Here is a 230,686-nt window from a genome sequence, read left to right as displayed (position 1 = left end):
CAGGGAACACCGATTGTGCTACTAGACCGAGAGGTCAACCATATCGACGCTGAAGTTGTGGGCCTGGACAACCACTTAGCGATTGATATGGCGCTTGACCATCTCGTTGCTCAGGGATACGAAAGTGTTTTATACGCCAGTGAACCCCTTGAAGTATCCAGCACACGTCAACTACGTTTGACTCGTTTTAATCAAAGCGCCAAGCAACGGGGGTTAAACGACGCAACGTTACTGCTTAGCCAGCCAGGCGATGCCGCAACGCTCAAAGCACTTGGCAGCTTTATAGCGGCTCACAACCAGCAACCCAGCGCGGTACTTTGTGGCAATGGCACTGCCACCCTAGCGGTAACGCGCCTTTTTCAGCAACTTGGATTGCCGCTTGGTAAGGTAGGTCTGATGGGGATTGATGAGCTCGATTGGTGCGCCCTAGTGCCGCCTGGCATTACCACCCTTGCCCAACCCACCGATGAGATTGGCAAAACGGCCATTCAGTGTTTAATGCACCGGATCACACCAAACGCATTATCGATGCCAATAGCGTTAAGTTTTGCACCCACCCTGATTAAACGAGGCTCCACTCAGCGTTAATTTTTTAAGGCGACGGTAAACGTCGCCACAAAAATGGTATCGTTCCCATTGAATGGAAATAAACAACTCAAAGAGATTATTGACCATGCCCCACTCTTTCACTAACCCACCTGAAATCCTTACCTTTGGCGAAGCCATGACCATGTTTGTGGCAAACGCCCCTGGCAAGCTTAGCGACATTGAGCATTTTCAGCGCCGGATCGCCGGTGCCGATACCAACGTGGCGATTGGTTTGGCGCGCCTAGGCTTTCACGTCGGTTGGTTAAGCCGCGTCGGGAATGACAGCTTTGGCGACTTCATCCGCCAGACTTTAGAAAATGAAGGGCTCGACTGCCGTCACCTGCGCACCGATACCCAGCACCCCACAGGGCTGCTTTTCAAAGAGCGCGCGCTCAATGGTGCAGACCCTAAGGTGGAGTACTTTCGGCGCGGCAGTGCCGCCAGCCACTTAACCCCCACTGACACCCACGATATCGATTTCACAGCCCTGCGCCATGTTCATGCCACAGGCATACCGCCGGCACTTTCCACCAGTGCCCGTGAACTTGCTAACCATGCGCTTAAAAAGGCGCGCGCTAGCGGTGCCAGCATCTCTTTTGACCCTAATTTACGCCCCAGCCTGTGGGATAGCGAAGACGCTATGCGCAAGACGCTGAATGCTCTTGCCGCGTTGTCAGACTGGGTATTGCCGGGGCTTTCAGAAGGCCAGTTACTCACCGGGCAGAAGACGCCTTACGACATAGCAGGCTACTATCTAGATCAAGGGGCTTCTGCGGTGATTATCAAGCTAGGGCCAGAAGGCAGCTATTATCGCGGCCGCTTAGACGGGCAGGAGGAGAGTTTCGCAATGCCAGGTTGCCGCGTAGCAGAAGTAGTAGATACCGTTGGGGCAGGCGATGGCTTCGCTGTCGGCGTAATTAGTGCCCTGCTCGACGGCGGAACGGCACGCCAAGCGGCCCAGCGCGGCAACCTTATTGGCGCCCAAGCGATTCAGGTGATTGGTGATATGGAAGGTCTGCCAAATCGCAATCAACTAAAAACGCTTGAAGCTAGCCAGCCCGCTACTTAAAAATCGCTTACTAGATTTTTATAACAAGGAGATAACGATGAAAAAACGTCTAGTGATTCAAGGACGACTCAGCGATGCCCAGCTAGCCGAGCTGAATGATTTGTTTGAGGTGGACGTACTGCCGAAAACCACGGCGCTGAATGATCCAGCCAACCAAGCTCTGCTGGCCAAGGCCGATGGTATTATCGGGTCTGGTCTCGCGATTACGGCTGAGTTATTAGACGCGGCGCCAAACCTAACCGCCATTGCCACCATCTCTGTTGGCTATGACAACATCCCCGTCAATGAGCTGACCCAGCGCGGCATTATGCTGTGCAATACGCCTGACGTGCTCACTGAAACCACCGCCGATACCGGTTTCACCCTCATTATGGCCACAGCACGGCGCGCCGTTGAGTTAGCCGAATGGGTGAAAGCAGGTGAATGGCAGGGCAGTATTGGTCCGGCGCTGTTTGGCAGCGATGTGCATGGCAAAACCCTTGGCATGGTGGGTTTTGGACGCATCGGTCAGGCGGTGGCCAGGCGCGGCGCCCTGGGATTTGGCATGAAGGTGCTCTACTCGAAAGCCTCTCCGAAGCCTGAACTGGAACGCGAACTTGGTGCTGAGCGGCATGAACTTAACGAGCTATTGAACGAAGCCGACTTTGTTTGTGTGACGGTTCCGCTCACCGCTGAAACCGAGCACTTAATTGGCGCGCATCAGTTCGCGCTGATGAAGACCTCCGCCATTTTTATCAATATCGCCCGCGGCAAAGTGGTTGATGAAAGCGCCTTGATACACGCCCTGGAAAACGGCGTGATTAAAGCAGCAGGGCTGGATGTATTTGAGCAGGAGCCATTATCTGCCTCTTCCCCTCTACTTACTATGTCGAATGTCGTCGCCCTGCCCCATATCGGCTCCGCTACCCATGAAACCCGCGATGCCATGGCCCAGCGGGCAGTGGATAATATTCGCCTAGCACTGCAAGGTGAACGTCCAATTAGCCTGGTTAATGAGGAAGTTTGCAAATGAATTCAGCCATTCCCGCTAAGCCTAAATACTCCCCGCTCTGTTTGCTCTTCGACTGTGACGGCACGCTCGTCGATAGCGAAGTACTGCTTGCTGAAGTGATGGGCGATATTCTTCCTGAATTTAGTTTGCCCTTCTCGGCACAGCAATATATGGATGAATTTAGAGGCGTACGTTTCCAGACCATCGTGCAAACGCTTGAAAGCCGCTTTCAACCATTGGCAGAAGGCGCGTTTGCCAAGCTTGAGGCTTCCATGCGGGCCCGCATGGAAGCCCGTATGCGCTCAGAGCTTGTGGCCATTCCTGGTATACCTGCCGCACTCGATCAGCTAAGCGACCACCCTAAAGCCGTTGTGTCTAATGGCCCCGAACCTAAAATACGCTGTGCATTAGAGAGCACCGCGCTAGGGCACCATTTTGAAGACAGACTGTTTAGCGCCTATACCCTGAACGTTTGGAAGCCGGACCCAGCGCTTTATCGCAAGGCAGCCGTTGCTATGGGCTACGCGCCACAATCATGTGTGGTGATTGATGATGCGGCGGTAGGCGTGGAAGCAGGGCTGGCGGCGGGTATGCACGTGATTCACCTCAATCACTTTCCTGATGAAGAAGTAACGCCTGAAGGCGCGACTGGCATCCAGCACGCCAGTGAGCTACCCGCTGCTATCGCACGCTTAACGGCACAAGCAACGGCGTAATATGAGTGCCTCAGCGGCCAGCCATCTAAACATCTTTTAAAAATAGGTCGCCAAACGCTCTTTAACGTTTAAATCACTGTCGACAAGCAACAGCTGACGCCATTTATCAAAGGTCAAACACGGGTGAGAAGCGCCAAACGCGATGATATCGCCGACCTCGATATCCTGGGCCTCATTGGGAAGGCGCACAAAGGTGTGCTGATCCATTATTTTGGTTACCTCCCAGCCAGCCACCGACAAAGGCTGGGAGATCTCCCCCGCTTCCCGAAAACGACGCAGCGCCATAGGCAGTTGATCATGACCAATATCGCGCTTGCCTAGCGCTACAATGGCAAGGCCAGGCTCAGGCAGCGATTGCACCTGCGCAAAAACCTCCAGTGCCGGCTCAAGCCCCTGCTGCAAATCGGGCCGACGGTTAAGCACGGCGGATTGCGCCTCGCGATAAAGCCCATGATCGTGGACGACGTAGCAACCAGGGCGAAGCACAGGAGTAAATCGGCCCTGGAGCGGAGCTCCATCAAAAGCTTCTGCAATGACGTCATACCAAGCGGAACCCGACGCGGTCACGATAGGATTTGGCTGCGAAAAACGCCCAGCGGCCTCGAGCTCAACCGCCACCTCCACCAAGTACTTGGCATAGGCGCGAATACCGGCCTCAGGATCATCTCCGTGAACGACACCTTCGTAACCTTCTAACCCGGCAAGAGACAGCGCAGGCTCATTTGAAATAGCTTCAGCAAGCGACACAATCTGCTGCTGGGTGCGACAGCCACAACGCCCGCCTCCCACGCCTACTTCGATCAGCACAGATAGCCCCAACCCCCGCTCGGCAAAGAAACGGCCAAGCTGCCGCACGTTCTCCTGACTATCGACCATGCAGTAAAACGTCGCCCCTTGTTCGAGCAGGCTAGCGATGATGGCCATGTTGGCCTGCCCGACAAGCTGATTCGCCATTAACAGCCGCGTAACGCCATTGGCAAAAGCCGCACGACACTGAGGCGCGGTCGCCAAGGTAATCCCCCACGCACCCGCCTGGAGCTGACGATGAAAAAGCGCAGGGGTCATGGTGGTTTTACCATGAGGCGCCAAACGAGCACCGTGGGCTTCAGCGAATCGCTGCATCCACGCGAGATTATGCTCTAGCGCACCTTCATGGATAACAGCTGCAGGCAGACTGACACCCGACAACAAGTGGGAACTAAGCTCCACACTCCCTTTATCTACCGCTAACGCTGTTGTTTGCATGAATCTTTAGGCCTTCTGAAAAATGCAGTTTTTACTATAAAGCATATGCTATCAGCCAGTTAACTGCCTCACCGCTAACTCCACTCCGCGCAGTTCGGCCAGGCCGCGCAGGCGCCCGTAGAGGGGGTATCCCGGTGCCGTGTTGCGCTGTTGATCATCCAGCAGTTGATGACCGTGATCAGGACGTAGCGGCAAACGCGCCCCGCCCTCACGTTCCCGGCGACGCTCTTCATCTACTAGAGCATGTATCACTCCCACCATATCCACATCGCCAGCCAAATGAGGCGCCTCGTGGAATGAAAGTGTATCCTCTTCACGCTTCGTGGCGCGTAGGTGGATAAAGTGAATATGTGGAGCAAAATGGCGGGTCATGGCCACCAGATCATTGTCGTCACGAACGCCGTAAGAGCCCGTGCAAAGCGTCAAACCATTGGCCGGACTGGGCACGTGATCGATAATCCATTGAGCATCTTCGCGAGTTGAAACGACTCTGGGCAGGCCCAGCAGTGGACGTGGTGGGTCATCTGGGTGAATAGCCATACGAATGCCCACCTCTTCTGCTACCGGAATCACCGCCTGCAGAAAGTAGCCTAGGTTCTCCCGCAGCCGAGCTGCGTCAATATCGGCGTACCCTTCCAGTACAGCGCGAAACTGCTCCAGGGTGTAGTGCTCTTCGGCGCCCGGCAGCCCTGCGATCAGCGTATTGACTAATTTTTCGCGGCCGGCGCTATCTAACCCCTCCAGATAGCGGCTTGCTTGAGCCTTCTCCTCAGCGCTATACGCTTTCTCAGCCTCCGGTCGTTGAAGCAAATAAAGATCAAACGCAGCAAACGCCACTTGGTCAAAGCGCAGCGCCAAAGCGCCATCGGGTAATTGATAGGTCAGATCGGTACGCGTCCAGTCCAGCACCGGCATAAAGTTGTAGCAGACAGTGTCGATACCGCAGGCCGCTAGATTACGCAGCGTCTGGCAGTAAGTAGCGATCAGCGCGTCACGTTCGGGTAAGCCTTTCTTGATCGCCTCATGTACCGGTACGCTCTCCACCACTGACCATGTCAGGCCAGCCGCTTCGATCATCTTCTGACGTTCACGGATCGCCTCAACCGACCACACCTGATCATTGGGCACCTCATGCAGGGCCGAAACGATGCCAGTTGCGCCTGTCTGGCAAATTTCTTCTAAGCGAATCGCATCATTAGGGCCGAACCAGCGCCAAGTATGCTCCATGAGGATCTCCTTTTGTTAGTTGCGCTCAAGTTGTTAGTTGCGCTCAAGCGCCGCTAGCGCCCCATCCAGCCCATCATGGGTCAACGTCAGATACGCGGTCAGCACAGCCTGGGCAAACCTCTTATCCGCTGCCAATTGACTCGGCACCACGTCGTCCATAGCTAAATAGGCCGCCACCAGAGCGCTGGGATCGCCTCCATGCAATTGGTGTAGTTCTGCAAAGCGTTTGGCTAGCGGGTCATCGACAGCGTAGCGATTCCCAAGCAGATCTTCGCCTGCGGTGTAGCGAATCCAGGCTGCCATTCCCAGCGCCACACAGGATGACGTTTGGCCCGCGGAAGCACGTTCCAGCGTGCCCGTTAGCCAGCGCTGCGGTAGCTTTTGGCTGCCATCCATAGCGATTTGCTGCAGACGATGACGCAAACTGTCATTGGCAAAGCGCGCCAGCAGCGAGTCTGCGTAAGCATCTAAATCAATACCTTCGGGCATCTCTAGCGTAGGTGCCGCCTCTTCAAGCATATAGCGGCGCAGCAACGCCCGAAGCTCGCCATGATTGACGCCGTCATAGACCGTTTCGATACCTGCAAGTGCGCCAAGATAGGCCAACAAGGAGTGGCTGCCATTGAGCATACGCAGCTTCATGGTTTCAAACGGCGCCACGTCGGCAACCATCTCGACGCCCTCGGCTTCCCAGCTTGGCCGCCCCATGGGGAAGTTATCTTCCACTACCCACTGAGAGAAAGTTTCACATACCACCGCATTGGGATCAGTAACCCCCAGCGCCGCCAAGCGCTCGAAGTCTGCGTCGGTCATTGCGGGTACGATGCGATCCACCATACTGCATGGAAACGCGACTTCATCAGCGATCCATTTTGCCAACGTTGCGTCTCGCTGTTCGGCCAGTTGCACCACAGCTTGGCGTGTTCGCTTACCGTTATCCGGCATATTGTCGCAGGAGAGTACCGTAAAGGGGGCGATGCCTGCCTCATGCCGCCGGGCCAACGCTTCTACTAATAGCCCTGGCGCGGTACGCGGCTGCTGAGGCGAAGCGATATCGCCGGTGATCATCGGGTCGTCGACTCTTAATTCACCGCTGGCGGGGCTTAGAAAGTAGCCTTTTTCAGTCACTGTTAAGGAGACTACACGGGTGTCCGCAGACGTCATTCGTACCAGCAGCGCCTCACGGTCACGCCCCCAGCGACCAGCACTATCCTGGCCTGAAAACAGCGTCTCTTCGATCACGCCAATCTCACGTAGCGTGAGGGTTTCGGTGTCAGTGTATTCGGCCACCTGATAACGGTAGTTGGCATCGCGAAGACTGTCGACCAAGCCAACACTAGAGCGTAAATTCGCGCTACAAACGCCCCACTCTCCATCACCACTGCGCTGGCGATAGCGCTCTAAGTAAACCGCTTGGTGAGCGCGATGGAAGGCGCCTAAGCCCAGGTGGATAATTCCGATCTGACCACTTTTTTGTTTAGCTTCTATACGTTGCAGGTCCATAGTCGATTACTCTCCCATTAGTAAATTGGGTAGCCAGAGCGAAATGGCTGGTACGTAGGTCACCAGCAGCAACACGGCCAGATTGCAAAGCAGGAAAGGCACGATTGCGCGCGCGACCGTCAGCATAGGCAGCTTGCCAATTCCCGCCACAACGAATAGGCACACTCCCACCGGCGGCGTTGTCAGTCCAATCATCAGATTCAACACTGCTATCACTGCAAAATGCACCGGATCAACACCGACACCCGTGGCTACTCCCACCAAAGCAGGGAATAGAATAATCAAGGCGGCGATGGTCTCCATAAAAGCGCCGACGAATAACAGAATCAGGTTAAGGATGAGTAAAACAATCAGCGGATTATCACTAATGGAGAGAATAAGCGCAGCGATCATCTGGGGAATTTGTTCGCTGGTGAGAATCCAGCCAAACAGGTTTGCCAAGCCTACCATTAGCAATAGTGCCGAAGAGGTTAATACGGTGTCTGACAAAATCGCCGGGAGCTTTTTCCACGACAGGCCTTTATACACATACATGCCGACGACCAAGGCATAGAGGCAAGCCACAATAGACGCTTCGGTGGGGGTAAAGAAGCCGCCAATAATCCCGTAGAGAATAATCACGGTCATTAGCAGTGCCCAGAAAGCCGTTTTCGCCTCGCGCAATAGCTGCAGGAAAGGCACCCGCTGCTCTTTAGGGTAGCCACGGCGAACGGCCAAAATATACACAGTGACCATCATGGCGAGACCCATCAAAAGCCCCGGCACAGCACCCGCCAGGAACATCCGCCCGACCGAAATACCGCTCAGCGACCCTGCGATAATCATCGGTACGCTGGGCGGTATAATTGGCCCAACGGTCGACGAGGCGGCAGTGACCGCAGCAGCAAATGGTTTGTCATAGCCTGAGCGTGCCATACCGGGAATCATTACCGAACCGATGCTGGCTGAATCGGCTACAGCCGTGCCGGAGATACCGCCAAAAATCATCGATCCTGCTACGTTGGCTAAACCAAGACCGCCGCGAATATGGCCTAACAGAGCGTTGGAGAAGCGCACAATATGATCGGTAATATTGCCGACGTTCATTAAATTGCCAGCCAGCACAAAACCGGGAATACACAGCAGCACGAAGGTGTCGATACCCGCGTACATACGCTGCGGCACAATGGTTAATGAAATACCTTCAAGCAGCAGATAAGAGAGCGAGGCTAACCCCAAAGCAAACGCAATAGGCATGCCCACTAAAAGCAAAACCAAGAAAACGCTAAAGAGGATAATAACTTCCATGCTTACGACTCCTGAAGGGAGGCAGAGGAGCGACACATTGCGATAATTCCCTCAAGACACCCCAGTAAGCTGTAAGCCAGGAGTAGCGCAAAGGTGACCACCGTTGAGAAAAAGATATACAGCATGGGAACATGCAGCGTTGGCGAGGTCTGCCAAGCACCGTTTTGCGCATACTGCCAAGCGTAGGGCAGCACCAGAAAGGCAAAGAGGCCTATCAGCGCACAGATCAACACTTGAAAAGCCGCCTGCATACGTGGCCCTAGCAGGTGATGAAAAAGCTCGACGCTAATGTTGCGGTTCTGGCGCAGTACCACGCCAGCGGATAGCGCCACCATATAAATAAACAGATAGCGCGAAAGCTCTTCGGTCCAAGCTATCGAAAACGGCAAAAAAAGCCGCGAACAAATTTGCAGCAGTACCGTGGCGGCAATCGCTACAAGTGCCACAACAGCCAAGGTCAGAAAGCACCTATCCACCCAGCCAATCACGCGCCCGATGAAGCCCTGTAGCTTAGGCACCGCCGACATTGAATCCAGGCTATCCAACGCTTCTTGTTCAAGCGCTTTGTGATCCGAGTTCATAACCGATTCCTCATGGGCAAGCTGCTTGTGCCGTTAGAAAATGGACTGGCGAATGCCAGCCCATCTTCATTACCAAGTCTCTACCAACGCCTTACAAATCCTGAATAGCGTCGAAGAGTTCGCGCTGCTCTTCGGTTAAGGCCTCAAGCACGGCGGGGCGAGCTTTCTCTGCGAACGCATCGACGTCGACTTCTATTAATTCCATGCCACGCTCCTGAAGTGCTTGCTCAAGACGTGCCTGGTCATCAACGAAAAGCTCGGCCTCATAATCCTGCATGGTTTGTGCAGCATCACGAACCACCTGCTGAAGTTCGTCAGGCATACTTTCCAACTGGTTACGGCCAATCACCACATAGATCCAGCTGCGCACATGGCCGGTCATGTTGACGTAGTCCTGGACCTCATTGAAGCTGGCGCTTTCGATCAGGCTAAGCGGGTTTTCCTGACCTTCCAGGGTGTTTTGCTGCAGCGCGGTAAACACTTCGCTAAACGCCATTGGGGTTGGACGTGCCCCCATTGCCTGCCAGGTATCAACGAACAGCGGCACGTTCGGCACGCGCAGACGTAACCCATCCAGTTCATCAGGCGTGCGGATAGGACGATTGGAGGTCAGCTCACGGGGCCCACGCTCAAACCATGCCAGGGGTACCAGGTTAGTGCGCTCAGTAATTTGTGCTTCAATCTCAGCACCGATATCACCATTCACCGCCGCATGGAGATGTTCGGAATCTCGAAAGGCGTAAGGTACCGCCATCATCGCGGCTTTCGGCGCCCAGTTCTGTAAGCTTTCCCCCGTAATGGTCATATCCGCCGTACCTAGCTGGATACTGTTGATCACGTCCATCTCGTTACCCAGTTGCTCACTGGGGTAGAGACGCACCTCAATCTGCCCGTCGGAGTTCGCTTCGACCTCCTGCTTAAATTTCTCGGCGGCCTGGTGCCAAATGTTCTGCTCATTAGCTAAATGGCCAAAACGCAAGGTGTAATCTGCTGCCATTAAGGAGTGGCTGCCTAGCATGGCGGCGCCAAGAACAGCGCTGGTAATAAGTTGTTTGAACATTGTATTTCTCCTGCACACGGGTGTTATTGATTGTTGGTTGTTGATTGAACGTAATTAATTGCAGCTTTTAATTACTCGTGGGTCGGCGTGGGTTGGAGTAACACCCTCAAGCACTGATTTGAATCAGCACCTTACGGGCCTCTTCTGGACGGTGATCAAGCATATCGATGGCGCTGGGCATATCGCCTAATGGCAATCGGTGGCTGACTAACGCCAGCGGATCCAACTGCCCACTTGCCATCAGTTGAAGCACCTCCGGAAACTTACGGTTATTAAGCCGCGAGCCGACCAGGGTCAGCTCTTTCTTAATCACTTCTAACTGCACTAGTTCGCTGGGCTGAACGCTAAAGCCCAGCAGACCAATGCGCCCTGCTGGCGATGCCAAACGCAGCATTTGTGGCAACAGCGCAGGCACGCAGGCCGCATCGGCAATCAGCGGTACGCCTTCGCCTTGCGTCAAAGCAAGCACCTCTTTTTCTACATTCTGTTCGCGGCTATTAAATATCTGCGTTGCCCCAAGCTGTTTTGCCGCCGCTAATCGCTCATTAATCACATCTGTGACGATCACCTCTTCGATACCCTTGGCCAGGGCCATTTGCAGGATCGTCAGCCCAATAACCCCAGCGCCTAAAATCATTAGCTTGTCGCCAGGATGGGGCTGCATACGATCAAGCACGTTGGCAGCAATGGTGTAAGGCTCAACCAAGGCCGCAGCATCCAGCCCAATGTGATCAGGTAGCTGGTGCAGATTTTCAGCGGGCACGGCAACAAACTCTTCAAAGCCGCCGTTGCGATGCACGCCGATCACCTCGAGCGAACTGCACACGTTGGGGCGGCCAATACGGCAGGGATAGCACTCACCACAGCTGATAACGGGGTCGATGCAAACGCGGTCCCCAACGGCAACGTCGAGCACACCTTCCCCCACTGCTTCCACCACCCCGGCAAACTCATGGCCGGTGATACGCGGAAAGCGCACAAAGGCGTTGTCGCCATGGATAATATGCATATCCGAGCCACAGATACCGGCAAATGCCACACGCACCAGCGCTTCACCAGCGGCTGCCTTGGGCGGCTCAACTTCCGCCACCTGATAGTCATGGGGCGCCTTTACCTGGAATGCTTTCATTGACATCAACCTCCTTACCCGTGCTTTAAATTACCAATACCCGAATTCACCAGTGCCCTAGTTCACCAATGCCTCTAGTTCACCAGTGCCACAGGGTGCCATCTTCCAACCTATTCACCGGGAGGCTGGCGCGCTTATAGGGGTACTGCTTGGCTAGCTCTTCGTCGATATCAACGCCGTGCCCCGGCTTTTCGCCGACAATGAAATGCCCGTCTTCAAAGCGATAATCGTGGGGAAAGACCTCATCCGTGGCGCTGGTATGCGGCATATACTCCTGGATACCAAAGTTGGGTACCCAGGTATCAAAATGAATCGCCGCACCCAGGCACACCGGCGAAAGATCCGTCGGGCCGTGGAAGCCGGTGCGCACGTGGTAAAGACCCGCCAAATCGGCGATGCGACGCACATGGGTAATACCGCCAGCGTGCGTAAGGGTGGCGCGGATATAGTCAATCCACTGGTTTTCAATCAGCGCTTTGGCGTCATACAGGCTATTAAAGACCTCGCCCACGGCCAGCGGCGTGGTGGTGTGCTGGCGAATAAGCCCAAACGCCTCCTGGTTCTCAGCCGGCACGCAGTCTTCGAGCCAAAATAGATGATAGGGCTCAACCTCTTTGCCTAGGCGAGCGGCTTCAATGGGCGTCAGGCGGTGATGAACATCGTGTAGCACATGCAGTTCGTCCCCAAAGCGCTCCCGCACGGCGGCAAACAGCTTAGGTACATGACTCAAGTACTTGCTGGTACTCCAAACATGCTCGGCAGGCAAATCAGAATCGGCAGGCTCATAAGGTTCGCCATCTTTTTTGGCGACACCATAGATGCTGGCAATACCAGGTACGCCCGCTTGAACGCGCACGGCTTTGTAGCCTTCATCCACATGGCGGGCGACCTCTTCCAGGCAGGCTTCGATATCTCGCCCAGTTGCATGGCCATAGACCATGACGCGGTCACGGCTCTTGCCGCCGAGCAATTGATACAGCGGCATGCCTGCAAGCTTTGCTTTGATGTCCCAAAGCGCCATATCAACAGCGGCAATGGCACTCATAGTGACAGGCCCACGCCGCCAGTAAGCGCCGCGGTAAAGGTAGTGCCAGATATCTTCGATACGCTGAGGGTCGCGCCCGATTAACGTCGGGATCACGTGCTCTTCAAGGTAAGCCACCACGGCCATTTCGCGGCCGTTTAGCGTCGCATCGCCAATGCCGTATTCGCCCTGATCGGTCACAATCTTCAGCGTCACGAAATTGCGCCCCGGCGAGGTCACAATGGTATAAGCCTGCTCGATCTTCATTGGATCGTCTCCTGCTTAAGCGTTTGGTTTTCTTGTACATCGAACATGTTCGGGAAACGACGAATCAGATCAGGCATAGAGACCAGGATTTCACGTAAATGAAGCGACATGGCCTGCTCTGCTAAGGAGACATCTCGCGCCTCAATAGCAGCCACGATGCTGGCATGCTGCTCCACAAGCCGCTCCAACGGGGTGCTATGGGGCACACTGAGGTAGCGCACTCGATCAAGCTGAGCACGGACTTCTTCAATGACTTTCCAGGCTGCGTACTGCTTTACACCCAGAGAAAGTGTTCGATGGAAGGCCTCGTCAAGACGGTAAAAACGATCATTGTCATTCGGCTCAATACAGCGTTGCTGCCGCGCTAGCAAATCATGTAGGTCTGTTAGCACCTCTGGATCAACGCCTTTTTCAGCTGCTAATTTCACGACAGCGACTTCAACCGCTTCACGCACAAAGCGCGCTTCAAGCACCGCCCGCTGGGATATCTTAACGACGTAAGTGCCGCGCTGAGGCTTTACCTCCACCAGCCCTGCTTCAGAGAGGCGAATGAACGCTTCCCGCACCGGCTGCCGACTAACCGAAAAGGTGTCAGCAATCTCTTTTTCAGATAAGGCCTGACCTGGCGCTAGTGCCATCTGAATGATCGACTGTCTCAGCACGTGAAATAGCCGTTGGCGAACCGATTCTCCATCGTGGGTTTCCTGCCATAACGTTTGTAAGGTCGTGTTCATAGCACCTAAATCCGGATGTGGGAGTCTGTGACGGAGTAGCGGCCAAGGCTGATATGACTAGTATGGTAGTATGGAGGCAATAGAGAAACCCCTAGACGCTTATACTTTGGTCGCCCAGTGTCAGAGACAGTGGAGTTAGCTAAAGTGGGCTCAGTGAATAATTGAGTAACCCATGCTGAAACTTGATCAGATACACAAAACCTATATGACGCCCCAGGGCCCCTTGAGGGTGCTCGAGAATGTATCCTTAACACTGGCGCCGGGCCAAAGCTTGGCGCTAATGGGCGAGTCCGGCAGCGGCAAATCCACCCTACTCCACCTAGCTGCCGGGTTAGACCTGCCCGATCAAGGCCATATTGCTTTAGCAGGCCAAAATCTCGCGTCTTTAGCTGAGCCCGCCCGCGCTAAATTGCGTCGTGAACAATTAGGCTTGGTATTTCAGCAGTTTCATTTAGTACCCAGCCTATCTGTCATTGACAATCTACGCTTACAGGCACGCTTGGCTAAACGCGAAGATGCCGACTGGTCAGCCCACTTAATCGAGCGACTTGGGCTTGAGGGTCTTGAAAAGCGCTATCCTGAACAGCTCTCTGGTGGACAACAGCAGCGCCTAGCGATTGGACGAGCTCTGGCGCTACGCCCAGCACTACTGCTGGCAGATGAACCCACAGGCAATTTGGATGAAACCACGGCCGATGAGGTACTTGAACTGTTGTTAAGCCTTGTGCACGAAACCCAGTGCGCCCTGCTCATCGTCACACACAGCCTGCAAGTGGCGGCACCGCTAGATCGCTGTCTACGCCTGCGCCACGGTCGTCTACTAGACGCGGCGCTATGACCCAGATTCTATCCACGCTACTTAGCCACTACCGACGTCATCCTGGCCAATTAGCGATGCTACTTCTCGGCCTGTGGGTTGCTAGCGCTTTGTGGAGTGGCATCCAGGCGATCAATGCCACCGCTCGCGACAGCTACGCCCGCGCCGATGCGCTGTTTGACACCCAGTTGGATCAGCTTGAGCGTCGCGATGGCGCCCCGCTCACCCTCACCGACTATCACGCTCTACGCCAATCAGGTTTGCCAGTCTCGCCCATGCTCGAGGGTGAAGTTGTTACCCAAGATGGTACCCGGCTAACGCTGATCGGCATTGACCCGCTGACGCTCTCCAGCAATAACGCGCTGAGCCAAACGGACTCTTCAGCGTCGCTAACCGACTTTCTAGCCCCTCCGTGGCAAACACGCGCAGCGCCGGATACTCTGGCAGCCTTGGGGCTAGAACGAGCAGATGCACCGGGGGCCACACCGCTACTGGCAGATGGAAACCGCCTTCCTCCGTTGGTGTTGTCGCCTCCCTTACCGCCTAACACGCTGATCATGGATATTGCGGCGGCGGCCCGCATACTCTCAAGCGGTGATAAAGTAACGCGCATTGTCACAGCCCCTGACACGCTAACCGAAGCACCTGACGGCTTGATGTTGACCCGCGCCACCAGCTTAGCCACGCCGGGACAATTAACCGAAAGCTTTCACCTGAACCTCACTGCGTTAGGACTGCTAGCCTGGATAGTTGGGCTATTTATTGTTCAGGCCGCTCTTGGTCTAGCGCTGGAGCAGCGTTTAGGCATGCTGCGTACCCTGCGGGTACTCGGCGTGTCGGGGCGCGGATTGATCTTAGCGCTCAGTTTAGAGCTGATCCTATTGGGAATCATCGGCGCACTTGCCGGCATCGCTAGCGGCGTATGGCTAGCACGCGTATTACTCCCAGATGTCGCGGCCACCCTCGGCTCGCTGTATGGCGCAGGTGTTGGTCAAGAACTTAATCTGCCCTGGCACTACTGGACAGGAGGGTTAGCCGTCAGTCTGGGCGGTTTATTACTGGCAAGCAGCGGCGTGTTGTGGCGTGCGGCCCGCTTAAACATGCTGCAATTAGGCCAGATGCAGGCCTGGCGCAGCGGTTATCGGCGTCAATTAATGCTTATGGGCATCGCTGGCGCACTCGCCTTGATTACTGCGTTAACGCTATATGGATGGTTACGTTTTCACCCGCCTGGCGAAGGCTTAGTGGCGGGCTTTGGATTGATTGCCGCGCTGCTACTGGCCAGCGCCCTGTGGCTGCCGCTCTTGTTAGCACTGGTACTAAAAGGGCTCACCACCCTAACCCGCCGGCGTCCGCTTATTCACTGGGCATTTGCGGATATGCAGCTTCAGCTGCCTAAACTTTCGCTGGCCATGATGGCACTGCTGATAGCACTAGCAACCAATCTTGGCGTAGGTAGCATGGTCGGTGGCTTTCGCCTCACGTTTCTCGACTGGCTTGATCAGCGCTTAGTCGCCCCACTCTATTTAAATGCTCCCGCCGAGCAGTACGCTGATATTGACGCCTGGCTGGCTGAGCGCGACGACGTATCCGAGCGCCTGCTTACTCGACGCAGTAACGCGACGCTTCAGTCAGTCGACTCCGCAAAAGGCAGCCGCACTTTGGGCGGTCCAGTTGAGCTTTACGGCATCACTCCAGGTGAGTCACTGACACCGCATTGGCCGCTATTAGCAACACAGCAAGGTCGCTCATCCGCTTGGGCAGCATTTGACGAGGGCTCAGCGTTTGTTAATGAACAGCTTGCCACGGCGGAGAACCTTTCCACCGGTGATCGCCTCACTCTAAGCGCACCGGGTATCAACGAGACGTTGACCATCGCCGCTATTTATCCCGACTACGGCAATCCCAGTGGGCAGATATTGATGGCCTCGCCGCAGTTGGCTGCGCGTTTTGATGCACCGCCTAGCTCGATGGGGCTGGTACTGAGTGACAACGCCGACGTTGAAGCCTTGCGTACCGCGCTTAATGAACGCTTTGACCTGGGCCGCGATGCGCTGACCGATCAAGCAGAGATCAAACGCATCGCTACCGAAATTTTTGAGCGCACCTTTACCATTACGCGAGCACTTAACGTATTGACCTTAGCGGTCGCGGCCCTTGCGCTACTGGCCAGTCTATTGGCCCAAGCGCGCACCCGGCGCCAGCAGTTAGCCCCACTCTGGGCACTGGGTGTACCCCGATCACAACTAGCATGGTTAAACTTGGCGCAGCTAGGTGGTGCTGCATTAGTGACCGGCCTGCTAGCCATACCACTGGGTATCGCGATTACCTGGGGCTTAGTGGCGATCATCAATGTGGCCGCCTTTGGTTGGCGACTGCCGCTCTATCTGTTTCCTGGGGAAATCACCGTGACGCTCGCCATGGCCATGGCCGTCGCCGTGGCGCTGCTGGCCGCGGCCATTCCCGCGCTGCGATTTTGGCGCGCCTCACCGCGTGCGCTTCTAGCTGAAGAGACTCATCAATGAGCATACGGCCAATATTCATTATCTTTGTTGCACTGATGCTTCACGGCTGCGGCGAGGAAAATACAGCGCCAACCAATAGCGCAGGCTTTGCCGGGTTGGGCCAGGACGCGGACGGTTTCCAACACGCCGAGTCAAACTCATCACTTACCTTTCCAGCGGATCATTCAGCGCACCCGGATTACCGTATCGAATGGTGGTATTTAACCGCCAATTTAGAAGATGAGTCCGGCGAGCCTCTCGGCCTGCAGTGGACACTATTTCGTCAGGCGTTGATGGCGCCCAGCGGGCGCCCCGAACCAACGCCCTGGGCCGCTGATCAACTCTGGATGGCCCATATGGCACTCTCCCAGGACGAGCAGCACCACGTCGCTGAGCGCTTTGGCCGCAGCCACTCGCAAGCGCTGTTGACGACACCTAACGACAGCCAGGCAGGCGTAATCGCGAGCCCCTTTCACGCTTGGCTGGATGATTGGCAGCTTAAAGCAAACGATGAAGCCGATAACCGCAATTTCGATAACCTTACCCTCACCGCCTATAGCGGCGAAGACGCATCGCGGTTTGGTTATACGCTGGAACTTACCGCCGAAGGGCCGCTGGTATTGCACGGCGACGGTGGGTTCAGTCAAAAAGCCGCCAACGGTCAAGGCTCGATGTACTACAGCCAGCCGTTCTGGCATATAGAAGGCGATGTCACCCTCAACGGCGAGACTAAAACCGTCAGCGGTCGCGGCTGGCTGGATCGCGAATGGAGCAGCCAACTGCTGGATGCCCGCCAATCCGGCTGGGACTGGTTCTCGATTCACTTTGATGACGGCCACAAGCTAATGGCCTTTCAACTGCGTGGCGGTGGTGATGACAGCGATAATTCAGGCAGTGAACCCGGCGCCGACTACCGCTCCGGCACCTTGATAACGCCGGAAGGTAGAGCCACCCCCTTGGTTAACAACGACATCACACTCACACCGCTGGCAAGCTCGGCAGTCGCCGGGCGCGAGGTGCCCACCCAATGGCGGTTGGAAATACCGTCAGTGGAAATCGATATCAACATTGAAGCCCCTCACGCCAACCGCTGGATGACCACCAGCGTGCCCTATTGGGAAGGCGAAGTAGGGGTCAACGACCGCGCCAGCGGCGAACCGCTGGGCGAGGGGTATCTCGAAATGACCGGGTATTAAATTCAAATCGTTAATAAATAGAGCTAAAAAACAGGGCTCATACAAACGGCTATTCAGTCGTCGATATCCGCGATAAAAGCAGCAAGATTGGCGATATCATCATCAGATAAATCGGTAGCGTTGGGAATCATCAGGAAAGAGTTTGAGCCTACCTTCTCCCCAGCCCGGTAAGTCTCAAGACGCGAAGTAATATAATCCGCATCCCGTTCGGCTAACGAGGGGAAACTGGCCATGCCTTTCGCAGAGGGGCCGTGGCACTGAGCACATGCATCTGCGTACAGCGTTTCACCTGCGCCCTTGTCAGCTGCCTGTACAGTGGCCGCCCCCATCGTCAACGTAGTCGCAATAACTAATAATAGTGATATTTTCATTAGTGGCCTTTTTCTCAATAGATGAGGCTTGTTCCCAAAGTCGAAAAGAATTAAACGATTGCAGCCGCACTGCTAAGTGACAGCGCGGCTGCAGCAAGCTCACTCCGGCGAGATGCGGTAAATGCTGCCCTCATCGACTGCGGTATAAAGGTCACCGTCCGGGCCGAGTACAATCGACCGGAAGCGGGCCGACCCCATGGGCAGGGACATTTCAGAAACGTCATTGACCGAAAGGCCATCCTCAGCGATATCGATCAGATTAATACGCTGCCCTACCGGCGTACCGCCAAAACCGATCCCCATAAAGCCAACCAACAGGCGGCCATCCCAGTCCCCCCACTGTTCACCGGTTAAAAACTCGGTCGCCACCATACCCTGCGAAAGACCATCATTGCCCCAGGCAGGCTGCATGGCATCGGGGTAGGTTTCGAAGTCGGTCACCGGCATATAAGCTGCCCGCTCTTCTGGATCCATCCCTTCGGTTTGGTTGGGTTCATAACCACAGTAGTCGTCCGGGCAGTCTTCGCGACCGGCCATATTAGGGCGCGGATCCCAGCCGCTGTTGCCCCCATTCACCAGCGCGTTGATCTCATCCGAGTGCCAGGGACCATGCTCGGTCACGATTGGCTGACCGGTACTCGGGTGGAAGGTGATGCCCTGTACGTTGCGATGGCCGTAGGTATAGATGCGTGGATCGAAGCCCTCAGGCGGTTCGTTGCCTTCGGCAGCTTCGCCATCTCGGTCAATGCGCAGCACCTTACCACCGAGAAGCTCCGGTGACTGCGGGAGTTCACTGTTATGGTTATCGCCAGTGGTCACGTAGAGATAACCGTCATCCGGACTGAAGCGAATACGGCCGCCATTATGGGCGCCAGCGTCGCCAAACGGATGATCGGTGGCAGCGGGTTTATAGGGGATGTCATCGACAATGTCGGTGCGATCCGCCACCTCATTAAAATCACTGTTTACCGTCATGCGCAGCACGCGATTAGTGCGTGGCTCAGACATATTGGAAGCAGAGTAGACGTAGACCGTGCGGTTTTCGTCAAAATCAGGATCGACGGCAACGCCGTTCATACCCGCCTGCCCCTCGCAGACAAGATCATCTGCCGTGGTGGCATAGTCGTCAGTGCCTTCCATACCGAGCAGATGCTCAACCTCACCATCAGGGAGTCGCACCGACAGCCCACGGCACCGTTCTGTGAAAAACATCGTCCCATCAGGCAGAAAAGCCATATCCCATGGGTTTTCAAGGCCGCTTAGCACCTCGGTTTGGTTGAGTTCGGGCCCATTATTGGCAGTCGCGATGGCTGGGAAACCGATAATCGCCGCAGAAGCGATGAACGCAGCTAGCGGCCTCAGAGAGGTTTTCTGAGACCAGGTTTTTTGAGACCAGACTTGTTGAGACGAGGGTTGTTGAGACCAGGGTTTTTGAGACATTGAAGACTCTCCTTCTATTTGTTTTTGTAATTTTTTATCAGTTTTGTATCAATCTTGGTAAACGCTTATTTAGTTTAGATCGGCAAAGCTGGCGGTCAATATTTGCCTTTCAACCGTGCCTGATCGAAACATCATTCAAGGTGAGAAGTATGAAGAGGCCATGTCACTTGGGGCAGTTTATGTATAGTGAATGACGCTTTTTGACAACTCTTTGCTGTGTATCGCGACACACTAGTAAGCGAATAAACTGCTTACGAGAGAGCGCGCCATGAATCGCAATGTCATCCTCACCTGTGCCGTCACTGGCGCGGGTGATACCACCGCTAAAAACCCCAATGTGCCGGTCACCCCCAAAGCCATCGCGGCCTCCTGCATCGAAGCAGCCCGTGCCGGCGCCAGCATCGCGCATATCCACGTTCGCGACCCGCAAACCGGCGGCATCAGCCACTCAACCGAGCAGTTCCGTGAAGTGATGGAGCGCGTTCGCGAAGCGGATGTGGATATTGTTATGAACATTACCGCAGGCGGTGGTGGTGACTGGATACCGGATGCCACCGACCCCACCCGCGGCGGTCCAGGCACTGATATTCAAACACCTGCAGAGCGCCACGCACCGGTCGGTGAGCTGCTCCCCGAGCTGTGCACGCTGGACTGCGGCAGCCTCAATTTTGGCGACATGGTCTACGTAAACCCCGCCGACTGGCTGCGCGAACACGCCCGTTTGGTGCAAGCCGCAGGTGTCAAGCCAGAACTGGAATGCTTTGATTTAGGGCATGTCTGGTTTGCCCGCCAGCTTCAGCAAGAAGGCTTGATCGATGGCGACCCGCTCTACCAACTCTGCCTGGGTATCCCCTGGGGTGCCGAAGCGGACACCGAAACCATGCTCGCCATGCGCAACAAGTTGCCGGAAAATGCCAACTGGGCGGCGTTCGGCATTGGTCGCCACCAGATGCCCATGGTCGCCCAAGCGGTGCTGCTGGGTGGCCACGCCCGAGTGGGCTTGGAAGATAATCTGTTTTTAGAGAAAGGCGTATTGGCCAACAACGGCCAACTGGTGGAGAAAGCCGCGACGATTATTGACAACCTCGGCGCCCGCGTAATGACACCCGCGGAAACGCGCGTACATCTTCGATTGCGTGGCCCAGAACTGCGCGCCTCGACTGGAGGTGATGCATGAGCCGTTTAGCCGTAATTGGAACCGGCGTGATTGGCAACGGCTGGATTGCCCGCGCCCTCGCCCAAGGTTGGGACGTGGTTGCCTTCGACCCAGATCCACAAGCGCCTGAGCGCACCCGTGCGTTTATCGACAACGCCTGGCCCTCGTTAGTCCAACTGGGTCTGGCACCTAATGCCAACCCGGAGCGGCTAACGTTTGCGGCCACGGCCGAAGAGGCCGTGATTGGCGCAGAGCTAATCCAAGAAAACGTCCCCGAGCGCCTTGAACTCAAGCAAGCAATTTTGGCCACTATTGATGCCGCCGCGTCACCAGACGTTATCATTGGCTCGTCGACTTCTGGCTTTAAGCCCACTGATCTACAGCGAAACTGCCGCCAAGCCCCTGGCCGCGTGATCGTCGCTCACCCCTTCAATCCAGTGTATTTACTGCCATTGGTGGAGATTGTGGGCGGCGAAGCCACCCAGCCAGCGCAGATTGCCACCGCCCGGGGAATGTATCAGTCGCTCGCCATGCGCCCGCTGGTGGTTCGCCGTGAAATTGAGGGCCATATCGCCGACCGTTTGATGGAGGCGCTATGGCGGGAAGCCCTCCACTTAGTCAACGATGGCGTGGCCACCACCGAAGAAATCGACGCGGCGGTGGTTTACGGCTGCGGGCTGCGCTGGCCGTTAATGGGCACGTTTTTAACCTTCCACTTGGCGGGCGGCGAGCCAGGCATGCGCCATATGCTGGAGCAGTTCGGCCCAGCGTTAAAACTACCCTGGACCAAACTGGAAGCTCCAGAACTTACCGACGAACTGATTGATAAAGTGGTAGAAGGTTGTGAACATCAGGCTGCGGGACGCTCGGTGGCTACACTGGATAAGCGTCGCGATGACTTCCTGGTCGAGCTACTTGAAGTAGTGCAGAAGTACTGGCCCGAAGCCGAAGGCTTAAAAGGACGCATTTAATGATCATTTATGAAACCCAGGTTGCTCCCGAGTGGGTCGACTACAACGGTCACATGAACGACGCGGAGTACGCCCGCGTCTTCTCTCAGGCCTGTGAAGCGCTGATCGATCAGATCGGGCTGGATGAGGCGGGACGGGAGCACTACGGCTACACGATTTATACCCTGGAAACCCATCTCTGCTATCGCCGTGAAGCCCACCAGGGCCAGCCGCTCAATGTCGACCTGACGCTACTCGACAGCGATGCGAAACGGCTGCACGTGTTTTTCGCCATGTTCGATGACGAAGGCAACTTACTGGCGACCAGTGAACAGATGCTAATGGGCATGAAACAAGCGTCAGGTCGGCCAAGTCCATTTCCAGCGGAGATTGCAAACCGCATCGAAAAACTGCCCAAAGCAAATAGCGAAGCGTGGCCGGAACTTGCCGGCCGCACCATCGGTATTCGGCGCTAAGGGTTACTTCAACGATGATCGTAGACGCCTTTATACAGCGCTTTAGCGCAGGGCTGGCCGTTATGGAGGAACGGCCCTTACCTCAAGCAAGACGCGCCTACGAAAAGCTCTGCCGCTCGTTCTCCCCACCCGACCCGACCGGCATGCAGATCGAAAATGGCACGATTAACGACGTTAGCGTGCGCCTCTTTATCCCTCAGCAGCAGGCTACGGGATGCGTGCTGTTTATACATGGCGGCGGCTTCACCATCGGCTCAGCCGAGAGTCATCACGGCCCCGCCGCCAGCCTAGCCCACGCACTCGGTCATGAAGTGGTCAGCGTCAACTACCGGCTTGCGCCGGAGGTAGCTTACCCCGCCATGCTGGCGGACTGCCAAACGGTGCTAGATGCGCTACAGCCTGTTGCGCTTGTCGGTGACAGCGCGGGCGGACGATTAGCGATCGACCTTGCCCACCCATTGAGCGAAGCCCCGCCACTGGGGTTGATCTACCCAGCCGTTGGCGAGCTCTCACGTGAGTGTCTTGGGGAGGATGCACCGCTGCTCTCACGCAGCGACGTAATTAGTATTCGCCAACACTGCCCAGAGATCAGCGCAGCCGAGCGAGATCGCGCCCCACCCGCCACTCGCATCGAAGTACTGACGGTGGAGCACGACCCATTAACACGCCCTATTGAAGCGGCGGTAGCTAACTGGCGGGCGGAGGGCGCTTCGGTGGGCTATGGGTGTGCACCGCAGATGGTCCACGCCGCTCTGCACGCTCAATCGCAGCTACCCGATATGGGCAGCGCGTGGCAACACTTTTGCCACGCGCTCAAGCAAGGTCTCAATGGTTACAAAGTCTAAATGGTTAAGAGTCGAACTGGGCCCGCACCTGCTCAATAGCGGATTCACCTTCGCGGGTTTCAACGCCTTCTAGCCACTCAGCCACGGTATCTAAGTTGTTGCCCATCCACTCATGCGCCACTTCATCCGCCCGGCGCTCTTCATAGCTGTACTCGTGCACCCATTCGTTTTGATCTTCAATATCGATCAAGTATTGCGATAAAAAGCGGTGAACCTGGGGGGCCTCGTCAGCTAGGCTCGCTGGGGTAATGGTCCACACCGTGCTTTCTATAGTAGCCACGCCGGCATCATCGCTATCGGCTAAATAGGCCAAGTCAAAGCTCACGTTCATCCAGTGAGGTTCCCAGCCGACAAACGTTACCCACTCTTCATCGGCCATTTTCTGCTCGGCCTGGGCAAGCATGGCCGAGGTAGAACTTTCGCGCAGCTCCCAATCGCCTAGTCCCGCAAGATCGTTGTCAATGGCGTTGAGAATCGCATCGTTGATGCCGGTGCCCGCTTCGATGCCCTGGATTTCACCATCGAACTGATCGCGGTGCTCGGCAAGCTCAGCGACCGTCGTAACGCCCGCATCGTAAACGTACTGGGGAACCACCAGTCCGGAATTGGCACCACGGATATTTGATACCACTTTTTCCACTTTACCGTCGGCAACCAACGGCTCGACCATATCGGTCTGAACCGGATACCAGCCGCCTAAATAGATTTCCAGATCGTTACGCGATAAACCTTCCAGAATGACGCTCACGGCTAGATCCTGCTGGCGGGTGTCGTACCCCATCGTTTCGAGCAGTTGGGCAGCCACTTCGGATTTAACCGTTACGCCAGGCCACGGCGGCACTCCAAAACGCAGCTCATCAAGCTCCGCCATGGCGGGCGTGGCGGCAAGCGCAGAGAGTAAAAAACCGGCGTTTAGCGATAACGATTTGGTCGTAACAGACATTGATCTAAACCTCTTATTCGTTGGGTTTAGTCAGTATGCGCGGCTTCTTCTCTTCTACTAGGCATAAGGCGACGCTTACCAGGCATTACACGACACTTGCTGCTTGAATTCAGGCCTTAAACGCCTTTCTCCCGTACCTGCCGAGGAGAATAGCCATAATGCGTTCGAAACGAACGCGAAAAGCTAGATGATGAACTGAACCCGCAGGCTAATCCCACCGCCAGAACCGAGAGATCTGTTTCCACTAGCAGCCGCCGGGCGCGTTTGATGCGCAGTTGCAAATACCACTGCCGTGGGCTCACGCTTAGCTCCTGTTCAAACAGACGCTGCAGTTGGCGCACCGACACATCCACACGGCCTGCCACTCTTTCAAGGGTTAGCGGTTCTTCGAGGTTTTGCTCCATCAGCGCCACCGCTTCCACCACGCGCCGGTTATGAGTACCTAAGCGTTTCACTAGCGCCATACGCTGTTGATCGCTACGGGTGCGAATACGGTCATGAATCAATTGCTCGGAAACATCAATGGCTAACTTAGCGCCATGGCGCCGAGCGATCACTTCAAGCGCCATATCCATCGCTGCCGCCCCACCCGCGCAAGAGAAGCGTCGCTCGCCCAGCTCGTACAGCTCATCGGTGGTAGCAATGCCTGGAAAGCGTTCGCGAAAGGCAGGCAGGCTCTCCCAATGAAGTGCCACCCGCTCGTGTTTTAACAGCCCGGTGGCAGCCAACAAAAAAGCCCCGGTATCAATACCGCCTATACAACATCCCGCCTGATCCAACTGGTGCAGCCACGCCATTAACGGCCGGGTAAGATGCGCCTCAGGTGTAAAGCCACTGCAAACCGCCAGCGACGGAAGATGGTGGACATCCGCTGTTGGTTGATCCGCGATTAACGTCATACCGTTGGACGCCGTCACTGGGCCGCCGTCCGAACTGATCAAGGTCCAATCAAACAGCGGCCGGTTGGCAATGCGGTTAGCGATTCGCAGTGGCTCCACCGCCGCAAAAAAAGCCATCATCGAAAACTGCGGTAACAGTAAAAACCCCACCAATTCAGGCATCGGGCCTTGGTAACTAAGACGCATAGCGCTGCCCCAAGTAATACATTTAGGGTACCATCCGCCCCATAACGTAGCGTATTAGCGGGGCGCAAACATGAACATCACACATCTAGAGCACATCATTATAGCGCTGGTCATTCAGCTATTATTACTGCCTCTGACCTCTGCTCGAGTGGCTGGTACCGTCGCTGTTGCGCTATTACTCGGCCGCGAGATAGCACAGCACGAATATCGACTGGGCATCCAAAGAGGATGGGAGTGGGGTGAAACGCTACCAGTAGGGATGCTAGAAGGTGTTTGGCGCGGTTGGACGTTGGATTCTGCCCTTGACGTCTTGCTTCCAGCAATGGCATGCGGGACGGTAGCACTTATATCTTGCGCTAAACGGCTGAGAACCACCGAACACCGCTAGCCCCTCATGAACCCCCATCTAAAAGCGCTTACCGGTAACGATTAGTCATTGTCGAGATGCTCTTTGCGATAAAGCTGCCACTGATTTTCGACCCTGCCATCAGGCAAGCGGCAATACCTGCCGGTGCCTAAACTGGTTTCCTGCACTTCGGTCTGCCCACCAACGCTCTCGCAATATTCAGCAGCGTACTGCGTCATCTGGTTTGGAGAACTGGCATCTCCCCCGCCGCTAGCGCAACCAGCGAGCAGCACTACGGCAGCAATTATCGAACAGCGATAGCTGATATTTGAAAACTTAGTACTTAAAAACGTAGCACTTAAAAACATCTTGATTCCCTCCGTAGCCGTTTAATTAACCGGCCAGTTGTCATTCTACGTTTGCCGAGGCCGAAATCTGTAGCTAGGCTGTAACTAGCCACTTACAGTGTACAAGCATTGTCGATGGCTTTTAAGCACATCATTCATAAGGAGAGTGAAGCTATGTCCAGCCCTGAGCACAAGCAGAAAATCTGGAAGATGATTAAGGATATCAAAGTCGGCATGCTCGTTACCGAAGATCACGATATACCCAGAGCGCGTCCCATGCACTTGGTACAAGAAGAGTACGACGGCACCCTGTGGCTCTTCACCCGCCGCAGTGCCGAAAAAGTATTTGAAACCAAAAGCGATCACGATGTGTGCCTTAGCTTCTCCGACCAGGAAGATGGCGTCTACGTCTCGCTATCGGGTAAAGCCAACCTGACCGATAACCGCGAACTGATCGAGAAATACTGGAACCCCTTCATCGCCGCCTGGTTCCCGGAAGGTAAAGACGACCCAGACGTTGCCCTGCTGGAAATTAAAGTAGAGATGGGCGAACACTGGAAAGCCAAAGAGAGCAAGACGTTCCAGCTCTACGAAATCGCCAAAGCCAACCTCAAAAAGGACGCTACCCCGAACCTTGGTGAGAATGAAAAGTTCGGTGGGTAACTTCCTTCTCAAGCGCCCCGCTGCCGGGGCGCTTTCCAGTTTACTGGTCGTCAAAGGTCGCCGTATGAGACCGCCGTAATCGCATTCTCAGCAAGCCCCACCGGCACCCGAGATTCCGCCAATCTAAGAGTAGGAAAGGTAGCAAGAGATGCCCTGCACTTTCGGATCATCGAAGCGCTTCACTTCAAAAGATGGCTTAGCGTTTAGTATTGGTAATGATAGTTAACACCTACGCCAACCGCTGTAATATCGTAATCGCTTTCATCTAAATAGGACATATATTCCAAGTTGGCCGATACGGTAGGCGTGAATTGAGCCTGGATGCCTGCACCATAGGAAGCTCCCGACTCACGCTCAGTGGCGGAATAGCCTAATATTTCTACAGAGGCCTCAATATAAGTGTAACCCAGCACACCATATAACGAGACATTCGTCTCTCCTAGCGGTACGTGTCCGACGGCATAGAGCCCCGCTAAAGTATCTAAATCTGCATCCACTTCCAGATCCCCGGCCACGCTATTTTGTCCTTGTGAAATAGATCCTGAAATAGAGCCGGAATCACTTGTCAAACCTGCCCCCACCCGTCCTTCTATTGCAATAAAATCGATAACGTTATAGCCGAGTTTCGCGATCGCGGCAGTGGGTTTTAATGATGAGATAGAATCAATATTAACCAAGGTATTAGAGTCAACGTAAATAGGTGAACCGGGAGCATCAATATCGATATCAACTTGTGCTGCCTGAATACCCACATAGCCAGTTCCAGCACTTTGCGCTGTTTGGGCAGCCGCTGCGGAAGCAGCAAGCAGCGAAGAAATAGCGATGCCGGTCAGAAGTTGGAGTTTCATTTTTTGTCCCCTTGCACGTATGCATTTTATATTAATGGTAAGCCTTCTTTGGCTGGAAAATTATACCTTTGCTAAGAAAAATTCATAGCAAAAAAGCCTTACAAGCTTTGATAGCCCACTTTAGATTCAATGGAGTGCATACCACTTCTTTTTAGCATTTGCGCTTCGTACTTCTATAAATAGGTAATACCCCATTATTTAGCGCGTGGGCGGGGTGACAACGGCGCGGCGTGGGTCGCGGCTGGTGTGGGGGCGATTGGCTGGCAACATCACCGCATGAGGCCTCGCAGGCCTTGCTCAAGGCTCGACTCCCTAACGCACCAACGCCCCGCACAAAGGCGAGGCGTTGGCCATACGTTGGCAATTGAGCGGCGTCGGTGCTGCTAAAGCCGTCTATGCTGTGGGTACAAACGTTTATATGTATATTGGGCTGATACAAAAAACCCGCCTCATCAAGGGCGGGTTCGAAGATCGATAGCCGGATTATGCTTTGCTTTGCTCATACTTAGCGAGAACGCTGTTTTGGCGTTCAATCGCTTTTCCTAAAACTTGACCATAAACACGTTTCTTCTCTCTGGAAGACGCTCCGCGGATGAACGCTGAGAAGGATGACTCCCTAACCTCGACTTCCTTTTGGCCTTTCATGAATGCGAACATTTTAATCACCTGGTTTTTTGCAGCGCCCTTATCAGGGATTCGCGAGTGTATTTCTCGGGGATGTGCGTGTCAATCCTGTCGACATTGTCTTTGTAGTACTTCATAGAGCAGTCATTGTTTTTGACAAGTAAATCAATACTTACGCTCCTTTGAAATTCAGCTTTTATTCTATGCACAACATCTCTAGAGCTAAAATATTGTTCTACAAAGCTTTCTACGGGTATTCGCCGCCCTTCACTGGCCTCTCTCGCCTCAACAAACTTCCAAGCTTGTAACGGATCTTGATAAACGAAAAGGACTTGAACATACCGATTACGCCCGACAGATCTCCTTATATTCTTCTCTGCAGCATCGTACCTTGCAAAGGTTCCGTCAAGGAGAAAGCTTTGCCTGTTATCCAAGGCCATATCATGGATTTTATCGACAAGAATGGACACGGCATGCTGGAATAACCACGAGTTGCTACCTGTATAATCCTCAAATTCGCTGCGCAGTTCGTCGGGGTCGATACGTAAAATCGGAGAGCCTCCTTCCGACTCAACGAATTTGAGTAGTTCAAGAGATGATTCTGTTTTTCCGGCACCGGGTGATCCCGCCATAAAAACGGAAACAGGATCAGCTTCCTTTGGATAGATCGTCTTGTCAGTTAATCTTTTAGCTATTTTCTTTTTATTTTTTCTTGCAAATTCAACAGCTTTCTCTTTTATCGGGTCATCAGTCATATTTTTAACTCAATAACTACTCGCTTTTCCATGATGATAAGCCTGGGTCATAAAATGCTATCAACTACTCTTAAAATCTCATTAAATTTAGCACTAATTCACCCCATCATAGCAAGCTCTTGCTCTGATGCGACATAAATCAATGCGAAAAGCGAATACCAGGGCCAACGCCCCGCACAAAGGCGGGGCGTTGGCCATACGCTAGCTCATGGTTAGGTGATGCTTATGCGCTGCCGAGATCGTAATCTAGGCCGATCCCTCAGTTGGTTTAAAGCACCATGGCAGCAACCCAGCCGAACACAATCAGCGGAATGTTATAGTGCAGGAAGGTGGGCACCACGCTATCCCAGATATGGTCATGCTGCCCATCGGCATTGAGGCCTGCGGTGGGCCCCAGGGTGGAGTCTGACGCGGGTGAGCCAGCGTCGCCCAGGGCGGCGGCCGTGCCCACCAGTGCGACTGTCGCCATAGGGGAAAAACCAAAGCTCAATGCCAAAGGCACATAGAGCGAAGCAATAATGGGAATGGTCGAAAACGAAGAGCCAATGCCCATGGTGATAAACAGCCCTACCAGCAGCATAATCAACGCGGCCAGGCCTTTATTGTCACCGATAAGCTCGGCAGAACTCGCCACCAGCCCTTCCACCTCGCCACTGGCCTGCATCACACTGGCAAAACCTGCCGCTGAAATCATGATAAAGCCGACCAGGGCCATCATCCGCATCCCTTCGGTAAAGATACCGTCCTGCTCATGCCAGCGGAAAACGCCACTCATGGAGAGCAAGGCAAACCCGAAGATACCACCCAGCACCATAGAGCCCGTCATCAGTTGCACGGTGACCGTACCTATTAGGGAAATAACCAACATGGCCTTTTGCCACCCGGCAAGATAAAGCGCAGCTTCCTGGGGCGATTTATCCCCATGGGCCAACTCACGATCTTGGTAGTCACGCCCTTTGCGATAACTCCAGAACACGGCCACCGCTAACCCTAATGCCATGCCACCAATGGGAATCGCCATCGCCAGTGGCACCATTTGGCGGGTCACTTCTAATCCCAGCGCCGCCCCGCTTTCGTTAAGGTTAGCGAGCAGGATGTCATTCAGGAATATCGCCCCAAAACCCACGGGCAGTAGCATGTAAGGTGCCGTGATACCGAAGGTAATCACGCAAGCTACCAGTCGCCGGTCAAGCTTCAGATGATTCATCAGCTTTAGCAGCGGCGGTACCAGCACTGGAATAAAAGCAATATGGACAGGAATCAGGTTCTGTGAGCTGACCGCCGCGGCTAGCAGCGCCGCCAGCAGTGTATAGGTCACCGTGCGGCGGCCACCTCCGGACTCATCTAGCTGGAAGCGCCTTATGGCCCGGCTGGCCAGCAGCTCGGTGATACCAGAACGGGATAAAGCGACGGCAAAGGCGCCTAACACCGCGTAAGAGAGCGCGATGGTGGCGCCATTTCCCAGCCCCTCATTAAAGGCGTCAAGGATCTCGCCAATCGGCATACCCGCGTATAACCCACCGACCAGCGTGGCGACGATAAGCGCAAACACAACTGAAACGCGCGCAAGACTCAAGCCGACCATCACCAGGATAGCCAGAACGATAGCATTCATGAAAAGCCTACTTTGTTGTTAGATGGTAAATAGTGCGTTCCCTATGGCCTTGGAACGTCACAGCCTAGCGCCATAGGGAAGCATGAAACGCCTTAATGCTGGCTTGGTAGCGTGTGCGGATGAGCCAGTGGGGTTAACGTGCGCTCGCGTATCAGGTCGCTGGCAGCTTCGATATCCGGTGCGAAGAAGCGATCCTGTGTGTAGTGGGTGACGCGGGCACGCAGTAGTTGCCTGGCTTGCTCTAGCGGCTGGGTAGTGGTCAAGCCCTGGCGCATGTCCAACCCCTGGCACGCCCCTAACCATTCGATGGCTAAAATACCGCATACATTCTCGGCCATTTCCCACAGCCGTTTACCGGCGGCTGGTGCCATGGAGACATGGTCTTCCTGATTAGCCGAGGTAGGCAGGCTGTCGACACTGTGCGGGTGCGCCAAGGCTTTATTTTCACTTGCCAGAGCGGCGGCGGTGACCTGGGCGATCATAAACCCGGAATTGACCCCGCCGTTCTCGACCAGAAATGGCGGTAGCTGAGACATGTGTTTGTCCATCATCAACGAGACACGACGCTCGGCAAGAGAACCGATCTCAGCGATGGCTAACGCCAGGTTGTCAGCGGCCATGGCCACCGGTTCAGCATGAAAATTACCGCCGGAAATAATGTCATCCTGCTCGGCAAAGACCAGCGGGTTATCAGAGACCGCGTTGATTTCCACCGCCAGCACCTCGGCTGCCTGGCGGATCTGCGTTAGCACAGCGCCCATCACCTGTGGCTGGCAGCGCAGCGAGTAGGGATCCTGGACTTTATCGCAGTTGGCATGGGAGTCGCCGACGGCGCTCTGTTCACCGAGCAGATGGCGGTAAGCGGCAGCGGCGTCAATTTGGCCGCGCTGGCCACGCACCTCATGAATGCGGGCGTCGAAGGGTGAACGTGACCCCAGGGTGGCTTCTACGGTTAGCGAACCGCATACCGTCGCCGCCGCAAACAGATCTTCAGCATCGAAGAGCCCCCGCAAGGCATAGGCGGTGGATACCTGGGTGCCATTAAGCAGCGCCAGGCCCTCTTTGGGTGCCAGCGTGATGGGCGCCAGCCCAGCGATTTCCAACGCCTTTGTGGCGGAAATCCACTCGCCTTTGTAGCGGGCCTTGCCTTCGCCCAGCAGCACAACGCTCATATGCGCCAGGGGCGCCAAATCACCGGATGCCCCTACCGATCCTTTCAGAGGAATATGCGGATACACCTCGGCATTGATCAGTGCCACCAGGGCATCCAATACTTCACGGCGGATACCGGAGAAGCCTCTTGCCAAACTGTTGACCTTGAGCACCATAATCAAACGCACCAGCGCATCATCTATCGCCACTCCCACGCCAGTGGCATGAGAAAGCACCAGGGAGCTTTGTAACGCTTCAAGGTCTTCGTTCGCGATACGGGTCTGCGCCAATAAACCAAACCCTGTATTAATGCCATACACCGTGCGATTTTCGCTGACGACTCGGTTAACGCAATCGACGCTTCGCTGAATATCCGCATTGGCGCTTTCCGGTAACGTAACAGGCACATGCGCTTGATGGATCTGGCGGGCCTGGGCAAGGGTCATTTTGCCAGGCTGAATTTCTAGATGTTTCATTTGATCGCCTTTAGAAACAGGAAGGTGGTCACCCCACCTTCTTCGTTGCTGTCTATTTTATCTATGTCTATTTTAACTATGGCTATTTTAGCTACGACTGTTTTAGCTACTGTATTTGTGCGGGCTTTATTGATTGACCATCGGCAAATCAAGGCCGTTTTCCTGGGCACACTGCTTGGCGATGTCATAGCCTGCATCGGCATGGCGCATCACGCCGGTGCCCGGGTCGTTGCGCAGCACGCGGCCTAAGCGGGCGTGGGCATCATCGCTGCCGTCACACACAATCACTACGCCAGAGTGCTGGGAGTAACCCATGCCGACCCCGCCGCCATGGTGTAGCGACACCCAAGTGGCACCGCCTGCGGTGTTGAGCAGCGCGTTGAGCAGTGGCCAGTCGGAGACAGCGTCAGAACCATCCATCATCGCCTCGGTTTCGCGGTTGGGGCTGGCAACGGAACCCGAGTCGAGGTGATCGCGACCGATAACGATCGGTGCTTTTAGCTCGCCACTCTTGACCATTTCGTTGAAGGCCTGCCCCAGGCGGGCACGATCTTTAAGCCCCACCCAGCAGATGCGTGCTGGCAACCCCTGGAAGCTGATGCGCTCGCGCGCCATGTCGAGCCAGTTATGCAAGTGCGGGTCGTCGGGAATAAGCTCTTTGACCTTCTGGTCGGTCTTATAAATGTCCTCTGGATCCCCAGAGAGCGCCACCCAGCGGAAGGGGCCTATGCCCTGGCAAAAGAGCGGACGGATATAGGCGGGCACAAAGCCTGGAAAATCAAAGGCGTTGGCAACCCCCTCCTCCATTGCCATCTGGCGAATGTTATTACCGTAATCAAAGGTGGGGACGCCCATTTTCTGGAAGTCGAGCATCGCTTGCACATGCACCGCCATCGATTGCTTGGCCGCTTTCACGGTAGTTTCAGGCTCGGACTTGCCACGGGCCACGTACTCCTCCCATGTCCAGCCGGAAGGCAGGTAACCGTGTAGCGGGTCGTGAGCGCTGGTTTGATCCGTGACCATATCCGGCTTAATGCCGCGTTTGATCAGTTCCGGCAGCACATCGGCGGCGTTACCGCACAGGCCAATAGAGATAGCCTTGCCTTCGGCGGTATAGCGCTCAATACGCGCCAGGGCGTCATCCAGGTTGTCAGCCTGCTCATCCAGATAGCGGGTGCGCAGGCGGAAGTCGAGGCTCGCCTGCCGACACTCAATATTTAGCGAACAGGCACCGGCCAACGTCGCCGCCAACGGCTGAGCGCCGCCCATGCCACCCAGTCCAGCGGTCAGAATCCAGCGCCCCTTGAGTTCACCATCGTAGTGCTGGCGACCCGCCTCAACAAAGGTTTCATAGGTGCCTTGCACAATGCCCTGGGAGCCGATGTAGATCCAAGAACCCGCCGTCATCTGGCCGTACATCATTAGGCCTTTGCGATCTAGTTCGTTGAAGTGCTCCCAGTTAGCCCAGGCGGGTACCAGATTGGAGTTGGCGATCAATACCCGGGGCGCATCCTTATGGGTTTCGAAGACACCGACGGGTTTACCCGACTGCACTAGCAGCGTCTGGGTATCTTCCAAGCGCTGTAGCGTTTCGACGATTTTGTCGTAGCACGCCCAGTCACGGGCAGCGCGGCCGATGCCGCCATAAACCACTAAATCCTCTGGGCTTTCGGCCACATCCGGATGAAGGTTGTTCATCAGCATACGAAGCGGCGCTTCGGTCAGCCAGCTTTTACAGCTGAGTTCAGTACCGGTCGGCGCAATGATCTTACGTGAAGCATCGTGACGTTTATCGTTGGTTGGCATAGCGTCATTCCTTGTGTTTCTGTTCGTTATTCGTTGGTCTAGAGGTGTGCCCTGTCAGTCATCCGGGGCTCGCTTTCGAAATTCAGTTATCTAAGGTCAGCAAATGCACGAGCCGCGCCGCCGCTCTGGCGGTACGGCCGTCGATATCCAGGCTGGGGTTAAGCTCTGCCAAGTCCGCGAGGCGCAGCTTGCCGCTGTCACGCACCGCTTCTACAAGCGGCTCTATCAAGGCAAGCGAAACACCACGTGCGGCGGGTGCACTCACGCCGGGGGCTTCGGCAGCAGGCAGCACGTCCAAGTCGATGGTCAGGTAAAGGTGGTCGCATTTGGCGATGAAGCGCTGCACGTCTCTGACGATAGAATCCAGGCGTAGCGCATCGATCTCGCGATCTTCACGAATCAATGTTCCGAGCGCGTTGGCGCGCTTAAACAAGGCGCGCGTATTAGCAGCGCGGCTTACCCCCAGGCAGGCGTAGCGAAACGACCAGCCGTGCTTTTGGCACTGGTCGGCAATCTGCGCAAAGGGTGTGCCTGAGGAGCGGATATGCGCTGGATCGCGCAAATCGAAGTGTGCGTCCAAGTTGATGATGCCAATCCGCGGCGCGAGACCTTCTGGCCAAGTCTCTTTTGAAGCTGACACTTCTGGCATAAAAAACTGCGCCAGACCGAGCCAACTGGCGTAGGCCACTTCATGCCCACCGCCCAGCACAATAGGTAGATGCCCAGCGGTTAATAGTGACGTCAGGCGATCCGCCAGCGCTTGTTGCGCAGTCTCTAGTGCATCATCAGCACAACGTACATTGCCTGCATCGTAAGCGGGCGCTGTGCGATGCCAGGCCAACGGCGCCAACGCACGGCGTAACGCATTTGGGCCTTCAGCAGCACCGGTGCGGCCCTGGTTACGCGCAACACCTGCATCACTTTCGAAGCCCAGCAGTGCACACCCCGGCACGGCGTTGTTGGCTAGCGGCACAATACGCTGATGCCAACGATCACTATCGGGTTCAGGATCCATGCGCCCCTGCCAGAGCGACATATCCATGGGCGTATCAGCGGCCATGGGTTAACTCCCCCTGATAAACGCGCTGCCGTAGGCGGCCTGGCTGTACCGCGTAGGCCAGTTCAGCGGGTGTCTCAATATCCCAGATACACAGGTCAGCCACCGCGCCTTCGTGAAGCCGCCCCTCTCCTTTCAAGCCTAGCGCGGCAGCCCCATGGGCGGTCATGCCTGCCAACGCCTCCTGGGGCGTCATGCGGAACAGCGTGCAAGCCAGATTGAGCATTAACGTGGGCATAAAGATCGGCGAGCTGCCAGGGTTGGCGTCGGTCGCTACCGCCATGGGCACGCCCGCTTCGCGCAGCCCCGCAATAGGCGGCTGCTGGGTTTCACGCAGGGTGTGGAAAGCACCGGGGAGAATGACGGCCACGCTGCCTGCTTCGCGCATGGCAGCAATACCGGCGTCATCAAGATACTCAATATGGTCAGCAGACAATGCACCGTGGCGGGCAGCCATCGCAGCGCCCCCCAGGTTCGAGAGTTGCTCGGCATGCGCTTTGATGGGTAAGCCATGAGCCTGCGCTGCTTTAAAAACTCGCTCACATTGCGCTACTGAAAAGGCGATCTTTTCACAAAAGACATCGACGGCATCGGCCAACCCTTCCGCCGCTGCGGCAGGAATCATTTCATTGCAGACCAGATCGATATAGCCGTCGCTATCGTTCTCATACTCCGGCGGCAAGGCATGGGCGCCTAACAGTGTTGTAAATATGCGTACTGGCAACTCGTCACCTAAACGCCGAGCGACCCGCAGCATCTTCAGTTCATTAGCCACGTCCAAGCCATAGCCTGACTTGATCTCGACCGTGGTAACGCCATCCTTAATCAGCGCTTCAAGGCGTGGCAAGGCAGCATTGAAGAGCGCTTGTTCACTCGCTTCCCGGGTCGCAAAAACGGTACTCAGAATGCCTCCGCCACGGCGCGCAATCTCTTCATAACTGGCGCCTTCCAAACGCGCCTCGAACTCGTCAGCGCGTGCGCCGCCAAACACCAGATGCGTATGGCAATCCACCAGACCGGGCGTCATGACGCCGCCCCGCCCCATATCGTGGCAACCCTCAGCCTGTGACTCATCGAAGCCATCCATAGGCGTCATAGTGACAACACGCTCATCTTGAGTAATGACGGCCATGGGCTCCGGCAACGTTTTCAGCCCATCGAAGACACTGATATCGCGCCAGATATAGCGCCGTTTGTTATTAGCCATGGAGGTCTCCTTGGAGCAAACATAATGTATATACAATTAAGCCCATGCCGGTTTCCTTCGTCAAGCCGTGAACCAAGCAAACAAGCACTAAGAAATGTCTAAAAAATCACCGTTAAATGGTTAAAAACCATAAATAACAATTAATTATGTTAATAATTCATCAAACAAAAGATCATATAACACCCACCCTACTAGACTAATGTCTACTGCTAGGTGCTATACGCAAATGCCGTATGGGGTTAGCTTATTGTATATACATAAAACAAACCCAAGTCATCAGAACGATAACCACACAATTAGAGGCCTCGCCATGCACCCCATAGACCCGCCCACCAGGCAGCGAGCTAGCGCTGCCACTATCTTTAAACTATTTGTGCCTAGTGCTCTGGGCATCCTGATCTTTTTTGTTCCCATTGAGCTAGGGGGGCGAAGCACTATCCTGCTTGACCATATGGTTACAGGACTGCGCTCATTGATGGGCGAATACAGCGGCATCTATGCGTTAGTTATGATCGTGGCGGGCGCCGCCTACCCCCTGCTTAAAGGCTATTGGCGGCGAACAGTGACTGAAAGCATTTTCACGGTGCTGAAAATCATGGGGGTCGTTGTTGCCGTCATGGCGCTAACGGGTTGGGGCCCAGCGTTTCTGCACGAACCGGACATGCTGCCCTTCCTGTTCGAGAAACTGGTGATACCGGTAGGTTTAATCGTGCCGATTGGGGCTATTTTCCTGGCACTGCTGATCAGCTATGGGTTGCTGGAATTGATTGGCGTACTGGTTCAGCCGGTAATGCGGCCCATCTGGCGTACCCCTGGGCGCTCGGCAATCGATGCCGTTGCTTCTTTTGTGGGTAGTTACTCGATCGGGCTATTGATTACCAATCGGGTTTATCAAGCGGGACAGTATTCAGCGCGGGAAGCCGCCATCATTGCCACCGGTTTTTCCACGGTATCGGCAACGTTCATGATCATCGTGGCGCGTACGCTGGATCTGATGAGCATTTGGAATTGGTACTTCTGGCTCACACTGGTGATTACGTTCATCGTCACGGCGATCACGGTGCGGCTGCCACCTCTGGCAAGCATGGATGACCAGAAGCGTGACGGAGAACCGGAGGCAATCGCGGGGAAACGCTTGAGCACCGCCTGGCAAGCAGGCACGGAGGTTGCCGCCAACGCGCCCAGCCTTCACCGCAGCGTAGCGCTCAACTTTAAAGAAGGGTTGATAATGGCCATCAGCATCCTGCCGTCGATCATGTCGGTAGGCTTAATCGGGCTACTCATCGCCAAGTACACGCCGTTATTTGAGTGGTTGGGATGGCTGTTTTATCCCTTTGTCGCCATTTGGGGGCTAGACGACGCCGCAGCGCTGGCCCAAGCATCTGCTTCCGGGTTGGCAGAAATGTTCTTACCGGCACTGCTGATGGCCGAGGCCGAATTCGTCGCCCGTTTCGCTGCAGGCGTGGTGTCAGTCTCCGCCGTGCTGTTCTTCTCTGCGTCGATCCCCTGCATTCTCTCTACCAGTATTCCGCTTTCGGTAGGCCGCATGCTAATCGTGTGGTTTATTCGCGTTGCCTTGAGCTTGCTACTTGCGGTGCCCGCGGGCTACCTGGCTCAGTCACTGATCAGTTGAATACCCGCATTAACGATCAATCACGAGGTCGAAGGAACCGACCTCGCTGGTTTTTTTCGCTGGGCTCTTAACATCGATTTAAGCGGTTTTTCGTTGCAGGGAGGAGCGTAACTTATAGCGATCGCCAGGGTGGATCAGGCGCGCATAGCTAATCAAATGCTCATCAGACCAGGTGCGCCGCACCATGCTCAAGCAAGGAGTCTGGGTATCAATACTTAGCCATTTTGCCGTTTGCTCATCCACGAGCACCGCTTCAACAATGTGCTCCATATCCGTCATGGGGCAGGCGGCGACCAGCACCTCATTCGGCGTATGGCGTGAAAAATCGGTGTCCAGATAATCAGGCACCCAGCGTGGATTAACGTAGCGGTTCTCAAGCTGAATCGGAATGTCATTCTCATGATGCACCAAGAGGGTATGAAATACCCGGCTCCCAAGCCGCACGCCTAACCGCAGTGCCACTTCATCATCGGCCTCAATCGCCTCTTGGGTGATCACCTTATTGCTGTAACGATGCCCACGCGAAAGCACTTCTTCGGCAATGTTGTATACCTCCACCAGAGAGGACTCAACCTTACGATCGGTAACGAAGGTGCCGACGCCGGGTTGACGCACGAGGTACCCTTGCTGCACTAAATCTCTAATGGCTTTATTGGCCGTCATCCGGCTCACGCCAAAGTCTTTCGCCAGCCGCTCTTCCGTAGGTATCTGATGATTCAGTTGCCAATCACCACACTGAATCTTATCCAGCAGATGTTGACGGATCTGCTGATAGAGAGGAGGACGCGTCATGAAGCTCCTTTTCGATTAAGACCGTTTGTCTATACAGATATCTTACTAGCCTTGGTTAACAAAGCACACTACTGCCAAGTCAACGTTATGGTTCAGGAGCCGGTGTAGCGCAAATGTCTAGTTTCGCATAACTCGTTACCCCTACAGCCCAGCAATAGCAGGCTTCAATGCAATTTTGTAAAAGTCACTAAGCGAACACCGCAAGCGGCTAAGTGGGGACGCAACGAAAGAGGAAGTGACCAGACCTTCACCTTCAAGCCCCTGCATGTAAAGTCAGTGATCTCGGTCATTGGCTCATACCCTCGTGGTATCATTCCGCCCCTCCTATAGCCCCATCAAGCTTGAAGCCTAACCATCTCCTAATAAGCACCGCTCGGCGTCACATAAAATCATTGTCTTCTATTAATACAATAAATATCGCTTAAACACGGACTAGCTTCAGCAAAGGTTCAAAGGAATACATTGCTGGCCGCCGTCCTGATGCTTCTTCGACTGTACGTATAATATCGTTATCCAGCATAGTTCTAGTAAACCTTGCAGCAGTAGCAGCCGGAATACCACTCTGTGAAGTAAATTTATTATTACGAAAAACAGGATTCGTGAACACAAAATCTAGAGCAGTGACGCTCCATTTCGAAGATAATAACTCGGCAAATAAAACCTTCATTTCTTCATATAAACTCCTTATATTTTCAGCAATAGTTAAATTCCGGATTGCCTGTTGCTCTACCGCTTCTAGAAAAAAAGAACACCATTCATCCCAATCCCCTGTCTCTGATACTCGCCTCATCGTATCAATGTACTCATCCTTATTTTCTTCAAAATACCCACTGATATAAAAATGAGGTGCTGAAATAGTTCCGTATTTCCATAGCATCAATGTTATCAACATCCTCCCAATTCTTCCGTTACCATCCTTAAACGGATGTAAGGCCTCAAATTCTATGTGCGCCAATGCTGCTTTAACGAGAGTTGGGCTGGGGTCTTCATTGATATACTTGAACAAAACATCTAAACCATCCTGCAGCCGCTCTGGACTAACGGGAATAAAAAGTATTTTCTTTTTATTTCTATCTGCCAAATAATTTTGCTCAACTTTAAACTTTCCTGGTGACTTTGATGCTCCTCTACCAAATGATAAAAGGCGCTGATGTATGCCTTTAAGCAACGATTGAGAAACTGGATACCCATCATCAAGTGCTTTTTGAGCGGCTTTTAATGCCCTTTGATAAAGTATTGTTTCAATAACCTCAGATCTTACACTTGATGTATAAGCTGTCTCATTTTCATGATCAGCCTCATATTGCAAGACCTCATCCATTGTACTAACAGTACCCTCCATCCTAGAAGAAATAACTGCTTCTTGATTCCTTAAAGGGGCCAGTAGTATTTCGCTATTGTGCATATTTTTCAACATTTGATCATAGCGTGCAACTGCGTCAGTCGCTTTTATAAGCTTGTCCACAAACCTACTGTAATCTATTTTTTGAGGCGGAAATTTATCGTAGTGATAATTCACAGCTTCGTCTAAATTTAAATCCATACCATTTGCCTCTCAAATTCGCGTTTTTTTTAACGCCAAATATAGTACATCATATTTATCAATTTTTGAGAGTCAACATTTTTCAATAACTCTATGCATCACGGCTCATGAGGCACAGCTTAGGTTAGAATCTCACTTTTAGAATCTTATGAGATTGTAGCGATTTTGACGTGTATTTGTGCAAACCAACGACGCTAGCTTCTCACTTTTAGAAAGTTATGAGACTGTAGCTATCTTGACGTGCATCTGTTCAAGCCTACGATGCTAGCTTCTCACTTTTAGGAACTTATGAGACTGTAGCTAGCCTCAGGTGAAACTATGCAAACCTACGGAAATAGCTGAATTTTAAGATCCTAGAGACCGTAGACTTCTTATTTATCAAGTATTACGCCCGGCGAACCCCCTAAAAGCGCCAACAGAGCACTGCATTAAAGGTCACGGAATACTGCTGCATACGTTATCGTCCTACCTCTACTCGACAGGAACGATACCTCGTGATGCTATCTGCCCGCTTCTCTCGCGCTTCAGCAAGGCTCACATCAGGGTAAACGCCAAGGCTGGTCATGTTGCGCTTGCCGTTGGGCAATATCCTAAGTTCTAATCCCTGGCCATCGGAAAGGGTGACAATTTTCGTGTCGGGTTTGGTTGCGTTTATCTGTCGAACAGTTAGCACCATGGTGGTATACCGAGCATCTTCGAATGGGAGTATATACCATTCTGTATACCACTTAGCAGCTGGTTTTGGAAGGAATACCAAGGAACAGCGAGGGAGAAAAAATAAAGTCTTTCAGAGTGTTAGACATCATTTTTGGCTTTGTGAGGCCTTCTGAAAACAGCCCGTTGGCGTCCCTGGCAGGAGTCGAACCTGCGACCTGCCGCTTAGGAGGCGGCTGCTCTATCCTACTGAGCTACAGGGACTTAAGCGCTATCTAACTTGCAGGCGCATAGTCTTGCGGGCACGAAGTATAACGCGTCGGCTTAGGCAGGGCCAACCAGGTTGTTGTTTTTTAGAACGTAGCCTAAATCCAGCCGAGCAAACGCAGCGCAAACACGCCTAACGTCACGGTGATGCTGGCCATTAAGGTGGTGATGGCGATGATATTGGCGGATAGCGCGATATTGCCTCCAATCGCTTTTACCATCACAAAGCTGGCAGCGGCGGTGGGGCTAGCAAAGAAGAGGAATAATAAGCCTAGCTGTGCGCCTGAAAAGCCCATCAGCCAAGCCGCTACCGTGGAGATGATCGGTAGCGTCACCATCTTCATAAGGCTTGCGCCTAGTGCCACTTGGCGGCTGTCACGGATGCTCGACACAGAGAGCGTGGCACCAATACAAATCAGCGCCAGCGGCAGCGTCAAGGAGGCAAAATAGTCCCCCGAAGTAATCAGCCAACTGGGCAACGGAATCGAAAACGCAGTAAACGGTAACGCTGCAAACACGGAGATAATGAGCGGGTTAGTGGCCACGTGTTTAAGCAAGCTGCGCCAATCGGTTGACTGACCAGGTTGGTAAGTGGCCAACACCACTACCGAGAGCACGTTGTACAACACAATCACGACACCCAGCAGCAGGCTACCGGCTGAAAGACCATAGTTACCGTACATCCCCGCCGCTAGTGCTAAGCCCACTACGCCGCAGTTACCGCGAAAGGCACCCTGCACGTAAATACCGCGATTCTCACGTGCAACACGGTAGTGCGCCCATACCCAACTCAACAAAAACTGCCCCAGCGTCGCCACGGCAAAAAACACCATAAGCGAAACATCCAGCGCAACGCTCAAGTCGGCTTTCACTAAGCTAAGAAAAATAAGAGTGGGTAGAGTAGCTCTAAACACCAGCGCTGAAGCGGTCGAGACGAAGGCACTATCGATCCATTTCAACCGCTTAAGGCACAGGCCTATAAATACCATCGCAAAGACAGGCAGCGTGACATCAAGCGTGCGGGCAAACAGTTCAAGTAGGTTCACAACGGTGTCTCGGTCAGACTGGATTATCGTAACAAGTTAAGCGCCTGCTTATACTCTACTGCGGAAAAAGTTTTGTCGACCCAATTAGAGCAACTCAACCGGATAGACGTGGGACTAATCATCAATCTAATATGAATTATGGTTATTAACCGACGTATTCACGACGACCCCATCACGGCCCTGGTCTTTAGCTTTGTAGCTACCGGCATCGGCCCGAGCCAATATGTCTGCGACGTTAGTGTCACTTTCATTAAACGCCGTAACGCCAACGCTTAAGGTGACCGTGTATTGCTTGCCTTCATGGGTAACCGCGACTTTTCCAACCGCTTGACGCAGAGCTTCAGCAATTTTCTTCGCCTGAGAAAGAGTACAACTGGGTAGTAGCACCCCAAATTCATCCCCACCCTGACGAGCTATATAGTCGCTACGACGGACAATGGAAGTCACCTCTCGCGCAATCCGACGTAACATTTCATCGCCTAGTGCGTGACCGCCTTCGTCATTAATAGGCTTAAAGTGATCCAAATCGAAAAACATCAGCGCCGAAGGTGTACCGGTTTTTTGAAAATCGGCAAAGGACTCTTCGAGTCGACGTTCAAAGCCGCGGCGATTGAGCAGACCGGTTAACGGGTCGTGTTCAGCCTCCCAACGTTGAATAGCTTCCTGCTCGCGGCGCTCGGTAATGTCTTTTACAACGCCCACCAAGCCAAGGGTGTGACGATTTTGAGAAAGCATAACCACCCTTCCATGTATATCCAGCCACAGCAGCTCATCATCGCTGCGCAAGAAGCGCAATTGACGAATAAACTCATTCCCAGTGAGCAGGCTATGCCGCCACATATCCTGAGCTCCTTCAATATCATCAGGGTGGACCTGGGTCAGCCAAGCATCTATAGGCAAGTCAGCGGAGATCCCTAGCATTTCCAGCAGCGCGGGGTTCATGTAAGTAATGTCGCCGCTAATATTGGCGACAAACATGCCTTGAGGCGCTGCATTAAGCACTGAATCAAGAAATGCCTCGCGCTCATGAAGGTTACCAAGTAAGAACTGCCGCTCTTCTTCTACTCGATTAAACGTAGACGCTACCTGCTGTAGTTCTTGCATATTCGTCGCCAGGCTAACGTTCTCACGATGGCCTTCTCCTACTTCACCAATTTGTTTTTCTAAGTGTTTCAGAGGTAAAAGCTCCCTGCCTAACACCCACCACAGTAGGGGCAACATAGCGAGCGCAAACAAAACCCATAACCACCAAAGTTTCTGAATAAAACCAGCCAAAGGCATTTGCGCTTGCTCAATGGGCAGGTAAAGACCCACTATCCAACTAGCGGGCCATACTTGTGCATAGGACTGAAGAGCCGTTTGACCGTTTAGTGCCTTGCCTAAACCATCTCCCTCCCAGCCATCTAGCGCCAAATCCAGCCAGACGTTCAAACTTTTATCTAGCACGGAGTCGTTTACTAATGCCCTATCGGGGTGATAAAGAATTTTCCCAGATGCAGTCACCACTGCGGCATAACCGCTCTTCCCCAACCGCACTCTAGCTAAACGACTAAATAGCCCCCCAGAATCAAGGCTAACAATGCCACCCACATAGCCATTAAAGTCACCTTGCTGGGTAAAACGCGGAACACTCACTACCACCATGGACATGCGGCTGGCACGGCCTACAAGCGGCTGGCTAACATACGGCTGGCGGGTCCCACGCAGCATTCGGAAGTATTCAAGATCAGCGGTTTCGAGCCCCACCCGACCCACGACAGCGGGCCAATCAGCAACAATGCTCCCTTCGCGGTTGGCGACGACTACTCCCTCGAACAACGCGAGCAGGCTGTCACTCTGCCGCAGTTGGTAACTAAGCCAACCCGCATCATTAATGGTGCCCATAGTTTCACGCAAGCGCTCTAACGACTGGAAACGCACCTCAATCTGCTGGGACACTTCTCCAGCCAGCAGGGTGGCCTCATAACGCAGGTGTGAGATATTCATCTCGTGCACCATTGTTTTTCCCAGTTGCCAGGACATGCCTAATATCAGGGTTATCACCAAAAGCCATGTAAACGCGAGCCCCAGCAGTAGCCGGCCTCGTAACGAGCGGGAAATAAGCCTCGGGTCTAGCGGAAAAGCCAAACGCACGTAGCGTCCTTAATATGCATTAGTATCCATTTGCTGTTACTGGCTGGCCCGGTGTCGCCCTAGCCGTTTCAACAATCAACTTACCAAAATTGTTACCATTGCAAACGTTGACACGTATCAACTGTGCACAACGTTTATAACGAACCGAATAACGCAGCGCCGCTTTCATGAAAATCGGGAGTTTGGTTAAATCTAGGTCGTAGTTTTTTATACGCCTTGAAACCTGTGAAATAAATACTGCAAAAATAAACGACCGTGCCAGTGCTTACCCTGCCCCCCATGGGAAGATAAATTGATAAGCCTAGCTAATTCACGTATGTTCGCCCGCCTACTCACTCTCTTGTTACCTAACTGCGGCCTAATTTATGGCGAAACGAACGGCTGGTTACACATCCTCAGGTATTCGCAAGCTGGCAGCCCTTCCTGCTCTGCTGCCCGAATTTAATCGTTTTGCCCGCATCCGCCCATTCACACAGAAGCCCACCGCCGTCATTGGCTGGGGATTGAAGCCCACGAGCGTACGCGCTCGGCAGTATGCCCAACGTCACCAATTGCCCTACATTGCCCTTGAAGATGGTTTTATACGCTCACTTGGGTTAGGTGTAAACGGCTTTCAGCCTCATAGCATGGTGGTCGATCATACCGGCATTTATTACGATGCCTCGCGCCCTTCTGATTTAGAAAATTGGCTCAATACCGCCACCTTCGATGACGAAGAGCTATATCAAGCGCAGCGCTGCATGGGGCTGATCACCCGCTACCGCCTCTCCAAATATAACCACGCCCCCGACCAGCCCATTAACGATGCCAGCCGAGCACGCGTACTGGTCGTCGACCAAACGGTGGGAGATGCGTCGATTCATTTTGGCGGTGCCCAAGCGGAAAGCTTTCAGCAGATGTTGGAAGCCGCGTTAGAGGATCATCCTGAAAGTGATGTACTGGTCAAAATTCACCCCGACGTTATCGCAGGCAAAAAACACGGCCACCTGCTTAACGCCACAGACCACCCGCGCTGTAAAGTAATCGGTGAAGACCTCAACCCGTGGGCACTGTTTGACCAGGTCGATCACGTCTATGTGGTTACCAGCCAGCTCGGCTTTGAAGCATTGCTTGCCGGTAAGCAGGTGCACTGTTTTGGTCTGCCGTTTTATTCCGGCTGGGGCCTCACCCATGATCAACTGCCCTGCGCCCGCCGTCGCGTTTCTCGTACGCTAGAGGAGGTGTTTGCCGCGGCCTATTTACGCTATTGCCGCTACGCCAACCCTTATACTCAGCAATCAGCCACGCTGGAAGAGACTATCGCCTTGATTGCCGACCAAAGGCGCCAACAGGAGCGCTATCGGGGCGATTGGCTAGCGTGCGGATTTTCCTCGTGGAAGCGACGCTTTATTGGCAACTTTTTAGGCGCTTCCGCGCGAGTGACTTATCAGACCGAACTGCCCGCCAGCCAGCCGCCCACTAAACGGTTACTGGTCTGGTCGAGCCGCATTGATAAAGCGTTTAAACGCCAGCACGCTCAACACATGCCAGAACTCTGGCGCATGGAAGATGGCTTTATCCGCTCGGTAGGCCTCGGGGTGGACCTAACCCAGCCGCTCTCGCTGGTGATTGACTCCCAGGGCATCTATTACGACCCCAGCCAGCCCAGCGACTTAGAAGGGTTATTGAACTGCGCTTCGTTTAGCGACGACCTGCTGCTGCGGGCACAGCATTTACGTGAACGACTGGTGGCACTTAAGCTCTCCAAGTACAACGTGCGCGGCCAAGTGGAGGCCGACTTACCCAAGGGGCGCCACACAATTTTAGTGCCCGGCCAAGTGGAGACCGATGCCTCAATTGCCACCGGCTCCCCGCGTATTAATACCAATAGTGGGTTATTGAGCGCGGTGCGTCACGCCAACCCCGATGCTTTCATTGTCTACAAAGCCCACCCGGATGTATTAAGCGGTGCGCGTGTCGGTGCACTCGATACCGATGCCAAACGTCTGTATGATCTAGACGCCAGTGACATCGACATCGCCACGCTGCTAGAGCGAGTCGATGCGGTTCACACCATGAGCTCCTTGACCGGCTTTGAAGCACTTCTACGCAAGCGTCAAGTAAGCACCTACGGCCTGCCATTTTATGCTGGCTGGGGCTTAACCCAGGATGCGCTAAGCTGCTCACGGCGCACGCGAACCCTGTCGCTAGAAGCGCTAGTTGCCGGCACGCTTATTCTCTACCCCGGCTATGTGGATCCAACGACTCGCCAGCTATGCAACGCTGAGACCGTCGTCAGCCTGTTGGAACAGGCAAGAACACAAAAATCTACCCTTACATGGAAACAGCGACTCTACCGCTGTTATCGTAACTTGTTGATCGGAAGGCATTGAGTTGAAGCATCAGAAGCGTGCATTCTTATTCTTGCAGGGCGTTTGCTCACCGTTTTACCAGCGCTTAGCCAAGCGCCTGGTAAACGATGGGCATCATGTCGTTAAGGTCAACTTCAATGCGGGCGACATCGCCTATTGGCAACGTACTCATGGTGTAAGCCACCTGTTTCGCGGCCCTACCTCAGAGTTACCCGGTTATATCAAAGACCTGTGGCAGCAGTACGCCATTACCGACCAAGTGTTGTTCGGTGACCGCCGCCCTATTCATCGCCCCGCAGTCGATAATGCCGCCGCCGCTGGTGTGCGCACTCATGTGTTCGAGGAGGGCTACTTTCGCCCGTTCTGGATTACGCTGGAGCGCGAAGGCGTTAACGGTCACTCGCTGCTCCCCCGCGACCCCACTTGGTTTTATGAAACCGGCAAAGCGCTGCCTGAGCCACCCGCCCCCGTGCGTTTTCGTTCCTCCTTCAAAATTCGTGCAATGCACGATGTGGGCTATCATCTGGCCGGGTTGGCCAATCCAATCGTTGCGCCGCATTACCGCAATCACGCGCCGATTACCGCCCCCGTCGAGTACGCGGGCTACATCAAGCGCTTTACTCAATTAAAAGCGGTGTGGAAAAAGCGCGATGCCGAGCGCATCAAAACGCTGATTGAAAGCGGCCGCCGCTATTTTATGCTGCCCCTGCAGCTCAATAGTGACGCTCAGATACGCCATCACTCACCCTACGCCGATATGCAGGCCGTCATGGATGAGGTAATGGCGTCGTTTGCCGAACACGCGCCCAGCGATACGCTGCTGTGTATTAAGAATCACCCGCTGGATATGGGGTTAGTCAACTATCCTAAAGTGATCAAGCAGCTTGCCGAGCGTTATGGGCTGCAAGAGCGCATCGTGTATCTAGAGTCGGGGGATCTTAATGCGCTGCTCAAACACGCCAAGGGCAACGTGACCGTTAACAGCACCGTGGGAATCGTGTCGCTAGAGAAACAGTGCCCGACTTTCGCGCTCAGCGACCCAATCTACAACCTGGATGGGCTGACCTACCAGGGAGAGCTGGCGGACTTTTGGCAGCAACCGCAGCCGCCTAGCAGCGAACTGTTTGGCTATTTTCAAAAGACCGTGATGCACGCCGTTCAGGTCAATGGTGGCTATTACTGCCAGCCCAGTATCGATTTAGCGGTGGATAATGCCGCCCGCATCCTGGAAGCCTGCCCGTCGCCGCTGGAGGAGTTACTGTGAGCCAGTCGCAACATTCACGCTGTGTGCTGATCACTGGCGCCACGGGGGCCATTGGTGGCGCTTTAGCCCGCGCCTATGCGGCCCCTGGTACGCATCTAGTGTTACACGGTCGACAAATGGCGAAGCTAGAGGCGCTTGCGGAGATGTGTCGCCAGCAAGGTGCCCAGGTCACGCTCTCGTCAATCAGCCTTACTGACGACCACGCCCTACAACGCTGGTTAGCGGACGTTTGCGCGCAGCAAGTGCCGGATATCGTCATCGCCAACGCGGGAAAAAACACCCACCCCGAAGGTCAGGGCACGCTCGAGCCATGGGAAGATGTGCAAGCGCTGCTGGATCTCAACTTAAAAACCCCCATTGCCATGGTGCAGCACTTAGTGCCCGCCATGCAGGCCCGCGGCAGCGGTCAATTGGTGTTGATTAGCTCCCTCGCTGCCTGGCACGGTTTGCCGACGACGCCCAGCTACAGCGCCAGCAAAGCAGGCATTAAGGCCTACGGCGAAGGACTTCGCGGGCTGCTAGCCCCCCATGGCATTGGTGTCACGGTGGTCATGCCCGGCTACGTCACCTCGCCTATGTGCGAAGCCATGCCCGGGCCAAAACCTTTTGAGTGGCCGCCAGAACGCGCCGCCAACGTCATCAAGCGCGGCGTTAGCGCTAATCGTGCGCGCATCAGCTTTCCTTTTCCGCTCAATTTCGGCACCTGGTGGCTAGCGGTGCTGCCCGCCGGGGTTTCCCAGTGGCTGATCAAACGCCTGGGCTTTAATCACCCAGGCTTTAATCACCCAGGGGACTTGCCCCGTGATTGACACACTCGCTTGGCCCCTACTTGCAGGGCTGTTAATCAGCGGCGTGTTTGAAGCCCTGCTTAGCCCTCGGCCGCGCCCCTTCTGGCAGCGCGGTATAGCAGCGAGTGGTGTGCATATTGGCTCATGGCTACTGCTGTTTGGACTCTTGGTGTTGCTTCTCCAGCGGCCCTGGTTTGCGGTCATGGTATTTCTCTCGCTGCAGTTGGTGGTCGTGCAGTCGAGTAACACCAAATCGCATACGCTTTATGAACCGTTTATTTGTCACGATTTTGAATACTTTTGGGATGCGGTGCTGCATCCGCGTTTATACGTGCCCTTTTTCGGCATTGGCTTGGCCATTGCCGCCAGTAGCGCCGCTGCGGTCGCCATTGGTGCGTTTTTTTACTGGGAAAGCTCGCTGGTGACCAGCGCAGGCGCTAGCCACTTTCTCATCAATGCGTTTGGGCTGATCGCCGCCGGGACGATTCTGCTTGCCATTAGCGTCCCTCGACTACCTGCCATTACCTTGCAGCCCGTGGAAGACATGCATCGATTGGGGCTTTTCGCCAGCCTGTGGGCCTACGGTGTCGCGCTAATGCGCTCCCCCGTTCCCAGTCCCGAGCAATCACCTTTTCACGCTTTAACACCAGTCGCGAAAGCGCATCAAAGCGAACAACCACTGCCTAATATAGTGCTGGTACAGAGTGAAGCGTTTTTCGACCCGCGCCCGTGGTGTACGGACGTAAACGCACAAGTGCTCAAACATTTCGACGCCACCCGCGCAAACGCCACCCTGCACGGCGCATTAAACGTGCCCGCTTGGGGGGCTAATACCGTGCGTACTGAGTGTGCCGTATTAACCGGCATTACGCCTGACCAGTGGGGCGCGCGCCAGTTTAACCCATACCGCACGCTGTCACGCCACCCGCGGCCCAGTTTGGCGAGCGCGCTAAAAGCGGCAGGCTATCGCACCGTCTGCGTGCATCCGTACCTAGCGAGTTTCTATTTTCGCCACAAAGTAATCCCCCAATTAGGCTTTGACCACTTTATAGATATCAACGCCTTCAAGAGCAGCGACAAAAACGGTCAGTACATTGGTGACTTAGCCGTTGCACGAAAGATTGGACGCCTGCTTGAAGATGACGATAATAGGCCGCTATTTATTTTTGTTATCACCATGGAAAATCACGGCCCGCTACATTTAGAAGCACCGAACCAAGCGACGTTAGCGGCAACGCTGCCTAATGCGCCGTGGCCGCTACCCGGCCATCTGCGTGACCTCGCGGTCTATTTGCACCATTTAAGTGAATCCGACAAGATGCTGGAAAGCGTTAAAAATTCGCTGAATACAGCAAATCGACCAGGCCTGCTAGGCTGGTATGGGGACCATGTGCCGATTCTGTCGGAGGCGTATGCACACTTTACGCCCCCTGATAGCCGTACCCCCTACATGTTATGGTCAACGGAATATACGGCAACGGCGTATTTGGCAACGGCTGATGTTAATACGGCTAAAGTCAAGACAGGCAGTGAGCCACACGAACTGGCCGCAAACGAACTGGGTGTCCAACTATTCAAACAGGTGTTTGGACACGGTATAAGTAGCGATGTGATCAAGGCAGAACCAGAACCTCAGGAGCAAGAATGACTAAACGCGTTGCCATCATCGGCGCCGCCCATCGTTTCCCAGGCACCACCCCTGAAACGTTCTGGCAGGACCTGCAAGCCGAAAAAGATTTAGTAACCGAAGTGGCTGCTGACCGCTGGAGCCTTGACGCCTATCAGCACCCAGACAAGCGCCACCCCGGCACCAGCGTGACGTTTGCCGCTGGCAGCCTAGGCGACATCAGCGGGTTTGATGCCGAGTTTTTTGGTATTTCGCCCCGCGAAGCGGCCAATATGGATCCCCAACAACGCATGCTCCTAGAGCTCGCCTGGGAAGCTATGGAAGACGCCAGCATTGTGCCGAGCTCACTGCGCGGCAGTCAGTGCGGGGTGTTCTTAGGCGTGGCCAGTCTCGATTACTCTTATCGAATCGCCGACGATATGGGGGCTATTGACGCCTCCACCGCCACCGGCAACACCTCGAGCATCGCCTCGAATCGCTTGTCTTACGTATTTGATCTACACGGCCCCAGCATGTCGCTGGATACCGCCTGCTCATCCTCCATGGTGGCCTTTCACCAAGCCTGCCAAGCGATTCGCAGTGGTGAAACCAACATGGCGCTGGCGGGTGGCATAAGCCTGCACCTGCATCCCTACGGCTTTATCATCTTCTCCAAAGCCAGCATGCTCTCGCCCACTGGCCGCTGCCAAGTGTTTGACGAAGCAGGCAACGGCTATGTGCGCTCGGAAGGGGCCGGTATTTTCCTGCTCAAAGATTACGACCAGGCGGTAGCCGACGGCGACAATATTATTGCCGTCGTCGCAGGCTCTGCGGTCAACACTGATGGTTATAAATCCGGCCTGACGGTGCCCAACCCCAGCGCTCAGATTGACCTGATGAAGCGCGCCTACGAGCAGGCAGGCATTTCGCCGGACGAGATCGACTACCTGGAAGCCCACGGTACCGGCACCGCAGTGGGCGATCCGATTGAAACCCGTGCGATTGGTGAAGCGCTTGGCCAGCAGCGTAAAACGCCGCTACTGATTGGCTCGGTGAAAAGCAACCTGGGCCACCTGGAAACCGCTTCCGGCGCGGCGGGGCTTGCCAAAGCGCTCTACAGCATTCAACACCGAGAAGTGCCGGCGACCATTGGTATTCGCAAGCTTAATCCGCGCATCAAATTTGATGAGTGGAATTTGTCAGTCGTCACGAAAGGCCAGCCGCTAAAAAAACAGGGCCGCCTGGTGATTGGCGTGAACTCTTTCGGTTTTGGCGGGGCCAACGCCCACGTTATCTTGGAAAGCCCACCCGAGCGAGCCACGCCTGAGCCGCAGGTTATCAACGCGCCGCTGCCGATTCGCTTAAGCGCCCGCAGCGAAACCGCCTTAACAGAAAGTGCCGAATATCTCGCTGCCTATCTGCGCGAAAACGACGACAGCCGCTTTTATGACATCGCCTACACGCTGTTCAACCACCGTGAGCGGCATCGTCATGGGGCGCTGTTGTTTGCTCAAACCACTGAAGAAGCGGCCACCCAGCTCAGCGCATTTGCCGCCGGTGAAACGCACAGCCTGACCACGCTTGAGGGCTTACCCAATGCGGTAGGCCCAGTGTTCGTTTACGATGGCAACGGCTGCCAGTGGGAAACCATGGGTCGCGATCTGCTCAACGATTCGCCGGTTTTCGCTGCCGCTATCGACCGCGTTGACGCGCTCTTTCAGCAGCACGGTGACTTCTCGCTGCGCGCCGAATTAGAAGGCCGTAACGGGCAACGCGATGATAACCGCTTCGGGCTGACCGAGATCGCCCAGCCTGCCCTATTTGCGCTGCAAGTGGCGCTCACTGAATGGCTCTACGAGCAGGACATTACCCCTACTGCGGTATTCGGCCATAGCGTGGGTGAAGTCGCCGCTGCCTGGGCCAGCGGCGCGCTGAGCCTGGAAGACGCCGTCAAAGTCATTTACTTCCGCAGCCACTACCAGGGCAAAACCCGCAGTCAAGGCGAAATGACCGCCGTAGCCATGAGCGCCGATGCTATCGCCGAGTGGCTCGAAAAGCCCGAGTTCAAGCAAGTGTGCCTGGCCGGTATCAACAGCCCGAAAGGGATTACCCTGGCAGGCGATAGTCAACAGCTAGGCGCACTGGAAGCCGCCCTGAGCGAGCAGGATATATTTGCCAAACGCCTGCCGCTGGATTACGCCTTCCACAGCCCCGCGATGGACAGTATTAAAGCGGGCGTCATCGATGCCCTGGCAGATATCGCCCCGCGTGCGACGCAAATCCCCTACTACTCCACCGTGACCGGCGCCCTCAGCGACGGCCTCGAACTGGACGCCACCTACTGGTGGAAAAACATCCGTGAGCCGGTACTGTTTGACGCCGCCGCGAGCGCGCTGATTGAACAAGGCAATAACGTCTTTATCGAGATTGGCGCCCACCCCATCCTGCGCCGCTATCTCAATGAATCACTGCGCCAGTTGGAGCACCCAGGCTTGGTCTTTGGCACCATTGAGCGCCACAAGCCGGGCCTAGAGGGGCTTGAGCGCTGCTTGAGTCAACTGCTGCTGAGCGGTCTTGCTATCAATAGCCGCCAGCTACCGGTAGTAGGCCAGCGCGTGCCGTTACCGCGCTATGCCTGGCAGCGTAGCCACCACTGGGTTCATGGCACCAACGACGGCCAAGGCCTGCTTTCGCGCTACTACCAGCACCCGCTACTGGGTTACCCGCTGGCGCAGCACGGGCACACCTGGGAAAGCCAGCTCGACACCCAGCGTCAGCCCTGGCTTGCCGACCACGTTGTTGGCGAAGGTGCGGTATTCCCCGGCGCCGGTTTTGTCGAGCTCACCCTAGCCGCAGCGCTACAGCTAAAAGACAGCCCGCTGCTTGATATCGAAGAGCTGGAAATTCGTGCGCCGCTGCTGCTGGATGGGCTCCATGGACGTTCAATGCGCCTCACTTACCTGCCGGTAGATGGCCGCCTGGAGATCCACTCTCGCGAACCCGCCTCCGGGGTTGAGTGGCAGTTGAATGCCGTCGCCCGCACCATGCGCGAAAGCCGTGGCTTTTTGCTCAACCGCAAAGCGCCAGCGCTGCCCACCCGAGCACCGGACTACACGCTGGCAGACCACCTGGCAATGGCCGAGCGTATTGGCCTGCACTACGGCCCCGCTTTCCAGGCGATCTCCCACGGCTGGATTGACGGCGATACGGTGATTGGCGAAATCGCCTTGTCGGAGGACGTAGCAGCACAGTTAGCGTCCCTGCACGTACACCCTGGCATTCTGGATAGCGCCTTCCAGATGTTTATCCCGCTGCTCGCCCAGCACAGCGAGTTTGCCGCCCAGCTCGCCTTCGTACCGGTTCGCGTGGGGCGCATTCAAGTCAACACCCAGGCCGGTGCGCCGGTTCTCGCCCGCGCCGTGATGGGCAAGCGTGCACCGCACTCCTTTACCGCCGATTTTGAGCTCTATGACGCCGCGGGTAATGCCGTCGCCGTATTGAGCAAAACCCGCTTTAAGGCAATTCGTCTCAACCGCGCTCGTCATCAGCACTTCAGCTATTTGGATGTGCAACTGACGCCAGCGCCGCTGCAGGCGGAGCCGCTGGCACTGCCCGGTGATGCGCTCGCCCGGTTGGCCGATATCGCCAGCGTTTACGCCGAACGTACCGGCCAGCGCTACGGCAGCGAAGTCGCCCCACTGCTCGATAGCCTGAGCGAAGCGTTTGCCCAACAAGGTTCGCAAGAGGCGGAACAGCAAGCGCAGCACGCGCCGGACGATATCTGGCAACTGTTGGTGCAGGACTACCCCGACTACTTTGCGCCCATTCATCTAGTGGGGCGTTTAGGACTGCATCAGCAGGCGCTGCGCAGCAACACGAGTGACCTGGAAAGCCTGGGCATTAACCAGGACAATCTAGCGCGCTTAAACCGTGTGCTGGTAGGCGAAAGCGGCTGGCAGGCGTTGGCAGGCGAGTTAGGTGAGCTGATCGATGCATTGATCGCAGAGCTCCCCGCCGGACAGCGCTTGCAACTGCTAGAAGCGGGGCCCAGTGCACCGGCTTTAGGCGAGCGCCTGCTGGAACGCAGTGCCCAATCGCTTTACCACGACCTAACGCATTACAGGGTGATCACGACCCTCGATAGCGCGCGCCATCAGGCGGAGCAGATGCAAGAACGCTTCCCGCTTATCGATTTGCTGCACCTGGACCCAAACGAACCCACCCCATTAGCCGCGCCCGCTAGCGTTGAAAAATCGCAGCTGGCGTTTGTGAGTGTCGATATCACCCAGCCAACCGCCACGCGTCAGCTAATTGAGGCGCTGCCAGCACAGTTGGCCCCCGGCGCTCAGGTAATGCTGGTAGGCATAGCGCCCAGCCGCTGGTTGGATGACCTACTGGCCACGCCAGGCATCGATCAAACCCCGCTTGAACAAGACACGCTGGTCGGCTGGCTGAACGACCAGGGCTTTGTGGTTTCCTCGCCGATGAAGCTGGAAGAGAGCGACAGCGGCGCCTACTTACTTCACGCCCACTATCCTCTCGATACGCCATCCGTAGACGCCGTTGCCAGCTCAACACAGCGCAGGCATTTGGTCGTAGCGGATCAGCACAGCGAGGCACTCGCTGCCAAGTTGGTTGAGGCACTGCAACAGCTAGGCACTCCGGCGCTGCTCAGCGTGAGCCAAGGCGCGCCCGCTGAGCTGCTGACCCAGGCGTTGAGCCATTCCGCACTCGCCCAGCATAGTGAGCAAACGCTCAATGTGATTGACCTGCGTGGCCTCGGCGCCAACACCACCGATGCGCAAACTGCCCGTTGTGAGCACGCTCTGGAGTGGACGCTGGCGCTAGAGCAGCAATCACTCACCGCGTCCTTATGGTTAGTCACCAACGGCCTAAGCACGCTCTGGCACGAATCGGCTGCCAGCGAGGGTAATAGCGCAGCTGAAGTTCCCGGCGATGCCGCCTTATGGGGCTTTGGTCGCTCGCTGGCCAACGAAGCCGTAGGCCATAGCGTCTATCTGCTCGATGTCCCGGCGGCGATCAGCGAACCCGCGCTTAGCGCCTGGGCAATGTTCCTGGCCCAACCGGACAGCGAGAACGAAGCGCTTATTGATGACCAGGGCCACCGCTTTGCTACCCGGCTACGTACGCTGCCAGCACCTCGCCCCGATTCGATACAGCAAACCGCGCAGCCACGTCAGGCAATGAGTCTCGGTTTTGCCATGCCCGGCCAGTTGCGCCAGTTAAGCTGGCGGCCACGTTTACTGCCGGAAGCCAGCGCCGACGAGGTTGAAATCAGCGTTAAAGCCACCGGGCTTAATTTCCGCGATGTGATGTACACCCTGGGCCTGCTCTCTGATGAAGCCATAGAGAACGGCTTTGCCGGACCAACGCTGGGCCTCGAATTTGCGGGCGTGGTAGAAAGCGTGGGGAGTAATGTCACCCATGTGACGCCAGGCCAAGCCGTGGTCGGGTTCGGCCCCGCCAGCTTTAGCGATAAGCTTATCGCCAGCCAGCATGCGGTTGCACCGCTGCCGGAAGGCATTAGTTTTGCCGCTGCCGCTACTATCCCGACGACCTTCTTCACGGTCTATTACGCGCTCAAACAATTAGCGCGGGTAGAGCCCGGCGAGAAGGTACTGATCCACGGCGCTGCAGGCGGCGTGGGCATTGCCGCGCTGCAGATTGCCCAGTGGCTGGGGGCGGAAATTTACGCCACGGTAGGCTCCGAAGAGAAGCGCGACTTCCTGCGCCTGATGGGCATCGAGCGGCTCTACGATTCTCGCTCGCTCACCTTCGCCGAAGAGATCCTCGAAGACACCAATGGCGAGGGCGTCGATGTAGTGCTTAACTCGCTGGCCGGGGAAGCGATTAACCAGAACCTGCGCGCCCTGCGCCCGTTCGGCCGCTTCCTGGAACTGGGTAAACGCGACTTCTATGAAAACACCCATATCGGACTGCGCCCGTTCCGCAACAACTTAAGCTACTTCGGTATCGACTCCGATCAGCTAATGAAAGTGCAGCCCGCGCTTACCCAACGCCTGTTTGGCGAAATGATGGCGCTGTTTAACGACGGCACGCTAAGCCCACTGCCGTTTACCTCATTTAGCCATAGTCAGGTAATCGATGCCTTCCGCTATATGCAGCAGGCACGCCAGATTGGCAAAGTGGTCGTTACTTACGAACAGCCCATCGCGCCGCCGCAAAACGACGTACTGGGCACGGCCTCCATGCAGCTATCTGCCGAAGCGAGCTACCTGGTGACCGGTGGCCTGGGCGGTTTCGGCTTAAAAACGGCGCAATGGCTAGTCGGAAAAGGCGCGCGGCAGCTAATTCTGCTCAGCCGTAGCGGCCCCGCCAGCGAAGAGGCCCAAGCTGCAGTGGCTGCTTTTGAGCAGCAAGGCGTAAAAGTAATCGCTGCCGCCTGCGATATCACCGACCGCACTGCACTGGCCAAGGTACTTGAGCGTGTTGAGGGTGAGCTTGCGCCGCTACGCGGTATTGTGCACGCCGCCACGGTGATCGATGACGGCTTGATTCGCAATCTGGACGCTGAGCGCATTCAAAAAGTGCTTGCGCCTAAAATCGACGGTGCTCGCCATCTCGATGCGCTGACCCGCGAGGCCGAGCTGGATTTCTTTGTGCTCTACTCGTCGGCGACCACCCTGTTCGGCAACCCTGGCCAAGCCAACTACGTCGCCGCCAACCACTGGCTGGAAGCGTTTGCCGCCAACCGCCGCGCAGCGGGATTACCGGCGACCTGCGTGCGTTGGGGCGCGATTGAAGATGTCGGATTCCTGGCCCGCAACACACGCACCCGGGATGCCCTGCAAGAGCGTCTCGGCGGTTCCGCGCTAAGCTCGGATGACGCGCTGAACGTGCTCGAACAAATGTTGCTAACCCCTGGGCCAAGCCTGGGTGTGCTGGAACTGGAGTGGGGCGCGCTTGCCCGCTTCCTGCCCACGGCTGAAGCGCCGCGCTTTAATGAAATTGCCCGCGCCAGTGACGACGACGGCAGTGTCGATGCCGACGACAATATCAGCGCTCTACTGGCCGACCTCTCCCCCGAGGAGCTGCACAGCACGGTCACCGACCTGCTACGCGCCGAACTGGCCAGCATTCTGCTGATCGATGAAGAGAAGCTCGATATTCACCGTTCGGTCTACGACATGGGCTTTGATTCGCTGATGGGCGTAGAGCTAATGACCGCTATCGAGAACCGTTTGGGTGTACAGGTGTCAGTGATGGTGCTCAGCGAAGCATCGACGTTGGATAAACTGGCGGGCGTGCTGATTCAGAAAATGCAGCAGCACGATGATGATGTTGAAGACGCCCCGCAAGATGCGATAGCCTCGCTGGCCGCACAGCATGGCGCCGAAGGGTTAACCGCTGAGCCTACGTCCGCTTCCTCATCACCCGCGACCGAGACACCATGACAGTCAAGCGCTCTGAACTGAAACAGCAACTACTGCAACAAGCACGCAAGCGTACCGCGACGCGTGCGCCCGGCGCTGCCGCTCACTCCGCCAATGGCCAAGGGGCTGAGCAGCGCACGGTGCCCGAGCGCTTTACTCGTTTTGATGCCCAGCCCGGCTATCAGCAAATTGCCATGATGCGCCAGGCCGCCGAACAGTTAGGTTTGGTCGACCCGTTCTTCAAGGTGCACGAAGGCACCGCCGGGGCAACCAGCGTGATCAACGGCAAAAACTGTATCAACTTTGCCAGCTACAACTATCTCGGCTTCTCAGGCGACCCGCGCATCAATCAGGCCGCCTGCGATGCCGTGGCTCGATACGGCACGTCAGTCTCAGCCAGCCGCGTAGTCTCCGGCGAACGGCCGATTCATCAGGAACTGGAACAAGCCCTGGCCAAGGCTTATGACGTCGAAGACGCCGTGGCGTTTGTCAGTGGCCACGCCACCAATGTTTCGACGCTGGGTTACCTGCTCGGCCCCAAAGACTTAGTACTTCATGACGAGTATATTCACAACAGCTCGTTAGTCGGCGCGCAGCTCTCCGGCGCCAAACGCATGCCGTTTAGCCATAACGACCCTGACGCGCTGGAAACGTTATTGGCACGTCACAGGCATCAGTTTGAGCGTGTCCTGGTGGTAATCGAAGGGCTCTACAGCATGGATGGTGACATTCCTGAGCTACCGCGTTTTATCGAGCTCAAGCAGCGTTTTCAGTCATGGTTAATGGTCGATGAAGCCCACTCGTTCGGCGTAATCGGCGACACCGGCCTGGGGCTTCGCGAGCATTTCGATATCGACCCGCGCGACGTGGATATCTGGATGGGCACCATGAGCAAAGCCATGGCAGGCTGCGGTGGTTATATCGCCGGTAGCAAACCGCTGGTGGAGACCCTGCGCTATCTGGCGCCTGGCTTTCTCTACAGTGTCGGCATGCCCACCCAAGTCGCCGCGCCTTCACTGGCCGCGCTGCAATTGATGCAGCAAGAGCCAGAGCGGGTACAGCGCCTGCATGCCATTTCGCGCTACTTTCTAGAACAAGCCCGCGCGCGCGGCTTAGATACCGGCAAAAGCATCGGTGCGGCGGTGGTTCCGGTGATTATCGGTAGCTCAGCAGCAGCCGCCCGTCTCTCCAACGCTCTACTGGAGCAGCAGATCAACGTACAGCCGATTCTGTATCCTGCGGTACCCGAAAAAAGCGCACGGCTACGCTTCTTCCTTTCGTGTGACCACTCCCAGGCACACATCGACCAAACGCTAGATGCAGTCGCTGCGCTGCTGTCCTAATGTCGCAGCAGTGACAACGCTTAAGGCCCAAAGGATAAGCGCATGAACGCTCACAGCGACCAGATTGGCGCAACGCCCTCCTGGTACGTTATTCAATGCAAAGGGGGCGAATCTTTCCGCGCCGCCGAACACCTCACCAACCAAGGGTTTGAGGTGTTCCATCCCGTGCTGAATAGCCAACGCAAACGCCAGGGCAAGCTCACCACCGTGACCGAGCCGCTGTTTCCTTACTATCTTTTCATCCGCCTGGATCAGGTCGCCAGTGACTGGCGACCGATTCGCTCCACCCGTGGCGTTCTTCGCCTGCTCACATTCGGCAACAGACCGGTAGCCACCCCAGATGCGTTAATCGACGCCCTGCGTGCGCAGCCACACCGCCAGGAAGGCACTCACACCTACTTCTGCGCCGGCGAAAAAGTCACCATCACCGACGGCCCCTTCAAAGACCTCGAAGCCATCTTCACCCGCTGCAAAGGCGAAGAGCGCGCCATCGTGCTGCTTAATGTGCTTAATCGGCCACAGCACCTCGACCTCCCTATCGACACTTTAAGCAAGGTATAAACAGCAGGCTAAGGGCTCAATGCCCCCAAACGACAAAATGGGGATTGAGATGTTGCTGAGGATGAGAGTAGCTAAGCGAGGTACCCGTAAGCGTTACAACACGGCCACCTGCTTCCGCTACAACCGCATGCGCGGCGGCCGTGTCCCATAAACAGGTTGGCCCTAAACGTGGATAAACATCTGCAGCCCCTTCAGCGATTAAGCACAGCTTCAATGAACTCCCCATAGGGACTAACTGATAGTCACCTAGCCGCTTTAACCACGTTTGCATGGCGGCCTCTTCCCTTGAGCGGCTAGCCATCACTCGCCAGGATTGCCCGGCCGAAGGGTAACCAGCAACACGAATGGGCACTAAATCACCCTGCTGCTCAATCTTAAACGCTCCTTCGCCTTGCGCCGCGCAGTAACCTATCCCAAGCGCGGGAGCGAACACCACACCCAGCACCGGCTGGCCGTGATCAATCAAGGCAATATTGACGGTAAACTCATCGTTGCGTTTAATAAACTCCTTGGTGCCATCTAAGGGGTCCACCAACCAATAACGCTGCTCTGAGGCGGTGCCCGTAAACGCCGCGGTTGCTTCTTCCGACAATATTGGCAAATCACCTTCAAGCGCCGCCAGCCCGGCGATGATCACGTTATGTGCCGCTTGGTCTGCCTCAGTAACAGGGCTATGGTCAGCTTTCATCGTGACCTCAAACTCCCTGGCATAGATCACCATAATGGCATCGCCCGCTTGGTGAGCAAGCGCCAGCACTTTCATCATCAAATCACGCATTTTGAGCAGCCCCGTCACGTCAGTGAGAACAATCAAACCATTGTGGCAATGGCTGAGCTGGATTAGTTACTTGAATAGGTTTTAGCGAAGAATTGCTTAACTAACCTTCTATACCAATAAAGCCTAAATATATTACTCAAACCCAAAATAAAAGGCACTAAATAGACGGCAAGCTCCCCACCTACTAAATACGGCGTAAAGCTTGCAAGCATGAAGATGATGAGCACCATCAAAAACATAGCGGTATTAAATATCAAAGCCATACTTTCGTAGCCACACAAATTAATCAATACAGATTCAACTACTCCTAACTGAGCTGTTGCAACATAGAAACCGATAGCCATCACAAATATAAAAACCGAGCTAAAATTATTAACACTAGTAAAAAAATAGAAGTACACAAGTATGAAAAATGAAAGAAGAGGAAACAACAGCGCTATCACTCTCTTAATCTTATTTTTCAACCCAGACACCAATACATCATCAAACTTAACGTTAAGCACCATCCTAGAGAGCGATGCTGAGCCGTTATTGATAATACCTCTCGGAATAGCAGCGATTGAGCTAAAAACCAAGACAGCCAATGACGCCACAATCGCTATCTCCTCCCCTCCTAAAGCGATAAAAAAAGAGGGAAGAAGGAAGCTAACCCCCCCACTCGCGGCATTGGACACACCAACGACTAAACTTGAAATCGTATTTCCGCTTGAAACCAAGCGTATATTCTTAAAAAAAGAAGCCTCTGCCCTACTCTCTCTTACTTCTAACAGCAATACGACCAATAGAGATAGAAAATAGGATATAGATAGAAAAACAAAAACCTGATGGACTTTTAACTCATCAAACAAAAGAAAGTAACTAACTAGCAAGCATACATAGAAAAACCCGACTAGAACGTCATTCAATAAAAGAAGCCAAAACTTTTTATTAAAAATAAGATAGCTTCTGAACACCTGATACAGTGAAGTGGCTATTACCAACAAAAGCACTGAATAAAAGTCTGGAAGAGGCACCAAGTAGGCTGCAAGAAAGGAAATTAAAAATATTACACCACCGCCAATAACAGCCGATGACAATGAATAGCAGAAAAAAGCATTAATATTGGAATTTATTGCCATGCTTTTGACAAGAATTGTAGAAAAACCAATCCCGCTGATCATGACAAAAAAAGCAACCAACGTATATTCTGTTGAAAATATAGCGGTATCACCTGATGCAACAAATAAGCTTGAAAAAATAATAACAAATATTCTAAATGCACCAGGCGTGGCAGCTGTAAAAATAGGCATTTTTTTTTCAACCGCTGACAATAAAGTAGCCATATAACAATTCCTGATCTACATGAAGCCACTCGGGAGCCCTATCAAAGTCTCGTTAGCGGCTATACTTTAAATTAAAAAGATTAAGTGCGAACGGCTCTCCCATCAAGACCACTCGTAAACACAACATATAACAACAAATCTCAAAACCTTACTAACAATTAGTAAATCTTGAGCTAATGCTTGATCTATCTAATCTCTATTAAATTTATATCTAATTTCTATCTAACAAAAGGGCAGATAGCTGAAAGCCACCTGCCCTCTCGTTTAGCTTACGTATTATAGTCTTAACTACACATCATATCCTGCTTCACGTGCAAGGAGAGTGTTAGCCTTCAGCCAGCCTTCAATATGACCGCAATCAAAAGTGCGACCATTCATGCGAAAGGCCTGCACTGAGCTGCCCTCCTGCATTAAACGATCAATCGCATCGGTCAGCTGAATTTCGTTACCGGCTCCGGGAGGCTGGTTGCTAAGCAGCTCCATCACGCGGTAAGGCAACACATAGCGACCAATAACGGAGAGACGTGAAGGCGCGTCTTCAGGCTTGGGTTTCTCAACCACGCCTCGCATATCGGCGCTCTCACCGGCATTCGGCTCGCTACTCCCGCAATCCACAATACCGTAGCGATAGACTTCATCTTCCGGAACCGCTTCCACCATGATCTGGGCTGCGCTGTTCGCATCCCAGCGCGACACCATATCGCCAAGATCACAAACGTCACTGCCCGCCTGCGGTTTTACCAATACATCCGGCAGGATAACCGCAAAGGGTTCACCCTGGCCCAGCAAATGCGCTGCACAAAAAACCGCATGGCCTAAACCTTGTGCGTTCGGCTGACGGACGCTGGTGATTTTCAGTCTAGGCGGTGCAATAGCCGCCAAGGTTTCCAGCAAAGCATCTTTGCCTTTTTTGGCCAGAGAATCCTCGAGCTCTGCATGCGCATCAAAATGATCTTCAATGGAAGACTTACCTGTACGGGTCACTAAAATAATTTCATTGATACCGGCTGCCAGCGCCTCCTCCACCACATGCTGAATCAGCGGGCGATCAACTACCGGCACCATCTCTTTAGGGATCGACTTGCTAATCGGTAATAACCGCGTACCAAAACCCGCTACCGGAATTATCGCTTTACGCACCTGCGTCATTAGTGACTTCCTTAATTTTGTTTCCAATAGTGTGTTGAGAGGCTGCTATGGCTAGGCGACTGGCGCCATTCAGCTATTTTGAGTAGTAGTTGCTCGGTACTGGGATCTTGCACGACATCCTGCTCAGAATCATCCCCCGCAAGCGTATTATAAAGGCTGTTTGCCAACTTTTTTCCTAGTTCGACGCCTGGTTGATCGAATGGGTTAAGACTCCACAACACCGATTGTACAAACACCTTATGTTCATAGAGTGCTAATAGCGCGCCTATGCTCCAAGCATCAAGCTGCTTTAAAAGTAGCAGCGAATTAGGCTGATTGCCGCGATAACCCTGGGCCATATGCCCGCGTAACCCCTGAGGTATTGCATCATCGCCTAATGCAAAAAGCTGCGCCTGGGCCAAACAGTTGGCGAGAGTTAGCTGCTCCTGAGCCACCAAAGACGCCTGAACATTATCTGAAAATCCTCCCTCGCGCTCAGCGACAGCGACGAAATCTGCGCTAACGGTATGCCCACCTTGGTGCAGCAGTTGATAAAATGCATGTTGCGCATTCGGCCCGACATCGCCCCAGATAATTGGGCAGGTTGCATGAGTCACCGAGCAGCCATCCAGGCGAACACTTTTACCGTTTGACTCCATCTCTAACTGCTGCAAATAAGCCGGCAAACTTTTCAGCCGCCCATCGTAAGGCAGCACCGCATGAGTGGAGATATTGAGAAACTGGCAATTCCAAGCGCCGACTAACGCCATCAGGGTAGGCATATTCTCAGATAATGGTGCCTCCAAGAAGTGGCGATCCATGGCGTGCGCGCCCTCTAACAGCGCATTAAAACTCGCCATACCCAGCTGCATTGCCACGCTAACACCTATCGGCGACCACAGCGAAAAGCGCCCGCCAATCCAATCTTTAAAGACCAATTGATGCGCGTCAGGAATGCCAAGATCGGTCATCTTCTCAGGTTTAGAAGAAACCCCGACAAGCTGATGACGACATACCGTGGGCGTGTCAATTTCCAGCCCATCGCTTAACCACGCCAAGGCCGTGCGTACATTGAACTGAGTATCTGCGGTAGTAAACGATTTAGATGCCAATACCAACAACGTAGTGGCGGGGTTTAGCGACTCCATCAGCGGTAATAACTGAGCACCATCCATGCTCGACACATAATGGAGATTAATGCGCGTCTGACTGGGGCGGCTTGCTAGCGTCTCGCTAATCATTTTCGGCCCTAAATCCGAGCCGCCCACGCCAATATGCACCACATCGGTGATTGTCTCACCGGTCGCGCCAAACCACTCACCTTGGTGTAAACGCTCGACCATCTCCGCTAAGCGTAATCGCTGGTGCTGACAAAAAGCGGCAGCATCTTCCATACCTTTAGGTGGAACCGCAGATGCTGGCCAGCGCGCCGCCATGTGCAGTGCGGCTCGCTGTTCAGAGATGTTCACTTTAGCCCCAGCAAATAGCGCGTTACGCTGCTCTTCAACGCCACAGCTATGTGCCCAATCAGTCAATAATGAAAGGGTTTCCTGGGTAACCCGCTGCTTACTGAGATCCAAATGGAGTGTATTAAACGTAAATGCCAGCGCACGGGAACGCTCACGAGCAGGAGCAGAATCGCCACCAATCAAATCACTCAGCGTGTGTGCTTGAAGGTGTTCCGCGTGGGTTTGCAACGCATTAAGAGGGGTATAAAGGCGGCTATTAACCGCATTAAGATGAGCATTCATGATCTATCCTCCTTGATGATGGCTGGGTAATAACCGCTACTCTTTCCGAGCAAGCGCCAGGCCAGCCAACCTAGCTTTACATTTAACTGTATATTTTACAGCAAGATGAAGCCACAGAAGTACGTAAAATATTCCTGATGAGGTACGCACACCCATGCCACATTTTCACACACTGCACCCTTCTGGCACCGCTTTCGCGCTGCACCCGCGCCGGGCCGCCGCTGGGGTACGCCGTAGGCTTACCACTCGCTACGAAACCGTTTGACGTTTGACGTTTGACGTTTGACGATAAACGGTATACTTTGATAACCATGATCAAAAGCTTTCGATGCAAGGACACTCAGCGCTTATTTGAAACGGGTAAAACCAGACGTTTTTCCGCAATCAAAGCCGTAGCAGAGCGCAAGCTCATAATGCTTGAAGCAGCCGAGGCGCTGGAGGACTTGAAGTCTCCACCTGGTAACCGGCTAGAGCCTCTGACTGCAGATCGTGAAGGTCACCACAGCGTCCGCATTAACAAGCAATGGAGAGTGTGCTTCCGGTGGACGAATGATGGTCCGGAAGACGTTGAAATTGTTGATTATCATTAAGGAGAACGCGCTATGAATCGTAATGGTATGCGCCCCATCCATCCAGGAGAGATCCTTCGGGAAGAGTATCTGGAACCGCTTGAAATGAGCGTGAACGCGCTGTCTAAGGCACTGCATGTTCCTGCAACCCGGATGAATGAAATTGTCAGAGAAAACCGAGGCATTACGGCAGATACAGCGATGCGGCTTGCCCGATACTTTGGCACTAGTGAGCGTTTCTGGCTAAACCTGCAAACAGAGTATGCGCTTCGTCAGGCTCAGATCTCCAAGGCAGACCAGGTGGCCCGGGAGATTGAGCCCCACGCGGCGTGATGGAGCTGTTGTAGTATCATATCAACACCCCCGCTAACAGCGCCTTGGCGTTGTCTATCAGCTCATTTAGGTGCTGCTCGCCTTTGAAACTTTCGGCATAAACTTTATAAAGCGACTCGGTGCCGCTGGGGCGTGCAGCAAACCAACCATTTTCGGTGGTGACTTTGATCCCACCGATGGCGGCGTCATTTCCCGGGGCGTTAACCAGCACAGCGGTGATCGCGTCGCCTGCCAGGGTTTGCTCAGTGACGCTCTCGGCAGTTAGGCCCTTGAATGCCGCCTTCTCTTCCGGTGAACAGGCGGTATCCACGCGCTTATAGAAAGGTTCGCCAAAGCGCTCAGTGAGCGTGCGGTAATATTCGCTAGGCGTTTTACCGGTAACGGCCATGATTTCCGCTGCCAACAAACACAGCACGATGCCATCTTTATCGGTCGACCACGCCTTGCCGTCTCGGGTCAGCAAGCTAGCGCCAGCACTCTCTTCGCCGCCAAACGCCAGCCAGCCTTCATGTAGGCCATCCACAAACCACTTAAAGCCTACCGGCACCTCATAAAGCTCGCGCTGGTGTGAAGCCACTACCCGGTCGATCATCGAAGACGAGACCAGTGTTTTACCGACTTTCAGCGACGCAGCCCATTCGGGACGGTGCGTCATCAGGTAATCAATGCACACAGCCAGAAAGTGATTAGGGTTCATCAGGCCGTTGGCATCGACAATCCCATGGCGGTCAGCATCCGGATCGTTACCAAAGGCAATATCGAAACGGTCTTTAACATTGAGCAGATTGGCCATCGCCGCAGAGCTCGAGCAATCCATACGGATTTTGCCGTCATGATCAGGCGGCATAAACGCAAACTCTGCGTCCACCGTGGTGTTCACTACGTCAAGATTCAGCTGGTAGTGCGCCGCTATCGCCTGCCAAACCGGCAATGCCGTGCCACCCATAGGGTCGGCACCCAGAGTCAGGTTGGCCTCCTGAATCGCGGCGATATCCACCACGCTGCCTAGCTTAGCCACGTAATGCGCCGTGAAATCGTACTCCTGGGCGTGGGCAATTGCTTCGTCAACAGACACGGTGTGCACATCTTCTAGCTGACGCAGCAGGTAAGCATTGGCGCGTAGTTCTATCCAGCCGGTAGCATCAGTGTCTGCTGGGCCGCCGTGATGCGGGTTGTACTTAATGCCGCCATCTTCAGGTGGATTATGCGAAGGCGTGATAATCAAGCCATCCGCCAGTGCAACGTCAGGCACGGCCTGATCTTGAGGCTGGTTGTGGTGCAGAATCGCCTGGCTCACCAAAGGCGTGGCGGTATAACCATGATCTTTCTCAACAAACACCGGCACCCTGTTAGCAGCCAGCACCTGCAGCGCGCACTCCCAGGCGGGGCGCGAAAGCGCGTGGGTATCGAAGCCCAGAAACAGCGGTCCTTGGTAGCCCGCCTCAAGCCGATAATCGACCACCGCCTGAGTAATGGCGTAAATGTGCGCGGCATTAAAGGTGCTTTCGATGGCACGGCCACGGTGGCCAGAGGTGCCAAACGCCACGCGCTCCTTGGGAGCGTTGGCGCTCGGCTGCTGTTCATAAAACGCTTTTAAAATGGCTTCCATTGTCATAGCTACCTCTTTTCTAGTTTAAACATGTTCACCGCTGCGAGCCTGCCAAAACTGCACTGCGAAATTAGGATTGCCAATGCGTTGAGCATCTATCGCAGCCTGCCGGGCCATCCGCGCCGTTGCCACCGGGTCATCCAGCAACTGGCGTAAGCCATCCAACCAAGCTGCGGTAGAATCCTCCACCAACAGGCCGTTTTCGCCATGACGCACTACCTCAGTGTAGGGGTAGCGATTGGAGTAGATGCCAACCCCCCCCATCGCGGCAATATCCAGGAATTTAATAAACGACTTCCCATAGTTGAACGGTGTTGCCAATAGTGGCGCTAAACCAATATTTAGGCGGCACTGGCGCTGGTACCGCTGAAACGCCTGCCACGATAGCGGTGCCGGGGCTTTTACCCGTGGCAACGCTGCCAACTGTTTAGGACTATGCTGGCCCAGCATTACTTCAAGCTGGGTATCGTCGCGTTGCCGTTGCAATGCCTCTAAGGCAGGCGCGATATGCAGCAAATCGTGGAGATGCGCCCGCGTACCGTGAAAGCCTATTTGCCAAGGATTCTGTGCAGAAGGTGAAGAAATAAAGTGGTCATGGCTTGGTAACGGTGCCAATAAGGGTGGCGTTAATACCGAAACACTAGAATGGCGCGGGGTAAAGTAGCTTGCCAATTGATCGCTGCACGCCACCACCTCATCAGCCAATGCCAGCAAGCGCGGCTGCAAACTGACAATTCGTGCCATACGCTTGCGATACGCGCTGGGCAATGTGCTGTCACTGGCGGCAGCGGAAATATCATCATCAATTAAGTAAACAATATAGCCAAACGCATTGCGATGACGCTCTAACCAGCGCAGCCAGCTCAATGGCAGTGAACGGCATAACAGCAGGTTAACGCCCGCATAGCGGCGCTTAAAAGAGCGCCCCTTAAGCAAAGCAGCGCCAAAAGAGCGAGAGACAGGAAAGCGCTCAGTTATTACGCCCATTTTCTCAAGCTCAGGAGCGGCGGATTGATAAAAATAGATATCCTCAGTAGGCCGCGCGCCATCGCTAAGAACAACCCAGTCCAAGTGGCTATTCATTCACCATTCACCATTCACTCCTCACCATTCACCCCTCACCACTCACCACTCACCACTCACCACTCACCACTCACCACTCACCATTCACCATTCACCCTCTATCGCAACGAAAAATCTTCATGCACAAGTGTCAGGTTGGGGTTATAAGCCGGGTCGTGATCAAGCTGTTTGGCCCAGGTTCGCCGCATGTACTTCACTTCGCTTAACCAGCGCGCACGCTTGGAAGGTGTATCATCGGCCCCGCGCGAAATCGACTCATGGTGATAAAGCTCAGCAAACGGTGACCATAAATTGCGGTAACCGGCCTCTCTGACTTTCAGGCACAAATCGACGTCGTTATAGGCGATACGAAGATCCGCCTCATTCAGCCCGCCGACATTATCGAAAACACTTTTACGCAGCAGCAAACAAGCGGCGGTAACCGCAGATAAATTCTGAACCAGCTTTAATCGCCCGGTGTAGCCTTCGCTATGGCGAGGGAAAAAACGATGGGCATGACCTGCAACATCACCTAAACCCAGTATGACCCCCCCGTGCTGCAACATACCGTTTGGGTAATAGAGCTTCGCGCCGACGCAGCCGATTTCAGCCCGGCTGACCTGGCTAACCATCTCCGTTAACCAATGCTCATTAACGGGTTCAACATCATTATTGATCAAGCCAATAATGCTGCCACGGGACTCAGCCGCCCCAAAATTATTGATAGCTGAATAATTGAACGGATAATTCCAGCGCAGCACTCGCACACGGCTATCGCGCTTTTCCACCTCGGCCATATAGCTCAGCGTTTCAGGGCAGTCACTTTCATTATCCAGAATGAGCAGCTCAAAGTGCTGGTAAGACGTTCGCTCCAAAATCGCATCCACACACGGACGCAGAATATCGACACCGTTACGAGTAGGCACCAGTAAGCTGACTAATGGTTCTGGAGAAGGAATTGGCCACTCAATGCGCACAGAGGTAGCCGTCAAGCCAGGGCGTACGTTCGCTTCGACGCTTGAAACGTGTTGCGCCAGTACGTTTTGCACCAGCTTAACGGCGTCGTTTTGAAGAAGCGGTCGTGGCAGCGCAGTGCCTCGATGGTAAAGCATTAACGGTAAATGGCAGACAGAGTGAGGGGTGCCATAAATGCTATGCCACATGAAAAACGTCAGTGCCAGCGCATAATCAACCGCAGCAGCATTGGTTAACGAACCCAATAGCTCAGACTGCTCTGCTTCCAACTGCCATAATAAACGCCGTTTGTAGAGCGCCACACGGCCGATATAGTTGGTCGAGAGCAGTAAATCAGGGTTCCAGTCCGGCTTAAAAGCCGGATAACAGCGCTCCCCATCTGCTCTCAGAAAATCCTCATCGGCGTAGAAGAGCTGCGCCTCCGGGTAGTTATTCCACGCTTTGGCTAATTTACACAGCGCCTCATGGGCAAGTTGGTCACCCACACTTATGCGCATGACGCCATCGCCTTGGGTTTGGACAAACCCCTGGAGATCCAAATGCGCAAATTCGCGATGATAGCTATGGATAACATTGATACGGCTAGTCGCTGGAATAGAGCGTTCCAGGCTCTGCCGCTGCTCGTCCGAAATATCGGCAGAGAGCACGATATAGATTTCCCAGAAAAAATAACTCTGGGCTTTTAATGACGAGATCGTGTCGAGAAACGGCGCTTCCCCATGCTCAAGGTCTGCTAGCGTCACCGGCATCACCAGTGAAAACAGCGGTGCGGACTTCAAATCAGCAATCACTCTTGCGGGGTCTTCGTTTGCCGCCTTCTCGGTGGTGGCCACCCAGCGCGTGTAGTCATCATCAACATGCTGTTTCGCGTGGGTTTGATCGTAGTCGGCTAGGGCCAACGTCCGCCAACGGCGGGCTTGAGCCACCGATTCAACGTGTAACGAACGTACCGCTTGGCTTAACCGCATGCCTTTATAGTTAGCGTGGTTATTGATCAACCGCCGCGCCAAACGGTCATGAGCAAACCATGGGGTTAGCCACACCCACTCAACGGTTGCCTCTGCCAGCGCACTTACTGAGGCCAAAAAAGAGAGAGAAACCTTCTTCACCCCCATCGGCACCCATAAAATGCGTTTAGTCACTTTGCCAGGGCGCAACGAAACCGATGACTCGATTATCCGATTAGCCGTATGGATAAACACCGTTGCCGCACCGTGCGCATCTCCACCCAGGCCATCTATTTCGAGCATATTCCAGCCCGGCCAGGGTTTTTCGCCTACGGTAACGCAATGAGTACTAGCCTCAAGAGCGATAGCACTATCAAGCGGCTGAGCTTGCTCAACACGAAGTAGCGACTTCCTGCGCCAGAAAGCGGGAATCTCATTATTGAAAACCGTAGCGAGCTTATCTTTATAACTGGCGATGTGTTGCCTCATACCTCAATTCCTAACCTATTCAGTTTCAAGGCAACTTTCACTTAATAAGTGCGCTGCAGGTTTTTTCCCATGGCAGCAGCCCAATCGCTTGCAAATAATCATCGGAGGCGATGATACGCTTTTCCCTTACCCCCTCAAGCGCCTTTTCATCAAGCTGCTCACTCTTTTGACGTATCACCTCCTCCAAAGAGTGGCTAGCCGAGGGCACCTGCACGACAAAACGTCCATTGGTTTGCGCCGCCAGGTAGCTAGGCGCCACCGCTGCGACCACGTCAGGATCAATGTTGCCAGCGCTGTGAACGAACACAAAACGCTGAAAAACACGACATAGATAATTGAACATTGAAGAACTAGAAGAGGAGCCAAACAGCAGACAGGTGCCTGGCATCAGGGCATCAGGGTATTCGATGACTAATAGCCTACCAAAATTAGGTAGGCCGTTATCGTAGGTTTTGTAACGCGAGTGGCTAAACGAGGTCAGCACATCGACGCTAGAGCGCTGCTGAGGCGTGAGCTTATTGCCTAAGTCTCCGCCCATCTCTTTTTGCTTATAGCGATCTTTTTTAAACAGCGTTTCGCACGTACCTTTTTCGATGCCGAGCTTTTCGGCAAGGGCTATGGTGGCCATTCGTGCGCCTTTATGCGTCCAGTGGGTATCAGTGGGGATAAAAGCGTCATCGCCCAAGGCTTTTAATTTCTCCACTGGGTAAACGATATCTTTGGCCGCATTTAAGCTTAGCACCTGATGTAGAGGGCCAGATTCACCCTCTTTGCGAGGATGATAGCTCGCTCCCATCACGCTCTCTTTAGAAGGCGCTACCAGCAGTGCCCAAGGCGTGTTTGCTGCCGTTTCGGAAACCTGACCCAGGTAGTCGCTCCATCCCTCAAGGCCCGTTTGGGTTAAGCGCATTCTGCCCATGAACTGGTCGACGCTGCCATTGGTATCGTTATCCAGAAACAGCCAGCCTTGCTTGCCCTTGAGCACTTTTAATTGCTGCGCCGGCTGCACATCCTGGGTATCAACATTCACTTCTTGTAACAGCCGGCGCTGATCGTCTATTGCTAGCCATAATCGAAACTTAGCTAGCTGCGGCGGCACGGTAAAACGAAAACCACACACTCGCTGAGGGTGCCGGTCAGCAGACACCTTTAATATGTTCTCAATCACATCAGGGCGATCAATTTCAAGCGGATGGCAAAGCTCGAAAGCAGGTTGCCACTCGGCAATAATCTGCACGTGGCTCTGCATCTCCTTTAGCTCTTCGGGCAGTAGTAGCCAGCCCTGCACCACGCGCCCTGACGGTATAAACCGTGAACCGCGTTGCTCGGAAGGGTAATCAAGCGACCAGCGCTCTAGCGGCAAATCGTCACTGTCATGAGTGGACGCTGCCCCCTCCGTTAAGCGACGCCTCAACCAGCGTTTCAAATCAAATGAGCCAGAACTGGCTTTAGAGCTATTGGTAGCCTCTTTAGCACTGTTTAAAACAGCAGTTTGTCTAATGGGCGGCTGCTTTGCGCCTAAAGAACCAGCAACGACTTGCTGCAACCACTGCAGTTGTTGGGCAACTTTGGGAGCTAACGCCGCTGCGCCCAGGCAGGCAACCTCGTTACGATCATGGCGGATAAAATATTCACGCTGTTTCTGATAGTTGGGCGTTGCCGCACTACCCCGCTTCGACTTACCCAGCACAAACTCCTCAACCGATTTAACCAGATAGTGGTTAATTCGAGCACCTTCCCAAACAATCTGCTCGCTTAACCCCATGCGGGGGTCGCCCTGTTTATCCAGGCGGGGCTCAACTGGCTGGCCCAGGGCATTCACATAGCAGCCACGATTTAGGCGTGCATAGTGGGGGTTGGCAAACTCGTTGACATAGGCGGGCCTAACAATGCTCTTAAAGTGATGGTTGGGGCCAAACGACTGCTTAGCGCGCTGGGTGAAGCGCTCAATCACCAGCCCTTCATCACGAAATTTAGCGTCGTTGGAGCCAAAGCAGGCCCAATTTAGCGCTAACGCGCCAACCTCCGGTGAAGCAAACTGCTCTGCCAACCAGTCCAATAACGGCGAGTTTGATTGCTTCCCTGGGGGCTCGGGTTCTATGGTCGGAAACAAGTACTCATCGGCATCAATAAACGCCACCAAATCAATATCATTAGGCCGCTTTTCAAGTAACTGTTGATAAGCAGGTAACTGGGGCGGCCCATCCTCACTGGATACTGAAATCAGTGTTACCAGCCCTGCTTGGGCCAGCGACTCCAACAATTCGTATGTCCCATCGTCACTCTCATTGTCCGCCATTAAAAAATGGCTAGCGCCCACCGCCAGGTGATATGCCAGCCACTCATTCAAACTATCTATTTCATTTTTGACGATAGCAGCAATTGCAAGCTTCAAATAAAACCCCTAACAATTCTCAATAAACGTTGTAAATAAAAGCACTAACTAACATTAAATAAACTCAGATACGCGGGTAAGGCGATATGCATCGACCAGTGCATCTCGCAGTTTAACCGCATTGAAGCAGATTTGTGCTCGTTTGCGGCCCGCTTGCCCCAACTCACGGCACTGCCCCGGGGCATTGGCAAGCTTGGCGACGCGCTGCGCGGCCGCTAATGGATCACTAAAGGGCACCAGAAAACCGGTTTCTCCCTCAACCACTAGCTCGTTCAATGCCCCCCAGTCATAAGCAACGACCGGCCGCGCGGCGGCCATGGCCTCTAAAACAGTACGTCCGAAAGACTCTTGAAAGCGTGAGAGGTTCACCACGATATCGAGCTGCCCAAGCGCTTCGGCGGGCTGACCAACATAACCGGCAAAGGTAATATTAGCAGGTGCATTGCCCTGCGCCTGCCGTCTTAGTAGCGCCTCAATAGCGGTGGTATGGGTACCAAAAAGGGCAACGTCAACGTTAGGGGCAAGCGTTTGTAAATGCACTGCCATTGCCTCCACGTCAGTTAAGCCCTTCTTGGCAATATTGCTACTCAACATACCCACTCTGATAACGCCTTCGCGATGAGGCGCATCAAACGCCACCTCCGGTAGTGTTAACAGCGGCGCCATCTCAATGGTATTGGGCACCACACAAAGCGATGGAGAGCGATTGTCGCCAATGGCGTTACGCTCAAATGCACGAGCAACGCAGTGGGAGTTAGCCATGATGACATCGGCATGCTGGTGGACATGCGCTACTATTTGCTCTGGCGCTGCACCTAATAGGCTGCACAGCGCTTCATCATGGGCGGGTAATTCGCGAACGTGGGTTAGCGTTGCCACGCCTTCCAGCTTAGCCGCCACATAAGGCTCATCCAACACAATGGTATTGCCATGCACCGCTTTGACTGAGTAGCGCTGTATCAGGTTGCGAAAATATCCGACGGTAGCGCTGACGGGCGCTCTGCCCACCTGCCACCAACCATAAGGCAGTACCGCCAACGCCTTACAGCGGGTTAGCAGCGCCTGCTCATACGCCACGTTATTGGCCTCGGGCAGCGTGACAATCACATTCCACTGCAACTCGCCCATCGCATCCAGTACATCTAACAGGCTGCGCTCAGCGCCGAACAGCGACGCGCCCGCCTGGTGCGCGCACAGCATAATCGTGGGTCGGTTACTAAATTCACGTTCGCCCTGCCAGATAGGCAGCGCCTCTAGCCCCTCCGCGTGCCCTTGCATCATGTAATGCGCTAACGGGTGCTGACCGGAGCCCACCACCTCAGGGTAACGCCGACAGTAACCGGATAACGAAAAATGCGGGCCAGGGTCTCGCCGCTCCACCACGCCAGCGGTATAAAAGTGCTCTAACGGCTCGACCCTGGCCTGCTGCAAATCGATATAGCGCTCTAAATACCAGCCTGCTTCAAAGAGCGATGATTCGCTAACCTCATCAACCTCAGTAAAGCGCGCCTGTGCAGAGCCAGTGCCACGCAGCATAACCGGAGGCGCTACGAACAGGCGCTGCTCAGGGTACTGGGGCATATAAAGCTGTTGGGCACTTTTAGCACTGGCATGCCAACGACGTGCAGACTGCATGTAGCGGTAGCGCAACCCGGCAAACTGAGTAGCCAAATGCGAGCGAGAGTGTTGACTCAACGACCCCTCATCAGCACGGCCAAAGGCGAGCGGAACGCCAGGCAGCGCGATAATCATACCCCCAATACCAAACACCGCCTCAACGCGCTCGCGGTACTCGGTATCCGCATTGATACTGACCTCATCCCAAAAACCTAGTGTATCGATCACTTCACGGCGCAGCATCAGCGAGGAGATATTGGGGTACACCCAGCCGTCATCGTCTAACCGCCAGCGGTGAAACAGTAGTTCAGGCGTTACCCGTACCCAGTGCGAAAGGCACGCCTTCGCGGCGGGGTTCGCTTCCAACGCCTGCCACTGGGTAACCAGCTTTTGAGGGTGAGACCAGTCATCGCTGTCGTGGGTAGTGATAAAATCGCCGGTCGCCGCTACCAGCCCAGTATTACGCGCCGCATAAGCGCCCTGGTTGGTAGCGTGCTGAATCACCATTAGCGCAACATGCTCCGGCGCCTTCTCCTGCCACTTAGCAACCTCTTCAGCCCCGCTGTCTTCACTCGCATCATCAACCACAATAATTTCCAGGCGCACGGACTGCTGTTCAAACAGGCTACGCAGTGCGGTGCCAATCGTATGCTCTGCATTGTGAAGAGGCACGATGACGGAGATTAGGGGTGAAGGGTGAGTGGTGAGGGGTGAGGGGTGAATTGTGAGTGGTGAATTGTGAATGGTGAATGGTGAGGGGTGAATGGTGAGTTGTGAGGGGTGAAGGGTTAGGTTATCTAGTGCTAAAGGCGCAGCCGTGTTTTGCTGGGCAATGGGGCTTAGGCCATGGGTAGTAAACAGATGGTTAAGTACTTCCAGCCGGGGTTTATCGCTGGCCTGTTTGACCAGCAGACTATTCGCATCCGCAAGATACGTATCTGCCTGGTCAGGGAAACGCTGCTTAAGCATATCCAGTAACGTGGGTAACGCACTGCTAAACGTACCGGGCAGCTTGCCTTCAAGCTGAAGCCGACAGAGCGCTTCTACAGCCAGCAACGCCATGCGTGGGTGCTCTACCCTCGTGAGCACACTTCTAGGGTCACTTTGCGGCAGCAGGCAGGTGGCTATCTTTTCCCACTGCTGCTGCCAAGCAAACCAACGGGCGAGTGCCCAACGTGCGTCACGCTGCTCATCGGCACTGGCGGCAGCATCATCAAGCAGCGCGTGTAACCTTGGCAGCATAACCGCATGGGCACCACGCCAAAGCGCATGATCCCAGGCAAGCGCACGATTGCGCCTAGGTAAGCGGCCCTCCTCCGCCCCATGGCGTTGGTAATGCTCCCAAGGATCAACGCCTGCTTGTGCCACATCCGGGTAGGCAGCCAAGTACCATTCAGCGTCAAACTCCGCCTTAGTGGCAGTATCTGGTAATGGTGGTGCCACCTCAACAGGCGAAGAGAAGAATTGACGCCAGCAGTTAGCTAAAAAAGAGAGCATTCCACCTCAACCAATAAAAAAACAAAAATGGGGCCTGCACAATGCAAAACCCCACTAGATACCCTGACAGCAGCAATACACGCTACCCGCAGGATGGTCAGTCACTACCAAATAGGTCTCGGGTGTAGACTTTATCCGTCACGTCTTTTAGCTCATCAACCATGCGATTGGTCAAAATCACATCGCACTTATTTTTGAACGCATCAAAGTCACGCATTACGGTAGAGCCGAAGAACTTCTCTTCATTAAGCGCGGGTTCGTAGACCACCACTTCTATGCCTTTTGCCTTGATGCGCTTCATAACCCCCTGCATGGCACTGGCACGGAAGTTGTCTGAACCAGTTTTCATGATCAACCGATAAATACCCACCACCTCAGGTTTGCGGCGTAACACCGATTGCGCAATAAAATCTTTGCGCGTACGGTTAGCCTCGACAATGGCCTGAATCATATTGCTTGGCACATCTTCATAGTTGGCTAGCAACTGCTTGGTATCTTTGGGCAAGCAGTAGCCACCGTAACCAAAACTAGGGTTGTTGTAGTGCTTACCAATACGCGGATCCAGGCCCACGCCTTGAATAATCTGTTTTGCATCAAGGTTATGGGTTTCGGCGTAAGAGTCTAGTTCATTGAAATACGCGACACGCATCGCCAAGTAAGTATTGGCAAATAGCTTGATGGCTTCGGCTTCAGTGCTATTCGTCAGCAGCACTTCGGCATCCTGCTTCAACGCGCCCTGCTTTAGAAGCTCCGCGAAGGTTTCACCCCGGGCAGAGCATTCACCGACAATAATCCGCGAGGGATAGAGGTTATCGTGCAGCGCCTTGCCTTCACGTAGAAACTCAGGCGAGAACAGCAGGTTTTTGGTGTTTAGCCGCTCGGCTGTCTCTTGGGTGTAACCCACCGGCACCGTCGACTTAATCACCATCACGGCTTCTGGATTAATACGCATCACCTGGTCAATAACCGCTTCGACACTTTTGGTGTTGAAGTAATTTGTCTCAGGATCGTAATCAGTAGGCGTGGCAATAATCACGAACTCGGCATCTTTGTACGCCAGCTCGGCATCCAGCGTCGCCGTGAAGTGAAGGTCTTCACGAGCAAGAAAGGCTGAAATTTCAGCATCCTCGATCGGCGAAACACGCTTATTCAGCATCTCGACCTTTTCAGGCACGATATCAACAGCGGTGACTTCATGGTGCTGTGCCAACAACATGGCGTTAGAAAGGCCCACATAGCCCGTACCTGCAACTGCAATTTTCATACTTGCATCCCTGAGTATTTAAAGAATAAGAAAGCCAGGCAGCCCGTTGTTTGTGCAAAAGGAGAAATAGCAGTGGCACCCGGTCGACTTAAGCAAACTGGTTCGTACCCTCCGCTTTACGCGGAAGGCGGCGCTTTGAAAAAAGCGAAGAGAATTAAACGGCTGACTTGGGCATTGCGGACGAAGCAACCTTGGTGGTTCGCTAAGGTAAATGATTCAAAACAGCAAGCATTGAGCACTCAAACTCTATCTTCCGATAGAGAAATCCAGCCCGAGTGAACGCTCCGAAGTATCAACAGTAGCAGAAGGTGCGGCAGGCGTAACGCCCCCAGCACGCCACAAGCGGCTCATGCCTTTCTCCAGCGGAATCAACTCCAACTCAAAGCCGTAACGTTCTGCCCATGCTTCACTGATATCTTTTTCTTCCTGACGGTTGGCATCGTCCATCCAAATTTCAGCGGTAGGGGCCAACCACTCGAAAAAAGCAGGCAATGCGGGGTAACGGGCATACAAACAGGTTGCACCTGGTGGGCCATCGACGATCAATAAGTTGATCTGCTCGATACCCTCTAAATCAAGCGAATACCAGCGAGAAGATTTTTCAGCATCAGCAGGGTTCAAGTGCTCCCCGTACCATGGCACCAATACACCCACTCTGAGCTCAACCCAGGCGGTTAACGCCTCATCTTTAAGGGTTTCATTGGTTTTATCGGCATACTCTTGCAAGTGCTCAAGGCTGATCAGCTTTCCGCTGCCGTTCTGACGTAGCGCATCGGCAATAACAAGCGTCGTTACGCCACTACCTGTTTCCACAACGACTTGAGGTTTATGTTTACACACCCAAGTATGCAAGCGTAGTAGGAAGTCTGGGGCAGCTGGCCAGCCGCTAAGCGGCGGCAGCTGACCTTTGATAGCCAAGCGTTTTTCCAGCCACAAGAGACTCTCCAGACGTGGGTAGAGTAAATCTGCGACTTTCTTGTGCAGGTTGCTACTTTGCCACTTTAGCGTATTATCGATCTCTCTCAGCAGTTTCTCAATACCGTGATTATTGCTTTTATCAGACATACTCACTCCACGCAGTTGGTTTGTTTTATATGTAAAGGTTTAAATAATTATTAATTATTCAACAAAAACACTGCATTTTAGCAAGACACTTACGATTCAAATCAATAGCGTTTTGAATAGCTGAGGACTCCGTGTAACAGCGCAACTCGGGTGCATTACCAGAAGGCCGGATATGTACAATATCGCCTAGTGCAAAAATGACCCGCAGGCCATCGGTTGAATTTACATGCTTAACACTTCCCAACTCTCCTAGCTGCAGTTCCTCAACCAGCAGTTGAGACTGTGCAGTCCAGCGATCAATAGCATTAGACGCTTTCACCATATCAATGCTTTGAATACGGTCACTGTAGGTATAACGTTCAGGCAATGAAGAGAATAAATTTGATACGGTTACCTGTTTTCGAGCAGCCGCTGCAAGTAAAGCAAGCACGGGCAGCAATGCATCTCGAGTAGGTAAATCATCAGTCAAGAATCCACCGTTCGCTTCAAATCCGGCAATGCGCGAACAACGACTCTCTAAGGCTTGCATGCCTTCAATCACATAGGGTGAGCCAATTCGTGTGCGCGCTACTTCTTTAAAATATCCACTTAGCTCAATCGCTGAGTTACAGCTGACAGGAATCGCTAACGCTTCAATACCTAGCTCCTGAGCGCATATGAGACCCAAAAGATCGCCACGTAACCATTCGCCATTTTCATCTGCAACTAATGGCCTATCGCCATCACCATCCGTTGAGAAAATAGCATCCAACTGATGTTTTTCAGACCATACGCGTCCACGTTCCTGATCCTCTAAGGAAACGGCCTCAGTATCGATGGGCACAAATGACTCTGTACGACCCAGAGAAACAACGTCAGCTCCCAGTTGCTTAAGTACATGCGCATTAATATCGCGACCAGCGGCAGAGTGCTCATATAGCCCAATCCGCTTTCCGGATAAAAAATCCGCGGGGAAATAATCAAGATAGCGCTTTATATAATGCTGTTCAGCCGCTTTCGATTCTGACGGTAAACCCGCTATGAATGAAGGTAATTTTGAACTGATATTAACAATTGCCTGCTCATCAGCCTTAGTAATTTCACCGTCAGGGCGGTAAAACTTGATACCGTTTCGGTCAAAAGGAATATGACTGCCTGTAATCATTATAGCGGGAATACCCTGGCCCATAGCGTACAATGCAAGCGCTGGAGTGGGTAATACCCCAAAATATTCCACCTGTAAGCCAAGCGCTTCAGCAACGCCAGCGCAGGCAGCAGCCATTCGGGGGCTGCTGGGGCGGCGGTCAATAGCCAAGGCAACTCGTTGCGTATCAAACTTACCTTTCAAACTTTCAATAAAGCCAACGGTAAATGCTGCGCAAGCTTCATCGGTTAATTGTTCAACCAGCCCCCGAGCACCACTAGTACCAAAAGCAATACCACTGTCATTAATGATTTCTGCAACAGTTTTAGAATCCGACATCAACAGCTCCATCACGAAAAATTATATAACAGTGGTTATCAATATATTTTTAAATTATCTAATTCTTTTAACTAAGCACATAATTAATTGCCTATTAGTTGCCAAGCATATTTACTAAATATCAAGAACGGCCATAACGATCTTCAAAACGTACAATGTCGTCTTCACCTAAATAAGGGCCGCTTTGTACCTCAATCAGCTCCAGCGGTATTTTCCCTGGATTTTCCAAGGCATGAACGCAACCCACGGGAAGATAGACCGATTGATTCTCTGTGAGCATTTGCGTCTTACCATCAATAGTGACATTAGCCGTTCCAGAAACGACTACCCAGTGCTCAGAACGATGATGATGCATCTGCACTGAGAGCTTCGCGCTTGGTTTAACCGTTATACGCTTAACTTGGTAACGGCTACCGTTATCAATCGAATCATATTTACCCCAAGGGCGGTAGGCCTCACGATGTATACGATGCTCGCTGCGGTCATTCGCTTTTAATTCATTCACTATCGCTTTGACATTCTGCACCTGGTCTTTGGCAGCGACGAGAATGGCATCCTTAGTCTGCACAATAACCAAATCTTGCACACCAACAGTCGCCACAAGTGTGCTTTCTGCTCTCACGTAAGTATTTTTAGATTGGTGCTGAATGACATCGCCATGGCTAACATTACCATCAACATCTTTATCAGCCAGTTCCCATAGGGCAGACCACGAGCCCACATCGTTCCAACCTGCATCCAATGGCACCATCATCGCCCGTGAGGTCTTTTCCATCACCGCATAATCAAGAGACTCCGATGGACATTGAAGAAAGGACTCTTCGTTCACGCGAATAAAATCAAGGTCTCGCTCGGTTCCATTCATAGCAGCAACACACGGATCATGGATATCGGGGCGGTGGACCTGCAGTTCTTCCAGATAGCGATCTGCCCGGAACAGAAACATCCCACTATTCCAGTAGTAATCACCGCTTGTCACATACTCCTGGGCAGTGGCTATGTCGGGCTTTTCCACAAATTGCTCGACCCGGAAAGCCGGATCTTGCGCTTCTCCGCGACGGATATAGCCGTAACCAGTTTCGGGATGTGTAGGCACGATGCCAAACGTAACCAACTCGCCAGCTTCAGCTAAAGGCGTGGCTTCGGCTACCGCTTTGCGAAACGCCTCATCATCGACAATCACATGGTCCGCTGCCAATACTAACAGCAGTGCATCCTTGTTCGAGGGCAATGCGGTTTGTGCAGCAAGAGCAATGGCAGGCGCCGTATTGCGACCGGCAGGCTCCAGAATGATGTTGTGATCAAGCAGATCTATCTGGCGCAGTTGTTCTGCCACCAAAAAGCGATGGGCCTCATTACAGATAAGCAGGGGTGCGGCCATTTCCAAGCCACTTAATCGAAGTAAGGTTTCTTGGAGAAGGGTTTTCTCCCCAACCAGATCAAGAAACTGTTTCGGGTATAACTCACGAGACATTGGCCACAAGCGGGTTCCGTTCCCGCCAGCCAAGACGACAGGGTAAATCATAAAGTATCCGTTTTTTCAAAAAAGTAGGTTTGAGTAATTGCATATTTCAGCAAAAACACTTCACAAGCAACATTGTATCGGTGAAGCACACTAAAAAGCGATCGACTCGCCGAAGAGACGCAAGAAGGACTAAATTGAAAAAGCTTTGCGACTATTTCGCCAGTGTAGAAGTAAGGGCTGGGGAAACACAAGATGTATACCACCAAAATCAATGTCGAGGTATCGCTCGAAAAAGGCTTTATATACCTCATGTCGGCGCATGATTTATATTAAAACGCCTCGGGGTATGGCCCAAACTATTAGCTCTAAAACTTCCATATTTGACTGTGGATATTAACAAAAGGTACGCCCCATAGCCAATACACGCCACTGAGAAAGACGAAATTAAACGTCCCACTTTTACTCGCCAGCCTTGAAGCGCAGGTCTCTTTTGGGCTTCAAAAACTTCAATGCGAACACAGTCATCACACAATAATTGAACCTGAACGAATCCATCAGACAATAGAACACTCAATCCTTGATGTGAACCCACTTCCATCTTGGATCAAAATGAAACCATTGACGAAATAGGCGCGGAGAATCAGCCAACAGTTCGTCTTCACAGATCAAACCTGCTCCTGGCATAAATTCAAGCGCTCTACGATGTGTCACGCCTATAGCAATGTGATCGACTACGAATTCTATGCGAACACCAAACTCATCATAATCAGTTGAACGCAGGGCTGGTCCATAGACTTCTTCACCTTTGAAGGAGTAATTCTCATCATCAGTTTCAACAGTGTTGTGCGCGGAGGTTCCAACTAAACAGGACCTCACTGGCCCTGAGTCGTTATTGGCTGACCCACCACCGGCCAAAATACATTTTCCAATATCATACAAATCACAAATCATCGCTGTATGTATGGTCTTCCCCATGATAGACCGAATTGAAAAAGAGCAAAGAATCATCATTTCACACGATGCATAACCGCTTTGAGGTAACCAACGAAATCGGTATCGGCTACATTTAAAGTCAGGCTTTTCAGGAATCTGTGGGCTTGATGTTAGAGGCTTCCTTTCTTTCGAATCTTCACTCAGCATTGGAACTCGGTCAGGCCCGGTCATCAAGTGCTTAATTTCTTCGGCACGGCGAGCAATCTTTCTCACCCAATAAGTTACCTCTTGGTTGCACCTGCATATACTTACTAAATCGTTTAGATGCCTTGCCATCCACCAATGATATTAATGGCCCACTTCTGCCGCAAACTGCTTGTTCAAAGCCTTCTTTGGTGCCTTTTGAAGTAACAAACCAGCCCCGCAAAGAACGACCTATTCCATGCAACTGAAGAAAGTATCTGAAGACCATGAAGCTGAAGAATCTCACGGCTCCTTCAAATAACTTATTCTCTCGCAACAACCTATAAAATGTGTGCGTTAGTTGCACAAGTAAGCATATCGATAACACTCACGCCAGGCAACCAATGGCTCAAAATAGCATGATCAAGAATTAGGGCCAACTTAGCTGCCCTAATTCCTACATTCATGTCAAACCATACTCCTGGACTTTACGTTACCTGATATCGGTGAAATTCGGCCCAATCTAGAAAAAGATTAACCGCCCTACGCAGCCAAACCTAATCTCCATTTTCTTGGAAAGCCAACAAATAAATATCTATCGGCTGCGAACACATCAATCTGTTTCGCTACTCTTTCGAAAAAAGGGATTCTCTCCTCATGATATCGGTAGCGTTAAAGGGAATGGTGTGGTGCGGAAAAAAACATCATCATATTTTCTCGTACTTTATCCAAAATAGAACTGTTAGAAATATATCTTACAATCGACCAACTTATATTTTTCGCCCCCTCTGACAGAACCGAAATCAATCAAATTTCCCCACCGAATCTCAGCATCAGATGCCTTCTGCATTTATATACTGCTTCTTCGAGGTAGCCCAATTCTCAAAATCAAAACTTAATATAGAGATGTCTTTTAGAGAGATGAGGTTAGGCCAGCGAAACGAACTAACCCAAAGCGAACCCCCAAGGGGAAGCATATAAACGGAAATCAGATATCTGAGTTCATTCAAATAGCCGATAGAATTCATTCATAAAACAGTTGTAGTCGACAAAAAAAACTGATCAAACGTTAGTATAATCTTATCGCCAAGACATCTGAAGCAATTATCCCGCACTAAGCACTGCAGTCAAGAACGCTGCATACGTATGTAAAAGATAAGATATTCACGCTAAAGAGCGCGAATATCTTAATCAGGATACGGCTTTATATCAGACAAAACCCGAAAATTAGATGTGGTTCGCGAAAAAATGCAAGTAACCATAATAAAATTATCGAACTACACTAACAGAACGGACAAAAAATTTTACAGCAAACTCCTTCTAACTAAAATCAATTTGTTATTATCGTTGAACAAATTCAAAATTCAAAGACTTCATTAGCCTGAAGACTAGCAGCTCCATGATTTGTCCTGCCCTATCTCGTAGCATTTCAACCGAATCAGAGCTAATAGTTTCAGGTGCGTCTCCAAACTTTTGGAGAAGATCCGGACTATCAAACTTTGAGAGCAAGTCAGATCGACCTATACGATTCATAAAATTTCGGTTTTTATTTGTCGGGACCATTACGATAGAAGGAATACCATACATCGTAGCAACCACAGTACCATGGAACTTCATGCTTAAAAGCGCCGAACAACCACCTATAGCTTCAGTTAATTCAGAAAGACTCTCAGAATAAACTAGCTCCTTTTTTATACGAAGTTTATCAGCATTCTCATAATCCTTCTTGCCAACTCGACCGGTTCCCAGAATTATGTGGCGAACATTCCAGCCCATCGACAGGCACTTGTCCGCCACCTTTAAAATCTCTGAATAATCATCCTCCTGATTGGGCCTACTTCTTGTAACGACCCCTAACGTTTTGACCTCTGATACGCTATCGATAGCACTTGGTAAGTCCATAGAACAGACAATATCAGGTGCTTCTGTTACAGCAACTTTCGGGTTGAGTTTTCTCCGGATCCAATTTGAAGACTGGTCATCTCTCGCGTGGATCATTTTCACCGAAGGATGGCTAAAGAAGTTTCTGTATTTGTCAATAATCCATTCTTTTTCGATATGGTTGGGGTTTCGAGACGAAGCAGATCGAATCGGCACGCCAACTCCAATTATAAAAACTGGTTTTTTCAAGAATAGCTTATTAAAATATCTGTCATCCATCCCCCAAGGCTGTACTATATCCCCACCACCTATAATTATAGCGTCAACTGAGTCTACTATTTCTTCGATCGGACGGGAATAATAGGGCTTATCTAAAACATCTGACAAAAACACCAAATCAAAGTAAGGGCTCAACCACTGCTTGTAGACAGTAACAAAAAGCTCATCACCATAATTACCATAACCAAAAAAACCTGCCAAACCCACAACCGGCTTTTTCCCAGTGATTCGATCTAAACTTTCCATACTAATTCTCCAGCTAAAATGTTTATTTTAACACAGATCGTGGATATGTGTCCGAAAATTTTTCCAACCTCTCTGGCACCATCTCCCAAAATTGTTGGTCGATAAATCTTTTATTATTTTCGAAATTCGAAAACGTCAAATCATCACTTAAAAATGGAAATCGTCTTAGCAGCGAAAAATTATCTTTTTTTAGATTATCTCTGACAAATGATATCTCTTCATGAGCGAAAAAAGTGTAATCAGAAGATATCTCACTATTGAAGCAAGTACTGATTAAATCGATCCAAAATTTCTCCCGGACAGCCTAAATTGTATAATTTATTCTTAGCATCACAGTCAATTGCATCCAGGCTTCTATTCTTTCGCTTTTCCGATGAGGAGACCTCGCTGACGTCAACATTCAAGGACTCGAAAAAACTTTTTATTAAGGGCGATTTTGATGCTGAGTAAGAGAGAACTAACGGTTCCCTGCCAGCAAGCTGTTTCCAGAATTCAACAGCAGATAAATAGTCCGCAGACACATACATTTTTTTAAGCCACCGATCGAACTGAAGCGGCTTCTTCGAATATGACCTAAGGCTATTTTTATACAATGAATCGAGGTAATCGAGCTGATTTCTAAATACGACTACTGGCACAATCTCGTGGAAAGGAAATATTCGTCTAAGTTTAATTAATAAAACAATTTTGTTATTATCTGAAGATCTATAAATATTTTCGGCGCTAAGCAATACATCACAAGAACCTTCCATCGACTGACAAGCAGCACCAGATAACAACGATTCTGCATTATCGTCAGAAACCCTTGAATTATCTCTACCTGAAATGCGTTCGGCTAAATCGAGATGAGACCTGGAATTTTTTTCACCGATCATCTCGAATGCCGGGTAAAGAATAGACTTTTTTGCAGATACTTTCTATTTTCAAATGAAAAATCCTGTATAGCTGTAGTACCTGTCTTGTGCGAGCCAATATGAAGAAATAATTTCATCCTATAGCACCCTATTCATAGACTTTTTTAACGTATCTAACCAACCATTTAAAACAGCGCTAGGTTGCGTATTATATGCTTGATATAGTTGAGAAACAAATTGTTCACAGCTGAGGCTCACACTCTTGGACTTAAATTGTAATTTCTTTTCAAAATCCAAGCCAAGCTTATCATGTATTACTCTCTGGGATGGATACTGAGGAATACATAGTGGATCCCTTTTTACGATACGCTGCCTCTCTTCTTCAGATATCTTAATATCTAGATACGAGAGAAATGATTCAACAACTTGCAATAAAGAAAAACCTGTAGGATGCCTTGGCGTGTGGAACAATTGTTGGTTTTTATAATTATTCTCCAAAAAATATGAGAACTTAATATCGATCGAGTGTTTTTCCTCCGAAATACGCATCTGCTCGATAGAGTTCAGAGTAATAGATAAAATCTGATCTCTAGTATTGGCACTGCCATTACTAAATTTATCAATTGCATCGACCAGGTCGAATCCCTCACAGTAACACTCTAAAACATCTATTGGATGAAAAAGATCAGAACTCGGCATCCCGAAAAAGCTGTTAACACTACTTGCAAATTCGCTATTGACTTCTCTAACAGGCGCTGACAGTGCATGATAGCCATAAAATTGCAGTGAAGGAAAAGAAGCCCTGAAAGCGTCATTGGAAAGGTAGGAGCAAACAGTCTTATAACCAAAGCCACCTCCCCTAAATTTATCGGAAACGGGTTGATACAAAAATGCCGCACAGTGTTTAACTAGGTTTTCACAAAACTCCCGGTGCTCTGCAACTTTAACTCTATGTACTGGAGTAACTCGAACAAAGTCGTAGCGTTCTGAAAACTCTTCAGAAATTTTTAAAAGGCCACCCAGCGCATTCGCTTGGCAGTTCCCGTAGATAATAACTTTCTCTTTGCTCATAAAAACACCGCCTTTCAAAATTTGACTAGCATCTGAAACAAACCGAAACACGAGTTATTTCCGGACAAAAGCCAACAATATTAATTATATAGAAATAAATCTGGACAACTATAAAACCAAACCGCCAACAGATTTAGACCAATTAAATTTATCAAATACTTTTTTTGAAATATACTCTCTATCTCTATCGCCATTTTTTTTAGTCCGTGGCTCACTTGCTATCTGTCGCATCAGATCTAGCATCTCACTATAATCCGAAAACATACAGCCAAAATCTGAATCATCCATTATTTCGGGCAACACACCTTTCATCGGTGCAATAACAGGAACTCCAAATGTCAGACTAAGCATGGCAGCACCAGAAGAGAGAATATTCCTATATGGCAAAACAGTAACATCTGACGCATTAAAGTAAAGCTGAAGATCTCTATCATCAACAAATCCAGGTCTAAATATAATCGATTTGTTTTTTTCACAAGCCTGCCTCAGAAAAGCCTCTGCAGACTCGTCGAAAACTCGACCACAAACAATCAGCTTTACTTTATTAACACTATTTGAAACCTCATCAAAGGAGTGAATCAGTTTGTCCACTCCTTTATACCCGCGTATATTTCCCAAGAATAAAAACACAAAATCGTTATCGTCGATTCCTAGTGTTTTCCGTGCTGTTTTAGGGTCAGTCACATTCTCGTAGAATCCAGTATAACAGCCATGCTTAACTATTCTAATCTTTTCAGCGTTACAGCCGACCTCAGTTATTAGACGTTGTTTCGCATATTCTCCATGCGCAAACACAAGGTCGAACAGTGGGACAACTGTACGTCTTAATTCCCTCTCGTTGTCAATATTCTTACTTTCGTGAGAAATTATATTGTGTGCAGTATATATTATTTTATAGCCTATTCTCTTTGCGTAATTTATAATTTCGATAAGATTATCTGCACCATTTGGAGAAGATGTTTCAAGAAAAACATGCAACCAATGTAAATGAACATAGTCGTATTTTGATTTATTATCGAAAAGCAATTTTTTTGATAAATACTGTTGATCGTAGCCCGATATTCTTAAACCATACACATTATTAATGGCCTGATAAAACATTTGTTGATAAGGATTACTCTTGGTCCACGCTGGAAAAAACAATATCCCATTTTTTTCCCCTGGGATATAAAGCTTCGCATTTAAACCCAGCTGTTTCTCATGAGCCGGAGTTTTATCTCGGCCCAGGTAGTTCCAGTATTCTCTCGCAGTTGCACTAAGCAAGAACTCAAAATTCTTAAAAACTTTTCTCTTTTTTAGATCTATAGAGAAACTATCTATAAGCGAACGGTCAATCAAACTGAGCTCAGCTTTAGCCATATCAAAGAATTGATCAAAATACTCCTCGCTTATTATACTTAGAGTATAAAGATAGGAGTTAAGCTTTTTGATTCTTATTATATCGAGATAGTATTGGGGCACGGCCATGCTCGCAGCCCAATTTTCTATATTATGATAAGCAGAAAACTCAAACTGGCAGTCTGACTTTTTCCTGAAATTAACTGTTACAGAACTTTCACTTTCTCTTCTGTAGTTATATCCGACCAATTCATTACAGAATGATACTAAGTGAGAGAAATAGTAGACTTTAAAGATGAATGGCACATCCACCGCAGCTTTTGTATCTGCGAGCCATGCATCTGAATGGCGAACCATCTCTGCCTTAAATATCTTATCCCATATCATGAAACTGTCATGGTACTTGTAGAAGCGCGCCTCTATATTATTGAAAACGTCGTTATTGTATTTCCGAATTTCAATCCTGCTTTCTGTGCAGTTTTTAAAACCACCTGAAAAAACTATATCTGATGCATCATCAATGGCTTTCGCACACAGAGTGGAGTAAAAGTTACTGTCAAGCCAGTCATCGCTATCGACGAAACCAATGTACTGTCCGCCAGCAATGTTTAGGGCTTGATTCCTTGGAGTTCCAGGATTCCCGCTCGGCTCTTGGTTACTGATCACCCGTATTCTTTTATCTTTTTTTTGGTAATCCTTGATGATCCCCCAAGAACCATCAGTTGATCCATCATTTACAATGATAAGCTCAAAATCCTTAAACGACTGATTCAGGATACTATCGAGGCATTTCCGCAGATACTTTCCGGAATTGTAAACAGGAACAATGATTGACAAAAATGGGTTCTCATCATCCTTTCTTTTATTTTGTCTTGATTTTTCTATATCTGAGAAAACCTTGAATGACCATGGCGCCCATGGATTTAGTGAAAGTGCATCCCTCAAGGCTTTCGATGCATTACTAAGGTCTCCAACTTTTTGATATGCGACAGCTAAATTTTGTTTATATGGAGAAAATCCTTTATCAAGCTTTATCAAGTCGCTATATATATCAATCGCACCTGTAATTTTATTTTCTCTTAGCAATCTGTTGGCTTCTTCAAATGTGTTCGTCATATCTAGCCCATATTATTCAAGAAAGAAGGCGGATCTCGTTTAATCAATTGATATAATTGGAGTTACGTCAATAAAGCTTCGTACGAAGCTTGAACGAGACCGCCGATGAAAGATTCTATCCCAACTCAACTCCGTTTTCCTGCTATTGCCGGCTTCTCGGTCCGCGCTGATTTCAATGGCGGGACCCTGTCCAGTGACTTCGGCGCTCTGTTGCTTCAGGGCGTGGATCGTCAAACCGGGCTAATCGAGCACTGGCCTCAGTCATCCAGGATTAGCGGCACCCGTCCTATGTCGAGCAAAGCCTTGCAGTGATCTGCCAACAGTCTTCACAAATGGGTTAACCGAGTAAAACCGACGAACCGAAAAGGAGCGAGATATCTTAAAAAAGGCCGCTCGGTACTTCGCAAGCCAGCCCGATGAAGTACCGGTTTGTTGCAGACCACAGTGACGAGTTTCCGGTGCGTACCATGAACAACCTGCTTGATATCTCTCGAAGCGGCTACTAAGAATGGTGTTTCCGGCCCTTGCCCAACAGGGCTATCGGAAGATATCCATAGACCTGAAAGAGACTGGTGCAACGTGCGGTAAGCACAGAGTCCATCACATCATGAAGGCTCATAATATCAAAGCGATACACGGTTATAAATAACCAAGAGTTGTGTACGACCGCCCATTGATCCTGGCACCAAATACACTTAACCGGGAGTTTAAAGTGACCACACCAAGCACCGTTTGGGTAACCGACATTACCTATATCAGGACATGGCAAGGGTGGCTGTACCTGGCGATTGTTTTGGATCTGTTTTCGCGCAGAGTAGTGGTTCACTCAGATCAAGGGTCTCAGTATGGAAGCGACGACTGGAGACTATTCTGTCTTCACCACAATCTTGAACCTAGTATGAGTCGGCGCGGCAATTGCTGGGAGAATGCTGTTGCGGAGTCATTTTTTAGTAGTTTGAAAAAAGAGCAATTATAAAGCGCATCTACAAAACCAGAGGCTTAGCTTGAGCAGATATCTTCGATTATATTGAAGTATCTTATAATCGAAATCGGCGCCACAGCCATCTAGGCGGCTTAAGCCCAGAGGTTTTCGAGACAGCCTTAGCGTGAGGTTTCGACGTGTCCAGAAACCAGGGGCACTCCATTGCCAACTGCGAGTTAATTTACGCACATGTTCTCGCTTTTGATAAGTGACCGTCAACCGGTAATCTGTAAACAGAAGGAAGAGGGCATATCAATTGTTTGCCATTCCCGCTGATGGCTATCAAGCATGCTGCGCCAGGAATCGCTGAGTGCTGCCTCATGTGAATAGCTGTCATTTTCCACCACTATCTCAAATGGCAAGGCAGCCAGTTGCTGTAATAACATGGGTAGAGCGCTGGCTCGACTGTGTTTTGCTTTCGCTAAATCTTGGCCAATAACTATTAATAAAGAAGATTCGGTATCTAAGAACTGGCGAACGCGCCCAAGTAGAGTATCGCAGGCATAAAAAAGTCCGAGACCTTTAGGCTCAGCACCTTTTGGCATTGACGCTTCAACCCATGGGGCATGAATGGTTTCTACGGCATGGTGGTGCCCCTGAACGTACAGCTGTTTTTTCAACGTATCCACTCTGCTTTTCTTGTGGTGAACACTAATGATGCGCTGAGGCAAGTCGCTTTGCGCGGGCGTAATTGTGTATTCCCGCTCTGTACTCTGCTGATCATTGGAATCAGCTATCCGTAGGTTGGTAGATGGCGGCGCCATCAATGCCTGGGCCAACAACTGCGTGATATCACTGGTGCCAAAGGTAATGATGAGATCAAAGCGTTGGACACGGAGCCGCTCGATCAGAGCCATGGCAAATGCCGGGGGTAAGGCTTCGCTGAAAGAGCGTTGGCCGTGTTCTAAATAATGCTGTAGAGCGAGGTGTTCCCGCTGCTCTTTGGCGGTTCGGGTCACGTGCTGGCCCAACGCATTACTGGTTTGTTGAAGGTAGCCACGGTGTTCGCCGAAGAGCTGTTCCAGTTTCTGTTCCATGTGTTCGAAACACTCTTGGCTGGCGGTACTGCTCTGCTGCTGAGCGGCTAGCTGTTCTACCAGGCGCTGAATCGTTTGATCTTGCTCTGCTCGCTTTGCCTCAGAGGCTTCATGCTGTTTCTTGCGATTGGTGAAGTATTGCTTATACTTGTCTCGCTCTTCCTCTGTTTGTTGAAGCGATTGCTGCAATTCTGCCTGAGCCTGCTTGAAGTTATCATGCTCTCCCTGCAACGTATCCAGCTTGTCTTTTTGCTTTTCGGCCTGCTCTTTACAAGCCATGAACCAGCCATGCGTCTCTTCCAGCTTGGCTTCTAGGGCCTTATGCACCTTGGCTTGGCTATCTTGTTCCTGCTTAAGTTCATCGCGCTGCTGCGTGAGCTCATCAACCTTGCGCTGCAGCGCTTTAACCTGCTGCTGTGCCTGCTTGTTTTTTTCAGCTTCACGTTTGTTGACGTCTTGCTGCTCGGCAAGTTGCTGGGCAATTGTTTCCCGTTCGGCTTTCAGACGGGGATAAAGAGGGCTGCGTTTAAAGCTTGCCAACACCAACTCCGGGTCTTCCGCTTCAGGTAGGCCATGCTGATTCTCGCTTGGTTGAAAGCCTTGCTGTTCGCACCAAGCCGCAAGCTCAGCCTGTGTTGGCATCTCTTCGTATAAGCTGATGGGGCTGGTACGAACCCATAACGTTTCTAGCGACTCTAGCAACCCTTCTGTTTGCCAAGCAGCTAACAGTGAAAGTGCCTGTTCAGGCTGCTCCAGCACCAGTTGGGTGATATCGGTGCCTAAGGGGGCATGGGTGTTGAGTACCTGAGCGAGGGTTTGTGTTTCTACTGTTTGTTTCTGTGTTTCATTCAGCCCAGGGTAGAGTGTTTTTAGCTCCGTAGCAGGGGCTATGCTGTTGAATACCTTGAGATTATAAACATAGTAACTTGCCTTACCTGCTTTGGGCGTCAGGATCGCGCTGATATGCGACACTTCAGGTAACGAGGCAACATCTGGCGCGCTGCTATACGGTGTTACCGCTAGTGCTGGAAGTTCGGCATGTTTTAGCACTGCCTGACTCTCTTGGCGTAGCGGGCCAATATGCACCAAAAAACCGGATGATGGCTGACTCATTGAGCAACCTCCTGCTTTGTTGTCCGATGCTCTGTTATGCCGTCGCGTATGTAGTGCAATAGAGGATGCTGCCCAGACATGGCAACATCGGGGTGACTCACCAAGTAACTTTCGGTATCAAATAAGGGACTTGGATTACGCCCTTCAAGTGCACCGAATTTAATAAAGTGTTCGGCGGGATTGATATTCGAGGTTGCAACATCGTCGTATTGTTCTCGGTACCATACTGCATCGAAAAAATCGCTTTTATCCAGCAAATCAACCAGTTTAGGTAGTGATTTTTTATAGGCTCGGCTATGGCGATATGCAGCCACTGCGTGACGATACGCATGCGCGCGTAGCCATGTGATTAAACTCTGTAATCGGTGCACGGTTTGCTGATGGGCTTGAGAATCTTCCAGCTGTTTGGTTAGTGAAGCTTCCTTACTGGTTTGTTTGAGGTATGCCTCTTCAAGTGCTTCTTGCACGCTATGCAATTGCTCAACAAGTAGCGCATTTTCTTCCTCGAGATCATGGTGATGCTGCATGGTGTCTTTGATTTTTTGCGCGGCGGTTTCTCGTGCTTTGGCAGCAGCTTGGTGATGTTTTTTTTCTTGCGTAAGCGTTTTTTCTAGGGCTGCACTCCTCTGCTCGCTGGCTTTCCGTGCTTCTGCGTCTTTTTTATGGCGTTGAACAGCGCCTTCTAACGTTTCTTGTACTTTGTGGAGCTGGGCAACCAACAACTCATTTTCCTTCTGCAAATCATCGTAATGTTGCATTGCATCTTTAAGTTTTTGCTCGGCGGTTTCTCGTGCTTTAGCAACGGCTTGGTGCTGGTTTTTTTCTTGCGTTAGTGTTGTTTCTTGAGCATCACGCTGCTGCTCGCTGGTTTTCAGTGCTTCTGCATCTTTTTTATGGCGTTTCGCAGCGCCTTCTAACGTTTCTTGTACCTTGTGGAGCTGGGCAACCAACAACTCATTTTCCTTTTGCAAATCATCGTGATGCTGCATTGCGTCTTTAAGTTTTTGCTCGGAGGTTTCTCGTGCTTTAACAGCGGCTTGGTGATGGTTTTTTTCTTGCGTTAGTGTTTTTTCTTGAGCATCACGCTGCTGCTCGCTGGTTTTCAGTGCTTCTTGTACTGTGCGAAGCTGGTGTAACTGTCGTTTGTTTTCTTCAAGCGTGTCACTAAGCTGGTGGGTCAAGCGGTCGTATTCCTGCTTGGCAAGCTGCTTTTCCTGAACAATCTGTTTGCGAATGGTTTGCTCGTGCTGGTGAACATCATCAAGCGCATGGCGCGCCGTATCTTCCGCTGATTCAGATGCTGCTTGGCGCTGACTACTGGCCACAAGGTAGCTCAGCGCCTCCTGTAATGACGCATCGTGATCCACCAGATGCGCGGCTGCCAGGCGATACAGCGATGCGGCTTGTGCAGCCGCTTCACTGATCACTATGCCCTCAAGGGCGACCTGGCGGCGGTGCTGACGAAAGAGCCAGAGCGCTTGGTTCGCCATTGATTGCCACCGCGCTAGTGCCTGCTCAATAGGCGTTGCTGTCATCAAGCAGGCGGCGATATAAGCCTGCGGCTGCGGCCAACGCAGCGTTAGCGTATTGGCAGGTGTTTGCGCTAGCCATTCACGCGTGGCTTGACTGTCGGAGGGTGTTAACGTGTCACGGGCCAGCATTTGCGCATCCGGGCCACTTGCAGCTTGTTCCAGCATGTTTTGTTTTAGCGGAACGTGCTCAGTGGCCGCCCCTAGCTCTATCACCAACAACATGGTGTCATGGCTCCTTATGATGTAGCGGTAACGTAAAACGGTTACGAACGATAAGTCGGTGCTTTGGTAAAGGACAGGCCTTGGGCATCTTTGGTTGACACTTGCGGCGTTTTGCCTCCCATTGGCGACCATTCGATGCCAAGTGTGGGGTCATCCCAGCGTATACAGACTTCGCTTTCAGGATGGTAGTAATCAGTGCATTTGTACTGAAATTCGGCTTCATCACTGGTGACATAAAAGCCGTGTGCAAAGCCTGGTGGTACCCACAGCATCTGTTTATTCTCTTCACTCAGCGTGACCCCAACCCATTGCCCAAACGTTGGCGAGCTTTTGCGCATATCTACTGCCACATCGAACACTTCACCCTGGGTGACTCGCACCAGCTTGCCCTGAGGCTGCTTATATTGGTAGTGCAGGCCGCGCAGTATGCCTTGAGCGGATTTGCTGTGGTTGTCTTGGACAAACTGATAATGACCGCAATGCGCTTCAAATTCGCTTTGCCGAAATGTTTCCATGAAGAAGCCGCGCTCATCACCGAAGACCTGCGGGGTAATCAGCACCACATCGGGTATGGCGAGTTGTTCGTATTGCATAGTTACACCGTGAGGAGTGAGGAGTGAGGAGTGAGGAGTGAGGAGTAAAAAGTGAGGTGTGAAGAGCAAAACGCCTCACGCCTCACGCCTTACTCCTCACTTTTATAAGGCGCTGTAAGTATTGACCGTATTGGGTTTTGGCCAGGGGCTTGGCTAGTTCCGCTAGGTGTTCGTCGCTGATCCAGCCTTGCTGCCAGGCGATCTCTTCCAAACAGGCGATTTTCAGGCCTTGACGGTGTTCGATGGTTTGTACGTACTGGCTGGCTTCTAGCAGGCTGTCGTGGGTGCCGGTGTCTAGCCATGCAAAGCCGCGCCCTAACCGTTCAACGCGTAAATCGCCACGTTCTAAATAGGCATTATTGACGCTGGTAATTTCGAGTTCGCCGCGTTTTGAAGGTTTTACCTCTTTGGCAATCTGTACCACATCGTTATCGTAGAAGTAGAGCCCTGTGACAGCGTATGCCGACTTGGGCTTTTTGGGCTTCTCTTCAATTGAGATCGCTTTACCATCTTCATCAAAATCCACCACGCCAAAACGCTCGGGGTCTTTGACCAGGTAACCGAAGATGGTTGCCCCAGCGCTGTGTGAACTTGCGCGCTTTAATTGCTCTGAGAAGTGTTGACCATGGAAGATGTTGTCACCCAGTACCAGGCATACCGGACTTTCGCCGATAAAGTCTTCACCAATAATAAACGCTTGGGCCAGGCCATCTGGACTGGCCTGTTCGGCGTACTCAAAGCGCACCCCGAAGTCTTCCCCACTGCCGAGTAAGCTTTGATATTGCGGGAGGTCTTCGGGGGTCGAAATAATCAGGATTTCACGAATTCCTGCCAGCATCAGTACCGAGATCGGATAGTAGATCATCGGTTTGTCGTAAATGGGCAGCAGTTGCTTGGATACACCACGGGTAATGGGGTGTAGCCGTGTGCCTGAGCCACCGGCAAGGATAATGCCTTTCCTTGGTGTACTTTGACTCATGAGGGTCTCTTTAATCGGTTTAGCCAAGGGCTTTTCATTTTTAGCCACGGACGCTCACTGAAGACACGGAAAAGGTCGAAAAACTAAAACCAAAAAATCTTCGTGTTTTGTCCGTGCTGTCCGTGTCTTCCGTGGCTTAGCCCTTTTCTGAGTTTTCGCTCAGCGTCAATGCTAATTGGCTTTGCCATGTGGGCATGTGGATGCCTAATGCACTTTCTAGCTTGCCTAGCGCCATTCGGGAGTTGAGCGGTCGCTTGGCGGGTGTTGGGTAATCTGCGGTGGATATTCCGCTGATTGTTTTGGACGTAATAGCGAGTGCTTCCCCTGCTTCGCGAGCTCGGCTAAAAATCTCACAAGCAAAGCCTTGCCAGCTGGTTTCACCACGGGGGGCTAGGTGATAGATGCCTGTGGGGATGTGAGTGGTAAAGGGTAAGGCGTGAGGCGTAAGTTGTGAGGCGTTAGGTGTAAAAGCAAGTGCGGTGACTTGGGCGATTAGGCGTGCGGGGGTGGGCGCGCCTATCTGGTCATTCACTATGTTGAGCGATTCGCGCTCGCGGCCCAGGCGGAGCATGGTTTTCATAAAGTTGTTACCGCGTGCCGCGTATACCCAGCTGGTGCGAAAAATCAGATAGTTCGCGCCGCTTGCGGTGATGGCTTGGTCACCTTCCAGTTTGGTTTGCCCGTATACGCTTTGCGGGCCAATGGGACTATCTTCCTGCCAGGGTGTTTCACCATCGCCGGGATACACGTAATCACTTGAGTAGTGAACCAGGGTGATGTTTTGTTCGGCGGCATAAGCGGCCAACTGGGCAGGTAGCTCGGCATTTAGGCGCTTGGCTTGCTGTGGCTCGCTTTCGGCTTTATCAACGGCGGTGTATGCGGCGGCGTTTAGAATTAGCGCTGGCTGGTGTTTCGTCAGATAAGCATCCACCGCTTGGGCGTTGGTTAAATCGAGTTCTTGGCGGGTGGGGGCCAAGATGTTGCCAAAGGGGGCAAATTGACGCTGCAATTCAAAGCCTACTTGGCCGCTCCCGCCGGTGATGAGAATAGTGAGGCGTGAGGTGTGAGGCGTGAGGTGTGCGTGTTCAGATATCATAGTGAAGCCTTTAAATGCTTGATCAACCCACCTAACTGAGAAAATACAGAGTTGATCGCAATTTCCAGTACTGAAATATCAGCCATATATCCTAAGCGTTGGGCAATTTGACACTGAGTTTCGAGTTCACTGAGCGAGCCGCGCGCTATATGCAAAAACCTTAAAAAGTCAGGCTTACTACCACGCGCCGCCCCTTCGGCGATATTGCTTGGTACAGAAACTGCAGCACGCTGCATCTGGCTAGCTAGCCCATATCGCTCAACTGAGGGAAAGGATGAGGTCATTGAGTAAATAGCGACAACGAGATCCATCGCTTCTTGCCATACTCGCAGTTGCTGATGCTTTCTCATAACTTTCCTCTTTACCCCTCACCCTTCACTCCTCACCCTTTACAAACTGCCGAGGCGTTGGCCTTGGTAGCTGCCGTCTTGTACGCGTTTCCACCAGGTTTCGTTGGCGAGGTACCATTGCACGGTTTTGCGCAGGCCGGTTTCAAAGGTTTCTTCTGGCACCCAACCTAGCTCGCGTTCGATTTTGCTGGCATCAATGGCGTAGCGAACATCGTGGCCTGGACGGTCAGTAACGAAAGTTATGAGGTCACGATACGAGGCTTCTTGAGGTACCAGTTCTTGGAGAAGATCGCATAGCGTTTCTACAACGGTGAGGTTGGCTTTCTCATTATGCCCACCGATATTGTAGGTTTCGCCTATTTTGCCTTCGATGGCTACTTTGATTAGTGCGCGGGCGTGGTCTTCAACATAGAGCCAGTCGCGGATCTGCTGGCCGTCACCGTATACGGGCAAGGGCTTAGCTGCTAATGCATTGAGGATCATCAGCGGAATCAGTTTTTCCGGGAAGTGGTACGGGCCGTAATTATTTGAGCAGTTGGTAACGAGCGTCGGCAGCCCGTATGTGCGTTGCCATGCGCGCACCAAGTGGTCCGAGCTGGCTTTGCTGGCAGAATAAGGTGAACTGGGGGCGTAGGGTGTTTGTTCGGTAAAAAGATCATCAACGCCTTCTAAATCGCCGTATACCTCATCGGTAGAAATGTGATGAAAGCGAAATGCTTGCGCTTTATTAGCGTCTTGCTGTTGCAGGTTTTTCCAGTAGCTACGAGCCGCTTCGAGCAGTACGGCGGTGCCGACCACATTGGTTTGAATAAACTCGGCTGGGCCGTCGATGGAGCGATCAACGTGGCTTTCTGCCGCTAAATGCATCACCACATCCGGCTGATGCTGTTTAAACAGTTGCTGCATGGCCTGTGCGTCACAAATATCCGCTTGCACAAAGGTGTAGCGCTCACTGCCCTCAACGCTTGCTAGCGATTCTAGGTTACCGGCGTAGGTTAGCTTATCGACATTCAACACGCGGTGAGAGGTACTTTGAACCAGTTCACGCACTACCGCAGAGCCGATAAAGCCAGCGCCGCCAGTGATCAGAAAGTTTTTGGTCTTCATCTTGCTCTTAATAGCTGGTGGTAATGCGAACGCCATCATCAGGCCGATTTGCGTTTTTCTGTACGCTGCAGCTCTTGAAGCGCTTCAAGATGCTCGCGGGCCTCTCGCGCTGCCTTGCCGGCCTTTTGAACTTCTCTTTTGGCGGCAGCAATATCTTGCTGTGGGGCATCCTGCTCTTGAAACTCCGCCAAGGCTTCCTGAGCCCCTTTTAGCGTTGAGTGACACTCTTTCAGATGGTGGCGGGCACCAGGCACGTCAGGCGGTAAGGCCGTTCCATTTTTCTTGGCATCTGAATCTGCATGGTAGGCTTCAATGGCCTCGTTGATATTCTCGTACCAGTGGGCTTTACCATTTTTTAGATACAGCCCCGCTTGGCAAAGGTCTTTCAAGATACCTTCCGAGTGGGAGACCATGATGAGCGAGGCCTGGCCGATTTTGGAGTTAAACAGGTCCTTGGCTTTGGCTTTGAATGCCCTATCGCCCACCGCAGTGGCCTCGTCTGAGATGTAGACATCAAAATCGAATGCTAGGGAAAGGCCAAAGGAAATACGCGATTTCATACCGGATGAGTAAGTACGAATAGGCTCATCAAAGGCGCTGCCGATTTCGGCAAAGTCTTCTACAAACTGGATGACTCGCTTTACCTCTTCAGAGCCGCTGCCCTGCACACGGGCCACGAATTTGACGTTTTGGCGGCCGGTCATGTTGCCTTGCATACCACCCGACAAACCCACCGGCCATGAAACCCGGCTATGGCGGATAACTTCGCCACGCTCTGGGGTATCCATACCGGCAATGAGCTTAAGCAGAGTCGACTTACCCGCGCCATTGGCACCGATCAGCCCTACACTCACCCCTGTGGGGATCGTGAGGTCGATATCTTTGAGTACCCAATCGCTGCCGTGGTGGTTGTGGTAGCGCTTGTAGAGATTACGGATTTCGATCATTGGTTTTTTAGTGAAGAGTAAGGGGTTAGCGCTTCGCTTGTGAGGGGTAACACCTCACGCTTATCAGCTAACTCCTCACCATTACACTCCTGCCTTTTCGTTTGTAGAGGCTTTCGAGTTCAGCTTTGAGCGCATCGGAGGTGTTTCGCTTCGCTCGTTACCGCGCGCTACGCGTATCAAGACTATCTTCTTAGCGCGTGGCAACAGATGAATATGAATATTAAGCAATCACTTACTCGAAACTCGAGCTTGAATAATTTTTTGATAGTAAGCGCTTAGCTGTCTCTTTTTCTGCCTTAACGCATCGATTTCGGATCTCGTCAGCGGTTCTAAAGCCGACGAGATAACTTGCTTCGTTGGCGGTGAGGGCCGAGGTGTGTATTCCGAAAATATTTTTGATTTCATTAGAAAAGCGCTCCTCCAATAGTTGAGTATGCTTTTTTAAAGCTCGAAATTTCTTTGAACGGCCTGCATTTACTAGCAGTATAGACCCCATAACGCTTCCACCATTCATGAGAACGTAATTAGCTAGTTCAGCTAAAGTACTGCCCATGCTGGTCACATCATCTACTAGTACATAACAGCCGCCATGCTGAACAGCTCCCTCGAATGACGGCCTTGCAATTAGCCTTTCCATAGGGTCAGCCCCGGTATGAAACACTTTTTGCAGTTGGACAATATCTGTCTCACTAATACCATCTAACACCTCTGCACACATAAGCGAAAGAATTAGGGGCAGAGCATTATCACCCGAAGCCTCTTTGGCATAGGGTGATACAAAGATACTTCCTTCAGGAAACTCATTTTTAAGAGAGATCAAAAACTTAAGGGCCAAGTCATCCACCAGCTGTAAAGCAGCGTCAGCATCCCCCGATTTTGCAGCGCTGTAATGAGAATGTTGCTTTATATCCTTATCGCTGCTGAAACAATGAAAATGCTTCGTTTCTTTTGGAAACGCATACACTCTATCCATTGTTATTTCTCAACATAGGATACTGATAGGATCTCGAAGCTGGGAGCCGTGCAAATAGGCTAACCATTTACCACCCTCACCTGCTTGCCTTTGCGCTTATAGAGGCTTTCGAGTTCAGCTTTGAGCGCTATGCGGGCGCTTTGTTCGCCGTGTACTAGGCGAATGGTATGGGGCCAGCGGCGCATGCGTTTTACGAAGTTGAGCAGGTCTTTTTGATCGGCGTGGGCGGAGTAGCCGCTGATGGTGCTAACGCCTGCTTTGATATCGAAACGTTCACCGTCGATATCTACCCAGCCACCCTGGGGGCCGTACTGCTGAATATCTCGCCCTGGGGTGCCTACGCCCTGGTAGCCCACAAATAGTACCTGGTGGCGTTCATCCCCGAGCATGGCTTTTAGGTAGTTCATAATGCGCCCGCCTGCGCACATACCGCTGGCGGCAATCACCACCGCTGGCCGGCCTGTTTTGGCCAGGTACTCGACGGTTTGTTCGTGCTCTGCGTGGCTATCCACCGTGTAGAGGTTGGCAAAGCTAAGCGGGTGGCGGCCACTGCGCAAGCGGCGTTGTGCTTCTTTATCCCAATAGGGTTTTAGCTCGCGATATACGTTGGTGAAACGTGCGGCCAGCGGTGAATCGACAATGATTTCGAGTGATTGCCACTGCGCTGAGCGCGCTTGGTGAATAATGGTTTCGAGTTCGTAGAGTAACTCTTGCGTTCGCCCAATGCTGAACGCTGGCACCATCACCGTGCCGCCGTTAGCGAGTGCTTGCTCTACAGCCGTTTTTAAAGTGGCGCGCCGCTGGCGGCGGTTTGGGTGCTGGCGGTTGCCGTAGGTGCTTTCAAGTACCAGTTGGTCGCAGCCGTAGGGCGATTTGGGCGCAGGTAGTAGCGGTGCGTAGGGCGCGCCTAGATCACCAGAGAAGACAGTGCGCTCTTTTTCGCCTGTTTCAGCGTTTTGGTAACTGACTTCTACGTAGCTTGAACCGAGAATGTGCCCTGCCCGTTTTAGCTTAACGCGCGTGGTACGGCCTTTTCCATCGGTGTTAGCGCCAGTGTGGTCGCTTACTACGTTGTGCCATTTTCCGTAAGGCACGCTAACAATCTGCTTTTCTAACTGCGCTTGAAAACGCTCGATTAGTTGGGCATTGCGGGTAAAGCCGATTTTTAGCGCGTCTTCAATCACCAGCGGCAGCAGCTTGGCCGAGGGGATCGAGCAGATGATGGGCCCGGTGAAGCCAGCGGCCAGCAGGTAAGGCAGCCTGCCCACGTGGTCAATGTGTACGTGGGTGATGACGAGGGCTTTAACGGTGCTGATATCAAATTCAATTTGGAGCTGCTCGAAGGTGTCTTCCGCTTCATCTTCACCCTGGAAGAGACCGCAATCTACCAGCAGGGATTCCTTTCGGTTGAGAACCAATTGGTGGCAGCTGCCGGTGACGCCAGTGGCGCCACCATGGTGGATGATGTCGAGCATTAAAAACCGTGAGTTGTGAATCGTGAGGTGTGAGGCATTATCGATTAAGTGCCGCCATTTAGTAACGCGGTGTAGGCGTTAGCCTACCCGCGACGGAGGTCCGGCGCGAGAGCAGCGTTAAGCGGTGCTGAGGTTGGTTTATGCGGCCTGGCTTTTTAAAAGCGGCCAAGCACCTTGCTTAGAGGCCTCCAGAATGACGATTTCGTTAATCGTGCCATCCTCTGCATAGCTGATATGTGTGTTCCAATCTTGAGAAACCTCCTTGACGGTAGGCTTTTCTGATAGATGCAGAACTAGGATGTCATCTGCTTCATCGTAAGTAGTTCGCATTACTTATCCTCCCACTCAAAGTGATGCATGACTGTTTTTACCACCACTTTATCTTCTAAGACTGCTGCAATAGACAAGAGGTTGTCTTGACGATTTTTGAAATGTCGCGCTATCCAAAACCGCGTAGGGTCTTTGTATTTTAATGATCCCTGCTCTATCAATTCTAGCAGTTCACTTTCTGTGATATTGCGAGTAGCCATGCGCTCACTAGCATGGCGTGTTATGTGAATATCTACCTTGAAACGATGACTATACATATTTCAAACTACATATTTAATTTGGACGGCCTCATTGGCCACCCACTGGAACAGCGCAAAGGGGTGTCGGAGGTTGGTTTTGTGCCTTTGGGCGTCTTTGCAGACGCCTTTCTCGGGGTCACTCCCCCCCTCACTCCTCACTCCTCACTCCTCACTATTCACCCCTCACTAATCCCGATGATCCTTGATGATCATGATTAGCATGCTGAGGATGAAGGCAAGGAAGATGGTAATGATGGCGAATACGCTGCTGTTGTAGAGCCGGTTGGGTTCTGTGGGGTATTCCGGCATTAGCGGGCTTTGCAAGACGCTTACCTGCTTGAGCTGACGGGCGGCTTCTAAGCGGGTGTTCTCTAATGCAGCGAGTGCGCTGGAGTAGGTCTCCTGGGCGAACTGGGCCTGCAGCTCTAAGGTTTCATACTCGGCAGAAACACTGTTGAGAGAGTCACCGGATGCTTGAGCGATGCGGTCACGCTGTTCAACGATTTGGTCGCGTAGCGCGGTGATATTACGCTCCACCTGGCGCAGCTCAGAAGATTGAGAGCTCTGAAAGCTTGCAAGCGCATTGCGCTGGGCCTGCATGCGAGCAAGATCGGCCTCAAGGGTGGCTACCACTTGGTTGATGCTTGCTACGGTATCCGTTGGTGATACCAGCCCATACTCGTTCTGGTACTCAAGCAAAGCCTGACGCGTTTCGGTAAAGCGCTCATCAAGGCGCACCATTTGCCGCTCTAAAAAGTGTACCTGTTCATCGGCTAAACGGTGGCCCATTTCATTCATATGGTCCTCACCGGCTTCCAGCAGCAGCGTGGTCATTTGATTCGCGAACTCGGGGGTGTACGCCTGCACCTCGATGTTCAATACGCCCGCGTACTCATCTAGCTCTACCTCGACCCGGCGTAGATAATATTTGTGCAGGTTTTCAATCGGTGCATCACGGTCGTGTAGCCTAGCGAAGATATCGCCGTGCTCGGTGTAGTGTTCGCGTATATTTAGGTCTTTATCCAAGCGACGCAGCATATCCACTGAGAGCAAGTGCTCACGAAGCAGAAGCAGATCTTTAGTATTGCCACTACCTCCCCCGATTATCGATGAGAGGCTAAATTCAGGTGTCGCAACCTGTGGGCTTTCCAGCACTACAGTGGCCCGTGAAACGTAACGCTCCTGAGCCCATATAAACCAGTAGAAGGAAACCAGTGCAATTGCGATAAAGGCCACGGCCCATTGGGGCGATTTTTTTACAAAACGGCGTAACGAACGTTGCATGGATTATTTTGCCTTTAACCGGTCAATAAAGCGCAGGTGCATTAATAGCCCCATGGCAATAAGGGTGAATGTGAATAGCCAGAAATAGAGCATGCTTGTGCCATGAACGACTCTATAATTCTCGAAAAAGCTGAGACGCAGCATCTCGAGACCATGCGGAATAGGGTTGAGCATTAAGTATTCGAGTACCCAATGGGGCATTGTATTCAGCGGGATAATGACCCCGGATAAAATCATTAATGGCAGTGAGAGCATTCGTATTATTTTGCCTACTTCCGGCACTAACGTTGAGGCTACTGAAGTGACCAAACCAAGGCCTAAACCCAAACACCAAAGTGACAGCCAAGCCCTCATGGCGTGAATGGCGTTGTCGGGGTACATCTCCAGGCCTAACATCAAGCCACCGCCAATAAAAATTAGGAAGACAAAACTTCGTAACATGCCTTCCAGAAAAATACGCACTAATACAGGGTCTACTGGCTGCACCTGTCGATAGGCGAATAGAGACTTGTTGCCTTCGATGGCCCCCATTCCACGCATCATGCCTTCGCGAACCAACATAAAGCCCATTAACCCTGTTATCAGCCAGGGAATAAAAGGCGCGTTGACGATAAGTGCGCCCCCACCCCGGATACCGCTGCGGATAGCCACCATAATGAGCACCAGGGCAACTGGTTCAAAAACCATCCAGAACCAGCCCATGCGGTCTGCCATGGTGCGTGAGATGGCTTCGCGCATAAACATGGCGTACCAAACACTACGCGTGACCTGCCACGGCGTACGGGCGCGTTTTGGCTCGCCGTTTACGTTTTCCATAGTTCTACTTTTTAAAAAAGTGAGGTGTGAGGTGTAAATTGTGAGGAGAGAGGTGTGATGAGTACTCCCTCACCCTTCACTCCTCACTCTTTACCCCTTACTAGCTATTACAGATCAATCGCTACCTTCGTTGCTACCGCTACTTGGTAGAGGATCTGCGTAATCGTAGAGGCTAGCTGTAGGTTGTGCGTGGGTGCTGCGGGCATGACCAGTATCTCGTCGCCTGGGCGCAGGTTCACATTGTAGGCATTTTCAACTGCACCGTTTTGGCGAACGATTAGAATATGGTCGTCATCCGCACGCTCGGTGAAGCCACCGGCGCCTTCGATGTAATCGATCACGCTCATGCCGGGGCGGTAAACCGCCGCCTGGGGCACCAGCACTTCACCGCTGATTAGCATGGAGTCGCTAATTTCGGGAATGGTGACCACATCGCCATCCTGCAGGCGGATATCGGAAATGCGACCATCGTGGGCAACCACTAAACGACCGCTCGGTTCTAGCTCGCTGGCACGGGCGATGAAGTCTTGAATCAGCTCGGCTTCTTGAATTCGGATCGAGGCTTCTTCATTGGTATTGGAAGGCGCACCCAAATAGGTGGTTTCAAGGCGGCGCAAGCTGTCTTCGAGGGACTGCGCTTGCTGCTCTTTTACACTTTCACGCCTTATGGAAATACTTTCGACTGCGGTCATGTTTTCCGGTACGGCAATAGCGTCTAATAGCTCGCTCAAACGGGCGTCCCTGGGGAGCGCGTACCGCGAGGGGCCGTAGTAACTGCCTTCAACCTCTACGACAATCGTTTCGCTGCGCTGATCAGCGCTGAACAGTACTTCGTCGCCGCTGCGAATTATTTGGCCGGCAAACAAATCAATGGGGAAGTATTGCGCTATGGGGCCATCGTCACGGTCACCGCGAAGCAGTACGTGAGAAACGCCGCTTTTCAAGCGCGCTAAGTTCACCAACTCGGCGCCGCTTAGCTGGTTGCCAATTAGCTCGTAGCGGTGTTCACGGTGCACATCGCCGCCAACGGCAATCGCTGGGCCGCGCTCTTCAACCACGATGGTGTCGCCATCCTGGAACTGCGGGCGGGCAATGCTGCCGTTGAGCAGGAAGTCGTAAAGATCGACTGTGGCGACGGTGGTGTCGTTACGCACCACGCGCACCTGGCGGTAGCTGCCTAGGTCTTGATCGATACCGCCGGCCTGATCTAGAAAGTAGAGCAGCGAATCGTTGGGCGTGCCGGCATAGCGGCCGGGATTTTCGACATAGCCAGTGACATACACAGCAACAGGTTGAACGCCTTGAAGGTTGGTGTAGACCTCGACGTTATCCGGGTAGACGGAGGTAATTGCGCTACGCACGCTGTTATCCACCTGCTGGCTACTCTGCCCTTCTACATTCAACGGGCCGGAGCCGGGAATGAAGATATTGCCTTGGGCATCCACCGGTAGCACGCGGTCAAACTCAAAGGCGCCCCAGGCACGTACAGTGACTTGGTCGCCGGGTTTAATGCGGTAATCAGGATTTAGGCCATCGCCCATGGCGCCCCGAAAGCCGCCGGTAAACAGGTTGGCGCCGAACGGTGGCAACTCATCCGGGTTTTGCTGAGGCAGTGAGACCGGGCCGTAAGTGCCGCTGCGCCAGTCGGCACGTGGGGTGTCTTCAACCTGCTCTTGGGCACCGGCGCCCTGGCCACTCTGTTGACCGCTCTGCTGGGGCAGTATGCTGTCTGAGAGACTCAATGCCTGCGCCCAGGTAGTGGTTGTCGTGAAGGTACCCACCAGCGCGATAGAGGCAACAACCAGCGTGTGCTTGATTGAGGCGGGGGTAAACTTGGCGATGGCATTCATTAATTGCGCCCCTGTGATGTTTGCGCCACAACGCGTTGATTAACCCAGCCGTTTGGCGTTTTGCACACCAAAGCGGAACCCGCCGCATTGGTACCGGCTTCGACTACCCGCAGTTTGCGGCATTCACGCCCGCTGGCGGCTAGGTAGGCGGCATCGGCAACGACTTCAACGTTGTCGCCCCATGGGCTACGAGTAACGTTGATGATTGCGCCAGGGGGTGATTTAGACAGGAAGTCGTTGAGGCTCTCATCTTGCAACAGCGTGGCGGGGTCATTATTGAGCACATACTGGGCTTCTTGCTGACCTGTGCCGGAGGGGTAAGTGGCACAGCCGCTCACCACGGCTAGACTAAGCGCCGCCAGCAGCATGCGAGCTGGCGAAACCAATGAACGTTGGGATAATGGCATAATTGATTCCAAATTAAAGGCACGCTACCGCCCAGGGATTGTAACGGGCGTCTTCCCTTGCCCTACTCTTCTGCGCGGATAAAAGTGGTGGTGTGCGATACTCGTACATTTTCACTAGGCCGACATTGTAAGGGAATACCAGCCCCGCCTCTACATCGACAACCACTGTACAACCCATCCATTCAATTTAACAAAAACATTAATGAGACCCTCAAACCAAAAAACCGACCATTTTTCAACGGTCGGTTGTCGGTAATCACGAGCTTAAGGGCGATTATGCCCTAGCTGTTCCTCTTGTCTGCGGTGCACAGAATGGATCCCCCATACAACTGCGAGCAAAAAGGCGTACATCATCACCCCACTATTGTGCGCCAAAAAGGCCTGCGTTAAGCCAAAATCGATATAGGCTATGGGTAGCAGCACGCCTGCTAGGGCTATCGATCGCACCTCTAAATTTGCATGTCCCAGATACTCACCAAATAGCCGCATCGGTACCAGATATAGCAACAATAGTGCCACCAACCCGACAACACCCCGCTTGGCAAAGGTGTCAATAAATTCATTATGGGCATGTCTATATTCTAATACATTGCTATTAATTACATTTTCCTGCGCTAGTTCAGCCATCCTCTTCTGATAGCCGTTTTCACCCCAGCCAAACAGCGGTTTTTCTTGTATCAGATTCGCCGCACCGCGCCACATTTCAAATCTTGCACCCACAGAGGTGCTGCTGTCTTGATCCGATAGATAGCCGCTTACTTCATTGATAGCCTGGTGTACTCGATATTGAACCCCCACCTGAGGCAATGCATAAACGGTAAAAATACCTATTACGATCACGAAAGCGACCAGTATCTTTATCCACGCTGCAATGTTTCTTCCATAGCTGCGATACAGCACCCATAAAACAACAGGAAAGCCAACCCAGCCACCACGACTGCCGGACAATAATGAGCCTAGAATACCTGCCAACGCGCCAAATAGTAGAAAGCTCAACCAAACGCTGCGATGCCGCTGCACCATGGCCCAGCCAAGTCCTGCCAAGCAAAGGATTCCTAGCAACATGCTGAGATTGCCAAATTGAATAACATGGGTGAACCCCCCTGCTCGCCAAGCACCTTCAACAAACTTTTGCCAGAAAGCCCAACTGCCAGCCGCTATCGCGCCAGTGGCGAAGCCGCTCCATACGAATGCAAGCCGCGGGGGCAACCACAAAATCCACAATAACGCGGGTATCGCTAATATAAAGCGGATAGGTCTATCGAGGCCGCGACTGCCTTGGCCATCCCACCACACTTCTGCAATAGCAACGGTGGCATAAGCGATTAGGACACTTATTACCAAGGCATCTTGTTTTAGTAGCGCTGGGACACGTGCGCTTACCAACAGGCCTAAGCCCGCCGTAAGCAAAATCACTGCCCCTATTGAGTAGCCACTTGGCACTACCAGTGCAATAGCTCCGAGCAGGAAAACAGCTATGTTAGTTAGCCAGCTTAATCGGGAAGAGGATATTTCATTAGTAGGCGAATACGAAGGGAACATCGATAAATAGATCCTGTTGATCTTCAAGCACGGAACACATCACGGCGGTGACGACGCTCAACATATTACCACACGGCCCTGCCTGAGCTAGCCATCGGCTTGCCCGCCGACACGGGCTTATTAGTAGGCATTTTTATTCATAAACCCTTTAAAAATGGTTAAAAAGATAATTTTCAGATCGAGCCAAAGCGACCAATTATCGATATACCATAAATCATGCTCTACCCGGCGCTGCATTTTGTGCAGCGTGTCGGTTTCACCTCTTAAACCGTTCACTTGTGCCCAGCCGGTAATCCCAGGTTTCACTTTATGTCGCCTCATGTAGGATTCGACAAGGCTCTTAAATTGCTCATTGTGAGCTAGGGCATGAGGACGCGGCCCCACAATAGACATACGGCCCTGAAGCACATTGAAGAACTGAGGCAGTTCATCTAAAGAAGTACGCCTCAAAAAAGCACCTATTGGGGTAATCCGACAGTCGTTTTTCTTAGCCTGCGTCACCTGGCCGTCATCCTCTTTGTGTACGTACATAGAGCGAAACTTATATACCTTGAAGCAGCGCCCATTCGAACCTTCTCGGTACTGTTTAAACAGTATCGGGCCTGGTGAGCTCATCTTAATGGCTATCGCTATCGCAGCACATACGGGTGTAATCAACAGCAAGATAAGCGCCCCAATGACAATATCTTCAGAGCGCTTTAAAAAACGTGCCATACCACTCATCGGTGAAACACTAAGATCGATTGAGTAATGATCCGCCACTTCGCTCATGCGGTGATTAAGCAGATGCATGTCCTGGAAATCAGGAATGAATCGGACTTCAGCGGTGTGGTTACGTAATGCATAGAACAGTAAGCGAACGGTTTCACCCATCTCTAAAGGCACGCATATCCAGATTTCACGTGCTTGCGACTGAATAATACGCCGCACAATGCGCGCAATCGCTTCATCATCTGGCTTTGCCTTCAGGCGCTCCACGCCTGCAATCGTATGGCCTTCCCAAGCTGAACGTCTTATTCCTTTGGCGACATTTAATACATTTTGGCTAGGACCAACTAAAAAAACGGGGCGCCTTGCACCTCCCCGGGTTCTTATATGCTGAAGTCCTAATTGGACCAATAGCCTTGCTCCCCCGGCCATTAAAAAAGAAATCACGAGCGTCATCCCAATCCAAAGACGGGAGTAGCGTTGTGCTGCATGAGCAAAAAAGATCAATGAAGCGGCCGTGATTCCTACAGCTGCCCACACCAACATCAATTTACCCAGCATTTGAAAAACCGGCATTATCCGCCAACGCCGGTAGCTACCGGTCATGCTATTAATTACCAACACTAATAGGGCAATGCACGTGATAGCTAATACGTAGCGCTCATGAAGCTCAACCACATCGAAACGGATCGCATAGGCTATCCATCCACCCAAGAAAATGGCTAATACATCAAAAAAGGGGAACACTACCTGAGGTGGATAACGCTCCGAAAACGTCATTGTTTTTGGCTTGCCCATTACTGCTCACCTCTAGTTATATCCATACTCATAAACATTCCTTGTTAACGTTGCCTACTGCTCAAGATTCTTTCCACGCCCTGGGTAAATACATGGTGATAATCAAACCGCTGCACCACTTTGAGGGCATTAGCCGCTAGCTCGGCCTTGACATCCTCTGGCAGAGCATAGAATTCTTCTATCGCATGGCAAAGACCATCAACACCTCCGCTGTAAAAGTAGCCGTTGTAGCCAACTTCCAAATACTCCGAGGCTGCCTCAAGATGCGCATTGGCAATGACAGGGGCACCACAGGCCAAGGCTTCAAGCGCTACCAAGCCAAAACTCTCGGTAGTAGAAGGAAAAATAAAAACTGAAAAGCACGACATGATGCTAGGCAAGCGTTCGCGTGGCACTGCTCCAAAGAATGTTATCGAAGAAGAAACACCAAGCTGCTCGGCGAGTGCTTCTAAATTTTTACGCTGCGTGCCATCCCCCACAATGACAAGCCGTGCATTGGGTATCTGAAGTTTGGCAAAAGCTTCTATCAATTCATGGCAATTTTTTTTACGCTCTAGCCGAGATACAAAACCTATGACGAAGCTATCATCATTACTGTTTGATTCATCAAACGGGGTGGATGAAAAGCTCTCACCGACACAGTCAGGAAATACTTTGATAACCTTCTCAATGGGTACGTTCAATTCTTGACTGACTTTTTTTCGATAAAAATCTGAAGGTACGACGTACAAATCGACCTGATCTTGTACGCGTCGAAACAAAAACATAAAAAACTTTGAATCTATTACCTGCTTTAGATCAAGGCCGTGAAAACGCAGCACCAAATAGTGCTTACGCCCAAGCATTTTAGCCACGTATAAAACGGGTAGAAAATAAACGGGATAATGTACCTCTAGAACCGAACCTTTAGGTTTTTGATAGAGAGACCATAAACATTTTATTAGAAGCTCTGCATAAAAAATTACTTTTTGAAAAGCGCTCATAGGCTTATCACGAATAGCGACAAGTTTAACGCTGTCTTCGCCTAGCGCCTTTCTCCAGGCTTTTTCATTAGAGCGCACAAAGGTACCGTAATAAGGCGCTTTGCGCGTTGGGTACATGTTTGTCCAAAGCAATAATTGTGTCACTTCAACTTTCCTTTAAAGCCAAGATAGTCCGCTATATTTCTACCTAGCTCATCATTCAACTGGGGCGATATTGGTGAAACTGTATTATTCTCGGCGTCAATCAAGGCATCCATAGCGATGAAAAAAGCTTGTTTATCGGCGCAAAACGTAAGCGTCGGATACTTTTCTTTAAAAGCAGTGGCAGTATCTAACTGGTGATCGTTACGGTGCTCGTTAAGCGTATACTGACGGGGCAAAAACACACCTCTTTTGCCATAATCAAGACAGGATAAAATACTCCCCATTCCAGCGTGGGAAACGACCCCTTCCGCCTGGGAAAACCACTGATAATATTGCTCGCTGGTTAAGGTTTCCACCATCTCCACCTGGTTGCTGGTAAATCGACTCCCTATCCCCACTTGCGCTACAACTTTGCCAGTGTATCCAGCGTTTTTTTGCCAATCAGAAAAGTATTCTAACAGACGATCAAAGGGTAACTGGGTACCTACAGTGATAAAAATCATAGGACTTTTCCCCAATAAGTTACACGCTTATCATTTTCCGCTAAGTGTTCCCATTGTGTTAAGCAAACATCACAAAAAAACTTCGCCAAGCGGCCTGAAAATGAAAGCTGTTGATAGTTAGCCATGCTATCCACCCAGATTACTTTTTTGCGCATCAGCTTGGCCATGAAACATACCATCAGGCCAGGCAATGCCCCAGTCGATATCACTACGTCCGGGTTAATGGTCTTAAGCTTGCCAAACGCCTGCTTTAGAGAAGCTATTATCGCTTTCCAACCACTCCCCCTATGCACATTAGTGAAGCATAATGCTTGCTCATTATCGACCACAACATCATCCTCAGTCGTAATGAATTTAAACATTACTTGACCTTCTGGCGCTTGTCGCTCTACTTGGTGGTACAACCGCTTGAGCTGAATAAAATGGCCGCCAAATGAAGCCACCATCAAAATCACCATGCCTGATCTCCTTTAACGTGCTTCTGCTCTTCTTTCAAAATATAAAGGTAACTAATAAAAAAAGCAGTTGCACTTGAAGCTATCCCTGAATTAACCACGTGCCCTGATGTCACACTCACTCCTAAAAACATAAATATTAAAAGCATAAAACATAATCCACTCATAGGATTTGTTTTCAGCAAAGCAAGTGACCACGTAATGCCTAATAACCATGGAAAATAAAACATAATGGGCCCCGCAATTCCAAACGCAATAAACACATCAATGAGATCAATTTCAACCAGCACATCACTCACACCCGACATGTGGTCGACACCCACCCCAAAAAATGTATCCAGGAAATTAAAATTGACTAGCAGTACATCGAAGGCATCTTGTAAGAATGTCATTCGACCGCTTAACACTGCACCCCAAAAACCGCCATGCAAACCATATAGATAGACCATTCGATCAAGCAGGCCTGTTGCTTGTGCAAATTGATAACCTAATAGTACAGCCAGCGCTCCCCCCACTAGCATAAGTGTGTAGAGTGCAGGAATATATTTTACTTTAAAATAGCCTTGATGAATTAAAACAAACACATAAGATAAGCAGATACCTAATATTGCAACCTTAGTTGCTTTCATTAAAAAGAATACTAGAAGGCCCATAAAAACGAGTGACAAACCTAAAAAACCAAAACGCCCAGCTAGATGCACTAACACAATACTTGCTGATACCAGCATAAGGTAACTCATCTCATTACCCGCAATGATAAACCCTTTTCCTCCTATACCACCGGCGTACTGTGACTCTCCAACCCCCACAACGCCCAAACTCACGTTAAAAGCCATCATCAAAAAATAAAACAGCATTAAATTAGCTAATCTTTTTTTGCTCCAGAAGCAATTGCGCTTACTTTCACTTATTAAGTAAAATATCAAAGCTAATGTCAGCAATCCGCGAACCGCCCAGGTTATGCTTTCAATCACTTCACCATAAACCATGTATTGGTAGACAAAACAAAGCATTGATAAAACAATAAACAAAAATAGCTTCACAAAAGAAACCACATCATAAATCATGAGCAGTGTTGCGATAACAATAAAACCTACTGCTTTGTAGGGTGCCGACACACTAGGCAGAAATGCGTGGTTATAATATAGATATCCATTGAGCGTATCTATAACAGGCCAAAAAATCAGAAAGCCTAACACTCCAATATTTAGGCACTTTTTTAGGCTCACATCCATTCTTGGCACCATTTATAATATTTCTAATCACTTTGAATCAAAGCAGCCTACATAAGTCATTTACTTAAACACAAGCAAAAAAGCACATTAAAACCATATCGCTACTTGTATAAAAATAAACACGCTAAACTTAATAATCATATCTTTATTGATTACTCTTACGATAAGTACCAACCACTTTCTTAGCAAATATGCTAAACATAGCAACCACAGGCGCCAATACAAATGACAGCACTAAACCAATTGCCAAAATAAAGCTATTATTAATGCCTACTGGCTCTAAGCTTCTAACAGCTGTTTGTGAGGATTCACCTTCATTCACTGATTCAAGCCGACGCCCTAATAAAAACACTTTCTCAAAATAGGAGGCGACTAATTCGCTCGCTCCCTCACTGTTCGACTCTTGAGCTACCGCCAGCGCTTCAGAATAAGCTTCATATTGCTGCTGCAAGCTATTGCGTAATGATTCTACTAAATTAGCCTGATCTTCCTTAAGTGTCTCAATTAAACCTTCATGAAATTTTTCAATCAAAGGCTGATACGAATTATCTGCTACGCTTGTAATGCGTAGTAAAATTGTATTCTCAGGGTTACTTATATCCATTTCAAATGGCAAACTAGCTGATTCACTTTCAGCCAAAATAGCTCTGCGCTCTTGTTCAAGAAATATGTTTTCTATTTTCGCAATCACTTCCTGGGGTGTCTCTACCCCTCTCTTAAGGCCTTCCGAAGTTTCAAAGGAAGCAATGCTATACATAGTTGTATAATCATATTTATCTGCTTTTAAAAAAAGGATGGCAGCAGTCGCTCCCAGTACAAGCACAATTGTTAAAAGCATCACTTTCCATTGCTTTAAAAGCAAAACAACAAATTCTACTAAGCTAATGTTTTCTGTGCTGCTCAAACTGGCTTCACCTTGGTCGTTGTTTACATCCTTCATAATTACGCTCCCTATACTACATGCCAGTAAAATATCAAAATTCACACTGCATTAAATTGTTTTAAACCAAAAGAAAATTATTAACTATTGCTTTCCCGTGTGAGATTAATTTTCATCTTCATCAATTTGGCTATACACCTGCTGTTACGCGGCAAGCATTCACTGCTATCTCGGCAGATGTTTGGGGTATCTCAACGCCCTCTCCTGCAGTGAAGGCCAGGAATCATCGCCAACACTTCTACCTAGCTTCGATCATAGCCCGGTATGTCGCCTCAACTCTTAGGCGCTAGCATACACTATCTCTCATCATAGTAGGTGCGGACAAAAATTGTCGCCATCATACCTTTTTGGTTACCTTTATGTAACTCAGCACATTCACAGTTTGACGAGCTTTTCATTATTTAGATACCCCTCATCTTGCGATTAAACTTTAAAGGTCATTGGGCATGGAGGCTATCCAAAAAAACGCCTTCACATGAATTGTGAAGGCGTTTATTAACTCTATTTGATAAACCGAATTGATAAACTGAATTAATGAGCTGAAAACAGCTTTTTTCAACAGCTAAAATGCGAATGCATTTTATTAAATAGAACGTTTAGAATAAATACCTTGCGCCTGTTAGCCAATAGACATTATCAGACAGGTCTCCCAGGGTCACATCTCGATTCACGGTTGGCGCGTCGCCGTCGGCTAGCTCCACAAATACGTCGAATGCGCTTGAGATTTTGTAGTAGGCCCCGGCTGCCCAAGCATTGCTCTCTTCATCTTCATCGCGGTCTACATTGTAGTAGTCGGCAGTGAACGCCCATGGCCCCGTGGTGTATGTGCCACCCAGACCCACTGTATTGAAACCGCCACCATATGTGTCACTGTTGTCTTGGGTTTCGCCACCGAGTCGAGCGGTAAATTGATCCGTGATTTGATATGCACCTATCAATCCATAGAGCATTTCGCCATTACCGCCGCCACGCACAACGTTTTCCACTGCGCCGAACCCCACCTTTAAAGGGCCTTGCTGGTAGCGAATACCGCCTTGGGTTGCGATCACATCACCCTGATCACTCTGCTCATCAAGGCCTAAACCTCGCTCGCTGTAGTGCTTGAACTGCAGGAAAGTCGTGAACCCGTTTAACTCTGGCGTATAGTAGCCAATTGAGTCACCTCGTGACTGTAGGCCGGATGAGTTAAACAACAACCCTCGGTCCAGATAGACATCAAAGGGTACCGATACAAACTGAGCGTAGAAGCTATCGAAGCTACCAGCCTGAACAGTGCCGTACTGCTTACTTTCTAAACCGATATAACTCTGACGGATCTCATTGAAGCCTTGATCGGTATTGCGCTCATCGCCGGTGAAGCGCCACTCTAAGCGCCCAAAGGCGTTTAGATCGGACGTGATGGCCTGGCTCATTCGAAACCCTAAACGGGAGTAAACATCAACGAATTCCGCGCCATCATTCACCTTGTTGCCGGCACTGTCAAATTCAGGGCCACCACCCGCGATACCCATTGAGATACGGCCATAAACATCAAGCTTAGTGCCCTCTTGGTCATATAGCGTTGCGGCTTGAACCGAGGAAATACTTAATAGGCTTGCTACCGCTACCGCTAACTGTTTCTTCAGCATTAGAAATAATCCCTTGATACGCTAATCTTATTGGCTACTCAAGCTACTCAGCTCTGCAGCGAACCAATGTTATACAATATCAAGTTATCATTAAAGGAAAATCGTTCTTATTGATATTAACTGGATGAAAGCAACAATTAAACCTCCAAAAAAAACCGGCCTCTGAGAGGCCGGTTCTATTTGGTCTTGCTAGGCTGTTAACCCTTCAAGCGTGGTAATTAAACCAGGCTTAGAAGTGGTAACGAGCACCTGTCAGCCAGTAAACGTCGTCACCGTCAGCAGTGTTGACTTCAGAGTTTAGGCCGTCAAGGTTAACACTGATGCTTTGCTGGTCAGCCTGGTGGAACTCGGCGAACACGTCAAAGTTGCTGGAAACTTTGTAGTAAGTGCCCAATGCCCAAGCGGTGCGGTTGTCACCATCGCCATCTTCTTCGATGTCGTAGATGTCACCAGTGAACGCCCAAGGACCCGTGGTGAACGTACCACCTAGGCCGACCTTGTCGTAGCCATTGCCATAGCCTTCGTCACTATTCTTACGGCCTTCATAACCAAGACGAGCAGAGAACTGATCAGTAATGTCGTAAGAGCCGATCAAGCCGCCCATTACTTCGCCATTACCGCCACCGCGCACTACGTCGTCAACAAAACCCAGACCTACAGTGAACGGGCCTTGCTGGTAGCGTGCGCCACCCTGAGCAGCGATGACGTTGCCTTCTGATGTAGTTTCAACGCCTTCTACCAGTCCACGCTCGCTGTAGTGTTTCAGCTGCAGGAAGGCAGTGAAGCCTTGAAGGTCAGGCGTATAGTAACCGATAGAGTCGCCACGCGACTGCTTCGGGTGACCAGCGAATTCTAGACCACGGTCGATATAAACATCGAACGGCAGAGAAACGAACTGGTTGTAGAAGCTATCGAAGTTACCGCCTTGGATAGTACCGTACTGGTCGCTTTGCAGACCAATGTAGCTTTGACGAACTTCGTTAAAGCCAGAGTTACCGTTACCGCTTGGGCCAGTACGCTCATCACCACTGAAGCGCCACTCAAGACGACCAAACGCTGTTAGGTCGCGAGTGATTTCTTGGCTCATACGTAGACCAAGGCGTGAGTAAACATCTACAAACTCAGCGCTGTTATCGATTTCTTGGTTATCACTGTTGTACTCAGGGCCACCACCAGCAACACCCATTGCGATACGGCCATAGACGTCAAGCTTAGTGCCGTCCTGGTCATATACAGTTGCTGCTTGTGCTGCAGCAGAGGCACCCAGGGCGCCGATGATAGCAGTCGCTAAAAGTGTTTTTTTCATGATGTAAGTTCCTTAACTCGTATACTGTTTCGATCGTTGCTGCTCGACTTCGTGTAAGTCGGCAGGTGGCTTATGCGGGCCATGCTCTTTTCCCATCCGCCGGTTTTTCCCGGTGGTATGCGGCATGTCCTCAACTAAGCCTTGTTATAGTCCAATGCTCGCAGAACAAACTCTATACCGTGATTCCAGGGAACGCAATAGAAAAAAACAGTGTTTCTTTACTATTTGCATTTTTTTATGGAACCCTCGCCGCCAGACCCGGTCTCAGCGCCCTTTAAATTTCTGCTGCAGCCCCAGCAATTTGTCTTCCATGCTAAGCGGCTTACGCGGTTCACTTTTTTCTGCTTCGGGCTGCTTTACTTGCTCTTGACGGGGCTTGTCAGCTGAAGACTTTGGTTTGGATGGGGCTTTTTTGGGCTGTACGCCTTCTTTTTTGTGCTCTTTTTTGTGCTCTTTTTTATACTCTTTTTTATCACTTCGCTCTTTCTGATCACCGCGTTTTTCTGACGCATGAAGCGCGGCTTCTTTATCTACTTTGCCAGCAGGCTGACCGTCTAAATCTACCCGTTCGGCACCTGTTCTCACTGCTTTTATATAGCGCGGCAGGTTTACGTAGTTGGCCAAGGCACGACGAATGAGCTTATTGGGCCACTCTTCGCGCTCTGCTAAATCTTGATGGATACCTATTTTGAGCGGCTTGGTATGGCCTTTAAAGAACGCTTGTGGGTAGCGCTCATACCATTGATTGAGCAGTGCATGCGGCGAAGGTGCTGGAGCGGCTTCTTCAAGAGATTGTGTCGGCGAACGCACTTCTTCCTGCTGTTTTTCTTCAGCCAGCCCGGTTGGTTCAGCTTGTTCGGTTTCTTCGGCCTGCTCTGTTTCTTCAATCTGCTCTGTTTCTTCAATCTGCTCGTTTTCTTCGACCTGCTCGGTTTCTTCAAGCAGTTTTACTTCTTGTGCTTCCCGCACTGCTTCCGTCGAAAAATCAGTGTCCGGCGCTTCTAGGTGATTAGGAGCACGTTGCTCGTTGACATTTTGGTCCGCCAACTGCCGTTTTAGCTGCTGATTTTCTACACGCAGGGCCTGCAACTCAGCTTGGGTGCGTTCAAGACGCGCTTCTAAATCATCCAACATATTCATTAAGCTGGCGGCCATAGCCTTCTCCTTAGACTTTTCAGTCGGCGATGCGCTCGTAGACTACAAAATCGTAATTAGGCTGCCCTGCTGCTGGCTGCCCCGCTACGCGCTGTACTTCTTGCCACTCTTGGGGGTCGAAGTCAGGGAACGTTGCGTCGCCTTCTACGTCTATGTCCACTTCCGTAATATAAAGCCGCTGAGCAAAAGGTAGGGCCTGACGGTAAATCTCCCCGCCCCCCATCACCATGATCTCCTCTGCTGCTTCAATAGTGGCATGCTGGTCGGCAAGCGCAAGCGCTGCGGGCAAATCATGGCACACGCGTATGCCTTCGTGGGCAAACTCGGCGTTCCGAGTGATCACTACATTAAGCCGATTAGGCAGCGGCTTGCCGATGGACGCATAGGTTTTACGCCCCATCACCAGCGGTTTGGCTTGGGTGATACGCTTAAAAAACTTTAAGTCTTCCGGCAGGTACCAGGGCAGTTTGCCCTCTACGCCGATGACGCGATTTTTAGCCATGGCGACGATCATTGCCACCGGCACAAGGGAGTCGAAAGCGTCGTTGTGCTTGAGGGTCTCGCTTTGCTGGTTCATACCGCCACCTCGGCTTTGATGTGCGGGTGCGCCTCGTAAGCGTCAATGTGGATATCTTCAAAGCGGAACGCAAACAGATCGTCAATTTCTGGATTAAGCACCAGCTTTGGCGCTGCCTTGGGGATGCGCGTTAATTGCTCCTGCGCCTGCTCTAAATGGTTACTGTAGAGGTGCGCATCGCCCAGGGTATGGATAAATTCACCCGGCTGGAGACCAGTGACTTGCGCGACCATGGTCAACAGCAGTGCGTAGCTTGCGATATTAAACGGTACACCGAGAAAAATATCGGCGCTGCGCTGATAGAGCTGGCACGACAGCTTTCCATTAGCGACGTAGAACTGAAACAGGCAGTGGCATGGCGGTAGCTGCATTTCGTCTACCTGGGCTGGGTTCCAGGCTGAAACGATCAAGCGACGTGATTGGGGTGAGGTGCGAATTTGCTCAAGCACTTTGGCTATCTGGTCAACGCTGCCGCCTTTTGGGTCGGGCCAGCTTCGCCACTGGTAGCCGTAAACGGGGCCCAGGTCACCGTTTTCATCCGCCCAATCATCCCAAATCCGCACCCCGTTCTCTTTTAGGTAGGCAATATTGGTGTCGCCCGCCAAGAACCATAAGAGTTCGTGAATGATCGAGCGAAGATGCAGCTTTTTGGTGGTAAGCAGCGGAAAACCACGCGATAAGTCAAAGCGCATTTGATGACCAAACACGGAGCGCGTACCCACGCCCGTGCGATCATGGCGATCAATGCCATGCTCCAGAACGGTTTGCATTAAATCTAAATAGGGTTGCTCAAGCGCGGGCGTTGGTGCAGTCACAGAGTTTCCAAATTAACAGGCTATGTAGCGGTTTATTCTAGGTGGTGAGGCCATAAGGGGCAATGCGAAGATCCCCCCTCTCATTGGCCATCAAGCTGAGCACTTCTTCCTTAGGCGCTTTGGATTTTCACATCCACCGGTTGGGAGCGCGACCAGGCGATAATAATGAGCCCCAGCGCGATCATCGGCAGCGTAAGCAGCATACCCATCGTCACCCAGCCAAAGGCGATGTAGCCGATATGGGCGTCGGGCATGCGCACGAATTCGACCATAAAGCGGAAAACGCCGTAGCAAACTAAAAATAGCCCGGATATAAACCCACGCGACGTCGGCTTGGCGGAGGCCCACCAGAGTATTACGAATAGCACGGCACCTTCTAACAGAGCCTCATAAAGCGCTGATGGATGGCGGGGTTCCGGCCCCATCCCAGGAAAGGGCATGCCCCAGGGCAGTGACGTAATATTTCCTGGTAGCTCGTGGTTAATAAAGTTACCGATACGCCCGGCGCCCAAGCCAATGGGCACGACTGGCGCGATAAAGTCAGTGAGCGTTAGGAATGCCAACTGTTTGCGGCGGGCAAATATCCAGGCCGCGAGCAATACACCGAGAAGTCCGCCGTGAAAGCTCATACCGCCATCCCATACGCGGAAGATCCAGAGCGGGTCGGCTGACCACTGCCCAAGCCCGTAAAACAGCGCATAGCCTAAGCGCCCGCCGGCCACGACGCCTATGGCGCAGTAGAAGAGTAAATCGCCAATATCGTCATTATTGAGGCCAATGCGTGAGGCGCGCCGACAGCCGAGCCACCAAGCGGCAACAAAACCCACTACGTACATCAAGCCATACCAATGGACCTGCAGTGGCCCTAGGGAGATAGCCACTGGGTCAATCGTCGGGTAATTAATCATTTACACTCTCTACTCTGACCAAAAGGAATTATTCATTTTCGAAGCGCTGAAAACGCCCTCTCTGCTAGCAAAACAGTCAAGCGCTAGGAGAGCAGGAAGCGTACTCCTATCACTGCTAGCAGCAGCGCAAAAGAGAGCCGTAGCGCTTGAGCAGGCAAAACGTGGGCAAGTTTAACGCCTAAGCGGGCAAAAGGAACGCTGGTAACAACGATACTGAAAAACGCCGGCCACATCACAAAGCCGGTCGCCCAGGCAGGCAGTAGCGGATTTCCCCACCCAACAACGATAAACACCAGCGCCCCTACCAGCGCGATAGGCAAGCCGACCGCTGCAGCCGTGCCAACCGCCTGAGTCATACTGGCTCCACAGCGTGACAGGAGCGGCACAGTCATGGCGCCACCGCCAATCCCGAAAAGCGCGGAGATGCCGCCAATCATAACCCCGGCTAACGCCATTACCCATTTACCGGGGGCCACACTGCCAGGCTTTGGCGTTAAGCCAAACACCATTTTTGCGGCAATGAGTAGAACAAAGATGCCAAACATAGTTCCCAGCGACGTACCAGAGAGATTATCAGCGACAAATACCCCAGCGACAGCCCCTAATACTAAGCCTGGCAGCAATGCTTTAAACCAGGGTCGATGTATGCTGCCTCTACGGAAATGGCCCAGAGCTGAAGAGGATCCCGTGACAAGTATGGTTGCGAGAGAGGTACCGATTGCTAAGTGCATGATGATTTCAGAGGCGACGTTCTGCAGGCCGAACGCAAACACCAGCACGGGAACGATGATAAGCCCACCACCGACGCCAAATACACCGGCCATGGTGCCTGCGACTGCCCCTAAGGTTAAATAAATCGATAGTGCCGTCACTGCCGTCATACAGTGGGAGTTGCTTTAATGGTGTCAGGAAACCAGCATGCGATCATATTCACCAGATCTCTTGGTTGATATGGTTTGGCAAGCAGATCGTCCATACCTGCGGCTAAGCAGGCTTCGCGTCTGGCATTATCAGCGTTGGCTGTCAGCGCGACCAGCACGCTTTGACTACTTCCTTGGGCGCGCTCGTACTTGCGCCACTGCCGAGTGGTTTCCAGCCCATCCAGGGTGGGCATGTAGATATCCATAAACACCAGATCAAAAACGACGCTGCGTTGTCGCTCAAGCGCTTGTTCGCCGCTACTAACGCCTTCTACCTTCAGTCCTTGGGCTTCAAGCATTTGCCGCGCCAGCATCAAATTGACGGGGCCATCGTCGACCACTAACACATGTAAGTGGCGTTGTGGTGCCGAGCCCCTGTCGCTCTTTAGCTGTTCGGCACTGCTCTGCTGAACAATATTGGCTAACAACGCGCGAATATCCGTCAGGCGCTCATGTACTTCCGTAACGTTTTGCCGGTCGATATCGGTAATTTCGTTTTCGACCATTGAGTTTAAATGCTCTAGCAAGCTATCGGTTTCACTCTGAAGCAGCGTTAAATAGCTGGTTTTCAAACGTGACTCTTCACGCGCCCTTTCACGCCCGGCGATTACGTGCTTGAGCTGCCGCTGATGATGCTGAAGGTCGTCTAATAGCGTTTGCTCATGCTCTTGATGGGCGTTTTTGGTAGCCGCAGTGACGTCTTGCGAAGAGCTTATAAAGCGATCGAGTCCTGCTAGCACTTCATTGACGCGGGCTAATCGCTTAAGAGGCAGGAGAGATTCGTCGACAGCATCCGGCGGGGAGTCGTTATGCGCTGGTAACGAACGTGCAACCGTGGCACAGAGCGTTTGGCTATGCTGTTCAAGTTCGGTGAGTTCTTGCATAAAAAGTGAGTCTTTTCGTCGGGCGCGTGCTTTCACTAGCATCAAAAAGGCGCCAACATTTAAACTGCTGCCGATTAGCAGAGCCATCATCAACCAAAGCAGGGTGCTCCAGGAGGTATAGCTTGGCGACATCCACCACACTAATGCCCCTACCGCTATGCAGAGTACTATTAATGCTGCCTGCAACAGCAGCAGAGGCCACAATAGAGGCCACACAATAGCGTTCCAAAAGTGCTCCCGTTGATAGCGCTGCATGATCTCGCCTTCCTATTGACCAAAAGGCCTGTGATAACGTGACCGCTGATTAACTCCTAGGGCACCTGCCGCGGACGACACTCACACCCAACTAAGGCCGTAATTTATGCTACAAACATGATACGGGAGCAAGTGTACGTCTACGCTTCGTGACTGTCATGCTGCTCTTCCGTTGAACGCTTTTCACCCTTTTTGTATGCGAGTTTGCTATGTCTGTGATGATGGTATGTCTATGAGGATCTGTCTGTGATGATGGTATGTGTCTAATAACGTTTGCTTGGCAGCCCGGCACACCGGTGCCTTTACAACTGATGGGCAACCGCGATGAATTCCATGCACGCCCTACCGCACCACTAGCTCACTGGCAGGACTCCCCTGGTTTGGTAGGTGGGCGAGATTTAGAGGCTGGCGGCTCATGGCTAGCTGCCAAGCGCGGCGGCGTGGTGGCCGCATTGACCAATGTGCGCGACCCTCAACTACAGGTACCACCCGGCGCCCCCAGTCGCGGCGAGCTGGTCGCTGATGCCCTGCAGTGTGACGATATTGAAGCGTGGCTGATGACGCTTGGCCGAGGCGAAGCATGGCGGTATGCGGGCTTTAATCTGCTGGTCGCCACGCCGCAACGGCTTTGGCACCTGCACCGTGGTCTTGACCGCCTGACTCTTAACGAGGTTGCCCCCGGTGTACATGGGTTATCCAACGCCGACCTTAATTCACCCTGGCCGAAGCTTGTACAGGTGCGCAGTGCGCTTGAGCAGAGCTTATTACAAGAACGTTTGTTAAAAGAACGTATGCTACAAGAGCGTTTTTCACAAGAGCGCACATCACAAAAAAGCCCTTTATTAGCATGGCCTTCGGCTGTTCAGCGGGCGATGCAAAATTCCCAAGAAGCGGCTGTTGAAGCGTTGCCAGACACAGGCGTGGGGCTTGAGTTGGAGCGCCAGCTCTCAGCGGCGTTTATCGTTGGCGAGCGCTATGGTACGCGTGCCACTTCATGGCTGACGTTAGATGCACAAGGAAACATTGAGATTACCGAGCAGCGCTTTGGCCCGATGGGGCGCTTTGAGGGCGAAACCACCCTGGCGCTACCCAGCGAACTCACTGATTAATCCCGAGCTAATCCCGAGGAGGCATTAGATGCGACAACTGCCACTCATCCAAGCGGTTATCCAAATGGGCATGCACCTGGGCAGGTGTATCTAGCGTCATCACTTCTTTAAGCAGTTGCTGTGCATCGGTAAACGGCACCCGACGTATGGCGGCGCGCACTTTAGGCAGGCTGGGAGCATTCATTGATAAGCTGGTAAAGCCCATCGCCATCAAGAGCAGCGCGCCGGCAGGGTCACCGGCTAGCTCACCGCATAGCGAAATGGGCTTATTGAGCCGCGTCGCATCGCTGGCAAGCTCTTGCAGCGCGCCAAGTACAGCCGGGTGCAGCGCATCGTAAAGGCTCGACACCCTCGGGTTATTACGGTCCACGGCCAGTAAGTACTGGGTAAGATCGTTGCTGCCCACGGAGAAGAAGTCGACTCGCTTAGCCAGCGCATCCATTTGGTAAATGGTGGCCGGCACCTCAATCATCACGCCGACCTGGGGTCGAGCAACTATAATCCCTTCCTCCCCCAGCTCCAGAATCGCGCGATCTAGCAAGCGCAGCGCCTCATCCACCTCTTCCACATTGGTGATCATGGGGAACAGCACATAGAGATTGTCTAGATCGAACGAGGCTTTGAGCATGGCGCGCAGTTGCACCATCAGCACTTCGGGGTGATCCAGCGTGACGCGCATACCGCGCCAGCCAAGAAACGGGTTAGCTTCGTCAATCGGGAAATAGGGCAGATCTTTATCACCACCAATATCCAGAGTACGCATCACCACTGGCAGTGGCGCAAAGCCTTCGAGCTGATCGCGGTAGAGTTTGGTTTGCTCTTTTTCACCCGGGAAGCGCTCGGTAATCATAAACGGCACTTCGGTGCGGTACAGCCCAACGCCGGCAATGCGGCTTTTCAGTAGCGCGGTGGCATCGACGGCCAACCCGGTATTCACCATCAGCGGCATGATATGGCCGTCGGGGGTTGCGCTGGGGCGATCCTGCTCGTGCTCAAGTAGCTCGCTAAGCGCCACTTCTTCAGCAATCAGGCTTTCGTAGCGCGCAGTTAGTTCAGGGGCAGGACGCACAAATAGACGGCCACGGTGGCCATCCAGCACCACCGGTGCGCCACCTAGGCGCGGTAGAGGCAAATCGACCATGCCCAACACCGTCGGAATCCCCATGGCGCGGGCCACAATCGCCACGTGGGAGGTGCTTGAACCGCGCACAGAAACCAACCCTTTAAGTTTGTCGCGGGGCACTTCGCCCAGCATCGCCACGCTGATTTCATCACCGACCAGAATGGCATTATCAGGGTAAGTTTCCGGCGTAGAGGGTGTGTCTTCCTGCAAGTGCGCCAGTACTCGACGCCCTAAATCGCGAATATCCGCTGCGCGCTCGCGCAGGTAGTTATCGTCTACCCGCTCTAAATACTGCACATGGCGGCGCACTACGTCAGCCAGTGCGCCGGGCGCCCACTGCCCTTCACGAATACGTTTTTCGACTTCATCGGCCAGCGCCGCTTCGCCAAGCATCTGTTGATAAACATCAAACAGCGCCAGCTCTTGAGCAGAAATACGGCTTGCCAAGCGCTCGGCTGCGGCTCGAATTTCGCTGCGGGTTTTGCCGATGGCTTCTTTTAGACGCGCTACTTCATAATCTTGATCACGGGGAATCAGGTCGGGCACACTATTTAAATCGGCAGGCGGGGAAATCACCACCGCTTCGCCCATGGCCATGCCTGGCGAAGCAGCGACGCCTTTAAACATCGCCTGGCCACCAGCAAGCGCCGGGCGCAACAGGTTGCCGGTAGCCAGTGCGTGAGCCAATACACCCGCCAACTGAGCGGCCATAGTAACCAGAAAGGCTTCGTCTTCATCGTCATAGCGGCGCTTTTCGGCCTGTTGCACAACCAGCACGCCCAGCATGTGGCGCTGATGAATGATCGGCACACCTAAGAAGCTTGAGTAACGCTCTTCACCGGTGGCTTCAAAATAGCGGAATTGCGGGTGCATTTGAGCGTCTTCGAGGTTAAGCGGTTCGCTACGCTTGGCCACCAATCCCACCAGGCCTTCACCTAATGGTAGCACGACGCGCCCTACTGCTTGGGTGCGCAGACCAATGGTCTCCATTAATACCAGCGACTCAAGCTCTTTATCGTAGAGGTAGAAGGAGCAGACATCGGTCTGCATCGCTTTACGAATTCGGCGTACCATCGTAGACAGCGCGGCGTCGAGGTTGCGCGCGCCATTCACTTCCTGAATAACTCGGCGCAGCACCTCAAGCATGGACGTTTTACTTTTCACTATTATTTGCCTCGCTGAGGAATTTCCTGGCAGACTGCCGCCGCGCTACCTTGGGCAGCGGCACGACGCCCTATTCTTCTGCCCTATTCATCATCCTGTACCAGGCGCTGAACGCGGGGAGACAACTCTCGCAGCGCGCGCCGATATACCTCTCGCTTAAAAGGCACTACCTGCCCTAGCGGGTACCAGTAACTGACCCATCGCCACCCATCAAATTCAGGTGTCGGGGTTGCCGTCATACAGATTTGGCTTTCCTGGCAACGGATTTTAAGTAAATACCACTTCTGCTTCTGGCCTATACAGACCGGACGCGAATGTGTGCGAATCATACGTCGTGGCAGACGGTAGCGTAGCCAGCCCCGGGTGCAGGCAACAATGTCAACATCGTCGGCAGTTAGGCCGATCTCTTCGTAAAGCTCACGAAAAAGTGCTTGTTGTGGCGTCTCGCTTGCATTGATGCCCCCCTGGGGAAATTGCCACGCATTTTGTCCTACCCGACGCGCCCAAAGCAGCTGCCCCTGGCTATTGGCAATGATAATGCCAACATTGGGGCGAAAGCCGTCAGCGTCGATCACGGACATCACCTTCATAAATTTTCAGTTGTCCCCATTTTTCCACAAGGGTGACAAGCGTATCAATACATTATAACGCCATGTGATGAATGGTTATGTTTCAGGGAGGTCGCGAGACGCGTGCGTTAGTGGGAATGGCAAGGCGACTCTGCGATAATTCGCCTCCGCTATTTGCCTAACTAGCGGCTTTCAGAGCATTTCTGGCAAAGTACTTATCACAAGTACTTATGGCAAAGCACTACTGACCATTTACTTTCAATCACTTAAAAAAAGGGGAGCGCCGTGAGTCTGGCCATATTCGATTTGGATAATACATTGCTATCCATCGACAGCGATCATGCCTGGGGAGAATTTTTACTCGAACAAGGGGCAGTCGATCCAATCGCATACCGGGAAGCCAACGAGCGCTTCATGGCCGATTACAACGCCGGCACTCTGGATATGGCGGCCTTTTTAGAAATGGCGCTCAAGCCGCTGGCCGATAATTCTCCCGAACAGCTATCTGCCTGGCACCAGCAGTTTATGGCCAGCAAAATAGAGCCCAGCATTCTGCCCAAAGCAGAAGAGCTGCTAGGCCGCCACCGCACCCAAGGCGACACGTTACTGATTATTACCGCCACTAACCGCTTTATTACTGCGCCAATTGCCGAGCGACTGGGTGTAGATAACTTGATTGCTGTCAATCCAGAAGTAAGAGAGGGCCGCTACACCGGACGTGTCTCGGGCATTCCCAGCTACCGCGAAGGCAAAGTTACTCGCTTGAACGAGTGGCTTGAACAGCAGGACCTCTCAATGGACGGCGCCTGGTTCTACAGTGACTCACACAATGATTTGCCGCTGTTAGAAAAAGTCGACCACCCCGTCGCCGTCGACCCCGACGATACTCTGCGCCAAGTCGCTGAAGAGCGCCATTGGCGGATTATGAGTTTGCGGGATTAGGCTGGTGAATGGTGAATGGTTGGAGTGACCCCGAGAAAGCTAGTTCAGTGAGCGTTTCGAAACACCCGCGGGATGCGGCGGGACGAAGCCCAGGGGCACCGCGCGCTCTCTGGCATTAATAATTGCCACACGCAGGGAAATGTTTAGCGGTTTAGGAGAGTATCAAGCGAAATCACATTGCCAGCATGTTTAGCTGCTAACTTGACGTCGTCAGTGACCAACGTAGCCGCTGCTACAAATGCAGAAGCAGAGATAATACTGTCAGGTAACTTCATCTGTGTACTGCGTCGTACTTTGATGGTTTCCGTTTTGACCTGATGATCCAGCTCCACTCTGGTTAACTGAACCAATATCGCTTTAATGGCCTGCTCTTCCTGTGGAAGCAAACCGGGAAAAGCCAGAAGTTCAAGCTCAGTGATGACAGAATAGGCGTAATGAGCTGCAGGCAGACGCAACTGACGTTCAATGGCATTAATGAAGACATTGGTATCAAGCAGGTAATTACCACTCATCCCGCAAATTCCTTTGGTATTCGACTCCGCCATGAGCAGCCAGGGATGGCGCTTTGACAGATGAGAAATCTATTCCAACCTGACTAACGGAAACGTTCGATTCATCTGTTGTATTTTCATACAACACAACGATTCGGGCATGTCTGTTCTTTAAATACCCATATTCATCGGGAATTTTAACTACCCCATTCTGGATATCTGTCTCAAATTCAATTGCATGCATCGCAACCTCCCCTACACCCAAATAACTGATCTACTCATTTGACACGCTTTCTGGGGAAAATTCGAGTAGCTAAATGGATAAGCTACGAAAACACATTGATTTAGCTTTGTGCACACACCAGGCAATAAAAAACCCCACAAGCATGGCTTGTGAGGTTTGGCGTTTACTAGCGCTTACTTAAAAGCGTCAGCGGGCGTGCTTAGCCGAGCAGGTGCTCGACTGCTGCACGCTCTTCGCGCAGTTCTTTCTCGGTGGCTTTCATCTTCTCTTGGCTAAATTCGTCAAGCTCAAAACCTTGAACGATTTCATACTTGCCACCCTGGCAGCGCACTGGGTAGGAGTAGATGATGCCTTCTTCGATGCCGTAGCTACCGTCAGACGGAATTGCCATGCTGACGATGCCTTTGGAACCCAGCGCCCAGTCGTGCATATGGTCGATGGCGGAAGAGGCAGCGGAGGCGGCAGAAGAGGCCCCACGTGCTTTGATGATCGCCGCGCCGCGCTGCTGCACGGTGGGGATAAAGTCGTTTTCGTACCAGTCGCGCTCGACCAGATCGAACGCTGCTTTGCCGTCGACTTTGCACTGGGCCAGATCCGGATACTGGGTGGCACTGTGGTTGCCCCAGATGATCATGTTTTCAACGTCGGTGACGTGCTTGCCGGTTTTCTGTGCTAGTTGCGTCAGGGCACGGTTGTGGTCCAAACGCGTCATGGCGGTGAACTGGCCTGCGTCCAGATCCGGCGCGTTGCAGGAAGCAATCAACGCATTGGTGTTGGCCGGGTTACCGACGACCAGTACTTTCACGTCACGGCTTGCATGGTCGTTCAGCGCCTTGCCTTGTACTGAGAAGATTGCCGCGTTGGCTTCCAGCAGGTCCTTACGCTCCATGCCCGGTCCGCGCGGACGTGCGCCCACCAGCAGAGCGAAGTCAGCATCTTTGAAAGCAACATTCGGGTCATCGGTGGCGACGATATCTTGTACCAGCGGGAAGGCGCAGTCGTTGACTTCCATCACCACGCCCGTCAGCGCGTCCATTGCCGGCGGGATTTCCAGCAGCTGGAGAATGACAGGCTGATCCGGCCCCAGCATATCGCCAGCGGCGATGCGGAAAATAAGAGAGTAGCTAATCTGACCGGCAGCGCCGGTAATCGCAATACGTACTGGATCTTTCATCATTGCTCCTTGGTTGGTTCGCCTGAGGGTGGGTCGACAGAACTCAAGACGCAAAGATGGTATGCCCAGTTGGGCAAAAACTCAATCAGACATGAGACTACTTGCCATTTGACGTACTTGCCATTTGAGGTACTTGCCATTTGACGTGCTTACTATTTGGGGTACTTGCCATTTGAGACCCTGGCTATCCGCACAATGACTCGCTACTCGCTGAAAAGGTTGAGTTGCGCTATGGTATCTTCGGTTTTATGCCCTCCTTTCTTGTTTTGCTAAGGACATGGATGCTCCATGCGAAGAATCCCGTTTTCTTACGCCCTCGCTAGCCTACTGGTACTGGTGCTGGTGATATGGCTCGCTTTTGGTAATTTTCAGGGCTTTCAAACGACACCTCCTGATCCCCCCGCTCCCAGCGAAGCGGGCTCGCGGGTCGAAATTGTCGTGCAGCCGAGCACCTCCTTTATTCCCCAGCAGATCATTCAGGGCCAGCTAACGGCAGAGCGCGAGACGACGCTGCGCGCTAAAGTAGCGGGCTTTGTGGCCGAGAAGCCGGTGGACCAAGGCAGCCGTGTTGCGGCAGGCGATACGCTGTTAGTACTGGATAACGACGCCCTGCCCGAGCAGCTACAACAGGCCCGGGACGAGCTGGCCGTCGCCGAGGCGGAGTATGCCGGGGCTCGCAACCTGCGTGAGCGGGAATTGATCTCCCAGCCTGAGCTTCTGCGCCTGCAGAGCGCGCTTAGCGCCAGCGCCGCCTCGGTGGCGCAGTTGCAGAATCAACTGGAAGACAGCCGCCCCACAGCCCCTTTCGACGGCGTGCTTAACCGCGTACAGGTGGAACTGGGCGACTTGCTCCAGCCCGGCGAAGAGTGGGGCCAACTGGTTGATGACCGCCGCTTGAAAGGCGCTGCCTGGGTATCACAACAGCAGGTGGGCGATTTAAGCGTGGGCCTGCCGGTCACCGCCCGACTGCTGAACGGCGACCATCTGGAGGGCGAGCTTACCTTTATCAGCCACCGTGCTGAAGAGGCCACGCGCAGCTTTTACATTGAGGCCACGTTAGACAACCCTGCCAACAAGCGCTTAGCAGGCGGCAGTGCGGAACTGACGATTACTCTGCCGCCCCGCCAGGTGCATACCCTTTCGCCTGCGCTGCTGAGCTTGAACAGCGAAGGCCAATTGGCGGTTAAGCACTTAGACGAAAACGATCAAGTACAGCAGACCGCCGTGGAACTGGTTAGCGCCGATATTCAACGGGCCTACGTGACTGGCCTACCCGACCCACTGCGCCTGATTACATTGGGTGCGGGTATGGTGGACGTCGGCGAAACGGTGACGCCGGTGCCCACCGAAAACGCCAGTATTGACCAACCGTCACCCGGCCAGGATAGCGTTCATGCGCCAGTTGATTGATGCCGCGCTTGCCCATAGCCGCACGACGTTACTGCTGTTAGTAGGCTTGCTACTGGCAGGTATTACGGCCTGGCAGGTGATTCCCAAGGAAGCCAACCCCGACGTCACCATTCCGATGATTTACGTCTCGCTGTCACTGGAGGGCGTAAGCCCCGAAGACGGCGAGCGGCTGCTGATTCGCCCCATGGAACAGGAGCTTCGTGGCATCGAGGGGCTGCGCAAGTTCACTGCCCAATCCAGCGAAGGCCATGGCTCGATCACGCTGGAGTTCGACCCTGGCTTTGACCCCGACACCGCGCTGAGCGACGTGCGCGACCGGGTGGATATTGCCCGTAGCGAGCTGCCTGACGAGGCCGATGAGCCGCGCGTCTTTGAGGTCAATGTATCGGAGTTCCCGGTATTGACCATCGGCCTCTCAGGGCAGCTGGACACCCGCGAGCGCATGACCGTTGCTCGACGCCTGCAGGAAGAGATCGAAGGCATTGCCGATGTGCTGGAAGTCGATATTGCCGGTGAGCGGGAAGACCTGCTGGAGATTGTCGTCGATCCGCTGGTACTGGAGAGCTACGGGGTCGATTTTGATGCGCTGTTCAATCAAGTATCGCGCAATAACCGGTTGGTGGCGGCAGGCAGTTTGGATACCGGCGCGGGCCGCTTGGCGTTAAAAGTTCCGGGCATTATTGAATCCCTCGAGGATGTCATGAATATGCCGGTCAAGGTCGATGAAGACCGTGTGGTCACCTTTGGCGATGTGGCGTGGATCCATCCCACCTATAAAGAGCCGGAAGGCTTTGCCCGTATTGATGATCAGCCCGCCGTGGTGCTGGAAGTTTCCAAACGCGCCGGGGCCAACATTATCGCCACCATTGGCGCGGTGCGCGAGCGCCTAGCCGAAGCGGATGACCTGCTGCCAGAGCAGTTGCGCTTTACCACCATTCTGGATGAGTCGACGACCGTCGAGAATATGCTCTCAGAGCTATTAAACAACGTACTGACCGCCGTGGTACTGGTGCTGATTGTCGTGGTCGCGGTGATGGGCTGGCGCATGGCGTTACTGGTCGGCCTGACCATTCCCGGCGCTTTTTTAACCGGCATTCTGCTGGTATGGGCATTTGGCTTTACGCTCAATATCGTGGTGCTGTTCGCGCTGATTCTGGTGGCCGGCATGCTGGTGGACGGCGCGATCGTGGTCAGCGAACTTGCCGACCGCCACCTGCGCGATGGCCAAGCGCCCCATCAGGCATGGCTTAACGCCGCTTCGCGGATGAGCTGGCCGGTCATCGCCTCGACAGCCACCACTCTCGCGGTGTTTATCCCCCTACTGTTCTGGCCCGGTGTAGTCGGCCAGTTTATGAAGTACCTGCCTGCCACGGTGATCTTGTGCCTTTTAGCGTCGCTCGCCATGGCGCTGGTATTTTTGCCGACGCTAGGACGCTTGTTTACTCGCTCCTCTGCTAAGTCCACCGATGCCAAGCATGAAGAGACTGCAACGGCATTTGGCCGCAGCTATCGCCATGTACTGGCCAGGCTACTTAAGCATCCAGCCTGGGTGCTATTGGTCACCGTACTATTAATGGCGCTGCTGTATACCGGCTATGCCCGCTTTAACCACGGGGTCGACTTCTTCCCCAGCGTCGAGCCCGATAGCGCCCAGGTATTGGTGCGCGCCCGGGGTGATTTCTCTGCGGAAGAGACCGATGCCATTGTGCAGCGTGTAGAAGCCAAGTTGTCCGGTATGAGCGAAGTGAGAGCGCTGTATGCGCGCTCGTTTGCGGTACCCAACGAGCAGATGGGCAACGATGTGGTCGGCATGCTGCAGTTCCAGTTTATCGACTGGCATGAGCGCCGCCCAGCCCAAACTATTCTGGACGATATGGCCGAGCGCGCGGCCGATATTCCTGGCATTACGCTGGAATTCCAGGAACAGGAAATGGGCCCCGGCGGCGGCAAGCCCATTGTGCTCGAAGTGAGCGCCACCGACCCTGACATTGCCGATGCTGGGGTTAACCAACTGACCCAATTAATGCGCGAGCTGGGCGGTTTTACCGATATTCAGGATAACCGCAGCCTGCCCGGCGTGGAATGGCGGGTTAACGTGGATCGGGAAGCCGCGGCGCGCATGGGCACTGATGTGACAACCATTGGTAGCGCGGTACAGCTGCTGACGACCGGCCTTCAGGTAGCGAGCTATCGCCCGCCCGAGGTGAGCGATGAAGTGGATATCCGCGTGCGGCTGCCGCAAAACTGGCGCTCACTGGATCAGTTGGAGCGCTTAACCATCAATACCCAGCGGGGGCAGGTACCCATCTCGCATTTTGTGACTCTGGAGCCGGCCCCCAAAGTCGGCACGCTGAATCGCATCGATGGCCGCCGGGCGATTACCATCGATGCCGACCTTGCCCCTGGCTATCTCGCTGATGAGCGCCTGCGTGCCCTGCTAGAAGCTGGCAGTGACAGCCTGCCCGACGGGTTGATGGTGAATGTGGCCGGTGAGCAGGAGGATCAGCAGGAGTCAATGCAGTTCCTGGCCAGCGCGTTCTTGATTGCTATCGGTTTGATGGCGCTGATTCTGGTGACCCAGTTCAATAGCTTCTACCAGGCGGGCCTGGTGCTTTCGGCCATTGTTTTCTCCACTGCAGGCGTGCTGATGGGCCTGCTGATTACCGGCCAGGCTTTCGGCATTGTCATGGTGGGGATGGGTGTCATCGCTCTGGCGGGTATCGTGGTCAATAACAACATTGTATTGATCGATACCTACAACGAGCTACGTCACAACGGTATGACGCCCGGTGAAGCGGCCCTGGAAGCGGGCTGCCTGCGTCTGCGCCCGGTGCTATTAACAGCGATTACGACGGTGCTGGGATTGATGCCCATGGTATTGGGTATCAATGTTGATCTGTTCACGCCCGCATTGGGCTTTAATGCCCCCTCCGCCCAATGGTGGACCCAGATGTCGAGCGCTATTGCCGGTGGCCTCACCTTCGGCACAGCGCTCACGCTGCTGCTGACGCCTTGTATGCTGGTGATTGGAGGTAAGTTGCGGCGTAAGGGGTGAGTGGCGAGTGGTGATTAGAAAGAATACCGCTAAGAAAGCGCCGCGTGGCGGCGCCTGTCAGATAAAAATATTAAGCGGGGGCTCTGGTGTTTTGCGGGCTATGAGCGGCGTGCAGACGTGCGATCAATTGGTCTTCCAATGCGAAGCGTTCGGACAGGCCGCGAGCTAAGCGATCAATCCAGGCCGGAAGGCGGGCAATATTTTGCTCGCAGCTGAGCGTGGAGCCAAAATCGGTATCAAACTCCAAAACCATCTCGGTCGACATTTCTAAGCGTTCAAGCAGTTTCTCAGCGATGGGAAGCGCACCTTCATCGCCAAAGGCCTGCGCCTCTTCCGAAAGCTGCGGGTAAATCTCAAAGTGACCGGCGCTGATGTAGTCCATCAACTGCTCACTGAACGTATCAATGGGCGCTTTGCTGACAGCTTCCAGCTCAGCATCACAGGCTTCTTTTAACTCGATAAAGCTGACTAATAGCTGACGACGCTGATCCAGCCAGCGGTCGATCAGCGTGTGCACGCCACCCCAGCGCTCCAGGGCATTTTTGCAATCTTCGAGCATGGGGACTTTCTCCTTAAACTCACCTTTTAGCTAAGCAGCTTTTCCACAACGCTGCTATTAACTGTGCTTAGCTAACTGTGCTTAGCTGCTCAGAACAACGATAGACCTAGGTTCGCGCCTCCGCTTACCTCTGTCAATCCCGGCAGGTACGGTTTCTTTGGTACTTAACGTTCATAGCTAATAACGCTTTTAACGACGCCGCATGACCACTGCTCGCAAGTGGCCCATGTAGCATATGGATAGCTACCATTATGCTCTCATCTTCCGGTCACCATGGCGAGAAAAGGCAGCTTTAGGATGGCAAACGCTCACTGACAATATATTTTAAACTTAAACATTTTAGGCTTGAATTTTATTAACACCTCTCCTATCTTCAGAAAAGCGTTAGCTTCCCTGTGGAGAACAACAATGAGAATTGCCTGTCTGGGTGGAGGCCCTGCCGGCCTCTATTTCGCCATCAGTATGAAACTGCAGGATCCTTCCCACGACATCGTGGTGTTTGAGCGCAACCGCGCAGACGATACTTTCGGTTGGGGCGTAGTGCTATCAGACGAAACCCTGGATAACCTGGCAGCCAACGACTTGGTCAGCGCAGAGCGTATTCGCGAGCATTTCGCCTATTGGGATGATATTGCGGTCGTTCATAAAGGCGTTAAAACCGTTTCGACAGGTCACGGCTTCTGCGGCATTGGCCGCCGACAATTGCTGATTCTGCTACAGGAGCGCGCTCGCGAATTGGGTGTTGAGATGCGTTTCGAAGCCGACATCAGCGAAACCACTATTGATGAGTATCGGTGTGCGTATGATCTGGTGCTAGCCGCCGACGGCCTTAATTCTCGCACACGCCAAACCTACGCCGAGCACTTCAAACCCGACATTGATGTACGAGCATGTAAATTTGTTTGGCTAGGTACGCATCAAACGTTCAACGACGCCTTCACGTTTATCTTCGAGAACACCGAGCATGGCTGGGTCTGGGCCCACGCGTACCAGTTTGATAATGATACAGCGACCTTTATCGTCGAGTGCAGCGAGGCCACTTGGCAGGCGTTCGGCTTTGGTGAGCTTAGTCAGCAGGAGTCGATTGCGGTCTGCGAACGGATTTTTGCCAAGCATCTTGATGGCCATGCACTGATGACCAATGCCAACCATATTCGCGGCTCGGCGTGGATCAACTTTCCAAGAGTACTCTGCGAGCGCTGGAGCTATGAGAATGTCGTGCTGATGGGCGATGCAGCAGCGACTGCCCACTTCTCGATTGGCTCGGGCTCCAAGCTCGCCCTGGAAAGTGCCATCGCTCTGGCTAACTACTTGCACAGCGAAACCAACCTAGAAGCCGCCGTCGCCCGCTACGAAGAAGACCGCCGCTTTGAAGTGCTGCGCCTACAGTCAGCCGCGCGCAACTCCACCGAGTGGTTCGAGCAGGTGGAACGCTATCTGGATCTCGACCCGGTGCAGTTCAACTACTCGTTACTAACCCGCTCCCAGCGCATTAGCCACGAAAACTTACGGGTGCGCGACCCCGAGTGGTTAGAGAACGCCGAGCGCTGGTTTCACACCCAGGCGGGCAACTTGGGCAGTGCCCGCGCGCCGATGTTTGCGCCCTACCAGCTACGCGATATGACGCTTATCAATCGCGTCGTGGTCTCGCCTATGGCGCAGTACAAAGCCGTGGATGGCTGCCCAACCGATTGGCACTTTAGCCACTACGCCGAGCGGGCCAAAGGCGGTGCAGGTTTGGTGTATACCGAGATGACCTGTGTCAGCCCCACCGGGCGAATCACACCAGGGTGCCCTGGTTTGTACGCCCCTGAGCACGAAGCAGCCTGGAAGCGGCTGTGTGACTTCGTGCATGCGGAAACCAACGCCAAACTGTGTGCCCAACTTGGCCACTCCGGCCCCAAAGGCTCGACTCAACTAGGTTGGCAAGAGATGGACGCCCCCCTTGCCGAGGGCAACTGGCCGATACTGTCAGCCTCTGCTCAACCTTGGTCTGCACGCAACCAAGTTCCCAAGGCGATGGATCGCGATGATATGGAGCACATTCGCGATGAGTTCGTCAGCGCAGCGCAAATGGCCGACCGTGCGGGCTTCGATATGATTGAGATTCACGCCGCCCACGGCTACCTGCTCTCTTCGTTTATTACCCCGCTCACCAACCACCGTACCGATGAGTATGGCGGTTCACTGGATAGCCGCCTGCGCTACCCGCTTGAAGTTATCAACGCCGTGCGCAGCGTTTGGCCTGCCCATAAACCGCTTTCAGTGCGTATTTCCGCCAACGACTGGTGCGGCGATGAAGGCATTACCCCCGACGATGCGGTGGAGATCGCCAAGCGGCTGCGGGAAGCAGAGGTGGATATTGTGGATGTCTCGGCCGGGCAAACCTCCACCCAGGCCAAACCGGTGTATGGACGTATGTTCCAAACGCCCTTCTCTGACCGGATCCGTAACGAAGCCTCGATTGCCACCATGGCGGTGGGCAATATCTATCAGGCTGACCATGTGAACTCGATTCTGATAGCCGGGCGCGCCGACTTAGTCTGTATCGCCCGCCCTCACTTGGCTGACCCCTACTGGCTGCTCCACGTTGCCGCAGGCTTGGGCGACCGGGAAATCGAGTGGCCTGCGCCCTACCGGGCAGGTGCCGATCAGCTACAGCGGTTGGCCGAGCGTGGCGAGGGGTGGGTATGACGCAGCTCACAGACAAGCGCGTGGTGATTACCGGCGGTGGCAGCGGCATTGGTGCCGATATGGCCCTGGCCTTTGCCGAAGCAGGCGCCGAGATCACGATTATCGGCCGCAGAGAGGCTGCCCTTCAAGCGATTGCAGATCAACACCGTCGCGTTGACTTCGCCGTGGTCGATGTGACCGATGAAGTCGCCATGGTGGCGCTATTCGAAAAAATTGGCCGGGTCGATATCGTCATCGCCAACGCAGGGGCGGCAGAGAGCGCGCCGTTTGCCAAAACCTCGTTTGAACAGTGGCAGCGGATGCTCAACGTTAATCTAAGTGGCGTGTTTCTAACCCTGCGCGAAGGCTTAAAGCAGTTGAACGACGGTGGGCGACTAATTGCCGTGGCCTCCACCGCAGGCCTAAAAGGCTACGCCTATGTAGGTGCTTACTGCGCGGCAAAACATGGCGTGGTGGGGCTCGTGCGTTCGCTGGCTGCCGAAACGGCGGCCCGCAATATCACCGTCAATGCGCTCTGCCCTGGGTTTACCGACACTCCGCTACTCGCTGCTAGCGTCGGCAATATTGTGGCTAAAACGGGTCAATCGGCCGAACAGGCCACTTCCCACTTTGAATCCACCAACCCCACCGGGCGATTAGTCACCCCTGCGGAAGTCACCGCCACCGCACTCTGGTTATGCGGCCCTAACAGCGGCGCGATAAATGGACAGGCGATTTCAATCTCAGGAGGAGAGGTATGACAGCCGAAGGCCTAGGAAAAAATAGCTTAAGCAAGGAGCGACTGCGCTTATGGCTGCGCATGCTGCGGGTTACCCGTCAGGTTGAGGCCGAACTACGCGAACGCCTGCGAACGGAGCACGACTCTACACTGCCCCGATTTGATGTCATGGCTGCGCTATATGCCGCCGATGAGGGCCTGAAAATGAACGAGCTCTCCAAGCGGCTGCGGGTTTCCAACGGCAACGTCACCGGCATTATTGATCGTCTGGTGGAGGATGGCACCGTGGAGCGTATTGCCATTGAGGGCGATCGACGCGCTACGCGGGTCTGCCTGACCGTGGCTGGCAGAGACACCTTTAGAGGCATGGCCGTTGAGCATGAACGCTGGATCAATGCGCTATTCGAGGGGGTGAACGAGGAGGACGCCCATCATATCGGCGAGTTGCTCCACCGCTTGCCCGCTGCTCCTAACGATGCCAATTAATCACTGACAGGCGAGAACAATAATATGAAGAGTATGGCTGGCTTAACCCCCGAGCACTTTATTTGGGAAATGAGAGGCGATGTCGCCGTGATTCGGCTCAATCGCCCGGAACGCAAAAACCCGCTGACTTTTGAGAGCTACGCGGAACTGCGCGATACCTTTCGCGATCTGGCCTACGCATCGGATGTCCAGGCTGTGGTGTTTACCTCTAACGGTGAGAACTTCTGCTCCGGCGGCGATGTGCATGAAATTATCGGCCCCCTGGTGGGCAAAGATATGAAAGACCTACTCGAATTCACCCGCATGACCGGGGACCTGGTCAAGGCCATGCTCAACTGCGGTAAGCCGATTATTGCTGCCGTCGACGGCATCTGCGTAGGCGCAGGGGCAATTATCGCCATGTCCTCGGATATTCGCTTTGCCACCCCCCGCGCCAGCACGGCGTTTCTATTTACCCGCGTTGGCCTTGCGGGCTGCGATATGGGTGCCTGCGCAATGCTGCCGCGCATTATCGGCCAGGGCCGCGCGGCAGACCTGCTCTACAGCGGCCGCAGCATGAGTGCCGAGGAAGGCCTGCAGTGGGGCTTCTACAACCGCGTAGTCGAGCCGGACTCTCTGGAAGAAGACGCTATCGCCTACGCCACCCGGTTGGCTAACGGCCCTACCTTTGCTCACAGCATTACCAAAACCCAGCTAAATCAGGAGTGGTCGATGAGCCTGGAGCAGGCCATCGAATCAGAGGCCCAGGCCCAGGCGATCTGTATGCAAACCAATGATTTTGCACGCGCCTACCACGCCTTTGTAGCCAAACAAAAACCTGAGTTTAAGGGGGACTGATGAGCGACAAGAGTTTTCTAGCATGGCCCTTTTTTGAGGCCCAGCATCGCGAGCTTTCCGAGCAACTTGAGGCGTGGTGCCGCGCAGAGCTACCCCGCGATCACAGCGATGTGGATGCCACCTGTGTTCAGTTAGTGCGCGACCTGGGCAAGGCGGGCTTCTTACAAGGCACGGCTGGTGAGCATATCGACGTGCGCAGCCTGTGCCTCATTCGTGAAACCCTCGCCCGCCACGACGGCCTAGCCGATTTCGCCTTTGCCATGCAGGGGCTGGGTACCGGCGCGATCAGCCTATACGGCAGTGACGAACAGAAGCAGTGGCTGGACAAAACCCGCCGGGGTGGAGCGCTTTCTGCGTTTGCCCTTAGCGAGCCGCGCTCGGGCTCCGATGTGGCCCAACTGGATACCACTGCCGAGCGTGACGGCGATAGCTACCGTTTGAATGGCGAGAAAACCTGGATCTCTAACGGCGGCATTGCCGACATCTATACAGTCTTCGCCCGCACCGGTGAAGGCCCCGGTGCCAAAGGGCTCTCCGTGTTTTTGGTACCTGCCGATACCCCGGGGCTGGAGATTCGAGAACGCCTGGAGTCGGTGGCGCCCCACCCGCTAGCACGGCTGGGCTTTAACGATATGGTGCTACCTGGCAGCGCCTTGATCGGCCAGCCGGGCCAGGGCTTTCGGATTGCCATGTCGGTGCTAGACGTATTCCGCTCCACGGTAGGCGCCGCGGCACTTGGCTTCGCCCGCCGCGCGTTGGAAGAGTCGCTTTCCCGCAGCCGCTCTCGTGAGCTGTTTGGCGCCACTCTCTCCGATCTACAAATGGTGCAAGGGCACTTAGCCGATATGGCGCTCAATGTGGATGCCGCTGCCCTGCTGGTGTATCGCGCCGCCTGGACCAAAGATCAAGGCGCTGAACGGGTAACCCGTGAGGCAGCAATGGCCAAGCTATTTGCCACCGACCAGGCCCAGCAGGTGATTGATCAGGCGGTGCAGCTCCACGGCGGCGACGGCGTTCGCAAAGGCCATATTATCGAAAGCCTCTACCGGGAAATCCGCGCACTGCGCATTTATGAAGGCGCTTCCGACGTACAGAAAGTGGTCATCGCCCGCAGCATGCTTACGGAGAGGTAAATAGCAAAAAAGCCGAACCCTAGTACCCAAAAAAATAAAACACAACGCCAGACACCGTATCCCTGATAACGCCTCACGTAGAGGCGTCGTTAGGAATAAACAACGACTCTAAATACGGAGATTGGTCATGTACATCCAGTCGGCTCATGCTGATACTTTTGCGCGGAATAACCTACCACCTACTGATTGTCAGCCTGAGTTTCTGCTCGCAGGCTACGATTACCCTGAACGTCTAAACGCGGGCGTCGAACTGTGCGACAGGCTGCTCAACCAGGGCCACGGTGAACGTATTGCCTTGGCGGGCAATGGCCGACGGCGAACGTATCAAGAGCTCACTGAGTGGACCAACCGCCTCGCCCATGTGCTGGTGGAAGATCTGGGCGTCATTCCCGGCCAGCGAGTGCTGATTCGTTCGGCCAATAACCCGGCCATGGTGGCCTGCTGGCTCGCCGCCACCAAAGCAGGCGCGGTAGTCGTCAACACCATGCCGATGCTGCGCACTAAAGAGCTTTGCCAGGTAATCGATAAGGCGGAAATAAGCCTCGCCCTCTGCGATACCCGACTGCTCGATGAGCTTGCCGAGTGCCAGGAGCAGAACCCTCTACTCAAGCGTATTGTCGGCTTTGACGGCACTGCCAATCACGATGCGGAACTTGATCGCTTAGCACTCAGCAAATCCGCCACCTTTGATGCCGTGGATACCGCCGCCGACGATGTGGCGCTACTGGGGTTTACCTCCGGTACTACCGGCTCGCCTAAAGCCACCATGCATTTTCACCGCGATCTGCTGGTGATTGCCGATGGCTACGCCAAGGAAGTGCTTCAGGTAACTCCGGAAGATGTATTCGTCGGTTCGCCCCCACTGGCGTTTACCTTTGGCCTGGGTGGGCTGGCGATCTTTCCGCTGCGCTTCGGCGCCACTGCCGTGCTGCTCGAACACGCCTCCCCGCCCAATATGATGGATATTATCCGCGAATATCAGGCCACGGTGGTGTTTACCGCCCCCACGGCTTACCGGGCGATGCTCTCAGCGCCTACGCGTCATGAAGATTTAAGCAGCCTGCGCGTTGCTGTTTCCGCTGGCGAAACGTTGCCAGCGCCGATTTATCATGACTGGATCAAGCAGACCGGCACGCCAATTATCGACGGCATTGGCGCAACTGAAATGCTGCATATCTTTATCTCCAATCGCCTGGATGACCATCGCCCCAACTGCACCGGCAAACCGGTGACAGGCTACCAAGCGCGTATCGTTGACGATGACATGCAGGATGTCCCGCCCGGCAAGGTCGGTAAGCTTGCAGTGCGTGGCCCTACCGGGTGTCGCTACTTGGCTGATAAGCGCCAGCAAAAATACGTAAAAGCAGGCTGGAATATTACCGGCGATGCGTTCTATGAGGATGAGGAAGGCTACTTCCATTTCGCCGCGCGCAATGACGATATGATTGTCTCAGCAGGCTATAACATCGCAGGTCCCGAGGTAGAGTCGGCACTACTGGCTCACCCCGCCGTTAAAGAGTGCGCAGTGATTGGCGCACCGAGTAAAGAGCGCGGCCAAATTGTCGAGGCTTTTATTGTTCTAAACGATGGATTTCAGCAAGATGAAGAGTGTCGGCAAATCTTGCAGGACTTCGTGAAGAAGACCATTGCACCGTATAAGTACCCTCGCTCAATACGTTTCATTGAGGCTTTACCTAAAACAACCACGGGCAAAGTTCAGCGCTTTAGGCTGAGCCAAGAACATTATCCCAGCGCTGGCTCTGACCCAAATGATGTACGACCCTCTCAGCAATAAAACGATTAAATAATGAGGAACTTGCTATGAAACAGATAACTCGCTTAGGCCTTGGTGTACTGCTCTCTTCAAGCATACTGACGGCGCATGCTGAGGACGTCAAAATCGGCATGATCACCACGCTTTCTGGCGGCGGTTCGCACCTGGGTGTGGACGTTCGCGATGGCTTTATGCTCGCCCTTGAGCAGTCGGGCCGCGACGATGTGGAGGTGCTGATCCAGGATGACGCTAGACGTCCTGACTTGGCGCGCAGTTTGGCTAATGAGTTTATGCAGCGTGATGAGGTCGATATTCTGACCGGCATTATCTGGTCTAACCTGGCGATGGCGGTGGTCCCCACTGTGACACGCCAAGGCACCTTCTACCTGTCACCCAATGCCGGACCTTCCGACTTAGCGGGACGCATGTGTCACGAGAACTACTTCAACGTGGCGTATCAGAACGACAACCTGCATGGGGCAATGGGTGCTTACATGCGTGAAGAGGGCTATGAGCGCCCAATCATCATGGCGCCCAACTACCCAGCAGGTACCGATGCGCTGGCGGGCTTCAAGCACCTTTATGAAGGCGAAGTCGTCGGCGAGCTTTATACCCAAATGGGCCAGACCGACTACGCCGCTGAAATTGCCCAGATTCGTGATAGCGATGCCGACAGTCTGTTCTTCTTCCTGCCCGGCGGGATGGGTATCTCGTTTATGAAGCAGTGGGAGAGCTCCGGTGTCGATATGCCCATCTTTGGCGCCGCCTTTTCGTTTGATGAAATCCTGATCAAGGCAGTTGGCAGTGCCGCCATTGGTGCACGCAATACCTCGCTGTGGGCTTACGACTTGGAAAACGATGCCAACGAGCGCTTCGTCGAAGGCTTCCGTGAAGCCTATGACCGCACGCCCACACTCTACGCGGCGCAGGGGTACGACACCGCCAACCTGATTCTTAGCGCGCTTGATACCGCCCACCCCGATGACAAAGACGCCTTCCGCGAAGCACTGCGGGCCGCCGACTTTGACAGCGTGCGCGGAGAGTTCCGCTTTGGCCCCAACCAGCATCCCATCCAGGATATCTACGTGCGTGAAGTCGTGGAGGGTGACGATGGCGAGCCCACCAATCGCCTGCTTGGTATCGCGGTGGAAGATATCCAGGACATCTATTTTGAGCAGTGCCAGATGTAATCTCGCTGCGGCTGGGTGGAATCACCCAGCCTTTACCCTTTTCTTCGCTAAGGATGCCCAACGTGTCCGTTACTCTGCTAATTGAGCAACTACTTAACGGCGTGCAGCTCGGCACCATGCTGTTTTTGATGGCCAGCGGCCTTACGCTGGTGTTCGGGGTGATGGGCCTGATCAATCTTGCCCACGGCTCGTTTTATATGGTCGGGGCCTATGCCACGGCCGCAGTGACTGCCTCGACGGGCTCCTTTTTGACTGGACTGGGGGCTGGCATGGCGGTGGCTGCACTGGTCGGCGCATTGGTGGAGCTCATCGTTATCCGCCGACTCTATCACCGCCCCCATCTTGACCAGGTGTTAGCGACCTTTGCGCTTATTCTGATCTTTTCCGAAGGCACGCGCTGGATCTTCGGCTCGTCGCCCATGCGGCTTAGCCCGCCTTCCTGGTTAACCGGGTTTGTTACGCTCCCCGGCGATACCCGCTACCCCATCTACCGGTTAATGCTGATTGGCGTGGGGATCGTTATTTCTATCGCACTTTACTTTTTGATCTCCAAAACTCGCTTGGGCATGCGTATTCGTGCGGGTGAGAGCGACCGCGAAATGATTGGCGCGCTGGGGGTGAATATTTCCAAGCTTTATACCGTCGTGTTCGCCTTGGGCGCGGGGCTGGCAGGCTTGGCCGGTGCGTTGGTGGGGGCGCTGCAATCGGTTCAGGTGGGAATGGGCGAGCCGGTGCTGATTTTGGCCTTTGTGGTGATCGTCATTGGCGGAATTGGCTCCATTAAAGGCGCGCTGCTGGGTGCCTTGTTGGTGGGTGTGGTCGATACATTGGGGCGGGTTTATTTGCCTATTTTCTTCCGCGCCTTTATGCCGCCCTCAGAGGCAACCGGGGTCGGCGCAGCGCTGGCCGCGATGCTGATCTATATCCTCATGGCCGTTATTCTCGCCTTCAAGCCTAAGGGACTGTTCTCTGCCCATGACTAATAACACTTCCCTGACTAATGGTGCCTCGCAAGCCAGCACCGCCGACACTGCACTTGCGCCCAAAACTGGCAGCCACTTTGATCGCAAGGGACTGGTGCAGATGACCCTGCTCGGGTTGCTATTTTTGCTCCCTGTTGCGGCTTATTTTCTGGGCCACATCTATTACGTCAATTTGGCTTCGCGGATCACCATCATTGCCATGGCCGCTGTGGGCCTTAATCTGGCGATAGGCTATGGGGGCATGGTGAGTTTTGGCCATGCCGCCTATTTCGGCTTGGGTGGCTACGTAGCGGGCATCAGCGCCTATCACGCGTTTGATTACTCGCCGTTTATGACCTGGCCTTTCAGCGTTCCAGGTAGCGATAGCCTGCTGGTGGTGTGGCTGGTGGCTGCCCTGCTATGTGCGCTTTTGGCGCTGCTGATCGGCGCTATCTCGCTGCGTACCACAGGGGTGTATTTCATCATGATCACCCTCGCCTTTGCGCAGATGATTTATTACTTTGCCAACTCCTGGCCCACCTATGGCGGTGAAGATGGCCTGCCTATTTATATACGTAACACCTTACCGCTAGTAGATAGCAGCAATGCGTTAACTTATTTCCTGATCTGTTTTATTGGCTTAGTACTGGCGATGGCGATTACCTCGCGGCTGATGAAATCGCGCTTTGGTGCCGCCCTCACCATGGCGCGGCTTAACGATGTGCGACTGGCCACCGCGGGCATCAGCCCCTACCCCATTCGTCTGGTAGCGTTTGTTATCTCAGCAGCGATTACCGGGCTTGCCGGTGCGCTCTATGCAGATCTCAACGGCTTTGTTAGCCCGACCATGCTCAGTTGGCACTTCTCCGGGGAATTGATGGTGATTGTGATTTTGGGTGGCGTGGGGCGTCTTTATGGCCCGCTGGCCGGTGCGGTGCTGTTTGTGATGATGGAAACCTTCCTGGGGGGTGTCACCCAGTATTGGCAGCTCTTCCTGGGGTTGGTTCTGCTTGGTGTGGTGCTGTTTGCCAAGCATGGCGTGATGGGTTGGTTGGCTGGGAGGGAGCGCAATGAGTGATATCGTTCTCTCACTTCAACACCTGCATAAGCGCTTCGGCGCCTTGCAGGCAACCGACGATGTCTCGCTGGATCTTCGGCCAGGCGAAATCCATGCGCTCATTGGCCCCAATGGCGCGGGAAAATCGACCTTAATCGGTCAAATTGCCGGCAATATACGCCCGGATGAGGGGCGTGTTTTTCTAGCCGACAGCGAAATCACCGGCATGAGTATTGCCCAACGCGCACGGCTTGGGCTGGGGCGTAGTTTTCAGGTCTCCTCGCTGGCTGAACCACTTTCGGTCATGCGTAACGTGATGATGGGCGTTCAAGCACTGCAGAGTCACAGCTTTCGCTTCTGGAAACCCGTCGCAAAGGACCAACAGCTTCTTGAACCAGCTTATGCGGCATTAGAGCGTATGCAGCTTAGCCACCGCGCCTGGACACCGGTATTTGAGCTTTCCCATGGTGAACGCCGTCAAGTAGAAGTGGCCTGCGCCCTGGCACTCAAGCCCCGCGCGCTGTTACTTGATGAACCCATGGCAGGTCTGGGCCCGGAAGGCTCAGCGAAACTGACCGAGCTGCTTGAAGCGCTAAAGTTGGAAGTGCCTATTCTGCTGATCGAGCACGATATGGAAGCGGTATTTCGGCTTGCTGATCGTATCTCGGTGCTGGTCTCTGGCAACGTTATCGCCCACGGCGATAGCCAAGCCATTAGGCAGGATCCGCGCGTCCGTGAAGCCTATCTGGGAGATTCTGATGCTTAAGGTTGCTGACATTGAAACGTTTTATGGCCCCTCCCAGGCGCTATTTGGCGTCAACCTTGAAGTGAACGCCGGGGAAATGGTGGCGCTGATGGGCCGCAATGGTATGGGTAAAACCACCACCATTCGCTCGATATTTGGTCTGACTCAAGCTCGCCGCGGCACTATTGAATTTGAATCTCAAGACATACGCCGCTTGCCCGCTTACCGCATCGCCAAGGCGGGCTTGGGCTTAGTGCCTGAGGGTCGCCGCTGCTTTCCCAATTTATCCGTACGCGAAAACCTGCTGGTCACCGCTCGCCCCGGCGAGTGGACACTGGAGAAAGTAGAAACGCTGTTTCCGCGTTTGGAGGAGCGTCGGGCGCAAATGGCCAAGACTCTTTCCGGCGGTGAGCAGCAGATGCTGGCCATTGGCCGAGCGTTGATGACCAACCCACGCTTGCTGGTGCTCGATGAAGCCACCGAAGGGTTAGCGCCGGTTATTCGTCAGGAGATTTGGCGGGCGATTCGACTGCTTAAGGAGCAAGGCCAGGCGACGCTGTTGGTGGATAAGTCGTTAAGCGAAATTCTGCCCATCGCTGACCGCTGCACCATTTTAGAAAAGGGCAGCACGGTGTGGAACGGCAAGCCTGCCGCCCTGGACAGTTCGGTGCGTGATCGTTATTTGGGTGTGTAGTTGAGAATAAACAGGGGGAAATAATAATGGCGTTTACCACGCAGCGGAAGGTGCGTTTTCAGCACTGTGATCCGGCAGGTATTGTGTTTTATCCCCGCTATTTCGAGATGATTAACTCCGTGGTGGAGGATTGGTTTGAGGAGATTGTGCACCACGACTTTAACCAACTGCATGTGGAAACCGGTACAGGCGTGCCCACGGCCGCCATCGATACCCAGTTTCACGCGCCTAGCCGGTTGGGCGAACGGCTGACCTTTGAATTAAGGGTTCAGTCTATGGGGCGTAGCAGTTTAACGCTGCAGATTATCGCTTATTGCGGAGAGCAAAAGCGCTTAACCAGCGATTCAACCCTGGTATTTGTGGATTTAAGTAGCGGTAAGCCGATGCCATGGACAGAGGCAATACGCCAGCATATTACCGTTGATAACCTATAAGGATAGCCATAATGAGTGACGCCACCTTTCATCAGCTTCTTCACCCTTCCCATTGGAAGCCTGCCATCGGTTACGCCAACGGCGTGCTTGCTACCGGTCAGACGGTTTTTGTCGGCGGTCAGATTGGCTGGAATGCCGACCAGGTATTTGAAAGCGATGATTTTGTCGTTCAAGTGAACCAAGCGCTACAAAACATCGTGGCGATTTTAAAAGAGGCGGACGCAGGCCCGGAACATATCGTTCGTTTAACCTGGTACGTGACCGACAAGCGGGAGTATCTGACCCGGCTTAAAGAAGTGGGCGGCGCTTATCGCGAGGTGCTGGGCAAACATTTTCCGGCAATGACCATGGTGCAGGTGGCGGGACTTGTGGAAGATCAGGCTAAGGTGGAAATCGAAGCAACGGCGGTTATTCCTGCTGGTTAAGGACAGTCAAAAGTGCCTCTAGCAGAGCACAAAGAGGTGCGCCGGATCGAAACAACCTTCCGCGGGGGCGCTGTGAACCCGTCCTTGGGCGCTACTTTCGCCATCCATGGCGAAAGACCCCCGCTTCAGGCTATTTCGATCCTGTGATGAGCAGTTGAGTTAGATTTTAATCAAATCTTATCGCTAGCGTGAAACCCTTTAATCCACTCAACAAAACAGCCATCGTTAAGATAGTCCTCAAGAATCGAGAAGTGATCGACGTTGGGGAGTAGCTGCTGAGTAACTGTTTGGCCTTGCTCGCTCAAATGCTCGCTGTAGGCGCTCATCTGGCGCTCAAACTCTTTTGACTCCAGGCCCCCTGCTACTAGTTTCACCGCAGCCCCCACTCGGCACGGCAGCCATAGTGGGCTGAACTCCTGCACATCGCGACCAGTTAGCTGAAGCTTGGGCTGCAGCCACGACCAGGGGAAAGGCCGAAGATCATAGAGGCCACTAATACACAGCGCGCCGCGAATTAGCTGATTCGGCAAACCAAAGATGCCCTTCCAGTCTGTCGACATCAGCATGGCGCAGAGATGCCCGCCCGCCGAATGCCCCGAAATACTCAGCTGTTCAGGGTCGATGTCTAGCTCAGCGGCATGGGTATAAACGTAGGCTACAGCAGCCTGAGCCTGACGCACGATCTCGCTAAAGCGCACCTGCGGGCAGAGCGCGTAGTTGACCACTGCCACTGTAATACCCGCGTTTACCAAGTCATCCACAATAAAGCTAAATTCACGGTGACTCAGTGAGCGCCAGTAGCCACCGTGGAAAAATACGTGAACAGGGGCTTGGGGCTTATCGACATGAGGTGCATCGACATAAGGTGCATCGGCATGAAAAATATCCATGCGTTCAGTAAGCGAATGCCCGTAAGGGACATCTAGACTTACCCGGTGGCGTGCGCGAGAGATCTCGCTACGCTCACGCCATGCCTTTACCAACACCGCCGGGTCTCGACCGATCATCGGGTCGTAGGCACGATCGATCTCTTCTTGAGTCGCAAAATGTTGATAAAGCATGTCGCACTCCTTAGCGCTGACGCCCTACTAACCCCGGCTTTTCATCAACAGCATACGTAACGGGGCAATGGCCAGAATGGCAAAACCAATCAGCGTCCAGACGGGTAACGATAGGCCTAATAAGGAGAAATCGATGTTAGCGCACTCGCCAGAGCCGGTTAATACCATAGCCACCACATCCTGCATGGGCAGAATATCCATCATGTAATCAAGCCCAGGGCCGCAGGAAGGGACTTCATCGGCGGGCAAGCTTTGCAGCCACACATGCCGCCCGGCGATAAAGGCACCGGTTCCCACGGCGACTAGCGACAGCAGTCCATAAATGACTTTACCCACGCGTCCGGCAGGGCTGTGGATAGCCGCAATCGCGAATACGATGCCCGCAGCGATCACCGCCACACGCTGAAAGATGCACAGCGGGCAGGGCTCAAAGCCACCGATATGTTCAAGGCCCAGAGCTACCGCCATCATTAAAACGCAGAAAGCCAGACCGGCCAGGGCAACCGAGCGGTATGTGTGCAGGATCATTGACGAACCTCAGATGGCAACGCTGAAAGAGCACGAGACTCACGCGCTTTGGTGAAATAGACCTGCAAGAACTCTTCAAACGTCTCCTGGTCAGCGGCTTCAATATCGTGCTGCTGCTGGTGCGAGGTCTCAATCAGTTGAGCCAGTAGCGCTTCGCGACTGCGCTGCATCGGCTCGGCTTTCAATTGTGCAGCTTGCTCTTGTGCGAGGCTCAGCATTAAATCACTCAGTGATCCATCGCTCGCTTTGAGCCGTTCCAACACCTGCGCAGACGGAGTGAGCGAAGGGTCTTCCAGGCGTGGCGCCAGACTTGCCAGGGCATCGGCGTGGGGTGTGCCCTCTTCTACCGCATCCAGCAGGCGGGCAACTTCGCCCATTTCGGCGAATATCTGCCCACCCCACTCACGTACCGAAGTGGACTGGCCGTGGTTATAGAGTTTGAGCCCGGGGTCGCGGCCACGCTCGACCACCCAACGACGGTTGTCATCCAGGCGGTCACACTCTTCATCGGAGATCCAAGGGCTGTCGCTGAGCAGACACCACATCAAGAAGGTATCGACAAAGCGCATCTGCTCTTCAGTGACACCAAGGGGGTCGAAGGGATTGAGATCCAAACAGCGTACTTCGATGTACTCTACGCCGCGGGCTTCTAGCGCCTGACTGGGCGTTTCGTTGAGCTTGGCAACCCGCTTAGGGCGAATGTCGCTGTAGTACTCGTTTTCGATCTGCAGAATATTGGCGTTTAACTGGCACCACTCGCCATCGACGTTAACACCCATTTTTTCATAGTCGGGCCACGGTGAAGAGATGGCGTGACGTAGGGTGTTAACGTAGTTAGAGAGCGAGTTAAAACAGATTTTAAGCTGCGACTGCACCTTGTTCTGGTAGCCCAGATCCGACATACGTAGCGTCGTCGCGTAAGGCGCGTAGTAGGTATCGTCACTTAGGGAGTGCAGCTTTTCAGGCACTTTTTTGTCGTCAGGCAAAAAGCTCTTATCAATCGCCGGTGATGCACCAAACAGATAAAGCAGTAACCAGCTATGGCGACGGAAGTGGCGAATCATGCCGAAGTAGCGGGTGGAGCGGTAATCGTTGAACGGAATATTGGTGGCTTTTTCCATTTCACGCAGGGCGTGCCACATATCATCCGGCAGTGAGACGTTGTAGTGAACGCCCGCGATCGCCTGCATAATGCGGCCGTAACGCATGTCCAGCCCTTTGCGGTAGACATGCTTCATGGTGCCAACATTGGAGCTGCCGTAGTCGGCAATCGGTACGCTGTCGTTGCCTGAAAGGCGCGATGGCATGCTGCCTGGCCAGATCCACTCGTTTTCCAGGTGATGATAGGTGAACGTGTGCAGGTCAGACAGAAAACACAGCGCTTCACGGGGGTCTGAATACACCGGCGTGATGTACTCTAACAGTGACTCTGAGTAATCCGTGGTGATATGCGGGTGCGTCAGCTTAGAACCCAGCGCGTACGGGTGCGGCGTTTGTGCAATGTGGCCGTTGGCATCGACCCGCAGCCCCTCTTTTTCAAGACCACGACGCAGGCGGCCCAACCGACCAAGGCGCGCACTGGGTATCAGGCGCTCGACTTGCGCGGTCAGCGCAGATGGCACAGTGAGTGGTTCAGGCAAGGTGAACACTCCTTGTCAGTAAGGCCCGCCGACGGCAGGCCTTGGTGTAGTCAGGTGGCATCGCCATCATCGCTTTTGCAAAAATAGACAACAGGATATGGCGGCAACCATGATTTTTTCAAGATACGGCTTTTTCAAGGCACGCGACTATTTGCCGCCACGCGCTTTTAACAAGGCAGCACCTAGCGCACCCATGGGTGCTGGCGCTTCCGCCGGCTTAGCGTTATTACGCTTCCCTCGAGACGGTTTGCGGCTTGCGCTGTGCTTTTCAGCATCACCCTTAGCATCGTTTTCTGCCTCCGGCTGGTCATCCAAGCGCATCGACAGCCCTACCCGCTTGCGGGGAATATCCACGCTCATGACTTTAACGGTGACGATATCTCCCGCTTTGACCACGCTGCGCGGATCGTCGATAAAGCGATCCGATAGCGCCGAGATATGCACCAGACCATCCTGATGGACGCCAATATCCACAAAAGCACCGAAGTGCGTGACGTTAGTGACCGTACCTTCGAGCACCATGGCGATTTTGAGATCATTGAGGGTTTCGACGCCTTCGCGGAATTCGGCGGCCTTGAATTCCGGGCGCGGGTCGCGGCCTGGCTTATCCAGCTCTTTTAAAATGTCGCTAACCGTTGGCACACCAAAACGCTCATCGGCAAAGTCAGCGGGCTTCAAGGCTTTTAACGCGCCGCTGTCACCAATCAAGCCGCGTACTTCACGGCCGCTCTGCTTGGCAATTCGTTCTACCAGTGGATAGGCTTCCGGGTGCACGGCGCTGGCATCCAAGGGGTTATCGGCATTATGAATACGAAGGAAGCCAGCGCACTGTTCGAAGGTTTTGGCACCCAAACGGCTGACTTCTAACAGCTCTTTACGGCTTTTGAAGGCGCCTTTCACATTGCGCTGGGCGACGATATTTTCCGCCAATGCGGCACTAAGACCCGCCACCCTGGAAAGCAGTGCACTGGAGGCCGTATTGAGGTCGACGCCCACGGCGTTAACGCAGTCTTCAATCACTACTTCCAGGCTGCGCGATAGCTGGACCTGGGAAACATCGTGCTGGTACTGGCCCACACCAATCGACTTGGGCTCGATTTTAACCAGCTCGGCCAGCGGATCTTGCAGGCGACGTGCAATAGAGACCGCGCCGCGTACCGTGACATCGAGATCGGGCATTTCACGGGAAGCGTATTCAGAGGCGGAGTAAACCGAAGCCCCCGCCTCCGAGACCATCACTTTGCTTAATCGATGCTCGGGAGCCAGTGCTTTGAGCAGTTCACCCGCTAGCTTATCGGTTTCGCGGCTGGCGGTGCCGTTGCCTACGGCGATCAGCTCGACGCCGTGCTGTTTCACCAATTTAGCCAGCACGTTCAAAGCGGCGTCCCATTGGTTTTGCGGCGCATGGGGATAAATAGTCGCTTGATCGACAAACTGCCCGGTAGCATCAACGACCGCGACCTTACAGCCGGTGCGCTGGCCGGGGTCGATGGCTAGAGTGACTTTCTGCCCCGCCGGTGCAGCCAGCAGAAGGTCTTTTAGGTTGGCCGCGAACACTTCAATCGCCGTTAATTCGGCCTGTTCGCGTAGACGCCCCAGCAGCTCGGTTTCCAGAGCGGTGTAAAGCTTCACCCGCCACGTCCAGCGCACCACTTCGGCTAGCCACTTATCCGCCGGACGGCCCTGATCGCTGATGCCGAACTGTTTGGCAATCGCAACTTGAGCGGGATGAATGGGGGCTTCCTCTTCGCCGGGCAGCCGGATCGACAGACTCAACACACCTTCGTTGCGTGCCCGGAACATCGCCAGGGCGCGGTGTGATGGCGCTTTAGCAAGCTTTTCGTCATGCTCGAAATAGTCGGAAAACTTGGCGCCCTCCTGCTGTTTGCCTTCCAACACCCGGGCGCTTAGTTCGCCCTCTTGCCACAGCCGTTCACGCAGCTGACCAATCAGTTCGGGGTCTTCAGCGAAACGCTCCATTAATATCTGCTTGGCGCCATCCAGGGCGGCCTTGGCATCTTCAATAGCGGGAATATCGCCATCCGCCGGGCGCAGATAGTTGGCGGCTTCGCTTTCCGGGTCGAGGCTTGGGTCGGCAAGCAGCGCATCTGCCAGTGGTTCAAGCCCCGCTTCACGGGCGATTTGCGCCTTGGTGCGGCGCTTTTTCTTAAACGGCAGGTACAGATCTTCCAAGCGCTGCTTGGTCTCGGCGGCGTCAATGCTGGCTTTCAGCGTGGCATCGAGCTTGCCCTGCTCATCAATCGCGGCGAGAACTGCGGCGCGGCGCTCTTCCAACTCGCGCAAATAGCGCAGGCGTTCATCTAACTGGCGCAGTTGGATATCGTCTAGCGCGCCGGTGACTTCTTTACGGTAACGGGCAATAAACGGCACAGTGGCGCCGCCATCCAGCAGTTCCACCGTGGCGGATACTTGCTCGGGACGCACACCAAGCTCAGTGGCCAGGCGGGAAATGATACGCTGATTGACATCCATAAATTGCAACTAACTCATGCAGCATTTTTTAGTGCCCAACAAGGTATCACAAACCCGCCACGGCTGGCATGATCTTGAACATGACCCTAAAACCATGTCCCTAAAAACCATGCCCCTAAAAACCATGCCCTTTAAAACTATAGCCTAAAAACCATAGCCCCAGGATAGCCTGCTAGCGGCGCCAGCCTCGGTCATCCCAAAACGGGCGGCGCGACTCACGCTGAACGGCGTCACGGCTAATGCCAATATCTTTCAACATGTCGTCGCTTAAATGACGCAGCGCATAGCGTTCGCGTCGCAGTTGATGCCAGCGATAAAGCCTTTCTCGCCAGGTTACTTTATTTACACACTCTTCCGACTGCTGGCCCTGCGCGTTTTGATGGCTTGCGACGGTGCACTCCATTTCAACCTCCTCATAGCCGCTTACAGCGGCATAGCAAATAAGCGTTGAAGGAAGTATTGAGCAGCGCCTACAATCAATCCAACGAATACTCCTTATAGACAACATCAGAAATATTGATACTCATGGCCACACTACCCACCATCGATCACGAGCTGCTGCGTACCTTTGTTGCCATCGTTGACCAAGGCGGCTTCACCCGCGCCGCTGTGGCGGTGAACCGCACCCAATCCGCCGTGAGTATGCAAATCAAGCGGCTGGAAGAGGACGTTATTCAGCGCCCACTGTTTGTGCGTCAGAGCAAACCGCTGCAATTGACCAGCGAAGGCCATACCCTACTGGGCTATGCGCGCAAAATTCTATCGCTGCAGGGAGAGGCGCTGACGCTTCTACGCCAGCCCGATATGGTGGGTCGTGTCCGCCTGGGAGTGCCGGATGACTATGTCATGCGCTTCCTGCCCGGCATTCTGAAAACCTTTTCCCAAGCCTGGCCGCTGGTGGATGTGGATGTGCACTGCGCGCCCTCTTCGGTACTCTCCCAGCAGCCCAAAGACAGCCTGGATCTGATCATCATGACGCGGGAGATAGGCGATGAGATTGGCACTATATTAAGGCGGGAAGCTACCGTATGGGTATCCGCCGAAAGCCATAGCACTCATCTACAAACGCCGTTACCCCTTGCCATGTTTGAGTCACCCTGCTTTTGTCGTCGCCATGCCTGCAATGCGCTAGACCGTGCAGGCCGAGCCTACCGGGTCGCTTATAGCAGTCCCAGCCTGGCAACGTTACAAGCCGTTGTGGGGGCAGGGCTGGCCGTTTCTGCCTGGATGCGTAGCCTGGTGACCGCCGATATGCAGATATTGGGTGAAAAAGAGGGGTTTCCCGTTTTGCCGGAAGCATCCATCATTTTGCAGCACACCTCCTCCCAGTCCCCCATTATTGATAGCTTGGCCGAGCATATTGTTGAAGGGTTTAGGCTTTGATCGACTCCCACTCACAACTAACCAAAAAATTTTACGCCTTGCGTGTATTTGGCTTCTGCATTTGGGCTTGTTTCCGGCGTAATTTATCGCGTTTAAGCCTAACCCCCTCCCGAGGCCTATTCGGGAAGAGAACGCATAACTCATCCACAGACGCATCAAGGTGCTGACACATGCGCTCGACCTCCCCTTCTGACCAAAACTTAACTGGGTTCCACTGCAATTTATATCGCTTGTTGATCACTGCCTTCTTTTCCCGATGAGGAAACAGTTTCGCCAGCTCTGCGGCGGGTAGTCCGCAATTTGCCTTTAATAGATCAAGCTCCTCAGCGCTCCAAAGATCCCCTGACTCCCCATCACCGTGCGGCACGTAAACCAACCCTTCCACCCGGCTACGCAGCTTGATGGCGTCTACCGTGCGATGTGGCAGCCGTTGGTTGACCCGCTTAGGCCCACCCAGCGGGAACTCGTGACGCAAAATTGCCAGTTCTTCTTCAGTCCAGGGTACTGCATTAAACACCCGTAAGCCGAGCTTCCTCGTCGCTTGGCGGATGGCTAGTTTACTGCGATGAGGTAAAAAACGCTGTCGTATTTCACTTGTTTTGAGCAACAAAAAATGCTTAGCAATAATCCGCAACTCCTCTTCTGTCCACCGAGGCTGACCATACTCTCGATCATACTCAAGCTTCTTGAGCCCCAGTAAGTACGACATCCTCTTTAAGGCCCCAATCGTACGATGGGGCAGATGCTGGGCTTGCAGCTCTTTAAACGTCATCTCGCTATGATGACGTTTAATTAGCTCCATCTCTATCAGGGTCCACTCGCGGTAAATCCCTTTACTACGGTGGCGACGCGAGAATGGTGCTGCCATACTGTCCTCCTATCAAGTTCCCGCACAGCTCTCCATCACGGCGGCATTGAGTCATCAATACCTCCTGATTGATGGACTAGTCTAAAGAAATACAATAATCATGCATTAAGAGGGACAGCACTTTTGCAGTGACGTCGGCCCCCTTCTTTTTTTAGCGAACCATTGCTTCAATTTTTATGCTGTAAGCCATCGCTTAAAACCTTGTAAGACATCTCTTACAAGCGCGTAAGAGATCCCGGTAACTTGCCTTCAAGGGGTTGCCTTCTCGCCCAGTGCCACTACCCTCAATCGTTCTCATTTAGTATATAACGATTCAAGGAGTGGAAGGATGGCGGATCAGACGGGCCTACAATTTACCCTGACGCTTCCAGGAGCCGATGACACCGCCGTGGTACGTTTTACTCATCGCGAGGCCCTGTCTGAACCGTTTAACCTCTCCGTTGAGTTTGCCAGTCGCACCCACACCCTCTCACCGGTTGATTGTTTGGATCAAAATGCCACGCTCACTATTTGGCAGGACGGCGAACCGATGCGCCGGATACATGGCATTATCAATGAGCTGCATCGCGGTGATCGAGGCCATCGGCGCAGCTTCTATCGGGTGGAGATTCGCCCTGCCCTGTGGCGGTTATCCCTGCGCCATAATTCGCGTATCTTTCAAGACACCTCGCCTTATGATGCGATCACCACCTTAGCCAACGAGCGCGATCTCATTGATATCGGCTTTGCCACCACCCGCACGCCCCTTGAGCGGGAGTTTCTGGTGCAGTACCGGGAGACCGACCTGGCCTTTGTGGAGCGCTTAGCTGCCGAAGAGGGCTGCTTTTATTTTCATGAGTTTGAGAATGCCGAAGGTGGTAAACACTCGCTGGTGTTCGCCGACTCGACAGTGGTGTTGCCCAGCGTGGGCGAGCGCACTTACCACGGCCGCGCAGGGGGCTCCCCGCCCCAACGCCACCTTCGTAAGCTGCGCCAGGCCAGTCGGGTTCGCCCCGCCTCGACCATGCTTAAAGACTACAGCTTTAAAAATCCCTCCTACGCTCAATTGCACGATCACCACGCCCCTGGACTCGGCGAGCATGCCCAGCGGGATGATTACGAACACTTCGATTATCCCGGGCGCTATAAGAAGGATGACGCCGGCAAGCCTTTCACTCGCCACCGGTTAGAGTCCCTACGTGCTGACGCTACCACCGCCGAGGCCGAAAGCGACCTACCAGAGCTCTCCCCTGGCCTCTGCTTTACCCTTACTGACCATGATATCGATAGCCTGAACCACGACTGGCAAGTGGTATCAGTGGTGCATCACGGCGAACAGCCCCAGGCACTAGAAGAAGACGGCATGGCCCGGGGTGATAACAGCAGTAGTGTGCAATCAGGCGAGCTAATGACCCGCTACCACAACGACGTGCTGATGATGCCCCGGGATCAGACCTTTCGCCCGCGACCTAATCCCAAGCCTCGCGTTGATGGCCCCCAGGTGGCCTTTGTGGTGGGGCCGGAAGGCGAAGAGATCTACTGCGACGAACACGGCCGGGTCAAGGTGCAGTTCCCCTGGGATCGCTACGCCGAACCCGACGAGACCGCCAGCTGTTGGGTGCGGGTGGCCCAGGGATGGGCAGGTGGCGGCTACGGCAGCATGGCGATCCCCCGGATCGGCCACGAGGTAATTTTGTCGTTCTTAGAGGGCGATCCAGACCAGCCGCTGGTCACTGGGCGCACCTACCACGCGGTGAATACACCGCCCTACCCGCTACCGGAACACAAGACCCGAACGGTCATACGGACCCAGAGCCACAAAGCGGAAGGCTTTAACGAACTGCGCTTTGAGGACGAAGCCGATAAAGAACAAGTCTGGCTGCATGCCCAGAAAGACCTGGCGCTGCTGACGCTTAACGATCGCACCGAGGAGATCAAGCGCGATAGTTATCTCAAGCTCCACCGTGACCGCCTAACCGAGATCAATAACGATGACCATCTGACGGTACACGGCAAGCGGCATACCCTGATCAAAGGTGATGACCACCTCCAGATAGACCAAACACGACACGAAGTCTACGGTGAGGCGCAGTTAGTTGAGGCAGGCCGCGAGTTGCACCATAAAGCGGGTAGCCAGATCGTCTTGGAAGCGGGCAGCGAAATCACCCTTAAAGCCGGCGGCAGCTTTATCAAGCTCGACCCCAGCGGGGTGACCATTGTGGGCTCTCAGGTCAAGATCAACTCCGGCGGTAGCCCCGGGCGTGGCCAAGGCCACGCCATTGTGCTGCCTCGCTTACCCGGGGAAGCCGAGCCCGAGGAGAGCGAGGACGTCACCCTCGACCCGCACCAGACGCCGCTGCTCAGCAGCGACATTACCGCCGCCACCCCGTTGGCGCTGGACGATATCGACATCACCGATGGCCTGGCCGACGACTGCAGCGCCTGCCAACCGGCGGTAGGCAGCCCGGTTAACCCGCTGTTGGGCGCCAAACTGCTGCCTGCGGAAACCGATTTTGCGCTCCCGGCACCAAGGCCATTTGTGTTCAGCCGCGGCTATCTCTCTAGTAACGAACAGATAGGCGCCCTGGGTCAGGGGTGGTCGCTCCCCGGTGAAAGTCTCGCCATTACCCTTAACGACGACGCCTGCATTGTTCACGATGCCCAGGGCCGTGCGATTACCTTTGGCGCACTGGTTTCCGGCCAGACGCGCTTCTCGCCCACCGAGCAGCTGTGGATCCGTCGTGGAGGGAGCACGAGCGTCAGCGCTTCTGGACAAGATGGCGCCCCAAACGACGATAGCCGCTGGCAAGCCCTGGACGAGACATTGCGCAATGATCCCGAACGTATCGTGTTAAGCGATGCCAGCGGGCTTTACTACGTGTTTGCCAGCCCAGCCTCTGCCCATCCAGCAGACGCAGCGGCGACCACGGGTGCACCTTCAGGCGATAGTCCTGAAAATAGCGCTGCCCGCTGGCCCTTAATCGAAGAGCGCGATCGCAACGGCTATATCACCCAGTACCGCTGGGAAGGTGATCTGTTGGTGCGTGTGATCGACAGCGCCCAACGTCACTACCAACTGATCTACGATGCCCTGCTTCCCGCCATGCAAGGTGATAGCGGGCAGCGCTTAACCGGCGTTAAGCTGGTGCAAGAGCACGACGGTGAGACAGCGGACGAGTGGTTAGTGCGCTACTCCTATAGCCCAGAGGGAGATTTGATTGCGGTACGCCACCGCCACGGCGAGGTAGTGCGCGAGTTTGAGTGGCAAGACCATATGCTCACCGCCCACCGGGTACCCGGGGGCATGGAGGCCCACTACACCTGGGATCGCCACGCCCCGGATGGCCGCGTAGTGGGCCAGCAGGAAGCCGGTGGCTTAGCGCGGACGTACAGCTATCAGGTGGATCACACCCTGGTCACCGACAGCCTGGGCCGGGAGGAGCGCTACCACTTTGTGGGCAGCGGCCCCGGCCGCCGTTGGACGGCCCACACCCGCACCGATGGCTCGCGGATCGAGTTCCGCTACGACCGTGCGGGTTTCAAGGTAGCGACGGTGGACCCGTTGGGTCACGAGACGCTGATCGAACGGGATGAGCACGGCCAAGTGATCGCGCAGACCGGCCCGGACGGCACGCGCTGGGCCATTGAGCGGGATGCTCTGGGCCAGCCGGTGAGTATTGAAGGGCCGGAGAATCAGCGCTGGCAGATCACACGCAACGACCTCGGCCATCCGCTGGCGGTCACCGGGCCGGAAGGCACTACCGCCTTCGCCTACGACAATACCGACCTGCCCGACCGCCCTACTACTCTCACCGATGCAGGCGGGGCCACCCACCAGCGGGAGTGGAACGCCCTGGGTCAGGTCACCGCCCAGATCGACTGCTCACAGCAGCGCACCGAGTACGCCTACGACCGCCACGGTTATCTGGCCAGCGTCACCAACGCCCTGAACGAGACCACCCGCACCCAGCACGACAAGATGGGCCGACGCATCACCACCCAGCTTCCTGACGGGCTCTACTGGCACCACCATGTAGACTCCCTAGGGCGGCTGGTAGAGCTGGAAGGCCCGCAAGGCTTTCGGCAGCAGTTCTTCTTTGATGACCACGGCCGCCCGGTACAGCGCATCGAGGCCGACGGGAGCCAGCAGTTTACCGCTTACGATGACATTGGCCGCTTGAGCGAACTGACCCTGGGCAACGGCGCGGTGTACCGCTTTGCTTATGACGAGATGGATCGCCTCGCCAGCGAAACCGGCCCCGACGGCCGCGAACAGCAGTACCGCTACGATGACGCTGGGCGACTGATCGAACGCATCGAAGCCAACCGCCCCGGCCCCGACGGCCAGCCGCTGGTGACCCGTTACGACTATGACGAAGCCGGTCGCCTGACGGCCCGGCACCTGCCCGCCACCGAGCACACCCCGGCCAGCAGTGAACATTATCAGTGGGGTGCCAATGGTCAGTTACTCAGCGTCACCAATGACCACGGCGAGGTCACGTTCCGCTACGACGAAGCCCAGCGGTTAATTGGCGAACAGCAGCGGCATAGCGCAAACGCCGAAGGTAACGGTTGGACATGGCAACACCAGCACACGCTCACCGCCACTGGCGCGCCCGAAGCCAGCCAATTCGGCGACCTACCGGCGCTAAATTGGCACACCTACGGCAGCGGCCACCTGCACGGCATGAGTGCCCCCGGCCTGGATCTGGAAATCGCCCTCGAGCCCGATGCCCTGCACCGAGAGACCCAGCGCCGTCTTAGCACCAGCACCAATCAGCCGCTGGTACTAGAGCGCGGCTACACAGAGCTGGGCCAACTGGATCACCTCACCCTGCGCAGCCCGGACACCACCAGCCAGCAAGCCTATCAATACGACGCCCTGGGCCGGATGAGCTTCCGTAGCTTGCAAGGTGTCCCAGCAGAACAAGTCATCGCCTACAGCTACGACGCCGCCGGGCGCTTGATCGGCAGCCAGCACGGCGACTACGCCCACCGCTACTCGGTGGATGCGGCGGGTAATCGCTTAGAGCAAAGTGTCGACAAGCAGCAAGGACTGACGGATAACCGCCTCACCCAACTCAACGGTACCCGCTACCGCTACGACGGCGCAGGCAACCTGATCGAACGCCAACAGCCCAACGGCGAACGTTTAACCCTGGGCTACGACGGCGCCAACCGCCTAGTTCACCTGATCCACGCCAGCGAGCTGGGGGCGACCCACGAAGCCACTTACCGTTACGACGGCCTGGGAAGACGCATCAGCAAAACCGTACGCCACACCAACGGCACCACCGCCACCACCCACTACGGCTGGGACGGCGATCGCATCGTGCGCGAAGAAACCGACAACCAGCGCACTACCGTGGTGTATGAGCCTGGGAGTTTTGTGCCCATGCTACGTATCGACGACACCCAGCAAGGCCAGCTAGTCAGCGCCTATATCACCGATGCTCTCGGCACACCCATGCAACTGGTCACCCCCAACGGCCAACCCCGCTGGCTCGCCGAGCCCGACGACTGGATGGCCGTCAAAAACCAACGTGCCGTGCGCAACGTCACCCAGCCAATCCGCTTCCAGGGCCAGTGGCATGATGAAGAATCAGGGCTTTACTACAACCGCCATCGTTATTACGACCCGCAGCAGGGGCGGTATATCAGCCAGGATCCGATTGGGTTAAACGGCGGCACGAATTTGTATGGCTATGTGACCAATCCGACGGGGATTGTGGATCCGTTGGGGCTGTTTCAATCAGCCATGGGCAGTATTAGTGCAGCGTATGGCTCACAGGCGTTAGCACATGGTTCAACTACACCGCCACCCCCAGCAGCACCTGCTGGTGAAGTATTAACTGGCAGTAGCTATCGGCCCGGTATTATTGGTGCACTATTCCCATCTAGCATGTCAGCCTTTGCAAAAGATCCGCAATACGCAGAAGCACTAGAATTCCAGGGCGCATCACGTAACAACATCACACTGCCGGCGGCATCAGGCGCGTTGGGAGCTCCCATGGTGGGTGCAGCAGCACCGGGAGCAGCAAACGTCGCGGCAGGGGCCAGTAGTGCTTTAGCGGCAAGTGCAAATCAGCTTAGCCTGCGTGCTATGTGCAGTGTGGCGACCGTTTCCCCGGGTGCAGCTGTCGGAATAGCGAATCCAGGCGTGCAAGGCGCGGCTTTAGACTTCATTGATAGCGCGGTGGGGGGAACTAGTCCTAGCCCGAATATCGAAGGCGCAGCAGGTGCTGCGATAGACTACTTTTTCAGCCCCAAAGAGGCTTTAAGATGAAAAAAATAACCTCTTTTGTTTTGAGCAAGCTTAAACAATCTCATTTTGGCTTCTTGGCAGCTGGTTTTTTATTCATCTTAGTTGGAATTGATACCTCTGCAACAGGCAAACTTCCTAGAGGAGGTATAATTTATGACGACAACTTAAAAATCTTTTATGCTCTCATCTGGTTCACTTTGGGGCTTGCCTGTATTTTTCTGGGAGTTAGAAGGAAGTAAAAATACTATTTATACTGGTCGCTAGCGGAGGCAAAGTGGGCCACGAGACGCTGATCAATGCAGGCGGGACCACCCACCAGCGGGAGTGGAACGCCCTGGGCCAGATCACCGCCCAGATCGACTGCTCACAGCAGCGCACCGAGTACGCCTACGACCGCCATGGATATCTGGCCAGCGTGACCAATGCCCTGAACGAGACCACCCGCACCCAGCACGACAAGATGGGCCGACGTATCACCACCCAGCTTCCTGATGGGCTCTACTGGCACCACCATATGGACTCTCTTGGGCGCTTGGTGGAGCTGGAAGGCCCGCAAGGGTTTCGGCAGCAGTTCTTCTTTGATGACCACGGCCGCCCGGTGCAGCGCATCGAGGCCGACGGTAGCCAGCAGTTTACCGCTTACGATGACATTGGCCGCTTGAGCGAACTGACCCTGGGCAACGGCGCGGTGTACCGCTTTGCTTATGACGAAATGGATCGCCTCGCCAGCGAAACCGGCCCCGACGGCCGCGAACAGCAGTACCGCTACGATGACGCTGGGCGACTGATCGAACGCATCGAAGCCAACCGCCCCGGCCCCGACGGCCAGCCGCTGGTGACCCGTTACGACCATGACGAAGCCGGTCGCCTGACGGCCCGGCACCTGCCCGCCACCGAGCACACCCCGGCCAGCAGTGAACATTATCAGTGGGGTGCCAATGGTCAGTTACTCAGCGTCACCAATGACCACGGCGAGGTCACGTTCCGCTACGACGAAGCCCAGCGGTTAATTGGCGAACAGCAGCGGCATAGCGCAAACGCCGAAGGTAACGGTTGGACATGGCAACACCAGCACACGCTCACCGCCACTGGCGCGCCCGAAGCCAGCCAATTCGGCGACCTACCGGCGCTAAATTGGCACACCTACGGCAGCGGCCACCTGCACGGCATGAGTGCCCCCGGCCTGGATCTGGAAATCGCCCTCGAGCCCGATGCCCTGCACCGAGAGACCCAGCGCCGTCTTAGCACCAGCACCAATCAGCCGCTGGTACTAGAGCGCGGCTACACAGAGCTGGGCCAACTGGATCACCTCACCCTGCGCAGCCCGGACACCACCAGCCAGCAAGCCTATCAATACGACGCCCTGGGCCGGATGAGCTTCCGTAGCTTGCAAGGTGTCCCAGCAGAACAAGTCATCGCCTACAGCTACGACGCCGCCGGGCGCTTGATCGGCAGCCAGCACGGCGACTACGCCCACCGCTACTCGGTGGATGCGGCGGGTAATCGCTTAGAGCAAAGTGTCGACAAGCAGCAAGGACTGACGGATAACCGCCTCACCCAACTCAACGGTACCCGCTACCGCTACGACGGCGCAGGCAATCTGATCGAACGCCAACAGCCCAACGGCGAACGTTTAACCCTGGGCTACGACGGCGCCAACCGCCTAGTTCACCTGATCCACGCCAGCGAGCTGGGGGCGACCCACGAAGCCACTTACCGTTACGACGGCCTGGGAAGACGCATCAGCAAAACCGTGCGCCACACCAACGGCACCACCGCCACCACCCACTACGGCTGGGACGGTGATCGCATCGTGCGGGAAGAAACCGATAACCAGCGCACTACCGTGGTGTATGAGCCTGGGAGTTTTGTGCCCATGCTACGTATCGACGACACCCAGCAAGGCCAGCTAGTCAGCGCCTATATCACCGATGCTCTCGGCACACCCATGCAACTGGTCACCCCCAACGGCCAACCCCGCTGGCTCGCCGAACCCGACGACTGGGCAGCCGTCAAAAACCAACGCGCCGTGCGCAACGTCACCCAGCCAATCCGCTTCCAGGGCCAGTGGCATGATGAAGAATCAGGGCTTTACTACAACCGCCATCGTTATTACGACCCGCAGCAGGGGCGGTATATCAGCCAGGATCCGATTGGGTTAAACGGCGGCACGAATTTGTATGGCTATGTGACCAATCCGACGGGGATGGTGGATCCGTTGGGGTTGGTAGGTGAGTGTCAAGGCAACTGGGAGCATGTTGACTCGGTAACTGGGTATGGAAAATCAGTTACTGCTAGAGGTGTGAATGGTTCATTAGTAAGACTGCGAGCAGCAGATGCTCGAGCCGCACTCCATGTAACGTCGTTCCACTATGAGGCTACATTTACCAGTGTTGACGTTAACGGCGATCCTGTTCCGGGTGTTTATCCAGTTCACTCTGGAGCATTGAGCGGCCTTCCTGCAGGAGGTGGGACAAGCAAGGTCTTCGATAACCCCTCACCATCGGACTGGACAGTGTCGATACCGAACCAACAAAAGTCATGCGACAACTGCGGGGAGCCTCAGATTCGTGTTCAACAATGTCTTGAATAAAGCACCGCTTCTCCTCGCTGCATTAGTATTACTCGGATGCAGCCAGGAAGAGGATAAATACTACAGGGCTGACTGCATTGTCAGAATCAATATTGACTGGTCCGGATACTATATGGAAAGGAGGTTGGCGGTGCAAAACCGTGTCTTGCCAGAGGCGGCTCGCGCTTACCATGAAACTCTTGGCTTTGACAGTCCTGTTGCAGGCCCAAGTGGCTCAGTCAAAGGAGAAGGGAGAGAGTATTATTACCTCCAATTTTCAGGAATGTGTGATAGGCGCTACGAGTTTGCAGAGAACATCATTACATATTTTGAAGATAACTTTGATGACGTTCCGCCCATGGAGGTGGATCCAGGGAGATTTGAGCCTGGAAGGGACACTATAGAGGTCTACGGTGATTCGTGGATAGATGGCGAGCGGGTCTATCAACCGCAATAAAGTAGTGCGCGAGTTTGAGTGGCAAGACCATATGCTCACCGCCCCCCGGGTACCCGGGGGCATGGAAGCCCACTACACCTGGGATCGCCACGCCCCGGATGGCCGCGTAGTGGGCCAGCAGGAAGCCGGTGGCTTAGCGCGGACGTACAGCTATCAGGTGGATCACACCCTGGTCACCGACAGCCTGGGCCGGGAGGAGCGCTACCACTTTGTGGGCAGCGGCCCCGGCCGCCGTTGGACGGCCCACACCCGCGCCGATGGCTCGCGGATCGAGTTCCGCTACGACCGTGCGGGGCGCAAGATCGCCACCGTGGATCCCCTGGGCCACGAGACACTAATCGAGCGGGATGACCACGGCAAGTAATCGCCCAGACCGGCCCCGATGGCCGCGAGCAGCACTCCGGACGCTTGATCGGCAGCCAGCACGGCGACCACGCTCACCGCTACTCGGTGGACGCGGCGGGTAATCGGTTAAAGCAAGGTGTCGACAAGCAGCAAGGACTGGCGGATAACCGCCACCACCCAGACGATGATCGCATTGTGCAAGAAGAAACCGACAACCAGCGCACTACCGTTGTGTACGAGCTGGGCAGTTTTATGCCCAGGCTCAGAACCGACGACCAGTTAGTCAGCGCCTACATCACTGAAGCCCTCGGCACATCCATGCAACTGGTCACCCCCAACGGCTAACCCCGCTGGCTCGCCGAACCCGACGACTGGGCAGCGATGAAAAACCAACGCGCAGTGCGCCACGCCACCCAACCGACCCGCTTCCAGGGCCAGTGGCATGACGAAGAATCAGGGCTTTACTACAACCGTCAAAGGTATTGCTGGGGGCTTCTAAGATCTATACAAAAAATCTGGGATCTTTCAGCTATTTAGTAGCTTACTTGAGTATTTTATACCGGCTTATAAAAACACAGCAGATGCTGTCCTATTTCTGGAGATTTTCCCTCCAGGCATAGGAGTATCAGAAGGCGACAATGACTGCGACACTTAACCGGCTGTTGGTTGGTATAGGCAGGAGCAGTCAAGCTGTGCAAGGCTGGTCAGGCCTAGCAGCGCCATATTGCGCTCTATTTCACGCTGCAAGAGATCGGCGACATGTTCAACGCCTGCTTGCCCTGCGCAGGCGGCTGCGTAATTGAAGGGGCGGCCTACGAAGACAAAATCGGCACCCAGCGCTAATGCCTTGATGACATCGGTGCCACGCCGGAAGCCGCTATCGATCATAATCGGTATATCGCTGACGCGACGCTTAATCTCGGGCAGCACCTGGAGCGGTGAAATGGTGCAGTCCAACTGGCGTGCACCATGGTTGGATAAAATAATGCCATCGACGCCTGCCTGCTGGGCACGCACCGCATCTTCTGGGTTGAGAATGCCTTTGACAATCAAGGTGTCAGGCCATAGGCGCCGTACCAAATCGAGATAGCCCCAATCAAAATGGCGGCGGCCAGAGAAGTCCCGCGCCGCCTGACGTGAGATGACCGGAGCTCCCCGCTCAGCATGATTGTTCTCAAAATGCGGCATACCGTGCTTGTACAGCGTGCGCAGAAAGGTATTGATTAGCCAGCCTGGTCGCATCAAACCATCGAACGCTAGGCGCAGGCTGGGCTCCAGAGGTGAGGAAAAGCCAGAGCGACGAAGGTTATCAGGGTTGGGGGGCACCGGGTAGTCGAGGGTGACGACTAGCTTTTTAAACCCCGCCCGCTGGATGCGCGCCAGCAGCGCCTCGATACCTTCAGGCGTTCCCGGCAGGTAGGCCTGAAACCAATCGGCACCTTCGACTTTCGCCACCTCTTCCATGGGTACCAGTGATGACCCACTCATGATCATCGGCAGGTTGCGCTGTGCCGCTGCTCGCGCCAGCACTAAGTCTCCTTGGTAAGCCGACAGTGCACTGATGCCCATGGGGGCGATACCGAAAGGGACGGCATAGCGTTTGCCAAATAACTCTTTATGCAGATCAATCTGCGAGACGTTAACAAACGCTTTGGGCAAAAACCGATAATCATCGAAAGCGCTGAGATTGGCTCGCTGGGTTCGTCCATCCTCTGCGACATGGTCAATATAGCCAAAAATTGGCCTGGGCAGCTTCCGACGCGCCAGCCGCTCAACGTCGTGCAGATTATGGATGCTTGAGAGTTTTGTTTGAGCACCCAGTGACTGAAACCTTCCTTTCACACAACGCTCCTAATGATTATCGTACATTGCCCTACCTATCAGGCTCGCTTATTCAAGCCGGTACAAAGCGCAGCGCCACTCCGTTATTACACCAGCGCAGGCCGGTAGGATCGGGACCATCTTCAAATACGTGGCCTTGATGACCGCCGCAGCGGGCACAGTGATACTCGGTACGGGGCCACACCAGTTTAAAATCCAGTTGGCTAAGCATGTGCCCTTCGACATGCTCGAAAAAGCTTGGCCAGCCAGTGCCTGAATCATATTTCATTTCACTGGTGAACAGTAATAGATCGCAACCTGCGCAGCGATACTCGCCCTCTCCCCACTCTTTGTCTAAGGGGCTTGAGAAGGCAGGCTCGGTGCCATGGTCACGAAGTACATTGAAGGCCTCTTCAGAAAGCCGTTCGCGCCACTCGGCCTCGCTCAGCTCCAGCGCTTCTAACCCAGGAGCAGCTTCCAGATCCAGGCGTGGAAAGCCAAACGAGAGGCCAGGCATAATCCCCACTACGCCGGTGAGTCCTGCTAGGCCTAAAAATTGACGTCTTTGCATAAGTTGCGCTCCCTAATATGAGGTAAGGAAAGTCGTCGGCAAGCGTCATACTAGCCAAGAAGCATCGCCCACAAAAAAGGGACAGTGCCGTGGCACTGTCCCTGTTTGACGACTAGTAGTTTTGACTACTTAGTCGTGAATGCGTTCGGATACTTACACCAGCACGTCACACCGACACGCTACTTTTCAGCCCGGCTAACATTCAGGTTAGCTGGGGGCCTGCCTTGACGATCGCTTCGTTGACGCCTTCGAATTTCTTGAAGTTATCGACAAATTTGGTAGCTAGATCTTTAAGGTGACGATCGTAGGCGTCACGGTCTTGCCAGGTTTCACGCGGATCAAGCAGACTGGAATCAACGCCGGGTACCGCGAGCGGCACTTGCAGGTTGAGGCCTTCGATGTGCTTGGTGTCGATGTCGCGCAGTACGCCAGACTGAATCGCGCTAATAATCGCGCGAGTGGTCGGAATAGAGAAGCGCGAGCCGCCTTCGCCGTAAGCACCGCCGGTCCAACCGGTGTTGACCAGATACACCTGGGCATCTTTCTTATCGACACGCTTGATCAGCAGGTCGGCGTACTCGCGTGCAGGGCGCGGGAAGAACGGCGCACCAAAGCAGGTAGAGAACGTGGCAGCAAGGCCTTCGGAGGAGCCCATTTCAGTAGAGCCCACTTTGGCGGTGTAGCCAGACAGGAAGTGATACGCCGCGGCTTCTTTAGAAAGAATCGATACCGGGGGCAATACGCCAGACATATCGCAAGTCAGGAACACGATAGCATTCGGTTCGCCAGCGAGGTTTTCCGGTACGCGCTTCTCGACGTGCTCTAATGGGTAAGCAGCGCGGGAGTTCTGGGTCAAACTGTCGTCGGCATAATCAGGCTCGCGACGATCATCCAGCACCACGTTTTCCAGTACGGTGCCAAACTTGATGGCATTCCAGATAACCGGCTCATTCTTCTCAGAAAGGTCGATACACTTGGCGTAGCATCCGCCTTCCATGTTGAAAACGATACCGTCGCCCCAGGCGTGTTCATCGTCGCCGATTAAGAAGCGCGCCTGATCAGCGGAAAGCGTGGTTTTACCGGTGCCAGAAAGGCCGAAGAATAGGCAGGTTTCGCCATCTTCGCCAACGTTGGCAGAGCAGTGCATGGGGAGTACATCGGCCGCTGGTAACAGGAAGTTCTGCACCGAGAACATGGCTTTTTTCATTTCACCGGCGTAGCGCATACCGGCGATAAGCACTTTTTTGTCGGCAAAGTTGATGATCACGCAGCCGTCAGAGTTGGTGCCGTCGCGGGTAGGATCACACTCAAAGCCAGCGGCATTAAGAATTGTCCACTCATCTTTAGCGGCTGGGTTATAGGCCTGGGGACGCACAAACATGGTACGGCCAAACAAATTTTGCCAAGCGGTTTCGGTGGTGACGCGAACCGGCAGGTAGTGAGCAGAATCACTGCCAACGTGAAGCTCAGAAACGAAATGCTCCTGACTGGCCAAGTGGTCATTGACCCGATCCCACAAGGCGTTGAAATTGTCGGCGTCAAAGGGTTGGTTGACGCTCCCCCAGTCAACTTGGCTGCGCGTGGAGGGCTCATCGACGATATAACGATCTTTCGGTGATCGACCGGTACGCAGGCCGGTGTTGACTACCAGGGCACCGTTGGCCGAGAGGCGGCCTTCGCCACGGGTCACGGCGCGCTCGATAAGATCGGCGCTGCTGAGATTGACGTGGGCTTGGGGAGCGGCTTGAGTCGTGGTCATGTCGATTCCTGGGCCTTGAGGCCGTTTCTCTCGTGTTACCGGGCGTCACCGACGCCTTAAAATTCATCCCAGCCTGCGCTTAATCGGCTGGGTACGCTGAAGTCCGGCGCATTATGGCAAAAAGAAAGCCCCCGTGAAACGGGGGCGAAGATCAAATATCTTGTAGTTAAACTACTACAAAAGCACTATATTTTGTGTTGCGCCGCAGTATAGATTCAAACGTTCGTTTTTAAAACGTGCTGAATGGGTTGAATCTACTGGCACTATTGAAAGCGACTTTAAAGCTACCGCTGAGCCCCCTCGACTACACACTTAATGAATCGTTGGTGACGGTGCCTCGGGGTCGTCCAATAAAGTTTCAATATCCGCCGCTGTGTAGTGATATTTCGTGTGGCAAAAGTGACATTGTGTATCAATCGCCCCTTGCTCGTGCAAAATATCACGCAGTTCTTCTTTGCCTAGCGAGTGCAGCGCATAGCTCATGCGCTCCCGAGAACAGGTACAGCCAAAACGCAGGGCTTTGGGTTCAAAGACACGCACGGTTTCTTCATGGTAGAGACGGTGAAGCACTTCGCGCTGCTCAAGCCCCAGTAGTTCCTCTGTTTTAATCGTATCCGCTAGCTGTACGCTGCGGTCCCAGGCATCGACATCCTGGTTCTGTGACTCTTCAGGCAGTCGCTGTAGCAATAGCCCGCCCGCACGCTTCTCATCGGCCGCCAGCCATAGACGGGTCGGTAGCTGCTCGGACTGACTGAAATAGGCTTCCAGGCAGCCGCCCAGGGATTCTTGATCCAGCGCCACAATGCCTTGATAGCGATTACCTTCGCGGGGGTCGAGGGTAATCACAATTTGACCTTCGCCGACCAGCTCGCGGAAGGTCGCGTGCTCGCTAGGCAGCGCGGCGTCTTCCGCTATACGGGCGATGGCACGCAGCTCGCCACCTGGGTTGGATTCAGCCATTAATAACGACAGCACGCCGCGACCCCGCACTTCGATACTCAGCGTGCCATCCAATTTAACCGTATCGGTGAGCAGCGCCACGGCGGCTAGCAGCTCCCCCAGCAGCTCATTCACCGCCGGCGGATAGGCGTGGCGATCCAATACGTCGTGATAGGCGGCAGCCAGTGTGACGATTTCACCACGCACATTGGTGTGATCGAACATAAAGCGTTGAATTTGATCGGACATAATTTAACAACCTGATATTAATTAAGACGGTGACTGGAGCTAGATAAAGGTGAGGATAGATAAGGTGGAGCTACTCGCCCTGGTTACGCTGAAAACGCTGAATGTCGCGACGCTGCTTTTTGTCAGGGCGCTTGAGCGGGTGCTGCATCGCCTCATTAGTCAATCGTCTGGCTTCGGCTTCTTTAGCACGACGCTGCACGCTCTCTTCGGTTTCCGCATAGAGCGTGCGCGCCTCTGGCGCGCCGCGGCGTTGATCCGAAAGCGATAAAACCTCTACCTCCAGTATCTCCCAGCCCTGGGGCACGCGAATAAGTGCACCGACTTCCACCTGTTTGCTGGTTTTAGCGCGGCCACCGTCGTAATTCACCTTCCCGCCCTCGATGGCCTTTTTAGCCAGCGCGCGGGTCTTAAAAAAGCGCGCTGCCCATAGCCATTTATCCAAGCGTACGCTGTCACTCATTCGCGCTCTCCTTGAGTTTCTGACAGCGGCTCAGGAAACTGTTCAGGCAGCAAATGAGCAAATCGATCAAGGGCAATAAATTCCTGCAGCTCTTTTTCAGGGCGCCGGCTGTCGGGCTGTTTAATGCCTAACAAATGTTTGATACCAAACTCCCGGGCGCTTTCAAGCACGCGGGGGTTGTCGTCAATAAATAGCGTGCGCGCGGGGTCAAACGCTTCGATCTCCTGCAGCGCAAACCAGAACGCCTGCTCCTCTTTGGCAGCACCTACATCTTCTGATGAGATGATGGCGTCCAGGTAGCTTTCTAAACCGGTAAGAGGTAGTTTTAATGCAAGGCTTGCTCGGTCAGCGTTGGTGGCCAGAATGACACGCGGATGCGCTTTCTTAAGCCACTTTAGAAAATCCAGCGCGTCGCTGCGCAGGCCAATCAAATGTTGAACTTCGCGCTTCAGCGCCACGATATCTACACCTAACTCGCGGCTCCAGTAAGCCAAGCTGTACCAGTTCAAGGTACCCTGCTCGCCGATAATTCGTGCGCGCAACGCTTCTTGAGAGGCCTCATCTAACTGGTGCAACTCACGGTAACGTTGTGGTAAGTGCTCCAGCCAAAAGTGGCTATCGAAGTGTAAATCCAGCAGCGTGCCATCCATATCGAGTAGGACGGTGTCTATCTCGCGCCAATCAATCATTGCCGCTCCAGTCACATTAGGAGTAAGCGTGCTATTGTAGCTTAACCGCCTTTTTCCAGCCATGGAGGCCCTCGTTTATGTCTACATTCGATCAGCAAGAAGAGGCTAGCGTTAACCGCCCGGGTTACCAGCAGAGGCCACAAATTTTGGCTCGCCAGCGTGTGGCCCAAAGCCGTTTGTTTCAGATTGAGTCACTTGATTTACGTTTTTCTAACGGTGAAGAGCGCCAATTTGAGCGTTTGACCGGTGCTGATCGCGGTGCGGTGATGATGGTGGCAATGCCCGATCCCGAGCACGTACTGCTGATTCGCGAGTACGCAGCAGGGTTCGAAGATTATGTGCTCACGCTGCCAAAGGGGTTAGTCGACCCTGGTGAAGATATCATCACCGCGGCTAATCGCGAGCTTATGGAGGAGTGCGGAGTTGGCGCGCACCGCATTGAGCCGCTGGTCGAACTTTCGTTAGCGCCTAACTATATGCGCCACCGCATGCAGGTTCTGCTCGCCACCGACCTTTACCCCAAGCGCCTGCCGGGCGATGAGCCCGAGCCGCTTATCGTTGAGACCCACGCGATTGAAGACCTCCCCTCCCTGCTGCTGCGCGAAGATTTTCACGAGGCGCGCGCCATTGCCGCACTCTACATCGCCAGAGACCGATTACGCGAAGAGAAGCGCAACAGCGCGACGGATTTGCTGTGATCATTCACATCAATGATTTTTCAATGCGATCCAGCGCCGTTGGCGGTGGCTGTCTAGCCCCGCTTCTAATAAGGTCATGGAGCGCAGGGCGTCGTCGACGCTTACCGGTAACGGCGCTTTGTCGCTGATAGCGGCGGCGATGCCTTGGTAATACGCCAGATAATCGCCCGGCAGGGTTGGAAGTTCACGGCGTACCAGCGGCGCATTTTCCCCCTCTCCATCACGCAGCATTAAAGTGCCGTGCTGCGTATCTTCACCCCATTGAGAGGTCGGCAGTTCGCCTGCTTTCAAGCGATCCTCTTGGGGGTCTAAGCCGTACTTAACAAAGCTGCCATGGGTGCCATGAATCCTAAAGCGCGGGGTTGGATCGGCAACCAGCGTGCCCGCTGCCAGAGTAACGCGAAAGCCTTCATAATCGAGCAGCGCCAGGAAGTCATCATCCGCCTTGGCACCATCGCGAAGTGCGCCTAACTCCAGCAAAATGGCTTGGGGCATACCAAACAGCTCGCAGGCCTGATCCAACAGGTGCGGCCCCAGGTCGTACCAAATGCCGCCACCGGGGGTGGCCTTCTCGCGCCAGCGGTCGCGAACTTCGGGGCGAAAGCGATCAAAGTGCGACTCAAAATTGACTAGCCGACCTAACGTCCCCGCCTCCAGCAAATCTTTAACGGTCAGAAAGTCGCTATCCCAACGGCGATTGTGGAACACCGACAGCAGACACTCTTTATCATCCGCCAGCTTTTTGAGCAGCTTTCCTTCCGACAGCGTGACTGTGAACGGCTTATCGACCACGACGTGCTTGCCCGCCGTTAGGGCCGCCTTGGCGAGCGAAAAGTGCGTGTCGTTCGGGGTTGGAATAACAATCAGATCAATGTCAGGGCGCTGGCATAGCGCCATCGCTTGGCTCTCAACCTCAACATTGGGTAGAGACGCCTCAACCTTGGCAGCATCGCTCGACGATACGGCCACCAAGTCCAGGCCTTCCGTGGCCTGGATCAGCGGTGCGTGGAAGGTTTGGCTAGCGAAACCGTAGCCAACTAATCCAACGTTAATAATCGCCTTCATTTGATTCCTTACTTGGGCCTGTTCCTGGTTTAAGCTGCGTACATCAGTTGAGTGTATCAGTCGAGCTTGCTTAGATCTCGAACCGCCCCTTTGTCAGCAGAGGTCGCCAGCAGGGCATAAGCCTTAAGTGCTGGGGTGATCTTGCGGGGGCGCTGTTCGATGGGTTTCCAGGCAGTGATGCCTTTGGCTTCCATCGCCTCGCGGCGAGCCGCCAGCTCAGAATCCGTCAGTTGGACGTTGATCGTCCGGTTGGGGATATCGATACGAATCAGGTCGCCCTGCTCGATCAATCCAATCGCGCCACCTGCCGCAGCTTCCGGAGAGACATGACCAATGGAGAGCCCGGAGGTGCCCCCCGAGAAGCGCCCATCGGTCAGCAGCGCACAGCCTTTGCCCAACCCCTTGGATTTGAGATAGGACGTCGGGTAGAGCATCTCCTGCATACCAGGGCCGCCTTTGGGACCTTCATAGCGAATCACGACCACATCGCCCGCTTTGACCCTGTCCGCTAGTACATCAGCGACCGCCTGATCCTGGGACTCCACCACATGGGCGGGGCCTTCAAACACCAGGATCGAGTCGTCGACCCCAGCGGTTTTGACCACGCAGCCATCCAGCGCGATATTGCCGTAGAGTACGGCCAAACCGCCCTGCTGGGAGAAGGCGTGCTCAAGGTCGCGAATACAGCCGGTAGCGCGATCGCCATCCAGGCTCGGCCAGCGGGCGCTTTGCGAGAACGCTGTTTGGGTGGGAACGCCCCCCGGCCCGGCTTTGAAAAACTCAACGACCTCCGCACTGGGCGAGCGCATGATATCCCACTCATCCAGCGCGGCTTTGAGGCTATCGCCATACACGGTGGGCACCGATGTATCCAGCACCCCGGCACGATCCAGCTCGCCTAGAATGGCCATAATACCGCCGGCTCGGTGAACGTCTTCGATATGGTACTTCTGGGTATTGGGCGCAACCTTGCACAGCTGAGGCACTTCACGGGAGAGGCGGTCGATATCCGCCATGGTGAAGTCCACCTCGGCTTCCTGGGCCGCCGCCAGGAAGTGCAGAATCGTGTTGGTAGAGCCACCCATGGCGATATCCAGGGTCATGGCGTTTTTAAACGCCGCCTTGGAGGCAATGGCGCGGGGCAGCAGGTGCGCTTCTTCACCTTCGTAATAGCGTTTGGCCAGCTCAACAATGCGATGACCAGCGGTTTCAAATAGACGGCGGCGATCCGAGTGGGTCGCCAGCACGGTGCCGTTGCCGGGCAAGGCTAGACCCAACGCCTCGGTTAAACAGTTCATCGAGTTGGCGGTAAACATCCCCGAACAGCTGCCGCAGGTGGGGCAGGCGCTACGCTCCACTTCTGCCAGGGTCTCATCGTCTACGCTGTCGTCAGCAGCCATGACCATGGCATCGACGAGATCCAGCCCGTGGTTGAGCAGCTTGGTTTTGCCTGCTTCCATGGGGCCGCCAGAAACGAAGATAACCGGAATATTGAGGCGCAGAGCAGCCATCAGCATTCCAGGGGTGATTTTGTCGCAGTTGGAAATACACACCAGCGCATCGGCACAGTGGGCGTTGCACATATACTCGACGCTGTCAGCGATGAGATCGCGGCTGGGCAGCGAATAGAGCATGCCGTCGTGGCCCATGGCGATACCATCGTCCACGGCGATGGTATTAAACTCTTTGGCCACACCACCGGCTTTCTCAATCTCACGTGCGACCAGTTGGCCCATATCCTTTAAGTGGACATGGCCCGGCACAAACTGGGTAAAAGAGTTGGCGACCGCAATAATCGGCTTTTGAAAGTCTCCATCCTGCATACCCGTGGCGCGCCACAGCGCGCGAGCGCCGGCCATATTGCGACCAGCAGTGGTAGTACGTGAACGATACTCTGGCATGGCATCCTCTACTCTCTATTTTTTTATCAGCCCACAGCATAAAAGGCCGTGGACTGGGATAAATCCAACGGCCTTTAATTGTGGCATGAGCGTTTTGTAGAGACTAGATGCAGAGCGAAAAGCGTGAGCGTGCTAAGGCGATAAAAAAGCGCTAATCAGCGACCAAATACGACCTCCGCTACGTCACGGTAACGCTTGGCGAAGTGCACCGTCATGCCCTCTTTTAGATAGTCCGGCAGCTCTTCGTAATCACGCTTATTAGCGTCGGGCAGGATTAATTCAAAAATATCACTACGCCGCGCGGCAATCACCTTCTCACGAATACCGCCCACCGGCAGCACTTGGCCCGTTAAGGTGAGCTCGCCGGTCATCGCCAGTGGCCGATCGATCGCATGGTGCTTGGCCAGCGAGAGCAGCGCGGTGGTCATGGTGACACCAGCCGAGGGGCCATCTTTGGGGGTAGCGCCCTCTGGTACGTGCAGATGCACAAACGCCGAGTCAAAGAAGTCTGCGTCAGCACCATACTCCTGCAAGTGCCCAAGGGTGTAGCTGTAAGCAATATTGGCCGACTCCTGCATGACATCGCCCAGCTTGCCGGTCAGCTTAAAGCCGCGATCAAGCGAGTGTACCTTGCCTGCTTCGATAGGCAGCGTTGCCCCGCCCATGGATGTCCACGCTAAGCCTGTGACCACCCCTTCACCGGTGAGCACTTTTTCCTTACGGAAAATCGGTGCGCCCAAGAACTCCTCTAGATTTTTAACTGAGATCTTGACTGTCTCAGCCTCCTCTTCGAGCAGTTTAACGGCCGATTTGCGCACAATGCGGTGCAGTTGTTTCTCCAACTGACGCACCCCGGCTTCCCGGGCGTAGCCCTCTATCACCTGCTTCAAGGCAGCATCGGATAGACTAATACGTTTTTTGGTAAGGTTGTCGCGTTTGAGCAACTTCGGCCACAGGTGATGCTTGGCAATCGCCAGTTTTTCTTCGGCGATATAGCCGGAGAGGCGAATCTGCTCCATGCGATCCAGCAGCGGCCCAGGAATCGAGTCCAGCGTATTGGCAGTGCAGATAAACAGCACTTTGGAGAGATCCATGCGCACATCTAGGTAGTGATCAAGGAAGTCAACGTTCTGTTCAGGATCAAGCACTTCCAGCAGCGCCGAAGCGGGATCGCCTTGGAAAGACTGGCCTAGCTTGTCGATCTCATCCAGCATAATCACCGGGTTTTCAACCTCGACCTCTTTAAAGGCTTGTACCAGCTTGCCGGGCATCGCGCCCACATAGGTACGGCGGTGGCCTTTAATTTCCGCTTCGTCGCGCATACCGCCGACGGAAAAGCGGTAAAACTGGCGTCCTAAAGCTTCGGCAATCGAACGCCCAATAGAGGTTTTACCTACCCCTGGCGGGCCTACCAACAGCACAATCGAGCCGCCTACGTCGCCTTTAAAAGTGCCCTCGGCAAGAAATTCGATAATGCGCTCTTTAACGTCTTTCAGGCCGTCGTGATCGCGATCCAGCACTTGGCGTGCATGGGACAGATCCAACTGATCCTGGCTGGTCACTCCCCAGGGCAGCGAGGTAAGCCAATCAAGATAATTGCGTGTGGTGCCGTACTCGGGCGACCCGGTTTCCAATACGCTAAGTTTATTCAGTTCATCGTCGATACGCGATTGAACACGCTCGGGCACAACCAGCGATTCTAACCGGGCTCTAAAGGTATCGACGTCATTTTCACGGTCATCTTTGGAGATGCCTAACTCACGCTGGATGACTTTGAGCTGTTCGCGCAGGAAAAATTCGCGCTGGCGATCCTGCATCTGTGCGTTGACCTGCTCACTGATTTCACCTTGGAGCAGCGCCACATCGATCTCTTTACGCAGCAGCGGCAGCACTTTCTGCATCCGCTCTTCAACCGACAGTGTGGCCAAAACATCTTGAAGCTCCGGGCCTTTAGCGGAGGTAATGGCAGCGGCAAAATCTGTCAGTGGCCCCGGCTGATGGGGGCTAAATCGATTGAGGTAGTGTTTGAGCTCTTCGCCATACAGCGGATTAATCGGCAGCAGCTCTTTAATACCGTTAATAATCGCCATGGCGTAGGCGCGAGTCTCTTCACTCTCTTCTTTTACCGGCTCTTTGGGATAAGTAACTTCAACCAGGTATGGCGGTTCCTTGGAGAGCCAGCGAGTAATTTTGAAGCGCTGAAGACCTTGAGCGATAAACTGAATCTGCTCGTCTTCGCCCTTTAGCTTATGCACTTTGACGGCGGTGCCGATTTCAGGAAAACCTTCGTGGTCAAGCGAACTAACGCCCTGCTCACCCACAAAGGCAACGCCTAGCGTGTGGTGCGGCGTATTATTTACGCGACGCATGGTCTCTTCCCAGCGCTCACGGTTAACCACCAGTGGCTGTACCTGGGCGGGGAAAAAAGGACGATTATGGATAGGCAGCAGATAGATGCGTTCAGGCAGCGTATCACTGGCTGGCACCAACGAATTTACCCGCTCGCCATCTGAGCGGTAATCCTGGCTGCCCTGTTCATCGGCAGTGCGTGAGGATGACTGCTCATCTTCAGTTTGCCAGTCAAGGTGATCATTATCGCGTTCGTAATCCTGGTCGCTCATGCATCCTCCAATGAACCAATAGCGGCGGCGAGAACCGCCTAGCGTTGTTCATGGAATGCGGGCAGTGCGCTAAAACTTCAACCCTTCTTGAGTAGAACAGTCGGTTTAAACTGCGCGTTGTCCAAGACTTAGAAGATGATTGTACGGCTTCGCTCAATCCACAATGAGCGCTGCTATCTAAGGCCACAGTTCAGGCATAGGGCGTCCATTAACCCGCCATACACCGCGCACAACATCAAACTGCAGCTCGCGGGTGCCCAGCGGCAGCCCTAACCATAGTGCTGCCACGGTAGGCGCATCGCGCCAGGTGAAGTCGCCGTCGATGCGCTCCAGCCACTTGGCCTGCTCTTTTTGTTTATCAAGATTCACCACGCTAAGCTCATCCAACTGGCGAGCATCAAAAAATAGCACGCCATCGGCATCTAAGCGGATCCCCAGCAGCGGGCTATCGATGGCAATTGTAGTGACATCTAAACGCGGCGAGTCACTGAGTATGTTGCGTAAATCCGGCTCCAGGCGTGCTAACAGCCCTTCCGCCATGGGGAGACTGGCGTCGCCCCACGAGGCTTCCTGGCGTAGACGGCGAATGGCATCGCGCACCGCATCGGCGTTTAAACGCCAAAGCTCCATCTCAATTCTGCCAGTGAGCAACGGTGTTTCGGGTGCCTCAGAGGGAACCAAGACATCACCTACTTCTAAATCACCCTTGATGCGCAGCTCGCTTTCATCCAGCACCATATGGCTGTTTAGGTCGAGGGGTGAAAGCTGTAAATCGTAGGAGGGATAGCTTAGTTGCAACGTTTCAATATGCAGGTGATCGCGCTGGGAAAAGTGGTAAGCACCTTCGGTATAGGTATAGCGGCTTTCAAGCTCGGTGGGGCCTAGCGCAAGCTGGGCCACGCCATCGGTAAGCGTTAACTGATCCAACAGAGCGCGCAATCGCCAATCGCCAAACACGCCTTCAAGACGTAGTCGGCCTCCACGAACGGCTAACTCGCGGCCATTCTGTTGAATAACAAAGGGAGCCAGCGCTAGACGCAGTTCACTATGGCCACTCAGAGTGTGGTAGCGCCCTTGCCAGCGTGGCACAGAAGGGGCCGTCACTTCACCGACCGCTTGCTGTAACACGGTATCCAGGCGAGGCAATACGGTGCCTTCGACATCCGTGCTTAAAATACCGTGGCGCGCACGATAGGTCAGCTCAAGACGCCAAGGGCGACCCAGCAGCGGGGAAAGAATTAGCCTCCCTTGGGAACTTAGCCAGCCTTGACGGCTCTCAGTACGGCTGACGCGCCACTCTCCGCGCGCTTCCAGGTCTTCTAGCGCTTGGCGCAAACTGCGTTCAAACAAAACGCTAGAGAGAAGCTGCGCTGCCACCCATACCACGGCGATAATCGACAGGGTAGGCACGATCAGACGTTCCTTGCGCATGCTGTCTCCTTGACGCCAAAGCACTAGAAGGAAGCTATCAGTTGATAGTACTTCACAAAGTACCCTGAATAGTACTTCAAAGCTAAGCTATTTAGTGCAGCCAAAACCACAGGTGCATAGTACTCCAGGCGTAGGCCCCGGCCATTACATCATCGATCATAATTCCAAAGCCGCCTGCCACTCGGCGATCAGCCCAGCGTATTGGCCATGGTTTAAAAACATCGAAAATGCGGAATACGACGAACCCCCATAACGCAGCTTCCCATGAAAAAGGCACCGCCGCCATGGTCAACCAATAGCCGACAAACTCATCCCACACGATACCTGAGTGGTCGTGTACGCCTAAGTCGTGGGAGGTTTTATCACATAGCCAAACGCCGATAACAAAAGCGACAAAACAAATACTTAAATACCAGCCTAGAGGCAGATCCGCCATTATCCAGTAAAACGGAATGGCAGCTAGCGTGCCAAAGGTACCGGGCGCCCAAGGAACAGCACCGCTACCCAAGCCAAAAGCAAAAAAATGTGTAGGGCGACGCCAGACACTTTTTGGTGCACGATTCATGGCGCTTCCCCACTAAAATGCTGCCAACCAGCGTACCCTTTGACATAGCCACTGAGATCACACTGATCAGAAGCACTTACCCCCAGTGCTTCACGGCAGCGGCCAATAACCGTTAACGTCAAACCCAAGGACGCTAGGTGCTGTTGCGCCTTGGCTAGGTTGTCAGCGTTTAACGTCACTAGCAGCTCATAATCATCGCCCCCCGAAAGCGCCGCCTGTAAAGCAGCTCGTCGGCCTAGCGTGCTTTCTAACTCATCTGCTAGCGGTAGCGCGTCTAACGTGATCTCAGCCCCCAATTGGGAGGCCTCACGAAGATGCGCCAGATCTGCCAGTAGCCCGTCAGAAATATCCAGGGCAGCAGAAGCCAACCCCCGCAGAGCTAACCCCGCCGCCAAACGTGGCTCCGGTAATAAATAGCGCCGCAGCAAGGGATGCGCCAAGTCGCGCTCGCCCTTTTTCCAGAGTGCCAAACCACCTGCTCCGCCGCCTAATGCTCCGGTGACTGCCAGCAGATCACCCGCCTGTGCACCACCTCGAGTGAGTGCTTCGCCTACTGGCACTTCTCCCATGACAGTAACACCGATGGCCAGTTCGCCGGAGGTGACATCGCCCCCCGCCAGCGTTGTAGCGTGCTGCTGGCTAAGCGCATGAAAACCACGGGCGTAGTCAGCCAGCCAAAGGTGTGCCGCGTCGTCATCGGCAAATTGACGTTGGTCAAAGGTTAACGCCATTAAACACCAACGAGAGACAGCGCCCATGGCCGCCAAATCGCTCAGCGCAACCGCCAGCGCGCGGTGGCCCACCGCAAACGCCGGAGCTTCGCGGGGAAAGTGAACATTCACTACAGAGGTATCAACGCTCACGGCCAAGTGATGGCCCGCGGTTGGCACCAGTAGCGTGGCGTCGTCTCCACATCCTAGTGTGACGCCATTAGACGCGACCGCCGCCTCCTGCGACGACATAAAATAGCGTCGAATTAAATCAAATTCGGCAAGCACAAAGGCCCCTTAAACGCATCGCCATACCGCTCGCGTTCAGAGACGACGAGCGCTGACCTCGGCACTTCGCAGGCGAATCGCCAGCTTATCGAGAATGCCGTTCACGTATTTATGGCCGTCGGTGGCGCCAAATGACTTAGCCAGCTCAACGCCTTCGTTAATGACTACACGATAGGGTACTTCCATGCGACGGGAAAGCTCGTAAGCGCCTAGCCGCAGGATCGCCAACTCCACCGCATCGAGATCTTCCAAGCGGCGGTCTAACAAGGGGGAGATTTCACGATCCAGCTCCGCTTTGAAACGCACAGTATTATGCAGCAGCTCGTGAAATAGCGCCTTGTCGGCAATTTCCATCACCTTCACCCAATTTTCGTGATCTTCCAAATCGTCATCAGCGACTTGGCTACGAAACTCGGCTTCGATGGTGGTGATGGATTTGCCGGTCATTTGCCACTGATAAAGCCCCTGCACGGTTAATTCGCGCGCCGCATGGCGGCTTTGCTGCGCGGCAGAGGGTTGACGCTCGCTCATTGACTCTCTCCTGCCGGCAGCGCGCGTAGCAAAGAGACCATTTCCATGGCCGCCATAGCGGCTTCGGTGCCTTTATTACCGGCTTTGGTGCCTGCACGCTCAATGGCTTGCTCGATCGTTTCAACGGTTAGCACGCCGTTGGCAACCGGGGTATCAAACTCAAGTTGCAAGTGATTAATCGCCGTATTACAGCCGCCTGCCACGTACTCAAAGTGCGGCGTTCCACCACGAATTACCGCGCCGAGCGCAATCACCGCATCAGGCTTCATCACCTTCAGCACGCGCTTAACCGCCAGCGGCAGTTCCCACGCGCCCGGCACATGCACAATGTGAATATGTTCGGCGTCGACGCCGTGGCGGGTCAAGCTGTCGACCGCACCTTCTACCAGGCTGTCCACCACGTGATGATTAAAACGACCCACAACGATGACATAACGGCCATCGACATCAACAAACGTACCTTCAACTTGAGTGAGGGATTGCATCAAATTTAGTCCTACTGATTAGTACTGCTGATTAGTCCTGCTGAAACGCTGGTTCGTACGCCGTGTCATTCGGGCCCAGAAGCTCGACGACTTCGAGATCAAAGCCAGATAGCGCCGAGAACTTCCACGGTGAACTCAGTAGTCGCATCTTACCTACACCCAAATAGCGCAGGATTTGCGAGCCGGTACCAATGGTTAAATAGTTGCCAGCGCCATCGGAGTCGCTGGTACGCGGCTGGCGGACGCGATCTAAAAAGATATCCAACTGGTCTTTTAAATCCTGGCACGGGCGACCATCATCAATTAATACAAACACGCCCGCCGTGGCATCAGCAATTTCTTTGAGCGCACGATGGGCATCCCAACGGCACTGATCGCCCTTCATCAGGCCCATCACATCACGCAGCGTATCGGTAAGATGCACGCGAACAGTCGTGGGCTCTTCAGCCGTGGGCTGACCCTTGACCAGCGCAAGGTGATGGGCGCCTTGAATACGGTCGCGAAAAACGTGCAAGGACAGCTCGCCGTGAGAGGTCATGATCGTTGACGCTTCCAAGTGGTCGATCGTCTGCTCGTTAACAATGCGATAGTGAATCAAATCGGCGATGGTGCCAATTTTAATCCCGTGCTCGTGGGCAAACGCCTCTAGCTCCGGGCGGCGCGCCATGCTGCCGTCATCGTTCATAACCTCGCAGATGACGCCACTAGGGTCGCAGCCTGCCAACGCCGCCAAATCACACGCGGCTTCAGTATGGCCTGCACGGCGCAGGACGCCACCAGGCTCTGCCATCAGCGGAAAAATATGCCCTGGTTGAACAATATCGGACGGTTTGGCGTGAGGGGCCGCCGCTGCCTGCACCGTGCGTGCTCGATCTGCCGCGGAAATACCGGTGGTAACGCCTTCGGTGGCCTCGATTGAAAGCGTGAACTTGGTGCCAAAGCCTGAGCCGTTATCACGCACCATGAGCGGCAGATTAAGCTGCTCGCAGCGTGCACGGGTCATCGGCATACAGATAAGCCCACGGGCGAAACGAGCCATGAAGTTGATATGTTCGGCCTGCACTTTTTCGGCGGCCATGATGATATCGCCTTCGTTTTCACGATCCTCATCGTCCATGAGAATCACCATTTTGCCCTGACGGATATCGTCCACCAGCTCGGCGATAGGGGCTAAGCCTCTAGAGGAGGAGTGCACTATGGAATCTCCCATAAATGTTGTCGCGCTAATGTATCGCGAAGGGTTGTCGCGTAAGCGGCGATTTAGCGCGTCAGGGTACCTTGCTATCACCTGTTGCGCTAGTCGCCTGAGGGGAGGCAATAATGCGCCAATCGCGCCCCACCGCCCGCATATCATGAATCGTTAAGCGCCGTTGATCGGCCATCCGTGAGAGCCCAGGCAGTGCAAACAGGGGCCGTGCTTCGCCGCCTAATAGCGTGGGCGCGACAAACAGCTGCAGTTCATCAATCAGCTCCGCATCGAGCATGGCGCCAGCCAGGGTCGCGCCGGTTTCCACCAACAGTTCGTTAACCTGCTCATTTTCCGCGAGCCACTCTAACATCAGTGTGAGATCAATCCGGCCATTGTCACTGGCTGGCAGCACCTGCACCACAGCCCCCGCCAGGGTCAGCCGTTCGCGCTTTTCAACTGAGTGGTCGGGCGTGGTGATCACCAAGGTACGGCCCGGCTCAGTTAAACAGGCGGCCGCTAACGGTAAGCGCAAATGGGTATCTAAAATCACTCGTAGGGGCTGGCGGCGGACGACCTCTTGCGCATTTTCGAGGTGTAGTTGATCGGCCCGCAACGTCAATCGTGAGTCATCCATAATAATGGACTCAACGCCGCTTAATATCGCGCTGGAGCGCGCTCGTAGCCGCTGTACTTGAGTGCGTGCCTCCGGGCCGGTAATCCACTGGGACTCCCCTGATCCCATGGCGGTACGGCCGTCTAAACTCATCGCCATTTTCAGGCGTACAAAGGGGCGCTGCTGGGTCATGCGGGCGATAAAGCCGGGATTCAGCACGCGAGCCTCGCTCTCCAACAAACCCACCGCGACCTCAATACCGGCATCTTCGAGCAAGCGGATACCACGACCGCTAACGTGTGGATTAGGATCCACCATCGCAATCACTACCCGCGAGACACAGGCTTCCTTCAACGCCACTGCGCAGGGGCCAGTGCGTCCGGTGTGGGAGCAGGGTTCAAGAGTGACGTAGGCGGTGGCGCCTTGGGCCTGCTCACCGGCGGCGTTTAAGGCGTGAATTTCCGCGTGGGGCTCACCGGCACGCAGGTGATAGCCTTCACCAACAATATGCCCATCACGCACAATCACACAGCCAACCCGCGGATTGGGATCGGTAGTGTAGAGCCCTTTCTTTGCTAGCTGTAGCGCCCGCGTCATATGGCGATGATCGGCTTGACTAAAACCAGTGCTCATTTTGACGGCCCGCTCTTGTGTGAGGGCTCTTGGGAAAGCCGGTCAATTTCAGCGCGAAATTCATCCAGATCCTGAAACTTGCGATACACCGAGGCAAAGCGGATATAAGCCACGTGGTCGAGGGTTTTAAGCGTTTGCATCACCGACTCGCCAATATCCCGAGCGTTAATTTCGCGGTCACCACGCGCCCGCAGGGTTTGGCGGATGCGCTCCACTGCGGCTTCGATGGCCTCAGCACTGACTGGGCGCTTTTCGAGCGCGCGCAACATGCCCGCTCGCAGCTTGGCTTCATTGAAGCTTTCCCGCGAACCGTCTGACTTCACCACCCGAGGCATCACTAACTCAGCGGTTTCGTAAGTGGTAAAGCGCTCTTGGCAGCTTGCACATTGGCGACGCCTTCGCACTTGGTCACCATCGGCCACCAACCGCGAATCAGTCACTCGTGTATCGTTTGCACCACAAAAAGGGCAATGCATGGCGGTCAACCTATTGTCAGCCCGTGTCGGCAAGCCGCACGAAGTAGCGTGTTATAACCTATCGATAGGGTGTGCTATTAATGGCGTTGAAAGCGGTATTAACCATGCATTGTAACGATTTGGCACACAAGCTGCAGCGTTTGTGGAAGATTGTTTATCAGGAGTCACCCATGTCACCCTTTGAAAAGACGGTTCACGACTACCTAAGCCACCTGTATGGCCCGCGGGCAGGCGAGGTGCAGCGCCGCTTAACCTTACATCTAGAGCATTTTCTTTCCCTTGCCCCGTTTTCGTCCACGCCAGTTGATAGCAAATCGAAAAACGCACCGTCTTGGAGCGAGAAAGATCAGTGGGTGATCAGTTACGGCGACTCTATTATAGAGGAAGGGGTACCGCCACTAGCGGTTCTTAGCGACTTCCTGCAAGCACGCCTGGGCGAGCGCATCAGCGGCGTTCACGTGCTGCCCTTTTTTCCGTGGAGTAGCGACGACGGCTTTTCGGTCATCCACTATCGGGAAGTCAATAATGAGTTGGGCGACTGGTCGCACATCCGCGAGCTCGCCAGCCATTACGACTTAATGGCCGATTTGGTGCTCAACCACGTCTCGCGTGAGTCACTTTGGTTTGTCGATTACCTGAGCGGCAGCCTACCGGGGCGCGACTATTTTATTGAAGTTGACCCAGGCACCGATGTGTCTTTGGTGGTGCGCCCACGCAGCAGCCCGCTGCTGGTGCCCATTTCCACCCGGCGTGGTACCCGATACCTATGGGCAACCTTCTCCGAAGACCAGCTTGATTTAAACTTTGAAAACCCGGATGTACTGCTGGAATTCGTGGGTATCTTGCTGTTCTACCTGGAACAAGGTACGCGGATTGTACGGCTAGATGCGGTGGCGTTTCTGTGGAAGCGGCTGGGTACGTCCTGTATTCATCTGCCCGAGACCCACACGGTGGTGCGCTTGCTGCGGGCGATTGTAGATCATGTCGCCCCGGGCACCCTGCTGATTACCGAAACCAATGTGCCCCACCAGGAAAACATCAGCTATTTCGGGCTTGAACGCCTCTCTGAAGGTGAGCCCGATGAAGCCCACATGGTGTATCAATTTGCCCTTCCCCCACTGCTATTGCATACCCTCACCCGAGGTGAAGCCAGCACGCTGCAAACCTGGCTTGCTAGCTTGCCGGTTCTCCCCGATCACTGTACCTACCTGAATTTCACTGCCAGCCACGACGGTATTGGCGTGCGCCCGCTAGAAGGCTTACTGCCCGACCACGAGCGCGATGCCTTGCTGGAGCTGATGCACAAATTCGGTGGTTTCGTCAGCATGCGCAGCAATCCGGATGGCAGCGATACGCCCTACGAGATCAATATCACCTGGTTTGAAGCCATGCGCGGCACACGTCGCGGCCCCGACCCGTGGCAGATCGCCCGTTTCCTTTGCAGCCAAGCGATTATGCTCAACTTGCAAGGCATACCGGCGCTGTATATTCACACGCTCACCGGCACACTTAACGATGTGGAAGGCGTAGAGCGTAGCGGCCGCCTGCGCTCGATCAACCGACGACGCTGGCAGCGTAGCGAGCTGGATTTGCTGATAGACAGCCCTTCAACGCCGACTCACGATGTCTTCCACGCCTTAAACCGACTGCTGGAGCAGCGCCGTCAAGAGCCCTGCTTTCATCCCAATGCTGCCCAACGTGTTGTGGTTTCAGCACCAGAACTGCTGGCGGTGGAGCGTGGCCCGCTCCACGATGGTCGCCGTCTGCTTGCGCTTTATAACGTCACCGACCTGCCGCTCCCCATAGAAAATATGGGCGAGGCAGTTACCCAAGCACTGGACCAACACGCCTGGCAAGCGCTTGACCCCAATAGCCCTTGGAGCGCCGAAGGTGCCCTTCCGCCTTATGCTGTGCGCTGGCTGGTAGCAACCAGCTGAACCGACACGCAGCCCAGCCCGCTAGTAACGGTTAGTTGCGACAGAACGCCCCGGGTTTAACCCGCATAATCCCTAACTAATGTCGTGCTGAGATAATCCCAGCTCGGCATTATTTTAGGGTTTGCCAGTGTTAAAATGAGGTTATTAGATTTTTAGAATCTCACTCTTATTCAAACAAGGCGCTGCAATGCATTTGAAACGTCACCCTGCCATAAGCAGTTTTCTCCTACTGACAGTTCTTTGGGGCTCCTCTGCAAGCTATGCCGATGACCTGCCCGCCCCCGTGCAAGCACTCGCCGACCAAGGGATAGAGATTCACGGGCAGTTTGAAGCCCCCGGCGGTTTGCGCGGTTATGGCGCCAGTGTGCAGGGGCAGGATATGGCAATCTATTTAACGCCTGACGGTGAGCACGCGGTGGTCGGCACATTGATGGATAGCGAGGGTAATGACTTAACAGAAGCACAATTGGATGAGCACGTACGCGCCCCCCTTGAAGCCCAAACCTGGCAACTACTCACTGAAAGCCACTGGATCCAGGATGGCGATGTGGATGCGCCGCGCGTGATCTATACCTTTACGGATGCCAACTGCCCCTACTGCCGCCAACTGTGGCAAGACGTTCGGCCTTGGGTCGAGGCCGGTGAAGTGCAGCTGCGCCATATCATGGTGGGTATTTTAGCGCCCGACAGCCCTGGCAAAGCAGCCACCTTACTCGGCGCCGACGACCCAGTTGCCACGCTGCATGCCCATGAAAATGGTCAGGAAGAGGTAGCCGCCAGCGCCCAGCCACGCGAAATAGAAGAACAGGTGTACGCTAATAACCAGCTGTTTGAAGGGCTAGGCCTCTATGCAACGCCAACTAGCGCATTTCAACGTGAAGCGGAGAACGGCAACGTTCGCATCGACCGTATTCAAGGGCTGCCCAGTGAAGAACGGCTGATTGAAATGATGGGCAGCGAAGCGCCTTAAGCTTAGCCTGCCACTGCAAACTGAGATTAAACCTTGCCTTGATTATCGAGCTTGACCGCCTCATGCATACGCACCAGCAGATCCGGTACAGCGGCCTGCACTCGGTTCCAACTGGGAATAAACGGCCGCTCTCTGGGGTTATCTAAAAACAGATTGCCTGCCTCAAGCAGATTGCTGGCAAATAGCTCTACGGCCTGCTCCTCACTGTGGCGGTCGAGGCTTAAACCATTCATGGTGGCATCGTGGTCATAGGCTTCGATCAGATCTAATGCAAAACGATAATAGGTAGCTTTGAGTGTACGGAAATCTTCGCTGCTAAAGGTAATGCCTTGTGTCGCAAGCTTACGATAGAGCGCTTTTGAGATGTCCAGACTCATGCGGTTCAAACCACCATCGGGATCATCTTCGCTAACCGGCTGATGCTTGTGGTCATAGGCATCGGCAATGTCCACTTGGCAGAGCTGGCGCAACGAGTAGTTGCGCTGCAACTCAGACAAAACGCCAATCTCCAGCCCCCAGTCGGCGGGAATACGGATGCCTTCAAGGACTTCACTACGCATCGCAAATTCTCCCGAAAGCGGATAACGAAAGCTATCCAGATAATCGAGATAGGGCAGCGGCCCGCATACCGTTTTGAGCGCCCGCAGTAACGGCGTAACGAGTAGACGAGAGACGCGACCATTGAGCTTGCCTTCAGCAATACGCGGGTAATAACCTTTACAAAAGCTATAGTTAAAATTCGGATGAGCTACCGGATACATCAAGCGCGCCAGCAATCCGCGTTCGTAGGTCAAAATATCACAATCATGTAATCCAACGACTGTCGAGCGCCCAGACGACAACATATAACCCGCGCAGTACCACACATTGCGCCCTTTGCCGGGTTCCAACGAGCCTAACCCGTGCTCTTCCAGCTCCGCATCCAGGGCACGCAGCCGTGGGCCATCGTTCCAAAGAATGCGCGTATGCTGCGGCAGTCGAGAGAAAAACTCACGGGCATGTAAGAACTGCTCGCGATCGGCTCGATCTAAACCAATCACAATCTCATTGAGATAGGGGACTTTCACCAGTTCATCAACAATCCCCGATAACGCTGGCCCCTCCAGCTCTGAAAAAAGTGACGGCAGAATCAAACCCATCGGACGCCGGCGTGAAAAGCCACACAGCTCCTGCTCAAGCGCTTCTACTGAACGCCGAGTCAGGTTATGAAAATCAGTAATAATACCGTTTTGATGAAAGTCACTCATGCGCTTACCTCCCTGGCATCACAGTTATCGGCATCACAACTATCGGCACCACAACTATCCGCATCACTCTTCTCCGCCGTCGTTAAACGGCGGTCGGCTCGCCCCCACCAGTAAGCCACCCCCTCGGCCCAGCCGGTCGGCCCGGTTGCGTCGGTTCGATATAACGATGCGTTGCGAGGCTCTACGACTAAGTCATGGCAACCGCGAATCACCACCGCCTGGTCAACCGCCTCAAGCATCGTGATATCGTTTGGCCCGTCCCCCAGCCCCAGCGAAAGCGGGGGCCGCCCTCGCAAAGCAGTAAACCGTTTGACCAACCACTCTACTGCGCTGCCCTTATCAGCAGAGCGCCCCATGACATGCCAAAAACGCCCGCCTTGAGTAAGCTGGAGACCATCGCCTTCCAGGCTGTCGCGGAAAGTGGCCAGCGCCACTTCGCTATCTTGCCAAATGATCGGTTCACTGCCCTCCCGCTGACGGGCATCCTGGGCACGAATCTCATCTAGCCCAGTCAGTTCCATGACCTCGCCAACGCTTAGCTCATCCATTCGGGTAAAGCGGATGTTTAACCGTTCGCGCCACACCTTCAAGCGGGCGCGAATAAAGCCAACATCCACACCGGGGTATTTGATGACGACGCCATCACGACCACTACCTGGACGATCCAGGCGAGCATGACACCAGCCTGGCGGTAGGCCAATAACCGCTCCATTTTCGGCAATAAACGGCGTCCCCGTTAGGCCCAGCGCTTCGCGCAGGGGAAGTAACTCGGCACGGGTTTTACTGGTTACCGGGATCACCGGCACCCTCATTTGTTTTAGTTGGGCAAGCCACGGTGTGGCCGGGCTAAAGTCATAACTGTGATGATCTAATAGCGAGCCGTCTAAATCGGTCACTATCAGTCGCGGCTGTAAAACCGGGTCTACCGAGGATAGTGATGGGGAAAGTGGCACTGAAAGATGAGTGGATTCAGGCATAGCACTACCTCTTTTCGGTCATAACATTACCTTGCAACGATAGCCTTGCAACCATAATAAGTTAGTTAGCAAGTTATACGCCAACAAGTGAAATTATTTTATTATCATGAAGTTAAACAAATCAGTAACGCAGAGAATGGAGCGACAAGTAACTAATGCGAGACGGCACCAAAAAGAAGCGGCCTAAATGCACCAGAATTGTGCGCGAAACAGAAAGGTGCACTTTTTACGATTTATACTAAAAAATCTTACACAACACTTGGCAAATCCACAGAAATAGTTATACTTAAATTGTACCCACTGGTGATCCTGCATACCCCTCACCTGATGCCAGTGGGCTGCAGTGAGCCAAATCCTGCCCGCCTCCCCTGGCGGGCTTTTTTTAATATACTGCCTGCTTATTTATTCAACGTGCATCAAAAACATCGACTAAATCGCGCAGACCAAACTGCTCACCGCGCTCGGCGGCGCTTAAAGTAGGACGCCAAGAACGTAACTCTCTGTTACCAACCCTAATAAAAACGCCTCTACAGAGTGTAGAGGCGTTAGTGATAAAGGGTGTTGGTATTAAAGTATTAGTATATCGTTACTTATAAACTGGTAGGCGCGTGCAAACCTCGGCCACTTTATCCAGTACTTTCGCTTCAATGGCGCTAGTGTCTTCGCCTTTGGCCAGTACATCGAGAATGTCACAGATCCAGCCAGCTAGCTCGGTACACTCCTGCTCACCAAAACCGCGCGTGGTCACCGCCGGAGTACCAATGCGCAGGCCGGAGGTAACAAACGGGCTTTGCGGGTCGTTCGGCACGGCATTCTTGTTCACAGTAATGTGGGCACGCCCCAGCGCAGCATCGGCATCTTTACCTGTTACGCCTTGTTTGATCAGCGAAAGCAGGAAGAGATGATCTTCGGTGCCGCCTGAAACGATGTCGTAACCGCGGTCGATAAACACCTTAGCCATGGCCTTGGCGTTTTTAACCACCTGCTGCTGGTAAGCTTTGAACTCGGGCGTCATGGCCTCTTTGAAGCACACCGCCTTAGCAGCAATCACGTGCATCAAGGGGCCGCCCTGGCCGCCGGGGAATACCGCTGACTGTAGCTTTTTCTCAATATCTGCGTCGTTTTCCGCGGACAGAATCACGCCACTACGCGGGCCACGCAGGGTTTTGTGCGTCGTTGACGTAACCACGTGAGCGTGGGGCAAGGGGCTAGGGTAAACGCCTGACGCGACTAAACCGGAAACGTGGGCCATATCGACTAGCAAGTAAGCGCCCACCTCATCGGCAATTTCGCGGAACTTGGCCCAATCAATAATCTGCGAGTAGGCTGAGAAACCAGCGATAATCATCTTGGGCTTATGTTCACGGGCAAGCTGGGCCACCTGGTCGTAATCGATCAGCTCTTGATCATTCAAGCCGTACTGAATGGCGTTGTAGTGCTTGCCCGAAAAGTTAGGTTTGGCACCGTGGGTCAGGTGGCCGCCCGCATCCAGGCTCATACCCAAGATCGTATCGCCCGGCTTAACCAGCGCCTGGAATACTGCGCTGTTAGCCTGGGACCCAGAGTGAGGCTGAACATTAACGTAGCTAGCGCCGAATAGCTCTTTGGCGTAATCAATCGCCAGGTTTTCAGCGATATCGACGAACTCACAGCCGCCATAGTAGCGCTTACCGGGGTAGCCTTCGGCGTATTTATTGGTCAGTTGGCTGCCCTGGGCTTCAAGCACGCGAGGGCTGGCATAGTTTTCGGAAGCAATCAGTTCTATGTGGGCTTCTTGACGCTTTACTTCTTTCTGCATGGCGTCAAACAACACATCATCGAATCCGGCAATTGACATATCGCGGCTGAACATCGGCGAGGAACCTCGTAACAAGAAAGGGTCGATCATAGGGGGTAATCAGGCCGTTATCATACCGCAGCCTGACATGGGTTTCATCGCATCCGCATCAGGTTGTTGATGAGCAGCATTCATCTTAACAAGATACAGACGTTCCTATCCCCATCGCTTGCTCATTTGCGTTTTCCTTATCCTGAAACAATACTGTATATTTATACAATATTTTAGAAATAGGATGCCGACGATGCCGGGCCAGCTAGCTCACACTCCCACAGCCTTGCCGTTAACCTCCCAGCCCCAGCCTCATTTAGCTTTTATGGGCAGGGCTGGCTTTAGCGGTTTTCCTTCGCCTGCTCAGGATTACGAGCCGTGCACGCTGGACCTCAATACGCGACTGGTCAAAAACCCTACCGAGACGTTTTATGTCACCGCAACCGGCGACAGTATGGAGGGCTGGGGTATTTTTGAGGGAGATTTGCTGATTGTTGACCGCGGTATTGAGCCGCGCCTGGGTCATATTCTGGTTGCCATGCTGGAAGGAGAAGCGCTGATCAAACGCTACGCGCTCTACCGGGGAACGCCGCACCTCTGCTCGACCCACCCGCACTATCCGCCCATCCCTCTTAAGGGCAGTGACTGCCAACTGTGGGGCGTGGTGCGCGCGGTGGTGCATGAGTACTTACGTTGAAATAGCTACTTACGTTAAAACAGCTACTTACGTTGACTGAGGAGTGGCGATGATCGGTCTAGTCGATGCCAACAACTTTTATGTCAGCTGCGAGCGAGTCTTTCAGCCCAAGCTAGAAGGCAGGCCCGTGGGCGTTATGTCAAATAACGACGGCTGCATTATCGCCCGCTCAGCCGAATTAAAAGCGTTGGATATTCCTATGGGTACGCCCGCGTTTAAGCTTGAAGGGCTGCGCCAGCGCGGCGAGATCCACCTGCTATCGTCCAACTATGAGCTCTACGGCGATATGTCGTCGCGGCTGTCCCAGCTACTGCGCGATGCTTGCCCGGAGGTCGCGCCCTACTCGATTGATGAGATGTTCGTTTACTTGGATGGTTTAACCACGCAGCAGTGTGAGGCCCTGGGGCGACAGTTGCGCCAGCGTATTCGCCGCCACTTGGGTTTGCCGGTGTGTGTCGGGCTCGCCCCGACTCATACCCTCGCCAAACTTGCCAATCATCTTGCCAAGCAAGACCCACATTACCAAGGCGTTTGCCTACTTAATGGACAGGATCACACTACCCAGGCACTGCTCAAACGTACGCCGGTGGGCAGTATTTGGGGCGTCGGTCACCGGCTAGCCGATCGCTTGGCCGTTGGCGGCGTTAACACCGCCTGGGACTTACGAGAAAGCGATGACAAGCAGCTGCGCAAGCGCTTCTCCGTAGTACTCGCGCGCACGGCGCTTGAGCTACGCGGCGTCCCCTGTTTGGAGATGAATGCCCTGGATCAGCCGCGCCAGCGCATTATGACCTCGCGCTCCTTCGGCCAGCCCACTGGCATCTTTGCAGAAGTACACAACGCCCTGCGCCGCCATGCCCAGCGTAGCGCTGAAAAGCTGCGTGAGCAGCGCAGTTTAGCCCGTGCGGTAATGGTATTTCTTAACACCAACCGCCACCGCCGCGACCAGAGCCCATACTTCCCGCAGGCGCTGATCGCCCTGCCCTCGCCCAGTGACGACACCCGGGTGATACTGGATGCTGTACGCCAAGGGCTTGAGCAAATTCATCGCCCGCGCCATCGGTTTATGAAGGCTGGCGTGATGCTGCTGGATTTAGTCGACGCTGAGCAGCACCAGCTTTCGCTGCTGCATCCACCCACTCGTGAACGCCATCCGTTTTTGATGGCAACGGTAGATCAGATCAACCAGCGCATGGGGCAAGGCACCATCAGTTTTGGCATGACGAATGCGCCAGCCTCCTGGCAGTTACGCTGTGCCCATCGTTCAGATCGCTATACCACACACTGGGATGAGCTTATGAAAGTGGGCACTCACCCCGGCGCAGTTGCCGCCGCCGAGGCGAAGCAAAAATACAAGCAGCAAGCGCTAGCCAGTGCTAAGTGCATTGCGCAGCCGCGGGCTGAGGGTTTCCCCCAGCGCCACCATAGCGACGAGAATCGCCAGCAGCCACGGCCAGTGAGCGGCAAACGAAACTTGATATAACCCTAGCGCATCGACAAAAATCACCACTATGCCCAGCGGGCTAACGTAGCGCACCATGGTCAGCCACAGAGCATAAGGCAGCGGTGCAAGCCCCAATTCATCGCGAAACGCTTCGCTTTTCAATACAAAGCCTGCCAGCACGACCGTGCCCAAACCGCCCAGCGGCATCATAAAGCGCGAGGTCAGGTAATCCAGCCAGTCAAAGAAGTTCTTACTTGCCAGCGTCCAGTCGGCACCCAGGTTGAATGACAGCATTGCCAGGGTACTGATCAGCCACAGCACTATACCTGTGCCCCAAGCGGCAGCGGGCCGCGAAAGACCTTTGTTATCACACAGCCACGAGACTGTCGCTTCCACCATGGATATTGAGGACGTCAGCGCCGCCATGGAGAGCATCAGGAAGAACAGAATGCCAAACAGCGTGCCCAGCGGCATCGCCTGGAATGCCAACGGCAGGCTCATAAAGATCAGCCCGGGGCCCTCGCCGGGGTCCATACCGTTGGCAAAAATAACCGGGAAGATCGCCAGCCCCGCCATCAACGCCACCACGGTATCGGCAATGGCCACGCTTACCGTGGTGCGGCCAATGGAAGCCCCTTTGGGTAGGTAGCTGCCATAAGTCAGGATCGCCCCAGAGGCGAGGGAAAGGGTAAAGAACGCATGGCCCAGCGCAGCCAACAGGCCCTCGCTGGAGAGGCTTTCGGCATTGAACGAGAACAGAAAGTTGACCGCCGCGCCAAAACCACCGGAAAACATGCCAAAACCAATCAGCACCACCAGCATGATCACCAGCCCCGGCATCATCCAGCTCACGCTCTTCTCGATTCCCTGCTGCACGCCTTTGCCTACAATCAGCATGGTGATAAGCGTAACGAAAGTGCTCCAGAAACCGAGATTCAACGGATTGGCATTGTTGGCACTAAACACCGCGGCCATATCCCCAACGCTGCTGCCTGCGAGGCCGCCGGTGAGCATCTTCCATAGATAGGAAAACGACCACCCCGCCACTACCACGTAAAATGACAAAATCATAAAACCGCAGAGCATCGCCATCCAGCCGATGAGCGACCAAGCAGTCGAGCGGCTAGACTCGCTGGCCACGCGACGAATCGCATCAATGGGGCTGCCGCGGCCACGCCGCCCGAAGGCAATTTCGGTCATCATCACCGGTACGCCCACGGCAAAAATACACGCCAGATAAACTAGCACGAAAGCGCCGCCACCAAACTCGCCGGTCATATAAGGGAATTTCCAGATATTACCGAGCCCCACCGCGGAGCCGGTTGCCGCTAACATAAACCCCCAGCGGCCTAGCCATTGGGTGCGAGGTTGCCTAGAAGAGGTCATTTGCCCATTTATCCCGTCAGAAAAAGGCGACTATCCTAGAGGATTTCGCAGGCAATGCCCACTAAGCCCCTGCTCCTTAGCGGATTTTTAACGATGCCTTGGTATATTAATTAGCGTGCGTATTTTGTCCTCATAGTAAGGCGTTCTAGGCAGCGGGTTCGACCAGCTAAGTCGAGGGTCTGGCTAAATATTCACCTCCAGGCTTAACAACAAAAACGACAGCGTTTTGCCATGCCCATCCAAATTAAGCGCGCCATTAACCCCGCCCTGCAGTACGTCATCAATCACAAAGTTCATGCCCGCCAAGTTAGGCAAGGGATAGCGCCGCACTCGACTGGCACCACGGTGGGCAAACAGCGCCAGCACCCGCTCCTCGGTGACCTGCTCCAGTAAGGTTGCGTAGCGGTCTGGGTCATAGGCAAACAGCGCCACATTCAGGCGCTCGCCCTTATCACCCGCACGTGCGTGGGCTAATTGATGAAGGGTAACCGTGGTTGATGAGTTGGCTGTTTTTGTGGTGCGTTCAGCTTGCAGCATCGCATTCACTCCTATATTCGCCGAGCGCCGACGACTCAAACAGACTGGCATGAGCATGTACGTCGCTACGCTTAACTAAATAAGAGGCGGTAAACACTCGCCGCTGAAATTGACGACGTACCCCCCCGCCGCCAGCAGGCCCCGCACAGTAAAGCGCCAATAGCTCTTGGGTGGCGCGGGCAACCCAGCGCCGCTCACTGTGCTCAGCCGCTAACCGAAGTCGATAATCGCCGCTGGCAGAAGCTGAAGCGCTACGCTGCAGTTCGCCGCTATCGCTATCAAAGACACTGGCGAGGCCAATGATATCCAAACGGGTGCGCAGCTCGGCGGGTGCACGAAAAGCTAGCCGCTCTCGCAATACCTGCTCAGCAAGCCGTGCCCTGGCTAGCGCATTGGGCCCTGCATAGGAGATTTCTGCTTCGCCCTGCCAGCCGCCTTCGTAACACACCGTGGTCTTCAACCGCTCCGGAGCAGGCTTGCCCCGAATCCCAGTCACTGCAACACGATTGGGCGATAACTGGCGTACCACAGCATGGCTAAGATCCACCGTGACGTCTGGTGTCAGGTAATTTGCCGGGTCGTGGACTTCATAAAGCAGTTGCTCTTTAACCGTTTGCTCAGTGACACAGCCTCCGGTGTGGGCAGGCTTGGTAATGATCAGGCTGCCATCCTCTTCGACTTCAATAATCGGATAGCCTACCGTGGCGAGCCCCGGCACATCTTTAAAACCCGGGTCGGCAAAATAACCGCCGCTCACCTGGGCGCCACACTCGGCCAAGTGCCCGGCCATCATGCCGCAGGCCAGGCGATCCCAATCGTCCCAACGCCAATCGAAGTGATGCATCAACGGCGCTAAAAACAGCGCCGGGTCGGCAACCCGCCCGGTCACGACCACCTCGGCTTGCATGGCCAACGCCTCAGACAGCGCCTTCGCACCCAGGTAAACATTGGCTGAAATCAAGGCGTCATCGTCAGGCATCGCTAGCCGTTCGGCCTCCCACTGCTGTAGATCCAAACGGTGCAGCTGCTGACGAATATCGTCACCATGCACCTGGGCAATGCGCACATCCGCGCGGCCTAGTTGCGCAGCTAAATCAGCAATCACCTGGCAAGCACCGCTGGGGTTAGCTGCGCCGAAGTTACCTAAAATTTTGATATTGTGATCCAGGCAGTCGCGCAGCACCGGGGCTAGCAGTTCGTCTAGCAGTGGCTCAAAACCGCTTTCGGGATCGTCGCGCATGGCCCGGTGAGCCGCCGCTAGCGTACGCTCGCCCAGAGTTTCAAATACTAACGCGGAGGGCTGCTGACGCTTGATTAATTCAGCAACCACTGCCACAGCGGCATCAGTACGATCACCGGAGAAGCCCGCTCCACTACCTAATAAAAAGCTCATAGCTGTGTCTCCTTGGCATGCAGCGAGGGGTGATCGCCTGAACCTGACACAAGCTCGTCTTCCAGCAGCCCGCGACGGCGCATAAATAATCCAACAATTAACACTAAGGCCGCGAGTGTGGTCAGCCAACCGGGGGTAAGGGCCAAGCCGATCACCGCAATGAGCGCCACAACGTCAACGACACGCCTGCCTGTCATCGCTACGCGACTCATCAGCGCCGCAAAGGCCACCACAAACACCACGCCCTGGCAGCTCGCCAGTACGATTTCCCAGCCAGTGCCAAAGCCCGCCAAGGCTGGGTAAATAAGCAGCAAGAAAGGAATGACGTAGATCGCCGCCGCCAGGCGCACCGATTCAATCGCCGCGGGTAGCCAGTTGGTATCGGCAATACCCGATGCCACAAACACCGCAATACAGACAGGCGGTGTGATGACCGAGAGCGTAGCGAAGTAGAAAACAAACAGGTGGGCGATCAGCGGCTCAACACCAATGGTCGTGAGCGCGGGCGCTAAAACGGAAGCCACCAGTACATACGCCGCCGTGGTAGGAATTCCCATGCCTAGAATCAGACACACACCGCCGACGATAAAGGCCACCAGAAACAGCGACTCACCGCCCACAGAGACAATAAGGCTTGCCAGCGTCACGCCAATGCCGGTCATGCCGATCATCGCGACCAAAATCTGCGCCCCAGCGAGCAGCACGCCGATAATCACCATGCCTTTGCCGGCATCGACCAAGCCTGACACCAGCTTGCCGACAATCTCACGCAGCGGCATTTTGGCTATCAGCGCAAAGGGTACGAAGGTCAGCACGGTCATTAAGATGCCGTAAAACGCTGACATCTGAATCGAACGGCCGCTGAGTACGCCGTAAAAAAGCCCGCCCAAGGCAGCCAAAATGGGAATAATACGTTCAGGACGAATCACCTCTGACCAGGCAGGCAGCTCATCGTCAGGCACTACCTGCAACTGGCGGCGCTTAGCTACCAAGTGGATGGTGATAAACACGCCCAGGTAAAAAAGTATCGCTGGCAACAAGGCCGCCACCGCAATACGCAGATAACTTTCACCAAGAATTTCCGCCATAATAAACGCCGCAGCACCCAGAATCGGCGGCGCGATTTGCCCCCCGGTAGAGGCTACCGCTTCCACCCCCGCCGCGAATGGGCGCGGGTAGTTCAAGCGCTTCATCATGGGAATCGTGAAGTTGCCCGTCGTCGCCACATTGGCCACCGCACTACCGCTGACCATACCGAACAGCCCGGATGCTACTGTAGCGACCTTTGCAGCACCACCTGGTGAGCGACCGCTGATACGCAGCGCCAGATCCATGAAGGTATTGCCGCCCCCCGTGTGAAGTAGCAAACAGCCGAACAGCACAAAAGCCGCGATCGTTGTTGCCGCCACACCCACCAGCATGCCCCATACGCCTAAATCGCCGAGGTAGATGGTTTCGGTCATGTAGTAGAGATCGAACCCTCGGTGGCCGAGCGGCCCTGGAATGACAGCCCCTAACCATGCGTAGGCTAACCCCGCTAGTACCAGCAGTGGGAAAATAGCCCCGATGGCACGCCGCGAAAGCTCTAGAATAGCTACCAGCAGCACACCGGTCAGCAGCATATCCCGGGGCGTTGCCCAAGGCAGTTCAACCAGGATTTGTTCGTGATTGAGCGCTACATAGCTGCAGGCAAATATGACGCCAGCCGCCAGCACGACATCAACAGCGATGCCCAGCGGTCGCCAACGCTTACCTTGCCCTAATGGGTAAACGGCAAGCCCAAGCAGAATGACCAGCGCGAGAAAGATACTCCGCTGAATCAAGCTCTCGAATGGCCCAGTGGCGGAGGTATAAAGGATTAGCCCGCCCAGCAGGAGCGCCAAGCTTTTAGTGATTGTCTCGCGCATGACCATCTTCTCTCTTTACCTTACTGAACAGGCTGCAAGGCATCGGGAAGGTCATACCCTTGCTCTTCAAAGTAGCGCGCGGCCCCGGCATGAAGCGGTACGGTGCCTACTTCCAAGGTCATTTTCGCCATATCCGCATCGCGCATAGCCGCAAAGGCGTTGACCTGCGGCTCTGGGTTTTCCATCACGGCTTTGACGATTTGATAGGCTGTTTCTTCATCCATGTCCGGATGGGCGTGCACAGCAACACCAAACGCCCAGGTGGTGTAGGCGGGAATACCTTCTGCGGCACCTTCGGGCACATCGACAATCGCTACGTCAGGCATTTCATTGCGCAACGTGTCCGCCTCTTCATCATTTAGCGACAGCACGCTAATGGGTGTGAAGGTAGCGATGTCCATGGAGGAGCCGTCTAAGCGTTCACCAACCCCCGACTTCACCGACCCCATCACTCGGCCATCCTTCATGGCATCGACCATATCGGTGGTGGAACCACGCACGTAGTCAGGCTCAATGTCTAATGCGCGCATAACCGCTTCGGTGGTTTTCTCGGTGGCGGAGCCGGTAATACCGGGATTGAAGCGTACGCCGTTTAGATCAGCGAACGTTTCCACACCGGCGTCCTGACGCATCACGGTATTTTGTGGTGCCACGGTGTAGACCCAGAGCAGGCGGTTATCGACCGGTCGACCTTCAAAGTCTTCCTCGCCGGCGTAGGCGTGATAGCCGGTATTGGTCGTTACCAGTCCCATATCAATTTGATCACGCCCTAAACGGCGCAGGTTATCTACCGTGGCGCCAGTTTCGGCAACTGAAGAACTGATCCCTTCGACTTGGTTATTAATAATCTGATTAATCGCCACAAAGTAACTGTAGTGGCTGGAGGAACTTGAGGTAGAGCCAATCAGCAGGCGCTCGTCGGCATGAGTGGTAGCAGCGGCTAGCACCGCGGCGCTGGCCACCATGGCGGTAAGTAGCGTTTTCATTGTGTCTCCGAAGCTCGCCAAGCGAGCTATTGTTTTTGTAGAGCGTTTTTTATGTAAAACGGTGATCGCAACGTTGCTTACATGCGACACAAAGAAGCATGGTCCGCCCGTTCTATTTTGTATATTGAATAGTTTTTAATTTATGTTTTACTTTATAAATGAATCCAAGCATCCAGCAGTTGCGTGTCTTTGTTGCCGTCGCCCACTCCCGCAGCCTTGCGGAGGCCAGCGAGCGGGTGCATCTTTCCCAGCCGGCCATCTCGATTGCGCTACGAAAACTTGAAGAAAATGTGGGCGGTGCGCTGTTTGCGCGCACTACTCGCCAGCTTGCGCTTACCCCGGAGGGTGAAGCTTTTTTACCCGTGGCGGTGCGGCTGTTAAATGACTGGAATGAGGCCTTTGAAGACCTTAACGACCAGTTCTCCAAGCAACGCGGTAAGGTCACCGTCGCTGCCCTTCCCACCTTGGCGGCAGGACTGTTTCCAGGGGTGATCAAGCGTTTTCACGAGGCCTATCCGCGCATTAATCTTAGCCTGCACGATGTGTTAGCTGAACAGATCAATCAAATGGTGCGCGAAGGCCGCGCCGACCTGGGGCTGTCAGTGCCGCCAGGCGACACGGATGACCTGACGTTTGAACCCGTTCTTGAGGATAGCTATGTGGCCGTTTGCCCCTGCGGGCATCCGCTGCTAGCACAACAATCCGTGGCCTGGGCCCAACTGGCCGCCTATCCGTTTATCGGTATCAATCGCCTTTCCAGCTCACGCCAGGATATTGACCGCATTATGCAGAGCGTGGGCGAGCGGCTGGATATCTTATGCGATGCCCGCCAGATCGCCACGGTGGGCCGCATGGTGGCCGCAGGCTTGGGTATCAGTGTGCTGCCCTCGCTCAGTTTTCGTCAGATCGCCACCGATGGCATCGAGCACCGCCCGCTGGTCGAGCCGACCATTCGCCGTGAACTGGGCATTATATTGAGTCGACGACATCCTCCCTCCGCGGCAACTAGTGCTCTGCGCGAGCTAATTCATTGCCACGAATAAGCGGCTTTCTCTACACAACTAGCGGGAATCTGGCAGACTAGAGGCGATTAACATCCACCTTGATTAGTGAGCGACAACGATGAGCGATAGTGCAAAACCCTGGACACAGCCGATGCCCGACGCACAGTTCAAACTGATGCGCGATATCCTGGCGGCACCAAGCCCCGTAGGGCTGGAAGCTGCCATGACCTACGGCGTGCTAAAGCCCCATTTTGAAAGCTTTGCACCCAAAAGCTGGCACCTTCACCAGTTCAAGGGAAATGCCGGCGTGGTTCTGGACACCCACCCTGACCGCGACGATATGTTTAAGGTCATGATCATCGGCCATGCGGACAAAATCCGTATGCAGGTGCGTTCGATTGGCGAAGACGGCAAAATTTGGATCAACACCGACTCCTTCTTGCCCACCGTACTGATCGGTCACGAAGTGAAGCTGTTTAGCGAAGACCCGGAAGCGCCCGGTAGCTACCGTTGCATTGAAGGCGGCACGGTGGAAGCTTTGGGTGCCATTCACTTCTCTGATCCGGCCATGCGGGATGGCAGCAAAGGCTTGAAGAAAGAGCAGATCTATCTGGATTTACAGATTCACGGCGAAAACAAAAAGCAGCAGGTACTTAATCTTGGCGTACGCCCCGGTGACTCGATTATTTTTGATCGCCCTATTCGCCCTGGCTTTAGTCCCAACACCTTTTATGGCGCCTACCTGGATAACGGCCTGGGCTGCTTTGTGGCGGCTGAAGTAGCGCGCTTAATCGCCAAGGCAGGCGGCACCAAAAATGTGCGCGTGCTGTTTGCGATTGCCAGCTACGAAGAGATTGGCCGCTTCGGTAGCCGCGTGATGGCGGGCGAAATGAAGCCGGATGCGCTGATTGGCGTCGATGTGAACCACGACTACGTGGCGGCACCTGGTATCGGTGACAAACGCATGCAGCCGTTAGAGATGGGCAAAGGCTTTACCATGGCGGTGGGCTCGATCGCCAGCGAGCAGTTGAACCGTATCATTGCCAAGGCCGCTAAAGAGCAGGATATTCCGCTGCAGCGCGATATTGTCGGCGTGGATACAGGCACCGATGGCATGGCAGGTGTACTGGCGTCTATTGACAGCGCAGCCACCTCGATTGGTTTCCCTATTCGCAATATGCACACCATCTCCGAAACCGGCCATACCCAAGATGTGCTGGCGGCGATTCATGCGCTTACCCACACCCTGCAAGCGCTTGATAGCCTGCCGAACCTACAGCGTGAATTCCTGGATAATCACCCACGCCTGGATCAAGCAAGTCCACTAACCCATCAAGGTAGTGACAAGCCAGACAGTGAAAGTGATGAAAGCAAAAAAATCCCGGAAAATAGCGAGCCTACAAAAACCAAGAAAAAAGCCAAAAAATAAAATAAGCGTATAAAAAGAAGCCCCAGCCATTCCTTGGCCGGGGCTTTCTTAAACCTTCCTTGATTCTTCCTCACAAACATCCTGCTTGTGCTTCCTTGAGTACTTTAAGCTTCCTTTGCTTATCTTCCTTGTTTCCACTTCCATGTGGTGTGATTCCACAATGGACCTCGTGACGCTGTGTTTATCTAACCTAGGTTATTAAATCAAAAAAATATTGCTTTAATTGAAAAGAAGCGTAATTGCGTCGATTTAATGCACGTTTTTAATTTATTCTGATGGCTAATTCCTATGGCTAAGAAGCCCAACGGCACATATACTTTAAAAGCATCGGCAACGATGTTGTTCAACACGGACGTTACCACGCCTGAACCATCATCAACCAAAATGGTAGGAGGTCAGCGTGCGCGACATTATAATCAGCAATAAAGTCAATGGCTTGGATATCATCTGTCGTCATTGCGGTAATGCAGAGTCACCCAAGTCAGCGTTTTTCAACCGCTTCCGTTTAGAAGGTACAGGGAAGGATAGTACGACCGTACGCTGCCTTAACTGCCAAACAGCGGTTGAAGTGCCCTTGAATGAATTAAGCTCTCTCTATTACCACTATGCTTGCTAAATGATAGTGTTGCTAAATGCAAAATAGTTAAAAGAGACGCCATAAAAGCTTAATTAGCATGTCATTTAATTTGAGGGTAAAAAAACCCGGCCATTCCCTGGCCGGGTTTTTATAAGGCCTTCCTTGATCTTTCATCACGAACATCCTGTTCGTGCATCCCTGTGTTAAACAAGCAATCCTTGCTTGTTTTCCTTATCGCGAGTTCCTTTCGCTGTGTGCACACAGTGCGCTCTATAGACATGAGTTTATCTAACCTGAGATATGTAGCGATAAATAATTTTCTAAAGATATTTTGATATCGAAACAGTGACTTGCCAACTTTCTTAATCAGCACATACAATCACGCACGTTTGCTAAATAATCGCTAAGGATAATGACCATGACCGCTAAAAAATGGTGGCCCGCCGCTGCCCTAAGCCTTGCATTGGCACCCCAAGCCTGGGCGCAAAGCTGGGAAGGCAGCATTGGTGCAGGTGTATCGCTCAACTACAACTTCTAAACCTGTTGTGTCTGCGGAAGGGCTAGGCCCACATGGCGCGGTACGCATTAGCTGACCCGGCCACGCCATTAAAGTCTCAGTCGTTAGCATTGAAGATGGCGGATTCTGGCCAGTTATCAGTTGGCCATCTTCACGCACGTAAGGGGTAAAATCATCCGCCTTGCTGTAAATACCACCGCACTTTTGCAACTCTCCTGGCGGTGAAAAATGAGGCTATTAAAATGCGTTACCAGTAGTTAGTGGGAATCTGGGGGCTGAATACAAGGGTGAAACGACCAGTGAGCATTGAGGCGCGAGATTTTTACCGTAATGGGCCCGATCATCGTCAAGGGCAAGCGAGTAGCTTTGCCTTGATTCGGCGCCAGTTTGATTTTCGCTCCATTGAGATTGGCCGCTGGGTCACCAGCACCGAGCGTGACCGGGCCGCTGAGCTTTTTCACGATGCGTTATGCGATCTTATGTTGATTCTGCAGGGGCCAGAGGCGTTGATTTCGCTGCGCGGCTCAATAGCGTTGCAATATGGCAGTGGTGGTCGACCGGGTGTTTCTGCCCATTATGACCCCAGCCAACGCAGCTTTGCGCTGGCTAAAAACGCAGGACCAGGCAGCATTGCCCATGAGTGGTATCATGCCTTTGACCACTACATCGCCCCTAAATGTTTTTATGGCACACCTAGCGGCATGTTTGCCTCTACTGCTTGGTTAGCGGATGCAACGCCAGTCCCCCACCCCCTTAATGATTTACTGATGCGCTGCTTTAAAACCATTCTGCTCCAGCCAGCGGGCGATCAGCCTAGCGAGCTTTTTCAGCATTCGGCACAAATGGATAAAAAACTCGGCCAGCTCTACTACAGTAAGCCTGAAGAGCTCTGCGCCCGCGCTTTTGAAGCGTATGTGCAAGACGCTGCCCTCACCAATCACTTTCTGGTCAAAGGCACCAAAGCTTCACCAGAAGCGGAAATGGGGCTGTATCCGCAGGGCGAGCAGCGGGAAAGGATTAACCGTGCGTATAGCGACTATTTTGGTGGGCTGGGAAAAGCGTTGCGGAACGCAGGGTAAGCATGACAGCGCTCGAAAGGCTTTGCTACCGAACGCCGTTGGTGTCTAAAGCAGATTCACTTACGTGGAACACTTCGTTATGTTTGCGCGTTTCGTGGCGTGCAGCATCGCCATCAGGTAGCACAATGCAAGCGCTAGAAAGCCCAGCAGGTCACTGATCCATTCGGGGTAGATCATCAGCGCAGCAGGTACCAGCAGCGCACAACGCATGCGCACTCCCACCGAACCTATTCGATAAAGGTATCCTTCCATCGCCGCTGCCACCAACCAGATCGCGGTCATGGCTGTAAAAGCGGACGCCATCACACTCAATAGTGGGCCCTGCAAAATCAGCGATGGGTTGAGGACGAATAGAAACGGCAGCACGAACAGCACGGCTCCCAACCGCACGGCATGCAGACTCGTCCAGGTACTGTTGGCGCCCGCAACACCGGCAGCAGTAATGGCGGCTAGCGCCACGGGCGGAGTGATATAGGAGAGCATTCCCCAGTAAAGAATGAACAGATGGCTGGCGAGAGGGTTGAGACCAGCACCCACCAACGCTGGCGCCAGCAGAATCGACAGGAAGATGTAGCATGCGCTGACCGTCATTCCCATACCAAGGATAAAGCTGGTAATCGCTCCCGCCGCCAGCATCAGGGGAATGCTGTCGCCTGCGTAGAGCAGCAGTTCGCGAGAGAAAGCTCCTGCTACCCCCGTATAGGAAAGCCCACCTACCACCAAACCGATACCGGCTAGCACGGCGACCAGGCTCCCCACGCCATGCGCCAGTTGGTAGAAAAAATCCATCAGTTGACTGACACGCAGTCGCTGTTGACGGCGCACCAGTGCAATCGCCAGCAATATCAAGGTTGCATAGTAAGGCGCCTGGCTTTCCAGACGCATGACAAGCAACATGTAGATCAGCACACCCAGGCTGAGCAGGTACGGCCATCCAGAGAGCAGCGTGTCACGCACCCTGGGGATATCCTTGGCGGGCATACCCGTAAGGCCTTTGCGGGCGGCATAGTTATCCACCTGAAGCAGCAGGGCTAGGTAGAAGAGCAGTGCTGGCAGCAGCGCCGCCATCATGACCTCTCCGTAACTGACGCCTAGAAAGGAAGCCATGATGAAGGCAACGGCCCCCATGACAGGCGGCATCAAAGTACCGCCCGTCGAGGCGCATGCTTCTACGGCTGCAGCATACTCGCGTGAATAGCCACTGCGCTTCATGGCAGGAATGGTAATCGTCCCCGTGGTCAGAATATTGGATACCGCACTGCCGGATAAACTGCCCATGAAGGCACTGGAAACAACCGCTACCTTGGCGGTCCCACCGCGGCTTCGCCCCATCAGTGCAGTAGCGAAATTCATGAAGAACTCACCACCACCGGTGATGGTCAGCGCGATCCCGAACACGACGAACCCGATAATCAGATTGGCGACGACCTGCATCGGCACGCCAACAATGCTTTCCGCCCCCATGACATGCGCCCGGATGGTTTCCCCCAAGCCAAAGCCGTTACTCCACAGGAAGCCGGGCATATGGCCTGCATAGAGCGGATAGAGTCCAAACAGCAGTGCCACGGCAAAAATCGACCAGCCTCCACAGCGGCGAACGCCCTCCAGCACCAGTAGCAGCATCATCGTTGCCACCAGCGTGGCTTCGAGCGGGGCGAAATACTCCCACCCTTGCTGGGTCATGCGCAGGCCGTTAAGGCCAAGGTAGATAGCGCCACCAAGAGCAGCCCCCGCCAGCACCCAGTCATACCAGGGAAGTCGTTCGGCATCCGCCTTGCGGGCTGGAAAGATCAGGAGTGCCGACGATAGGAACAGCCCTATCAGATAGTAGATGAAGGCATTACCGATCGGGTAGAACCCCAACAGCTTGAGGGCAAAGGTTTGGTTGATCGTCATCAACAGGCCGACGGCCCCCAGCCCCATCACTATCCACCTTGCCAGACCTTTCAATCGCTCTTGACTTGAATTGCTCATGGTGTTGCTCCCAGTTACACATCCACCCCGTGGTTAAAGCGCGCCAATCACTTCTTGTCGGCGAGCTTCCCAACGTTCGGCAAGCGCTTCTGCTTCGAGGTCTGGCTCCTCGTTCAGAAGTGACTCCCAGGCTTGCTTCAGCGCTTCCAGGCGGGCGAGACGGCTATCATTCCATGCCTGCATCTCCTCGTTCCATAGTCCTTTCTCTTCCATGTAACGGATAGCCCCAGAATGAAAAGGTATATCGATAGGCGGCACGCCGGAGTCCTCGATTGCCCAGCGGTGAATGGCAGCAGTCGCGTCACGATAAAGGTCATAACTCTCATCCAGGCTCTTGATGAACTGGTAGACCTCCTCTTCGTCACGATCCGCCATGGCCACAATAATCGGGTAACGGTAGGCCAGCATATTGGCGGGCGACGCTTCGCTTAGCCCGGCGCCAATGGTTTCACGAAATGGTTGGAAGACGGGGGCCACTTGGTTCATGCGCGCCCAGCCCTCTTCGTCATCGGCAGGAATTTCCACCCAGCGAATACCACGAGACGACTCTTCCAGCTCATAGAGCTGACTGGCGGTGGTGGTCGTACAGGTGGCATCGGCCCGATCCTCGACCAGTGAGCTCATGGCGGCTCCGTGGGTCGGGAACATCACCGCCTCTACATCGCCGCGACTCAGACCCGCGAAGGCCAGGATCGCATCACACTTCACATTGACCGAAGGGTTGCCTGCCACGTAGGCAACCCGCTGCCCCCGTAAATCTTCAAGTGTGTGGATATTGGCGTCGGCAGCCGATGGCACACCAAAGGTGGATGGTCTTCCGGCAACGGCCCTGAGGTCTTGGGGCCCCCAGCGACGCTCGCTAAAGTCGTGAATGCCTTCCGTTGCAAAGAAGGACTCCGTGGCCAGGTAGGCATAGTCAGCTCGCCCACTTACCAGGGGCTGCAGTCGCCCAATAGCCGACCCCGCAGGTTGGATACGGATGCGGGTGTTGTAGGCCTTGCCAAAGGCATCGGCAATGGCAGATGCCTCCGAGTGCCCTTGCGAGCCGACATCGTAGGCGGTCCATGTCATGGTGCCGGGAAGCTCTGTGGCCGAGGCCGTATTGGCTAGAGCGGCAAAAACGGTGGAGATAAGGCCAGTGGCCAGGTGCGTGCGTTTCATGGTTTTGCTCTCATGTTGTGTTGTTATTAGCATTAACGTCATTGGTGATTGTTATCAGCCCATTCGACTGGGCAGTCAGGCACACAATGGTGCTCTGGGGGCTAAGCCACCGGCACATCCGGTAGCACGCCTTTCGCTCTCAGGTGCTCAATTTGTTGCACGGTCAACCCTGCTTCATGAAGGATTGCGTCGGTATGTTCGGCAAAGCGTGGCGGTGGCGTTTCATAGCGCGAGGGCGTACGGGCTAGCTTGATCGGTGAGCCAGTGCCCTTGTAATGGCCAATATTGACGATCATATCGCGGTGCTGGGTATGCGGATGCGCCAGCGCTTGCGCGGTATCTAGTACGGGTCCACAGGGAACGCCGGTACGCATCAACCGGTCGGCGAGCTTATCCCCTTCCCACCTGGCCATGGCGCTTTCCAGCACATCACGCAATGCATCACGGTTACCCAGGCGGGCACCATTGGTTGCAAAGCGCTCATCCTGGCTAACGTCGTGGCATTCGAGCAACTCGCATAAGCGCGCGAACTGCACATTATTGCCAACCGCCAGAAAAATCGGCTGTGTCGCCGTCCGGTAGACCTCATAAGGGGCAATGTTGGGATGCTCATTTCCCGTACGGCGTGGCGGCGGCCCACCGTAAAATACATTTGGAAAATGGGGATGCATCAAGGACAGCCCGGAGTCGAACAGTGCTGTCTCGACAAACTGCCCACGCCCGCTGCGCGTACGCTCATGGAGAGCCAAGGTGATACCGATGACGGCATTGAGACCGGTCACGATATCGACAATGGGCAGCCCCACTCGCAGGGGCTCCCCCTGTTTCTCACCGTTGACACTCATCAGCCCCGCCATTGCCTGGATGATGGCGTCATAGCCCGGCAAACCACCCATCGGGCCATCAGCACCAAACCCACTGATTCGGCACTGGATCAGACGGGGAAAGCGTGCGCTGAGAATGTCATAGCTCAGTCCCCACTTTTCCAAGGTTCCCGGCTTGAAGTTTTCCACCAGCACATCGGCGCCCTCCAGCAGTTGCAGTAGCAGTGCCTTGCCGTCAGGATGGCGAAGATCAAGCGCCATGCCACGCTTGCTGCGGTTCAAACCATGGAAATAGGACGCGGCATCGCCTTCGAAAGGTGGCCCCCAGCCGCGGGTTTCATCCCCCCCGGGGGGCTCGATCTTGATCACATCCGCACCGTAGTCACCCAGCACCTGGGTGCAGTACGGACCTCCCAGCACACGGCTGAGATCAATTACCTTGATTCCGCTCAGTGCGCCATTGGGCTTATCCATGCCCCACCTCCAGCCCGTGGGAACGCACCAGTGCTTGGGTATTCACCAACGCCGCGACCTGTTCATCGGTCATCGGCGTTTCGCTGAGCAGCATCGCCAGCGCTTCCGGCGACGCTCGACTGACCGATAGCGGATCGGGAGGGAGTAACTTGTAGCGTACCACTAGCCAAGCCAGTGCCAGTCGCCGCCTGTCTCCCGTGATCCGAGACGCCTCCCAGGCCATAAGAATGGCGGAGGTAATGTGGTAAAGACCGCTAGCGATCCGCCGCGCGTCGTGCTCGCAGGCAGGTTCCTCTGCCAGTGCATTCGCGCTCGCCACTGCCTTGTCGAGGAGTACCTGCAACAGGTGGCGTTCATGCTCCTCGAGGGCGGACGCTTGTAACTGCTGGTGCAAGTAGTCAGCCAGTACCGGCAAGGTCTGTTCACGCCGAATCGCCCGGAACACATCGAGGGCAACGATATTGCTAGTGCCTTCCCATATTGAGCCAAGGTGGGCATCGCGCAGCACGCGGGCATCCGACCACTCCTCGATGTAGCCACATCCACCACGTACTTCCATGCCATCCCCAGCCACCTTGCGTGCATCCCGCGTGGTGCGGAACTTGATCATGGGCGTCAGGATGCGCAGTAGCTTAGCTGACTGGGCATCCCCCGCATCGGCACGCCGCAGGCACTCGGCCGTATGGAAGACCATCGTGCGCCCCTGCTCGGCAGTGAGCATCATCTTGCTAAGCTGACGCTGCATAAGCGGTAGCTCGATGAGCTGGCTACCGAACGCCTGACGGTGGCGAGCAATGAATAGCGCTTCGTTGAGTGAGCGCCGCATCAACCCCGCCGACCGCACCCCGTTCGAGAGACGAGACATGTTGATCATGTCCGTCATCTGCTTGAAGCCCTGCCCCGGCTCTCCCACCACATAGGCTTCGGCGCCTTCGAGCAGGATCTCACCGCTCGCCATGGAGCGAGTACCCAGCTTGTCTTTCAGGCGTACGATGCGGTAATGGTTAAGGTCACCATTTTCTAGATAGCGGGGCAGCAGGAACAGTGTGAGGCCGCGAGTGCCATGCTCCCCCTGCTCGGGGCGCGCCAATACCATCGCCAGCGCGGCATCGGGATTAGAGCAAAACCATTTGTCGCCATAAAGGCGCCATTTGCCGTCTTCCTGCCTCGCTTCCGTGGTAATCGCCCCTACATCAGAGCCTGCATCCTGCTCGGTCATGAACATGGCTCCCTGATAGGCCAGATCCATGTCCTGTGAGGTCAACGCTTCCAGATAGCGGTTCACCAACGCTTCGTCGCCAAACTTGCGCAACGTGCGAGTCAGTGCATCGGTCATGCTAAGCGGACAGCAAAGGCCAAACTCTGCCTGTACGAACAAGTACGTCAGCGCATACTTCACTACCGGCGGCATGGGTTCTGACCAGCCAAGCACTCCACCTCGGTGCGACATGGCCGCCAGCCCGAACTGGCCATAGGCATACGCTTCCAGGCGTTGATAGGCTGGATGCTTGAGGATCTGCTGACGCTCGGCACCATTTCTGCTGCGCAGGGCAAGTTCAGGCGGATGCTTGTCAGCCTCGATGGCCAGCATTTCCAGTTCACCGCCAGCAAGGGCTCCCATCTCGTTGAAGTGGCGCTCCAGGTGCTGACGTAGCGCCGTCGGCACATAGAGATCCAGAAGTTGGGAAAGGGTAGGATCGTTATGGTAACTGTTCTGCCCCCAGGAATCGGGGATATTGCGGTATATCACTTCATTCACAACGGCGTACCTCTTGGACTTATTATATGTTTTATCGTCACATTAGGCGGGTATGGAGGCCGTCTCCAATACTGTTTTAGGATCCATTGATTCAGTTTTATGTATGATTGAAGAACAATAAACGATAAGGAACGAAGCCAATGGCGCTGACATTTCGACAGCTGCGTTACTTTCTGGTGCTCTCGGAGGAGCTGCATTTCGGCAGAGCAGCACAGCGCCTGCATATTTCTCAACCACCACTAAGTGCCAGCCTGCGTCAACTGGAAGAGGAGCTAAAGGTCAAGCTGCTGCTGCGCAATAGCAAACGCGTTACCCTCACGCCCGCCGGAGAAGCCTTCCAGCGCCAGGCACGCCGGATTCTCGAGCAGCTAGAAGACTCGCAAACGCTGGTGCAGCGTATTGCTTCGAGCGCCACTGGCCTGGTGCGCGTCGGGTTTACACCCGCCATGCTCTTTCGCGGCCTGCCAGAACTGCTCAAACGCCTGCAATCCCGCTACCCCGGCATCGAAATACAATTGATCGAGCGCAACTCGGCCGATCAAGTGGAAGCGGTGATGCAAGAGCAGCTCGATATCGGCTTCATCCACTCAATGCCGTTACCCGAGGGAATCGAGTCGGTCATCCTGTCGGACGAACCCTTTCTGTGCTGCTTGCCAGCGCATCATCACTTGGCAGGCCGACGCGAGTTGGCGGTCAAGGAACTGGCCAATGAGCCCATCATCCTGTTTGGACGCGACCTCGCCCCTCACTATTACGACAGGATCATCGGCCTGTTCCACCACGCCGAAGTTAAACCTCATATCTGCCACGAAGTCTCCCACTGGTTGACTATTCTGGCCCTAGTAGCCAATGCGATGGGGGTTGCCTTAGTTCCCCAATCATTGGCCAAAGCCGGGTTTTCCAATGTGAGTTTTCTGCCTCTGACCGATTCAACGACACGGCATCAGTCGCACTGCATATGGCGCGGCGATGCGGAGACACATGAAGAAATCCGTCAATTACTGCTTAACTGTCTAAAAGAACAACAGCAAGTCAGGTAAGCAAGACGATAAGCCCAGCAGCCCACTATCTGCCATCCTCCCGTCGACTCATGCTGGCCACCTAATTTCGTCATAGGGAATCCACAGCACCGGCGTTTTCGCCAACGTGCGAAATAGCGCTTTCGTGACTACGCTATAGCAACGCTCACTACTTAAAAGCGCTCACTACTCAAAGGAAGAGAATATGTCTACTACCACTATCGTCGTTATCGTTGTTGTGGTCGTTCTAGGCATTGGTTTCAGCGGCGGACTGCCATTTTAATCGTCGTGAGCAGAGGATTCTCAGGAACTCGATGCCAAGCACGTGACCTGAGCAAAAAAAGCCCGCTGGCTAGAATGGCGGGCTTTTCAAATTCGGTGGCAGGCCGAGCACGATGAAATTGAGAACTACATCTACGCTATAGCTCTCTGAATTGAGCTACGGGTGAATGGCGGAGTTGGGGTGGATAGCCGCAGGCCCGCTTCCAGCCCTGTCGGCCACCGGGCAGTAATCAAGCGAAGCGTCCGCCTCGGCTGCTACGGCTGAGGTTTAGGCACCGGATAACCATTGGCTGCAAGCACTTCATACGCCACCTTCGTCCGAGCATTCATCGCATCAGGCAACTCAAGGTCGAGATTGAGGGCGAAATAGACGGGTCCTCCATCACCTTCGCTTCGATTGATCCAGCCCACAAACCAGCCAGTGCGCTCGGCGTTAGCAGGGAGGAGGTCCGCTCGATCAAGGCGCAGTACACCTTCATCGTCAATGGGCAGCATCGCCCCCGTTTTGCCATAGACTATGCTGCCATCCTCCGCCTCTGAGATGTCCAGCAACGCGATCGTCCGGGCTATGGCATCGGAACTTGCCGGTATTGCACCCGACCGCATGCGCATTAGGAAGTCGACCTGCTCCTGAGCACTGATCTTCAGCGGCCCCGCGAGCCAAAAGTGCCTGAGGTCAGTTCTGCTTCCAACGTCCTGGTTGCCATATTCAAGCTTGTTGACCCATTCGGATTCGCGGTTCTGGCCCACCCTGTCGGCCACGGTTTGAAAAACCCAGACCGCCGATACCGGGACAGCCTCAGCCAAGCTAAGATCGTCGTCCCACGCCGCAACGCCGCGAGGCCGACCGTCCCACTCGAACTTCCTGTGCTCACTCTCGACGACACCCGTTTCTAAAGCGATAAGTGAATGCGGGATCTTGTATGTCGAGGCAGGGACGAAGCGCTCGCGTGATCGGGGCTCGTTACACGTCAATTTCCGCCCGACAGACGGTTCAAAGATGACCAATGTCGATCGATTCAGATCGGGTAGAAGCTCGCATCCCTGCGCTTCAGACGCTGCAACCACACCTGCGGATGGAACATGGCCCATCGGTGTGAACGAGCACCCTGGCAGCGAGACCAGGAGTGATGCCCAAGCTATGCACGACAGCAGACGCCCAAGCGGCACGGAATCGGTGAAAATAGTCATTTCAGTACTCCCGGGAACTAGCTTGCCGCCGTTGGTTGTGACGCGAAGCCGACCATTGCGACGGCATCATGCCGATCATTTCATTTATCTGTAGAAGAAGCGGGACGATCTCACTGGTGGGACGATCGGAACAGACGTGACATGATCCCGGCTGGGCTGCCTCACGGCTTTTCCCAAGGGTAAACTTGTGAATGGCTACTTTCAAGCGGCAATCAGCGCGGCGAGGATGACCGGATCGTGATCGATTTCTGCCGCCGCTAGCAAGATATTTCCTGCTGTAGCGTAGAATCGGTGGGAATCGAGAGCGGCGTCAATATTGCGCCATAAAGGGCAATCGGCGGTGTATGGCGGAGGGGGAGGGATTCGAACCCTCGAAGCCTTGCGGCTTACACACTTTCCAGGCGTGCTCCTTCGACCACTCGGACACCCCTCCGCGTTTTGGCGCTGTTGAAAGGCTACGCCTTTCGCGACAGAACGGCGCATATACTATGGGCTAAGCTTCGAAATAGCAAGCCTTTTCAGGCTTTACGGACCTGACGGCTAACGCTCAGGCAATACGGCGTAGCTGCCGCTAGCCTCTAGGCAGAGCACCTCACCACAATAGAGCTGATGAGTTAGCGCGATGCGCCCTTTACCGCGTTCAGCAAGTTTACTGGCAAGCTGAGTGGGGCTTTCTGGCCGCGCTGGCGCGCACACCAAGCGGTAGTCACCCTTAACCGGCGCAAGAAAGCGCTGGCTAGCCTCAGCAACGACCACATCCCGGGCAATGCCCCGTTCGCGCAGCCATAACGTTACCCAGCACCAGCCTTGCAGGGTAGTTTGGGCCGTCAGCGCGCCGCCAAAACCGGTGCCTTTGTCGTTAAGGTTGGGTTGCAACGCCAACTGCCACGTTAACGTATCGTCTTGGCGTGATATTTCATTAATGCCTAGCGCGCTCACCATAGGAATCGCGTCACTTAACCACTGCTGAAAAATGGCCAGGTCCTCCGGCTGCCGCTCTGGCAGCGGCAAACGCGGATGGGGGATACCTGGCTGTCGGGGCATATTCATGGCGTCTCTCACCGGCAGGCTAGTCCCAACGCTCCACAAAGTCAGCAACGTTATGCTGCGGTACGGGTTTATGGCGTCCGCCTAGCGTGCCTAGGTAAATAAACGCGACGACTTCGTCATCTTCATCCAGGCTCAGTCCTTTGCGAACTACGGGGTCAAAAGCGTACTTGCCACTACGCCACATAGCACCTAGGCCTAGCGCATGGGAGGCCAATAACATGCCGTGGGCAGCGCAGCCAGCGGATATCACTTGCTCCATTTTGGGCACTTTTTCGAGCTCTGGTGTGACCTTGGCGATCACGGCGATAATCATCGGCGCCCGCAGCGGTTTTTTGCGTGCAGCGTTCAGCGTTTCGTCGTCGGCGCTGGGGTCTGCCTGGAACTCCGCCTCTGCAAAGAGCTCGCCAAGCCGCTCACGCCCTTCCCCGCTGAACTCAATAAAGCGCCAGGGGCGCAGCTCTTTATGGTCAGGAGCCCGCAGCGCAGCCTGATAGATGGCGCTTAGCTGTTCACTGCTGGGCGCTGGTTCCGTCAGCTTGCCCATTGAGCTGCGTTCGTGAAGTAGCGTGAGTGCGTCCATTAATGACTCCAAATCCAATCGTGTGAGGCTACCGTAGCAGCGTCATTTATAGCATCGTCATTTATAACACTGCCGCTTACTGCCTTGCTAGGCGCAGCGGCGTAGGCGGCATTAGTCCAGGCGTTGCCCGCCAAGGGCTAATATCCAACCCGCCACGACGTACATAGCGCGCCAGCACTAGCAGTTGCGTGGGCTTTGCCTGGGTCATTATGTCGGTAAAGATATGCTCAACGCAGTGCTCGTGAAAATCCTGGTGCTGACGAAACCCAATCAGGTAGCGCAGCAACCCTTCGCGGTTGATCTTGGGCCCTTTATAACGAATCAGCACGCTGCCCCAATCCGGCTGGCCGGTCACCGGGCAGTTAGATTTCAGCAGGTGTGAGCATAGCGTCTCTTCGACAACCTCATCCCCAGCCATTAGATGGGCACTGCTAGGGGTATAATCGCTTACGGCGATATCTAAATCATCCAAGCATTCGCCCGGCAAACGCTGTGCTGAAAGCTCTGGAGCGTCTACATCAAACAACTCGACACTCACCTCAGCCCCTGCCGCAACAGCAAGGTCATGGGCAAGCGTTTCCATCACTTCCTGACGACTATAGAAGCGGGTTTGGTTGAAGCTATTGAGATAGAGCTTCCAGGATTTCGATTCAATCAGGTAGGGTGAGCTTGCAGGCAGGCGAAAGCGTGCCACGGCGACGATGGGCTTGCCACGCGCATTGAGCCAGGAGACTTCAAAGGCGTGCCACTCATCCTCCCCCACAAACGGCAAAGCGCCCTCTTCAATCCCCAGCGGCGCTCGATTGGCCGCACGGGGAATCGGGTAGAGAAGCCCCGCGTCATAATGTTCAGGGTAGGCGGAATCGCGCCCTAACGGCGCGTGTTCAAGGGTGTCTGGGCGATGTGACATGGTATAAAAGCTCTCTTCTCAATCGAGTCGTTATGCGATTAGCTGCGGATTCCTTTTCCACGCTCTAGCATCGTCAACGCAATACCAAACAGTACAACAATGAAGGCAAAAATCGCTGCAAGCGCCCAGCCAACAGGAATATCCGACACCCCCAAGAAGCCGTAGCGAAAAACGTTAACCATGTACAAAATCGGATTGAGCATGGAAACACCCTGCCAGAAGTCGGGCAGCATTGAGATAGAGTAAAACACGCCACCCAGATAGGTCAGCGGCGTGAGGATAAAGGTCGGCACGATGGAAATATCGTCGAACTTATTGGCCAGCAAGGCGTTGATAAAACCGCCAATAGAGAACAGCGCGGAGGTAAGCACAACGACCAACACCGTGAGCAGCGGGTGCTCCATGGTTAGCCGTGTAAAGAACAGCGAAACGACGGTCACAATCAGCCCAACGCCCAATCCACGCGCCATGCCGCCTAAAATAAAGCCGGATAAAATTACCCAGTTAGGCATCGGCGATACCATCATTTCTTCGATCGAGCGTTGGAACTTATTCGAGAAAAAACTCGACGCCACGTTGGAGTAGCTGTTGGTAATTACCGACATCATGATCAGTCCAGGGACGATAAAGTCCATGTAGCTGAAGCCGTCCATATCGCCAATCCGCGATCCAATTAGATTACCGAAGATGATGAAGTACATCGCCATGGTGATTGAGGGCGGCAGTAGCGTTTGCGGCCAAATCCGGGTAAAACGCTTGATCTCTTTTAGCACTAAGGTCCAGAGCGCGATGAGTGTTTGGCTGAAATTCATGCACGCACCTCCCCAGCTTCATCACTCGTACTTGCAGCGCGCTGATCAATCGCTCCTTGGCCACTGCCTTCCACCATCGACACAAACATCTCCTCAAGACGGTTGGCCCGATTACGCATGGAAACCACCTGCACGCCCTGCTCGCTCAACGCATTGAAAACGTCGTTCAAGCGCTGGCCACGATGCACCAATAGAGAAAGTTGAGTCGGCTCCAACTGATGTAGCTCAAAACCTTCAACACGCGGTACTTCAGCGACTGGCTCAGCCAAGTCAATCAGGAAGGTCTCGGTATCAAGCTCAGCCAGTAGCTCACGCACACTGGTATTGCGGACAATATCGCCATTATTGATAATCGCCACATTGCGGCACAGGCTCTCGGCCTCTTCCAAGTAGTGTGTCGTCAGGATGATGGTGGTGCCTTCATCCTGATTAATTCGCCGCATGTACTCCCACATACTGCGCCGCAGTTCGATATCCACGCCCGCCGTCGGCTCATCCAGAATCAGTAGTTTGGGGCGGTGCATCAGCGCCCGAGCGATCATCAGGCGGCGCTTCATCCCGCCAGAGAGCATGCGTGCGCTGCCGTTACGTTTTTCCCACAGTCCCAGATCGGTCAGCAGCTGTTGCGCGCGGGGCAAGGCCTCGCGGCTGGTCATACCGTAATAGCCCGCCTGGGCCAGCACGATATCGAGTACTTTTTCAAACTGGTTGAAATTGAACTCCTGGGGAACGACGCCCAACTGGTATTTCGCCTTGGCGAAGTCTTTATCAACATCGATGCCAAAAATGGAGACCTTGCCCGCTGTTTTTTGCACCAGCGAGCAGACCACCCCCAAGGTGGTGGATTTACCGGCGCCATTCGGTCCCAGCAGAGCAAAAAAATCGCCCTGCTGGACGTCGAGATCAATACCTTTGAGCGCCTGAAAACCGTTGCCATACACTTTGGTAAGGCCACGGATCGACAATGCCGGTTCGGCCATGAATATGTCCTGTCAGCAAAATAAGAAGAGAAGGTAAAACATTAGGGCGCAAACAACTTTTTTCAAGGCGGCAAAGACCACCGAACGTCAGACGCGCAAACAGTGACACCTAGCAATTAGCTAACGTGTCAAAAAATAGGGGAGAAACAAATGAAATCTAAAAGCGCTTGGAGCGGGAAAGGAGATTCGAACTCCCGACCCTCGCCTTGGCAAGGCGATGCTCTACCACTGAGCTATTCCCGCAACGCAAACAAAACTGCTATTACTACTAGATGGCGTCCCATAGGGGGTTCGAACCCCTGTTACCGCCGTGAAAGGGCGGTGTCCTAGGCCACTAGACGAATGGGACTATATATCGAAACTGGAGCGGGAAAGGAGATTCGAACTCCCGACCCTCGCCTTGGCAAGGCGATGCTCTACCACTGAGCTATTCCCGCTTATAGAGTTCTTGCTATCTAACTCTTAGACTATCGGAAGTGGCGTCCCATAGGGGGTTCGAACCCCTGTTACCGCCGTGAAAGGGCGGTGTCCTAGACCACTAGACGAATGGGACGTGTGGAGCGGGAAAGGAGATTCGAACTCCCGACCCTCGCCTTGGCAAGGCGATGCTCTACCACTGAGCTATTCCCGCATTCCGATAAACCTGACGACCGCTTATCTTAAAAGAACCTAGACCTTAAAACCTAGCTTTCAAAAATAAGTGGCGTCCCATAGGGGGTTCGAACCCCTGTTACCGCCGTGAAAGGGCGGTGTCCTAGACCACTAGACGAATGGGACGTTGCAATGCCTCGTCGAGGTGGCGCGTATGTTACTCAGGCCTTATAGAGCTGTCAAGCTCTCTGCCACCATCAAGCTAACCGGCCTGCTTTCAATCATCTACACGCCCGCGCAGTCGCGATAGAGAACGCTATGAAGTGCAAACTAAGAATGAGGTGTACTGTGTACTTATCCGCCGTCAGTTTCTCATCACACCAACCGCTTCCTCCACCGCGGGGCTGGTAATAGGCGCGCCATACATTGCTGGTGTGCAGTCTTTTTAAAATTTCAACTGTTTGCACTGCACGGAAATTGGGCTTTCTCATACGCTGAACTTGGGCAGGTGGCTAGCTGTCACTTACACAAATGATAAGCTAGTCTGCCTAATAAGCCTCTGAATGATTGAAACCAGAGGGAAAGGAGAACCCCATGGCGAAAATAGAAAAATCCCCTGACGAGTGGCAACAGCAGCTAACCCCGGAGCAGTACCGGGTAGCGCGTGAGAAAGGTACCGAGCGGCCTTTCACCGGTGACTATCAGGTGCGCGATGCTCAGGGTATTTACCACTGCGTCTGCTGTCATGCACCGCTGTTCGAAAACGAGCATAAGTTTGACGCCGGCTGCGGCTGGCCAAGCTTCGACCGGCCGCTGGGCACCCGCTGTGTGGAGGAGCATACTGATACTACACACGGTATGCAGCGCACCGAAGTAGTCTGCTCCCACTGCGATGCCCACCTGGGTCACGTCTTCCCCGATGGGCCGCCGGAGACCACCGGCTTACGCTACTGCATTAACTCTGTGTCACTGGAATTCCACCCTGACGAGTAATCTCCGCTAAATCCTCGCAAGGAAATCCGGCAAGGCGGGCAGCTTCTGCTAGAATGGCTGCCCGCTTTTTTTGTGCCGCTATTTTTGTGCTTGTAGGAGAGATCCATGCTCGGCTGGTTTCCAGGACATATGAACAAGGCCCGCCGCCAGATTGCGGAGGTGCTGCCAGAGATCGATGTCGTGATCGAGGTACTCGACGCGCGTCTGCCCTACTCTAGCGCTAATCCCATGTTGGCCGAGCTGACCCGCCATAAGCCGGTGTTGAAAATACTCTCCCGCGCCGATCTCGCTGACCCCGAGCGAACAGCCGAGTGGGTGGCTTATTTCGATGCGCAGGAAAATATGCGCGCCCTGGCGGTCACCACCACCAATACCCGTGAGCTAAAGAAAATCCCCAAACTTTGTCATGAGCTGGCCGGAGCCGTGCGCGCAGATCGCGATGTACGCGTGATGGTGATGGGCATACCCAATGTCGGAAAATCCACGCTGATTAACGGCCTTGCTGGGCGAAAAATCGCCAAAACCGGCAACGAGCCAGCGGTGACCAAGCGTCAGCAAAAGGTGCGTATTGATGGCCGCGTCGCGCTAACCGACACTCCTGGGGTACTGTGGCCAAAAATTGAAGATCAGGCCAGCGCCTATCGTCTTGCGGCTACCGGCGCTATTCGCGATACCGCTATTGAGTATGCCGATGTGGCGATTGTGACCAGCGCGGAGCTGGCCAAGCGCTACCCAGACGCACTGAGTACGCGCTATAAACTCAAAGAGCTACCGCCCTACGCTGCTCCGAACATCCCCCACGATATTGATGCGGATGGCCCCAAAAAACCCGATTTTCTTGCCATTGCTGGCTTCGACGGCAACGCCATTTTGAAAGATATTGCCGCGCGCCGTGGCGGCCTGCGCCCTGGCGGCGCGGTGGATCTGCATCGCGGCGCGGAAGTGCTGCTTCACGAACTACGCGATGGCAAGCTGGGCAGGCTAACGCTGGAGACCCCCGCCGACATTCCGCCACCGCCCATGCAAAACGACGAAGACAATCAGGTACTTCCCGACGCATAATGACCTAATAGTCCTATCGCCGATAACGGCCTGTGGGCGCTGCTTTTTAAAGCTCTGGTTTTTTGATACGCATGTTGTTGGACACTTTTGGGCCGCTAGCCACTTTTTTGGACAGACACCTCATGGATACCCCGCAGTCGCACGAATCACAACCGCTGAAGAAATCTCATAAACTGCACAATGTCTGCTACGACATTCGCGGCCCGGTACTCGACCATGCCAAGCGCCTGGAAGAGGAGGGCCAGCGAATTCTCAAGCTGAACATCGGCAACCCCGCGCCGTTTGGCTTTGAGGCACCGGAAGAGATTCTCCAGGATGTGATGCGCAACCTGCCCACCGCCCAGGGCTACTGCGACTCCAAGGGCCTCTACTCCGCACGCAAGGCGATTATGCAGGAGTGCCAGCGCAAGCAGATCCCCGGCGTTGGTATTGAGGACATCTTCATCGGCAACGGTGTCTCAGAACTGATTGTGATGGCCATGCAGGCGCTGCTCAACGAAGGCGATGAAGTGCTCATTCCCGCGCCGGACTACCCGCTATGGACAGCGGCCGCCCACCTTTCCGGTGGCCATGCGGTGCATTACCTGTGCGACGAGCAGGCAGACTGGACGCCCGACATGGCGGATATTCGCGCCAAGATCACCAGCCACACCCGGGCCATTGTGCTGATCAACCCCAATAACCCCACCGGTGCGGTGTATCCGCCTGCCGTGGTTAAAGAGGTGCTGGCGATCGCCAAGCAGCACAACCTGGTGGTGTTTTCTGACGAGATCTACGACAAAATTCTGTATGACGGCGTCGAGCACACTGCCACAGGCGCGCTGGCTGACGATGACCAGTTAGTGATTACCATGAACGGCCTCTCCAAAAGCTACCGCTGCGCCGGCTTCCGTTCGGGCTGGATGATCATTTCCGGCACGCTGGCCAAGGTAAACGCTCAGGACTACATCCAGGGGCTGAACATGCTGGCCTCTATGCGGCTATGTGCCAACGTGCCCGCCCAGCACGCGATTCAAACCGCTCTGGGGGGTTATCAGTCGATCAATGACCTGATTCTGCCCGGCGGACGGCTGCTGGCCCAGCGTGATATCACGGTTGAGAAGCTTAATGCGATCCCCGGCGTCTCCTGCGTGAAGCCCAAAGGCGCGCTCTACGCGTTTCCGCGTCTCGACCCTAAAGTGTTCAATATCAGAGACGATCAGCAGATGGTGTTGGATTTACTGCTGCAGGAAAAAATATTGCTGGTGCAGGGCACGGCCTTTAACTGGCCAGAACCCGACCATGTGCGCATTGTGACGCTGCCCTGGGCAGACCAGCTTGGCGATGCACTCGACCGCTTTGCCAATTTCTTATCGCGCTATCGGCAGTAAGCCTGGATAACTTAAACACCGCCATGACTTGAAACTGCCATGAACAGTACGTATCTAAGCCATTACTCTAGCCATGCCTCGACAAGCTTTTAGGGAGAATCTGCACCATGATGCGAATTTTGCTGTTTCTAGGCACCAATATAGCGGTCTTGCTGGTCGCCAGTATTACGCTGCGCCTGCTCGGCGTAGAGGGTTACCTGCGCGGCCAGGGGATCAACTTCACCAGCCTGTTGATTTTCTGCTTTATCTTCGGCATGGCGGGCTCGATTATCTCGCTATTCATTTCCAAATGGATGGCCAAGCGCAGCACCGGCACGGTGATTATCGAAACGCCCTCCAACGCCACCGAGCAGTGGCTGCTGGATACCGTTGCGGAGCTTTCCCGTGAAGCGGGCATCAAAACGCCGGAAGTGGGTATTTTCCCCGCCCAACAGTCCAACGCTTTTGCTACGGGCTGGAACAAAGATGATGCGTTAGTAGCTGTTTCGGCTGGCTTAATGAACCGTATGCGCCCGGAAGAAGTGCGCGCGGTTTTAGCCCACGAGATTGGCCACGTCGCTAACGGCGATATGGTAACGCTGGCGCTGATTCAAGGCGTGGTGAACACCTTTGTCATGTTCTTTGCCCGAGTAGTGGCGCACCTAGTGGATAACTTCCTGCGCAGCCGCAGCGAAGGCGGTGGCGGCCTGGGCTTTATGGGCTACTTCGCAGTGGTGATGGTTGCGGAGATTGTATTTGGACTTTTGGCCTCGGCCATCGTTGCCTGGTTCTCGCGCTACCGCGAATACCGGGCCGACGAAGCAGGCGCCCGTCTAGCAGGCACCAACGCCATGGTCAGCGCGCTGGCGCGTTTGAAAACCGAAACCGAAATGCCCGACCAAATGCCCGACACGCTACGCGCCATGGCCATCACCAAAGGCCAAACCCGCTCGCTGGTGGAAAAACTATTTGCCAGCCACCCGCCGCTGGATGAGCGCATCCGCGCGCTGAAAGAAGCCGCTTATCGTCAGTAAGTGTTTGCAACGACCCTAAACGTTTAAGGCCCGCATTTGCGGGCCTTACTGTTTTTGGCTATCTAGTTTTAGCTACCTGGTTTTAGCTACGCTGCTAGCGTTACCGCAAACCCGGCCCCACGCAATAATCTCTCCAGTGCGACAGCTTCCCCTGATAGCTGGACTTGGAGGGTGGCGAATTCGCGGCGTAGCGGGTAGTTGGCACGGCAATCATCAAACCCTTTGCGCATGCCGTGATGTAGCGTTTGGCGCTGTAGCGCATCGTGGTCGCGGCGCACATCATACGCGGCACGCATGCACAGCCGCAGGGCGTCTTCCGGGGGCAGCGCGTGCTGCAAATGCAGCGACGCGAGTGCGGGAGGTGGGCAAATATCGGCAAACGTTAGCTCGCTGGGCTGGTCACAGTGGCGGGCCAGCGCTTGCTGAATCATCCAGGTGCCACGCAGTTTGCCATCCAGGCTATGCCCGGCAATATGCGGTGTTGCCAACGACACCAGATCACGCAGGCCTGCGTCGATATCCGGCTCCCTTTCCCAAACGTCTAAAATTGCACTGATATCGCCCTTGCCCGCCAATCGGCTACGCAGCGCAAGGCCATCTACACAGTCGCCCCGCCCAGCATTGAGCAGCACGCTGCCCGGTGCCAGCTCTTCGATACGCTGGGCATTGAGCAGTTGATAGGTAGAGTGAGGGCCTTCGTGGGTCAGCGGCATATGCAGGCAGAGCACATCACAGCGCTCAAGGAGGACGTCTAGAGAGTAAAACCCTCCCTCTTCCTCCTCTTCAGCCCGGGGCGGGTCACAGGCCAGCGTTGCTACGCCCATGGCGGTTAGCCGTGACTGCAGCCGGCTGCCCACATTGCCTGCTCCCACAATGCCCACGGTACGCTCGCTAAGCAGCCAGTCATCGCGCTCTGCCAGCGTCAGCAGGCTGCTGAGTACGTAGTCCACCACCGCTTCGGCGTTGCAGCCTGGAGCGCTGGCGAAGGCGATATCGCGCTTAGCGAGCGCCGCCTGATCGATATGATCGGTACCGATGGTGCAGGTGCCAATAAAGCGCACGGGGCTATCGGCAAGCAATGTATCGTTGACTTGGGTAATGGAGCGCACAATCAGCGCGTCAGCAGCGTGAAGATGAGCGGCGCTTATCTCACGCCCTGGCACGCGGGTTAGCGTCCCTAAGGAGCCAAAGCAGGCGTCCGCAGCGGGGATGTTGGCGTCGATGACAAGTTTCATAGGCGTTTGAGTATCCGGGCTTTACAATACGCCCGCGACGGCTGATGGGCAGGCGTGTTTACAGGCTATTTTATAAAGGCTATTTAAGGAGAATGTTGTGATCGTACGCTGGGAAACCAACCATGACTATGTGTTGGTTCATATTCACCAGGATATGTTTGGTGACTGGATTTTCAGCCGCGCCTGGGGCCAAATCGGCACGCAGTTTGGCGGCCTAAAACATCAGCTAGCCGATACGCTGGATCAAGCCCATATGTGGCTGGAGGATGAGACCACCATCCAGTCTTCGCGGGGATTTCGCAAAGTGCTGGAAGTGGCCGATCACACCCCAGAAGGCCAGGAAGCCATGCGTCAGCTCTCGCTGCTGGACGTGCTTTAGCCACCACATTTAGCCAGGCATTTTTTTAGCCTAGGAAACGCCGCCCGTCACGCTCATGGGCGCCTTTGGGCGGTGTGGACTCTGGCGGCGCTGTGAATGCCGACAGCGCGGCTTCATCCAACCAACCGCGCTCGCGCAGCCAAGCGCTTAAGCGTTCCAGCTCAAAGCCCCGATCCAGCTCCTTACCTTCACTATCGACCAGCACCGGGATGCGCATGCCGTAGCGCTCCACCAACACATCATCGTCGCTAATTTCGATGTGGTGCAGCCAGACTTTTTGATTCGCCAATCTAGCCACCAGTGACTCTAATTGTGAGCAAAGGTGGCAGCCCATCGTTGTGTAAAGCGATAGCTGAATCATGCTGAAGCTCTCTCCATGCTAGCTCTCTTATGACACCTTATGACGAAGTAGGAATACGTGGTGTAAGTTGGTGCGCCGCTGGAAATCGGGGTCGAAGCTGCGCCCGGTAATGTCCTCTACCGCAAATTGCTCGCTAAGCGCCTCGTCCAGTTTAAAACGCCGCTGGTTATTAGAAAACACCAAGGCCCCCCCGGGTGCCAAACGCGCCATGGCGAGTTCGACTAGGCGCGGATGGTCACGCTGCACGTCGAGTGTATCGCGCATTTTCTTGGAGTTAGAAAATGTCGGCGGATCCATAAAGATCAAGTCGAACTCAGCATTGGCGGTTTCCAGCCAGCGGAAGCAGTCGTCACGCACTACCCGGTGCAATCGAGTATCGAGTTTATTCAACGCAAAGTTGTCCTTGGCCCACTCCAGGTAGGTGTTGGACATATCCACGCTAACGCTGTCGCTGGCACCGCCTAACGCCGCTTGCACCGTCGCCGTGGCGGTGTAACAGAACAGGTTTAAAAAGCGCTTACCGCTGGCCATCTCGCCCAGCATGCGCCGCACCGGGCGGTGGTCAAGAAACAGCCCAGTATCCAAGTAGTCACGCAGGTTGACCCATAGCCGTGCCTCGCCCTCCTGCACCTCAAAACGCTCGCCGCTAGCGGCGCGCTTCTGGTATTGGGCGCTGCCTGTTTGGCGTTCACGGCGTTTGATATAGATCTTGCTGGCGTCAACATTGAGCGCTTCGGGCATGACTTCCAAGGCATCGTATAAGCGCTTTTGCGCCTGAGCCGGGTTGATCGAGCTGGGGGCTGCATACTCCTGTACGTGCACGCGGTCACCGTAGCGGTCTACCGCCAGGGCGTACTCGGGCATATCGGCGTCGTAGACGCGGTAGCTGGTCTCCCCGCTCTGTTTAAGCCATTTTTTCAGTCGCTTCTGATTTTTGATCAGCCTGTTGGCAAACATCTGGGCGTTGTCTGAGCCTTTAGAGGCTGATGCTTGAGGCGTTTCTGGGCGATCTTCCGTCGTCGGTTCAGCGCCATTTTCAGCGCTGGCCTGGGGCTTGTCGCTAGCCACAGGCGAATGCTCGGCATCACCAATCTCCATTAGCAGCAGCTTGGCCTCCAATGCGCCGTTTTTGAGCGCGTACTGTTTGTGCGCGCGCATCCCCAGCCGGTGGCCGAGATCCGGATTGCCGGTAAATACCGCCAGTGTCCAGCCGGGGAACAGCGCTTTGGCCTTCTCACCCAGTTGGGCATAGAGACGCACCAGCTCCGGCAACTCGCCCAAGCGCTCGCCGTAAGGAGGATTGGTAATCAGCAGGCCGCTTTCAGCGGTGAGCGTTTCTGGCCGGGAAAGCTGGGCAAGGCTCTGCCCATGCAGGGTAATCAAAGCAGGGATGCCTGCGCGCATGGCATTGGCTTTCGCCGCGGAGAGCGCCGCCGGGCTCTGGTCGAAGCCGAGTAATTGAGCCTTGCAGCGCTTGCGGCCAATCGACGCACGCGCTTCGGCTTCACGCTTCTGTTCACGCCACGCGGCATCATCGTGCCCTGCCCAGCCGTGAAAACCGAATCGTTCACGGTTAAGGTTAGGCGCCTGGTCAGCGGCCATCATGGCGGCTTCGATCAGCAGCGTACCTGCACCGCACAGCGGGTCGATCAGCGGCTCACCGGCTTTCAAGCGCTCGGGCCAGCCCGCACGCACCAACAACGCTGCGGCTAAATTCTCTTTTAGTGGCGCATGGCCAACATCACGGCGATAGCCGCGGCGATGCAGACTCTCACCCGAGAGATCCAGGCCAATGGTTAAGTTCATCCGGTGCAGGTGGGCGTAGATGCGCAAATGCGGGGTTTTGGTATCGACGTTGGGGCGCTCTTGCCCCGCCAATTGAAGCGCATCGACGATACCATCCTTGACGGTTTGGGCACCAAAGCGAGTGTGGCGAATATGCTCGCTGCGGCCGTGGAAATCTACCGCCAGCGTGTTACCCGGGGCCAGGTGTTGCGTCCAGGCAATGCGGGCGACGACATCGCGCACCTGTTCGGCGGTGTCGATCATCGATTCGCGCACCAGGGTTAAAATCACCCGGTTGGCCAATCGCGACCACAAGCATACGCGGTAGGCGATGGCTTGACTGGCGGTGAAGTACACCCCAGCCACCGTGGTTTTGCCCGGCGTGGCGCCCAGCGCGATGAGTTCATCGTAGAGCAGGCCTTCGATGCCTTTGGGGCAGGTGGCAAGCAACTGTAGGGGAGCGGTTTGGTTCGACTCGATCATGATGATAGCGGCGCTTAAAGGCGCGATATTCCTGTATATAACAAATGAGTTTACGTTTTATGACAAATTGGTAGTCGACAGATGACCCCATCATGGTCTAACAATAAGAGAGTAGCTACTGAAAAACGCATGCGTTGCCTGTCAGGGCCGGGTTCAAAACTCGGCTTATGATTTGAAAGAGATCGCCGCTCGACCCGTTCAGCTCGTGAGTGCTAGACATTTGAGTTGAAGCGGCATCTCGCTCTTGAAGCAAGCTCTCGGAATAATGGTGTTTTCGAACCTATTCTATGAAACATATTCTGTGAATAGTGTCGTCAACACCCTATTTCTTATCAAAGGCTTTCGTGAAAAGAGGTTAGCCAATGAAACGGCAAAAACGTGATCGCTTCCAGCGGGCTTATGTCCACGGTTACAAAGCGGGTGTATCGGGTCGTTCTCGTGATGATTGTCCCAGTCAAGATATCAATTTACGCGAATACTGGATGAGCGGTTGGCGTGAAGGTCGCGGCGACCAGTGGGATGGGATGACCGGCATCTCGGGCATTCATAAAAACCCCTTAGTCATGGCCTAACGTTTTATTTTTCAATGTTTTAAAGAAATATTTTAAACGCGAGGTTTTCAGTGAGCCCACTTTTTTAAGTGGGCTTTTTAGTTGCTTTCAAAGCCCTGGCGCACTCGCCTACGAGCTTCGGCCCCTGGTAGATCAAACCTGAGTAGAGCTGGACTAAATCCGCGCCAGCGGCGATCTTGGCCTGGGCTGCAGCGGCGCTATCGATACCGCCTACGCCAATAATCGGAAGCCGGGGGAGATGTTCACGCAGTTGGCGAATCACGCCGTTCGATGCCTCGAAGACCGGCTTACCTGACAAGCCACCCGCCTCCTCCGCTTGAGGGTCGCCCTGCACGGCTTCACGGGAAACCGTGGTGTTGGTGGCAATCACCCCATCAAGGTGGTTGCGTTCAATACTGGCTGCCATCAGCGCTACTTCTTCAGCGCTCATATCCGGGGCGATCTTAATCAGCAGCGGCACTTTGCGGCCCGTTTGGGCATCAAGCTCCGTAGCGCGGGCGCGAATAGGTGCTAGCAGTGCGTCCAACTGCTCGCCAAACTGAAGGCTGCGCAGCCCTGGGGTGTTCGGTGACGAGACATTAACGGCAATGTAGTCGGCATAAGGGTGCACCGCGTCTAAACACACCAGGTAGTCATCCAGCGCCTGCTCTACCGAGGTAGTGAGGTTCTTACCAATATTGATGCCCACTATGCCGCCGTAGTGGCGCTGCTTAACCTGCTGAACCAGATGCTCCACCCCCTTATTGTTAAAACCAAAGCGGTTGATGATCGCCTCATGCTGCGCCAAGCGAAACAGCCGGGGCTTGGGGTTGCCCGGCTGGGGTTTAGGCGTGACGGTACCCACTTCGACAAAACCAAAGCCCAGCGCGCCCAGGGCATCCAGGTGGTCGGCGTTCTTGTCTAACCCGGCGGCTAACCCCACCCGATTGGCAAACCGCAGCCCCATCAGCTCTACGGGGTCATTGACCGGCTGGCCAAATAGCCGTGCTACACCGCCCACGCGATGCAGTGTCTCCAGCGCGCTTAGCGCCATGCCGTGGGACCTTTCTGGATCAACGCGAAAGAATAGCGAGCGGGCAAGGTTGTACATAGCGGGTCTCTAAAAGCGGGGCCGAACGTGGCGCGTGGCTGAAAACGGACCCCAGTATAACGCAATAAAGCGCGCCCCGGTGGTGAACCAGAGCACGCTTTAACCCGTTAGCAACACTTTATTGAGTGGAATGACTCAGTAAATCTACGCCTCGCTATCGCTTTCAGCGAGATCCACCAGCTCGCGTACCGCAACGGCGAATAGCGCAAAGCCGACTTCACTGCCGCCACGCACCTCTTCAATGAGACGACACCAGCGACGGTGAAGGTCAGCGTGTTGATCCAACCACTGCGCCACCCGCTCCTGGGTATCGCGGCTTCCCGCGTCGAGCTTCAGCACGCTAGTGGTCAGCGCCAGTTGCTGCCGCTCGATATCGTCGCGGAAGGTTTCCCGCGCCTGAGCTTGCCAAACATCGCGCACTTCCAGCTGGGTTACCTGCTGAATCATCCAAGGCAGTTCCAGACGGCTACCAATCTCGTAAAGCACCTCCGCGACTCGCTGTGGTTTTTCATTGGTTAGGCGGGCCGCTTGAATGATGCCTAGCCCGGCGTAGAGGCTTGAAGAGGCCGCCACGGTGGACGCCAGTGCATCCGGCACGCCCGCTTCAACCAACTCATCACGACGCTTGTTCCACGCGTCGAGCTCCTCACCGCTAAGCAGCTCACCAATGCTTTCCTGCAACTGCGCCAAGCGCGGGGCGAAGTACTCGATAGCATCATGGGTCGTGAGCCCCAAGTGCTGACGCACAAACCAGCGTGTAGCACGGCGAATCATGCGCATCAGATCCAGCATCATTGAGGTCTGAATGCGGTTCGGCACCTGATTATCAAGCGCTTCAATTTGCGCCCATAGGCTGGGCAGGTTAAAGCTGTCACGCGCCACGATATAGCCGCGAGCAATATCGGCGCGCCCTGCGCCGGTGGAGTCCATTAGGCGACGTACAAAAACGATGCCCATGTGGTCAACCAGGTCGTTGGCGACTTGGGTCGCAACGATTTCACGCTTAAGACGGTGCTCGTACATTTCGTCTTTGAAGCGCTCAACCAGCACCGATGGGAATAGCCGCTCCAGATGGCGGTGAATATACTGATCGTCCGGCACGTCAGAGGCGATCAAGTCGCCTTTTAGGGTGCTTTTGGCGTAGGAGATCAGTACAGAAAGCTCCGGTAGGCGCATGCCTTGGCCACTGCTGGAACGCTCTTTAAGCATGTCATCCGTGGGCAGGAACTCGAGCTCGCGATCAATCTGCCCAGCGGCTTCAAGCTCGCTGATAAAGCGGCGGTACGGGCCCAGCGACTGATTGGAGAGAATAGCCGAAAGATCCAGTGCCTGACTTTGACGATAATTATCCAGAATTACCAGTTCTGAGACCTCATCTGTCATCTCCGCCAGCAACTCATTACGCTGCTTGTCAGTCATATCGCCGCGCTTGACCACTTCATCGATCAAGATTTTGATATTGACCTCGTGATCAGAGCAGTTCACACCACCGGCGTTATCAATGAAGTCGGTGTAAACCCGCACGCCTTTGGCGGCAGCTTCCATCCGTCCGCGCTGAGTCAAACCGAGGTTACCGCCCTCGCCGACCACACGGCAATTTAAGTCGTTGCCATTGATACGCAGGGTATCGTTGGCTTTGTCGCCCACGTCAGCATCGGTTTCGTCAGAGCTTTTCACGTAAGTACCGATACCGCCGTTCCAGATCAAATCCACCTTGGATTTGAGCATGGCGCGGATCAGCTCATTAGGCGACAGGCGCTCTTCCTTGATACCAAACACCTGCTGCATTTCCGGCGTGATGACAATCGACTTAGCGCTGCGGCTAAAGATGCCGCCGCCTGCGGAGATCAGTTCCTGGCTGTAGTCTTCCCAACTGGAACGTGGCATTTCGAACAGCCGCTTACGCTCGGCAAAGGAGGCCTCGGCATCCGGATTGGGATCGATAAAAATATGCAGATGGTTGAAGGCACCCACCAGCTCGATCTTGTCGGAGAGTAGCATGCCGTTACCGAACACATCGCCGGCCATATCGCCAATCCCGACGACGCTAAACAAGTCGCGCTGAGTGTCGAGATCAAGATTTTTGAAGTGCCGTTTGACTGACTCCCAGGCGCCCCTAGCGGTGATGCCCATTTTCTTATGGTCATAGCCGTTGGCCCCGCCGGAGGCAAAGGCATCGCCTAACCAGTGGCCATACTCGATAGAAATTTCGTTGGCAATATCCGAGAAGGTAGCGGTGCCTTTATCAGCGGCCACCACCAGATAGGCGTCGTCTTCATCGTGGCGCACAACGTTCTCGGGCGGCACTACGTCACCACCCACTAAGTTGTCGGT

189 protein-coding genes, 8 tRNA genes and 3 pseudogenes (2 of these 200 cut by a window edge) are annotated in these 230,686 nt (G+C 53.9%); 64 read left to right on the top strand and 136 right to left on the bottom strand.

From position 1 onward, the window contains the following. The 4 genes from QT230_RS01780 to QT230_RS01765 all read left to right on the top strand — a co-directional run. Positions 1-588 carry the 3' portion of a substrate-binding domain-containing protein gene (locus QT230_RS01780; RefSeq protein WP_308319772.1) on the top strand. It extends 429 nt beyond the left edge of the window, so only the last 588 of its 1,017 coding nucleotides appear in the window; its start codon lies beyond the left edge, outside the window; the stop codon is at positions 586-588. Between the two features lie 85 nt (positions 589-673). Beyond that, on the top strand, positions 674-1,657 hold the full coding sequence (locus QT230_RS01775; protein ID WP_308319771.1) for a sugar kinase: 984 nt from the start codon (positions 674-676) through the stop codon (positions 1,655-1,657). Positions 1,658-1,694: 37 nt separating this feature from the next. Further along, the gene (locus tag QT230_RS01770) at positions 1,695-2,669 is read left to right on the top strand and encodes a D-glycerate dehydrogenase (protein ID WP_308319770.1); all 975 of its coding nucleotides are present in this window, start codon (positions 1,695-1,697) and stop codon (positions 2,667-2,669) included. Further along, complete coding sequence (locus tag QT230_RS01765; protein WP_308319769.1) at positions 2,666-3,364, top strand: HAD-IA family hydrolase; 699 nt, start codon at positions 2,666-2,668, stop codon at positions 3,362-3,364. The genes QT230_RS01770 and QT230_RS01765 overlap by 4 nt, the downstream gene beginning before the upstream one ends. A gap of 36 nt (positions 3,365-3,400) precedes the next feature. On the opposite strand, the gene QT230_RS01760 is transcribed toward QT230_RS01765, so the two are convergent. The 9 genes from QT230_RS01760 to QT230_RS01720 all read right to left on the bottom strand — a co-directional run bounded on the left by QT230_RS01760 (position 3,401) and on the right by QT230_RS01720 (position 13,421). After that, a complete protein-coding gene (locus QT230_RS01760; RefSeq protein ID WP_308319768.1) occupies positions 3,401-4,609 on the bottom strand; it encodes an amino acid deaminase in 1,209 nt (402 codons plus the stop codon). Between the two features lie 51 nt (positions 4,610-4,660). Continuing rightward, on the bottom strand, positions 4,661-5,836 hold the full coding sequence (gene uxuA, locus QT230_RS01755) for a mannonate dehydratase (protein ID WP_308319767.1): 1,176 nt from the start codon (positions 5,834-5,836) through the stop codon (positions 4,661-4,663). A gap of 33 nt (positions 5,837-5,869) precedes the next feature. Further along, the gene (locus QT230_RS01750) at positions 5,870-7,339 is read right to left on the bottom strand and encodes a mannitol dehydrogenase family protein (RefSeq protein ID WP_308319766.1); all 1,470 of its coding nucleotides are present in this window, start codon (positions 7,337-7,339) and stop codon (positions 5,870-5,872) included. A 6-nt stretch (positions 7,340-7,345) separates the two neighbouring features. Beyond that, positions 7,346-8,626, bottom strand: coding sequence for a TRAP transporter large permease (locus QT230_RS01745; RefSeq protein ID WP_308319765.1), 1,281 nt, complete (start codon positions 8,624-8,626; stop codon positions 7,346-7,348). 2 nt (positions 8,627-8,628) lie between these two features. Then, positions 8,629-9,207 (bottom strand): TRAP transporter small permease, encoded by a 579-nt coding sequence (locus QT230_RS01740; protein WP_308319764.1) that lies wholly within the window; start codon positions 9,205-9,207, stop codon positions 8,629-8,631. Between the two features lie 91 nt (positions 9,208-9,298). Next, positions 9,299-10,267: a TRAP transporter substrate-binding protein gene (locus QT230_RS01735; protein WP_308319763.1), complete on the bottom strand. Its 969-nt coding sequence runs from the start codon at positions 10,265-10,267 to the stop codon at positions 9,299-9,301. Positions 10,268-10,373: 106 nt separating this feature from the next. Beyond that, entirely contained in the window at positions 10,374-11,396 is a 1,023-nt protein-coding gene (locus QT230_RS01730) for a Zn-dependent oxidoreductase (protein WP_308319762.1), read from the bottom strand. A 79-nt stretch (positions 11,397-11,475) separates the two neighbouring features. After that, on the bottom strand, positions 11,476-12,687 hold the full coding sequence (manD, locus tag QT230_RS01725; protein ID WP_308319761.1) for a D-mannonate dehydratase ManD: 1,212 nt from the start codon (positions 12,685-12,687) through the stop codon (positions 11,476-11,478). Beyond that, positions 12,684-13,421 carry a GntR family transcriptional regulator gene (locus QT230_RS01720; protein WP_308319760.1) on the bottom strand — a complete coding sequence of 246 codons (738 nt, stop codon included), beginning with the start codon at positions 13,419-13,421 and terminating at the stop codon, positions 12,684-12,686. The genes manD and QT230_RS01720 overlap by 4 nt, the downstream gene beginning before the upstream one ends. A gap of 172 nt (positions 13,422-13,593) precedes the next feature. On the opposite strand from QT230_RS01720, the gene QT230_RS01715 reads away from it, so the two are divergent. Genes QT230_RS01715 through QT230_RS01705 form a run of 3 tightly spaced genes read left to right on the top strand, consistent with a single transcriptional unit; the run spans position 13,594 to position 17,938 of the window. Beyond that, positions 13,594-14,259 (top strand): ATP-binding cassette domain-containing protein, encoded by a 666-nt coding sequence (locus QT230_RS01715; protein ID WP_308319759.1) that lies wholly within the window; start codon positions 13,594-13,596, stop codon positions 14,257-14,259. Then, positions 14,256-16,763 (top strand): ABC transporter permease, encoded by a 2,508-nt coding sequence (locus tag QT230_RS01710; RefSeq protein WP_308319758.1) that lies wholly within the window; start codon positions 14,256-14,258, stop codon positions 16,761-16,763. Before QT230_RS01715 ends, QT230_RS01710 begins: the two co-directional genes overlap by 4 nt. Next, positions 16,760-17,938 (top strand): lipocalin-like domain-containing protein, encoded by a 1,179-nt coding sequence (locus QT230_RS01705; protein WP_308319757.1) that lies wholly within the window; start codon positions 16,760-16,762, stop codon positions 17,936-17,938. The genes QT230_RS01710 and QT230_RS01705 overlap by 4 nt, the downstream gene beginning before the upstream one ends. 53 nt (positions 17,939-17,991) lie before the next feature. Here QT230_RS01705 and QT230_RS01700 read toward each other — a convergent pair whose 3' ends face one another. After that, complete coding sequence (locus QT230_RS01700; protein ID WP_308319756.1) at positions 17,992-18,309, bottom strand: c-type cytochrome; 318 nt, start codon at positions 18,307-18,309, stop codon at positions 17,992-17,994. Positions 18,310-18,408: 99 nt separating this feature from the next. Beyond that, on the bottom strand, positions 18,409-19,749 hold the full coding sequence (locus QT230_RS01695; RefSeq protein WP_308319755.1) for a PQQ-dependent sugar dehydrogenase: 1,341 nt from the start codon (positions 19,747-19,749) through the stop codon (positions 18,409-18,411). Positions 19,750-20,017: 268 nt separating this feature from the next. Between QT230_RS01695 and QT230_RS01690 the strand changes: the two genes are divergently transcribed. Genes QT230_RS01690 through QT230_RS01675 form a run of 4 tightly spaced genes read left to right on the top strand, consistent with a single transcriptional unit; the run spans position 20,018 to position 23,176 of the window. Beyond that, positions 20,018-20,926, top strand: coding sequence for a 3-keto-5-aminohexanoate cleavage protein (locus tag QT230_RS01690; protein ID WP_308319754.1), 909 nt, complete (start codon positions 20,018-20,020; stop codon positions 20,924-20,926). Next, a complete protein-coding gene (locus tag QT230_RS01685) occupies positions 20,923-21,876 on the top strand; it encodes an L-carnitine dehydrogenase (RefSeq protein WP_308319753.1) in 954 nt (317 codons plus the stop codon). The genes QT230_RS01690 and QT230_RS01685 overlap by 4 nt, the downstream gene beginning before the upstream one ends. Then, a complete protein-coding gene (locus QT230_RS01680) occupies positions 21,876-22,331 on the top strand; it encodes a thioesterase family protein (RefSeq protein ID WP_308319752.1) in 456 nt (151 codons plus the stop codon). The genes QT230_RS01685 and QT230_RS01680 overlap by 1 nt, the downstream gene beginning before the upstream one ends. A gap of 14 nt (positions 22,332-22,345) precedes the next feature. Beyond that, positions 22,346-23,176, top strand: a complete 831-nt coding sequence (locus QT230_RS01675; protein WP_308319751.1) for an alpha/beta hydrolase — start codon at positions 22,346-22,348, stop codon at positions 23,174-23,176. Between the two features lie 4 nt (positions 23,177-23,180). On the opposite strand, the gene QT230_RS01670 is transcribed toward QT230_RS01675, so the two are convergent. The 3 genes from QT230_RS01670 to QT230_RS01660 all read right to left on the bottom strand — a co-directional run bounded on the left by QT230_RS01670 (position 23,181) and on the right by QT230_RS01660 (position 25,918). Beyond that, positions 23,181-24,119, bottom strand: coding sequence for an ABC transporter substrate-binding protein (locus QT230_RS01670; protein ID WP_308319750.1), 939 nt, complete (start codon positions 24,117-24,119; stop codon positions 23,181-23,183). A gap of 116 nt (positions 24,120-24,235) precedes the next feature. Next, positions 24,236-25,204, bottom strand: a complete 969-nt coding sequence (locus tag QT230_RS01665) for a GlxA family transcriptional regulator (RefSeq protein WP_308319749.1) — start codon at positions 25,202-25,204, stop codon at positions 24,236-24,238. 429 nt (positions 25,205-25,633) lie between these two features. Then, positions 25,634-25,918, bottom strand: a complete 285-nt coding sequence (locus QT230_RS01660) for a DUF333 domain-containing protein (protein WP_308319748.1) — start codon at positions 25,916-25,918, stop codon at positions 25,634-25,636. Between the two features lie 153 nt (positions 25,919-26,071). Between QT230_RS01660 and QT230_RS01655 the strand changes: the two genes are divergently transcribed. Then, positions 26,072-26,560 (top strand): pyridoxamine 5'-phosphate oxidase family protein, encoded by a 489-nt coding sequence (locus QT230_RS01655; protein ID WP_308319747.1) that lies wholly within the window; start codon positions 26,072-26,074, stop codon positions 26,558-26,560. Between the two features lie 123 nt (positions 26,561-26,683). Here QT230_RS01655 and QT230_RS01650 read toward each other — a convergent pair whose 3' ends face one another. The 8 genes from QT230_RS01650 to hutI all read right to left on the bottom strand — a co-directional run bounded on the left by QT230_RS01650 (position 26,684) and on the right by hutI (position 36,100). Next, a complete protein-coding gene (locus QT230_RS01650; RefSeq protein ID WP_308320107.1) occupies positions 26,684-26,743 on the bottom strand; it encodes a hypothetical protein in 60 nt (19 codons plus the stop codon). Between the two features lie 20 nt (positions 26,744-26,763). Continuing rightward, positions 26,764-27,408, bottom strand: coding sequence for an outer membrane beta-barrel protein (locus QT230_RS01645; RefSeq protein ID WP_308319746.1), 645 nt, complete (start codon positions 27,406-27,408; stop codon positions 26,764-26,766). Between the two features lie 662 nt (positions 27,409-28,070). Continuing rightward, on the bottom strand, positions 28,071-28,787 hold the full coding sequence (locus QT230_RS01640; protein ID WP_308319745.1) for a zeta toxin family protein: 717 nt from the start codon (positions 28,785-28,787) through the stop codon (positions 28,071-28,073). Between the two features lie 268 nt (positions 28,788-29,055). Beyond that, positions 29,056-30,402, bottom strand: a complete 1,347-nt coding sequence (locus QT230_RS01635; protein WP_308319744.1) for a Na+/H+ antiporter family protein — start codon at positions 30,400-30,402, stop codon at positions 29,056-29,058. Positions 30,403-30,494: 92 nt separating this feature from the next. After that, positions 30,495-32,030, bottom strand: coding sequence for a histidine ammonia-lyase (hutH, locus tag QT230_RS01630; protein WP_308319743.1), 1,536 nt, complete (start codon positions 32,028-32,030; stop codon positions 30,495-30,497). Between the two features lie 126 nt (positions 32,031-32,156). Next, positions 32,157-33,836: a urocanate hydratase gene (hutU, locus tag QT230_RS01625; protein WP_308319742.1), complete on the bottom strand. Its 1,680-nt coding sequence runs from the start codon at positions 33,834-33,836 to the stop codon at positions 32,157-32,159. A gap of 82 nt (positions 33,837-33,918) precedes the next feature. After that, the gene (gene hutG, locus QT230_RS01620; RefSeq protein ID WP_308319741.1) at positions 33,919-34,896 is read right to left on the bottom strand and encodes a formimidoylglutamase; all 978 of its coding nucleotides are present in this window, start codon (positions 34,894-34,896) and stop codon (positions 33,919-33,921) included. Then, positions 34,886-36,100 carry an imidazolonepropionase gene (gene hutI / locus QT230_RS01615; protein WP_308319740.1) on the bottom strand — a complete coding sequence of 405 codons (1,215 nt, stop codon included), beginning with the start codon at positions 36,098-36,100 and terminating at the stop codon, positions 34,886-34,888. Before hutI ends, hutG begins: the two co-directional genes overlap by 11 nt. A gap of 310 nt (positions 36,101-36,410) precedes the next feature. On the opposite strand from hutI, the gene QT230_RS01610 reads away from it, so the two are divergent. Beyond that, positions 36,411-37,733, top strand: a complete 1,323-nt coding sequence (locus tag QT230_RS01610) for a YjiH family protein (RefSeq protein ID WP_308319739.1) — start codon at positions 36,411-36,413, stop codon at positions 37,731-37,733. A 78-nt stretch (positions 37,734-37,811) separates the two neighbouring features. On the opposite strand, the gene hutC is transcribed toward QT230_RS01610, so the two are convergent. From hutC to QT230_RS01585, 6 genes are all read right to left on the bottom strand, one after another. Then, a complete protein-coding gene (hutC, locus tag QT230_RS01605; RefSeq protein ID WP_308319738.1) occupies positions 37,812-38,525 on the bottom strand; it encodes a histidine utilization repressor in 714 nt (237 codons plus the stop codon). A 421-nt stretch (positions 38,526-38,946) separates the two neighbouring features. Continuing rightward, on the bottom strand, positions 38,947-40,068 hold the full coding sequence (locus QT230_RS01600; RefSeq protein WP_308319737.1) for a Fic/DOC family N-terminal domain-containing protein: 1,122 nt from the start codon (positions 40,066-40,068) through the stop codon (positions 38,947-38,949). 457 nt (positions 40,069-40,525) lie between these two features. Further along, on the bottom strand, positions 40,526-40,744 hold the full coding sequence (locus tag QT230_RS20830) for an Arm DNA-binding domain-containing protein (RefSeq protein WP_374694431.1): 219 nt from the start codon (positions 40,742-40,744) through the stop codon (positions 40,526-40,528). Between the two features lie 165 nt (positions 40,745-40,909). Next, positions 40,910-40,986 (bottom strand) — tRNA-Arg (locus QT230_RS01595). Positions 40,987-41,087: 101 nt separating this feature from the next. Next, on the bottom strand, positions 41,088-42,035 hold the full coding sequence (locus QT230_RS01590) for an AEC family transporter (RefSeq protein WP_308319736.1): 948 nt from the start codon (positions 42,033-42,035) through the stop codon (positions 41,088-41,090). 126 nt (positions 42,036-42,161) lie between these two features. Next, positions 42,162-44,021 (bottom strand): diguanylate cyclase domain-containing protein, encoded by a 1,860-nt coding sequence (locus QT230_RS01585; RefSeq protein ID WP_308319735.1) that lies wholly within the window; start codon positions 44,019-44,021, stop codon positions 42,162-42,164. Positions 44,022-44,533: 512 nt separating this feature from the next. Here QT230_RS01585 and QT230_RS01580 point away from each other — a divergent pair. From QT230_RS01580 to rfaH, 7 genes are read left to right on the top strand one after another with little or no spacing between them, the layout of a single operon-like run. Next, complete coding sequence (locus QT230_RS01580) at positions 44,534-46,540, top strand: capsular polysaccharide biosynthesis protein (RefSeq protein WP_308319734.1); 2,007 nt, start codon at positions 44,534-44,536, stop codon at positions 46,538-46,540. A 1-nt stretch (position 46,541) separates the two neighbouring features. Next, the gene (locus QT230_RS01575; RefSeq protein ID WP_308319733.1) at positions 46,542-47,783 is read left to right on the top strand and encodes a capsular biosynthesis protein; all 1,242 of its coding nucleotides are present in this window, start codon (positions 46,542-46,544) and stop codon (positions 47,781-47,783) included. Then, positions 47,780-48,592 (top strand): SDR family NAD(P)-dependent oxidoreductase, encoded by an 813-nt coding sequence (locus tag QT230_RS01570; RefSeq protein WP_308319732.1) that lies wholly within the window; start codon positions 47,780-47,782, stop codon positions 48,590-48,592. Before QT230_RS01575 ends, QT230_RS01570 begins: the two co-directional genes overlap by 4 nt. After that, complete coding sequence (locus QT230_RS01565) at positions 48,585-50,219, top strand: LTA synthase family protein (RefSeq protein WP_308319731.1); 1,635 nt, start codon at positions 48,585-48,587, stop codon at positions 50,217-50,219. The genes QT230_RS01570 and QT230_RS01565 overlap by 8 nt, the downstream gene beginning before the upstream one ends. Next, complete coding sequence (locus QT230_RS01560; protein ID WP_308319730.1) at positions 50,216-57,613, top strand: type I polyketide synthase; 7,398 nt, start codon at positions 50,216-50,218, stop codon at positions 57,611-57,613. Before QT230_RS01565 ends, QT230_RS01560 begins: the two co-directional genes overlap by 4 nt. Beyond that, complete coding sequence (locus QT230_RS01555; protein WP_308319729.1) at positions 57,610-58,935, top strand: aminotransferase class I/II-fold pyridoxal phosphate-dependent enzyme; 1,326 nt, start codon at positions 57,610-57,612, stop codon at positions 58,933-58,935. The genes QT230_RS01560 and QT230_RS01555 overlap by 4 nt, the downstream gene beginning before the upstream one ends. A gap of 42 nt (positions 58,936-58,977) precedes the next feature. Continuing rightward, a complete protein-coding gene (gene rfaH, locus QT230_RS01550; protein WP_308319728.1) occupies positions 58,978-59,496 on the top strand; it encodes a transcription/translation regulatory transformer protein RfaH in 519 nt (172 codons plus the stop codon). A gap of 16 nt (positions 59,497-59,512) precedes the next feature. Here the strand turns inward: rfaH and cysQ are convergent, their stop codons facing one another. The 4 genes from cysQ to pgi all read right to left on the bottom strand — a co-directional run bounded on the left by cysQ (position 59,513) and on the right by pgi (position 64,475). Beyond that, positions 59,513-60,274: a 3'(2'),5'-bisphosphate nucleotidase CysQ gene (cysQ, locus tag QT230_RS01545; protein ID WP_308319727.1), complete on the bottom strand. Its 762-nt coding sequence runs from the start codon at positions 60,272-60,274 to the stop codon at positions 59,513-59,515. A gap of 62 nt (positions 60,275-60,336) precedes the next feature. Continuing rightward, positions 60,337-61,596 carry a hypothetical protein gene (locus QT230_RS01540; protein ID WP_308319726.1) on the bottom strand — a complete coding sequence of 420 codons (1,260 nt, stop codon included), beginning with the start codon at positions 61,594-61,596 and terminating at the stop codon, positions 60,337-60,339. Between the two features lie 288 nt (positions 61,597-61,884). After that, positions 61,885-62,745, bottom strand: coding sequence for a UTP--glucose-1-phosphate uridylyltransferase (locus QT230_RS01535; protein WP_308319725.1), 861 nt, complete (start codon positions 62,743-62,745; stop codon positions 61,885-61,887). An 11-nt stretch (positions 62,746-62,756) separates the two neighbouring features. Next, entirely contained in the window at positions 62,757-64,475 is a 1,719-nt protein-coding gene (gene pgi, locus QT230_RS01530; RefSeq protein ID WP_308319724.1) for a glucose-6-phosphate isomerase, read from the bottom strand. Positions 64,476-64,786: 311 nt separating this feature from the next. Between pgi and QT230_RS01525 the strand changes: the two genes are divergently transcribed. Continuing rightward, the gene (locus tag QT230_RS01525) at positions 64,787-65,065 is read left to right on the top strand and encodes a type II toxin-antitoxin system RelE/ParE family toxin (protein ID WP_308319723.1); all 279 of its coding nucleotides are present in this window, start codon (positions 64,787-64,789) and stop codon (positions 65,063-65,065) included. Positions 65,066-65,077: 12 nt separating this feature from the next. Further along, positions 65,078-65,377: a HigA family addiction module antitoxin gene (locus tag QT230_RS01520; protein WP_308319722.1), complete on the top strand. Its 300-nt coding sequence runs from the start codon at positions 65,078-65,080 to the stop codon at positions 65,375-65,377. 16 nt (positions 65,378-65,393) lie between these two features. Here QT230_RS01520 and pgm read toward each other — a convergent pair whose 3' ends face one another. The 14 genes from pgm to QT230_RS01450 form a co-directional block, all read right to left on the bottom strand. Then, positions 65,394-66,986 (bottom strand): phosphoglucomutase (alpha-D-glucose-1,6-bisphosphate-dependent), encoded by a 1,593-nt coding sequence (pgm, locus tag QT230_RS01515; RefSeq protein ID WP_308320106.1) that lies wholly within the window; start codon positions 66,984-66,986, stop codon positions 65,394-65,396. Positions 66,987-67,010: 24 nt separating this feature from the next. Next, a complete protein-coding gene (locus QT230_RS01510; RefSeq protein ID WP_308319721.1) occupies positions 67,011-68,069 on the bottom strand; it encodes a glycosyltransferase family 1 protein in 1,059 nt (352 codons plus the stop codon). Positions 68,070-68,167: 98 nt separating this feature from the next. Continuing rightward, complete coding sequence (locus QT230_RS01505) at positions 68,168-70,459, bottom strand: glycosyltransferase family 2 protein (protein ID WP_308319720.1); 2,292 nt, start codon at positions 70,457-70,459, stop codon at positions 68,168-68,170. 37 nt (positions 70,460-70,496) lie between these two features. Beyond that, positions 70,497-72,854, bottom strand: coding sequence for a glycosyltransferase family 2 protein (locus tag QT230_RS01500; RefSeq protein WP_308319719.1), 2,358 nt, complete (start codon positions 72,852-72,854; stop codon positions 70,497-70,499). A 54-nt stretch (positions 72,855-72,908) separates the two neighbouring features. Continuing rightward, positions 72,909-75,968, bottom strand: a complete 3,060-nt coding sequence (locus QT230_RS01495) for a glycosyltransferase (protein ID WP_308319718.1) — start codon at positions 75,966-75,968, stop codon at positions 72,909-72,911. 97 nt (positions 75,969-76,065) lie between these two features. Next, the gene (locus tag QT230_RS01490; RefSeq protein WP_308319717.1) at positions 76,066-77,232 is read right to left on the bottom strand and encodes a nucleotide sugar dehydrogenase; all 1,167 of its coding nucleotides are present in this window, start codon (positions 77,230-77,232) and stop codon (positions 76,066-76,068) included. Between the two features lie 246 nt (positions 77,233-77,478). Further along, positions 77,479-78,297: a class I SAM-dependent methyltransferase gene (locus QT230_RS01485; protein WP_308319716.1), complete on the bottom strand. Its 819-nt coding sequence runs from the start codon at positions 78,295-78,297 to the stop codon at positions 77,479-77,481. Between the two features lie 58 nt (positions 78,298-78,355). Further along, positions 78,356-79,759, bottom strand: coding sequence for a phosphomannomutase (locus QT230_RS01480; RefSeq protein ID WP_308319715.1), 1,404 nt, complete (start codon positions 79,757-79,759; stop codon positions 78,356-78,358). A gap of 121 nt (positions 79,760-79,880) precedes the next feature. Beyond that, positions 79,881-81,284: a mannose-1-phosphate guanylyltransferase/mannose-6-phosphate isomerase gene (locus QT230_RS01475; protein ID WP_308319714.1), complete on the bottom strand. Its 1,404-nt coding sequence runs from the start codon at positions 81,282-81,284 to the stop codon at positions 79,881-79,883. A gap of 510 nt (positions 81,285-81,794) precedes the next feature. Next, on the bottom strand, positions 81,795-82,430 hold the full coding sequence (locus tag QT230_RS01470) for a heparinase II/III family protein (RefSeq protein ID WP_308319713.1): 636 nt from the start codon (positions 82,428-82,430) through the stop codon (positions 81,795-81,797). A gap of 1,251 nt (positions 82,431-83,681) precedes the next feature. Beyond that, the gene (locus QT230_RS01465) at positions 83,682-84,746 is read right to left on the bottom strand and encodes a polysaccharide pyruvyl transferase family protein (protein WP_308319712.1); all 1,065 of its coding nucleotides are present in this window, start codon (positions 84,744-84,746) and stop codon (positions 83,682-83,684) included. Positions 84,747-85,000: 254 nt separating this feature from the next. Beyond that, a complete protein-coding gene (locus QT230_RS01460; protein ID WP_308319711.1) occupies positions 85,001-85,621 on the bottom strand; it encodes a hypothetical protein in 621 nt (206 codons plus the stop codon). A gap of 117 nt (positions 85,622-85,738) precedes the next feature. Beyond that, positions 85,739-86,671: a WcbI family polysaccharide biosynthesis putative acetyltransferase gene (locus tag QT230_RS01455; RefSeq protein WP_308319710.1), complete on the bottom strand. Its 933-nt coding sequence runs from the start codon at positions 86,669-86,671 to the stop codon at positions 85,739-85,741. Between the two features lie 108 nt (positions 86,672-86,779). Next, entirely contained in the window at positions 86,780-89,125 is a 2,346-nt protein-coding gene (locus tag QT230_RS01450; RefSeq protein ID WP_308319709.1) for a glycosyltransferase, read from the bottom strand. 105 nt (positions 89,126-89,230) lie between these two features. Between QT230_RS01450 and QT230_RS01445 the strand changes: the two are divergent. Next, positions 89,231-89,397: pseudogene (locus QT230_RS01445) on the top strand (IS1380 family transposase); the annotation flags it as partial. Positions 89,398-89,477: 80 nt separating this feature from the next. Next, positions 89,478-90,235 (top strand): annotated as a pseudogene (locus QT230_RS01440) (IS3 family transposase); the annotation flags it as partial. A gap of 87 nt (positions 90,236-90,322) precedes the next feature. Here the strand turns inward: QT230_RS01440 and QT230_RS01435 are convergent. The 31 genes from QT230_RS01435 to QT230_RS01285 form a co-directional block, all read right to left on the bottom strand. Then, positions 90,323-92,257 (bottom strand): hypothetical protein, encoded by a 1,935-nt coding sequence (locus QT230_RS01435; protein ID WP_308319708.1) that lies wholly within the window; start codon positions 92,255-92,257, stop codon positions 90,323-90,325. Beyond that, positions 92,254-93,954, bottom strand: coding sequence for a hypothetical protein (locus QT230_RS01430; RefSeq protein ID WP_308319707.1), 1,701 nt, complete (start codon positions 93,952-93,954; stop codon positions 92,254-92,256). The genes QT230_RS01435 and QT230_RS01430 overlap by 4 nt, the downstream gene beginning before the upstream one ends. A 98-nt stretch (positions 93,955-94,052) precedes the next feature. After that, entirely contained in the window at positions 94,053-94,604 is a 552-nt protein-coding gene (gene rfbC / locus QT230_RS01425; protein ID WP_308319706.1) for a dTDP-4-dehydrorhamnose 3,5-epimerase, read from the bottom strand. An 82-nt stretch (positions 94,605-94,686) separates the two neighbouring features. Continuing rightward, positions 94,687-95,583: a glucose-1-phosphate thymidylyltransferase RfbA gene (gene rfbA, locus QT230_RS01420; RefSeq protein WP_308319705.1), complete on the bottom strand. Its 897-nt coding sequence runs from the start codon at positions 95,581-95,583 to the stop codon at positions 94,687-94,689. Positions 95,584-95,719: 136 nt separating this feature from the next. Then, a complete protein-coding gene (rfbD, locus tag QT230_RS01415; RefSeq protein ID WP_308319704.1) occupies positions 95,720-96,679 on the bottom strand; it encodes a dTDP-4-dehydrorhamnose reductase in 960 nt (319 codons plus the stop codon). Beyond that, entirely contained in the window at positions 96,676-97,029 is a 354-nt protein-coding gene (locus QT230_RS01410) for a four helix bundle protein (protein WP_308319703.1), read from the bottom strand. Before QT230_RS01410 ends, rfbD begins: the two co-directional genes overlap by 4 nt. A gap of 39 nt (positions 97,030-97,068) precedes the next feature. Further along, entirely contained in the window at positions 97,069-98,136 is a 1,068-nt protein-coding gene (rfbB, locus tag QT230_RS01405) for a dTDP-glucose 4,6-dehydratase (protein ID WP_308319702.1), read from the bottom strand. Between the two features lie 38 nt (positions 98,137-98,174). Then, positions 98,175-99,083: an ABC transporter ATP-binding protein gene (locus QT230_RS01400; RefSeq protein WP_308319701.1), complete on the bottom strand. Its 909-nt coding sequence runs from the start codon at positions 99,081-99,083 to the stop codon at positions 98,175-98,177. A gap of 232 nt (positions 99,084-99,315) precedes the next feature. After that, positions 99,316-100,056, bottom strand: a complete 741-nt coding sequence (locus tag QT230_RS01395) for a hypothetical protein (RefSeq protein ID WP_308319700.1) — start codon at positions 100,054-100,056, stop codon at positions 99,316-99,318. Between the two features lie 59 nt (positions 100,057-100,115). After that, positions 100,116-101,531 (bottom strand): MBL fold metallo-hydrolase, encoded by a 1,416-nt coding sequence (locus tag QT230_RS01390; RefSeq protein WP_308319699.1) that lies wholly within the window; start codon positions 101,529-101,531, stop codon positions 100,116-100,118. Positions 101,532-101,669: 138 nt separating this feature from the next. Then, positions 101,670-101,861, bottom strand: a complete 192-nt coding sequence (locus tag QT230_RS01385) for a DUF2283 domain-containing protein (protein WP_308319698.1) — start codon at positions 101,859-101,861, stop codon at positions 101,670-101,672. Further along, entirely contained in the window at positions 101,861-102,118 is a 258-nt protein-coding gene (locus QT230_RS01380) for a DUF4258 domain-containing protein (protein WP_308319697.1), read from the bottom strand. Before QT230_RS01380 ends, QT230_RS01385 begins: the two co-directional genes overlap by 1 nt. 168 nt (positions 102,119-102,286) lie before the next feature. Then, on the bottom strand, positions 102,287-103,384 hold the full coding sequence (locus QT230_RS01375) for a chain-length determining protein (protein WP_308319696.1): 1,098 nt from the start codon (positions 103,382-103,384) through the stop codon (positions 102,287-102,289). A 3-nt stretch (positions 103,385-103,387) separates the two neighbouring features. Next, the gene (locus QT230_RS01370; protein ID WP_308319695.1) at positions 103,388-104,200 is read right to left on the bottom strand and encodes an ABC transporter permease; all 813 of its coding nucleotides are present in this window, start codon (positions 104,198-104,200) and stop codon (positions 103,388-103,390) included. Between the two features lie 107 nt (positions 104,201-104,307). Further along, complete coding sequence (locus QT230_RS01365; protein WP_308319694.1) at positions 104,308-106,050, bottom strand: polysaccharide biosynthesis/export family protein; 1,743 nt, start codon at positions 106,048-106,050, stop codon at positions 104,308-104,310. Further along, positions 106,050-106,457: a DVU3141 family protein gene (locus tag QT230_RS01360; protein ID WP_308319693.1), complete on the bottom strand. Its 408-nt coding sequence runs from the start codon at positions 106,455-106,457 to the stop codon at positions 106,050-106,052. The genes QT230_RS01365 and QT230_RS01360 overlap by 1 nt, the downstream gene beginning before the upstream one ends. A 264-nt stretch (positions 106,458-106,721) precedes the next feature. After that, the gene (locus QT230_RS01355; RefSeq protein WP_308319692.1) at positions 106,722-107,999 is read right to left on the bottom strand and encodes an O-antigen ligase family protein; all 1,278 of its coding nucleotides are present in this window, start codon (positions 107,997-107,999) and stop codon (positions 106,722-106,724) included. A gap of 120 nt (positions 108,000-108,119) precedes the next feature. Next, entirely contained in the window at positions 108,120-109,505 is a 1,386-nt protein-coding gene (locus QT230_RS01350) for an undecaprenyl-phosphate glucose phosphotransferase (protein ID WP_308319691.1), read from the bottom strand. 44 nt (positions 109,506-109,549) lie between these two features. Next, on the bottom strand, positions 109,550-110,632 hold the full coding sequence (locus QT230_RS01345; protein ID WP_308319690.1) for a glycosyltransferase family 4 protein: 1,083 nt from the start codon (positions 110,630-110,632) through the stop codon (positions 109,550-109,552). Continuing rightward, positions 110,629-111,135: a glycosyltransferase gene (locus QT230_RS01340; RefSeq protein ID WP_308319689.1), complete on the bottom strand. Its 507-nt coding sequence runs from the start codon at positions 111,133-111,135 to the stop codon at positions 110,629-110,631. Before QT230_RS01340 ends, QT230_RS01345 begins: the two co-directional genes overlap by 4 nt. After that, positions 111,132-111,593 (bottom strand): oligosaccharide biosynthesis protein Alg14, encoded by a 462-nt coding sequence (locus QT230_RS01335; protein ID WP_308319688.1) that lies wholly within the window; start codon positions 111,591-111,593, stop codon positions 111,132-111,134. Before QT230_RS01335 ends, QT230_RS01340 begins: the two co-directional genes overlap by 4 nt. Then, positions 111,587-112,825 (bottom strand): hypothetical protein, encoded by a 1,239-nt coding sequence (locus QT230_RS01330; protein WP_308319687.1) that lies wholly within the window; start codon positions 112,823-112,825, stop codon positions 111,587-111,589. Before QT230_RS01330 ends, QT230_RS01335 begins: the two co-directional genes overlap by 7 nt. Positions 112,826-112,970: 145 nt before the next feature. Then, the gene (locus QT230_RS01325; RefSeq protein WP_308319686.1) at positions 112,971-113,765 is read right to left on the bottom strand and encodes a lipopolysaccharide biosynthesis protein; all 795 of its coding nucleotides are present in this window, start codon (positions 113,763-113,765) and stop codon (positions 112,971-112,973) included. Between the two features lie 596 nt (positions 113,766-114,361). Then, the gene (locus QT230_RS01320; protein ID WP_308319685.1) at positions 114,362-115,393 is read right to left on the bottom strand and encodes a porin; all 1,032 of its coding nucleotides are present in this window, start codon (positions 115,391-115,393) and stop codon (positions 114,362-114,364) included. Between the two features lie 229 nt (positions 115,394-115,622). Next, on the bottom strand, positions 115,623-116,699 hold the full coding sequence (locus QT230_RS01315; RefSeq protein ID WP_308319684.1) for a porin: 1,077 nt from the start codon (positions 116,697-116,699) through the stop codon (positions 115,623-115,625). Positions 116,700-116,963: 264 nt separating this feature from the next. Beyond that, positions 116,964-117,854: a ProQ/FINO family protein gene (locus tag QT230_RS01310; protein ID WP_308319683.1), complete on the bottom strand. Its 891-nt coding sequence runs from the start codon at positions 117,852-117,854 to the stop codon at positions 116,964-116,966. A gap of 19 nt (positions 117,855-117,873) precedes the next feature. After that, positions 117,874-118,431: a dihydrofolate reductase gene (locus tag QT230_RS01305; protein ID WP_308319682.1), complete on the bottom strand. Its 558-nt coding sequence runs from the start codon at positions 118,429-118,431 to the stop codon at positions 117,874-117,876. Next, positions 118,428-119,201 (bottom strand): thymidylate synthase, encoded by a 774-nt coding sequence (locus tag QT230_RS01300; RefSeq protein ID WP_374694435.1) that lies wholly within the window; start codon positions 119,199-119,201, stop codon positions 118,428-118,430. Before QT230_RS01300 ends, QT230_RS01305 begins: the two co-directional genes overlap by 4 nt. Before the next feature lie 155 nt (positions 119,202-119,356). Next, positions 119,357-120,154 carry a prolipoprotein diacylglyceryl transferase gene (gene lgt / locus QT230_RS01295; protein WP_308319680.1) on the bottom strand — a complete coding sequence of 266 codons (798 nt, stop codon included), beginning with the start codon at positions 120,152-120,154 and terminating at the stop codon, positions 119,357-119,359. 83 nt (positions 120,155-120,237) lie between these two features. Next, a complete protein-coding gene (locus tag QT230_RS01290) occupies positions 120,238-121,035 on the bottom strand; it encodes a sulfite exporter TauE/SafE family protein (RefSeq protein ID WP_308319679.1) in 798 nt (265 codons plus the stop codon). After that, positions 121,032-122,213, bottom strand: a complete 1,182-nt coding sequence (locus QT230_RS01285) for a response regulator (RefSeq protein WP_308319678.1) — start codon at positions 122,211-122,213, stop codon at positions 121,032-121,034. The genes QT230_RS01290 and QT230_RS01285 overlap by 4 nt, the downstream gene beginning before the upstream one ends. A 257-nt stretch (positions 122,214-122,470) precedes the next feature. On the opposite strand from QT230_RS01285, the gene QT230_RS01280 reads away from it, so the two are divergent. After that, positions 122,471-123,322 (top strand): NRDE family protein, encoded by an 852-nt coding sequence (locus QT230_RS01280; protein WP_308319677.1) that lies wholly within the window; start codon positions 122,471-122,473, stop codon positions 123,320-123,322. A gap of 7 nt (positions 123,323-123,329) precedes the next feature. On the opposite strand, the gene ptsP is transcribed toward QT230_RS01280, so the two are convergent. Beyond that, positions 123,330-125,591: a phosphoenolpyruvate--protein phosphotransferase gene (ptsP, locus tag QT230_RS01275; RefSeq protein WP_308320105.1), complete on the bottom strand. Its 2,262-nt coding sequence runs from the start codon at positions 125,589-125,591 to the stop codon at positions 123,330-123,332. A 101-nt stretch (positions 125,592-125,692) separates the two neighbouring features. Then, positions 125,693-126,184: an RNA pyrophosphohydrolase gene (rppH, locus tag QT230_RS01270; RefSeq protein ID WP_308319676.1), complete on the bottom strand. Its 492-nt coding sequence runs from the start codon at positions 126,182-126,184 to the stop codon at positions 125,693-125,695. Between the two features lie 279 nt (positions 126,185-126,463). Between rppH and QT230_RS01265 the strand changes: the two genes are divergently transcribed. Further along, complete coding sequence (locus QT230_RS01265) at positions 126,464-127,120, top strand: HAD family hydrolase (RefSeq protein ID WP_308319675.1); 657 nt, start codon at positions 126,464-126,466, stop codon at positions 127,118-127,120. 143 nt (positions 127,121-127,263) lie between these two features. Here QT230_RS01265 and QT230_RS01260 read toward each other — a convergent pair whose 3' ends face one another. The 3 genes from QT230_RS01260 to QT230_RS01250 all read right to left on the bottom strand — a co-directional run bounded on the left by QT230_RS01260 (position 127,264) and on the right by QT230_RS01250 (position 129,029). Continuing rightward, the gene (locus QT230_RS01260) at positions 127,264-127,632 is read right to left on the bottom strand and encodes a type II toxin-antitoxin system VapC family toxin (RefSeq protein ID WP_308319674.1); all 369 of its coding nucleotides are present in this window, start codon (positions 127,630-127,632) and stop codon (positions 127,264-127,266) included. Further along, a complete protein-coding gene (locus QT230_RS01255; protein ID WP_308319673.1) occupies positions 127,622-127,855 on the bottom strand; it encodes a hypothetical protein in 234 nt (77 codons plus the stop codon). The genes QT230_RS01260 and QT230_RS01255 overlap by 11 nt, the downstream gene beginning before the upstream one ends. A 199-nt stretch (positions 127,856-128,054) precedes the next feature. Next, positions 128,055-129,029: a malate dehydrogenase gene (locus QT230_RS01250; RefSeq protein ID WP_308319672.1), complete on the bottom strand. Its 975-nt coding sequence runs from the start codon at positions 129,027-129,029 to the stop codon at positions 128,055-128,057. A gap of 288 nt (positions 129,030-129,317) precedes the next feature. Here QT230_RS01250 and QT230_RS01245 point away from each other — a divergent pair, with 288 nt between their 5' ends. Then, positions 129,318-130,439, top strand: a complete 1,122-nt coding sequence (locus tag QT230_RS01245; protein ID WP_308319671.1) for an efflux RND transporter periplasmic adaptor subunit — start codon at positions 129,318-129,320, stop codon at positions 130,437-130,439. After that, positions 130,423-133,494 carry an efflux RND transporter permease subunit gene (locus QT230_RS01240; RefSeq protein WP_308319670.1) on the top strand — a complete coding sequence of 1,024 codons (3,072 nt, stop codon included), beginning with the start codon at positions 130,423-130,425 and terminating at the stop codon, positions 133,492-133,494. The genes QT230_RS01245 and QT230_RS01240 overlap by 17 nt, the downstream gene beginning before the upstream one ends. 70 nt (positions 133,495-133,564) lie before the next feature. Here the strand turns inward: QT230_RS01240 and rsd are convergent, their stop codons facing one another. Continuing rightward, on the bottom strand, positions 133,565-134,053 hold the full coding sequence (gene rsd, locus QT230_RS01235) for a sigma D regulator (RefSeq protein WP_308319669.1): 489 nt from the start codon (positions 134,051-134,053) through the stop codon (positions 133,565-133,567). A 408-nt stretch (positions 134,054-134,461) separates the two neighbouring features. Here rsd and QT230_RS01230 point away from each other — a divergent pair, with 408 nt between their 5' ends. The 13 genes from QT230_RS01230 (at position 134,462) to QT230_RS01170 (ending at position 147,202) form a co-directional block, all read left to right on the top strand. Then, positions 134,462-136,747, top strand: coding sequence for a bifunctional salicylyl-CoA 5-hydroxylase/oxidoreductase (locus tag QT230_RS01230; protein WP_308319668.1), 2,286 nt, complete (start codon positions 134,462-134,464; stop codon positions 136,745-136,747). Continuing rightward, positions 136,744-137,487, top strand: coding sequence for an SDR family NAD(P)-dependent oxidoreductase (locus QT230_RS01225; RefSeq protein ID WP_308319667.1), 744 nt, complete (start codon positions 136,744-136,746; stop codon positions 137,485-137,487). Before QT230_RS01230 ends, QT230_RS01225 begins: the two co-directional genes overlap by 4 nt. Beyond that, positions 137,484-137,951 carry a MarR family transcriptional regulator gene (locus tag QT230_RS01220; RefSeq protein WP_308319666.1) on the top strand — a complete coding sequence of 156 codons (468 nt, stop codon included), beginning with the start codon at positions 137,484-137,486 and terminating at the stop codon, positions 137,949-137,951. Before QT230_RS01225 ends, QT230_RS01220 begins: the two co-directional genes overlap by 4 nt. A gap of 24 nt (positions 137,952-137,975) precedes the next feature. Next, entirely contained in the window at positions 137,976-138,788 is an 813-nt protein-coding gene (locus QT230_RS01215) for an enoyl-CoA hydratase family protein (RefSeq protein WP_308319665.1), read from the top strand. Further along, complete coding sequence (locus tag QT230_RS01210) at positions 138,788-139,921, top strand: acyl-CoA dehydrogenase family protein (protein WP_308319664.1); 1,134 nt, start codon at positions 138,788-138,790, stop codon at positions 139,919-139,921. The genes QT230_RS01215 and QT230_RS01210 overlap by 1 nt, the downstream gene beginning before the upstream one ends. Positions 139,922-140,048: 127 nt before the next feature. After that, positions 140,049-141,716, top strand: a complete 1,668-nt coding sequence (locus QT230_RS01205; protein WP_308319663.1) for a benzoate-CoA ligase family protein — start codon at positions 140,049-140,051, stop codon at positions 141,714-141,716. A 26-nt stretch (positions 141,717-141,742) separates the two neighbouring features. Continuing rightward, positions 141,743-142,885 (top strand): ABC transporter substrate-binding protein, encoded by a 1,143-nt coding sequence (locus QT230_RS01200; protein WP_308319662.1) that lies wholly within the window; start codon positions 141,743-141,745, stop codon positions 142,883-142,885. A gap of 62 nt (positions 142,886-142,947) precedes the next feature. After that, positions 142,948-143,868 carry a branched-chain amino acid ABC transporter permease gene (locus tag QT230_RS01195; protein WP_308319661.1) on the top strand — a complete coding sequence of 307 codons (921 nt, stop codon included), beginning with the start codon at positions 142,948-142,950 and terminating at the stop codon, positions 143,866-143,868. Then, positions 143,861-144,925 carry a branched-chain amino acid ABC transporter permease gene (locus QT230_RS01190; protein ID WP_308319660.1) on the top strand — a complete coding sequence of 355 codons (1,065 nt, stop codon included), beginning with the start codon at positions 143,861-143,863 and terminating at the stop codon, positions 144,923-144,925. The genes QT230_RS01195 and QT230_RS01190 overlap by 8 nt, the downstream gene beginning before the upstream one ends. After that, the gene (locus tag QT230_RS01185) at positions 144,918-145,670 is read left to right on the top strand and encodes an ABC transporter ATP-binding protein (protein ID WP_308319659.1); all 753 of its coding nucleotides are present in this window, start codon (positions 144,918-144,920) and stop codon (positions 145,668-145,670) included. The genes QT230_RS01190 and QT230_RS01185 overlap by 8 nt, the downstream gene beginning before the upstream one ends. Continuing rightward, complete coding sequence (locus QT230_RS01180) at positions 145,663-146,343, top strand: ABC transporter ATP-binding protein (RefSeq protein WP_308319658.1); 681 nt, start codon at positions 145,663-145,665, stop codon at positions 146,341-146,343. Before QT230_RS01185 ends, QT230_RS01180 begins: the two co-directional genes overlap by 8 nt. Before the next feature lie 26 nt (positions 146,344-146,369). Continuing rightward, positions 146,370-146,777, top strand: coding sequence for a thioesterase family protein (locus QT230_RS01175; protein WP_308319657.1), 408 nt, complete (start codon positions 146,370-146,372; stop codon positions 146,775-146,777). 11 nt (positions 146,778-146,788) lie between these two features. Further along, a complete protein-coding gene (locus QT230_RS01170; RefSeq protein WP_308319656.1) occupies positions 146,789-147,202 on the top strand; it encodes a RidA family protein in 414 nt (137 codons plus the stop codon). A 170-nt stretch (positions 147,203-147,372) separates the two neighbouring features. On the opposite strand, the gene QT230_RS01165 is transcribed toward QT230_RS01170, so the two are convergent. From QT230_RS01165 to QT230_RS01145, 5 genes are all read right to left on the bottom strand, one after another. After that, complete coding sequence (locus tag QT230_RS01165; protein ID WP_308319655.1) at positions 147,373-148,263, bottom strand: alpha/beta hydrolase; 891 nt, start codon at positions 148,261-148,263, stop codon at positions 147,373-147,375. A 27-nt stretch (positions 148,264-148,290) separates the two neighbouring features. Next, positions 148,291-148,791, bottom strand: a complete 501-nt coding sequence (locus tag QT230_RS01160; RefSeq protein ID WP_308319654.1) for a disulfide bond formation protein B — start codon at positions 148,789-148,791, stop codon at positions 148,291-148,293. Then, positions 148,788-150,431 carry a glutamate--cysteine ligase gene (gene gshA / locus QT230_RS01155; RefSeq protein WP_308319653.1) on the bottom strand — a complete coding sequence of 548 codons (1,644 nt, stop codon included), beginning with the start codon at positions 150,429-150,431 and terminating at the stop codon, positions 148,788-148,790. Before gshA ends, QT230_RS01160 begins: the two co-directional genes overlap by 4 nt. A gap of 147 nt (positions 150,432-150,578) precedes the next feature. Continuing rightward, positions 150,579-152,924, bottom strand: coding sequence for a Tex family protein (locus QT230_RS01150; RefSeq protein WP_308319652.1), 2,346 nt, complete (start codon positions 152,922-152,924; stop codon positions 150,579-150,581). 172 nt (positions 152,925-153,096) lie between these two features. Further along, positions 153,097-153,327, bottom strand: a complete 231-nt coding sequence (locus tag QT230_RS01145) for a DUF1127 domain-containing protein (protein ID WP_308319651.1) — start codon at positions 153,325-153,327, stop codon at positions 153,097-153,099. A 122-nt stretch (positions 153,328-153,449) separates the two neighbouring features. Here QT230_RS01145 and QT230_RS01140 point away from each other — a divergent pair, with 122 nt between their 5' ends. Further along, positions 153,450-154,307, top strand: a complete 858-nt coding sequence (locus QT230_RS01140; RefSeq protein ID WP_308319650.1) for a LysR substrate-binding domain-containing protein — start codon at positions 153,450-153,452, stop codon at positions 154,305-154,307. Between the two features lie 31 nt (positions 154,308-154,338). Here the strand turns inward: QT230_RS01140 and QT230_RS01135 are convergent, their stop codons facing one another. Next, positions 154,339-155,175, bottom strand: coding sequence for a hypothetical protein (locus QT230_RS01135; protein WP_308319649.1), 837 nt, complete (start codon positions 155,173-155,175; stop codon positions 154,339-154,341). Positions 155,176-155,503: 328 nt separating this feature from the next. Between QT230_RS01135 and QT230_RS01130 the strand changes: the two are divergent. From QT230_RS01130 to QT230_RS01100, 7 genes and pseudogenes are all read left to right on the top strand, one after another. Beyond that, positions 155,504-157,513: pseudogene (locus QT230_RS01130) on the top strand (type VI secretion system Vgr family protein); the annotation flags it as partial. A 30-nt stretch (positions 157,514-157,543) separates the two neighbouring features. Then, positions 157,544-161,440, top strand: a complete 3,897-nt coding sequence (locus QT230_RS01125) for an RHS repeat-associated core domain-containing protein (protein WP_374694434.1) — start codon at positions 157,544-157,546, stop codon at positions 161,438-161,440. Beyond that, positions 161,437-161,658, top strand: a complete 222-nt coding sequence (locus tag QT230_RS01120; protein ID WP_308319648.1) for a hypothetical protein — start codon at positions 161,437-161,439, stop codon at positions 161,656-161,658. The genes QT230_RS01125 and QT230_RS01120 overlap by 4 nt, the downstream gene beginning before the upstream one ends. A gap of 35 nt (positions 161,659-161,693) precedes the next feature. Continuing rightward, a complete protein-coding gene (locus QT230_RS01115; RefSeq protein ID WP_308319647.1) occupies positions 161,694-164,012 on the top strand; it encodes an RHS repeat-associated core domain-containing protein in 2,319 nt (772 codons plus the stop codon). Further along, positions 163,990-164,448, top strand: coding sequence for a hypothetical protein (locus QT230_RS01110; RefSeq protein WP_308319646.1), 459 nt, complete (start codon positions 163,990-163,992; stop codon positions 164,446-164,448). Before QT230_RS01115 ends, QT230_RS01110 begins: the two co-directional genes overlap by 23 nt. Beyond that, positions 164,420-164,812, top strand: a complete 393-nt coding sequence (locus tag QT230_RS01105; protein WP_308319645.1) for a hypothetical protein — start codon at positions 164,420-164,422, stop codon at positions 164,810-164,812. Before QT230_RS01110 ends, QT230_RS01105 begins: the two co-directional genes overlap by 29 nt. A gap of 44 nt (positions 164,813-164,856) precedes the next feature. Then, positions 164,857-165,138: a hypothetical protein gene (locus QT230_RS01100; protein ID WP_308319644.1), complete on the top strand. Its 282-nt coding sequence runs from the start codon at positions 164,857-164,859 to the stop codon at positions 165,136-165,138. 306 nt (positions 165,139-165,444) lie between these two features. Here QT230_RS01100 and QT230_RS01095 read toward each other — a convergent pair whose 3' ends face one another. The 6 genes from QT230_RS01095 to yrfG form a co-directional block, all read right to left on the bottom strand. After that, complete coding sequence (locus tag QT230_RS01095) at positions 165,445-166,635, bottom strand: alpha-hydroxy acid oxidase (protein ID WP_308319643.1); 1,191 nt, start codon at positions 166,633-166,635, stop codon at positions 165,445-165,447. 52 nt (positions 166,636-166,687) lie between these two features. Continuing rightward, positions 166,688-167,185, bottom strand: a complete 498-nt coding sequence (msrB, locus tag QT230_RS01090; RefSeq protein ID WP_308319642.1) for a peptide-methionine (R)-S-oxide reductase MsrB — start codon at positions 167,183-167,185, stop codon at positions 166,688-166,690. 202 nt (positions 167,186-167,387) lie between these two features. Continuing rightward, positions 167,388-168,944 carry a phosphoenolpyruvate carboxykinase gene (locus QT230_RS01085; RefSeq protein WP_308319641.1) on the bottom strand — a complete coding sequence of 519 codons (1,557 nt, stop codon included), beginning with the start codon at positions 168,942-168,944 and terminating at the stop codon, positions 167,388-167,390. Positions 168,945-169,256: 312 nt separating this feature from the next. Continuing rightward, positions 169,257-170,132: an Hsp33 family molecular chaperone HslO gene (gene hslO / locus QT230_RS01080; RefSeq protein ID WP_308319640.1), complete on the bottom strand. Its 876-nt coding sequence runs from the start codon at positions 170,130-170,132 to the stop codon at positions 169,257-169,259. Positions 170,133-170,202: 70 nt separating this feature from the next. Next, on the bottom strand, positions 170,203-170,592 hold the full coding sequence (locus QT230_RS01075; RefSeq protein WP_308319639.1) for a S4 domain-containing protein: 390 nt from the start codon (positions 170,590-170,592) through the stop codon (positions 170,203-170,205). Further along, positions 170,589-171,281 (bottom strand): GMP/IMP nucleotidase, encoded by a 693-nt coding sequence (gene yrfG, locus QT230_RS01070; protein ID WP_308319638.1) that lies wholly within the window; start codon positions 171,279-171,281, stop codon positions 170,589-170,591. Before yrfG ends, QT230_RS01075 begins: the two co-directional genes overlap by 4 nt. Before the next feature lie 77 nt (positions 171,282-171,358). Between yrfG and nudE the strand changes: the two genes are divergently transcribed. Further along, the gene (nudE, locus tag QT230_RS01065; protein ID WP_308319637.1) at positions 171,359-171,979 is read left to right on the top strand and encodes an ADP compounds hydrolase NudE; all 621 of its coding nucleotides are present in this window, start codon (positions 171,359-171,361) and stop codon (positions 171,977-171,979) included. A gap of 9 nt (positions 171,980-171,988) precedes the next feature. Here the strand turns inward: nudE and QT230_RS01060 are convergent, their stop codons facing one another. The 11 genes from QT230_RS01060 to nrdR form a co-directional block, all read right to left on the bottom strand. Then, the gene (locus tag QT230_RS01060; protein ID WP_308319636.1) at positions 171,989-173,044 is read right to left on the bottom strand and encodes an oxidoreductase; all 1,056 of its coding nucleotides are present in this window, start codon (positions 173,042-173,044) and stop codon (positions 171,989-171,991) included. A gap of 56 nt (positions 173,045-173,100) precedes the next feature. Next, complete coding sequence (gene ilvD / locus QT230_RS01055; RefSeq protein ID WP_308319635.1) at positions 173,101-174,945, bottom strand: dihydroxy-acid dehydratase; 1,845 nt, start codon at positions 174,943-174,945, stop codon at positions 173,101-173,103. 155 nt (positions 174,946-175,100) lie between these two features. Then, positions 175,101-177,566, bottom strand: coding sequence for an endopeptidase La (lon, locus tag QT230_RS01050; protein WP_308319634.1), 2,466 nt, complete (start codon positions 177,564-177,566; stop codon positions 175,101-175,103). A 177-nt stretch (positions 177,567-177,743) separates the two neighbouring features. After that, a complete protein-coding gene (locus QT230_RS01045; RefSeq protein ID WP_308319633.1) occupies positions 177,744-178,997 on the bottom strand; it encodes a DUF945 family protein in 1,254 nt (417 codons plus the stop codon). Positions 178,998-179,088: 91 nt separating this feature from the next. After that, on the bottom strand, positions 179,089-179,562 hold the full coding sequence (locus QT230_RS01040; protein ID WP_308319632.1) for a phosphatidylglycerophosphatase A: 474 nt from the start codon (positions 179,560-179,562) through the stop codon (positions 179,089-179,091). Then, complete coding sequence (gene thiL, locus QT230_RS01035) at positions 179,559-180,560, bottom strand: thiamine-phosphate kinase (RefSeq protein WP_308319631.1); 1,002 nt, start codon at positions 180,558-180,560, stop codon at positions 179,559-179,561. Before thiL ends, QT230_RS01040 begins: the two co-directional genes overlap by 4 nt. A gap of 36 nt (positions 180,561-180,596) precedes the next feature. Further along, a complete protein-coding gene (gene nusB / locus QT230_RS01030; RefSeq protein ID WP_308319630.1) occupies positions 180,597-181,091 on the bottom strand; it encodes a transcription antitermination factor NusB in 495 nt (164 codons plus the stop codon). Beyond that, the gene (gene ribE, locus QT230_RS01025; protein WP_308319629.1) at positions 181,088-181,576 is read right to left on the bottom strand and encodes a 6,7-dimethyl-8-ribityllumazine synthase; all 489 of its coding nucleotides are present in this window, start codon (positions 181,574-181,576) and stop codon (positions 181,088-181,090) included. Before ribE ends, nusB begins: the two co-directional genes overlap by 4 nt. A gap of 31 nt (positions 181,577-181,607) precedes the next feature. Further along, entirely contained in the window at positions 181,608-182,774 is a 1,167-nt protein-coding gene (ribBA, locus tag QT230_RS01020; RefSeq protein ID WP_308320103.1) for a bifunctional 3,4-dihydroxy-2-butanone-4-phosphate synthase/GTP cyclohydrolase II, read from the bottom strand. Between the two features lie 70 nt (positions 182,775-182,844). Next, positions 182,845-184,011 (bottom strand): bifunctional diaminohydroxyphosphoribosylaminopyrimidine deaminase/5-amino-6-(5-phosphoribosylamino)uracil reductase RibD, encoded by a 1,167-nt coding sequence (gene ribD / locus QT230_RS01015; RefSeq protein WP_308319628.1) that lies wholly within the window; start codon positions 184,009-184,011, stop codon positions 182,845-182,847. Next, on the bottom strand, positions 184,008-184,487 hold the full coding sequence (nrdR, locus tag QT230_RS01010; RefSeq protein ID WP_308319627.1) for a transcriptional regulator NrdR: 480 nt from the start codon (positions 184,485-184,487) through the stop codon (positions 184,008-184,010). The genes ribD and nrdR overlap by 4 nt, the downstream gene beginning before the upstream one ends. Before the next feature lie 170 nt (positions 184,488-184,657). Here nrdR and QT230_RS01005 point away from each other — a divergent pair, with 170 nt between their 5' ends. Both QT230_RS01005 and dsbG read left to right on the top strand, forming a co-directional pair. Next, positions 184,658-186,424 carry a sugar phosphorylase gene (locus QT230_RS01005; RefSeq protein ID WP_308319626.1) on the top strand — a complete coding sequence of 589 codons (1,767 nt, stop codon included), beginning with the start codon at positions 184,658-184,660 and terminating at the stop codon, positions 186,422-186,424. Positions 186,425-186,611: 187 nt separating this feature from the next. Then, entirely contained in the window at positions 186,612-187,394 is a 783-nt protein-coding gene (gene dsbG / locus QT230_RS01000) for a thiol:disulfide interchange protein DsbG (RefSeq protein ID WP_308319625.1), read from the top strand. Between the two features lie 26 nt (positions 187,395-187,420). Here dsbG and QT230_RS00995 read toward each other — a convergent pair whose 3' ends face one another. The 3 genes from QT230_RS00995 to glyA all read right to left on the bottom strand — a co-directional run bounded on the left by QT230_RS00995 (position 187,421) and on the right by glyA (position 191,470). Then, complete coding sequence (locus QT230_RS00995) at positions 187,421-188,641, bottom strand: glycosyl transferase (RefSeq protein WP_308319624.1); 1,221 nt, start codon at positions 188,639-188,641, stop codon at positions 187,421-187,423. Further along, positions 188,638-189,618, bottom strand: coding sequence for an HAD-IIB family hydrolase (locus QT230_RS00990; RefSeq protein WP_308319623.1), 981 nt, complete (start codon positions 189,616-189,618; stop codon positions 188,638-188,640). Before QT230_RS00990 ends, QT230_RS00995 begins: the two co-directional genes overlap by 4 nt. Positions 189,619-190,204: 586 nt before the next feature. Continuing rightward, positions 190,205-191,470, bottom strand: a complete 1,266-nt coding sequence (gene glyA / locus QT230_RS00985; RefSeq protein ID WP_308319622.1) for a serine hydroxymethyltransferase — start codon at positions 191,468-191,470, stop codon at positions 190,205-190,207. A gap of 229 nt (positions 191,471-191,699) precedes the next feature. On the opposite strand from glyA, the gene QT230_RS00980 reads away from it, so the two are divergent. Both QT230_RS00980 and QT230_RS00975 read left to right on the top strand, forming a co-directional pair. Continuing rightward, on the top strand, positions 191,700-192,143 hold the full coding sequence (locus QT230_RS00980; RefSeq protein WP_308319621.1) for a translesion error-prone DNA polymerase V autoproteolytic subunit: 444 nt from the start codon (positions 191,700-191,702) through the stop codon (positions 192,141-192,143). Between the two features lie 49 nt (positions 192,144-192,192). After that, on the top strand, positions 192,193-193,626 hold the full coding sequence (locus QT230_RS00975) for a Y-family DNA polymerase (protein ID WP_308319620.1): 1,434 nt from the start codon (positions 192,193-192,195) through the stop codon (positions 193,624-193,626). On the opposite strand, the gene QT230_RS00970 is transcribed toward QT230_RS00975, so the two are convergent. From QT230_RS00970 to QT230_RS00950, 5 genes are all read right to left on the bottom strand, one after another. Next, positions 193,510-194,973 (bottom strand): sodium-dependent transporter, encoded by a 1,464-nt coding sequence (locus QT230_RS00970; RefSeq protein WP_308319619.1) that lies wholly within the window; start codon positions 194,971-194,973, stop codon positions 193,510-193,512. The two genes, QT230_RS00975 and QT230_RS00970, sit on opposite strands and share 117 nt — an antisense overlap. Before the next feature lie 183 nt (positions 194,974-195,156). Continuing rightward, on the bottom strand, positions 195,157-195,510 hold the full coding sequence (locus QT230_RS00965; protein ID WP_308319618.1) for a hypothetical protein: 354 nt from the start codon (positions 195,508-195,510) through the stop codon (positions 195,157-195,159). Then, the gene (locus QT230_RS00960) at positions 195,497-196,903 is read right to left on the bottom strand and encodes an acyclic terpene utilization AtuA family protein (protein WP_308319617.1); all 1,407 of its coding nucleotides are present in this window, start codon (positions 196,901-196,903) and stop codon (positions 195,497-195,499) included. The genes QT230_RS00965 and QT230_RS00960 overlap by 14 nt, the downstream gene beginning before the upstream one ends. Beyond that, positions 196,900-198,810 carry a TRAP transporter fused permease subunit gene (locus QT230_RS00955; protein WP_308319616.1) on the bottom strand — a complete coding sequence of 637 codons (1,911 nt, stop codon included), beginning with the start codon at positions 198,808-198,810 and terminating at the stop codon, positions 196,900-196,902. Before QT230_RS00955 ends, QT230_RS00960 begins: the two co-directional genes overlap by 4 nt. A gap of 20 nt (positions 198,811-198,830) precedes the next feature. Continuing rightward, the gene (locus QT230_RS00950) at positions 198,831-199,796 is read right to left on the bottom strand and encodes a TAXI family TRAP transporter solute-binding subunit (RefSeq protein WP_308319615.1); all 966 of its coding nucleotides are present in this window, start codon (positions 199,794-199,796) and stop codon (positions 198,831-198,833) included. 158 nt (positions 199,797-199,954) lie between these two features. Here QT230_RS00950 and QT230_RS00945 point away from each other — a divergent pair, with 158 nt between their 5' ends. The 3 genes from QT230_RS00945 to QT230_RS00935 all read left to right on the top strand — a co-directional run bounded on the left by QT230_RS00945 (position 199,955) and on the right by QT230_RS00935 (position 204,402). Beyond that, the gene (locus QT230_RS00945; protein WP_308319614.1) at positions 199,955-200,839 is read left to right on the top strand and encodes a LysR family transcriptional regulator; all 885 of its coding nucleotides are present in this window, start codon (positions 199,955-199,957) and stop codon (positions 200,837-200,839) included. A gap of 79 nt (positions 200,840-200,918) precedes the next feature. Beyond that, positions 200,919-202,229 (top strand): M20/M25/M40 family metallo-hydrolase, encoded by a 1,311-nt coding sequence (locus QT230_RS00940; protein ID WP_308319613.1) that lies wholly within the window; start codon positions 200,919-200,921, stop codon positions 202,227-202,229. Between the two features lie 1,393 nt (positions 202,230-203,622). Beyond that, positions 203,623-204,402, top strand: coding sequence for a CLCA_X family protein (locus tag QT230_RS00935; protein ID WP_308319612.1), 780 nt, complete (start codon positions 203,623-203,625; stop codon positions 204,400-204,402). A gap of 60 nt (positions 204,403-204,462) precedes the next feature. On the opposite strand, the gene QT230_RS00930 is transcribed toward QT230_RS00935, so the two are convergent. The 4 genes from QT230_RS00930 to QT230_RS00915 form a co-directional block, all read right to left on the bottom strand. Continuing rightward, positions 204,463-206,376, bottom strand: a complete 1,914-nt coding sequence (locus QT230_RS00930) for a TRAP transporter fused permease subunit (protein WP_308319611.1) — start codon at positions 206,374-206,376, stop codon at positions 204,463-204,465. 33 nt (positions 206,377-206,409) lie between these two features. Next, positions 206,410-207,537, bottom strand: a complete 1,128-nt coding sequence (locus QT230_RS00925; RefSeq protein ID WP_308319610.1) for a TAXI family TRAP transporter solute-binding subunit — start codon at positions 207,535-207,537, stop codon at positions 206,410-206,412. Positions 207,538-207,638: 101 nt separating this feature from the next. Continuing rightward, positions 207,639-208,835: a CoA transferase gene (locus QT230_RS00920; RefSeq protein WP_308319609.1), complete on the bottom strand. Its 1,197-nt coding sequence runs from the start codon at positions 208,833-208,835 to the stop codon at positions 207,639-207,641. Beyond that, positions 208,828-210,594: an acyl-CoA dehydrogenase family protein gene (locus tag QT230_RS00915; RefSeq protein WP_308319608.1), complete on the bottom strand. Its 1,767-nt coding sequence runs from the start codon at positions 210,592-210,594 to the stop codon at positions 208,828-208,830. The genes QT230_RS00920 and QT230_RS00915 overlap by 8 nt, the downstream gene beginning before the upstream one ends. A 140-nt stretch (positions 210,595-210,734) precedes the next feature. On the opposite strand from QT230_RS00915, the gene QT230_RS00910 reads away from it, so the two are divergent. Further along, on the top strand, positions 210,735-211,634 hold the full coding sequence (locus QT230_RS00910; protein WP_308319607.1) for a LysR family transcriptional regulator: 900 nt from the start codon (positions 210,735-210,737) through the stop codon (positions 211,632-211,634). Between the two features lie 516 nt (positions 211,635-212,150). On the opposite strand, the gene QT230_RS00905 is transcribed toward QT230_RS00910, so the two are convergent. From QT230_RS00905 to QT230_RS00845, 13 genes are all read right to left on the bottom strand, one after another. Further along, the gene (locus QT230_RS00905; protein ID WP_308319606.1) at positions 212,151-213,086 is read right to left on the bottom strand and encodes a penicillin-binding transpeptidase domain-containing protein; all 936 of its coding nucleotides are present in this window, start codon (positions 213,084-213,086) and stop codon (positions 212,151-212,153) included. A 345-nt stretch (positions 213,087-213,431) separates the two neighbouring features. Further along, positions 213,432-213,519, bottom strand: a tRNA-Ser gene (locus tag QT230_RS00900). 107 nt (positions 213,520-213,626) lie between these two features. Then, positions 213,627-214,136 (bottom strand): YiiD C-terminal domain-containing protein, encoded by a 510-nt coding sequence (locus QT230_RS00895; RefSeq protein ID WP_308319605.1) that lies wholly within the window; start codon positions 214,134-214,136, stop codon positions 213,627-213,629. A gap of 19 nt (positions 214,137-214,155) precedes the next feature. Further along, complete coding sequence (locus tag QT230_RS00890) at positions 214,156-214,716, bottom strand: nitroreductase family protein (protein WP_308319604.1); 561 nt, start codon at positions 214,714-214,716, stop codon at positions 214,156-214,158. A gap of 76 nt (positions 214,717-214,792) precedes the next feature. Further along, the gene (queF, locus tag QT230_RS00885; RefSeq protein WP_308319603.1) at positions 214,793-215,626 is read right to left on the bottom strand and encodes an NADPH-dependent 7-cyano-7-deazaguanine reductase QueF; all 834 of its coding nucleotides are present in this window, start codon (positions 215,624-215,626) and stop codon (positions 214,793-214,795) included. Positions 215,627-215,664: 38 nt separating this feature from the next. After that, positions 215,665-216,438: an ABC transporter permease gene (locus QT230_RS00880; protein ID WP_308319602.1), complete on the bottom strand. Its 774-nt coding sequence runs from the start codon at positions 216,436-216,438 to the stop codon at positions 215,665-215,667. Beyond that, on the bottom strand, positions 216,435-217,418 hold the full coding sequence (locus QT230_RS00875) for an ABC transporter ATP-binding protein (RefSeq protein WP_308319601.1): 984 nt from the start codon (positions 217,416-217,418) through the stop codon (positions 216,435-216,437). Before QT230_RS00875 ends, QT230_RS00880 begins: the two co-directional genes overlap by 4 nt. Positions 217,419-217,586: 168 nt before the next feature. Next, a tRNA-Gly gene (locus tag QT230_RS00870) sits at positions 217,587-217,661 on the bottom strand. A 30-nt stretch (positions 217,662-217,691) separates the two neighbouring features. Then, a tRNA-Glu gene (locus QT230_RS00865) sits at positions 217,692-217,767 on the bottom strand. 13 nt (positions 217,768-217,780) lie between these two features. Next, a tRNA-Gly gene (locus tag QT230_RS00860) sits at positions 217,781-217,855 on the bottom strand. Between the two features lie 40 nt (positions 217,856-217,895). After that, positions 217,896-217,971: transfer RNA gene (locus tag QT230_RS00855), tRNA-Glu, on the bottom strand. 3 nt (positions 217,972-217,974) lie between these two features. Beyond that, positions 217,975-218,049: transfer RNA gene (locus QT230_RS00850), tRNA-Gly, on the bottom strand. 70 nt (positions 218,050-218,119) lie between these two features. Further along, positions 218,120-218,195 (bottom strand) — tRNA-Glu (locus tag QT230_RS00845). Positions 218,196-218,603: 408 nt separating this feature from the next. Here QT230_RS00845 and msrB (QT230_RS00840) point away from each other — a divergent pair. From msrB (QT230_RS00840) to htpX, 4 genes are all read left to right on the top strand, one after another. Next, positions 218,604-219,002 (top strand): peptide-methionine (R)-S-oxide reductase MsrB, encoded by a 399-nt coding sequence (msrB, locus tag QT230_RS00840; RefSeq protein WP_064233948.1) that lies wholly within the window; start codon positions 218,604-218,606, stop codon positions 219,000-219,002. Between the two features lie 105 nt (positions 219,003-219,107). Beyond that, positions 219,108-220,064, top strand: coding sequence for a ribosome biogenesis GTPase YlqF (ylqF, locus tag QT230_RS00835; protein ID WP_308319600.1), 957 nt, complete (start codon positions 219,108-219,110; stop codon positions 220,062-220,064). 122 nt (positions 220,065-220,186) lie between these two features. Next, positions 220,187-221,434 (top strand): pyridoxal phosphate-dependent aminotransferase, encoded by a 1,248-nt coding sequence (locus QT230_RS00830; RefSeq protein ID WP_308319599.1) that lies wholly within the window; start codon positions 220,187-220,189, stop codon positions 221,432-221,434. 107 nt (positions 221,435-221,541) lie between these two features. Next, positions 221,542-222,447, top strand: a complete 906-nt coding sequence (htpX, locus tag QT230_RS00825; RefSeq protein ID WP_308319598.1) for a protease HtpX — start codon at positions 221,542-221,544, stop codon at positions 222,445-222,447. A gap of 86 nt (positions 222,448-222,533) precedes the next feature. Here the strand turns inward: htpX and pdxB are convergent, their stop codons facing one another. Beyond that, the gene (gene pdxB, locus QT230_RS00820; protein ID WP_308319597.1) at positions 222,534-223,682 is read right to left on the bottom strand and encodes a 4-phosphoerythronate dehydrogenase PdxB; all 1,149 of its coding nucleotides are present in this window, start codon (positions 223,680-223,682) and stop codon (positions 222,534-222,536) included. Between the two features lie 97 nt (positions 223,683-223,779). Between pdxB and QT230_RS00815 the strand changes: the two genes are divergently transcribed. Continuing rightward, the gene (locus QT230_RS00815) at positions 223,780-224,061 is read left to right on the top strand and encodes a hypothetical protein (protein WP_071695775.1); all 282 of its coding nucleotides are present in this window, start codon (positions 223,780-223,782) and stop codon (positions 224,059-224,061) included. 25 nt (positions 224,062-224,086) lie between these two features. Here QT230_RS00815 and QT230_RS00810 read toward each other — a convergent pair whose 3' ends face one another. Further along, positions 224,087-224,422 (bottom strand): glutaredoxin family protein, encoded by a 336-nt coding sequence (locus QT230_RS00810; protein ID WP_308319596.1) that lies wholly within the window; start codon positions 224,420-224,422, stop codon positions 224,087-224,089. Between the two features lie 27 nt (positions 224,423-224,449). Next, positions 224,450-226,690: a bifunctional 23S rRNA (guanine(2069)-N(7))-methyltransferase RlmK/23S rRNA (guanine(2445)-N(2))-methyltransferase RlmL gene (gene rlmKL, locus QT230_RS00805; protein ID WP_308319595.1), complete on the bottom strand. Its 2,241-nt coding sequence runs from the start codon at positions 226,688-226,690 to the stop codon at positions 224,450-224,452. Between the two features lie 362 nt (positions 226,691-227,052). Here rlmKL and rmf point away from each other — a divergent pair, with 362 nt between their 5' ends. Continuing rightward, positions 227,053-227,262 carry a ribosome modulation factor gene (gene rmf / locus QT230_RS00800; protein WP_007111057.1) on the top strand — a complete coding sequence of 70 codons (210 nt, stop codon included), beginning with the start codon at positions 227,053-227,055 and terminating at the stop codon, positions 227,260-227,262. Between the two features lie 64 nt (positions 227,263-227,326). On the opposite strand, the gene QT230_RS00795 is transcribed toward rmf, so the two are convergent. Next, on the bottom strand, positions 227,327-228,352 hold the full coding sequence (locus QT230_RS00795; protein WP_308319594.1) for a quinone-dependent dihydroorotate dehydrogenase: 1,026 nt from the start codon (positions 228,350-228,352) through the stop codon (positions 227,327-227,329). 144 nt (positions 228,353-228,496) lie between these two features. Next, a protein-coding gene (locus tag QT230_RS00790) for an NAD-glutamate dehydrogenase (RefSeq protein WP_308319593.1) crosses the window boundary here: on the bottom strand, positions 228,497-230,686 show its final stretch. 2,634 nt of this gene lie beyond the right edge of the window; only the last 2,190 of its 4,824 coding nucleotides appear in the window; the start codon falls outside the window, past its right edge; it ends in the stop codon at positions 228,497-228,499.

Source organism: Halomonas sp. SpR8, assembly GCF_031010195.1.
Classification (GTDB): domain Bacteria; phylum Pseudomonadota; class Gammaproteobacteria; order Pseudomonadales; family Halomonadaceae; genus Vreelandella.
This window is presented reverse-complemented; position numbering and strand designations above follow the sequence as displayed.

What these genes read in the sequence shown, in the direction of transcription:
- QT230_RS01775 (WP_308319771.1), top strand. Translation starts at nt 674, where the DNA reads ATGCCCCACTCTTTCACTAACCCACCTGAAATCCTTACCTTTGGCGAA.
- QT230_RS01770 (WP_308319770.1), top strand. Translation starts at nt 1,695, where the DNA reads ATGAAAAAACGTCTAGTGATTCAAGGACGACTCAGCGATGCCCAGCTA.
- QT230_RS01765 (WP_308319769.1), top strand. Translation starts at nt 2,666, where the DNA reads ATGAATTCAGCCATTCCCGCTAAGCCTAAATACTCCCCGCTCTGTTTG.
- QT230_RS01760 (WP_308319768.1), bottom strand. Translation starts at nt 4,609, where the DNA reads ATGCAAACAACAGCGTTAGCGGTAGATAAAGGGAGTGTGGAGCTTAGT.
- uxuA (WP_308319767.1), bottom strand. Translation starts at nt 5,836, where the DNA reads ATGGAGCATACTTGGCGCTGGTTCGGCCCTAATGATGCGATTCGCTTA.
- QT230_RS01750 (WP_308319766.1), bottom strand. Translation starts at nt 7,339, where the DNA reads ATGGACCTGCAACGTATAGAAGCTAAACAAAAAAGTGGTCAGATCGGA.
- QT230_RS01745 (WP_308319765.1), bottom strand. Translation starts at nt 8,626, where the DNA reads ATGGAAGTTATTATCCTCTTTAGCGTTTTCTTGGTTTTGCTTTTAGTG.
- QT230_RS01740 (WP_308319764.1), bottom strand. Translation starts at nt 9,207, where the DNA reads ATGAACTCGGATCACAAAGCGCTTGAACAAGAAGCGTTGGATAGCCTG.
- QT230_RS01735 (WP_308319763.1), bottom strand. Translation starts at nt 10,267, where the DNA reads ATGTTCAAACAACTTATTACCAGCGCTGTTCTTGGCGCCGCCATGCTA.
- QT230_RS01730 (WP_308319762.1), bottom strand. Translation starts at nt 11,396, where the DNA reads ATGAAAGCATTCCAGGTAAAGGCGCCCCATGACTATCAGGTGGCGGAA.
- manD (WP_308319761.1), bottom strand. Translation starts at nt 12,687, where the DNA reads ATGAAGATCGAGCAGGCTTATACCATTGTGACCTCGCCGGGGCGCAAT.
- QT230_RS01720 (WP_308319760.1), bottom strand. Translation starts at nt 13,421, where the DNA reads ATGAACACGACCTTACAAACGTTATGGCAGGAAACCCACGATGGAGAA.
- QT230_RS01715 (WP_308319759.1), top strand. Translation starts at nt 13,594, where the DNA reads ATGCTGAAACTTGATCAGATACACAAAACCTATATGACGCCCCAGGGC.
- QT230_RS01710 (WP_308319758.1), top strand. Translation starts at nt 14,256, where the DNA reads ATGACCCAGATTCTATCCACGCTACTTAGCCACTACCGACGTCATCCT.
- QT230_RS01705 (WP_308319757.1), top strand. Translation starts at nt 16,760, where the DNA reads ATGAGCATACGGCCAATATTCATTATCTTTGTTGCACTGATGCTTCAC.
- QT230_RS01700 (WP_308319756.1), bottom strand. Translation starts at nt 18,309, where the DNA reads ATGAAAATATCACTATTATTAGTTATTGCGACTACGTTGACGATGGGG.
- QT230_RS01695 (WP_308319755.1), bottom strand. Translation starts at nt 19,749, where the DNA reads ATGTCTCAAAAACCCTGGTCTCAACAACCCTCGTCTCAACAAGTCTGG.
- QT230_RS01690 (WP_308319754.1), top strand. Translation starts at nt 20,018, where the DNA reads ATGAATCGCAATGTCATCCTCACCTGTGCCGTCACTGGCGCGGGTGAT.
- QT230_RS01685 (WP_308319753.1), top strand. Translation starts at nt 20,923, where the DNA reads ATGAGCCGTTTAGCCGTAATTGGAACCGGCGTGATTGGCAACGGCTGG.
- QT230_RS01680 (WP_308319752.1), top strand. Translation starts at nt 21,876, where the DNA reads ATGATCATTTATGAAACCCAGGTTGCTCCCGAGTGGGTCGACTACAAC.
- QT230_RS01675 (WP_308319751.1), top strand. Translation starts at nt 22,346, where the DNA reads ATGATCGTAGACGCCTTTATACAGCGCTTTAGCGCAGGGCTGGCCGTT.
- QT230_RS01670 (WP_308319750.1), bottom strand. Translation starts at nt 24,119, where the DNA reads ATGTCTGTTACGACCAAATCGTTATCGCTAAACGCCGGTTTTTTACTC.
- QT230_RS01665 (WP_308319749.1), bottom strand. Translation starts at nt 25,204, where the DNA reads ATGCGTCTTAGTTACCAAGGCCCGATGCCTGAATTGGTGGGGTTTTTA.
- QT230_RS01660 (WP_308319748.1), bottom strand. Translation starts at nt 25,918, where the DNA reads ATGTTTTTAAGTGCTACGTTTTTAAGTACTAAGTTTTCAAATATCAGC.
- QT230_RS01655 (WP_308319747.1), top strand. Translation starts at nt 26,072, where the DNA reads ATGTCCAGCCCTGAGCACAAGCAGAAAATCTGGAAGATGATTAAGGAT.
- QT230_RS01645 (WP_308319746.1), bottom strand. Translation starts at nt 27,408, where the DNA reads ATGAAACTCCAACTTCTGACCGGCATCGCTATTTCTTCGCTGCTTGCT.
- QT230_RS01640 (WP_308319745.1), bottom strand. Translation starts at nt 28,787, where the DNA reads ATGACTGATGACCCGATAAAAGAGAAAGCTGTTGAATTTGCAAGAAAA.
- QT230_RS01635 (WP_308319744.1), bottom strand. Translation starts at nt 30,402, where the DNA reads ATGAATGCTATCGTTCTGGCTATCCTGGTGATGGTCGGCTTGAGTCTT.
- hutH (WP_308319743.1), bottom strand. Translation starts at nt 32,030, where the DNA reads ATGAAACATCTAGAAATTCAGCCTGGCAAAATGACCCTTGCCCAGGCC.
- hutU (WP_308319742.1), bottom strand. Translation starts at nt 33,836, where the DNA reads ATGCCAACCAACGATAAACGTCACGATGCTTCACGTAAGATCATTGCG.
- hutG (WP_308319741.1), bottom strand. Translation starts at nt 34,896, where the DNA reads ATGGCCGCTGATACGCCCATGGATATGTCGCTCTGGCAGGGGCGCATG.
- hutI (WP_308319740.1), bottom strand. Translation starts at nt 36,100, where the DNA reads ATGGCTAATAACAAACGGCGCTATATCTGGCGCGATATCAGTGTCTTC.
- QT230_RS01610 (WP_308319739.1), top strand. Translation starts at nt 36,411, where the DNA reads ATGCACCCCATAGACCCGCCCACCAGGCAGCGAGCTAGCGCTGCCACT.
- hutC (WP_308319738.1), bottom strand. Translation starts at nt 38,525, where the DNA reads ATGACGCGTCCTCCTCTCTATCAGCAGATCCGTCAACATCTGCTGGAT.
- QT230_RS01600 (WP_308319737.1), bottom strand. Translation starts at nt 40,068, where the DNA reads ATGGATTTAAATTTAGACGAAGCTGTGAATTATCACTACGATAAATTT.
- QT230_RS20830 (WP_374694431.1), bottom strand. Translation starts at nt 40,744, where the DNA reads ATGGTGCTAACTGTTCGACAGATAAACGCAACCAAACCCGACACGAAA.
- QT230_RS01585 (WP_308319735.1), bottom strand. Translation starts at nt 44,021, where the DNA reads ATGAATATCTCACACCTGCGTTATGAGGCCACCCTGCTGGCTGGAGAA.
- QT230_RS01580 (WP_308319734.1), top strand. Translation starts at nt 44,534, where the DNA reads ATGGCGAAACGAACGGCTGGTTACACATCCTCAGGTATTCGCAAGCTG.
- QT230_RS01560 (WP_308319730.1), top strand. Translation starts at nt 50,216, where the DNA reads ATGACTAAACGCGTTGCCATCATCGGCGCCGCCCATCGTTTCCCAGGC.
- QT230_RS01555 (WP_308319729.1), top strand. Translation starts at nt 57,610, where the DNA reads ATGACAGTCAAGCGCTCTGAACTGAAACAGCAACTACTGCAACAAGCA.
- rfaH (WP_308319728.1), top strand. Translation starts at nt 58,978, where the DNA reads ATGAACGCTCACAGCGACCAGATTGGCGCAACGCCCTCCTGGTACGTT.
- cysQ (WP_308319727.1), bottom strand. Translation starts at nt 60,274, where the DNA reads ATGCGTGATTTGATGATGAAAGTGCTGGCGCTTGCTCACCAAGCGGGC.
- QT230_RS01540 (WP_308319726.1), bottom strand. Translation starts at nt 61,596, where the DNA reads ATGGCTACTTTATTGTCAGCGGTTGAAAAAAAAATGCCTATTTTTACA.
- QT230_RS01535 (WP_308319725.1), bottom strand. Translation starts at nt 62,745, where the DNA reads ATGACGCAGGTGCGTAAAGCGATAATTCCGGTAGCGGGTTTTGGTACG.
- pgi (WP_308319724.1), bottom strand. Translation starts at nt 64,475, where the DNA reads ATGAATGCTCATCTTAATGCGGTTAATAGCCGCCTTTATACCCCTCTT.
- QT230_RS01525 (WP_308319723.1), top strand. Translation starts at nt 64,787, where the DNA reads ATGATCAAAAGCTTTCGATGCAAGGACACTCAGCGCTTATTTGAAACG.
- QT230_RS01520 (WP_308319722.1), top strand. Translation starts at nt 65,078, where the DNA reads ATGAATCGTAATGGTATGCGCCCCATCCATCCAGGAGAGATCCTTCGG.
- pgm (WP_308320106.1), bottom strand. Translation starts at nt 66,986, where the DNA reads ATGGAAGCCATTTTAAAAGCGTTTTATGAACAGCAGCCGAGCGCCAAC.
- QT230_RS01510 (WP_308319721.1), bottom strand. Translation starts at nt 68,069, where the DNA reads ATGAATAGCCACTTGGACTGGGTTGTTCTTAGCGATGGCGCGCGGCCT.
- QT230_RS01505 (WP_308319720.1), bottom strand. Translation starts at nt 70,459, where the DNA reads ATGAGGCAACACATCGCCAGTTATAAAGATAAGCTCGCTACGGTTTTC.
- QT230_RS01495 (WP_308319718.1), bottom strand. Translation starts at nt 75,968, where the DNA reads ATGCTCTCTTTTTTAGCTAACTGCTGGCGTCAATTCTTCTCTTCGCCT.
- QT230_RS01490 (WP_308319717.1), bottom strand. Translation starts at nt 77,232, where the DNA reads ATGAAAATTGCAGTTGCAGGTACGGGCTATGTGGGCCTTTCTAACGCC.
- QT230_RS01485 (WP_308319716.1), bottom strand. Translation starts at nt 78,297, where the DNA reads ATGTCTGATAAAAGCAATAATCACGGTATTGAGAAACTGCTGAGAGAG.
- QT230_RS01480 (WP_308319715.1), bottom strand. Translation starts at nt 79,759, where the DNA reads ATGTCGGATTCTAAAACTGTTGCAGAAATCATTAATGACAGTGGTATT.
- QT230_RS01475 (WP_308319714.1), bottom strand. Translation starts at nt 81,284, where the DNA reads ATGATTTACCCTGTCGTCTTGGCTGGCGGGAACGGAACCCGCTTGTGG.
- QT230_RS01465 (WP_308319712.1), bottom strand. Translation starts at nt 84,746, where the DNA reads ATGGAAAGTTTAGATCGAATCACTGGGAAAAAGCCGGTTGTGGGTTTG.
- QT230_RS01460 (WP_308319711.1), bottom strand. Translation starts at nt 85,621, where the DNA reads ATGATCGGTGAAAAAAATTCCAGGTCTCATCTCGATTTAGCCGAACGC.
- QT230_RS01455 (WP_308319710.1), bottom strand. Translation starts at nt 86,671, where the DNA reads ATGAGCAAAGAGAAAGTTATTATCTACGGGAACTGCCAAGCGAATGCG.
- QT230_RS01450 (WP_308319709.1), bottom strand. Translation starts at nt 89,125, where the DNA reads ATGACGAACACATTTGAAGAAGCCAACAGATTGCTAAGAGAAAATAAA.
- QT230_RS01435 (WP_308319708.1), bottom strand. Translation starts at nt 92,257, where the DNA reads ATGAGTCAGCCATCATCCGGTTTTTTGGTGCATATTGGCCCGCTACGC.
- QT230_RS01430 (WP_308319707.1), bottom strand. Translation starts at nt 93,954, where the DNA reads ATGCTGGAACAAGCTGCAAGTGGCCCGGATGCGCAAATGCTGGCCCGT.
- rfbC (WP_308319706.1), bottom strand. Translation starts at nt 94,604, where the DNA reads ATGCAATACGAACAACTCGCCATACCCGATGTGGTGCTGATTACCCCG.
- rfbA (WP_308319705.1), bottom strand. Translation starts at nt 95,583, where the DNA reads ATGAGTCAAAGTACACCAAGGAAAGGCATTATCCTTGCCGGTGGCTCA.
- rfbD (WP_308319704.1), bottom strand. Translation starts at nt 96,679, where the DNA reads ATGATATCTGAACACGCACACCTCACGCCTCACACCTCACGCCTCACT.
- QT230_RS01410 (WP_308319703.1), bottom strand. Translation starts at nt 97,029, where the DNA reads ATGAGAAAGCATCAGCAACTGCGAGTATGGCAAGAAGCGATGGATCTC.
- rfbB (WP_308319702.1), bottom strand. Translation starts at nt 98,136, where the DNA reads ATGAAGACCAAAAACTTTCTGATCACTGGCGGCGCTGGCTTTATCGGC.
- QT230_RS01400 (WP_308319701.1), bottom strand. Translation starts at nt 99,083, where the DNA reads ATGATCGAAATCCGTAATCTCTACAAGCGCTACCACAACCACCACGGC.
- QT230_RS01395 (WP_308319700.1), bottom strand. Translation starts at nt 100,056, where the DNA reads ATGGATAGAGTGTATGCGTTTCCAAAAGAAACGAAGCATTTTCATTGT.
- QT230_RS01390 (WP_308319699.1), bottom strand. Translation starts at nt 101,531, where the DNA reads ATGCTCGACATCATCCACCATGGTGGCGCCACTGGCGTCACCGGCAGC.
- QT230_RS01385 (WP_308319698.1), bottom strand. Translation starts at nt 101,861, where the DNA reads ATGCGAACTACTTACGATGAAGCAGATGACATCCTAGTTCTGCATCTA.
- QT230_RS01380 (WP_308319697.1), bottom strand. Translation starts at nt 102,118, where the DNA reads ATGTATAGTCATCGTTTCAAGGTAGATATTCACATAACACGCCATGCT.
- QT230_RS01375 (WP_308319696.1), bottom strand. Translation starts at nt 103,384, where the DNA reads ATGCAACGTTCGTTACGCCGTTTTGTAAAAAAATCGCCCCAATGGGCC.
- QT230_RS01370 (WP_308319695.1), bottom strand. Translation starts at nt 104,200, where the DNA reads ATGGAAAACGTAAACGGCGAGCCAAAACGCGCCCGTACGCCGTGGCAG.
- QT230_RS01365 (WP_308319694.1), bottom strand. Translation starts at nt 106,050, where the DNA reads ATGAATGCCATCGCCAAGTTTACCCCCGCCTCAATCAAGCACACGCTG.
- QT230_RS01360 (WP_308319693.1), bottom strand. Translation starts at nt 106,457, where the DNA reads ATGCCATTATCCCAACGTTCATTGGTTTCGCCAGCTCGCATGCTGCTG.
- QT230_RS01355 (WP_308319692.1), bottom strand. Translation starts at nt 107,999, where the DNA reads ATGTTCCCTTCGTATTCGCCTACTAATGAAATATCCTCTTCCCGATTA.
- QT230_RS01350 (WP_308319691.1), bottom strand. Translation starts at nt 109,505, where the DNA reads ATGGGCAAGCCAAAAACAATGACGTTTTCGGAGCGTTATCCACCTCAG.
- QT230_RS01340 (WP_308319689.1), bottom strand. Translation starts at nt 111,135, where the DNA reads ATGATTTTTATCACTGTAGGTACCCAGTTACCCTTTGATCGTCTGTTA.
- QT230_RS01335 (WP_308319688.1), bottom strand. Translation starts at nt 111,593, where the DNA reads ATGGTGATTTTGATGGTGGCTTCATTTGGCGGCCATTTTATTCAGCTC.
- QT230_RS01330 (WP_308319687.1), bottom strand. Translation starts at nt 112,825, where the DNA reads ATGGATGTGAGCCTAAAAAAGTGCCTAAATATTGGAGTGTTAGGCTTT.
- QT230_RS01325 (WP_308319686.1), bottom strand. Translation starts at nt 113,765, where the DNA reads ATGAAGGATGTAAACAACGACCAAGGTGAAGCCAGTTTGAGCAGCACA.
- QT230_RS01320 (WP_308319685.1), bottom strand. Translation starts at nt 115,393, where the DNA reads ATGCTGAAGAAACAGTTAGCGGTAGCGGTAGCAAGCCTATTAAGTATT.
- QT230_RS01315 (WP_308319684.1), bottom strand. Translation starts at nt 116,699, where the DNA reads ATGAAAAAAACACTTTTAGCGACTGCTATCATCGGCGCCCTGGGTGCC.
- QT230_RS01310 (WP_308319683.1), bottom strand. Translation starts at nt 117,854, where the DNA reads ATGGCCGCCAGCTTAATGAATATGTTGGATGATTTAGAAGCGCGTCTT.
- QT230_RS01305 (WP_308319682.1), bottom strand. Translation starts at nt 118,431, where the DNA reads ATGAACCAGCAAAGCGAGACCCTCAAGCACAACGACGCTTTCGACTCC.
- QT230_RS01300 (WP_374694435.1), bottom strand. Translation starts at nt 119,201, where the DNA reads ATGCAAACCGTTCTGGAGCATGGCATTGATCGCCATGATCGCACGGGC.
- lgt (WP_308319680.1), bottom strand. Translation starts at nt 120,154, where the DNA reads ATGATTAATTACCCGACGATTGACCCAGTGGCTATCTCCCTAGGGCCA.
- QT230_RS01290 (WP_308319679.1), bottom strand. Translation starts at nt 121,035, where the DNA reads ATGACGGCAGTGACGGCACTATCGATTTATTTAACCTTAGGGGCAGTC.
- QT230_RS01285 (WP_308319678.1), bottom strand. Translation starts at nt 122,213, where the DNA reads ATGCAGCGCTATCAACGGGAGCACTTTTGGAACGCTATTGTGTGGCCT.
- QT230_RS01280 (WP_308319677.1), top strand. Translation starts at nt 122,471, where the DNA reads ATGTGTCTAATAACGTTTGCTTGGCAGCCCGGCACACCGGTGCCTTTA.
- ptsP (WP_308320105.1), bottom strand. Translation starts at nt 125,591, where the DNA reads ATGCTTGAGGTGCTGCGCCGAGTTATTCAGGAAGTGAATGGCGCGCGC.
- QT230_RS01260 (WP_308319674.1), bottom strand. Translation starts at nt 127,632, where the DNA reads ATGAGTGGTAATTACCTGCTTGATACCAATGTCTTCATTAATGCCATT.
- QT230_RS01255 (WP_308319673.1), bottom strand. Translation starts at nt 127,855, where the DNA reads ATGCATGCAATTGAATTTGAGACAGATATCCAGAATGGGGTAGTTAAA.
- QT230_RS01250 (WP_308319672.1), bottom strand. Translation starts at nt 129,029, where the DNA reads ATGAAAGATCCAGTACGTATTGCGATTACCGGCGCTGCCGGTCAGATT.
- QT230_RS01245 (WP_308319671.1), top strand. Translation starts at nt 129,318, where the DNA reads ATGCGAAGAATCCCGTTTTCTTACGCCCTCGCTAGCCTACTGGTACTG.
- QT230_RS01240 (WP_308319670.1), top strand. Translation starts at nt 130,423, where the DNA reads ATGCGCCAGTTGATTGATGCCGCGCTTGCCCATAGCCGCACGACGTTA.
- rsd (WP_308319669.1), bottom strand. Translation starts at nt 134,053, where the DNA reads ATGCTCGAAGATTGCAAAAATGCCCTGGAGCGCTGGGGTGGCGTGCAC.
- QT230_RS01230 (WP_308319668.1), top strand. Translation starts at nt 134,462, where the DNA reads ATGAGAATTGCCTGTCTGGGTGGAGGCCCTGCCGGCCTCTATTTCGCC.
- QT230_RS01225 (WP_308319667.1), top strand. Translation starts at nt 136,744, where the DNA reads ATGACGCAGCTCACAGACAAGCGCGTGGTGATTACCGGCGGTGGCAGC.
- QT230_RS01220 (WP_308319666.1), top strand. Translation starts at nt 137,484, where the DNA reads ATGACAGCCGAAGGCCTAGGAAAAAATAGCTTAAGCAAGGAGCGACTG.
- QT230_RS01215 (WP_308319665.1), top strand. Translation starts at nt 137,976, where the DNA reads ATGAAGAGTATGGCTGGCTTAACCCCCGAGCACTTTATTTGGGAAATG.
- QT230_RS01210 (WP_308319664.1), top strand. Translation starts at nt 138,788, where the DNA reads ATGAGCGACAAGAGTTTTCTAGCATGGCCCTTTTTTGAGGCCCAGCAT.
- QT230_RS01205 (WP_308319663.1), top strand. Translation starts at nt 140,049, where the DNA reads ATGTACATCCAGTCGGCTCATGCTGATACTTTTGCGCGGAATAACCTA.
- QT230_RS01200 (WP_308319662.1), top strand. Translation starts at nt 141,743, where the DNA reads ATGAAACAGATAACTCGCTTAGGCCTTGGTGTACTGCTCTCTTCAAGC.
- QT230_RS01190 (WP_308319660.1), top strand. Translation starts at nt 143,861, where the DNA reads ATGACTAATAACACTTCCCTGACTAATGGTGCCTCGCAAGCCAGCACC.
- QT230_RS01185 (WP_308319659.1), top strand. Translation starts at nt 144,918, where the DNA reads ATGAGTGATATCGTTCTCTCACTTCAACACCTGCATAAGCGCTTCGGC.
- QT230_RS01180 (WP_308319658.1), top strand. Translation starts at nt 145,663, where the DNA reads ATGCTTAAGGTTGCTGACATTGAAACGTTTTATGGCCCCTCCCAGGCG.
- QT230_RS01175 (WP_308319657.1), top strand. Translation starts at nt 146,370, where the DNA reads ATGGCGTTTACCACGCAGCGGAAGGTGCGTTTTCAGCACTGTGATCCG.
- QT230_RS01170 (WP_308319656.1), top strand. Translation starts at nt 146,789, where the DNA reads ATGAGTGACGCCACCTTTCATCAGCTTCTTCACCCTTCCCATTGGAAG.
- QT230_RS01165 (WP_308319655.1), bottom strand. Translation starts at nt 148,263, where the DNA reads ATGCTTTATCAACATTTTGCGACTCAAGAAGAGATCGATCGTGCCTAC.
- QT230_RS01160 (WP_308319654.1), bottom strand. Translation starts at nt 148,791, where the DNA reads ATGATCCTGCACACATACCGCTCGGTTGCCCTGGCCGGTCTGGCTTTC.
- QT230_RS01150 (WP_308319652.1), bottom strand. Translation starts at nt 152,924, where the DNA reads ATGGATGTCAATCAGCGTATCATTTCCCGCCTGGCCACTGAGCTTGGT.
- QT230_RS01145 (WP_308319651.1), bottom strand. Translation starts at nt 153,327, where the DNA reads ATGGAGTGCACCGTCGCAAGCCATCAAAACGCGCAGGGCCAGCAGTCG.
- QT230_RS01140 (WP_308319650.1), top strand. Translation starts at nt 153,450, where the DNA reads ATGGCCACACTACCCACCATCGATCACGAGCTGCTGCGTACCTTTGTT.
- QT230_RS01135 (WP_308319649.1), bottom strand. Translation starts at nt 155,175, where the DNA reads ATGGCAGCACCATTCTCGCGTCGCCACCGTAGTAAAGGGATTTACCGC.
- QT230_RS01120 (WP_308319648.1), top strand. Translation starts at nt 161,437, where the DNA reads ATGAAAAAAATAACCTCTTTTGTTTTGAGCAAGCTTAAACAATCTCAT.
- QT230_RS01105 (WP_308319645.1), top strand. Translation starts at nt 164,420, where the DNA reads ATGGCGAGCGGGTCTATCAACCGCAATAAAGTAGTGCGCGAGTTTGAG.
- msrB (WP_308319642.1), bottom strand. Translation starts at nt 167,185, where the DNA reads ATGCAAAGACGTCAATTTTTAGGCCTAGCAGGACTCACCGGCGTAGTG.
- QT230_RS01085 (WP_308319641.1), bottom strand. Translation starts at nt 168,944, where the DNA reads ATGACCACGACTCAAGCCGCTCCCCAAGCCCACGTCAATCTCAGCAGC.
- hslO (WP_308319640.1), bottom strand. Translation starts at nt 170,132, where the DNA reads ATGTCCGATCAAATTCAACGCTTTATGTTCGATCACACCAATGTGCGT.
- QT230_RS01075 (WP_308319639.1), bottom strand. Translation starts at nt 170,592, where the DNA reads ATGAGTGACAGCGTACGCTTGGATAAATGGCTATGGGCAGCGCGCTTT.
- yrfG (WP_308319638.1), bottom strand. Translation starts at nt 171,281, where the DNA reads ATGATTGATTGGCGCGAGATAGACACCGTCCTACTCGATATGGATGGC.
- nudE (WP_308319637.1), top strand. Translation starts at nt 171,359, where the DNA reads ATGTCTACATTCGATCAGCAAGAAGAGGCTAGCGTTAACCGCCCGGGT.
- QT230_RS01060 (WP_308319636.1), bottom strand. Translation starts at nt 173,044, where the DNA reads ATGAAGGCGATTATTAACGTTGGATTAGTTGGCTACGGTTTCGCTAGC.
- ilvD (WP_308319635.1), bottom strand. Translation starts at nt 174,945, where the DNA reads ATGCCAGAGTATCGTTCACGTACTACCACTGCTGGTCGCAATATGGCC.
- lon (WP_308319634.1), bottom strand. Translation starts at nt 177,566, where the DNA reads ATGAGCGACCAGGATTACGAACGCGATAATGATCACCTTGACTGGCAA.
- QT230_RS01045 (WP_308319633.1), bottom strand. Translation starts at nt 178,997, where the DNA reads ATGCGCAAGGAACGTCTGATCGTGCCTACCCTGTCGATTATCGCCGTG.
- QT230_RS01040 (WP_308319632.1), bottom strand. Translation starts at nt 179,562, where the DNA reads ATGAATCGTGCACCAAAAAGTGTCTGGCGTCGCCCTACACATTTTTTT.
- nusB (WP_308319630.1), bottom strand. Translation starts at nt 181,091, where the DNA reads ATGAGCGAGCGTCAACCCTCTGCCGCGCAGCAAAGCCGCCATGCGGCG.
- ribE (WP_308319629.1), bottom strand. Translation starts at nt 181,576, where the DNA reads ATGCAATCCCTCACTCAAGTTGAAGGTACGTTTGTTGATGTCGATGGC.
- ribD (WP_308319628.1), bottom strand. Translation starts at nt 184,011, where the DNA reads ATGAGCACTGGTTTTAGTCAAGCCGATCATCGCCATATGACGCGGGCG.
- nrdR (WP_308319627.1), bottom strand. Translation starts at nt 184,487, where the DNA reads ATGCATTGCCCTTTTTGTGGTGCAAACGATACACGAGTGACTGATTCG.
- QT230_RS01005 (WP_308319626.1), top strand. Translation starts at nt 184,658, where the DNA reads ATGTCACCCTTTGAAAAGACGGTTCACGACTACCTAAGCCACCTGTAT.
- dsbG (WP_308319625.1), top strand. Translation starts at nt 186,612, where the DNA reads ATGCATTTGAAACGTCACCCTGCCATAAGCAGTTTTCTCCTACTGACA.
- QT230_RS00995 (WP_308319624.1), bottom strand. Translation starts at nt 188,641, where the DNA reads ATGAGTGACTTTCATCAAAACGGTATTATTACTGATTTTCATAACCTG.
- QT230_RS00990 (WP_308319623.1), bottom strand. Translation starts at nt 189,618, where the DNA reads ATGCCTGAATCCACTCATCTTTCAGTGCCACTTTCCCCATCACTATCC.
- glyA (WP_308319622.1), bottom strand. Translation starts at nt 191,470, where the DNA reads ATGTTCAGCCGCGATATGTCAATTGCCGGATTCGATGATGTGTTGTTT.
- QT230_RS00980 (WP_308319621.1), top strand. Translation starts at nt 191,700, where the DNA reads ATGCCGGGCCAGCTAGCTCACACTCCCACAGCCTTGCCGTTAACCTCC.
- QT230_RS00975 (WP_308319620.1), top strand. Translation starts at nt 192,193, where the DNA reads ATGATCGGTCTAGTCGATGCCAACAACTTTTATGTCAGCTGCGAGCGA.
- QT230_RS00970 (WP_308319619.1), bottom strand. Translation starts at nt 194,973, where the DNA reads ATGACCTCTTCTAGGCAACCTCGCACCCAATGGCTAGGCCGCTGGGGG.
- QT230_RS00965 (WP_308319618.1), bottom strand. Translation starts at nt 195,510, where the DNA reads ATGCTGCAAGCTGAACGCACCACAAAAACAGCCAACTCATCAACCACG.
- QT230_RS00960 (WP_308319617.1), bottom strand. Translation starts at nt 196,903, where the DNA reads ATGAGCTTTTTATTAGGTAGTGGAGCGGGCTTCTCCGGTGATCGTACT.
- QT230_RS00955 (WP_308319616.1), bottom strand. Translation starts at nt 198,810, where the DNA reads ATGCGCGAGACAATCACTAAAAGCTTGGCGCTCCTGCTGGGCGGGCTA.
- QT230_RS00950 (WP_308319615.1), bottom strand. Translation starts at nt 199,796, where the DNA reads ATGAAAACGCTACTTACCGCCATGGTGGCCAGCGCCGCGGTGCTAGCC.
- QT230_RS00945 (WP_308319614.1), top strand. Translation starts at nt 199,955, where the DNA reads ATGAATCCAAGCATCCAGCAGTTGCGTGTCTTTGTTGCCGTCGCCCAC.
- QT230_RS00940 (WP_308319613.1), top strand. Translation starts at nt 200,919, where the DNA reads ATGAGCGATAGTGCAAAACCCTGGACACAGCCGATGCCCGACGCACAG.
- QT230_RS00930 (WP_308319611.1), bottom strand. Translation starts at nt 206,376, where the DNA reads ATGAGCAATTCAAGTCAAGAGCGATTGAAAGGTCTGGCAAGGTGGATA.
- QT230_RS00925 (WP_308319610.1), bottom strand. Translation starts at nt 207,537, where the DNA reads ATGAAACGCACGCACCTGGCCACTGGCCTTATCTCCACCGTTTTTGCC.
- QT230_RS00920 (WP_308319609.1), bottom strand. Translation starts at nt 208,835, where the DNA reads ATGGATAAGCCCAATGGCGCACTGAGCGGAATCAAGGTAATTGATCTC.
- QT230_RS00910 (WP_308319607.1), top strand. Translation starts at nt 210,735, where the DNA reads ATGGCGCTGACATTTCGACAGCTGCGTTACTTTCTGGTGCTCTCGGAG.
- QT230_RS00905 (WP_308319606.1), bottom strand. Translation starts at nt 213,086, where the DNA reads ATGACTATTTTCACCGATTCCGTGCCGCTTGGGCGTCTGCTGTCGTGC.
- QT230_RS00895 (WP_308319605.1), bottom strand. Translation starts at nt 214,136, where the DNA reads ATGAATATGCCCCGACAGCCAGGTATCCCCCATCCGCGTTTGCCGCTG.
- QT230_RS00890 (WP_308319604.1), bottom strand. Translation starts at nt 214,716, where the DNA reads ATGGACGCACTCACGCTACTTCACGAACGCAGCTCAATGGGCAAGCTG.
- queF (WP_308319603.1), bottom strand. Translation starts at nt 215,626, where the DNA reads ATGTCACATCGCCCAGACACCCTTGAACACGCGCCGTTAGGGCGCGAT.
- QT230_RS00880 (WP_308319602.1), bottom strand. Translation starts at nt 216,438, where the DNA reads ATGAATTTCAGCCAAACACTCATCGCGCTCTGGACCTTAGTGCTAAAA.
- QT230_RS00875 (WP_308319601.1), bottom strand. Translation starts at nt 217,418, where the DNA reads ATGGCCGAACCGGCATTGTCGATCCGTGGCCTTACCAAAGTGTATGGC.
- msrB (WP_064233948.1), top strand. Translation starts at nt 218,604, where the DNA reads ATGGCGAAAATAGAAAAATCCCCTGACGAGTGGCAACAGCAGCTAACC.
- ylqF (WP_308319600.1), top strand. Translation starts at nt 219,108, where the DNA reads ATGCTCGGCTGGTTTCCAGGACATATGAACAAGGCCCGCCGCCAGATT.
- QT230_RS00830 (WP_308319599.1), top strand. Translation starts at nt 220,187, where the DNA reads ATGGATACCCCGCAGTCGCACGAATCACAACCGCTGAAGAAATCTCAT.
- htpX (WP_308319598.1), top strand. Translation starts at nt 221,542, where the DNA reads ATGATGCGAATTTTGCTGTTTCTAGGCACCAATATAGCGGTCTTGCTG.
- pdxB (WP_308319597.1), bottom strand. Translation starts at nt 223,682, where the DNA reads ATGAAACTTGTCATCGACGCCAACATCCCCGCTGCGGACGCCTGCTTT.
- QT230_RS00810 (WP_308319596.1), bottom strand. Translation starts at nt 224,422, where the DNA reads ATGATTCAGCTATCGCTTTACACAACGATGGGCTGCCACCTTTGCTCA.
- rlmKL (WP_308319595.1), bottom strand. Translation starts at nt 226,690, where the DNA reads ATGATCGAGTCGAACCAAACCGCTCCCCTACAGTTGCTTGCCACCTGC.
- rmf (WP_007111057.1), top strand. Translation starts at nt 227,053, where the DNA reads ATGAAACGGCAAAAACGTGATCGCTTCCAGCGGGCTTATGTCCACGGT.
- QT230_RS00795 (WP_308319594.1), bottom strand. Translation starts at nt 228,352, where the DNA reads ATGTACAACCTTGCCCGCTCGCTATTCTTTCGCGTTGATCCAGAAAGG.